The sequence below is a fragment of the Bradyrhizobium sp. Ses1 genome, assembly GCF_059512365.1.
Genome location: NZ_JCAMOQ010000007.1, coordinates 1 through 230,686 on the forward strand (window position 1 = coordinate 1; position 230,686 = coordinate 230,686).

Consider the following 230,686-nt stretch of genomic DNA (forward strand, 5'->3'; position numbering starts at 1 on the left):
GGAGATTTGTTGGGCATACGTTCTCCGTTAGAGAACTGTCCCTAATTTCCCGTGTCTCACTTTTGGGGGGCACTCCAGTAGACGTGGATGGAGGTGTCCCGGGTTGCGCTGCGCTTCACCCGGGCTACGAGGCTAGGGGGCGTGAGCGGTCGATCGGTCCGTCTTGATCACGTCCCAGATGCGGGTGGACAGACTGTCCTCGACATGCGGCTTGTGCAGCACATGGCGGATGCCGGCGGCGGCGGCCTTGGCCGGAATGGTCGCATCGGGATAGCCGGTGATCAGAATGATCGGCGTGTCCACGTCGCGCTGGCGCAAAATCCCGGCGAGGTCGATGCCGCTCATGTTCGGCATCTTGTAGTCGATGACGAAACAGTCGGCGCCGCCCATGGTCATGGCGTTCAGCAATGCCTCGGCGCTGCGGAAGGTGCGGACATAGAAGCCGTCGGTTTCCAGGAGGAAACGCAGCGAGCCGAGCACGTCGGTATCGTCGTCCACGACGTAGACAAGAGGGGGTCTGGTGGGTGCGGGCATCACGGCTTTTATCCGCCTTCCGGGCCGGCCATCCGGTCCATCAACCTCCGTTTATAAGCCTCTCGATGCCGGCCGGCTTGATTCAGCTCAATCCTTGAGCGCCCCGGCCCGCATGGCCAGGCGGACCAATTCCGAAAGGCTGCTCGCCTGCATCTTGGTCATCACATTGGCCCGGTAAACCTCGATGGTGCGGGGGCTGATATTGTAGTCGCGGGCGATCATCTTGTTGGAAAGCCCGGCCACCAGCCCGTCCATGACCTGCCGCTCGCGCGGGCTGAGCGAGGCGATGCGGGCGGCGACGTCCTGGGTCGCGGCCTCGTCGCGGGCGCCGGCCTCGGCTTGGCGGAGCGCGACGTCAATCATCGCGATCAGCCGGTCGTCCTCGAACGGCTTTTCCATGAAGTCGACCGCGCCGAGCTTCATCGCCTCGACGGCGAGCGGGACATCGCCATGGCCGGTCATGATGATGACCGGGAAAGCTCCGCGGCTTTCCTTGACGCGCTTCAAGAGCTCGATGCCGTCGACGCCGGGCATGCGGATATCTGAGACCACGCAGCCGAACTCGATGGTGGGGAGCGTGTCCAGGAAGGCTTGCGCCGATTCGAACAGGCGCACGTCGAAGTCAGCCGAGTCGAGCAAGAATTGCAGCGAATCCCGCATCGCCTCGTCATCGTCAATGACGTAGACATTTCCCCTACGCGCCATCTGTCAAACTCTCGTTCGGTACCGCCGGTAGCGTGAAACGAAAGGTCGCGCCGCCCGCGTCATTGGACTCGGCCCACATCCGCCCGCCATGCGCCTCGATGATCGAGCGGCTGATCGACAGCCCCACGCCCATGCCGGTTTCCTTGGTGGTGAAGAAGGTCTGGAACAGGTTTTTCTCCACGTCGTCAGGAAATCCATGGCCGGTGTCGAACACCGACACTTCGATCATGTCCTCGTCGACCGGCCGGTTCGAGGCGATCAGCTCGCGCCGCTCGGACTGCGCCATCGCCTCCAGCGCATTACGGAACAGATTGACCAGCACCTGCTGGACCTGGACGCGGTCGACCAGCACCAGATCATATCGCGGATCGAGGTTGAAGCGGATCCGCACGTCCTGCTCGCGCGCACCAGCAAGGCCCAAGGCGCCGGCTTCCTCGACCATCTTCGAGAGACGTTCGACGCGCTTTTCCGACTCGCCGCGGGCAACGAAGTCGCGCAGCCGGCGGATGATCTGCCCGGCGCGGATCGCCTGTTCGGCGGCGCGATCCAGCGCGTTCTCGATCTTGGCGCGGTTCGGGTCATCGCTCGCGCCGAGCAGGCGGCGCGAGCCTTTCATGTAGTTGCTGATGGCGGCGAGCGGCTGGTTGAGCTCGTGGGCGAGCGCGGACGCCATCTCGCCCATTGCGCTGAGGCGCGAGACGTGGACGAGCTCCGACTGCAATTCCTGCAGCCGCGCCTGGGTCTGCTGGTGCTCGGTGAGATCGCGGACAAAGCCGGTGAAATAGGGCACACCGCCGGACTGCATCTCGCCGATCGACAGATGCATCGGGAAGGTGGTGCCGTCCTTGCGCTGGCCGGTCACGATGCGGCCGATGCCGATGATGTGGCGCTCGCCGGTCGTAAGGTAGCGTGCCATGTAGCTGTCATGGCGAGAGCGGTCGGGCTCCGGCATCAAGATGCTGACATTCTGTCCGATCGCCTCCCGCTCGGCATATCCGAACTGCCGTTCCGCCGCGCTCGAGAAGAATTGCATGGTACCGCGGCCATCGATGACGATCATCGCGTCGGGGATCGTCTCCAGGATCGACCGCAGGTGCCCTTCGCGCGTGCGCAGGGCCTCCTCATGCCGCTTTTCCTCATCGATGTCGAGCACGATGCCGGAAAGGTGCGCGGACGTCTTGTCCCGCGTCAGGCTGCCGCGGAGCCGCACCCAGCGGTCGCCGTCATCATTCCGGATCAACCGGTAGGCGAGGTCGAAGGGCTCGCCGCTTTCGGCCGCGCGTGACATCGCCTGTTCGGTGCGTTCGCGGTCATCGGGCCCGAGCAGCGAGAGGAAGAACTCGTAGCTGATCGGCGCGTTATCGGGAACGCCGAACAGCCTGCGCGCGGTGGTCGACCAGGCGAGCTCCTTGGTCGACAGATCAATATCCCAGCCGCCGATCCCGGCTCCCTCGGCGCCGAGCCGAAAGCGCCGATCGGGGGCGCAGTCATCGGAAGGGGGAGGGTCGAGGCCAGTCAAACGCTTTTCCGGTTCTTCGCCGCCGCGGGCGGATTCGTATAGTGTCTGGCAGATTATGGTCCGATTGGCCAGTCCTGCTCAAGGGGAGGAGGGGCTTCGTCCCGCGGTCGCCGTGACCCGCGGCAGGTTCGGTGATTGACTTCGGTCAATATGCCAGCGGGGCGGCTGGCTTAAATGAAGAAGCTGACAGAGGATTCGCCTTGTACAAATTTCTCGAGCTGACCGCCGCCGACTACATGACGCGCGAGCCGAAGACGGTCTCGCGCGAGATGACGATGGCCAAACTGTGCGAACGTTTCGAGGAGGAGGACTTCAACACCTATCCCGTCGTCGACGGGACGCAGGTGGTGGGGATGGTCTCCAAATTCGACCTCTTGTCCTGCTTCGTCTTCACGCCGGCGCGCATCCTGCCGCGCTATGAGGATCTGATGCAGAAAACGACCGCGGACGTGATGACGTCGGAATTCATCTATGTGGTGCCGGAGACGCGGTTGACGCGGGTGCTCGAACTGATGGTCAATCACCGGCTGCGGAGCATACCGGTGCTCGAGGGCGAACGGCTCGCCGGCATTATTTCTCGCGAAGACGTGATGCGCGCCCTGCGCGACTGCGCCGGCTGATTCCCGATTTCAATTTTCATGAAGGAATTGCAGCGTGACGACCGCCCGTCGTCACGCTGCGAAGGGCTGGCGCTTTTTAGCCCGTCTTCGCCCATTCCCTGTCGTCGGGCGAAGCCAGATAGAATCCCGACATCGGCTCGACCCAGCAGAGATGGTCGTGGACCTTCTTCACTCCGGCGACGTTTTCGGTGGCGACCACCACGGCTTGGCGGCTGCGCTCGTCGGTGATGACGCCGCTCAAGTGCACGATGCCGTCGCGGACGACGACGCTGAGGCCGAACGGGCACCAATCCGCTTTCTCCAGCGCAGCGATGATGCGGTCGCGGATGTGGTCGTCGTCGGCGGTCGGATCGGGGATATCGCGGGCAAGGCTTGCCACCGCCTGCAGCAGGTTGGACCGCGACACGATGCCGACGATCTCGTCACCGCGAACGACCGGCAGGCGCTTGATGTGATGCTTCTCCATCAGCGCGACGATCGTCTCGACCGATGTCTCCTCGGTGACCGTGATCGGATCCGAGGTCATGATCTCGGCGACCCTGCGGCCCTGCTCGCGAACGAACTCGGTCGCGGCCGGGCCGGGGCCGAGCAGGAATTTCAGGAACCGGCCGTATTTGCGCTGGGTTCCGATCTCGCCGCGGCGCAGGAAGTCGCCCTCGGAGATGACGCCGACCAGCTTGCCGGCGGCGACGACTGGTAGTCCACTGATATGCCGTTGCAGCATCAGGTTGGCTGCATCGACGATGGTTGTTTCAGGCGTGACTGAGATGACCGGGCGGGTCATGATCTGATGGGCGCGCATGGGTTTGTTCCATTTGATGCGGTTGATAGTCGCAGCCTAGCCGTACCGTAGGCCCGGCGTTTGAGGCAGGTCAACGCGTTCGGGCCCGTCGGAATTGAGCAAACGCAAGGCCGACTCCGGAACAGGAACTATTCGTCATGGGCCGGCCACCATGGCTGGTTACGGTGTCGCATCGCAGCGCCATCGCCTCGTAACCTCGATACGGCCAGTGCCGGCCGAAGGTCCGGAAGCAGAGCATGTCCACTTACAGATTGAATCACCTGCTGTCGCCGCGCTCGGTCGCGCTCGTCGGAGCCAGCCCGCGCGAGGGCTCGGTCGGCCGCGCCATCGTGCAGAATATTTCCGGCGGCAAGTTCAAGGGCCAGTTCGGTGTGGTCAATTCGCGCCATGCCGAGATTGCCGGCGTTGCGACGGTCGGCAGCATCGCCGAATTGCCATTCGTGCCCGAGCTCGTCGTGATCACGGCGCCGGCTGCCGCCGTGCCCGGGATCGTCGACGATGCCGGCCAGCGCGGCGCGATCGGCGCCGTCATCATCACCGCCGGACTGGGCCACGGCCCGGGGTCGCTCGCGGAGGCCACCGAACAGGCGGCGCGCAAGCATCGCATGCGGCTGATCGGCCCCAACTGCATCGGCATCATGGCGCCCAGCGTCGGTCTCAATGCCAGCTTCTCGACGCATCTGCCAGCGGCGGGCAACCTCGCGCTGATCTCGCAATCGGGCGCGATCGCGGCCGGCATGGTGGACTGGGCCGCGCAGCGCGTGGTCGGATTTTCCGGCATCGTCTCGATCGGCGATCAGCTCGACGTCGATATCGCCGATCTCCTGGATTATTTCGCGCTCGACGGCGCAACGCACGCGATCCTGCTCTATGTCGAGTCGATCAAGGACGCGCGCAAATTCATGTCGGCGGCGCGCGCCGCGGCGAGGATCAAGCCGGTGGTCGTGGTCAAGTCCGGCCGCATGGCGCAGGGCGCGAAAGCGGCGGCGACGCATACCGGCGCGCTCGCCGGTTCGGACGCAGTCTATGATGCCGCGTTTCGCCGCGCCGGCATGCTCAGGGTCTCCGATCTGCGCGAATTGTTCGACTGCGCCGAGACGCTGGCGCGCGTGGCCTCGCCGCCGGGCAAGCGGCTGGCGCTGCTCACCAATGGCGGCGGCCTCGGCGTGCTCGCGATCGACCGATTGGTCGAGCTCGGCGGAATTCCGGCGACGATCACGCCAAACACTCACGCGCAGCTCGATGCGGCCCTGCCGCCGACCTGGTCCGGCTCGAACCCTGTCGACATCGTCGGCGATGCCGGGGCTTCACGTTACGCCGTGGCGCTCGAGGCGCTGCTCGCCGATCCCGGCAATGACGCGGTCCTGGTCATGAATGTGCAGACCGCGATTGCCGCGCCGGACGAGATTGCTTCGACCGTGGCCAAGATCGTGACCGAGCACCGCAAGAAGCGGGGCAGGGGGGCCAAGCCGGTGCTTGCGGTGTGGGTCGGCGCCAACGGCGCGATCAGCGACCTCTTCAGCGGCAACAGGATTCCGAACTACATCACCGAGGACGACGCGGTGCGCGGCTTCATGCACCTGGTGCGGCATCGCGAGGTCGTGGAGGAACTGACGCAGGTGCCGCCGGCGATGCCGGAGAGCTTTACGCCTGACGCTCCGGCGGCGCGCAAGATCGTCACCGCTGCGATCTCGGACGGACGCCAGTGGCTCAACCCGATGGAGATCAAAGGGCTGTTCGAAGCCTATGACATCCCGATGGTCGAGACCTATCTCGCGGCCGATGCGGAGGAGGCGGTCAAGTATGCCAACACCCTGTTCGCGCAAGGCATGACGGTCGCGCTGAAGATCATGTCGCGCGACATCGTGCACAAGTCTGATATCGGCGGCGTCATCCTCAATCTGACCACGCCTGATGCCGTGCGCGTGGCCACCGCCGAGATCCTGGGCCGCGCCACGGCGCTGCGGCCGGACGCGCGGGTTTCCGGCGTCATCGTGCAGGCGATGATCGTGCGGCCGAAGGTGCGCGAGCTCATTCTCGGCCTCGCCGACGATCCGACCTTCGGCACCGTGGTTGTGTTCGGCCGCGGCGGCGTCGCGGTCGAGATCATCAACGACAAGGCATTGGCGCTGCCGCCGCTCGACATGCGGCTGGCGCGCGAATTGATCGAGCGCACGCGGGTGTCGCGGCTGCTGCGCGCCTATCGCGACGTGCCGGCGGTGAAGCCGGATGCGGTGGCGACCGTGCTGGTCAAGCTCGCGCAGATGGCGGCGGATCTCCCCGAGATCAGGGAGCTCGACATCAATCCGCTGCTGGCGGACGAGGCCGGCGTGCTCGTGGTCGATGCGCGCGTTGCGGTCGGCATCGTGCCGCGCAAATTTGCGGGGCCCGGGCTCAGCAACTTTGCGGTCAGGCCCTATCCGTCACGATGGCAGCGGCAGCTTGCGGACCGTGACGGACACTTGATCGACGGGCGACGTATCTTCGCGCGGCCGATCCGACCCGAAGACGAGCCGCAGATCCACGACTTGCTGCGGCACGTCACGGCTGAGGACCTGCGGCTGCGCTTCTTCGCGCCGATCAAGGAATTCTCCCACGAGTTCATCGCCCGGCTCACCCAGCTCGACTACGCACGCGCGATGGCCTTCGTGGCGGTCGACGAAAGCACCCAGGAAATCCTCGGCGTGGTGCGGATTCATTCCGACTCGATTTATGAAAGCGGCGAATATGCGATCCTGCTGCGCACGGATCTGAAGGGAAAGGGGCTCGGCTGGGCGCTGATGCAGCTCCTGATCGAATACGCGAGATCGGAAGGGCTGAAGGCGATTTCGGGCCAGGTGCTGACCGAGAACATCGTGATGCTCGATATGTGCCGGAAATTCGGCTTCGAGGTGAAGGCCGATCCTCTCGAGCACGGTCTCTGTGACGTCAAGCTGGCGCTGTGACAGCTTCGTAGCCCGGTGGAGCGGAACGCGTAACCCGGGGCCGCCGTGGCAGTGTTGCGAGCGGGCCCGGGTTAGCTGGCGCTTCACTCGGGCTACGGAGTTATCAAAGCCGCGACACCATCGTGACGCGATAGGTGTGCATCTTGTCGCCGATCGCTGCCAATCGATCAGGCGGCCTGAGGAAGGCGCGCGATGACCTTGATCTCAAAATCGAAGCCCGCCAGCCAGTTCACGCCTACCGCGGTCCAGTTCGGGTAGGGCTGTTCGCCGATTGCTTTCAGTCGAACGGCCGTGACTTTCTCCCATTGCGTGGCCGGGTCAGTGTGGAAGGTGGTCACGTCGACGACGTCGTCGAACGTGCAACCGGCGGCCTTCAACACTTGCGTGAGATTGTCGAAGGCAAGCTGCACCTGCTTTTCGAAGTCCGGCTCGGGCGACCCGTCGTCGCGGCTGCCAACCTGGCCCGAGACGAACAGAAATCCGCCGGAGCGGATCGCCGCCGAATAGCGGTTGATTTCGTAGAGCGCCTGCCGACTGGCAGGAAAGATTGCATCGCGTTTGGTCATTGCTTTGCTCCTGTTCAAACGAGGCATGGCCAGTCCTCCCACGCGACGTTGTTTCGCCTGGGGTGTTTCAGGTCGTCTCTGCGCCGTCGGGAACTCGTTGATATACGCCCCGTATGTCGCTATATCCGAACATACGCGCCGTATGTCAATACACATACGTGACGTATGTCTTTTTAGGAGCTGGCGGTGGTCGCGAGACGACGTGCGCAGATGGTGGAGAAAACCCGGGCCAAGCTTGTTCGAGCGGCACGGAAGGCTTTCGCGGCCAAAGGCTATGCGGCGGCGTCGATGGACGATTTGAGTGCCGAAGCCGGCCTGACGCGAGGCGCGCTCTACCACAACTTCGGCGACAAGAAGGGTTTGCTGCAGGCCGTGATCGACCAGATCGATGCAGAAATGGTGGCACGGCTGCGCGCCGTACAAGAACAGGCGACCACCCCATGGCTTGGATTTCTAGCGGCGAATATCGCCTATATCGAGATGGCTCTGGAGCCGGAGATTCAGCGCATCATGCTGCTGGACGGGCCAGCCGTGCTTGGCGATCCATCGCAATGGCCTAACCAGACTGCATGCCTTCGGACGACGACGCAAACGATCCAGGCGCTCATCGATGACGGAACGGTCAGGTCGATGGATGCGGAAGCTGCCGCCCGGCTGCTCAACGGAGCGGCGCTCAACGCCTCGCTCTGGATTGCCGCAGCCGACGATCCTCGCGCGGTCTTTGCAAAGGCTGTCGAAGCCTTCCGACATCTCGCGGGCGGTTTGCTGCAGAGCAAGGGATGAGCGTCACGATGTTGCAGTCCATCCGAAGCTCGGGCATGTCGGCAGGCGCGTGAACGGTCGCTTCACAGCGGGCGCTGTGAGGTGAAAGAGGCGGTGAGGGGATCGAAGCTGCCACCTCTCCCTTTCTCCGTTCTTACGGGGAGACGGTCGGGGTGAGGGGCTGTATCCGCGTATACGGAGGGAGATGAGGTGGTGGAGGGCTCCCCCTCACCCGAAATTCAAGCGTAGCTTGAATTTCGACCTCTTCCCGCAAGCGGGGCGAGGTGGGATCAGAGCCGCGACACCATCGTGACGCGATAGGTGTGCATCTTGTCGCCTTCGCCGATCGAGACGTATTCGCCCGCGACGAAGTGCTCGTCCTTGAAGTGGAAGCCGATCTCATCAGGTGTGCCGGGTGCGCCGTCATAATGCAGGACCCAGCCGCCGCCCTGGTGGTGGACGAGATGGCCGAGGATGTATTCCTCGTCGGGCCGGAGCCGGACCACCCGGCACGCCTCGCGGTTGGCCCGCCACAGCTTTTGGTCGATCCTGTAGTCGTCGTCGAGTGGCGCGACCATCACATAGCCGGCGCCGGCATCGCCTTCGGGATGATCAGGCTCGCGCGCGAGCTCGAGGCGGATCTTGCGAAACTGCGGCGGCAGGGAGGTGTTGAGGATCGGCTTTTGGGGTGCGGTTGTCATCTTGCTCTACTCGGTTCGATCGCGCGGTGTGCGGCGTCAGGCGTGGTCCTTCGCGGCGTGCCCGGCCGCGGGTTTCTTCAGGCTGTTGATGATGATGCCGATCAGCGGCACCAGCACCGGTAGGATTCCGTTCAGGGGATTGCGCACTAGTCCGGAGACTTGCGACTGCATCGCGCGTGCCTCGACCTGAAGCGCCTCGACGGAAGCGCCGTGGATCTCGCTGGCGAGGTCGAGCTCGCGGCCTGACGGCGGCCGGAGCGCGAGGGCAAACAGGATCGCCGCGATGGCGAAGTTGGCGGCGCCTAGGATCGCCGCGGCCGAGACCGCGCTCCAGACCTGGACCAGTGCGAAATACGCGGACAGTTCGAACATCAGAAGACCGAATGCCGCAATCAGGCCCGCGAAGGCCCGCAGGCCAACGCCGATCAGGAGGTGGCGCAGGCGGATATCGGCGATGATCCTGTCGGTGCGCCAGAGTACGCGTAGCTGTCTGACGATATTTTCGGTGTTCACTTTGCTACCTCCGCATTGCGAAGCCGACGACCACGCCCAGCGCAAAGGCGGAGGCAAGCGAGGTGATCGGCCGTTCCGAAATCAACTGACGGACCTGAGTGTCTTCACCGCTCAGGACCTCGCTCAGTTCCTCCAGCGCTTCCTTGATGCGCGTGGTGAAGGCGTCGGCGCTCGCGCTTGCGGTGTCGCGTATGCCTTCACCTGTCGTGTTGAAGAGGCGCGACACATCGATCTTCAGGGCTTGCAGTTCGTCGTTCAGATGGGTCGTGTTGAACATCTCGTTCATCCCTGTTGCATCATGAAGAACTGTTATCGGCGCTCGCCATGCCGTGGTTGATTTGCGTCAACTCTCGCGGCGAGGCGAGGCGCCGTCGCGCTATTCCAGCGTCTTCAGGTAGGCCAGCAGATCGTGGATCTGGTCCGGGTCAAGCCGAAACTCCGGCATCGTCGGATGTCCGGTCTGGATGCCTTCCGCGAACGTTTCCGCGAGACTCTCGACGGGATAACGCTTGTGCAGGGTGCGGAAGGGCGGCGCGATCTTGAGCGGGCTTTTGGTGACCTTGTCGATGGAGTGGCAGCGGGCACAATTGTTGAGCGCGAACGTCCGGCCGCGCTGCTCGGACGGTGAAGCGGCAAGCGCCGATGTCGTCAGCACGATCGCAATGAAAACCTGGCGTGCGGCGGACTGCAGCATTACGGCCCCATCTATCAAAAAGCTCCGCGTTGGGTGGAGCGACGGTTTTGAAATTAGCTTTGCAATGGTGGGGGCGATTGATCTGCATCAACACCCCGGCGGTGTGGACGGTACACTGCGCTGACTCCGCCGGGCGGCATAAGGACGCCTGCCGGCGGTCATTCGGAGCGACGCGTGAAGGTTTCTCTCTTGGAAGGTTCTCATCGGCAAACCTGTACCGATTGCGCGGTGCGGGGCTTTGCGATCTGCGCCGCGCTCGACAAGACCGAGGTATGGGAGCTGGCGAACCTGTCGCGCCATGTCCAGTGCGAACCCGGGACGACGGTGTTTGCGCAGGCGACCATGGCGACGTCGTTCTTCAGCGTGCTTGAAGGCGTCCTGCGTCTCTATAAGCTGTTGCCGGATGGCCGCCGGCAGATCATCGGCTTTGTCTTGCCCGGCGATTTCCTCGGACTTGCCGGCTCGCCGCAGTATGAGTTCTCCGCCGATGCGGTAGGCGCGGTATCGCTTTGCCAGTTCTCCAGAGCCAGCTTCTCGCGATTCGCCGAGAACCGGCCTCGCTTCCTGCGCCGTATCAACGAACTGGCGGGCCGCGAATTGATCCGGGCGCAGGAGCATATGGTTCTGCTCGGACGCCGTTCCGCCGAAGAGAAGGTTGCGAGCTTCCTGATCGGCTGGCGCGATCGGCTCGCCGAAATCGGGCATGTCGGGGACGTGCTGCCGTTGCCTATGGGCCGGCTCGATATCGCCGATTACCTGGGACTCACCATCGAAACAGTGAGCCGCACCTTCACCAAGCTCGAGCGCGACGGCATCATCCGTATTCTTACGGGCGGCATCAGCCTGCTCGATGCGGCGCGCGCCGAGGCGCTGTCAGCGGCCTAGCGTGCTGCGTCATGGCCGGGCTTGTCCCGGCCATCCACGCTTTTTTCTCAGAGCGGAGCGAAGACCGTGGATGCCCGGGTCGAGCCCGGGCATGACGAGCGTAGATGCGACACGCGTCCTCTCTCATTTTTGATCGAAGTCAAAGACTGTTCCCCGCGAGCGACGATATTCGAGCGAGCTTCAATGGAGGTCGCTATGTCCGTCGACTCGATTTTGGTTTCCGCAGCCGTCGTTTCAGTTTTCGTGGTTTTCGCCGGAGTGCTCGCTTGGGCTAGTGTTCACGCACCGGGGGCGCGGCAGCCGGCGCCGGAAGTGCGCAAGCATCGTCCTTTCTGATCGGTAGCCGTCGGTTGATCTCGATCAAGGACGCGGCGGCCAAAGCTGGGCTGATGGGGCAAGGCCCCTGCAAAGAGAATCAAACATGCAGCAAGTTCAATCCACGAAATGGATGACCCACGGCGAAGCCGGGTTGACGCTATTCTTCACGGTGGCGGCCTTCCTCTGCGCCTTCGCCGCGGCCAAGGCGCTGGATGCGCCGTTTGCCTTCCATGCTTCGCTCGCCGCGGTGGCCAGCGGCGCTGCCGCCTTCGCAATCCTTAACCGCTATTTCGATCGCCCGGCGGAGCTGCCGCCGCAGGAGATCAACGGCAAGCCGAACTACAATCTCGGCCCGATCAAGTTCGCCTCGTTCATGGCGATGTTTTGGGGCATTGCCGGATTTACCGTCGGACTCCTGATCGCCTGCCAGCTCGCCTGGCCCTGGCTCAATTTCGATCTGCCCTGGACCAGCTTTGGCCGGCTTCGTCCATTGCACACCTCGGCGGTGATCTTCGCCTTTGGCGGCAATGTTCTGATTGCAACTTCCTTCTATGTGGTGCAGCGGACTTGCCGGGCGCGGCTCGCCGGCGATCTGGCGCCGTGGTTCGTGGTGCTCGGCTACAACTTCTTCATCTTGGTCGCGGGCACCGGCTATCTCCTGGGCGTGACGCAGTCGAAGGAATATGCCGAGCCGGAATGGTACTCCGACCTGTGGCTGACGATCGTCTGGGTCGTCTATCTGCTCGTGTTCCTGGCGACGGTGATCAAGCGCAAGGAGCCGCATATCTTCGTCGCCAACTGGTTCTATCTCGCCTTCATCGTCACCATCGCGGTCCTTCACCTCGGCAACAACCCGGCGCTTCCGGTGTCGGTGTTCGGCTCGAAGTCCTACATCGCCTGGGGCGGCGTGCAGGATGCGATGTTCCAGTGGTGGTACGGCCATAACGCGGTCGGCTTCTTCCTGACCGCGGGCTTCCTCGCCATCATGTACTACTTCATTCCGAAGCGGGCGGAGCGGCCGATCTATTCCTATCGGCTGTCGATCATCCACTTCTGGGCGCTGATCTTCCTCTATATCTGGGCCGGCCCGCACCATCTGCACTACACGGCGCTGCCGGACTGGGCGCAGACGCTCGGCATGACGTTCTCGATCATGCTCTGGATGCCGTCCTGGGGCGGCATGATCAACGGCCTGATGACGCTGTCGGGCGCGTGGGACAAGCTACGCACCGATCCGGTGCTGCGTATGCTGGTGGTCTCGGTCGCGTTCTACGGCATGTCGACCTTCGAAGGCCCGATGATGTCGATCAAGGTGGTGAACTCGCTGAGCCACTACACCGACTGGACCATCGGCCACGTTCACTCCGGTGCGCTGGGCTGGGTCGGCTTCGTCTCCTTCGGCGCGCTGTATTGCCTGGTGCCGTGGCTGTGGGGCCGCAAGCAACTGTACAGCCTGAAGCTCGTCAACTGGCACTTCTGGATCTCGACCATCGGCATCGTGCTCTACATCTCCGCGATGTGGGTCTCGGGAATCCTGCAGGGCCTGATGTGGCGCGCCTACACCTCGCTCGGCTTCCTCGAATATTCCTTCATCGAGACCGTGGAAGCGATGCATCCCTTCTACATCATCCGCGCCGCAGGCGGCGCGCTGTTCCTGATCGGCTCGCTGATCATGGCCTATAACCTCTGGATGACGGTGCGGGTAGGCGAGGTGGAAGTCACCACGCCGCTCGCGCTGCAGCCGGCGGAATAAGGAGCTCAAGATGTCCTTCTGGACCCGCCACCAAATCTTCGAAAAGAACTCGATCATCCTGATCGCGGGCATTCTGGTCGTGATCGCGATCGGCGGCCTGGTCGAGATCACGCCGCTGTTCTACCTCAAGAGCACGATCGAGGTGGTCGACGGCGTCAGGCCGTACACGCCGCTCGAGCTCGCCGGCCGCAACATCTATGTGCGCGAAGGCTGCTATCTCTGCCACTCGCAGATGATCCGGCCGTTGCGTGACGAGGTCGAGCGCTACGGCCACTTCTCGCTTGCCGCCGAGAGCATGTACGACCATCCGTTCCAGTGGGGCTCGAAGCGTACCGGGCCTGACTTGGCGCGGGTCGGCGCCAAATATTCGGACGAGTGGCACGTCACCCACCTGACCAATCCGCGCGCGATCGTGCCGCAATCGGTGATGCCGGGCTATCCCTTCCTTGCAAAGACCGAGCTCGATCCCGAGGCGATTGCCGATCACCTCAGGACCAACCGCGCGGTCGGCGTGCCCTACACCGACGAGCAGATCGCCAACGCAGTCGCCGACCTGAAGGCGCAGGCTGATCCTGACAATGCCGGCACCGATGCTTTCACCAAACGCTATCCGAAGGCTGTGATCCGCAATTTCGACGGCAAGGGCGGAGCACCGACCGAGATGGACGCGCTGGTCGCGTACTTGCAGATGCTCGGCACGCTGGTCGACTTCAAGCTCTACAACGAAAAAGCCAATCTTCGCTGAGAGGCCGGACGATGAAAGCAATTCTGACAGTTCACAATCTGGCGTCGAATCTCGTGACGAGCGTGTGGACGCCGATCTTCGTCGGCCTGTTCGTCGCGATCGTGATCTACGCGCTCTGGCCCCGCAACCAGGCCGCCTTCGATGAGGCATCGCGGATACCGTTGCGGGAGGAGTGAGAGACCATGGCTGAAACCGAACTCGATCAAGTCTCCGGCAAGACCACGACCGGTCACCAGTGGGACGGCATCAAGGAACTCAACACGCCGTTGCCGCGCTGGTGGGTGTTGACCTTCTACGCCACTATCATCTGGGCGATCGGCTACTGGGTGGTGTACCCGGCCTGGCCGCTGTTGTGGAGCCACACCAACGGGCTGATCAACTATTCGTCGCGGGCCGATGTTGGCGTCGAACTGGCCAACCTCGAGAAGATCCGCGGCGACAAGATGGTCGCGCTCGGCGCGGCGTCGCTGGAGGACATCGAGAAGGATCCGGCACTGCTTGCGCTCGCGCGCGCCCGCGGCAAGGCGGCCTTCGGTGACAATTGCGCGCCGTGCCACGGCTCGGGCGGCGCCGGCGCCAAGGGTTTTCCGAACCTGAACGACGACGACTGGCTGTGGGGCGGCTCGCTCGAGCAGATCCAGCAGACCATCCAGTTTGGCGCGCGCTCCGGCCACGCCAAGGCGCATGAGGGCGCGATGCTCGCCTTCGGCAAGGATGGCATCCTGAAGAAGGACGAGATCGTCACGGTCGCCAATTATGTCCGTTCGCTCTCGGGCCTGCCGACGAGCCCGGGCTACAATGCCGCCGCCGGCGCCAAGCTGTTTGCCGATAATTGCTCGACCTGTCACGGCGAGAACGGCAAAGGCAACCAGGAGCTCGGTGCGCCCGATCTCACCGACAAGATCTGGCTCTACGGCTCGGACGAGGCCACCGTGATCGAGACCATCACCAACGGCCGTTCCGGCGTGATGCCGGCCTGGGTCGGCCGGCTCGATCCGTCCACCATCAAGGCGCTTGCGGTCTACGTGCATACGCTGGGCGGCGGTAAATAAGCGGCGGATAGACCACCTGTTTGCGCTGGATCAACTAAGGCACGGGAGGAGGGGTTAGCCTCTCCTCCCACGATGCCAGAAGAATCCCGGCCCATGAACAAGATCGTCCAGATAGACCCTGACCAAGTCGAAGACGTCGGGCCGCTTTATGCGGCGCGCAAGAAGGTCTACCCGCAGAAGGTCTCCGGGACCTTCCGTCGGATCAAATGGGGCCTGATGGCGTTCTGCCTCGGCATCTATTATTTCCTGCCGTTTGTGCGCTGGAATCGCGGCCTCGCCGCGCCCGATCAGGCGGTGCTGATCGACCTGCCGAACAGCCGCTTCTATTTCTTTTTCATCGAGCTGTGGCCGCAAGAAGTCTATTACTTCACCGGCCTCTTGATTCTCGCCGCGATCACGCTGTTCCTGATGAACTCGGTCGGCGGCCGCATCTGGTGCGGCTATCTCTGCCCGCAGACGGTCTGGACCGACCTGTTCTACGCGGTCGAGCGCCTGGTCGAGGGTGACCGGCGCGAGCGGATGAAGAAGGATGCATCCGCGCATCGCTGGACGCTGGAACGCATCTCCGAGCTCGTGCTCAAGCATTCGATCTGGCTGATGATCGCCTGGTGGACCGGCGGCGCCTGGGTGCTCTATTTCACCGACGCGCCGACGCTCGTCAAAGAGCTCGTCACCTTCCAGGCGCCGGCGATCGCCTATATCTGGATCGCGATCCTGACCGCGACGACCTATCTGCTCGCCGGCTTCATGCGGGAGCAGGTCTGCGTCTATATGTGCCCGTGGCCGCGCATCCAGGCGGCGCTGACGGACGAATGGGCGCTCAACGTCACCTATCGCTACGACCGCGGCGAAAAGCGCATGTCGGTGAAGAAGGCGAACGACCTGCGCGCGCTCGGCCAGCACGCCGGCGACTGCGTCGACTGCTATCAGTGCGTCGCCGTCTGTCCGGTCGGCATCGATATCCGCAACGGGCCGCAGCTCGACTGCATCCAGTGCGGGTTGTGCATCGACGCCTGCGACAATGTGATGAAGAAGATCAACCGGCCGACGCGGCTGATCGGCTACGACAACGACATCAACATCCAGCGCCGGATCGAGGGCAAAGCGCCGATCTATCGCATCGTGCGGCCGCGCACCATCATCTACGCCGCGCTGATCGCACTCGTCGGCGGCATCATGCTCTATACGCTCGCGACGCGTTCGCTACTCGACATCAACGTGCTGCACGACCGCAATCCGGTCGCGGTGAAGCTCAGCGACGGCTCGATCCGCAACGCCTATACGGTCCGCTTCCTCAACAAGCGTGGTTTCGACCGTGTGGTGGCGATCGACATCGACGGCCCGCAGGATGCCAAGCTCCATGTCGTCGGCGGCGACTCGATTACGCCCGATCGTCCCATGATCGTGCTTGGGCGCGACGGCACAACCGAGCTGCGCGTGCTCGTCACCGCGCCGTCCGACCGGAATCCCGAGAAGTCGATCCCGGTGAAATTCCGCGTCACCGACATCGGTCTCGGCGAAGTCGCGTCCGCCACCGACAATTTCGTCGCGCCATAACGGGAAGAAGCAGGGCCGCCATGAATAGGGAATACGGATCGGAGAAACCGCTGACCGGGCGCAAGGTGCTCGTCATGCTGGTCGCATTCTTCGGCGTTGTGATCGGCGTCAACGTCACCATGATCAAGCTGGCGACCTTGACGCTGCCCGGCACCGACGTCGACAGCGCCTACGCGGCGAGCCTCGCCTATGAGAAAGAGATCGTCGCCGCGCGCGAGCAGGACGCCCGCAACTGGAAGGTCGACGCGCATCTGGCGCGCGATGCCGGTGGCGGCACAGCGCTCGAACTCGAAGCGCGTGATGGTAAGGGCAGGCCGCTCATCGGATTGCAGTTCACCTCCCGCCTGGAGCGCCCGACCGACCGGCGCGCCGACCAGGCGATCCAGCTGTCGGAAGCCGGCGGCGGTCGCTACCGCGGCAAGGGCAGCGCGATCGGGCCCGGGCAATGGGACCTGGTGCTGGAAAGCGAAGCCGATGGCCGGCGCGTGTTCCTCTCGAGGAATCGCGTGGTGCTGAACTAAGAGGGCGTGATGCAAGCGACACGGGACTTTTCGCACTATGTCAAACATCTCGGCTCGGGATTGGCGCATATCGACCTCGCGGTCGAGGGCGTCAACTGCGCCGGCTGCATGTCGAAGATCGAGCGCGGGCTTTCGGCGATTCCCGATGTGACCTTGGCGCGCGTCAATCTCACTGACCGCCGCGTGGCGCTGGAATGGAAGGAGGGTGCACTCGACCCCGGCAACTTCATCGATCGGCTCGCCGAGCTCGGCTACAAGGCCTATCCGTTCGAGACGGTGAGCGCTGAAGCCGCCGAGGTCGAGAACTCGCGCTTCCTGCTACGCTGCCTCGGAGTTGCGGCGTTCGCGACTATGAACGTGATGATGCTGTCGATCCCGGTGTGGTCCGGCAATGTCAGCGACATGCTGCCGGAGCAGCGCGATTTCTTCCACTGGATGTCGGCGCTGATCGCGCTGCCGGCGGCCGCCGGCCAGCCCTTCTTCCGCTCGGCGTTCAACGCGCTGCGCGCGGGCAATGTCAACATGGACGTGCCGATCAGCATCGGCGTGATCCTGGCGCTCGGCATGTCCATCGTCGAGACTATCGGACATGCCGACCACGCTTATTTCGATGCGGCGATCATGCTGCTCACCTTCCTCCTGGTGGGACGCTATCTCGACCAGAACATGCGGCGGCGTACCCGCGCGGTCGCCGGCAATCTCGCCGCGCTCAAGGCCGAGACTGCGACGAAGTTCATCGGACCGGACGAGATTTCGGTGGTGCCGGCGGCGGCGATCCGGGCCGGCGATACCGTGCTGCTGCGGCCAGGCGAGCGCTGCGCGGTCGACGGCACCGTGATCGAGGGCCGGTCGGAGATCGACCAGAGCCTGATCACCGGCGAGACGCGGCATGCGGCGGTCGAGGCGGGCAGCGCGGTCTATGCCGGTTCGCTTAACATCTCGGGCGCGCTGCGCATCCGCGTGTCGGCGGCGGCGGAAGGCACGCTGCTGGCGGAGATCCAGCGATTGCTCGACCACGCCGTGCAGGCGCGCTCGCGCTATGTGCAGCTCGCTGACCGCGCGTCGCGGCTCTATGCGCCGGCGGTGCATGCAACCGCGCTCTTGACCATGATCGGCTGGCTGATCGCCGGCGCGAGCTTGCACGATTCCGTCATCACCGCGATCGCGGTGCTCATCATCACCTGTCCCTGTGCGCTGGGACTGGCGATCCCAACGGTGCAGACGATTGCCGCGGGGGCGATGTTCCGCGCCGGCGTGCTGATCAATTCGGGCGATGCCATCGAGCGTGTCGCCGAGGTCGACTACGTCATCTTCGACAAGACGGGAACGCTGACCTTGCCGGAACTGGATGTGGTGAATTCCACTGCCGTGCCGGCCGATGTGTTCGAACTGGCGGGCCGGCTCGCGCTGGCAAGCCACCATCCGGTTGCCGCGGCGCTGGCGCGCGCGGCCGGTGCGAAATCGCCGCTGCCCGGCGTCACGGAAGAGCCGGGGCAGGGGGTGCGCGGCAGCTTCGGCGGCGAAGAGGTCAGGCTCGGCCGTCCTTCCTTCTGCAACGCCGAGGATCTCGCAGACGAGATTCTGAGCCGCGATCCCGAGGCGTCCGTGGTCGCGTTTGCCCGCGGCAAGAAGCGCTACGTGTTCGCGGTCCGCCAGGGTCTGCGACCGGATGCATGCGAATCCGTCGCGGCGCTGCAGCGGCGCGGCATCGCGGTCGAGATATTGTCGGGAGATCGCGAACCCGCGGTGCGGGCTGCGGCCGAGACGCTTGGCATTCCCGAGTGGCGTGCCGGCGTGCTGCCATCGGACAAGATCGCGCGCATCGAGCAATTGAAGCGGCAGGGCGTCAAGGTGATGATGGTCGGTGACGGCCTGAACGACGCGCCGTCGCTTGCGGCCGCGCACGTCTCGATGTCGCCGATCTCGGCCGCGCATCTGAGCCAGGCGACCGCCGATCTCGTCTTCCTCGGCAAGCCCTTGGCGCCCGTGATCGCCGCCATCGACTATTCGCGCAAAGCGCTGCGGCTGATGCGGCAGAACCTCTATCTCGCCGTCGGCTACAATGTCCTCGCCGTGCCGATCGCGATCCTGGGCTTCGTGACGCCGCTGATCGCGGCCGCGGCGATGTCGGGCTCTTCGATCCTGGTGATGTTGAACGCGCTGCGCGGACGTCGGGTGCGGCAGGAGCAGGTGTGATGGAAGTGATCGCGTTCCTGGTGCCGCTGGCGCTGCTGCTTGGCCTGTTTGGATTGCTCGGATTCCTGTGGTCGCTGAAGAACGGCCAGTATGACGATCTCGAAGGCGCCGCCTGGCGGGCGATCTCCGACGATGACGAGACGCCAACCACCCCGGGGCCATCGGCCGCGCATCGTGGCGTTTGATCTGGCGCAATGACGGCCGCTTTGCATGGGCCGATAGTCAACCTGCTCAGAACTACGGGAGGGTAACATGGCATCGGCAACACAGACGGGATCGATTGCGGGCAGGCTGATCGGCAAGCTCACGGGCTTCCTCGAAAGGTTCCGTGACATCGGCGAAATCCGCGGCCTCAGCCCGGCCGAAGCCTGTTCCGTGGCGCACGATCTCCGCATCTCGCCTGCCCAGCTCGAGACGCTGGTTGCCCGGGGGCGTCATGGTGCCGACGAATTGCCAAAGATGCTGAAGGCGCTGGGGATCGACGAAGTTGCCATCAAGCGCCAAGAGCCGGGCGTGCTGCACGACATGAGGCGGGTGTGCGCGCTCTGCATCGAGAAATCCCGCTGCCAAAGCGAGCTCGATGCCGGAACCGCCGCCCTGCATCATCGCGAATATTGCGCCAATACCTATACGATCGACTCGCTCGAGACGAAGCCCGATCAGACCGAACTCCAGCTCCGCGGGCCCTGCTGCTGCTGAGCGGGAACGCTTCGTCTCCCCGATCGAACCGGCGCCGGCACGCCAAACTGCACCGTATCCTTGGACGCGAGGCCCTGCTAACCATGGGCATCGGCGGCGGCCGGCTGGTCGCCGCAACCGTCTGTGTGCGCGGGCGCAAGGCCTTGCGCGTTTTACGAGAAGGATACGAGCAATGATCGAAACCGTTGGCATCATCGGGGCGGGCACTATGGGCAACGGCATCGCCCAGGTCAGCGCCGCCGCCGGGCTTCAGGTGGTGATGGTCGATATCTCGGACGCGGCCGTGCAGCGCGGGCTGGCGACGGTCGGCAGCAGCCTGGACCGCCTGGTCAAGAAGGAGAAGATGACCGAGGCCGACAAGAACGCCGCGCTCGGGCGCATCAATGCGACCACCGACAAGGCCAAGCTTGCCGCCTGCGACCTCGTGATCGAGGCGGCGACCGAGAACGAGGAATTGAAGCTCAAGATCCTGAAGGATCTCAGCGCCACGCTGAACCCGCGGGCGGTGATCGCCACCAACACGTCTTCGATCTCGATCACCAAGCTTGCCACCGCGACCGACCGGCCCGACCGTTTCATCGGCATGCACTTCTTCAATCCGGTGCCGGTGATGGCGCTGCTCGAACTGATCCGCGGCCTGCAGACCTCGGACGATACGCTGGCCAAAGCGGAAGCATTTGCAAAGCGCGTCGGCAAGGTCGCGATCACAGCCAAGAACAGCCCGGGCTTCGCGGTCAACCGCATCCTGTGTCCGATGATCAACGAGGCGATCTTCGCGCTGCAGGAAGGCATCGCCACCGCCGAGGAGATCGATGCCGGCATGAAGCTCGGCTGCAACCACCCGATCGGCCCGCTGGCGCTGGCCGACCTGATCGGGCTCGACACCATGCTCTCGGTGATGGACGTGTTCTACAAGGGCTTCAACGATCCGAAATATCGCGCCGCACCGCTCCTCAAGGAGATGGTCGACGCCGGCTATCTCGGCCGCAAGACTGGCAAGGGCTTTTACGACTACGGCAAGGCGTGAGCCAGGCGTTGTAGAGTGGGCAAAGGCGCTTGCGCGGTGCGCACCTTCTAGCACTCCGCTCGTGATGGTGGGCACGCTTCGCTTTGCCCACCCTACGACTTCGTTGCAATGTCGGAGGCTTCGGCGCGATCCCAGTTGATGTGCCCTCGCCCCTTGTGGGAGAGGGCGGCTCAGGTGCCTGCAACGAACTCGCTTCGGTGAGGGTTTTCTCCACTTGCGCTGTCGCCCGCGGAGAGAACCCCTCATCGGTCGCGCATTTCATGCGCGCCACCTTCTCCCACAAGGGGAGAAGGGAAGCCGCGTAACTAAATCCATTCACTTCACCAGCGGGCAGCCGCCGTCCTTCAGCGGGCGGAATGCCTGGTCGCCGGGCACCTCGGCCAGCACTTTGTAATAGTCCCAAGGCGCTTTGGATTCCTCGGGCTTCTTTACCTCGAACAGGAACATGCTGTGCACCATGCGGCCGTCGGCGCGCAGCACGCCGTTGTCGGTGAAGGCGTCGCGCACCGGCATCTCGCGCATCTTGGCCATCACGGGCTTTGTTTCTTTGGTGCCCGCGGCCTGCACGGCTTTGAGGTAATGCAGAGTGGCGCTGTAGGTCGCGGCCTGATTCATCGTCGGCATCCGCTTCATGCGCTCGAAGAAGCGCTTGCCGAAGGCGCGGGTCTTGTCGTTGAGGTCCCAGTAATAGGCCTCGGTGACGATCAGGCCTTGCGCGAGCTTCAGCCCGAGGCTGTGCACATCAGAGATGAACATCACGATCGCTGCGAGATTCTGGCCGCCGGCGACGATGCCGAATTCGCCGGCCTGCTTGATCGTGTTGATAGTGTCGCCGCCGCCATTGGCGAGGCCGATGATCTTGGCCTTGGAGGCCTGTGCCTGCAGCAGGAAGGAGGAGAAATCCGGCGTGTTGAGCGGATGCTTGACGCTGCCGAGCACCTTGCCGCCGGCGGACTTCACGACATCGCCGGTGTCGCGCTCGATCGAGTGGCCGAACAGATAGTCCGCGGTGATGAAGAACCAGCTATCCCCGCCATTCTTGACGATGGCGCTGCCGACCGTGTGGGCGTTGGAATAGGTGTCGTAGGTCCAGTGCGCGACGTAGGGGCCGCAGGATTTGCCGGTGATATCGGAGCTCGCGGCGTCCGTGACGATCATGATCTTTTCGTGCTGCTTGGACAATTCCATCACCGCGAGCGCGGTGGCGGAGGTCGGCAAATCGATGATCATGTCGACGCCTTCGTTCTCCCACCATTTGCGCGCCATGGTAGCCGCGATGTCAGGCTTGTTCAGCACGTCGGCGGAGACGATCTCGATCGGTTTGCCGAACATGGTGCCGCCGAACTCATCGATCGCCATCTTGGTCGCTTCGACATTCCCGGCGCCGCCGATGTCGGAATAGACCGACGAGAAATCGGTGAGCACGCCGATCTTCAGCGGCGTCGCGGCTGGCTGCTGAGCGGACGCTGATGCGATCAATAGCGCCGACAACAGGCAAGCCGTCGACACCATCCTTGCGATGGGCTTCATGGGGTCTCCTCCGTGTTTTTATCAGTTTGTCGGACAAAGTAGATTTGGGTTCCGGGGAAGTCAATCGGCTGTCGATAAGGAGGCCCGCGCGGCCGAATTGACGCATCGTCGCGGCCGGACTACTTTGTCGGACAACCAACATTGAGGCCACCTTTGCCCGCTTCGCCGCTGTTTCGACGGATCGACGTCGCGCCCGCCTACCAGAAGGTGGCGGATGCGATCGAACGCGAGATCGTCAGCGGCCGGATCAAGCCGGGAGATCCGATCGGGACCGAGCTTGAGCTGGTGCGGCAATTTGGCGTCAACCGCTCGACGGTCCGCGAGGGCATCCGGGTGCTGGAGGAAGGCGGTCTGCTGCGGCGCGATTCCAGCCGCCGCCTGCAGGCCTGCCTGCCGCGCTACAACAAGCTCGCGACGCGCCTCAGCCGCGCATTGGTGCTCCACGAGGTCACCTTCCGCGAATTGTTCGAGGTGTCGATGACGCTCGAGATCGCGAGCACGGAATGCGCGGTCGAACGGGCTACCGAGGAGGACATCGCCGAACTCGCCGAAAACCTGGCGCGGAGCGAGCAGGTGATCGCCGATCCCGCGGCGCTTGCCGAATGCGACGCCGATTTCCACGTGCTGGTGGCAAAAGCCTCGCACAATCGCGTGCTGCAGCTCGCGCGCGAGCCAGCCGCGCAATTGTTCTTTCCGACCACCGAGATGATCGTGAGCCATGGCGCGCAGGGCGCCACGCGCCTGGTCGAGGCGCATCGCCATCTGCTCGAGGCGATCCGGCGGCGTGACAAGGCGGCGGGCGTGCAGTGGACCCGGCGTCACCTGCAGGACTGGCGCCGCGGCTTCGAGCGGATCGCTTCGCTCGACCGGTCGGTCGAACATATGTACATGGAGCATGCACAAGCGGTTCGACGTAGATAGAACGACAACGCATCGTCCGAACCACAAACAAACAGCGGACGTTCAGGGAGGGAAAAATGACCGCGGACATCACCACGACGATCCAGAAGGCGCGCGAGCAAAGCATCGGCGACCTGCTGCGCCGCTCGGCCCGGCGCTATCCCGACAAGACGGCGCTGATCTGCGGCGAAGTGAGATGGACCTATGCGGAGATGGATGCGATCTGCAATCGCCTGGGCCGTGGCCTCGGCGGGCTCGGGGTGACGAAGGGCGATCGCGTCGCGGTGCTGTCACGCAACTCGCATGCCTTTGCGGCGCTGCGCTTTGCGCTCGCCAAGATCGGCGCGATCCTGGTGCCGATCAATTTCATGCTGAACCCGGACGAGATCAATTTCATCCTCGCCAATTCCGGCGCGAGGCTGCTCGCCGTCGGCCCTGATCTCGTCGAGGCCGGCCGCGCTGCGACCGCCAAGGGCACGAAGGTCGAGCAACTGATCTGGCTCCCGGGCGAGGATGCCACGGAGTCGCCGAAGGACATCACGACCTTTGCGGACCTGCTTGCGGCCGGCGCCTCGCCGCTCGAGGCTTCCGTCGACAGCCGCGACATCGCGCAGATCATCTATACCAGTGGTACGGAGTCGCTGCCCAAGGGCGCCGTCCTCACCCATGAAGCGGTGATGTGGCAATATGTGAGCTGCATCGTCGATGGCGGCATGGCGGCGGAGGACACTATCCTGCACGCGCTGCCGCTCTATCATTGCGCGCAGCTCGACGTCTTCCTCGGGCCTGGCATCTATCTTGGCGCGACCAACGTGATCACCGGCAAGCCTGTGCCGGATCACATCCTTTCGCTGATCGCGGCCCACAGGATCGGCGCCTTCTTTGCGCCGCCGACGATCTGGATTGCGATGCTGCGCTCGCCGGCCTTCGACAAGACCGACCTCTCGAGTCTGCAAAAGGGCTATTACGGCGCGTCCATCATGCCGGTGGAGGTGCTGCTCGAACTGCAGCGGCGTTTGCCCGGCGTGAAGTTCTGGAATTTCTACGGCCAGACCGAGATCGCGCCGCTCGCGACCGTGCTGAAGCCCGAGGATCAGTTGCCCAAGGCGGGATCGGCGGGCAAGCCCGCGCTCAATGTCGAGACCCGCGTGGTGAATGCCGAGATGCGGGACGTCAAGGTGGGCGAGGTCGGCGAGATCGTCCACCGCTCGCCGCATCTGTTGTCCGGCTACTACAATGATCCGGCCAAGACGGAGGCGGCCTTTGCCGGGGGCTGGTTCCACAGCGGCGACCTGGCGACCGTCGATGCCGAGGGGCACGTCACCGTCGTCGACCGCGTCAAGGACATGATCAAGACCGGCGGCGAGAATGTCGCAAGCCGCGAGGTCGAGGAGATGGTCTATCGGCTGCCGGCGGTCTCCGAAGTCGCGGTGGTTGGCCTGCCGGACCCGCGCTGGATCGAGGCGGTGACCGCGATCGTTGTGGTCAAGAGCGGCGACACGCTGGATGAGGAGACCGTCATCAGACATTGCGCCAGCCAGATGGCGCATTTCAAGGTGCCGAAGCGCGTGATCTTCGTGGACAGCCTGCCGAAGAACCCGAGCGGCAAATTGCTGAAGCGCGAATTGCGCAAGCGCTTTCTTGGCAATGAAACACTCGATCGTGCGATTCAGAAAAATTTTGCGGGCTGAGCAGCCGATTCAAACGGGCGTGAACGGCTTACGCCGCCATAGCTGATCGGATTCCCTTGGCCGACGGTGTATGGTTGCGTCGCTGCCGTGATATGCTGCGGCAGCGACGCAGCGTCATTGCGACACGCAGGGGCCGATGCTCAAGAAATCCCATGCCACCGAGCTGGCCGGGACGACCAGGACACGCATCGTTCCGCTCGACCGTGCGCGCACCTTCATCACCTTCCTGGTGGTGCTGTATCACGGCGTAATCAACTACACCTATTTCGGTATCGGCGGCGACCGGATGCGATGGATCGGCTTCGACCTGATCGCGCTGTTCAACGACAGTTTCTTCATGGCCTGCATGTTCTTCATCTCGGGCCTGTTCGTTCACGACAGCCTGGCGCGGAGGGGGCCGGCGAACTTCCTCGGTAGCCGTGCCTGTCGGCTGGGTATTCCGTATCTGGTATCGATCTTTGTGCTGATGCCGATCGCTTATTACCGCTACCATGTAACGGAGCTCAGTTTCCCGCAGTTCTATTGGCATATGGTCACCGTCGGCCCGTGGTCATCGGGGTCGGCCTGGTTCCTGTGGGTGCTGCTTGCGCTGGACGCGATCGCCGCGTTGCTTTGGGCCGCGGCGCCCGGCGCGATCCCGGCGCTCGGGCGATTGGTCGATGGCTTTCGTCAGCGGCCGATGGCGGCCTTCGCTGCGTTCCTTATCTTCTCGATCGTCGTCTATCTGCCGCTGCACCTGGAGTTCGGCGATTCCGCGTGGTTCGTGCCCGGCCACTATCCGCTGCCGATCCAGACCAGCCGCATCCTGCTGTACACCGGCTACTTCTTCACCGGCGTTGCGGTCGGTGCCATCAGCCTGAGAGGCGGGCTGCTGGCGGAAAGCGGCGAGGTAGCGAAGCGCTGGATGCTGTGGCTCACGTGTGCGCTCGCATTCTATGGCGTCATCCTGCTCCTGGTCTATGTCCATCACAGCGTGCTGCCGGATTTCCGTTCGCCGCCGCTATGGTGGCAGATAGCCTATGGACTGGCCTTTGCGATGTTCAACGCGGCAATGACTTTCACGGTGCCCGCGCTGTTCCTGCACTTTGCGCAATCACGGTTTCGGTTCCTCGATGCGATCCAGCCTTCGGCCTACGGCATCTATCTCGTGCATTTCGTTCCGCTGATCTGGCTGCAGTATCTCGTCTACGATCCGCCGCTGCCGGTGTTTGCCAAATTCGCGATCGTCTTCCTCGGCACACTCTTCGTCAGTTGGGGCGCGACCATCCTGCTGCGAAGGATTCCGATCGTCGCGCGTATGATCTGACCCGTGGTCAGGAAGGCCGATCTGAGCCGGACGGCACTATGCGGCCTTTATAAGAGGACAAAGCAGTCCCCATGGAATTTACACGCCTTGCCATTCACCTTCCGGGCAAGCGTTCGGTCTAGCCGTGGCGACAGGGACAGAAGATGATTGTCCACTCTGAGGGTCAGGACCAGCAAATTCACCCGCGCGGCGTTCACGCTGCCTGGAGGCCAAGATGACGGTCTATCATGCATACATTGTTGGACTGCACGGCCGGTCGATTGGAGTGGTTCGGATCGATTGTGTCGATGATGATTCAGCCATCAAATCCGCCGAGCGTCTTGTCGACAGCCACGATGTGGAGCTCTGGCAGATGGATCGGCCCGTAGCCAGGTTCGACGCCCCGTCAAAGCAGGTATTCAGGAAATAATTCTTGCGCCGAGCTTACCGCGCGGCGATCCATCCCGTACGCCGAACACGTCAAGGCACGTGAACCATGGGCCCGTAGTAGCCGCCCCATTGTCCCCACATATCGCGGCCCTCGTAACCGCAGAGTTCACGATGCAAATCGCCAGCAAGGTTGCCGTAGCAAAGGCGCCAGTCACTATAACCCGCGCCGATCGTGGCATTTGCGTCGGCGTTCTCCGTGAGGTGCCGCGAGCTCATATGATTTTCGCGAGCCAGAGCGGGAGTTGCGAACATGGCTGCGGCGATCAGTGCCGCCGGGAGAAGTCCAGACTTGCTCACTCAATTTCTCCATCGGATACGAAAAGCCAAGAGCGTTGGATTCTCTGTGGAGATGGAGAAGCGATCGACCGATTAAAGGAATACTCTGTCACATCGTTTCAATCCCGCGCGAGGTCGGCGCGGTCGTACGATCACGAATTCCGGCGCGTGCCGATGAGGTTGAGTTTGCCTCAAGCGTCCGCTCATTATTTGAGTATGAGCCCGCGATGGTGGCGCCTAAGCAGCCAACCCGAACTTCGAGAGTTTCACGCGATTGCGGCCGGAGGTCTTCGCTTCATAGAGGGCTTCGTCGGCGCGGATCAGTAGCGACTGGATCGTCTCCGATCCGGTGGCGTAGGCAATTCCACCGCTTACGGTCGTCTGGATGGGGCCCAAAGGAGTAGGGACGGACATCGCCTCGATCTGCGCTCTGATGCGCTCGGCAACGGCTGCCGAGGCCCTTGGACTCGAGTTCAGCATCACGATGCAGAATTCTTCGCCGCCTATTCGCGCGGCCAGGTCGTCTGAACGGATATTTGCGGTGATGATTTCGGCAAAGGCCTTCAACGTCCGGTCGCCGGAATCGTGTCCGAAACGATCGTTGATGGTCTTGAAGTGGTCCAGATCCATGGCGACGACGGCGGTGCCAACCGGGACCTGGGCGGGCGGACCGTCAAACAGCGCGCGGCGATTTAAGAGTCCGGTCAGGGCGTCGGTCATGGCTTCCGACTTATGCCGGTTCGCGATCCGCGCCTGATTGAGGGTGAGCGATAATGTGCCGATGCCGGTCAAGCCCGCGATCACGACGATGGAATTGATGTCTTCGGCCCAATTGGATGGACGAGCGGTCAGGACGAACTGGCCTTGCTCGGCGAGGGCATAGCCACACGCGACGAACGATGCTGAGGCGATCAGATAGAGCGTCGCATTGGCGGACATCAGGAGCGGGGATTCGGCGCGCGCCGTCCAGTACTGGAAAGCGGTCATAAGCAGCAGCATGCCGATCACGACATTTGCAGCGATCGTCCCGGTGCCGGAATAGCCAAACGCGAATGCGGCCGATGTGGACAGAATGCCAAGACCGACCACGGCGAATACGGTGAACCAATTGAACCGACTTGAGCAGAATTTGGCCGAGCCCGCGTGGAGCAGTCCGAAGCCGCACACCAGCAGCACGAAGGACACGAGCAGCAGATTGGCGTCGTATCTTTGAATGACAGTGCCAAAGAACGCCACTCCGGCGACGATAAAGGCAAGGCCGATGGACCAGCTTAGCAGGTGGGTCTCGGATCTTCCGACGACCCACATCATGCAGAGCGTCAGTCCAAGGGAGGCGCCCGAGAAGCCGATGGCGACGAGGATCGAAAACTGGTCGAGAAGCATGACGCCGGGCCGAGATGGGATCGGTGCCTTATACGTCACCGATCGTTACCCAAATGGTGGAGGCGCAGCTCGTTTGCAGTGCACGGTAATCAAATGGTTATCGCTATCGGTTGAAAACCATCAAATTGGCGCAGCGGATTTCTTGAGCGAAAAGAGGGGGATACTGGATACTCCGAAATCTCGAATCGAGATCAGCGTGGAAGCGGACTGCGATCGAGTTCAACCTCGCCCCGCGAGCGGGGCGAGGTTGCGAAAATGTCAGGAGCCCTCGAACTTGAAGGATACGTTGAGCTTGGCGCGGTAGGCCTCGACTTGCCCCTTGGCGTCCAGTTGCAGATCGAGTTTGACAACCTCTGCGACGCGAAGATCTCGGAGCGATTTTGCCGCTTGGCTGACCGCGTTGGCCGCGGCCTTTTCCCAGGATTCGTTGCTGGTGCCGATCAGTTCGATGACCTTGTAGACGCTCTCAGGCATGTCGTCCTCCTGTCCGGAATGAAGCAGGAAGCAGGTGCTCCCTGCCGCGGTCGAAACTAGCATCACGATATCGGCGTTGAAAGGACGCGCCCGGATCGCCGGCGGCAGGACAAATCGTTCGGAAACTTGAGGATCAGCCTCAAGTTGTGCTTTGATCTTGCGGCCACAACTGGGGTTTTATCATGATTTATTTGCGTTTCCCGGCGTTACGGCTGTTTGCTTTTGTTCCTTTCGGCTTCCGTCATGGTTTTGCAACTTGGATCATCGCCTGTGTGGCGGCGCTCACCGCAGGAGCGGCATCGGCACAGCAACCGCTCCCGCCCGGCGTGCCCGAGAAGATGCCCGCCGACATTCCCTATGGGACGCCGATCTCGCTCGATCTTGCCCGACAAGCGGTGGAAGCCGCGTTTGCGGAAGCATCCAAGCGGGGGTGGAAGATGGCCATCGCGGTCGTATCGCCATCGGGCGACCTGACCTATTTCGTGAAAATGGACGATACCATGTTGGCATCGCCAACCATCGCCCAGAACAAGGCGCGCACCGCCGCGCGCTTTCGGCGCGACACCAAGGGCATGTTCGATCTGACGGAGACCGGCCATCCCTACGTGATGACGCTCGATCCAACGCTGGTCGCTTCGCCAGGTGGCATGCCAATCATCAGCGAAGGCAAGGTCATCGGCGCCATTGGATGCAGCGGAGGAGCAGGCGTGCAGGACGCCGTCGTCTGCCAGGCGGGCATCGAGGCTCTCAATCGCAAATGACGCCTGAAGCGCGATAAAGCGAGATCGCCGAGGCGATCCGTACGACAGCGGCGGCTTTCGCATCGTTGTATGTTGCGCTATACATCGAGGGCGAACAGCCGGGCCGGAAGAGCTACGGAGTTCCGGTCCTGCAGGACGCGCAGTGAACGATCATCGATCGATGATCGTTCGTTCGAGGCATTGCCTCGTCCACCCCACGTCCATCAGGAACCAAAACATGAAACAGAATGACAGCGTTGCCCTGTGCTCGCTGCGACAGGGAGACTTGCTCAAGAACCGTAATGCATTGGCGCTCGGCGCGGCCGGGTTGATATTGCTCATGCTCGGCACGGCGCGGGCCGACACGCCGGTCGGCCTTCCCGACAAGAGTCATCCGGAGAGTGTGACGGCCACCAGTGACGGCACGCTCTATGTCGGGAGCTTCAACCTGGGCGGCGTGATAAAGGCCGCACCCGGCGGAAAAACGGAGCAGTTCATCTCGCCCGGCGCGGCCGGCAGCCGGTCGGTGCTCGGTGTCCTCGCCGATGAAAAGAGCCGTACCTTGTATGTCTGCTCCAATGACCTCAGCGGCTCGGGCGTTGCCGGTCCCAGCGAGACCAAGGGCGCCTGGCTGAAAACCTTCGATCTTGCCACTGGCGCCCCGAAGGCGAGCTTTCAGCTCAAGGATCCGAAATCGCTTTGCAACGACATCGCGATCGGCGGTGACGGAACCGCTTACGTCACCGACTCCTTCGCGCCGTATATCTACAGCCTGAAGCCGGGCGGCACGGCGCTCGACGTGTGGGCGACCGATCCGCTGCTGGCGCCGGCCAAGGACGGGGTCGGGCTCGACGGCATCGCGGTCGGATCGGACGGCCATCTCTACGTCACGACCTTTATTCCCGCCAAACTGTTCAAGATCGCGGTCAAGGACGGCAAGGCGGGGGAGATCACCGAGTTGAAGCCGTCCCGTCCGCTGGATCACGCGGACGCCATGCGCGCGTTCGGCGGCGACTTCCTGCTGGTCGAAGGCGCAGGCCGGCTCGACAAGGTCACGGTGACGGGCGATGAGGCCAAGGTCGATGTCATCAAGGACGGTCTTGCCGAGCCCGTTTCGGTGACCCAGGTCGGCAACACCGGATGGATCGCCGAGGGCAAGCTGTCCTACCTCATCGGTCCCAATAAGGGGAAAGATCCCGGTCCATTCGCGATCACGCCCGTTCCGTTAAAGTAACAGTTGAGCGACTTGCTCTAGTCTAGGTTAGAAGAGACGGCGCCGGCCGACGTCAATCGTGGCGCTATCGGCCGGCGCTCGTCTTGTCCGTGAAAAGCTTCAATGGCATTCTAGGGGGCAGACGCAACCAACGGATTCTGCATGTCAAAACTGGGCGCCAAATCGCTTCCACATTTGAGCGTTCGCATCGATCTCGATAGCGACGAGCGGATCGGGCCCGGCAAGATCCAGTTGCTTGAGCATATCCGCGATTGCGGGTCGATTTCGGCAGCCGGCCGCGCCATGGAGATGTCCTACAAGCGGGCGTGGGACCTGGTCGACGAGATCAACCGGATCTGCCGGCATCCGGCAGTCGAGCGGCAGACCGGCGGCAAGAATGGCGGCGGCGCAATGTTGACGCCGTTCGGCCTCTCCCTGGTCGCGCGCTATCGCAAGATCGAGCGCGATGCGGCGAGCGCGGTGCGCAAGGAACTGGCGGCCTTGCAGACCGATATCGCCCGCAAGGCGTGATGCCGCCGTCAGTTCGCGCGCAGCGTCACGCCTTGCTGCGGTTCGGCCGCGATCGCCTCTCCCAAGGAGTTCTGCTGCTCGCGCAGAACCGAGAAGCAGACGCTGAACCCATCCACCGTCCGCAGCGTCACCATGCGCACGCTCGGATCGCTCGATTGCTCGACCATCCAGGAATCCAGCGGATAAGCGTAGCGGAGGCTGCCGTCGCCGTAGCGGCGCTGCAGCGCCTTGTCGAGCAATCCCGGCAGGGTCATCACGAGCGTGCCGACCTGGTTGAGCGAAAGCCGCAGGGTCGCGGGATTACCGGCGGAATCGACGAAGCCAAGCGAAACGGCGCCATCAGCGGCGACTTCGCACGTCGTCAGGGCCTGGGTGTCGATCTGCATCATAGCTCCGAACAAATATACGTTATATCCATCAAGATATATCGATGCGATCCCGGGCGTCCAGCCCGTCTTTTTTGACCCTGCCGCGCCGCGTCACGGGTATGGCCGGAAACCGCTGAGACGTGATATGGTGACGGATATAACGGAGCCCGGACCGGGGGCCCGTCGCAAATGGAGATGAGGCCCGCCATGTTCGACTCCCAATGCGATCTTGCTGCGCTCGTGTATGAGCAGCATCAGGATCCCGACGAGATCCTGCGCGATTTCGCCGCCAGCCTGAACAGAGCCGGATATCGCGCGGTCGGGATTGTGCAGCTCGGCCATCACTGCCTCGATGCCGGCCTATCCGCCATGCTGGTCCATACCGGCGAGGAGCTGCAGCTATTCCAGGACCTCGGCAGTTGCTCGGCCGGCTGCCGGCTTGACGTCGGCCAGTTGCTCGATGCGGGCCAGCGGATCGCGGCGGCGATCGATCGCGGCGCCGACGTGCTGATCGTCAACCGCTTCGGCCGGCAGGAATGCGAGGGCAAGGGCCTTTGCTATCTGGTCGAGCGTGCGCTGAGCGCGGATATCCCGGTCGTGATCGCGGTGCCCAGTCACCGCTTTGCCCATTGGATCAAGTTCGCCGACGGCATGAGCGTCCGCCTCCGCTGCGACCGCGATACGCTCGATGCATGGTGGAACAACGTCTCGGCGCGATATCCGAGGCCGGCGGGCATCGAACAACAGACGGTTTGCGAAGTGTTGAAATGACGTGAGCGCTGGAAGGCTCTGGCCTACGGCTCTTACGAAAGATGCTGCACGAACAGGGTGGGGACGTTGCACGTGCCGTCGCGGAGGGTGAACACCCGCGTTCCCGGGTTGGCACCGGCCTTGACATCGGACACGTTGCGGCCGGCGCGCAGCAGCCGCTCACGGGCCGCGTCGGCATCGTCGACCGACCAGGCGATGCCCCAGAGGCGGTCCGCCTTGCGCGCGTCGCCTTCGGCCGGACGGTGGACAACTTCGATCAACATGTCGCCGCAGGCAAATTGCATCAATCGGCTTTTGCTCTTTGCGTCGGCGCGGTCGAAGATCAGCTCCAACCCGAGACGCGCGCCGTAGAGCGCTATCGCGCGCTCCGGCTCGTCGGTCGCAACCACCACCAGGTCCATCCTGCGAACGGTAGCCGGCGCTGTCGCTGTGGAGCGGGGCGCTTCGGATAGAAGCTTGCTGAAGCGGATCGGTACGCCATGTGATTGTTCGGCCGGCAAGCCGTTCCGCTTCCAGGACAGCATCGTGTCGGTCGCAAAATCGCTCCAGGTGATGTCGGCGACATCGTCCGGCTGCAGCGAGATATGTTTCAATCGCCGATAACTCTTTTCGATGTCGTCGACCGCAAAGTCCAGACACCACAGGCCTTCGCCGCTCTCGGCAAGGACGGCGCGGGCGCGCGCACCGAACGCGCCTTCGCCGTTGGGTGCCGCGACCCGAAAGGTGGCGTTGTCCAAAACGAAGAACGCGCTTTCGACGCCATCAGTTCTGGCGCGAAACGCCGGCTCCCTCGCGAGCACCTCGCGATAAGCGGCAATGCCGGTGTCGAGATCGTGAACCAGGACGCTGGTGTGGTCGAGGGTCGTGATCACGAGGGGCGCTCCCTGAGAGGCCGGCTCCGCTGCACAATGCTTCGAGCTTCGGTCGCAGCAGCATATTGGACGGTCTCGAGAATTGACAGTTCATTTTTGGAACTGTATGACGAGGACTAGCCAGGGCATGGCTGCAGATCGCCTGCGCGTGGCAGGCGGAGAATAACGGATGCCCGCGAGGAGAGGCCGGTGGGAAATCCCTTGAAGGTTGAATTCCATTTCGATTTCGGCAGCCCGAACGCTTATCTGGCGGAACTCGTGATTCCTTCGATCGAACAGCGCACCGGCGTGAAGTTCGATTATGTGCCGGTCCTGCTCGGCGGAATTTTCAAGGCGACCGGCAACATGTCGCCGGCGAATTCACTGCGCGGCATCAAGAACAAGCCGGAATACATGGCGCTGGAGACCGAGCGCTTCATCCGCCGCCACAACATCACGACCTATCGATCGAACCCGTTCTTCCCGGTCATCACCCTGATGCTGATGCGTGGCGCGGTCGCTGCGCAATTCGAAGGCGTATTCGAGCCCTATATCCGTGCGGCCTTCCATCACATGTGGGAGGAGCCGAAGAAGATGGATGACGTCGAAGTGGTTCGCGCCGCGCTCAAATCTTCCGGCCTGGACGCCGACAGGCTGATCGCACGGGCGCAGCAGGACGACGTCAAGAAGCGGCTGATCGACCTGACGGCAGACGCGGTCAACCGCGGCGCGTTCGGTTCGCCGACCTTCTTCGTCGGCAAGGAGATGTTCTTCGGCAAGGACCAGCTTCGCGACGTCGAGGAATCCATCGTCGAGCAGACAAGGCAGTTGGCCAAGAGCGCGTGAGCGCCTGGTCGCGGCGGCCGGAGATTGCCGAACAAATAAGGAGAACGTGATGCCGGGCCCTCTCAATGGCGTACGCGTATTGGATCTGACCGGCGTGGTGTCGGGGCCGTTCGCGACCATGTTCCTCGCCGACCAGGGCGCCGACGTTCTCAAGATCGAGCCTGTTGGCGGCGACATCACCCGCCGCAGCCGCGCCACCATAGACAAGTCCGGCGAGTTCTCGGCGCTGTTCATTTCCTCCAACCGCGGCAAGCGCTCGCTCGCGATCGACGTCAAGAGCGAGGCCGGCCGCGAGGTGCTGGCCAAGCTCGTCGCGCGGGCCGACGTGCTGGTGCAGAATTTTCGGCCCGGCACCATGGAGCGGCTCGGCCTCGGCGCGGATGAACTCCGCCAGCGCCATCCGCGCTTGATCTATGTCTCGATCAGCGGGGTCGGCGAGACCGGTCCCTACGTGAAGAAGCGGGTGTACGATCCGATCATCCAGGGATTGTCTGGATTCGCCGACATCCAGTCGCAGCCCATTACGAACCGTCCGCAGATGATCCGCACCATCGTCTGCGACAAGACCACGGCGGTGATGACGGCGCAGGCGGTGGCGGCCGCGCTCTATGCCCGCGAGAAGACAGGGCAGGGCGATCACATCCGGGTCGCGATGCTGGATGCGATGATCTCGTATCTGTGGCCGGAAGGCATGATGCAATACACGGTGGTCGGCGCCGAAGAGACCGCCGCCGATCCGAATGACCGGCCGGATCTCGTGTTCAAGACCAGCGACGGCTACATCACTGCCGGCACGATCTCGGATTCCGAATGGCAGGGCTTTTGCCGCGCCACCGGCGATCCCGAGCTCGCCAAGGATCCGCGCTTTGCGACGCCTTCCGCGCGATCGGTGAATGCGACGGCGCGCATCAACAAGATGGCCGAATATATCGCGCAGCACACCACGGCCGAATGGCTGGAGCGGCTCGATGCCGCCGATGTTCCCTGCGCGCCGATCCTGCGCCGCGCCGAGATCATCCATAACGAGCAGGTGGTGGCGCGCGACATCATCACCGAATTCGACCAGCCCAAGGTCGGGCGCGTGCGGCAGCCCAAGCCAGCGGCGCGTTTCGAAGTCAACGAGGCGTCGATTGGCGGACCGGCACCCCGCGTCGGCGAGCATTCGCGCGAAGTGTTGCGCGAGCTCGGCTATGACGACGCGGCGATCGATCGGATGGTGAGCGAAAAGGCCGTGCGGGTGGCGGTGTAAGCGCTGTCGCGGAGCTGTAGGGTGGGCAAAGCGAAGCGTGCCCACCTTGCTTGCACCGAACGTGGATGGTGGGCACGCTGCGCTTTGCCCACCCTACAATTCCACCCTACAATTCTTGGCTGCTCACGCCCTCGGCGCGGGCGGTGTGACCGGGGCAAGCGGCTTGTTTGCGGCCTGGCCGCGCTGATACGCGTCCCGCTGATGGATGCGCTCGAGATAGGGATGGGCGTGGTCGCAGATGCCGACGCCGTAGGCGATTGCCCAATCCAGGCAAGTGGTGAGCAGGATATCGGCGCTGGTGAAACGATCGCCCATCAGGAATTGGCGGCCGTCAGCGAGCGCGACCTCGACGTGGCGCGATTGCTGGCGGAAATACTCCGCCGCCTGCGCCACGACATCGGGCGCGACCCCATAGATGTGGCCCAGCGCATTGCCGCTGTGGCGGCGCATGACGTATAGGCTGGTCGCATCGAGCTCGGCAACGATGAAGAAGCACCATTCGAGCCAGGCGGCGTAATCGCGCTGGCTCTCCGGAATCAGCGCACGCTCGGGCGTCGAATAAGTTCGCGACAGATAGGCGACGATCGCTGCACTCTCGCCGATACAGAAATCGCCGTCCTGCAGCAGCGGAATCTTCTGCCGCGGATTGAGCGAAGTATATTCCGTCGTCTTGGTCTCGCCGGTGCGGGGACCAATCGGCCGCGTCTTATAGGAGAGGCCAAGCTCATGCATGGCCCAGTGCGGCCTGATCGTCCGGCTCGTGCCCACGCCCCAGAGGGTCAGCTCCGGCGCGGCCATCTCACCATTTCTCCACCGAGGGGCGCAGATCGAGTTCGTGGGTCCAGCCGTCCCGCATCTGCTGATGCGCGAACCAATAGGCTTCCGCGATCGACGACGTCTTGGTCAGGCTGTCCTGTGGGATTGCGCTCGCCTCGATGCCGCGGGCCTTCATGCGCTCATGGATGGCCGGGCTGTCGACACCGGCATCGATGATGAGGTGCACGACATGGATGTTTTTCGGACCGAGTTCGCGCGCCATCGCCTGCGCGACCCCGCGTAGTGCGAATTTCGCCGATGAGAACGCGGCAAAGCCGGTGCCGCCGCGGATGCTCGCCGTCGCGCCGGTGAAAAAGATGGTGCCACGGCCGCGCGGCACCATATAGCGCGCCGCCTCGCGGCCGACCAGGAATCCGGCATAGCAGGCCAGCTCCCAGGCCTTGAAGAACAGCTTTTCGGTGGTCTCGAGCAACGGCTTGTTGACGTTCGAGCCGGCGTTGAAGAGGCAGATCTCGATCGGGCCGATCTCTTTCTCGACGCGGGCGAACAGATCCTGGACTTCCGCTTCCTGCCTTGCGTCAACGCTGAGCGCATGGACCTCGTGGCCGGCGGCCTTCAATTCGTCGACCAGCTCCTGCGATTTGGCGGCGTCGCGGCGACAGATGCAGACGGTGTAGCCGCCGTTTGCGAAACGCCGCGCGACAGCGGCCCCGATCGCGTCGCCGGCACCAACCAATATCGCGACCCCGCGGCGTTCCGTCATCCTGTTCTCCCATATAGTTCTTATTTGGTACCGAATTATTAGAAAGCGTCGCGTGCGATGTAAATGGAAATATTCGACATCGCACCGATATTTGAGCAGCTATTGTCGTGTCGCCTGTCCGCGAGCCACAGCTCGCAAAGAATTGCAATTGACGAGTTCTAAAAAAGAACGTTAGATGTAGGGAGTGATGAAGTCGCCTCGCGAGCGGCTCGATATATGTCGGGAGGTCTGAGGTGACGAGTTTGGCAGGGACACTTGGCATTGACGAAGTCGCAGGCTCCGCGTCGCACGCCATGGAACGCAGATCCGTCTATCTCGGCGGAATTTGGTAGGAGCGCTGTCCGATGGAGCTGGTGCTTTCTCCTGAAGAAGCCGCATTTCGCGACGAGGTACGAACCTTCGTTGCGGAAAACTATCCGGCGGAGATGCGCGTCCCCAATCCGGACACCGACCTCACCAAGGACCAGATGCTGCTCTGGCACCGCATCCTCTACAAGAAGGGCTGGATCGCGCCGCTTTGGCCCAAAGAATATGGCGGCCCCGGCTGGTCGATCACCAAGCGCTTCATCTTCGAGCAGGAGACCACGCGCGCCGGCACGCTGCCGCCGCTCGCGTTCAGCGTCACCATGGTCGGTCCTGTGATCTACACCTTCGGCAATGAGGCGCAGAAGAAGCGGTTCCTGCCGCGCATCCTGTCCGGTGAGGATTGGTGGTGCCAGGGCTATTCGGAGCCGGGCTCGGGCTCCGATCTTGCCTCCGTGCGCACCAAGGCGGTGCGCGACGGCGACCACTATATCGTCAACGGCCATAAGACCTGGACCACGCTCGCTCAGCATGCCGATTGGATCTTCTGCCTGGTGCGTACCGACCAGAACGCGAAGCCGCAATCCGGCATCTCGTTCCTTTTGATCGACATGAAGTCGCCGGGCGTCACCGTGCGCCCGATCATCACGATCGACGGCAGCCATGAGGTGAACGACGTTTTTCTAGAAAACGTCCGCGTGCCCATCGCCAATCTGATCGGGGAAGAGAACAAGGGCTGGACCTACGCCAAATTCCTGCTCGGCAATGAGCGCACCAGCATGGCCGGCATCGGCCGCTCGACGCGGTACATCGAGCGACTCAAGAAGATCGTCAAAGCGGAAATTCCCGAAGACGATCCGGCCCATCTCGAATTCGTCAGGGACATCGCCCGCATCGAGCTCGATGTGCTGGCGCTGGAGGCGACCGAGCTTCGTATCGTCGCGCAAATGGCGCGCGGCATCGATCCCGGCCCGGCGGCGTCGCTGTTCAAGATCAGGGGCACCGAGATTTTCCAGGCCATCACCGAACTGACGCACCGCGCGATCGGCAATTACGGACTCGCGATCCGCGAGCATCCGGTGAGCGCCAATCATTTCATGCCGGGGCCGGACTACGGACACACCGTATCGGAAAAATATCTCAACTCGCGCAAGCTCTCGATCTACGGCGGCTCCAACGAGATCCAGCGCAACATCATCGCCAAAGCGGTGCTCGGACTATAGGGCGACGGGAGGCATCGGAATGGACATCCAGTTCACGGAAGAGCAGGAGCTGTTGCGATCGAGCGTGCAGCGTCTGTTGCGCGATCAGTACGATTTCGACGCGCGCCGCAAGATCGTCGCGAGCGAGGAGGGCTGGAGCCGCAAGCATTGGTCGTCCTTCGCCGAACTCGGCTTGCTTGCCGCGCCGTTCTCCGAGGAGGTTGGCGGACTCGGCGGCGGGCCGCTGGCCACCATGATCATCATGCAGGAATTTGGCCGACACCTTCTGGTCGAGCCGTTCTTCGAAACCGTCGTTCTTGCCGGCGGCCTGATCGAAGATTTTGGCTCAGCGGCTCAGCAGGCCACGTATCTCCCTGACATCATGTCCGGAGAGAATGTCTGGGCACTGGCCTGGTCGGAAGGCCGCTCGCGTTACGATCTCGCCCATGTTTCCACCACCGCGCGCCGTGAGGGCGGCAGCTACGTGCTCAGCGGTACCAAGGCGGCGGTCGTGGCTGCGCCCTGGGCTGACAGCCTGATCGTCTCCGCCCGCACGTCGGGCGAGCGGGGTGATCGCAACGGCGTCAGTCTGTTCGTTGTCGATCGCCATTCGCCGAACCTTCATCTGCAGGGCTTTAGGACTATCGATGGCCGGCGTGCGGCCGAGGTTGCACTGATGAACGTCTTGGTGCCGGCGAGCCAGATGCTCGGGCGAGAAGGCGAGGGCGTTGCTGCGCTCGAGACCTGCCGTGACAGGGCCATCGGCGCGCTCTGCGCGGAGACCGTCGGCGCGATGGGAGAACTGAATGCGGCGACGCTCGAGTACAGCAAGACGCGAAAGCAGTTTGGCGCGACGCTCGGCTCGTTCCAGGTGCTACAGCACCGGATGGTCGATATGTTCATTGCGCATCAGGAGGCGCTCTCCCTGATGCAGCATCTCAATCTCGGCCTTGCATCAAAGGACGCCGGACGCTCGCGGCTTGCGTCCGGCGCCAAGTCGAAGATCGGCTATGCGGCGAAATTCGTCGCCGACCAGGCGGTGCAGCTTCACGGCGGCATGGGCATGACTGACGAGCTCAATGTCGGCCATTACTTCAAGCGGATCTCATCCATCAACATCCAGTTCGGCGACCCCGCCTTTCATGTCCTGCGCTATGCGCAGCTCGACAAGGCCGCCTGAGGAGAAGAGGAAAGCACATGCGAGATGCAGTGATCGTATCGACCGCGCGTACAGGCGTCGGCAAGGCCTATCGCGGCGTGCTCAACAACACGGAAGGGCCGACCATGGCCGGCCATGTGATGGCCGAAGCGGTCCGGCGCGCCGGAATCGAGCCCGGCGAGGTCGAGGACGTGGTGATGGGCTGCGCGATGCAGCAGGGCACCATGGTGATGAACGTTGCGCGCAAGGGCGCGATCCGCGCTGGCTTGCCGGTCACCGTCGCCGGTACCACGATCGACCGGCAATGCGCCTCCGGCCTGCAGGCGATTGCAGTCGCGGCGCGCTCGGTGATGCTGGACGGCGTCGAGGTTGCGATCGGCGGCGGCATCGAGTCGATCAGCCTGGTGCAGAACGAGCACATGAACAGGTTCCACGCTGTCGACGATGAGCTGATGGCGATGAAGCCCGACATGTACATGTCGATGCTGGAGACGGCCGAGGTCGTCGCCGAGCGCTACGGGATAGGGCGCGAGCAGCAGGATGAATATTCGCTCGAGTGCCAGCGCCGCGTCGGCGCTGCCTTGCAGGGCGGCCGCTTCAACGACGAGATCGTGCCGATCACGACCAGGATGGCGGTTGTCGACAAGGATACCAAGGAGATCACCTATAAGGAGGTGACGCTGACGAAGGACGAGGGGCCGCGGCCGGACACGACGGCCGAAGGGCTCGCAAAGATCAAGCCGGTGTTCGAGGGCAAGACGATCAGCGCCGGCAATGCCAGCCAGCTCTCCGATGGCGCATCCGCCTGCGTGATCATGAGCGACAAGGTCGCCGCGCAGAAGGGACTGAAGCCGCTCGGCATCTTCCGAGGCTTCGTCGCCGCCGGCGTCGAGCCGGACGAGATGGGCGTCGGTCCGGTTGCCGCGATCCCGCGGCTGCTCAAGCGGCACAATTTGAATATCGACGACATCGATCTCTGGGAGCTCAATGAGGCCTATGCGGTGCAGGTGATCTATTGCCGCGACAAGCTCGGCATCGACCCTGAAAAACTCAACGTCAATGGCGGCTCGATCGCGATTGGCCACCCCTACGGCATGACCGGCGCGCGGCTGACCGGCCATATCCTGATCGAGGGGCGGCGGCGCAAGGCGAAATACGGCGTGGTGACCATGTGCATCGGTGGCGGCATGGGCGCCGCGGGCCTGTTTGAAATCGTCAACTGATCGGGAAAGCGGAGAAACGTCTTGAAGACAGCGATCACTGAATTGTTCGGCATCCAGCATCCGATCATCCAGGGCGGCATGCACTATGTCGGCTTTGCCGAGCTTGCCGCGGCGGTGTCGAACGCCGGCGGTCTTGGCATCATCACCGGGTTGACGCAGAAGGCGCCGGAATTGCTCGCCAAGGAAATCGCGCGTTGCCGCGACATGACCAACAAGCCGTTCGGCGTCAATCTGACCTTCCTGCCGAGCTTCACCGGGCCGCCTTATCCGGAATATATTGCCGCGATCCGCGAGGGCGGGGTCAAGATCGTCGAGACTGCGGGCCGCAGCCCCGAGCAGTACATGCCGGCGCTGAAGGCCGCCGGCATCAAGGTGATCCACAAATGCACGTCCGTCCGCCATTCGCTGAAAGCCGAGAAGATCGGCTGCGATGCGGTCAGCGTCGATGGCTTCGAGTGCGGCGGTCACCCCGGTGAGGACGATATCCCGAACATGATCCTGCTGCCGCGCGCGGCGGATGAATTGAAGATTCCGTTCGTGGCTTCCGGCGGCATGGCTGACGGCCGCAGCCTCGTCGCGTCGCTCGCGATGGGCGCCGATGGCATCAACATGGGTACGCGCTTCGTCGCGACCAAGGAGGCGCCGGTGCATGAGAATGTGAAGCGGGCGCTGGTGGAAGCCACCGAGCTCGACACCCGTCTGGTGATGCGCGCGCTGCGCAACACCGAGCGCGTGTTGAAGAACAAGGGCGTCGACCGCCTGGTCGAGATCGAACGCGAGAAGGGCAGGGGGCTGAAGATCGAGGACATTCTCGATCAGGTCGCGGGCGTCTATCCCAAGGTGATGGTCGACGGCGAAATGGATGCCGGCGCCTGGAGCTGCGGCATGGTGGTCGGATTGATCAATGACATTCCGACCGTGCAGGAACTGATCGACCGCGTCATGACCGAAGCCGAGCAGATCATCCGGCAACGGCTCACCGGCTTCCTTGACGGTGTTGTGGCGAAGGTGCCGGCGCGCGCGGTCGCCTGAGAGCTCTTTGAGGTTCCGAGATGTTGGCTGGTTCGCCCGAGCAGGCGAACCAGACTGCGGGCGGCTGCCTGCATTTTTCTTAAATGATTGGCCTGCGCGTGACGGGCTTTGGAGGGAGGGTAACCATGAAGGTGAAATTGAGTATGGCGGTGGCGTGCGTTGCGGCATCGCTGCTCGCAATGCCGGCGAATGCGGCCGATGAGCCGGGCGTCAGCGCAAGCGAGATCAAGATCGGCGGGATCTTTCCGTTCAGCGGTCCGGCGTCGTCGATCGGTCTCGTCGGGCGCGGCGTACTCGGCTATGTCCAGATGATCAACGATCGCGGCGGCATCAACGGGCGCAAGATCAACTATATCGCGATGGACGATGCCTACAGTCCGCCGAAGGCGGTCGAGCATGCCCGCAAGCTCGTCGAGAGCGACGAAGTCGCGTTCATCTTCAGCCAGCTCGGCACCCCCGGCAATTCAGCGACGGCGAAATATTTGAAGGCGAAGGGTGTTCCTTCGATTGCGATCGTCAGCGGCTCGAGCAAGTTCACCGATGTCGCCGAGTTTCCGCTGACGACGACGGGGCTCGTCAGCTACCAGACCGAGGGCCGCATCTACGCGAAATTCCTCGAGCAGACGCTGCCGGGCAAGAAATACGCGATCCTGTTCCAGAACGACGACCTCGGCAAAGACTATGTCGCCGCGTTCAAGTCGATCCTGAAGGGCGATTTCGACAAGCGCGTCGTCACCGCAGCCTATGAAGTGACGGAACCGACGATCGATTCCCAGGTGGTCAATCTCAAGAGCTCCGGTGCGGAAGGCTTCTTCGTCGCGGGCACGCCGAAATTCGCAGCGCAGGCGATCCGCAAGGCGACCGAGATCGGCTGGAAGGCAACCGTGATCCTCAATTTCCCGTCGAGCTCGATCGGAGGCACGTTGAAGCCGGCCGGACTTGAGAATTCGAAGGGCGTCATCGTCGGCACCATCAACAAGGACCCGACGGATGCAAGGTGGGACAATGACGAGGGCATGAAGGCCTATCGCGCGTTCTTCGAAAAATATCTGCCCGGCGCCGACATCCAGAACACCAGCTACCTCACCGGCTACATGCAGGGCATGATCCTGGAGCAGATCCTGAAGCAGTGCGGCAATGACCTATCGCGCAAGAACATCATCAAGCAGGCGAAATCGCTGAAAGACTTCGTGGTTCCGACGGCATCTCCTGGCATCAAGGCCAATACGTCAGAGAGCAACAATATGGTCTGGACGCAACTGCAGATGCAGCGCTGGAGCGGCACCAATTGGGAGCCGTTCGGCGCGATCCTGGACGCGAATTCGGAGTGATCTCTCGGCTTTTTCCCGCAAGTGGAACGCTTGTCGCCACAAACACCTTCGTCATTCCGGGCCGCCACGAAAGTGGCGAACCCGGAATCCATTTCAGCGACAGCGCTTGCAGTCCGATGGATTCCGGGCTCGCGCTACGCGCGCCCCGGAATGACCAGGGCGGTTCTTTCTCACACGCGCCCGAGACGATATTTACTGCCCGTGAAACACCGGCCTGCGCTTCTCAACGAATGCGCGTACGGCTTCGTTGTGGTCGGTCGTGCGTGCCGCGCGGACCATATGCTCGGCTTCCAAATCCATCGAGGTCAGAAGGTCCGACGTGAGGGCGTGGTCGAGATTGTCCTTGATGTAACCAAGCGCGATCGGCGGGCCATCGGCGAGCTGCCTTGCCAGCTCCAGTGCGGCCGATCGGAGCTGATCGTCAGGCACGACGCGGTTGACCAGTCCGAACGCTTCGCAGCGCCTGGCGTCGAGACGCTCCGAGAGGAACATCAATTCGCGCGCGCGGGCCGTTCCCGCCAGCCGCGTCAGCAGCCAGGCAACACCGTAGTCACCGGACAGGCCGATGCGGGCATAGCCGGTCGCCATGATGGCGGATTCGGCCGCGATCCGGATGTCGCAGGCGAGTGCGATCGCAAGGCCTGCACCCGCAGCCGGGCCGGGAAGGGCAGCGACGGTTGGTTTGCGGACCGCCACCAGCACGCCGGTGAGCGTGCGCTGCCTTTCCTGGAGAATGGCGACACGCTCCTCCAGCGTCCGTTCTGGCCGGGCGATGCCGCTGCCCATGCCCTTGACGTCGCCGCCGGCGCAAAAGGCAGTGCCCGCGCCCGTGATCAGGAGGGCGCCAATCTTCGGATCGTCGCCCAGGCTCTTGATCATGCGGCGCAAGGCCGGGGTGAGATTGTCCGACAGCGCGTTGCGCGCCTCAGGGCGGTTCAGCGTCAGGATGGCGACGCGCCCGTCGATATGGCACAGCAATTCGGCGGTGCCGGTTTCAACCTCGGTTCGATCCTCCGGCATGGCCGTGCCCTCCAGTTATATTTGGATCATAATATTATGGTGCGGATCGCGGTGCAATAGAGTGTCAAGTCACTTTCACTCCGCCACGTCATTCCGGATGTGCGCTTGCAGCGGTTCCGGATTTGAATACGATCCTGCGGCGCCCTTGGCTGGGCATGCACGATGCGGAGAACACAGATGGAATACCGACGCCTGGGAAAGTCAGGGTTCAGCGTGCCCGCGCTCAGCTTCGGGACCGGCACCTTCGGCGGCGTCGGTCGGCTGGCAGCGTGGGGGAATACCGACGCGACCGAAGCGCGGCGGCTGGTCGACATCTGCCTCGATGCCGGCGTGTCGATGTTCGATACCGCAGATGTCTATTCGATGGGCGAATCCGAACGCGTGCTCGGCCAGGCGATCAAGGGTCGGCGCGACAAGCTGCTGATCTCGACCAAGGCCAGCTTCCGCTTCGGCGAAGGACCGAACGATATCGGTTCCTCCCGTCAGCATCTGCTTGCGGCGGTCGATAGCTCGCTGAGCCGGCTGGGCACTGATTATATCGACCTGTTCCAGTTGCACGGCTTCGATGCGTTCACGCCGCCCGAGGAAGTGCTCGCAACGCTCGACGTGCTCGTGCGTGCCGGCAAGATCCGCTATGTCGGGGTCTCGAACTTCTCCGGCTGGCACCTCATGAAGGCGCTTGCGGTCGCCGACAAATACGGCTTCCCGCGCTACGTCGCCAACCAGACCTACTATTCGTTGATCGGGCGTGACTATGAGTGGGAGTTGATGCCGCTCTGCCTCGACCAGGGCCTCGGCGCGGTGGTGTGGTCGCCGCTCGGCTGGGGCCGCCTCACCGGCAAGATCCGGCGCAACCAGCCGCGTCCTGATGTCAGCCGGTTGCCGCAGACGTCTTCCTTCGGACCGCCGGTGCCGGATGAGCACCTCTATCGCGTCGTGGATGCGATCGACGAGATCGCCAAGGAAACCGGCAAGAGCGTATCGCAGATCGCGCTGAACTGGCTGTTGCAGCGACCGACCGTCGCCACGCTGATCATCGGTGCGCGCAACGAAACGCAACTGCGCGAGAATCTCGGCGCGATCGGATGGTCGTTGACCAAGGAGCAGGTCGCCAAGCTCGACGAAGCCAGCAAGGTGACGCTGCCTTATCCCTATTGGCACCAACGCTCGACCTTCATCGATCGCAATCCGCCGGCGGTCTAGAGCATGATCCGGAAAAGTGGAAACCGGTTTTCCCTCGCGACAAACGCGAAGCGTTTGCGCGGAGATCATGCTCAAACAAGATCTAGGACGGGTGAGCGGAGCAATGGCGGGTGCCTCGCTCCGCAACATGGTCACGTCCAGCGTCGCAGGATGATGCTGGCGTTGACGCCGCCGAAGCCGAACCCGTTCGAGATCGCGTGCTCCATGGCCATCGGCCTGGCTTCTCTGGCGACGAGGTCAATGCCCGCTGCAGCATCATCAGGGTTTTCCAGATTGAGGGTTGGCGGCGCTACCTGATCGCGCAATGCGAGAACGGTGAAGATCGCCTCCAAGCCGCCGGCCGCGCCGAGCAGATGCCCCGTCGCGGATTTGGTTGCGCTCACCGCGATCTTGCCCTCGCGACCGAATACCGACTTGATGGCTTCGATCTCGGAGTGATCGCCGGCCGGAGTAGAGGTCGAGTGCGCGTTGAGATGCTGCACCTGGCCGGGCTCAAGTCGCGCCTGACGCAGCGCGAGTTCCATCGCGCGGCGAGCGCCGTTGCCGTCCTCGGGGCCTGCGGTGATGTGATGGGCATCCGCGGTCGTGCCATAGCCGATGATTTCGGCAATGGGCCTGGCGCCGCGCTGCAGCGCATGATCGAGTTCCTCGATGACGAGCATGCCTGCGCCTTCGCCCATCACGAAGCCGTCGCGGTCGCGGTCGAACGGACGGGATGCGCGCTCAGGCGTTTCGTTGAAATCGGTCGACAGCGCCCGCGCGGCGGCAAAGCCGCCGAGGCTGACGAGATCGATGCAGGCTTCCGCGCCGCCGCACAGGGCGACATCGGCCTCTCCCGACCGGATCAGGCGTGCGGCATCGCCGATCGCCTGCACGCTCGCGGCGCAGGCGGTGACGGGCGCTCCGATCGGGCCCTTGAAGCCATGGCGGATCGAGACGTGGCCGGCCGCAAGATTGGCGAGGAACGACGGCACGGTGAACGGCGACAAGCGGCGAACGCCGCGCTGATCGGTGGTGCGCACGGCTTCGACGATCGCCGGAAATCCGCCGATGCCCGATGCGATGACGGTCGCTGTCCGGTCCATCGCATGGGCATCCGCGGGCGTCCACGCGGCCTGCGCAATCGCCTCGGCCGCCGCGACCAGCGCGAACAGAATGAAACGGTCCATCTTGCGCTGGTCCTTGGGTGGCGCCCCGAGATCGGGATCGAAGCCGCCTTCGGGATCATCGGCCTTGGTCGGCACGATCCCGGCGACGCGCGCCGGCAGCGCGGCCGCCCATGCCGGCAAGGCGCGAAGCCCCGATCGCCCGGCTGACAGCCGCGACCATGCGAGCTCGACGCCGCAACCGAGCGGCGACACCAATCCCATTCCTGTAACAACGATGCGGCGCATCACAACAACACCCTATGCTCTTGACCTTGCGAGAACCGTCCGTTCCCGATCGGAACTTGGGTGCTCACAAGTGGAAAGTCGAGTGAGTGGCGCGCAATTTCATGGTTGACTTGTTTTGCGTCCTTCGCCGCGACAGCGATGCCTGCGGATCGGCTGTACGCCTCCGTCAAGCACCCGCGTGCGTCTCATGTTGGGGAGCATTCCAGGGTGGAAAGGGGTCGTCGAGGCTGCGCCAGCCGTCAGGATCGAACCCATTTTCGCAAGGGATGAGGCAGGCATCGAGCGAGGCGCGGATCTGCGCCTCGTCCATGCCTGAGCCGATGAAGACGAGTTCCTGGCGACGATCGCCCCAGTCGCCATCCCAATGGCACTTGATCTGCTCCTGAAATTGCTGATGGCTGGGCCATGCCGGCTTCGGAACGGTTGCCCACCAGAAACCCATCGGCTCGCACCGACGCTGGATCCCGGCGACGGATAGAACACCTACCCAATCCGGACGGGTGGCAAGCCAGAAATGGCCTTTGGCGCGAATAACGCCCGGCCAGGGTTGGTCGAGAAAAGATCGGAAGCTGACGGGATCGAACGGGCGCCTAGCTCGGTACACGAAGCTTGATATTCCATACTCCTCGGTCTCCGGCACGTGCGAGTCAGGGTTGTACAGCTCCTTGTGCCAGAGCGGATGGGTCGCAGCTTTCGCTTCATTGAAGAGACCGGTGCCGAGCAGTGCCTTGGGAGGAATCTTGCCGAAATCGGCTTCGATCTGGCGCGCATCCGGATTAAGTGCAGCGATGATCTTCCGGAGCGAGGCGCGTGTCGTCTCCGCCACTTCCGAGATCTTGTTGATCACCACGACATCGGAAAACTCGATCTGCTCAACCAGGAGGTCGATAAGCGTGCGCTGGTCGTTTCTGTCGCGCATCTCGCCGCGCTCGCGCAGCAGTTGGCGGCTGCCATAATCGGCGAGCATGCTCGTCGCATCCACGACCGTAACCATCGTGTCGAGCCGCGCGACATCGGAAAGCGAGACGCCGCTCTCGTCGCGAAAGCAGAACGTCGCCGCGATCGGAAGCGGCTCGGCGATTCCGGTTCCTTCGATCAGCAGATAATCGAAGCGCCGTTGTTCGGCCAGTCGCCTGACCTCCTGCAGTAGGTCGTCGCGGAGCGTGCAGCAGATGCAGCCATTGCTGAGCTCCACGAGGCTCTCCGTCGTGTGCGACAGGTCGGCGCCGCCATTGCGGATCAGACTTGCATCGATGTTGAGTTGACTCATGTCGTTGACGATGACCGCGACCCGAAGACCGTCGCGGTTCATCAAGAGGTGATCGAGCAGCGTTGTCTTGCCTGCGCCAAGAAATCCGCTCAGCACGGTCACAGGCAGCAGATCTTTCCCGTTCCTTCCCATGCAACGCTAACCGACCAGTTGGGGCTGGAACACAACATCGGCCCAGTAATTGGCAGAGTTGAACGTACTGGTCGGGAACAGCCCGGTCGTGCTGTTGCCGCCATAGCCATAGACGCCGTTGCCGCCCGCGCTCGCGCTCGAGGGCGCCGTCAGCGGCCCGCTGGTGACGGGAGAATTGAAGCCGCCGCCGCTCGCCACATAAGCGCCGGTGGTGTGATAGGACGCGATGTAGGTGGTGTTTGCGTTGATGGAGACGGGCGTCGGCAGTTGGACTGTCTGCCAGCCGCTCGCCGTCGTGTTGGTGAAAGTGGCGGTCGCGAGCCTGGTGCCGGTGGCGCTCCAGAGGTCGACGACATCAGGGCCGGTGTCGCTGGCGCTCCGGTAGAACTTGAGCGCGGTGATCTGGCCGGCGACCGAAGAGGTGAACTTCACGCCAAGTTCAACCTGCTGGCCGTCGTTGAAACTGCCGGCCGGCGTGCTGGATGCGCTGAACAGGCTGACCGGCGCAGGCGGGGGCGTGGTGGACACCGCGATATTGAAGGTCTCGCTGGTGGCAGCGCCCGCAAGGTCGGTGGCTGTCACCTTGATGCTGGCGGTGCCGACATTGGCGGCCGCCGGCGTGCCGCTCAATGTGCGGGTGGACGCGTTGAAGCTGAGCCAGCCGGGCAGGGCGGTGCCGTCGGCGGACGTGGCCGCATAGGTCAGGGTATCACCGGCATCGACGTCGGTGAAGGTATTGGCAGGCAGCACCAGCGAGAACGCTGAGCCGACGGTTGCGTTCTGGTTGGCGGTCTGGGTCGCGAGCACCGGTGCGTCATCAGCGCCGTGGATGGTGATGGTGAGCGTGGTGCTCGAGGTCAGGCCCGCGGTATCACGCATGGTGTAGCTGAAGCTGTCGGTTATCGTGTTCGTTGACAGCCGCAACGCCTGCACGGCGGAATCGTTCTCGTTGACGGTATAGGTGAACGTACCGTTGGCGTTGAGCACGAGGCTGCCGTGCGCACCGGCGAGTGCGGTGCCGAGCGTACCCGCTGTCGCACTAAAGCGGACCGCGGTGACGGTCTTGGTGTCGCCGGCATCGGGGTCGGTATCGTTGGTGAGGACGTTGCCGGTGGCGGGCGAGCCGCCCGAACCGTTGGCGACGCCGCCTTTCTCGGTCGCGTCGGCGACGTCGGCAACAGCCGTCGGCGCGGTGTCCGCTGGGCCGCCCGACGCGGACGGGAGGAACACGACATCGGCCCAGTAATTGGAGGCGTTCCAAGTGCTGGTGGGGAAGGTGCCGGTGGTGTTGGTGCCGCCATAAGAGTAGACGCCGTTGCCGCCGGCGGTCGCCGTCAGGGGTCCGTTGGTGACGGCGCTTGTGAAGAAGTTGCTGGTCGCAACATAGGCGCCGGTGGTGTGATAGGAGGCGACGTACGTCGTGTTGGCGGTGAGGGCGACGGGCGTCGGCAGTGCAACCGTCTGCCAGCCGCTGGCCGTGGTATTGGTGAAGGTGACTGTTGCCAGATTGACGCCGGTCGCGCTCCAGAGGTCGAGAACGTCAGGACCGGTGTCGGTGGCACTGCGGTAGAATTTGAGCGCGGTGATTTGACCAGCTACGGAGGTGGTGAACTTCACGCCGACTTCAAGCGCCGAGCCGTCATTGAAACTGCCCGCTGGCGTGCTGGATGCGCTGAACAGGCTCACCGGCGTTTGCCCTGGTGCCAGCACGGTGAGGCTGACATTGGCGGTAGCCGTGCCGCCGCGTCCGTCCGAAACCGTGTAGGTGAAGCTCGCGTTGCCGGTATAGCCAGCGTCCGGCGTGAAGGTGATCGTGTTGTTTTGCGGATTGCTCTGCACGTTGAGCGTGACGGTCCCGTGGCTGGCCCCGCTCACCGCGGTGATGGTCAGAGGATCACCATTGGGATCGCTGTCATTGCTGATCAGGGACGCTGCCGTAAGCGTAACCGCCGTGTTTTGCGTCACGTTCGGGCCGACGTCGTTTGCCGCCACCGGCGGCAGGTTGGTGTTACCCGAGGAGGGGTTGAACATGACGTCAACCCAGAAGTTCGTTGCCTGGAAAGTGCTCGTCGGGAACAGGCTGCTGCTGCCGTAGGCAAAGACGCCATTGCCGCTGGCGGGCGCGGTCAGCGGTCCATTGACCACGTCCGAGGTGAAGAAGTTATTCGTGTTGGAATAGTTTCCGACATTGGTGTGATAGGACGCGGTATAGATCTGGCCCGGCGTCAAGGTGATCGGTGTGGAGAAGGTCGCACTTTGCCAGCCGCTCGCCGTTTCGTTGGTGAAAGTGATGGTCGCGAGCTTCACGCCGGTGCTTGACCAGAGCTCGCCGGTGTGAGTGCCTGTATCCAGGCTGCTCTTGTAGAACCGGATGCCGGTGACGGTGCCGGCCACCGAGGCCTTAAACCTCACCCCGAGTTCGACAGCGCTCTGATCGGTGGTGTTCACGACGGCGGGGGTTGCCGATCCAGCGAACAGCGAAACGAAGGGCTGTGGCCCGACCGTGACCGTGCGACCGGCCGAAGGCGTTTCGAGATTGACACTGTCGTCGACAGCCCGGGAGCGGATCGTATAGGTGCCCGCAACCTGTGGGGACCAGGAATAACTCCATGTCCCATTGCTTATTGTCGCCGTATACCAAGTCGCACCATTGTCGGTCGAGACTTCGATACCACCGACCTTGCCGCCGACATCAGACGCCGTGCCGGTGATCGTGACGAAGCCGCCTGCATTGATTGGCCCGAGCGGGTTAATGGTGGAGGTCGGCGCCGTGTGATCGGTCGAGGGAGTGGCGGCCACGAGTCCCGATTGGAGCGTGCCCGGCTGAATGCCCATGTCGGCGAACATGTTGACCATGGCCTGTTGCGCATTCGGATCGGTCGGCGTCACTTCCTTGTCGTGATTGTCGCTCAGGGCCCAGGGCCAATACACGGAGCCGGCGCCGAAGACGAGGGCGCCGCTCAGCGCGCGATAAAGCGTCAAGCTGTGGGTTGCGACGGCGTTGCCGACTGTGTTGCCGTAATCGAGCAGATAGCTGGACACTGGAAGCGTGGTCGAGGAGAGGCGGACGAGGCCAGCCGGATCGAATCCGTTGTCGGCCGCCACGTCCCACTCGTAGCCGAGATAATTCTTCACCAGCGTCGCCGTCTGGCCGGGCTGGAGACTGGCGACGCTGGTATTTCGCCAGAAACGCAGTTGGGAGGCCGCGTAGGGAATGGTGATGGCTCCGAGATTGGTGCCGACATCATCGACCTCGAACAACTGGCCGGTCACCGAGTTCTCCGGACTTCCGCCGCCGATCGCCGGCGGGCTGAAGCGCGGGTCGCGGAAGGTGCCGGTCCATTGGTTGGTGGGATCGATCGAGGCGTTCGCCCATGTCTCCTTGTAGGAAATCAACGTTCGATAAGCGGTCGCGTCGCTGCTGATGCTGTTGCCCCAGCGGGTGCGCCAGTACATTTCGTTGCCGCTCCAGAACGCCAGGTTGACGCCGGCATCGCGCGCGGCCTCGACATTGGTACGCTGCTGGCCTGACCAGTATTCGTCATGGCCGGCATCGACATAGGCTTTGTGGTTGAGCAGCAGGCTGCCGAAACGGTCGACGTCTACTCCCGCCATGTAGGAGACATCGTATCCGTTCTGCTCCAGCCAGTAGATCCCGGCGTATTCGGCGCCGAACAGATAATCCTGCGGCCCGGCGAACGTCCCGATGCCGCCGCGTGTGTCGATGGGACGATTGTAGCTTACCGCGTAGGCTCGGCCGGCGCCTTGGCCGGTCGCCGGCCCGTTACCGCCATAGAAATTGGCTCCGCCCCATCCATTGTAGGCCTGCCAGGTCTCATCGGAGGTTTGGAATACGATATCGCTGTGGCTGCTGTCGTCCCGCACGATGAAGGGGATCTGGTTCTCGCCCGCCGTTCCATCCAGGCGCGTGAGCTTTGCGATATAGACGCCCGACACGGCATCCGCCGGAACGTTCCAACTCGCCGAAACGGACCAGTTGCCCGCGTCGACCAGTCCCGTCGTATTGTCCCGCAACGGCGCCGGCTGATTCTGCAGGCCGGTATGATCTATCGTCGCGACCTTTCGGGCACCCATGCCGCCATAATAGCCGAGGCGATAGATATCGATCCTGTAGTGCGTCGAATTGGTATTGATTTTGAAGCTGACCGTGGAACCGTGATTGACGCTGATGTCCGTGGCGAAGCCCTCGATGTTCGAGTCGCCCGCACCGTCGATTCCCCACTCGCTTTCGGGATTTCCTTGCTTTTGATTTTCTAGGACGATCGGGTTGGTTGATGTCGCCGCAGCCGTTGCAGTTGTTGTCGCAGCAGCCGTGGCGGTCGTTGTCGTGGCCGCCGCTCGGAGGCCGGGTGATGCCGCCGGCGCGACTTGCGGTGTGGCGGTTTTGACCGAGCCGCCCAGGATCCCGATCTGGCCGGTCATTGTCGTGCCGGTGGCGGTCTCTCCGCCGCCAGGCAACTGTATGTTCCGGTTCGCCACTGGTGCCACATCCTGCGTCGACATGGTGGCGCTTGTGGAACTGCCGATGAGCCCGGCCTTGTTGGTCGGCACGAAATCAGCTCCAGACCCACCACTATGCACCGATTGGCCGTTCAACTGTGCCTGCGCCCCATTGGTGTTGCCCTGGCTCATCGCCTGGGTTGGGCAATTGATGTAGCCGCACGAACCGCAGCAAAGCGGTGCACTGGCCGGGGTGGCCACTGCAGAGGTTGTGGGGAGCATGGATCCGGTGATAGCTGCAGCAACGGGGGGCGAAGGGGTGCCGCCGAGGATCACGACGGGATTTGAAGTTGCGGCTTCAGTCGTCGCGGAGACAGGGGTGGGGCTTGCTGCCGCCGACGCAAGTCCGGCTTTCGCCGCTTCAAAGGACAGCGGCGCTATGAGCGCATTGGTGTTCCCCGATGTTTCCCGTGACCGTAGTGCTGCCAAGGACAAGAACGAGTTTTCGTCTCCTGCAATGGAGGCTTCGGTTTCCGCTTTCTTCCCGCGCGGGAGAACGCGTTGCCAATTCTGCAATGCGAGAGCCGCACGGCTCCAACCAGAAGCTTCCTGGAAATCCTTCGTCATAATTGGGTCCTCACGAGAGAGGGGGGATAAGCCTGAAAAAACCGATCGAGGGGGCAGTCGTCCGGACCGGAAAGGTCTCGGAGCGGCGGCTGCAATGTCAGGGGGGCGAGCGCCATCGCGGTACTGCGCGGCCGTGCCGATGGGGATCGTGGGACCGCAACACGGCGCGTGGCGGTTCGAGAGCTCATGCTTCTCGACGCAGCAGCCGACCGTGACGGCAAGCTCATCCTTGCAATGGATGCCGCGACCATGGCACCTTCCCGCTAGCCCCAACGCGATGGGTCGGCTACAAATTAAATAAGATATTTAATATTATTTTACCTCTTAGTCGAGCAATAAATTTCGCCGCTAAAATCAGAATTAAATCAACGATCATAATGAGGTGCCGTCAACCTGAACGCGTGCGCGAAGTACACAAATGCGTTATCCGCTCCTATTTTTCAGGCTGAATTCAATTCAAGAAGGTCTTGCATCATCAAGAATGCGTGGGTCGAGGTCCGATCCAAATTAAATTCATAATAATAAATTGGACGTCAAAAAATAAATAATATAATGATCCGGACTTGGGCTTTGAGCCTTCGGGGATGCGCTACGCGAACGCGCGGCTTCCCAGCCAAGTTCTGCTTATTGAATTTTGCTGATCCGATTTCAGAAGAGATTTAGGACCGGGAGCCACTGATGGACCGTCATGCCGAGTTCAAGCTAGTTTGCGACAATTGCAACTCACTGAGCATTCGGATCGACCTTGCGGAGGGGGCTCCGTCCTCGACCCCGATCCGATGCGGTCACTGCGATGCGCCCCGGGGCACGTTGGGCAACCTTCGACGCCTTGCCAGCAAACGGGAGTCGATCAACTTCGACCTGGACGAGGCGTTCTTCCCCGCGAGACGTACCCCTGACGCGCTCGAAGGCGGTGACCTGCGGTAGCGTCCGGAGGCGCGTTTCCCCACGTTGCCGTCTGTAGGGCTTTCCGGCCGACCACCCTCCGGCTCGCCCGTGCGGGTTCGTTGAGCGTTCCCCCGCCGCAACACTCGGGCGGCGAATTCGTCGCTTCGATGCAGTGCGCACGCCGCAGGCGACGAAACTGGTCACTGTTCTCGGAGCAGCCGCGCCGCCGGGTAGACTGACGGTAGCGCACTGCAGCATCGGCGCTATACGTTCATCCGTGAGCGAGAGCCGACTATTGCAGACCAGCCACACGGGATCTCGCTCGCATGTGCGGGAAGTGTTTAGTTCGATTTGAGAAAAGAGCTAACGATGCTTGCGCATTGCACCCGATTTAAGTTGCTTCGTTTCGTGGCTCGATTTAAACTATTTAAATGAACGCGAGTCAGTCTTTCGTCCGGCCGTCGAATTTTTGACCGGCGAGCTGCAAGACATGCGATGAATTTTCATGTGTAAAATTGTCGCAGGCGAGATGAACCATCATCGATGATCGCCGACTAACGAAAGTGACTATTGCCGACCACCGGTCATTTGTTTGGGTGAGGGGGTCAATAATGAGGAATATTTATAAGTCGAGTGATTGCGTCCTTTGGGATTCCCTTAACGCGATCAAGCAGGCGCAAATTCAGCTTCATCTTTTAAATGGTGAGGGAGCCAACCCAACCGTCATTGCCTCCCGAATTCAACTCTGCGACGTTCTTCTGGGTGAGATTTCGGGCATCCGTACCAGTCTCGCCAGGCACCTCGAGTACACGCGCGGCGCGGCGCCTGTTCAGTTGCACAGCTAAGATATCTCGGCGAACGACGCGCTCAGGAGCGGTGAGCGTTGTCGTCCGTCGCCTTGTCGCTGTCCTCGATTCTGAACTCCTCCAGCTTGCGCCCGGACTGCAGCGCGGCGACGAGCCATCGGGGTTGTTTGCCGCGACCGGACCAGGTTTCGGTTGGCTCCATCGGGTTGCAGTATTTCGGCGGCACCCGTGGATATCTGCGGCGCGGCCGTTCGGCGCCCGGCTCGGAACCTGCACTATCCTGCATCGGCTCGGGCGGATTGAGTTGAGCCAAGCGTTTCTCCAGCTCGAGCTTCTCGGCCGTGATTCTCTCCGACAAAATCTTCGTAATCTCTTCGTGGAGAAGCCAAAGCTCGTCGAAAGTCATCGTCTCTAAATCGGATTTGCGCATCGTGCTCTCGCGACCAATTTGAGCCTGAGCGGGCAATTTCTCTACAAAACACACTCTCTGCTCAGGCGATAAAAAGCGCTGAGCGCCGACGTGAATGGAAGACATTATATGTGACATAAATATTATATCCAATGATTTATTTAATGCTTGATAATTCGTTTTTTATTGGCAAGCTATGGCGGAATTTCAGGCGATCTGCGGAGTTTAAATAGATAAATAATTGTGCGGAAATGTGGTTTAAGTTGGTATTGTAAGGGTTTGAGAAATGGACCGTATTGAGCTTCCCCTCTGCCATCTTCATGAGACTGTCAGTCGCTTTGTCGTCCCTTCCGCCGCCCTGCGGGATATTCGCGCCTTGCAGGCCCAGATCGAGCTTCGACGTCTCGCCCTGAGGGATATCGAGGTAATTCGCTGCCGGTTACGGCCACTCATGCGCCGGAGAAGCAAGCGGGTTATCCCGAGCCTGCGGAAGAGGCATGGGAGGCGATTACGTCAGGCGCCGGCGTTCCGCGCCAGGGGTCTGCGCGAGTCCTGCGCCGTGTAGCCCCTCAAATTCGGTAACATATCTTATTGCGCGTTACCTTCGGCTGTTGCAGCTTCTGCAATAGGCTGTGGGTGCATAAATGTATGCATGACTGATTTATCCAGAACTTGCATTGGAACTTTTTGGTATTCCCCTTGATTAATAATGAACGAGGCAATATGACAGCCGATTATTAAGGTGGAACCGCGGGACGACCATGTCGGCGAAAGAAATCGAACTAAAGTCCATGTCTTTAGATGATCTCTGGTCACTTCATGAAGAGATCAGCGGGATATTGTCGGCCCGGATCGAAGCGGAAAAGCGCGAACTTGAGAAGCGGCTGGCGGTTCTTAGCCGGGGTGTGGGTGGCGCGCGCGAGTCGGATGATGCGCGAACGCTCCAGGGCGGGAAGCCGCGGCGGAAGTATCCGAGAGTGCTGCCGAAATACCGTAATCCGAAGACCTCCGAGACCTGGTCGGGCCGTGGCAAGCTGCCTCGGTGGCTTGTCGCCGCGATGAAATCAGGAAAGAAAATCGAAGAGTTTCGGATCAGCGAGAGCGGTTCGAAAGGCCGGCAGCGCGCCTGATCCGCGACGAAGTCCGGGATCGCAAATCCTCCTACCTGGTCGACGAACGACAGCCTGGAGGAGGCATGCGAGCCATGCCATCCGGGTTTAGCCGTTTTGCGTTCGTTCATTTGTGCGCCCATCGCCGAAAGCGGCTTCGATCCGATCCTTGGAGCGTTTCCGGGCGACGTGGATACCTGTTTGCGTGAAGGAAACGCGCCAACAGCGTCGGTTCTGATGCAATCAGGACCGAATACGGTCAAAAGGCGTTGCGCGCGCGCAATACTTCCATTGGGGTCCGGAGCAGAATTGCGAAATCCAGTCGTAGACTCCAGTTGTCGATGTACCACAGGTCGAATTCGACCCGTTGCTCGATCAGAGTCCTCGTGGGCGTGGGGCCGCGGCAACCATGGATCTGAGCCCAACCGGTGAGCCCGGGCTTGACCCGCCGGCGGAACGCGTAGTGTTGGACCGCCTCGTCGAATTGACTGTCGTGCGCCATCGCATGCGGTCGCGGTCCGATCAGGGACATGCTCCCTTCCAGGACATTCAGGAGCTGCGGCAGCTCGTCTATGCTGGTCCTGCGCAGCCATTTGCCAATCCGGGTCACGCGGCTGTCGGCGGGCCCGGCTTGGGTGATCGAGGGTCCATTCTCCAGCACACGCATGGTCCGAAACTTGTAGATCGCAAAGCTACGGCCGTTGAAGCCGCAGCGTTGCTGCCTGAAAAGGACGGGGCCCGGCGAGTCAAGCTTGATGATGATGGCAACGAGCGCCAGCAGCGGCGCCAATATGATCAGGCAAATTCCAGCGCCGATCAGATCAATGCTTCGCTTGGCAGCGCATTCAATTGGGGTGAGAGGCCCGCGCTGCACCTCGACGCCTATGGTGCTGCCGAGATCCCGGGTCGGTCGCGCGAACATCTCCGATGCAGCCCCGACCGGAACGAAGACGACCGGAAACGGCAAGACTCTCAGCTCGGCCACGAACTCGCGCAACTCGCACCATCGGTTCGGATCCGCTTCCACAATGATCTGTTCGATGTCGAAGCCGCGTGCATGCCGGACTACGAGACTGCTAAGCCGCCTGCGGTAGCTTGAACTGGCGCCGGGCCGAGGCAGGCTGAAATGTCCAGCCAAGCGAAATCCCAGTGCCGTCAGCGCCGCCGCCAGCCCGGTGTCCTGCGATCGCGCCTGGTCCGTGATCAACACTACGTTGCCGCCGGAAAATTTCCGGTCGTTGAGGCCCTTCGATAGCAGGGCTCTCATGACGACCCGATGTCCGATCAGCATCGCCAAGCCGACGACGGCAAATGCAATGCCGGCGCCGCGCGAGAGTTCGGCGCCGATGTTGAGGGCGCCGACGGCCCCACTAAGCAAAACGAACACGAACATCCAGGAGAGGCAAACGGCATAGACTTGACGCCGAAGCGCGAGGAGTTCAGCCGGCCTGTACATGCCTCGCGTCTTTAGCAAGGAAACGCAGAGTGCCGAGACGACGATCGCGGAACCTATCGCTTTACTGACATCAGCTGAGGTTCCGCCCACATGGAGCCGGTAAAGCAGTGTGGAAAGAATGCTGGCGATCACGATGATCGCGACATCGCTGCAGGTCGCGAACAACTCAATGGAGCGATAGCGGATCGGCCATCTTCGTCCGGACTTCAGCGTTGGGCTGAAGCTACGAGCGACAAACTCGCCATCGACGTCCGCTGCAATATTGCGGGTTATGAAATTCATGGCTGGCTTGAAATGATCACGGGGTGGCCCGTCTTAACCATTATTTAATCTATAATAATGCGTTAAATGGAGCAAGAATTAATTGCGAGATTAAATGAATTTAAATGGCCGGTCTTTTCCGGGGCGCACTCCGTTCGCGCGTCGCCAGAGCGGTTCCTGTATCCATCGCGCGTCCGCATCAGGATGCATCGGACGACAAACGATGGAGCCTTCTCCCGGAGCCCCAGGACGGCGCGGCGACGTGGCGCATCGAGGCTCGCCTGGCGCGTAAGCTCGCTGATCGTGCAGAATCAATGGCAGATGCTGCGCGCGATCAGTTGCAAGCGGGCGCTTCCTCGCTCCGCATCGCCGGCCCGGAGCCTCCTGATCAAGGGACGCATGATCTCCTCCCGGAGATCATGCCCTGCCGGCAGCGTCGCCGGGCGTAAGCCCGCCGAATCAACGAGTGATCGCTGGTGAGGTAACTGTGACCGATGGTGAAGTAATTGGGGTCGGTGTCGTGATCACCGTGCTTGGTTGGCCCGCGGTGGCAGCCTTGAGAGCGTAGCCGTTGGTTGCGTAGATGATCGGGTCGTTTGCCGTGGCCATGATCGTTCGCAGGAAGTTCAGGAACTTGGTGGTCTCGACCGAGGCAGAATTCGACGTGTAGATGACGTCCTTGTTCCGCATTTCAAAGGTTTGCGCGAGGAAATAGCCCGAAGGATCGCGCAAGTTGATCAGATAAATGACAGGAACGATCGGGCCTTTAAAGGGCCTGCAATCGACGCCAATCTGCGCCGCCACTTCGCGCGTCTCGCCCCTGTACAGGAAGACTGACGATGGATCGGCCTGTCCATCATTCATGCCACCCTGCTTGCCTATCGCCTCGGCGAGCGAGATGCGCCACGCATCGAACTTGAATTGCCCCTGAAGGCCGGTCGCACCGAACGCGACGAAGGTCTGCGGTTGGCTGTAAAGATAGATGACATCGTTCGGCAGCACGTAGATGTTGTTGGAAGGCTCGTACATCAATGCGCCGAACGGAACGCTTGCCCGGTGTCCCTTGCGCTCGAGCGACACCCACATGTCATAGCCTTGGGTGGCGGGTCCGCCGGCGCGCGCGATGGCATCGATGACGCGTTCAGCGGACGGGCTCGCACGAAAGCGACCAGCGGAACGCACGTCGCCGAGGACACTCACCAAGGACGTGTTCTGCTCGGCCACCGCGACAATGACCTGAGGCTCGAGGGCACGGCCCTTGAGCTTGTCTGTGATGTCGTCACGGATCTCCGAGGGGGTGCGGCCCAGCGCCCGGATCGTGCCAGCGTAGGGAACGGCGATATTGCCCCTTTCGTCCACCACCTGGTTTGGAACCGTAACGAAGTTGCCGGCGCGGACGCCTGCGTCCGATGTAAACAAGCCGCCGGCGGCGGACTCGAATATGGTGATGCTGACGGTGTCGCCGATGCCGAAGCGGAACGCTTTCGGCGGCGTCCTGTCGGCAAAGGCCGACGACAGCCTCGGCGTGTATCGACCGAGAACTTCGACGACTTCCGGAGTCAGCTTGACCAGGGCGTAGGGGAGGCTGGCCGGCTCAAGTCCTTCCGATGCGGATCGGACATCTGTCGCCAACGGACCGGATCCAGGCGTGATGATGCACCCGGCACAAGAAAGTGCCAGGAGACCAGCGACGATCCTCCCGCATGTTTGCAGCGCGATAATGGTGAATATCCCCAAGTCGTCCCACTGCAGGTAAGGTACATTAATACGCGATTCAGGCCAGCGAATCATCGCATTGACCCGAAATGCAACCGCTGCTTGTTGCCAATATGCAACATGATGGGGAGAGGCGGGGCGCCCAATCCTGAACCGGGTATCGAATCCGCTTCAGTTGGAGGCGGTCAGCCCATAGCGGATATAATGTTCGTCGCGATAATAGTCGCTGCGGTGCGTGTCGTAGCGAGACATCGCCTTGATGTCGGTCTTGTTGAGAACCGCGCCGATCAGACACTCGTGGATATTGGGAGCAGTGTGCAGCGCGTGCTTGACGACCTCGACCTTCGTCTGCCCCCACTCCACCACAAGGACAAAGCAGTCGATGAAGGCCGTCGTCGAGCGAACATCGACCAGTGGGGTCAGTGGCGGAAGATCGACGATGACATAGTCATAGGCCGATCTTAGCTGATCGAACAGTTTGCGCATCGAATCCGCTGCCAGCATCTCGCTGGTGTGGAGCACCGGTGTCCGGCTGGCGGCGGGCAGGAATGCCAGATTTGTTTTCGGATCGCGCCAGATCGTCTCCTCGATCTGCCTGCCGTGACTGACGACGTCTACGATGCCTGTCGTGGCGTTCGCGGCGAGACTGGCGGAAAGCGACGGGTTTCGAAGGTCGCAATCGACCACGATGACGCTCTTGCCGCTATGAGCGATGAGCTGGGCGAGCGAGGCTGCGATCGTCGTCTTACCCTCGTCGGGCAGGGCCGAGGTGATGCCGATCACCTGATTGGAGGCTTTGCTGGGATTGAGGTCTATGGCGAGTTTGATTGCGCGGATCGACTCCGCGTATCGGGACAATGGCTTGCCGATGACGGTCCTGTGAAATGTCGAGCCGGTAGAAATCTTTCGCTGCCGCATGTCATGATCGGAGTTCCATGACGTTGCCTTTGCAGGCGACGAGCGCTTTTCGGCCCGCAATGCCGGCACCAGGGACAGGCATGGTAATCCCAGCGTGGTTTCGATCTGCGAGGATGTACGGAAGACGCGATCCATCATTTCCCTGAACAGGCCGAGCCCCAAGCCCAGCCCAAGCCCGCCGAGTAGACCCATCATCATGATTACCGGTCCCTTCGGTTTGCTCTTGCTCTGTGGCGGCACCGCGGGATACATCACCCGCGCCTCCGCGATAGGAAAGCCTTCTTGCTGCGCCGAGCCGACATAGCGCTGCAGGAACGTATCGTGCAGGCTGCGCAAGCTTTTCGCCTTGCTTTCTAATTCGCGTATCGTGATCTCGGCCAGGTTTGTCGTGCGCGACTGCTCCACAGCCTCGGCCATTCGCCTCTCAATCTCCTGCTGCCGCTGCTTGGCGACCTCCAATTCGCTCCGGCTCGTCTCCGCATACCGCTTGACCTCGTCGAGGATCGACCCGCGAAGCTCGCGCATCCGATTTCGTAAGTTTACGACCGCGGCGTGGTCGCGGCCAAAACGTGGCGCCCACTCCGCTACGCGCCGCTCCAGCTCAAGATATTGCTGCCGAAGGCTGGTGATGATGGGGCTGCTAAGTGCATCCACGCCGGCTGCATCCAAATTGCCGATCGATGATGAGTTCGGTGGGTTGGCTTCCAGGATCGCCTCATAGCGATTCAACTTGGCGAGCGCCTCGGACGTTTGGGTGCGAGCGGCGACCAACCGGGTGCTGAGGTCCGCTACCTGCTGCTCGTCGATCGGCTTTCCTCCGGCGGAAACGAGGTTGTTCTTGGATTTAAAGGCGCTGACCGCGCGTTCGGCCGCGAGAGCCTGATCTCCAAGCTCCCGTAGCCTCTCCTGCATCCATTCCCCTGCCCGACGATTTGTCTCCAGCCTGACTTTTTCCTGGTCGGCAAGGTAGACGCTCGCGATCGCGTTGGCGATCTCGGCTGCCCGTATGGGGGTGCTTGAACTGTAGCCGATCTCGATCAAATTGCTGTAGTTGATTCGGGTTACTGCAACCCGGCTCTGAAACGCCGTGATGATGCCATCCTGCGGCTCGCTCGCCGCAGGCAGTTGCATATCCTGCGACGGAGACGATCCAAATACAGCGCGAACTCGCTGAAGCAAAGAGGACAACGTCCATGCCGGCGCGTTGAAATCGGGATCGTCGGCAAGCTTGAACTGAGTGATGATCCGGACTGCCATACCTCTCGATTTGAGGATCTCTACCTGAGTTTCGAACAGGGTGCGATCGAAGGCCGGCTCAGCCAGGAGCGACTGTTGCTGGATGAATTGCGCCTTGGGATTCTCAAGCATGACCTGAACCTGGGCGGTATAGGTCGGCGGCGTGATCCGCAGATAGATCAGGCAAGCCGTCACGCCGAGTGAGGTTGCAAGAATGATCACCACGTACTGTCGTCGCAGGAATGCAACGGCGGTATTAATGAGTTCACTGACGCCGCCGCTCCCGGCCACATCATTGTAGACTGGCGCGCCAAGCCTGTCGGTTTGCAGCATATTGCTCTGGAGCATTCGGTGTTCGCCTCCGCCACCTGGTGAATCCCGCCGTGCCGCCGCCCGCGTAAATTGGCATGGCCCGCCGAATGCCGGGCGCCGTGCTGCCCTGCACTTAATAAATATACCGGAAAATGTGGTTTGTTCAAATTAAATGTAAGATAGTTAATTTTCGGATGCTGAACGGGCTGCTCGCGAGTATTTAATGTGTGAGGCGGTTGAATGACTCCCGCAAGCATGTCCGCAAAATCGCGGAGAACGGGAGGTTCGTCCGTGGCCGCTATGGGCGAATTGACGCTTGCTTCCTAGCCAAATCTTCATTCAGTCGGAAAACAGTCTTGTTGGTGAATGGGTTGAGGGGAAGCCGCGTCGCGCTTCCCCGAATCTGGATTCAGCGATAGATAACGTCCGAGATAATATATATGTCGTGTGATTGCGACATAATCGATTGACATTTAATTTTCCGCGTTCTTTATTTATTTTCCAGAATATCCGGCTGGTCATTTCGGGTGCTGGAGATGCGGAGACGGGAACCAGGGGTTTTGTTTGATGACTCCGATGCCCAGCTTTCGGCTTTCCGCCATTTCCGTGGGCCGGACGGATATCGAAGCAGCAACAGCCCGGGCCTCGATCGGCCGCTCCAGGTCCGTGACTATCGTCAGCGTCGATCCCCCGGCTGCAGGTCGAGGCGGGGCTGAAGTTGGCAGCATTGGAGGCTTTGATGCACGACGAGCTCTATACTGACGGGGTAGAAGAGATCACCATTGGCGGGTCGATCGTCCGGGTCGATCTGGTCAGCCTTTCGCCGACCGAACGCGACGCCAACAATGCGCCGAAGAAGGTGTTCCGGCAAAGGCTGATTTTTTCCGTGGAGTCGTTCGCGAACTCGGTCGAGGTGATGCAGAACGCGCTGCAGGGACTGGTCGACGCTGGCGCGGTGCGGCGCAACCCGCCGAAAGGACAGGCCGGCCAGGCCCCGACCACTTCGACGGATCGCGAACCGCCCAACAGCCCACGGTCCCCCAATGCCTCAAGCAATTTCCGTTGAAGCCGACCTCACGGGCGCGGAAGCGTCGCCCGTGAACGCCGACGAGACCTTGCGCCCGGCCTTGCGGACAGAACTTGAATGTCTCGCAAAGATCGCCGCCTATCATGGCGTCGATCTGCCGGTTGAGCGGCTCAAGCACAGCTACGCCATCGACGGGGTCCCTGTCTCGGCAACGCGACTGCTGCGGATGGCGAAGGAAGCGGGCATGCGCGCAACGCGCACGCAGCTTGACTGGGGTGCGCTGTTTCGGTTGGGAGAGGCTTATCCGGCTCTGCTCCGACTTTCGAACGGCAACTGGATCGTCGTTCTCGCGGCAGGGCAGGGAGCCGATGGTGCGGAAGCGGTTAGCGTGTTCGATCCGCTCGCCGAGCGCCGGGACGAGCCTCTGATCGTCGACAGGGATAGCTTCTGCGCCCGATGGGGCGGCGAGGCTATCCTGATCAAGCGCGAGCGGCTTGCGTCGGACCATCGGCCCACATTCGGGCTGCGCTGGTTCATCCCCGAACTGGCGCGTCAGTGGCGACTGTTTGTCGACGTCGCGATCGCCGCCATCATGCTCTATGCACTGGGGCTCGCGACACCGATCTTCTTCCAGCTCGTCATCGACAAGGTCCTTGTGCACGAGAGCTTCACCACGCTCTATGTGCTGGCGGCCGGTGCGACTGCGGCCCTGGCGTTCGACGCGATATTCGGCTTTCTGCGGCGCTATCTTTTGCTCTATGCGACCAACAAGGTCGATATCCGGGTAGCAACCAAGACCTTTGGTCACCTCCTTGGCCTGCCCGTGACGTTCTTTGAGCACGTTTCGGCCGGCGTGCTGGTAAAGCACATGCAACAGGCGGCGCGAATTCGAGAGTTCCTGACCGGTCGCCTGTTCCTGACCACGCTCGACGCGCTGTCGCTATTCGTCTTCATCCCGGTGCTGGCGTTCTACAGCATCAAATTGACATGCATAGTGCTGGCCTTCACCGCCGCGAGCGGCTTGGTCGTCGCGCTGCTGATGGGACCGTTCCGGCGCCGTCTTTATAATCTGTACCAGGCGGAAGGCGCGCGGCAGGCTCTGTTGGTCGAGACTGTGCACGGCATGCGCACGGTGAAGTCGCTGGCGATGGAGCCGATGCAGAGCAGAGTTTGGGACGATCGCTGCGCACAGTCGGTGACGATGCGGTTCGGCGTCGAGAAGATTTCCGCGGCCGCCCAGTCGACCACCGGATTTCTTGAGAAGATGATGACCCTCGGCATCATCTCGTTTGGGGCGCTCGACGTCTTCAGCGGCGAGATGACCATCGGCGCCCTGGTCGCCTTCAATATGCTGGCGGGGCGCGTGTCAGGACCGCTGGTCCAGTTGGTGACCATGGTTCATGAATATCAGGAAGTCGCGCTGGCGGTGAAGATGCTGGGCGAGGTGATGAACCAGAAACCCGAACGCGATGGTAATCGCGAGGGGCTGCGGCCCGACTTCGCCGGCAGGATCGAGTTCGAGAATGTCTCGTTCCGCTATGGCTCGGAAGGCGCGCCGGCGTTGGACGACGTCTCGTTCTCTATCGCCCCGGGATCGATATTCGGAATTGTCGGCCGAAGCGGCTCCGGCAAGACGACGCTAACGCGGCTCATTTCCGGGATGTATCCGGTGCAGCAGGGTCTGCTGCGCGTTGACGGATACGACTCGAGGGAACTCGATCTCGCTCACCTGCGCCAAAATCTCGGATTGGTTTTGCAGGATAATTTCCTGTTTCGCGGCACGGTTCGCGACAATATCGCCTGCGTGAAGCGCGATGCGACCTTTGCAGAGGTCGTGCGCGCAGCCCAGCTCGCAGGGGCCGATGAATTCATCGAACGGCTCCCGCGCGGTTTCGACACCATGCTCGAGGAGGATGCCTCGAATCTGTCGGGCGGGCAGAAGCAGCGCCTCGCGATCGCCAGGGCGCTGATCGTCAATCCGCGCATCCTGATTCTGGACGAGGCAACAAGCGCGCTCGATTCCGAAAGTGAGATGATCATCCGGCGCAATCTGCGCCGTATCGCTGAGGGGCGCACCGTCATCATCGTCTCGCACCGGCTGTCGATGCTCGCGGACGCGAACCAGATACTCGTGATCGATCGCGGCCGGATCGTCGACGTCGATCATCACGACCGGTTGCTGTCGAAGTGCATGATTTACCGACATCTCTGGAACCAGCAGACGAAGCAGATCGCATGACCAAGCCTGAGAAATCCGGCAGCGATGCAAACGCCCCGGTGCGGACGACCGAACGGCGGCGGCGCGGACTATTCCGGCCCACCAGGCGCCGGCCGCAGGTAGTGACGGAATTCCAATCCGACGCGATCGAGGTCGAGCATCGGGCGCCGCCGCGGATCGCCCGCGTGACGCTCTATTGCGTCCTGGCTCTGATACTCACCGCGATCGGCTGGGCCGCGGGGTCGCAGGTCGACATGATCGTGACGGCGCAGGGCAAGCTGGTCACCACGCGTCCCAATATCGTCGTCCAGCCGCTCGAGACCTCCGTGATCCGCGAGATACATGTCAAGCCGGGCGACCGGGTCAATCGCGGCGACCTGCTGGCGACGCTCGATCCAACTTTCTCGCAGGCGGATCTCGACCAGTTGAACAGCAAGGTCGGTGTGTTCAATGCCGCCATTGACCGCCTCAAGGCTGAGTTGAATGGTGAGGAGTATGTCATCGGCGAATCCGCCAATGCCGACCAGGTCCTGCAGCGCAAGATGTTCCTACAGCGCAAGGCGGCCTACGATGCGCAGGTGGAGAATTATCAAGCTCAAATCGCGTCCGCACGCGCCAACCTAAGGACTGCGGAGAACGAAGAGACAGTGCTGCTTCAGCGGCTCGAAACCATGAAGTCGATCGAGGTCATGCGTGCGACGCTGATGGACAAGGAAGTCGGTTCGAAGCTGAACCTGCTGCTGTCGCGCGATGCCCGCCTCGACGTGGAAAGCAACCTGGCGCGCGTCCGCGGCAATATCGCCGATTACACGCATCGCCTCGACAAAGCCGAGGCGGACCAGAAGGTCTACGCCGAGGATTTTCGCAAGACGGCTTATCAGGACCTCGTGGAGACACTGGCGAAGCGGGACAGCGCGGCGGAAGACCTCAAGAAAGCTGAGCTTCGCCGGCAGCTGATCGTGCTGAAGGCGCCGGCCGATGCAATCGTGCTCGACATTGCCAACCGAACTGTCGGTTCAGTCGCCCGTGAGGCCGAGCCGATGTTCGTGCTTGTTCCCCGCGATGTGCCGCTGCGGGCCGAGGTCAACGTCGAGGGCAAGGACGTCGGCCAGGTTTCGGTCGGTCAGCCTGTCCGGATCAAGTTTGATGCCTTTCCGTTCCAGAAATACGGAACGGCCAAAGGCGAGGTAGCCGTCATCAGCCAGGACTCGTTCCCGCCGGATCCGAAAGCCGAAGGTGCGCACCGTCCGACCGCTCCCTATTACCGCGTATTGGTCGACTTGTCCGATACGCACCTTCGGCTGCCGGCGGAGCGCGCTCAATTCATCCCCGGCATGGCGGTGACCGCCGAGATGAAGGTCGGGCGGCGCAGCGTGATGTCCTATTTCCTTTATCCGCTGCTGCGCGGCTTGGATGAGAGCATACGTGAATACTAATCAACGCCATCGCGAATTGGCGGCGGTCTGGCACGGGCTGCATCTCAATACGAGCAATATATTGCTATTGCCATTTTGTTTATTTTGCAATTAAACTGGCGTGAATATAATTTCGCATTAAATACGATAAAAACATAATCGGCAGTTAAGTTGGCCATGAATCGGCGGGGTTATTGTTGTTGTTCGCGGTGCCGCGGGGACTCGCCTAAGTGGCGCCGACGACGATAGGGAATTGAGCGGCCCGATGCAGATCTGCGCCGCCCGAATAGGCCATTGTTGTTCGATAGTTTGAATGGGTGTCAAATGCCGGATAGCTTAGTCGGAATTGGTGTGATCGGATACGGTTATTGGGGGCCGAACCTCGTTCGCAATTTTGCGAACAGCGAATGTTCGCGGGTCGTCACTGTCAGCGATCTGGATCCGGCGAAACTCGCCGTCAGCAGGCGTCTGCATCCGGAAGTCGGAACGACAACCGATTGTCGCGACATCCTGCAGGATACCCGGGTTGATGCGGTCGCGATCGCGACCCCAGTACATACGCATTACGAATTGGCGCTTGCAGCGCTGCGGGCAGGAAAACACGTCTTCGTCGAAAAGCCGCTGGCGCCCACCTCCGATCAGGTGCGCCATCTCATGGAGGAGGCGGACAAGCGCAATCTGGTCCTGATGGTGGACCACACCTTCCTGTATACGCCAGCCGTCCAGAAAATTAGTCAACTGGTGCACGAAGGAGCGCTCGGAGATATCTATTACTACGACAGCATCCGCTCGAGCCTGGGGCTGTTCCAGAGTGACGTCAACGTAATCTGGGATCTCGCAGTCCACGACATGTCGATTATCCAGTATATCCTGAACGAGACGCCGGTGGCCGTGTCAGCGACGGGCTCGTGCCACGTCAGTGGTGCACCGGAGAATATGGCCCACATCACGCTGTTTTTCCAAAGCAGTTGCGTAGCCCATGTCAGCGTCAATTGGCTATCGCCGATCAAGGTCCGGCAGACGTTTATCGGCGGCAGTCGCAAGATGATTGTGTATGATGACGTCGAACCGACCGAGAAGATCAAGATTTACGACAAGGGGATCACGCTAAATGGATCCCCGGAGAAGGCGCACCAACTGCGCATAGGATATCGCGCCGGAGATATGTGGGCGCCCCATCTGGCGGCGAAGGAGGCCCTGCAGACCGAGGTACAGCATTTCGTCGATTGCCTGAGTAACGGCAAGACGCCCATTTCGAGTGCGGAGTCCGGCTTGCAGGTGGTCGAGATCCTTGAGGCGGCGTCGCGTTCGATCAAGGAACAGGGCAGGCCGGTCCGGTTGGGGCAAATTCTCAGGCTAGCGGAGCTGGCCTGATGAGCGCGGAGACAGCGGAGCTCCAGATCCATCCCAACTGGCGGAAATCCTGACGTGCGGCGACAATCCGATTGTTTGGCAATCGCGACCTGTACGGCGAGCTCCGCTCGGCGGTCTGCCATTTTTGGGTAGCAGACTGAAATGTCCGGCATTTACCGCTCCATATTGTTCTCTGCGGTCGAGCGCTATGGAAACATGCTGCTGTTCCTTTTCTCAACTGCGGCGCTGTCGCGGCTTCTGGCGCCAGGAGAATTCGGGGTCTACGCTGTAATCAACGCCGTGGTCGCGGTTATCGCGGCATCATTCCAGGAATTCGGCGGCGCCAACTATCTGATTCAGAAGAAGGTGCTCTCGGAGCAAAACATCAGGACGGCCTTCACGATCACATTTTGCATTTCGATCGCGGTCGGCCTCGCGTTGTTCCTTTGCCGCGATGTGCTGGTGTGGTTCTTCAGGCAGCAGGACGGTCTGAGGGTCGGTATCGCCGTAGCTTCCCTGAGTTTCGCGCTGACGCCGTTCTCGGTAGTAATATCGGCCCTGTTCCGCCGCGACATGGAGTTTGGCAAGATCGCCATTTGTAGCCTCTTGGCAAATGCGGTCTCGATCGTGATCTCGATCGTGATGGCCCTGCTACACTACAGCTACATGGCTCCGATCTGGGGCGGAGTTGCCGGAAACGTCACACTCACGGTGCTACTGATCGCATTTTGGAAGAACAGACGGGTGTTCCGTCCCTCGCTGTCGGAATATTCCGATGTGGTAGGCTTTGGCCTTTACTCGGGAGGCGTCGTCATCATCAACGTGTTTTACAATCTGGCGCCGCAGATATTCATCGCGCGCATCCTGGATTTCGCTGCCGTCGGACTCTACAGCCGCGCCGTCGGCATCACGCAGGTGTTCGACAAGCTGGTCGGACAAGTCCTGAGCCCTGTGATCATGCCGGCGATTTTCGCGCAAACCAAGGCGGGCGGAAGCCTGAGGCGCATCTATCTCGATGCGATCTCGCTTCTGACGGTGGTGCATTGGCCCTTCCTGGCGTTCATAGCGATCATGGCGCAGCCCATCATCTTGATCTGGCTTGGCCCGACCTGGCTCGAAATTGTTCCTTTGGTGCGTCTGCTGTGCATCGGGTATCTGTCGCTGTTCGTGGCCTTCCTGAGCTATCCGATACTGGTGGCCGTGGGCAGTGTACGCGACGCGCTGATATCGTCGCTGATATCGCTGCCGCCGTCGCTGCTCGTTATCTTCGTTGCGTCGTTTTTCGGCGTGAAGGCGGTGGCGGCATCGGCAGTGCTGACCTTGCCGTTTCAGGCCACGGTGGCGATCTATTTCATCGCTCGTCATCTCGACATCGGATGGTCCGACCTGTTCGACGCGATATTCAAGAGTGCAATCGTGACGCTCCTTACTTCGTCTGTCGTCGCCGTCTGCGCCGCCATGGTGGATTACGCCGTGCTGGGTCCGGTACTTGGGCTGGGTTTGGCTTGTCTTTCCGCCGGCATCTGCTGGCTCTCCGGCATGATGATCACGGAACATCCGCTGCTGACCCGGCTGCAAGTGGCGGCGAGTGGCCGCTTCGAAGCATCGTTCCTCAGGTTAGTCGGTTACGCGAAGCGCAATTCACTCGGATAGGACCCGCCGGATTTTCGATCGAAGCCGGACGTAAGGAGCAGTCTATATGGCTATTGCAAAAGACGTTGAACTCGGCCGGGATGTTCGGATCTTCCATCCAGAGCTCGTCAATCTCTACGGCTGTACGGTCGGCAATGAAACCCGGATCGGTACGTTTGTCGAGATCCAGTCCGGCGCGCGGATCGGCTCGCGCTGCAAGATATCGTCGCACACCTTCATCTGCGAAGGGGTGACGATCGAGGACGAAGTCTTCATCGGGCACGGCGTCATGTTCACGAATGACCGGTTTCCACGCGCAACCACGGAAGATGGCCGTCTACAGGGAGCGGCGGATTGGAAGGTGGAAACAACGCGGGTCGGCCGTCGCGCGTCGATCGGGTCAAACGCCACGATCCTGTGCGGAATCACCATTGGCGAGGGCGCAATAATCGGGGCTGGTTCGGTCGTCACACGCGACGTGCCCGCGCGGGCGGTCGTGGCTGGCGTTCCGGCCCGCGCAATCGACTCCCTGCCGGTCACGGCGGCCTTCGAAACGCTGAAGGCCGGGAAATAGGGGCCGGCATTAACGTCGCGCGAAGGAATCGGGTTCTTAACAGATGGTTCGATTTATTTTATTTGTTTATTTCTGGATTATAATTTAACTTGCAGTGGCGATTTAAATAACTAAATCCCGCGATCCTGCGGGCAATATGACGGGGTCGGTCTTTGATACCTTTCCTTGATTTGAAAGCCCAATACAAGCAAATGAAGCCTGAGATCGACGCTGCGGTGATGCGCGTTATCGACGGCGCGCAATTCGTGTTGGGGCCGGAGGTGGCTGCATTCGAGGAGCGGTTTGCCTCCTATTGCAACGTGAAGCATTGCCTGGCGGTCAGTAGCGGCACGTCGGCCCTGCATTTGGCGCTTCTCGCCGCCGGCGTTGGGCCGGGTGACGAGGTGATCACCGTCTCGATGACCTTTGTTGCGACCACCGCCGCCGTCCTCTACAGCGGTGCGAAGCCTGTCTATGTGGACGTCGATCCCGTTACCTGGACGATGGATCCCACGTTGATCGAGGCAGCGATAACGCCCCGTACCAAAGCGATCCTCCCGGTTCATCTCCATGGCCTGATGGCTGATATGGATCCGATCATGGAGGTCGCTCGCCGCCACAACCTCATCGTGATCGAGGACGCGGCGCAGGCGCATGGCGCCGAATACAAGGGGCGCCGTGCGGGATCGATCGGCGATCTCGGCTGTTTCAGTTTTTATCCCGGCAAGAACCTTGGTGCTTATGGCGAGGGCGGGGCGGTCGTCACCAACGGTCCCGAGTTCGCCAAACGTGTTTCCCTGCTGCGCGATTGGGGCCAAGAATCCAAATACAATCACGTCGTACAAGGCTACAATTATCGCATGGATGGAATTCAGGGCGCCGTCCTGAACGTGAAGATGAATTACATCGAAGCTTGGACCGAAGCGCGCCGGTCGATAGCCGCTTATTACGATCAACTGCTGGAGAAGCACCGGTGCGGCCGGCCGCTACCACCTGCGCACAGCCGACACGTTTATCACGTCTATGCCATCAAGCTTGAGCATCGTGACGAAGCGCAGCAGGCCATGCAGGCCGCCGGCTTCGGTACCGGCATTCACTATCCCGTGCCGGTTCATCTTCAAAAGGCTTATGCAGGTCTCGGATACGGCGCCGGCGATTTCCCCGTTACCGAACTGTTGGCCGCTCAATTCCTCTCGGTTCCGATCTACGCAGAACTGAAGCCGGAGCAGGTTTCCCAGGTGATTGAGGAACTGGAAAGGGTTGTCTTTGCGGAAGCCGCCTAGCGAAGGCGGCCTTTCGCTTCGACGAGCATTGCCAATGAAAACAGACGAGTAGGAGGGGGATTTGGCGCAACTAAAGGGCAAGCGTGTTCTGGTGACAGGCGGGGCCGGATTTATCGGCTCTCACATCGTGGACCTCTTGTGCGATGAGGGTTGTATCGAAATCGTCGCGCTCGACAATATGGTCCGCGGCCGTCCCGAAAATCTCAAGTACGCGTCCGCGCGCGGCCCGGTCCGACTGGTGCACGGCGATATCCGCGACGCCAAGTTGATGGCGCCGCTGGTGAAGGCGGCCGACATCGTCTTTCACCAGGCCGCATTACGTATTACCCATTGCGCGGCCGAGCCGCGCCTGGCGATGGAAGTCATGGTGCAGGCGACGTTCGATCTGCTTGATCTGTGTGTCAAGCACGACGTCGAAAAGGTCATCGCGGCATCGTCGGCGTCCGTCTACGGGATGGCCGAGGAATTTCCGACGACGGAGCGGCAGAACCCCTATGACAACCGCACCATCTATGGTGCAGCCAAGGCTTTCAACGAAGGCCTGCTTCGCACATTCAACGATATGTACGGGCTCGATTACGTCGCCTTCCGGTATTTCAACGTCTACGGCGACCGCATGGATATCCATGGCCGCTACACCGAGGTGCTGATCCGCTGGATGGAGCGTCTGGAAGCGGGGCTGCCGCCGATCATCTTCGGCGACGGCAAGCAGACCATGGATTTCGTTCACGTTCGCGATATTGCACGCTGCAACGTCCTCGGCGCCAAGGCCAAGGCCAGCGATGAGGTGTTCAATGTGGCGAGCGGCACGGAAACCAGCCTTGCCGAACTTGCGGAGGCGCTGGCTTCGGTGATGGGGCAAGGACACCTGACGCCGGAGTTTCAAGCGGAACGTGCTGTCAATCCCGTGCCGCGCCGTCTGGCAGCGACCGCGAAGGCTGAACGACTGCTCGGTTTCCGCTCCACGGTTTCGCTGGAACAGGGACTGGCTGAGTTGGTCGAATGGTGGCGGAACGAACGCGCATCAGTCGCGGCTGCTCTCCGGGAGGAAGTATCGGTAATTTAAATATAGAAATATCTTGATATTAAATGGCATTCCGTTTAATTTAAACTGTGGAATTAAATTAAATGATGCAACGACTCGAGATGCCCAATCGAATTCGTCGTGGGCGTTTGCGATCCTTGCAGCGTTTTGAGAGGCCGGCCGATGCTTCGGATCCCGATCTTTCGTCGCAAGACATTGATGAATAATAGCACGTCGCAGTCACGCAGGAGTCGCCCGAAATTGCTGGCGGTTTCTTCGGGCGGGGGGCACTGGGTACAACTGCTGCGTATCAAACACGCCTTCGAGGATTGCGAGGTGACGTTCGTCACTGTTCATGAGTCATATCGCGCGCAGGTGCCAGAACATAAATTCTACCTTGTCAATGATGCCAACCGCTGGACCAAGATCGACCTGTTGAAGGCCGCCCGCAGGCTCGCCTGGATTGTTTGGAACGAAAAACCTGACATCGTCGTTTCGACGGGTGCGGCTCCGGGATATTTGGCGCTGCGATTCGGACGATTGATGGGCGCGCGAACCATCTGGCTCGACAGCATCGCCAATGTCGAGCAGCTTTCCATGTCGGGAGACCGAATTGGTCAGTGCGCAGACCTCTGGCTGACTCAGTGGCCTCACCTAGCGCGGCCTGATGGACCTTATTACACAGGCTCGGTGCTATGATTTTCACGACAGTCGGAACGCAGGGACGGTTTGACCGTTTGATCCGCACAGTCGACGAGTGGGCTGGCGCGCACGGCAGAGCTGATGTGTTCGCGCAGACCGGTCCGTCGGAGTACCATGCCGGACATATTCGCACCGAGCGGTTTATCGACGCGACGGAGTTTCGCGAACGCGTCGAAGCGGCAGACCTTGTGATTTCCCATGCCGGCATGGGCTCCATTATTACCGCTCTGGAGCTTGGAAAGCGGATCATAGTGATGCCTCGTCGGGCGAGCCTGGGTGAGCATCGCAACGACCACCAGCTCGCAACCGCAAAGCGGTTCGCCGAGCAAGGCCGCATCATAGTTGCTTTCACCGAACAGGAGTTGGTCGACAGGCTGGATCAACTCCAGGTCTTTCATCAAACCGAGCGGCTCAGCGCACAGGCATCGCCGCGCCTTATCTCCACCATTCGGACGTTTATCGAGGCCGGACGCATTGGTTTGGAGAACAGAGACGTTTCGTCGTAGGCTGAAAAGTGCAATGTGAAGCCGCGGAAACGTCGATATCCCCACAGGCAAAAGGCGCTGGCTCTATGATCCCAATCGCAAAACCATGTCTCGACGAGACCGAAGCCGACGCTGCGCGCGAGGCGGTTCTCTCTGGATGGGTATCGCAAGGGCCTCAGGTAGCCGCATTCGAGCGCGAGTTCGCTGCAATGGTTGGCGCACCGCATGCCTGCGCGGTGTCAAACTGCACGACTGCGCTGCACCTAGCACTGCTAGCCCTGGGTGTCGGTCCTGGCGATGAGGTCATCACGGCAAGCCACTCCTTCATCGCAAGCGCAAACAGCATTCGCTATTGCGGTGCGACACCCGTTTTTGTCGATATCGATCCTGCCACCTACAACCTTGATCCGGAATGCGTGGCCGAGGCAATTACCGAACGCACGCGGGCGATTCTGGCCGTCCATCAGATGGGAATGCCGTGCGATCTGACCTCGCTCCTGGCGTTGACAAACCGCCACGGCATCGCCCTGATCGAAGACGCCGCCTGCGCGATTGGGAGCCAGATCAACATCAATGGCGAATGGGACTTTATCGGCGAACCGCACGGGACAATGGCGTGCTTTTCCTTCCACCCCCGCAAGGTCATTACGACAGGTGAGGGCGGCATGTTAACGACGTCCGATCCCGATCAGGACCGCAAGCTCAGGCTCTGGCGTCAGCATGCGATGGACGTGCCCGACACGGTGCGGCACGGCTCACCGCAAGTCATCTTCGAGAGCTACCTTTTCGTCGGCTTCAACTATCGGATGACGGACATGCAGGCTGCCATCGGGCGAAAGCAGCTCGAACGGCTCCCAGATCTAATCGCGCGCCGGCGGGCACTCGCGGCCCGCTACGGTGAGCTGCTGGCGGACCTGGAAGGATTGACCCTGCCGTACGAGCCGGAGTGGGCCCGCTCCAACTGGCAGAGCTATTGCGTGCGCCTTCCGGACTGGGTCGATCAGAGGACGGTGATGCAGAGCCTTCTCGATCAAGGCATTGCCTCGCGGCGCGGTATCATGTGCGCGCATCGCGAGGCGCCTTATGCGAGCGATGGGCATCGCCATGACCTGCGTCAATCGGAACTCGCACAGGATCATTCGATCCTGCTTCCGATTTACGCGCAGATGACCGAGGACGATCTCATCCGCGTCGCGGATGCTCTCAGGAATGAGTTGCACCGATAACCGCGGCTGCGCGCGTTGGTGCTGTCCATTCGGAAATTGTCTTCGCTCAATGTTCGCCAGCGGACGGTACGACGTTCTGCTCGAGTTGGTTGGGCAGCCGCTACGGGAGGTGGGCACGTGGCGAAGGTTTACGGCCCCACCTGGTGGCTTCAATATCAGCCGGCATAACTCCACCGTGGAACGCTCGTATCGCAGGCGATTGGTTGCCGGTTCGGGTCCGGCCTCCGGCCCCAATGCAACTGTCTATCCTCGCACTGTTGGGCCGGCGCGCCGTGCCGTCGGGTTCAGGCTCGCTTGAACAATCGGGGAAGTTGCCAAAGGATCGGAGGAATGAACGGCTTCGCCACATCAAGTGCTCTACGGCGACGGACTTCGTTCGGGCGCATCTTGAATATCGTGGTATGATCAGCCGACTTCTCCTCCTCGGGACGACCGTTCGTATAATAGTATAAAGCAATAGACCGCCGATACTTGCCTTTCGGACTTGTCAGTGGGTCCGGATGGCCGTGATACGCTGTATCCGTCGTTGAAAAGACAACGACACGATTTGCGATCGGCAGAAACACTTTCTCTCTTGTTTTTACATCCTTGTCCCAGAGTTCGAGCGCTCCGCCCCATTCCTCCTGCCAATCGAAGTTCAGGTAAAGCAACAGATTAAGGCGGCGATCGAGCCTCAGCTTCCGGTGAGTGTTAAAATCTGCATGGATGGCAAGGCGCCCCCCTCGCGGGATCATGTGTAGTCCGCCGCCCAGCAGACACGGATCAGGTATCAGGCCTTCGATACCTGTCAGGCGTTCCAGGAATTCAACGAAAAGACGTGAATTTAACGCATTGACGAAGTGCTGAATGTAAGGAGGGAAGTCTTCCAGCCGATCCAGCCCAAGCTTTTGCTCTTCGTAGGCGCCCGCATCGAGAAACGTTCGATTCCAAGACGCATCGTATTCGCCGGGATAGCTGGCCACCAGCTTCCGGATGACGCCTTCATCGAAGAAATTATCGATTCCAATGTGCGGGAAGGGTTGATTATTGCGATATTGCCGTGCCCACATCTCACTGTGTCGAGTTATCTTCTCCACGGGGAGAAACGACCGGACGCCGAAATCCTCGACATCAACCGGCACCGAACGCAAGGCTGGGCTCCCGGAGCACTGGCAAATTCCAGCAAGGGCTCGCCGCAATGCAGGCTGTCGTAGAGAAGCTAGCGTTTCACAAAGGATCCATACGGGCAAAACTGTCCAGGCAGATCGCGAAAAGATTCAACCTTCTCCCATATGAAATGCGTATCGAGCATAGTGCAGTTGAAAGGCCGCACTACGGATATTGCGTCTTACAAGCCGCCAAATTGGCGAAGAAACTTGGCCATCACAGCGTGAGCGTGATCGAATTCGGCGTTGCCGGCGGCAATGGATTGGTGAATCTCGAGATGCATGCGGCCGAGGTAAGGAAAGCGACAGGCGTCGAGATACAGATCTTTGGGTTCGACACCGGGCAGGGCCTCCCTCCACCCGACGACTATCGAGATCTGCCGCACCATTGGAAGCAAGGTTTCTTTTGCATGGACGTCGACAAATTGAGGGCCAGATTAAAGCAGTCCCAATTGGTCCTCGGCAATATCGCGGAAAGCTTGCCCCGTTTCGTTAAAGACTACGATCCTGCGCCCATCGGCGCGATGTTCATGGACCTCGACTACTATTCCTCCACGAGGGACGCCATGAAGCTATTCGACTTGCATCGCGCCAACGTGCTTCCTCGTACATTCATATACCTGGACGACATCATCGGCGACGATGTCGCCCTCTTTAGCGAGTATACCGGTCAACTACTTGCGATCAACGAATTCAATTCCCACCACAACGGCCAGAAGATCTGCAAGACGACACATCTGACGAAGAAGCCATATCCCGAAACTTGGCACCACCAGATCTACATTTACCACGATTTCAGGAGCCCGGATTACTGCAGGTTTGTCTCGGAAGAGGCTCAGCAGCTACCGCTTACCCCCGCGCGTTGAGGGAAGAGAGAATATTGCTGGAGCTCGCCGTCAATTGCGAACATCGATAGCCGCCTTACCGGATCGGTAGTGGAGTTCAATTGCAAGATCTCACCGTTTGCCGGGCCCAGGATGTAGAAGCCAAGAACTGTGCTTGCATCAGCCTTGCCGATCCTGCGAGATCAACTGCGTCGATCGGCAAACCTACCCGCGCTGGCGTGTTCGCCTGGCCCGTCAATCTCTGGCCCGCTTCCCCATATCGAGAAAACAGCACGTCAAACTAGCGGTCCATTCCGGCCGGTCGCTTGGCCCGACGTATCGTGGTCTTTCGGCCAACAATCGCTTGCGAGCGTAATCGCGGGTCAATTCGTACTTGGCGAGAGAACGCGTTTTAGTATCGGGAAGGCGATTGTATGAAGTCGCACGAGGCTTGCTGGCAACCATGCACTTTGCAGCAGCCCGGCCTCTGGCCACAGCGGCTTCTGTCCCGCGATACCCACGGCGTCTCGCCATCGCCGAGGAATTAAGTTTGTCGCCGCCTCCGCCAATCGCCACGGCTCAACAAGAGGACGGGAATCGTCGAGCAGAACATTAATCTGATGGTCCCGGGTTTTCCGGACTTCAGCCAAAAGCTTCACTGCCGCACTGTCTGGCGCGACGCACCAGGACCCAATTAGCGCGTCCAAGAGTTCTCTCGCCGTATGTCCTTCTGCGTAATACTGAGCCGCCCAACCATGTTCCACGCAAAAGGCTTCGGTCGCATTGGCGATCCTTTCTACGAACTCCGCGTGTCCTTCGGAAACCGTCGCGCAGACTGGCTCAATTTTACCGTTATCGATATCATATTTTCGGACGGTGCCGTGCGGAGCCAATCCGAGCAAATGCTCCAAAAGAGATATTCTCTTGAAAATCTCGTAGGTACCGGTCAGCGAACGGCGGTCCGACGTGCTCTCATAAAATAGCGCTGTAGCATTTCCGGTTTGCGAAAGAGCGATCCGACCTAGTCTAGCACCAAGGTAGTAACCCCCGAGAACGTTACGTGAGCCATCGCTATTCAACAGCTTCCTGAGTGCCATTTGTGACATGAAGAGCCAGCCGATATCAACTACGGCTGCTGGAGTACCATCGTATAATCCCTCAGCCTCTAGATACGCGACAGCGGTGGCCCTAAGGTCCAGGATCCGTGATTGGATAAGATTCAAAAGGGGCGGACTTTGCAAGGTCGACCAAAATTCATCCCATTCCTGCTCCGAAGTTAATACCTTAGAGCCACTCCTTAAGTTGGTGGTCTTGTCGAAGTGAGCCGCTGCCTGGGACCAGTTCAACCCCACTCTTTGAACCAGCCTATTTAGTTCAAGCCGCTCCCCAAAAACGCGCACCCAAGGCATCTCGGACGTGGTCGGTCCATTTGCCGACGGCAGTAGCACCGATTGTCGCGAGATCTTCAGGTAACGACAGTCGATATTCCCGAACTGGGGTGCCAATAAACGCGCTGCCCTACAGACCAAATAGCCGTCGCGGGCAAGAAAATAGAGCCGACGTATGCCATCTCGCTGCGCCGACTTGAGCACCCATGATGCCCAAACCAATGCCACCGGTCCAAGGAATGTTGAAACCAGTTGCTGGACACCGCGATCGTCCTGTCGGTTCCCGCCAAAACGCGCTAGTCTCATCGAGCCTGCCAGTGCGGCGGTTGCGGTCTCGCAAGCAGAATGTCTTGCCAATACCGCACGCTCCCATCTATTCAGTTGGGTGTCGCGCATCAGTTCTGCAGCTATCCCGAGTCGGATTGGTACCAGGACGTCGCTTTGGAGGTTGTCGCCAATATGACGGACATCGCGTGCGGCAACGTTCTCTCTCTTCAGAATTTCCTTAAACAAAGTGCCAGCTCGTTTAGTTAAGCCGAGAGAACTGGACACGTAAAATCCATCGTTCTCCTTAGCGAGACCATGGCGGATCAACTCTCCGCGCACAAAATCCTCGGGAAGGGGAGTGTCGGAAGCAAAGACTATTCGAGCGCCCTGGGTCCGCAATTCATTGATCTGCTTTGCGATGACCGGGTTGGGCGCAAGCAGCTCACGTTCGGCATCGAGCTCGTATTGTGGTCCACAAATTTCCGGTAGGTCGCGCAGTAGCTCGCGAAGAACGGCCCAAATTTCATCTAGAGTATGCTCTGTATCCTGTGCGGAAATGAGAGCTCTTATTTCAGCTTCGTGTCGCGCAGAAACAAAATTCTGCACCTGTACTAGCAAGCTATTATCGCTTTCACGAGCGATGCGCTCCCCAACTAGACGGGAAACAGCGCTCGGCACCGCGACCAGCCGTATCAAGGCGGTGTCGAAAACGTCAAATGAGTAGACCTTGGCCGTCGTGTTATGGCGCACTTTGCGCTGGAGCATTTTCTCGCTCATTCAAGAAGTCATCAATCAGTAAATCGGAAAGACCATCGCTGCCCGCGGGCGTCCATATCATTGCGTGATCTGATTTTGTTACGTCTAAGCCATCGGCGAAGCCCCTGACGCTACGATGACGCGGCGCATCAATTACGTCATCTCGCACAAATCGTGGTTTACAGATAAGACTGCCCTTCAGAGTTGCGCGCGGGCTTTGGCGGCACTGACTGCACGTCGATAAGCCCACTATGTATAGCCGCGGGAACCGCGTAACAGGCGCCCAGCGTCAATTACGCGCAATCCCGTTGGGCCCATATTGGACAGAAGATATTTCACCAACAGCTTCGTGGTGACGCGTCCGCCTCGTATCGCGTTAGCGTAACATTGCACGGCGCTAATAGTCTTTCCTCTATCGAGATAATTGTCGCCCAGCGATTTTTCGATCAAAGACCGGATCTTCCTTCGCTCACTCTCGTCCGTTCCATATCGTTCGACGAAGCCTTGGATTGCCGAGTAATCAAGAGATCCACGCCGCCCGTCCTCGGCTGCAACAATATAATGGGCGGAACTGCGAGCTAGTGACTCCGCGCACTCCTTGGCCACCGACGCCAGACCAGTTCGTTGCGCATGCTTCATCATCTGCCACAAACACAGGAGGTTATTTTCGGCGTGCAGTATGGGTTGCTCGTTTACGAACCAATTGGTCATTTGATTATTGTGCCACCTATAGTTCACCATCGGCTCAGCGAAATACGCGACATCATAATGCATTGCAAAAACGGCCCACAAAAACCAATCGCCCGTATTGGTCAAATCAAGCGGAAATAGACTTTTTTCGTAACACTCTCTTCGAGCCAGTACGGCAGGGGCTGCGATGCAGTTCCCCTTTATCAACCGCCGCAGAAACCTGCGATCTTTGAAGATGATGTCTTTGTCGCCATGATAGGCCCAGGAGACGACCTCACTCTCCTTTCCATCCCGAATGCTAATCACGGGACAGAACGCAAACCCTATGCTTGGTGTACTTTCCATGGCCTGGACGTACCTGCGGAGAACGTCCCGCGATCGCAAGCGGTCGTCCGCAGAGATCAGCCAGATGTACCGGCCTCGCGCCATACTGATGCCTTTGTTGTAATTTCGCAAATGGCCAAGGTTGCTTTCGTTTCGGATGTACCTGACGCGAGGATCGACTTCCAACGCTCGCGCGACGCTGCCGGTCTGATCGGGTGAGCAATCATCCATAATGATGACTTCGAAATCCTCGTAGGTCTGCCTCAGCATTGATTCAACGCATTCAACGAGGAATTCGGCGAGCCGGTAACAAGGCACAACAAAGCTGACGGCAGGGCTGCGCGATCCGACATCTGGAGGTGCGGCTTTGGGGCGTTCATCCATTTCGCTCATCCGTTCCGGCGCAGGCACCACAGGTGGCGCCCCACTCGGCTCATGGCTGGAGGGGGCGCTCCCGGGGCGCTTCGCGGCTTGAAATCAGCCGATCCAATTAATTGGATTATTGTAATCGGTGCATTTAATTTAACAATGACTTTCTAGTGTTCGGAACCCGAATTGGGTATAAATGAATTAATGATCAACCGCAAATGTCACTTCTCTTCGATGGCGGAATTTTAATAATGGATTGAGTCATATGGGCACGTTGAACGGGAGGTCGCGTTCGTGGCCGCGGACCGCCGCTTTTCTAAAGTTGTAAGTTATATTGCGCGAATTTGATTTTCCTGAACGTCCTTGATTTATTCGTATGTGTTATTTAAATGAATTATTTAATCGATGTCGGGCAGGTCGATCGTGGCGTTCGCATCAAGAACTGGGCTCCGCGAACAAGTTCCGCCAATCTCCTCAATCACAGGACATCCGATCCGGAAGCGCTTTCGATCTTGGAAATGGATCGGAACGTCGAACTGAGCGGACAATCGAAGGTGAGGAGAGAGGCAGAGCACCGCCAGCGATACTGCTTCCCATCGAGATCATACGAAGCCATTGGTGAACGCGATGCTCCGAATCGGTTTGTTGTATCCAAATAGCAATCCGGCGTCGCCAGCCAATTGGTCAGGAACTCCAAGGGGATTGTTCAACGGGCTCGAATCGCTCGGCATTGAGGTCGTCAATATCCCGTGTGTGCTACCGGCCCGAGTGCGATTTCCGGTGGCGGCTTTAGCTCGGTTGAGCGGCGCGCGAGATGTGGTGGCTCATCGCAAGCCGGTCTATGTGCGGGCGAGGTCGTTGGCCATCAGCCGGGCTATCAGCAAAGCTGGTGGGCTGGACGGTATCGTCGCAATGGGAACAGACACATATGATCTGGGGTTAGCGCTGATGGAGTGTTCCATTCCGGTCGCAACCTATGATGACGGCACATTCCCGCTGTTTCTCCGTTACGCCGACTCCGAACTGCGACGCGCGGACTTTCCGCTCAAGGAAGTCCAGTCTTGGGGTGAGCTGCAAAAAATTGCGTGCCGCAGGGCAACTGTTTCGTGCGTGAGCACGGAGTGGGCCAAACGCTCGGTTGTCGAGGACTTCGGCGTGCCGGAGCGCGATGTCATGGTCGTTGGCATGGGTCATCGTCCACGGTTGAGAAGCTTAGAGGCGCGGGACCACAGCTCGCCGCGGTATCTGTTTGTCGGCGTCGATTGGCGTCGCAAGAACGGCGCGGCAGTTCTCGCCTCGTTCGCCGAAGTACGCAAACAAATTCCGGGCGCGACCTTGGACATGGTCGGCCAGCACCCTTCGATCGACGAGCCTGGCGTAACCGGGCATGGATTTCTTCCCCGGGAGAACGCGGATGCGCAAGCGCTGCTCGACAAGTTGTTTGCGCGATCCACTGCGTTCGTGCTGCCAAGCCTGTTCGATCCGTCGCCCATAGCGTATCTGGAGGCTGCGTCGGCTGGGCTGCCTGTGATCGCAACGACCTGTGGGGGCGCCGGCGAGCTACTGGCGGGTGGGGCTATAGCCGTCGATCCCTACGATCGCGAGGCGCTGACACGCGCGATGCTGCGACTTGGAGATCCCGCTGTTGCACGATCAATGGGAGCCAACGCTTTGGCTCAGTCGAAGCAGGCGACCTGGCAGGTAGTAAGCAGGCGTATCACGGAAGGTCTTTTCGGCAGGGTTAATCACCCTCTCGAAGTTTGACGAGGGCGAGGGGATGTCCGGCCCGCGTCGCTCCTGACGCGGGTGACGTGCTTACCGTTGTTGTGGCGGCGTCGTGCCCCGGTGGTATATAGTTGGCGTGCGATATAAGTTGAGGAGGCCGTGGCGAGGCCTGCGCGCCGTTATGGCCTCTGGCCATAGCTGACGCTTGCGGGAGGATATGTTCACGGTTGGAGAAGGGGCCGAAAGATGTTGATCAGGTCCTGTTTTTCTGCCTCAACGGCATAGCGCTCGGAAACGAAGCGGGAAGCCGCAGCCCCAAGGGAATCCGCGCGTCGTGAATCAGCATCGATACTGTGAATGGTCGCTTCCACTGTGCGGACAAAAGCATCGATGTCGCCGTCTTCAACGGCGATTGCGAAGGGAGGTTGGAAATATTCGCGACCTCCAAAGCCGTGATAGCCAACCACGATGCAGCCGGAGGCGAGGGCCTCGAGCGGTGGCAAGCCAAATCCCTCTCGAAAACTAAAGCTCAGGAATAATCTCGCGGTTCGAAGCAATTCCGCCGTTTCGGCCTCGTCGCGGCCATCGATGGCTACGACGTCCCAACCATTGAGAGCGCCCCGAAGTTTCAACTGTGCAAGGACCGCAGCCGCATCCTCGCGCCGCTTTCTGGGCATGTAAACCAGCCTACGTCGCTTCGATATTTGCGGCGGATGATACAAACGAGAATCAATTCCAAGGCGAAGACGCCGAATGGGGGTTCCCGGAAAGGTGCGTCTGAGAACCTCGGCATTGTCCTGAGAGACGACCAATACCGTCACGAGATCGGGATTGTTTATGTACGGGGCCGCGTTAGCAGGCCCACCCTCCAGCGACTTCAATGTAAGGTAAGCATTCTGATTAAAAATAACTTGTCGAGTGTTGCGCGGCAGGTCACAGATTGATTGTCCAAAAACTTCCGGCACGACGAATATATCCTGCGGTCCCAAAGTGATATCTCTCGCGCTAACGACCCGGGTCGTATTTGCGAACCAGCTGCAGCGAAATCCCGGCAGGGCGTGTAGAATTGCGGCATTCAGCCCAGCGGCGTTCAAGGTGTCTACGAAATGGTAGAATTTGCGAACGCCGCCGCTCGGGGATTTGTTGTGCGGGCATATGAACCAAGCGGTCGGCTGTGACGAGACGGGAGTTTGCCCCGCCGCCAAAGTCCGCCGGAGTTGGCCAATAGCGCTATGAGCACTTTCTGTCGCCCAATACGGCGCGCCGTGTCGTATTCTTGTATAAGCTCGCTTGAGCAGAGACCATGCCATTCCCTGGGCAAATGTTTCAGTTCGACCGATCGCCACCCACGTCCTCCACAATAATTGTCCGGTCGCTGTCAAGTTTCCGGAAATCGAAAGACCGTTCCGCAGACCGTCCACGAGCGTGGATAGGCTGTTCGGCCCTCGTCAATCGGCCGTTCGAGCCGTAAGTTTCGTAGCATGGCGAACTCCCGGCCCGTCAGGCAACTAATGTCATCGGTGTAAAATATCATTTAATTGGAGGTCAATGGCCATTTAATTTGACTTATTCGACGGAGCGGATATTTTAACGTTATTATCAGAAGTGAGGTGAGTTGTTTTATGCAATTTTCTAGGTTCTTGCCAAGGCGCGTAGGTCCGGAAAGCCACGATGCGGGCGTGCACATTTCGGCGTCGTCGGCAGAATCCGCGGTTGGTGGCAAGTCCGGGCCAAGGTAGGCCGGATTGTGCGGATGCGTTCTCACGTCGCCGGAGTTTCTCGGTCTTTCAGCAGGATCCGTTAGGTTATGCATGTCTCCCAAATTCGTCAGCCTGGCCAGGACGGTGAATTTTCAAAGGCTGGAAACAGTGGACCGGACCTTTTCGAAAAGGGCTGTGACCGGCACGAAATAGGCCATGCGCAAAGGGACAAAATGACTCAGCGCCGCGTCTCCGGCGGCCAAGCGGCGCGGCGGATTGCATTCGCCACAATCGGCGATTCAAGCGACGTGCGGTTCTGGTCGGGCACTCCGTTCCACATGTCGAAGTCGCTCGCTAGGGAAGGCAACGATGTTGTCCATATCGGTCCCCTGAACGCACCGATCCTGCCCCTTTACAAGGCCTATTCCCGTCTTTGTCGTACTTTTGGCAGGCGAGGCCTTTCCCCATTTCAGGCTGGCCCGGTGGTTTCGCAATATGCAGAGGACGCGGTGCGCAGGATCGGCGCTGCGTCGCCCGATGTCGTCTTTGCGCCCGCAGGATCGACCTTCGCCTGGAGCGTGCCCCGTGGCGTTCCACTCGTCTATGCGTCCGACGCGACCTTTCGGCTTATTGAAGACTACCACCCCAACTATCGAAACCTGTCACGCGTTGCCCGGGAAAGCTCGGAACGCTTGGAACGCGAAACGATCGCCCGCGCCGATTTAATCCTTTACCCATCGCAATGGGCAGCGGAATCTGCCGTCAGGGATTACGGCGCCGATCCAGCACGAGTGCACGTTGTTCCTTGGGGCGCCAACCTCAAAGAGGCGCCGGATCGTGACTCTGTGCTTGGATGCCGGAAGCCCGGTCCCTGTCGGATGCTCCTAATCGGCGTCAACTGGAAGGAGAAGGGGGCGGACGCAGCGATCGAAATTCTTGCTGAACTAAACAATCGGGGTGTGCAGGCCGAACTCGTGGTCTGCGGGTGCACTCCGCCCGAACCCGTCACCCAGAATGGCCTGACGATCATTCCCTATCTTGACAAGAATGATCCCGCGCAGCGTATCCGCCTCGATCAACTCTACCGCGACGCGGATTTCTTTCTTTTGCCGACTCGCGCGGACTGTTTCCCGATCGTCTTGTGTGAAGCGGCCGCCCATGGTGTGCCGAGTATCGCTCGCGCCACCGGAGGGGTTCCCTATGCCGTCCGCGAGGGGGAAACCGGCGTGTTGGTGCCGCCCAACGCGACGAAGGCAGACTACGCTGCAGTCATTGCACAGATTTTTGCCGACGCCGATCGGCTAGCCCGCTTGAGAAAATCGAGCCGCGACGCCTTCGAGGCCCACCTTAACTGGCAGGCTTGGGGCCGGCGTGTCTCAGAACTGATGCAAACGCTATGATCGTCCTGAACTATCACGAGTTGGTGGAGACCTCTCCTTCGAATGCCTGGAGCCTGACACATCAGGCATTCGATGCGCATGTTGCACTTTGCGGAGACAGGCTGGTCTCGCCTCAGAGCTTTCTGAAGCGTTGCCAGGATCCGAAAGCCAGCCGTGCCGGTGCGGTTCTGCTTACCTTCGATGATGGATTCCTTTCGGACTACACACATGTTTATGCTCGCTACGTGCAGACCGGTCGGATTCCAGGTTTCATGTCTTTTATCCCGGTAGATTTGGTGGGCGCACCGGGACGTATGAGCTGGGAGATGATCGAGGAACTTGGCAGGGGCGGCGTTGCGATTGGCTCACATGGCATGGCTCATGTCGATTTAACCACTGTCTCGGATGTCGAACTCGATCGTGAGCTTACGTTGTCGAAGTCGATCCTGGAGGATCGACTCGGGCGGCAGGTTACTCTTTTTGCCTTCCCGTACGGGCGCTTTTCCCGACGGGCTTGGGACGCGGCTCTGAAGGCCGGCTACACGCACCTCTTTACAATCCAACTTGGGTATCACCGCGGATTCGAATCCTTTCTCTACTCCCGCCTTTGTCTGACGAACAATATGGACGCGGCGTACATGCGTCAGCACTTGCTTGATCCTGACGCGATGCGCGGATTCGCCTGGCAAATCAGTACAACGTTCGGGCTTTATCGCCAACTCATGCGCTTGCGGTATCGATAGTGTTGTCGGGCCATCACAACGAAGGTTGCCTTCGAACTTCGCCGGCACTGATGTGGTCTTTGGTTAAGTGACGGCCAAAGCGTTCGTTGTGTCAGCCGACAACGGGCGCTACGCTTGCATCGAGGCGAAGGACATTCACATAGGGGATGGTGCTGCGTGAAAAGCATTGCAATAACAGCGCCTCGTCAGGTTGGAAGTTCGCTGTCTTTCGCCAATGGACAAGCCGCGTCGGCGCAGCTCGCACGGCCTCGCAGGCTTTCCCCGCTCATTCCAATCTTCGTTTTCTCCTTGGCGTTGCCAGTTCTTTTCTACCTTGGCCCGATACGCCTGTCTCCCTACCGGGTAGTGTTGGTGGCGACCTTCATTCCCTGTTTCATGGCGTGGGTATCCGGGTCACTGGGGCGAGTACGGTTGCCGGATATTCTGATGCTTCTGATGGCGATATGGGGTGCCGTCGTATTGCTGACGGTGCACGGCTTCGACGACGCTCTGCAATCGGCCGGTATATTTGTCATAGAGACATTCGGCCCATTCCTTTTCGCAAGGCGATACATTCGAGATAGCTTCGCGTTCCAACGCATGGTGAAGTCACTCGTGCTTATGGTCATTTTTCTTGTGCCATTCACTCTCTATGAGACTGTCGCAGGCTCCCCGATCTTGATTGAATTATTCGGCAAGATGTTTCCCGTCTACAACATCGTTATCGATGAACCACGACTCGGACTCAAACGAGCGCAGGGCCCCTTCGAACATTTCATTCTCTATGGTTTCGCGTGTTCAACTGCCTTCGCCTTGAGCTTTTATCTATTTGGCGCCGCCAGGCGCCTGGGGGGATTATTAGCCTCCGGCGCGGTCGCAATTGCAGTATTCTGCTCGCTTTCTGCCGGTGCTTTGTTATCAGTTGCCGTCCAGGTCATCTTGATCGTTTGGGACAAGGTCACGGTGAGGGTGACGCGACGCTGGGCAATACTGAGCACAATAATCATTTCCTCCTTTCTTGTTGTGAACCTCATCTCCAATCGCACTCCTTTTGAAGTCTTTATTTCGTACCTGACATTCGATGCGGACACTTCGTACATGCGCGTGCAGATCTGGTACTACGGGACGCAATCAGTGATGGCGCACCCGATCTTTGGAATTGGGTTGAATGACTGGGACCATCCATCGTGGATGGGAAGCAGCATAGATAATTTCTGGTTGGTTGTTGCCAATCGCTACGGTATCCCGGGCTTTTTATTCTGCGCCGGGAGTTTTCTTTCGGTTTGCTTCGGTCTGGGACGGCTGAGAAACCTCTCATTCCAAGCGGCGCAATGCCGAAAGGCTCTCATCATCACGATTTGCGGACTGATCATCGCCCTCTGCACGGTCCACATGTGGGATGCTCCTTACGTCTTGGTCATGTTCCTGCTCGGTAGCGGCATGTGGATGTACGATGACCGGAACGAGAGCATTCTCGCCGCATCGCAAAAACGCTCCAATCCCGTACCGCGTCCCAAGCTGTGAAAAGTAGGTCTGTGATCTATCAGATTCATCCCGTGCGGACCGTTGGCATTCGTAGGCGTGACGTTTCTTTGCGCTGCATGCCAGGTGTTTGCGCGTCAGCCCTTGAACCTTGAACGCCGCCATCTCCACTGCGCTCTCGATCAAGTTATGATGCGCCTTGCGTTTGTTGCCGTGTCGGCACTATGATGGTCTTATGTGGTGAACTTCTTTTAGCTCTTTAAATTGTGCAGTGACAGGTCAGTGATGCCGTCGCCGCTTGGATTGCCCCCGTCACTCCTTTGTGCATCGAGATCTAGGTCGATGGTCGTGTGTGCCTACGAAGACCGGGCGAACTGCGAAACGGGCGTGCGCCTGCTCATCGCCAGCTTGTGCAAGCATTCGCCGCGCGCTCCAGTCGTCCTCCATTTCCCTCCGGCGAACGCGGAATTCAAACGTTGGCTCGCACAGTTTCCAAACGTCGAGTTGCGCACCCACATATCCGCGGAGCGGTTGGGATGGAATATCAAGCCGCTCGTCCTGCTCGCTGCGCTCGATGAGGGGCATCGCGAGGCGATTTGGATCGACACCGACATCATCCTCACGAAGCCCGTGGAAGAACTTTTCTGCGCGCTGGACCACGAGACCTTCGCAGTGGCCGAAGAATCGTTGTGGGGGACGCACGACGATTCAGGAGCCAAACGGGCGCGGGCCTGGGGATTGCCAATCGGCCGCGAAATGCCGTTCGCGCTTAACAGCTGCGTGCTCCGTGCAACCGACCGCCATCGCGGGCTGATCGAACGATGGCGCGATCTCCTTAGCCACAAGGATTACCGCGCCGCCCAGAAGATCATGCCTGTTCATCATCGTCCGGTCCACCTGACGGGCGACCAGGACGTGCTCTGTGCGCTCCTTTGCTCGACCGAGTTCTCGAACGTGCCGGTGCGCATCTTACGGCGTGGGGAAGCTGTCCTCCAGATCTTTGGGCTAAAGTCCTACACAATCGCCGAGCGGCTGCAGTCCATGCGATATGGCGTTCCGGCCTTTATCCACGCCCAGGGGTTCAAACCATGGACCGACGAACACGACGGTCCCGGGATCCGGGAGTATTTGCATCGCGCCTACTATGACACCTCGCCCTATATATGGATAGCGCGCACCTATCGTGATCAGATCGGCGATGCAGGCTGGCTGCAGTCGAAGACTGCGCTTGGCGGATTGTTGCGCTTTCTCGGTTTCGGTTGTTTGCCGCTCGCCGGGCTGCCGCTGGCGTTCGTGTTTAATCTTGGTTACGGCACGGTCAGTCTGGTGAAAGAAAGCATGAAAGCGTCGGCGAATCTGGCGCGACGAACACGATGCCGATTGGCGACGTATTGATGATCGGTGGTCTCGCTGTCAGTGCAGATACGGTTGTTGCAGTTGTGGAGTCAGCTCTAATTATTGACCCGCATCTCGTGGCACAGTCCCGAAACGCGCTCGGTTGCGTTCGGCCAATCGTATCACTCAAGCGCCGATACAGGACTTGGCAACCCAAGTCCGCTTTTGGCGCGATCCTTGGAGGCGGCGCGCATGCGACGACGTGAATTCATTGGAGCCATTGCTGCGGTGTCCACGTTGCCGGTTGCCGTATGGTCACAAGCCGTATGGTCGCAACAAGCATCTTACGACGGTTCAAATTCGTCCCCTGCCGGAACTATTCCGCTCAGCTACGACGACGCGCGGTTCAGCGGTAACGTTGTCTCAAACGCAGTAACTATTGCGGCCGGCGAAACGCTTAGCAACAAGAGCATCACCCAGAACGGCGGCATCGCATCAATTCTTATGCCCGGTGGTGGGACCATACAAACCTGCCGAGTGAATTCGCGAGAGTGCGTCCGTATTGGAGGCAGCGGTTCATTTGTGATCGACAATTGCTACCTGGAGGCACTTGGCAGTGGGGCGGATCATGCCGACGTCATCCAAGCCTATTCGCCGGGAAGCCGGGGAACGCTTAGGGTGTCCAATACTGCGATCGTCACGCACAATGTGGCGGCAAATGTGGGTCTGTTCATAGCGGACAACTGGACCGGAACGATCGATCTAGAAAACGTCGTCTTTATCGGAGGCGGCGTCAACTTTGGTCTTCGCGTTCATCCCGACGTTGGCGGCGACAATATAATCAAGTTGAAGAACGTATTCTTTGTGCCTCCGTTTAAGTACGGGCTATATTTTATTGGAGATTACGGTGGTCGTAAGAATATCGTCCAAGTTTGGGATAATGTGCGTAAGGCAACGATTGTCGACGGCACACTGGTGCCCGGCTCGGTAGTCGCCAAACCGGCGTGAGGCGCAGTACAATCGCGCTTGTCAAGCTAAAAAAGCAGGTCGATTTGCATACGAATTCTTTCGGCAATCCGTTGTTCTGGGCTGGTGCGAATGAGTACGACGCGACCCCAAATGCTCGTTGGACCGGGCGCATGCTGACAAGGAGTTTCCGGCCAGTCTTGAAGGCGGTCGGCGCGCTCGTCCGCATTCCGGGGCTAGGCTGGTCTACGTGCCATGCCGTTGGGAGTTACGCGGCCGGAATTCGTGCGTCGATGATCACGAGGAACTCAGGGAGCGCCACACGAACTCGTCGACTTCGTGTCTCTCATCGAGAGGCGCGGTGTAGCGGGCTGATCCTGGTCGCGCCGCCGAAACAGTCCATGGGCTTTTGCATGTTCAATTGTCAAACACGGTGCGCAGTATGACCATATTGGTGACGGGTGGCGCAGGCTACATTGGTAGTCACATTGTGCACGAACTCGTCGACCGCCAGGAATCCGTGGTTGTTCTCGACAACCTCTCGACTGGGTTCAGTGATTCGCTTCCCGCAACCGCACAGCTCGTGGTGGGAGACATTGGCGATGGTGCGTTGGTCGCAAAACTCCTGTCCGAGCATCGGGTGCAGGCAATCGTGCATCTCGCAGCCTCTTCGGTCGTGCCGGATTCAGTCGCCGACCCGTTGAGCTATTACAGCAATAACGCGGCCGGCTCTTTGGCGTTGTTGAAAGCCGCGGTTCAGGCCTGCGTGAAATATTTCGTGTTCTCTTCCACGGCTGCGGTCTATGGTAATCCGAAAACGCCGCTGGTGAGAGAAGACGCGATCCCCCAACCGCTGTCGCCCTATGGCGCTTCGAAGCTCATGACGGAGAGAATGCTGCAGGACACAGCGTCCGCAAGCGGTCTGAAATATGTTGCGTTACGCTATTTCAACGTTGCTGGCGCCGATCCGAAATTTCGTACCGGACAGTCCACGCGTGCGGCGACCCACCTGATCAAAGTCGCCGTGCAAACCGCGCTCGGCGCCCGGGATAGCATGGAGATCTTTGGTACGGACTATCCAACCCCGGACGGCACCTGCATTCGCGACTACATTCACGTAAGCGATCTCGTTGGCGCCCATATCGCAGCATTGGGTTACCTGCGGGGCGGCGGGGAGAGCACGCTGATGAATTGCGGGTACGGCCACGGCTATTCCGTTCGGGAGGTTGTTGATGCCGTGAAGCGCACCTCTGGCGTCGATTTCGCGACTAAGATGCAACCCCGAAGAGCGGGCGATCCGGTCGCCATCGTCGCGGACGTGCATGCGATTCGGCGAATACTATCATGGACGCCTGCCTATGATGATCTCGAGACCATTGTTCGCCATGCGCTGTCGTGGGAGCGGACGCTGATGGCGCGGAAGCATTGAACTTGAGCAGGTGACGGGGAGGCATGGACCGCGCGGACACGGCGGCTCAAGGGACGCGTTGTCGATCGGATTGAACGTTGCAGTGAAGAATCCGACTCGCGACCACCGACCCGCCGGGCTTCGATGGTCCGTTTTGGTAGCGGATGGATGCGTTGCGAAAAACGTGGTGCGCGAAGAGTCCTTGCTCCGACCGCTTAAGTACATTTAATATGGTCAAGTATAAGATTCTATTGTTTGGAACTACTGTTTGATTGGCTGGCCGGGGGAAGCTTGACGCTTGGTGGAGTGGGGCGAACCAAATCAAGGGATGGGAAGCTGGTTGGCCCGAGCAAGTGGAATTGTTGAAATCAGGTTTATTCCTGCGGAGTGTGCAACGATGCTCTTGCGACAAAGAGAAAAACAACCGTCGTTAGTTTGAGCATCCATATTTAATGCAGAGGACCGGGCTTTGCTTACTTCGCAAAACATGCTGAGTCATGCTGACGAGTTGCCCAAATTAGCGCCTGCCCTTAGCGTCATCATTCCCGCACATAACGAGGAGAAGGTGCTGGCCCGGTGCCTCGACACGTTGCTGGCGGACTCCAAGCCTGGCGAACTGGAGATCCTCGTCGCTGCCAACGGCTGCACTGATCGCACAGTCGAAATTGCGCGAAGCTACGGCGATCGGGTCGGGGTCGTTCAAATTGCCGAGGCCTCCAAGCACGCTGCCCTCAATGCAGGCGATGAAGCGGCGACGGTGTTTCCGCGCGCATACTTGGATGCCGATATATCAATTGGCGCAGCGGCCATCCGATCCGTGGCGGAAGAAATGGATCGCACAGGTGCTTTGGTTGGAGCACCGCGAGCAATGATCGACTTCGAAGGATGCCCGGCCATCGTTCGATCCTTCTATCGCGTATGGGTTCAAACGCCTTGGTTCACGGACAACCTCGTTGGTTCCGGTATATACGTGCTTTCTGACGCCGGGCACGCGCGTCTTGGTAAGTTTCCAGCGATAACGAATGACGATCAGTACGTGCACGACCTATTCGAAACTGACGAACGTGTCATAGCAAGCTCGCACCAGTTCCTCGTACGACCTCCGCGCACAGTCGAAGGACTTATCAGACGGCGTATCCGCACCATAGTTGGCCAGCGCGAGCTCGATAAGTTATTCGGCCAGCTACCCGGCCGAGCGCGCCGCGTTTCGCTTTTGGAGATGTTGCGTCGACGGCGCACAAACGTTTGGGATTTGGCGGTGTATATCATGATAACGAAGTTGGCCTCATTTGCTGCGACCCGGAAAGAGCAGCGCGGAGATCATGGTTGGGAGCGCGATGAGACCAGCCGTATTGCTCTTCCGCTCACGCCACCGACGGGAGGGCGGAAGCCAATGCCCAGTATGCTCGGCAAAATTGCCAACGGCATCAGGTCCCTGGTCGACCCCATGATATGGCTACATTCCTTACGCATCCTCCACTTCTACGGTTATAAGCACGTCCGGGAGAAGCGTAAGATCACCATGGGTAGCGATCAAGTGTTCGCGCCGAATGTGTCGATAGCGAACGGGGAGAGGATCACGCTAGGAAACCGCTGCCATGTCGGTGAGCGCGTTTGTCTTTGGGCCGGCAACGAGATTGGTCGGATAACACTCGGCGACGATGTCATGATCGGCCCTGGAGCAGTTGTCACAGCGTCTGATTATGGTTTGGTAGAAGGTACGCCCCCGGCTTTTCAGCCAAAGAACGAGCGCGATATTGTCATTCGCGCCGGGGCCTGGATTGGAGCCAACGCGGTTGTTACCGCGGGGGTTACGATAGGTGAGGGCTGTATCGTTGGCGCTGGATCGGTAGTTACGCGCGACCTGCCAGCAAACATGATCTGCGGTGGTGTACCCGCCCGACCGATAAGACCTCGTCCGAAGCGCGCTGGATCTCCCACTTGATTACGCCGCCCGCCGATGTTGCCGTTCTCATCGTTTCGTACAATACGGAGCATTTGCTCGACGAATGCCTGCGCTCTTTGTATGAACAGCGCGGCAGCCTCAGGCAGCAGGTGATCGTGGTCGACAATGGCTCAGTTGACCGTTCAGTCGATATGATCCGGTCCCGCTTCCCCGAAGTCGAACTGATCGAGGCGAAGCAAAATCTCGGTTTCGCACGAGGCGTGAACCTGGCCGCGACACGGGCGAATGCGGAATTCCTACTCCTCTTAAATCCCGATACGGTCGTGCTTGATCACGCAATCCAGCGCCTGGTACAATTTGCGCGCCTACGGCCGGGCCACGGGCTCTACGGTGGACGGGCGGTCCAGCGCGATGGCACACTTGAGCTGTCATCTTGCTGGGCGCTGCCTACCGTTTGGAGTATGACCTGCTTTGCTTTCGGTCTGAGCACGATATTTCGTCACTCGTCATGGTTCGACCCTGAGTCTATGGGTGATTGGCGTCGCGATACGGTACGGGAAGTTGGCATTGTTACCGGCTGCCTTCTCTTGGTTCCGCGCGATGACTGGCTGAAGCTCGGCGGGTTCGACGAACGTTACTTTATGTACGGCGAAGACGCCGACCTCGCCTTCCGCGCTCGGCAAGCGGGATTTCGTCCGATCATCTGCCCAGAGGCCTGTATCGTCCACGACGTTGGCAAGGCTTCTGCGACCCGGGCCGACAAGCTGCTTTTGCTTTTCAGGGGCAAGGCAACGCTCATCCGCGACCATTTCCATGGATGGCGCAAGCAACTCGTTCTTCTGGAGCTTGTTGCAGGCGTAGGCTTGCGTGCAGTGCTCGGCCGACTCACATCAAATCGATCATTGGGAGCTGGAGGTTGGGGCAAAGTTTGGTCCGAGCGCAAGGACTGGATCAGGGGCTATCCAGATAAGCCACCCGGTCACGAGAAAGCCGCGACCGGCCTGTCCGGCGAGCGCGAGCATAGGCCGGGTAGTCGACACGTTCTCGGCGAATAAGGTCGAACAGGTCGCTGTCGCCCGCTACAGTGTCGTCTTGATATCGAATCAGCTCGCGAGAGCAGGACCTGTTGAAGCGGGAAGGCCATATCCCATTTCAGGTCGCAAGTAAGCGTCGTTTTCAGGCCACGGCTTTGAGGGCTTGAGCGCGGTAGCCCAGGGCAGTAGCTGGTCGATGTCGCGGTTTGGGGTATCCGTCCGGTGAAGGCCGCCTTGCCGAGTGAGGCGTGTTGTTGAGAACTGTCCTTATGGACAGTGATAGGCGCAGTGCCCAAGTCGAGCGGCTCGAAGTAGTGGACACAGGCCGACGGCGGCGCTGGTCCGAGGATGAGAAGCTCAAGATCGTCCCGGAGAGCTTGCAGGCGCCGTGCCAGGTCGCGGCGACGGCGCGGCGATATGGCGTTTCGCGCTCATTGCTGCTCCGGTGGCGACGGTCGTTTCGTCCCGAGCCGAAGGATGCCGCCCAGCAAACAAAGAGCGGCAAGCTGACCAAGATCCTTTGGCATGATGGGCTCGGCATGTCGCTCTACGCCAAGCGGCTGGAGCGCGGCCGCTTCCTCTGGCCGTCGTCGGCCGATGGCATTGTGACCATCACCCCAGCCCAACTCGGCTACCTGCTCGAGGGCATCGACTGGCGGATGCCGCAACACACCTGGCGGCCGCAGGCGGCGGGTTGATCGCTGGGATTTGAATCGACCACACGTCGGCAGTTCAGACACAGACAGCTTATTGTGATTCTCTGATCGGGATGGGCGCCGATGATTCTCTCCCCGACGATGTGACCACGCTGAAGGCGATGCTGCGTGCCGAGCGGGTAGCGCGCTTGCAGGCGCGCCAAGTGAACACTTGTTGTGGGGTCAGCCCGTGTCGCCGGGCAATCTTGGAAACGACCGCGCCTGGTACCAGCGTCTCCCCGACAATCCGGGCGTTGTCGTCCTTGGAGAACCAACGACGGCGTCCCGTCTCCGTGATCACCTCCAGCCGGCGCGCCGTCACGTCCGACTTAAGCGTATGGTCAAGCATAGACACAAGCCGATCCCTTCAAAGAGATCGTGAAACTCGCCTATCCCAGGTGCTGCGAGATGGTGGGAGCGGAACGACGCTTACGATCGCAATGCCGGCCGAGCAATTGGCCGGCCCGGCGTTGCTGTTCATTTTGGCAGAGGAAATAATCGTCCGATTATATAGTATAAATTATATATTTGACTGCCGATTATTTAATAAGTTCTTCGGCAAAATGACGTTGAGACGACCTTTGACGAGCGGTTCAACTTGTGACGGGGCGGGGCTGATCCAGATGGGCGAACGGCGAACGTTTGATATTTCTTGCCGAGTATATCGATTTGTTCCTAGTGTGGCTCTTCGAGCGCATTGAACGAATCTTCGAGCGAATGAAAGGGCTTGCCGCGGCATTGAAATTAGCGCGGTGAGACTTTGACTGAGGCTAGCTAAGAAATTCCTCGGGTGGGCCGTCATGTCGTCCTAAAAAAGCCTCTGCCAATCGACCATGACGAACTCCTCGGCGCTGCATCGGCAGAGGTCGCACTTGGGGTAACGTTGATCGGAAGTTTACGGAGCGGTCCTATTCTTTCCACGTTCAGGAACCGCTTCTTGAAACCTTTCCTCTACTCTGCAGGTGGCGATCGGGAGAAAAATGTCGCGTTTCAGTTTCGCCCGCGAAATTGGACACGTGCCAGGGACAAACTGAACTAAGCTACCAGGAGAATACTAGATGGCAACTATCCCTCTGAGCTGGAATGACCCGTTGTTTAGTGGCCTTACGAATTCGAGCGCGACTGTCGTTCAAAATGGAGGGACGCTCTCGGGTTTCAGTACTACAGATTCCGGGTCCATAGCATCGGTACTGCTCACCGGCTCGGCGAACGTCGACAACATCCGTGTTAATTCAAGGGAAGGGGTGCGCATCGGGGGAAGCGGAGATGTAACTATCAATGATTCGTACCTTCAAAGCGCGGGAGTAGGGTCCGATCATGCCGATACTATTCAGACCTATGTCGGTGGCGGCGGCAAAGGCAATGTGACCATCACAAACTCGACGGTCGTGGCCAGCCTCAGTAGCCAGAACTCTGGGATGTTCGTTGCAGACGGCTACTATGGGACGTTCACATTCAACAATGTGGTGTTCGAAGGTGGTCCGGTTGGCTTGAAAATCTACGCGGATGCAGGCGCTGGTCACGATGACTACGTAGCCCTCAGCAACGTGTATTTTGTAGGACCGTTTCAGTATGACCCGTTCCTCTTCAAGGAGGTCAGTGCGAAGATACACATCACGCAGTGGGACAACGTACGCTACGCATCGATCGTGAATGGTCAACTCGTTCCGGGCGATCTGATCCCGCCGCCTTTCCCGGTGGAGGGCGGCGGAGCTCCGAGCACGCCTCCCAGCTCGCCACTCGACGCGCCGGTGATCGCTTCGTACTCGAACGACACCGGAAAAGTCGGCGACGGTATTACCAGTGACAACACGCTTCAGTTGAAGGGGACTGCTGCGGCAAACAGCACGATCAAGATCTACGACGGCACGAATCAGATCGGTACGGCCACCGCGAATGCGAGCGGCAGCTGGGAGTATATTACGTCGGTGCTGACCAACGCCCAGCATGTGCTGAAGGCAACTGCCACCAATGCGGCCGGTCAGACCAGCGCAGCTTCTGCCGCGCTGACGGTGACGGTCGACAATATTGCTCCGACTGCGCCGGTGGTGAAGAGCGATTCGGTCGTTGAAACGAACAAGGTTCTGTTGTCCGGCACCGCCGAGGCGGGCAGCACGATCAAGGTCTATGAAGGGACGAACCTGGTTGGCTCCGGTACGACGGCCGCGAATGGTACCTGGAGCATCACCACTAACGCCATGTCGGCCGGGTCTCATACGCTGACGACCACGGCGACTGACGCTGCTGGCAATGTCAGTGCTGCCTCGCAGGTGCTCGATCCGGTGATCGGTGGCCCGACGACGACGCCGCCGACGCAGCCTTCCGCGACGCCAAAGATCGTTTCCTTCTCAAACGATAGTGGGACGGCCGGCGACAACATCACCAACGACAACACTCTGACGCTCAAAGGCACTGCCCTGGCCAACGCCTCGGTCAAGGTGTTCGACGGCAACACGCAGGTCGGGACGGTCAAGGCCGACGCCAGTGGCAACTGGAGCCTGACGACCGCGGCGCTGAAGGACGGTGCTCATAGCTTCACGGCTACGACCAGCAGCACCGATCCGGCGGCAAAAGCCGGCAGCGTGACATCGGCAGCGCTTGCTGTCACCATCGACACCACGGCGCCGACCGCGCCGGCGTTGAAGGCGAACTCTGTTGTCGATACCAACCACGTGCAGTTGTCTGGAACGGCCGAGGCTGGCAGCACTGTCAAGATCTATGACGGGTCGAATGTCGTTGGTACCGCCACAGCGGCGACGAACGGGAGCTGGAGCGTCACCACCAGCGCTCTGTCGGACGGCACTCACGACCTCATCGCGAAGGCAACGGACGTCGCGGGCAATGTCAGCGCCGCGTCGCAGCCCTTCCATTCGGTGATCGCTGGTGGATCGACCACACCGTCTGGATTGACTGGCGTTGTCCAGGTCGGCAACAATTACTTCCTCGGCAGCAACGGTCCGGAGCTGAAACATGGCGGCGCCGCGGTGACAACCGGCCAGTTCCAGGACTGGATTCCAATCAGCTCAGTCCAGGTAGATGGCGGCGGCTACGATGTTGCGTGGAAAAACTCAAGCGGACAGTTCACCTTCTGGGCTACGGATAGTCAGGGCAACTTCATGTCCTACCCGACCCACGGCGTGGCTCTTGCTGCCAACAGCACAACGGTCCAATCGTATGAGACTATTTTCCATCAGGATCTCAACGGCGATCACACCATCGGTGTTCCGGGCGGAACGTCACCGTCGACACCGTCTGGCTCGACTGGCGTTGTCCAGGTCGGCAACAATTACTTCCTCGGTAGCAACGGTCCCGAGCTGAAACATGGCGGCGCCGCCGTGACAACCGGTCAGTTCCAGGACTGGATTCCAATCAGCTCAGTCCAGGTAGATGGCGGCGGCTACGATGTTGCGTGGAAAAACTCAAGCGGACAGTTCACCTTCTGGGCTACGGATAGTCAGGGCAACTTCACGTCGTACCCGACCGGCGGCGTTGCTCTTGCTGCCAACAGCACAACGGTCCAATCGTATGAGACTATTTTCCATCAGGATCTCAACGGCGATCACACCATCGGTGTTCCGGGCACGACCCCGATAACGCCAACGACCCCGACGACCCCAACCACTCCAGCTTCAGCGGTGAATTTCAGTTCGCTCACCACGGACTCGAGCAATGTGGTTACGATGAAAGGGACCGCTGATGCATACAGCCAAGTCAAGATGTACGACGGCAAGGCGTATATCGGGACGACGACTGCCGGTGCCGACGGTAACTGGAGCTTCACTAGCACGTCTGCCGTATCCAACACCGTGCACTCGTTCAAAGCGGTAGGGGTCGACAGTGCCGGTCACACAACGGCCAGTTCGGGTAGCGCGATCCTTGGCTCGACAGGCAGCAATACGCTGACGAGCACATCGGGCAACGACTTGTTCGTCGGCAAGGGTCATCCAGACACGTTCGTGTTCGCTGCGAATTTCGGTAAGGATGTCATCAAGGACTTCGCTGCTTCCGGGCCTTCGCACGATACGATCCAGTTCAGCAAGAGTGCGTTCAGCGACTTTGCCAGCGTTCTCAACCACGCTTCGCAGGTCGGGCAGGACGTGGTCATCGCGAACGGAGCTGACTCGCTCACGCTGAAGAACACCAAGCTTGGTGCACTGCAGAGCAACGACTTCCATTTCGCGTAAGCGAAGGGACGAAATAAGTCGTAGAACATTGGGCGCCGTGGAGATTTAATCTCCACGGCGCATGTTAGGGGACACGTGCCATGACTAATTTGGGACGGCGGGGAGATGCTTCTCCGTCGGTGAACATTGAGGAGATGGAAGTATCGAGATGGGCGATATTTATCGCCGCCTTAGGACTTCTGGCAGAGCGGGCGCGATCATCGTCGCGAGAGCTCACGAGGTTAGGGGAGCGTTCTGTCGAGGTCGTGCGAGCGCGGCTGTTTGCCCGCCCGCCTCGTCCTGCCGACTTCTACGATGAGCCTCAATCCGAGATATCGGCATTCCTGAGTTCGTGCCGCCGGATATTCTGGAGCCTCGCCGCCTTCAGCGGCCTGAGCAATCTGCTGATGCTCACCGGCTCGTTCTTCATGCTTCAGGTTTATGACCGGGTGCTGCCCGGTCGCAGCATCCCGACGCTGGTTGCGTTGTTGGTGCTGGCGATGGTGCTTTACCTGTTCCAGAGCGGTCTCGACCTGGTCAGAAGCCGGATCAGTGTCCGGATCGGGCGTTACTTTGATGAGAGGCTTGGGCTTCGCGTGTTCGATGCTGTCGTGCGCCTGCCGCTCAAGACGCGCGGCGATGGTGACGGCATGCAGCCATTGCGCGATCTCGATCAGGTCCGCAGCTTCTTGTCCGGGGGCGGCCCGACCGCGCTCTTTGATTTGCCCTGGATGCCGATCTATCTCGGCATCTGCTTCCTGTTCCATTTCTGGATCGGCGTGACCGCTCTAATCGGCGCGCTGGTGCTGATCGGAATCACAGTGCTGACGGAGACGCGAACGCGCGGTCCGGCAAGGGCGTACTCGCGCCTCGGTGTCGCGCGCAACGCACTTGCTGCCGAGGGGCGGCGAAATGCTGAGGTCCTGCAGGCGATGGGGATGAGACGGCAGGCGGCCCTCCGCTGGCAGGATGTCAACAGCAAGTATCTCTCGGCGCATGAGCAGGCGAGCGACGTTGCAAGCGGGCTCGGCGGGCTCTCGAAGTTCTTTCGCTCGTTTCTGCAGTCGCTTGTTCTTGCGGTCGGTGCAGTTCTCGTCATCAACCAGGAATCGACAGCCGGCATCATCATCGCCGGCTCGATCCTGACGGCGAGGGCGCTTGCGCCCGTGGAGGTGGCGATCGCGAACTGGAAGGGATTCGTTGGCGCCCGACAGTCGGCGCATCGGCTGGATCGCTTGCTGAAGCTCCTCCCCGACGAGGTTACGCCGCTTGACCTGCCTGCGCCCAAAGAGGCACTCGTCGTGGAGCAGCTCTATGTCGCGCCGCCGGATTCAGAGAAGCTGATCCTCTCCGATGTCTCGTTTCAGTTGAAAGGAGGCCAGGGCGTGGGAATTATCGGCCCCAGTGGGTCCGGTAAGTCGACGCTGGTTCGGGCCCTGGTCGGCGTCTGGCCGCGGCTGCGCGGCAAGATCAAGCTCGACAACGCGGCGCTGGAGCAATGGTCGCCCGACGCGCTCGGCAAGCACATCGGCTATCTGCCGCAAGACGTCGAGCTGTTTGAGGGCAGCATTGCCGTCAACATCGCGCGGTTCGACCTTCAGGCCACATCCCAGGGGGTGCTGGATGCCGCACAGGCAGCCGGCGCGCATGATCTCATCCTCTCGCTGCCGGATGGCTATGCCACCAAGGTCGGCGAGGGCGGAATGGCCCTATCTGCCGGTCAGCGGCAACGCATCGGGCTCGCCCGGGCACTCTACGGCAATCCCTTCCTGGTGGTGCTTGATGAGCCGACATCGAACGTCGATTCCGAAGGCGAAGAGGCGCTCACGGAAGCGATCCTGAACGTTCGCCGCCGCGGTGGCATTGTGGCGGTGGTTGCGCACCGGCCGAAGGCGCTCGAAGCGGTCGACCATGTCCTGGTGATCGGCGAAGGAAGGCTTCAGTCGTTTGGGCCGAAAGAGGAGGTGCTCAACAAGGTGCTGCGACCAGCAGCACCGCTCCGGGTGGTGGCAGACGGGCAGGGAGGCGGACGATGGATCGCCAAGTAGTAACGCCGGCGCTGCACTCCATCCAGCGCTACATCATCGTCGGCATGTTCATGGTCGGCTTCGTCACCTTCGGCATCGGCGGCTGGGCTGCGACGTCGCAATTGTCGGGCGCCGTGATCGGCCAGGGCGTCGTCGTGGTGGATTCAAGCGTCAAGAAGGTCCAGCACGCGACCGGCGGCATTGTCGGCGAACTGCGCGTTCGCGACGGTGACCGCGTGAAAGCCGGGGATATTCTGATCCGCCTCGACGAGACGCAGACGCTTGCGAATGCAACGATCGTCACCAAGAGTTTCGACGAATTGCTCGCTCGCCAAGCGCGCCTCGAGGCCGAGCGCGACGGTGCCGATCAGATCGAATTTCCGCCGACGCTGCTTGAGCGGGCTAGAGACAGCAAGCTGGAGGCGGGGCGCGCGATCTCGGCGGAGCGCTCCTTGTTCGATTTGCGCCGACAGTCTCGGAGCGGCCAAAAGGCGCAGCTCAAGGAGCGCAAGGCCCAGCTTCAGGACGAGATCAAAGGTTATGCCGGTCAGGCCGAGGCCAAGCAGAAGGAGGTGGACTATATCCGCCAGGAACTCGAAGGCGTCAGGACGCTCTTCCAGAAGAACCTGGTGCCGATCACACGCCTGACTGCGCTCGAGCGCGACAGCGCGCGGCTGGAAGGTGAGCGTAGCCAGTTGAGCGGCATGATGGCGCAGGCAAAGGGGAAGATCGCCGAAATCGAGCTTCAGATTATCCAGATCGATCAGGACCTGCGAACCGAGGTTGGCAAGGATCTCATCGAAACGCGCTCCAAACTTTCTGAGCTCACCGAGCGGAAGACCGCGGCCGTGGATCAGCTCAATCGCATCGATATTCGCGCGCCGCAGTCCGGCCGCGTTCACCAGCTTTCGGTTCACACCGTAGGAGGTGTGATCGCGCCCGGTGAGCAGATCATGCTCATCGTGCCCGATGCGGACGCCCTCGCGGTCGAAGTCAAGCTCGCACCGCGCGACATCGATCAGGTGTATGCCGGCCAGACTGCGACCATGCAATTTGCGGCGTTCAATCAGAAGACGACGCCGGAAGTCGACGGTGAGGTCAGTATGGTGTCGGCGGATCTGACGCAGGACCAGCGGACCGGCGCGAGCTATTACACGGCGCGCGTCCTGCTCAAGGCGGATGAGCTTGCAAGGCTCGGGTCGGCCAAGGTGGTGCCGGGCATGCCGGTCGATGTCTTCATCAAGACGCCGGCGCGAACCGCGCTGTCGTATCTGGTCAAGCCATTGCGGGATCAGGCCGGGCGCGCATTCAAGGAACGCTGAGATCGCGAACTGGGGCGTGGTGGTTCATCGACGATAACGCCGGTGATCCACCCGCTCGCTAAGGCTTGGCTATCGATATCGATGCTTTTTGTCCGGCCGAACCGCGGTGGTCCGGCCCGCCGATGATGTGGCCAGAGATCCGGCTCATTGCGTGTCGCTCGGAACTGGCCGATCCACGGCATTCCGCAGCTCAGGTCGATGGCGATGCCGATCGATCTGGGGGATCGGCCAAAGAGCAGTCACGAATCGCGTTTCGACGGATTTGAGACTCCTGAAGAGTCTCACGGCCTAATTTATAGTGGGACGTTGAAGCTCACCCCACGGAAGTCGTTCGGCGTTGCAAAATGTGTTCTCCGTCACGCTAATGACAGGCGAAACGGTTCTGGTCAGGCGAAGTTCGCGAAGAGATCTGGACCAAATATAATCCAACACGGTCCAGAATACCGGTTGCTGCGTATACATCTCGCCGCGAAAGACGACGAACGAGCGTTGCGCTCCTGCGGTAAGATGCCGAATGAGATTCGCGTTCGATCCATCGGGGGTTAGCTTGGCAACGTGCATTTCGCATGATGCTGCAGTAGCTCGGATGATCAGCGTTCCGGTCTCGGAGGTCGCGGCCACATTGAAGTGCTCGCGTTCAAGAAATTCAATGAGGTCTTCCTTTAGATGGCCTTGATAGTCAGGCGGGAGCACGATCTTCCATCCGATGGCCAGCGCGAGCGCGGCGCCAAGCGTCCCCTTAAATACGTTGGAAAAATTCACGCCTCACCCCTAGCAGACAGCAACCGACAATCAAGCCCAGGATGACTGTATTAGTAACAGCAGCTCCCAATTCGCTATGGAATGTTTCGTAGTGCCATTGGCTTAAGCCCATGACGCTCATGCGCGTAACGTTCACCGCGATCACCGATACGCAGGCCAATAAGCACCAGAACAGATCGTAGGCCGATCTCTTATGGTCGACCCATCGGCTCATGGTAACCCAGCAGAGAAATGCAAGCGACATGTTGGCGAGCGAAGAACAGCCCGGCAGGATGACCAGAACTCCCGAACCATCGGCGAATCCAACGACGTCCCCGGTCCGGGGAGTGTGCAACAACCAACCGACAAGCGCGGCATCAATCCGCAATATCAGATCGGCAAAGAACTGGAATAGCAGTCGGCTCCAGAGCACGGGTACGGTGGTCGCCACCAAGATGAAAGCGCCGCGGCGAGATGATGGGTCGTCGGTGAAGATGATGACGTAGAAGCCGAGCGCCGTTACAGCGAGCCAGCTCAACGCGCCGATTGGCAGAATGACCAGAAGGGCAAATACAGCGCCTATGGCGAGCTCCAAACGACGAATCCCAACCGTTCGATCTTGAAGAACGAGGTATACCCCCGCGGCGCACGATACCCAAACGAGTATGCTCACCTCGAAGGTCTCAAAGAAGGCCTCCGCCCACCCAAGCTTGTTTACCGATTGAAGGACGCGTGCTGCGAGGCCGCTTATGCAGCCAAGGGCAAAGAGTCCCGCGAAGAACTCACCGCGCGACTGTTCGCTCGCCAGTTGCGAAAGGCTTCGGCTCGAGAGTGATTCATTTAAAATCGCCATCGCCAATTTAATAGCTTAACCGAACTATTTTAACTACCGTAAATCGGTTCGATGGCAGAGGTTTTTAATGGCCATTTGGATAGGCCGATACCGTTCGTTCACGGATCGTGCTGTGCAGGCTTGAAGGAGGAGCGCGGGAGGATATCGAAATAACCGCATGCCTGCGGGCCGTTGATCAAGCGCCGGCGCGCGCCGTTGTCGTAGCCGGCCAAGCCGTTATGGAACCATGCCGGGCGCGTTCTCGAATGGTTAATCGGAATTATAATTAAATATTTAAAACGATTGATTAAATCTCGCTGGCGTCGTAGGGGTATTGGGACCGTTCACCTGCGGCCTCCGGCGACTGCGGGTAACGGAGAACGCGAGCTAAGCAGCAGGCCTCGCGCGGCGGTTCCCGTTGCGTCCTCGTTCGACGCGTGATGGTGATACAATGAAGTCCGCCCAGGATTCGGCTGAACTAGGGGGCTTTGGATGTCGCCAGACTTCAATTCCGGAATGTCCGAACAGCGAGTCGACGAATGGCTCGGGCTCATCCGCCATTTTCTGCAGATTCTCGCAGCGCGCAAGAAACGTCAGTTCTCCCGAAGGGTGTCGATCGGCGATCTCCTCACAGAGCGAGGGGATAACGCGGCCGCATACGGCTTCGGCGAGGGCACCACGATGTACGACAATGTGCTCGTGCTCGGAGACGTCCGGGTCGGCCGGCATACATGGATCGGACCCGGCTGCATTCTGGACGGTTCGGGCGGAGGCTTGCAGATCGGCGATTGGTGCTCGATATCGGCCGGCGTTCAAATCTATACACATCATACCGTCAATCGCTCTATCTCGCTCGGCGAGCAGCCGGTCGACTACGCTCCGACTAAGATCGGAAACGGTGTCTATATCGGTCCGAATTCCATCGTTCAGATGGGCGTGACCCTTGGCGACAAAGCCATCATCGGTGCGAATTCGTTCGTCAATCGGGATGTGCCGGCGGGCGCGAAAGTATTCGGGTGCCCGGCGCGCATGCGAGAGGCCGCGGAATCACCGGCTGGGAGCGCTGGCTGCGATCACGGCGCCAGCCCTTCTCGTGCTTCCGCCGGCTCTGCCGATTAGATCTCCCGACGGCGTAGCGCTTGCTCGAAATAGAGCGCCGCGCGGCCCAAGAACATGCCCACGCTGCTGCCCACCATCTTTTCAAAGGCGTCCACCAGTCGCGCATGGCGGTCTATGGTCACGAGCTGCATGAGTTCAAAGAGTGCGGCGCTGCCAATGACGACGAGCCACACAAACATGACGTGGCGCGGATAGGCCAAGTGGAAGAGGAAGCCTACGGTCGCAAATGCGGCAATATGCTCCAGGCTGGTTGAGGCCGGGAGTGTTGGCCTCGCGCCGATTGGCGACACTGAGGCATAGGCAAGAAAGCACAGGAGTGCCCAGGCGACGACCGCGACGAGTTTCTGAGGCATGGGGGCGCTGGTTCTTAGAGGAAATCCCGGAGGCGAGCGATTTCGATGATCTGTTCGACGGGCAATACGGCCGTCACGAGTTGCGTTTGCGGTTCAGTACGTATCTCGTAGAGATGGCGTTGGTGTGCAGGCTTCGCCAGGAATGCCCGGATGCATGCGTCCAAAGAACCCTCAAGCAAAAGGTAAGGTTCGGGCCAGAGGGTTCTCTTTGCGCGCTCATTCCCAATTGAAGGCCATTTCCTCAGTGTCGCGGTTGCGCTGAAATCGACGGGCGCGCGCGGTAAGGATCCAATATATGCATCCGACTCGCGCGTCCGTTGAAGCGACGGTGCGGTTGTTTGCGCCGCACTAATCATGCGGGCAGTCGAAGCGGGACGGGCCGAAATCCATGCCCGAAGAGACGTGGAACGTCTTGGTCTCTCTTTCGCCGGCGATTTCGGTCGTCGAACCATCGCGCAGGGGCTTCGAAGGTTCGATCGAACTTGGCGGCATCATCTCTTTCCAGGCCGAAACCCTGGTCGTAACGTCATTGGGCAGATTGCGGATGCCACGCTGGGACACTGTCCTCTCCTGCGATACTTTAGCTGCGCTGCACTATCTTCCAGGTCGGAACCCACTCAAATGTCATAGCCGCGCTTGCCCGGAGACGTGGTCGCCGGCCCCAAGCAAATTAAATATATTTAAATCGGCGTGATTTAAAAGAAAATAATTGGGTATGTGGCAGGCCGCCGGTGCAGGCCTGCAATCCGAAGGTGTGCCGTAGGCAAGCGGTCGGCATGTGACGATGCTTACCGCATGATGACGGTTGAGCGCGTCAATGTTTGACATACCGTACCGCTCGACATGCTGCAGGCTGCGGGCAGTCTCGTACGGCGCGGCGATCGTGTTTCCGTTCTCGTAGTGGTGAATGCGAGGGCGCAACCGGACGGTTTGAGCGCCGCCTGGCTCCGCCTGTGCACCGGCAGTCGATCATAAGATCGAAGGAGATGGCCGCCTCAAGCGTTCGTGAGCGTCGGCGGGCTAGCGTCTCGCTCGGGTAGAGAGATCAAAGAAGGCTGTGGAGCTTTGTTAACAGGGCCATCACATAGCAGTGTTCAGAGCGATGATTACGGGATTGCTAGAGGAAAAATGAAGGCGATGCTCGCAGTAGTCTTTATTTTGAGGTGGGAATCCATTGGTGGTTGACCCGCGGTTCCGCCCTGACTAGGGTATCATATAGTTAAAACAGCTCATACTTCTCGAATTAAGTGAGCCGAAAATTCCATGCAGGGGTCATGGGCCGAGATAGTTCTGGGCCTGGTGCAGCGGTATCCTGATCTTCGAGACCCTTCGGAGGAAACCATTTGTTTGGTGCCTTCGGAAGAAATCGCTTGAATGTGCGCTTCGCTCAATTGACCTCGCAGTGCAATCGGATATGAGCGGTTCGACTGTTAAGTGGCGATGCGATCGAAACAACGTTGTTGCGGCGCTCTGCCGTGGAGCGCCGATGATGTCCAATAGCGATCAAGGAAGCGGGCTCGGATCGTGATGATCCTGGTAGCGGAAGGTTGGTTTCACGCGACACGACCGGCGAACGAGGTCAAATTGATACGCGGTTACCGCTATGAAAATCAGGTTGCACCGCATCTAACACGAACGGCTAGCTTGCGCGGATAATGACTAACATTCTACCTGGAGCAAGGGCGTTAGCGATGCCCTCGGTGTTTCATCTCTCGTTTCTGACTGTGGGTATTTATGATAATTGTGATGCCGCTCGGGCCGAGTCTTCGGCTATGTCGGGTGGCGGATCCGGCCGCTAGCTGCCGGCCCGAGCGCGTTTAGGCGGGAAGATGAAGAAGCACTCTCACGAGGAGATATTGTTGAAGCTCGTTCGAGCAGACGAGCTTGCGCGAGCGGGCAATTCCCAAGTGGAGATTTGCAAGGCGCTCGGGGTAAGCGTGATGACGCTTCATCGTTGGCGGAAACTGCCTCTGCGCAGGACTGATGCGGTCGTTCCGTCCGATCCTGCGGGTGAAGGGAAGGTGCCGGCCAACTCGCCAACGATTGATGAAATGCGCCGTGTGCTGGAGGAACTCACGCTCGAGAACCAGCGGCTGCGGAAGATCGTCACGGATCTCCTGCTGGAGAAGATGCGGCTCGAAGAAGCTTCGGCCGAGGCCTTTCCCGTAAGCCAGGCGCGCAAGGCCTGATCAATCCTTGTTGAGCCCTCGTGACCGCAGCTAGCTGATCTTCCACTGGGGCGACAATCGCAAACACCATGGCGGGGCTTCCGGCACCCAAAGAGCTTGCCGGCACGGCTGAGCGTTGTTGCGGGGACGGGCGTTGGATGTTGCGACGATCCGAACGCTTGATTGACCGTGTACAAACTCGCTCCGAGCGGCCGGCATATATGTCGCGGACGCTTTTCGTAGACATCGCGCGCGATCGTCGGCTTCGGCGGGAGTGGTGGAAATCGCGCTAGTCCTCTCCAACCGCCCATTCTACTGCGTCTGCGAGCAGTTGGATCTCCTGATCCGCCGCGTCTCCGGGCATGAAGCTCGCGACCGATTGACCGCTTGTAAAGGAGCGGACGAATGCTGAGCGACTGGCGATGGGAGGCGCGACGATCTCACCGAACTCGTTCAACTCCTCGACCAGTTGTCGGCCCTCGAGGGTGCGGCGATCGAGACGGTTAGGAACCAGAATGACCTTAATCGCATCGCGCCGGCGCTCGCGTGCGGCATCGATGATGGCAAGCGTCTGTGCGGTCGCGTCGAGATCAAGTCCGGAGGGGGTGCAGGGGACCAGGATCAGGTTTGCCAGGGCGATCGACGCACCCATTTCGCGCGCGTTCGGAGCGGTGTCGATCACCACGAGACCGGCCTGGATATTTCGCACCTCCTGGGCCCAGGCGGATACGGTGGTGCCTTCCAGAGCCATTTCGTAAACGGGGAATTCCAGATTGCCCGGCTCGGCCCACTGCGAGGCGGAGCGCTGCGGATCGCTGTCGACCAGCGCGACGTCATGACCGCGGCGCGCCAGCTCGGCCGCGATACAGACCGCAATCGTGGTCTTGCCAACCCCGCCTTTTCGCTGGGTAACAGTAATGGTCCTCCGCATTGGTATGGGAGAGGTCATGCGGCGCCACACTAACGAATCTTCACATTTAAAAGCAAAATCAGCTGGTTACACTATCACTACCTAACGTACATCGACAATTGGCTTCTTCATCGCATCTCTCGGGATGCTCGATTCATGGCCTGCCTGATCCTCACGCATATCTCATCCGCAGATTCCGTATGGCTGTAGCTGCGGATTGTGCCGAAATTACCCGAAAAGGCGCCCCTTAGGGCCGGACTCGGATCGCCGGCCCGGCAATTAACAACAGCGTGACATTGAGCTCAAATCTGAGTTAATCGCGCGTGAATTTAATCCTTGACTTCGATTGTGCAGCGCGACTAACAATGGCTTAACAATCGGCGCGATGCACCTTAACATTGAACAGGGTTGTGTCGGGTCGGACTAGGCCTCTTCACTCTCGTTGTAGTTGTAGCACCTTCAACTTGCAGCACATTGGCGCTGACCGGCGTGTCAGCTGATCGGTGAAAAATCTTGGAATCTTGCCAGAGGGTACCATGGCCGTTACCTACTTGACGAAGACTGAGCTGGGTCAATTTCTCCACCACAGCGGCAACAACATCGAATCGAGTGTCAGATCGGCATTAATCGACTCGCTAGAGCAGAGCGGTGTGTTCAACGATGGCGGAGAGGATGGCACTAGGGGATGGTTTCAATCCGGACCATTTGCCGGTGGGCCGGTCGCTCCCACCATTCAGGTGCTGGACGTTAAAACCTCCACGACAGTCGACACGACCCCCAATCTGAAGGCGATCATCCTCGATGACGCCGGCGGCAAAACGCTCAACGTGACCGGTGCCGACAACGACGTATTCGTTGCAATGGGCAAGGGCTCCGACACAGTGCACCTGCACGATAGTGGCGATGATACGGTCTATGGCGGTGGCGGTAACGACCTGATCACCGGCGGACACGGCAACAGCTCACTGTTTGGCGGTGCCGGCAACGACAGCATCTATGGCGGCACCGGCAACGACACGCTGGATGGCGGTAGCGGCAACGACTACCTGCTGGCCGGGACCGGTGCTCAGTCGCTGGTCGGCGGCGATGGCAACGATCTGATCAGGGATCTCACGTCCGGGCACAGCACGCTTTCGGGCGGCAGCGGCAATGACACCTTGGTCGGCGTGCAGGGCGATGTTTTCGAGGGTGGCAGCGGCAACGATCAGATCTGGCTCCATGGTGGCGCCGCGGGTGCGAACTCGACGCTGCAGGGCGGAAACGGCAACGATACCTTCCACATCCAGTCGCACTCCGGGAACGATACGATCATTGGCGGCAACGGCAACGATACCGTCGACTTTGCGGATCGTTCCTTCTTTGATGTCACCAAGATTGACGTTGATGCGAGCACGTCAACTTATACGCTCCACTTCAGTGACAATCAGTCGGTTGCGGTCAGCGGAGTTGAAGATCTTCACTTCAGCGACCAGGTCGTCACTCTGCCGAAACTCTAACTCGGCTGCTGAAGGTTACATTGGTGAAGGCCCCGCTTCCGCGGGGCCTTTGCTTTTGTGACCGGAAGATGGGCTCAGGCGCGATTTACGCCTTTGTCAGGCCACATCGATCAGGTGATGGTAGTCGAGACTTGGAATTCGTATTGTTCTCACCCACGCCCGATTGCATCAGGAACCAATCTTGTCCGCCAGTATGAAGCGCTTGCTCAATGCGGGCTCCGGCCCCGGTTCTGCCCGCCGAATTGCTCGAATGGTTGGCGAGCAGGGCTGGGAGGAAGTGCGTTTCGACATCGATCCGGAGGTCAAGCCCGATGTTCTCGGCTCGATCCTTGATCTCGGCGGTGCCTTCGAACCGCAGTCATTCGATGCTGTCTGGTCGTCACATGTCCTCGAGCACCTCTATGCGCACGAGGTCTTTCCGACGCTGCGTCAGTTCCATCGTGTCTTGAAACCCGATGGGTTCGCCTTGATCACAAGCCCGGATATCGAATCGGTCGCTCAATTCATCGTCGAGCACGGGATTGCCGCCGTCGCCTACAATTCGCCGGCCGGTCCGATCAGGCCGCTCGACATGCTCTACGGCCATTCGCGCGCCATCGAGGAGGGGCACGTCTATATGGCCCATCGCACTGGATTTACGGCCGAGCGCCTTGGCAACCTGCTGTTGATGGCGGGTTTTCCGACCGTGTCGGTAACAACAGAGAACTTCGAGGTTTGCGCGCTCGCGCTGATGCCCGAGGCCGACAGCGAAGGCATCCAACGAACTTTGTTGGAAACAGGCTTTAATTTTCAGGAAGCGTCGGCCTAGACGCTCATCACGGGTGCCGGTTCGGCCGATGGTGCAACCTGCAGTCGATGGCCGCGCGGGTTTGCCATCACGCTAAATGTTAGTATTCCTGTCGTTTTTGTTGTATATATGTTAGTGGTAAGAATGGGCGCGCCCCCGGTCGCGTAGCGGGCTGTCCGTAGCAGATCGTAACGGACGCTCATAACAGATACATGGACTGAGCTTTCATGATCATCCAAGCGATCGCCGAAAATACCGATGCGGATCCAGTGGCTCCGTCCGCACTCGGGTGTCTGATCATCGTCGCCCGGCAGCACGGGCTGCATCTCACCTCGACGCAGCTTATCAAAGACAACCTGCTGACCGACCAGGAAGTGACGCCTGATCAGCTCATCCGCTGCGCGGAGAAGGCGGGCATGCGGGCGAAGCTCGTCAAGCTTGATTGGGACGGGCTTTCGCATCTGAAAAAAGCGCTCCCCGCCATCGTTCGCTTGCGCAATGGAAGTCACATGGTGCTGTTGCGTGTCGACGGAGACGCCAACAACACACGCGTTGTGTTGCGGGATCCGAATGCAGCCGAAGATGCGCTGCTCGTGATCGACCGGCCGCGGTTCGAGGACATCTGGTCCGGGGATGTCGTCCTGGTCAAGCGTAACTATGAAATCTCCGACGAATCGCAGCCGTTCAGTTTCGGCCTCGTGGCCGCGTTGCTGTTCCGCGAACGTCGCATGGTTCGGGACGTCGCGATCTCTGCGTTGATCCTCGGATTGCTTGGTCTGGCGCCGATCATGTTCTGGCGCCTGCTGTCAGACAAGGTGATCTTTTACAAGGCATACAACACCTTCTATGTGCTGTGCCTCGCGATGCTGGTGATGATCGCATTCGAGGCGGCATTCTCGTTCCTGAGGCAATTCCTGGTTCATCGCCTGACGACCCGGCTTGACGTCAAGCTATCGACCTACGTATTCGAAAAGGTCCTCAACCTTCCCATAGACTATTTCGAGCAGACCGCCGTCGGTCTGGTGGCGCGCGACATCCGCGAAGTGTTCCGCATTCGCAGTTTCCTGATGGGGCAATTGTTCGGCACGATCCTGGATTCGACGACACTGATCTTCTTCCTCCCGGTCATGTTCTTCTTCAGTCCGATCATGACCTTGGTGGTCCTGGCGATGGCGGGATTGATCGTCGTATGGCTTATGTTGATGCTGCCGACTTACCGTAAGGCCTCGTCCTCCGTCCTTGCAGCGGAGGGGGCCCAGGGCGCCTTTCTGGTTCAGACGCTCAACGGCATCCGGACGGTGAAGTCGCTCGCGCTCGATGCGAGGCAGCGCCACATGTGGGACGTGCTGGTCGCGCGCGTTGCGAAGGCCCGGCTTGCAGAAGGGATGACCGGAAACGCGATCCAGGCTGTCGTGCGCCCGTTGGAGCGGCTGGCAGTAAGCGGTTCATTTGCGCTGGGCGTCTATCTCGCGCTTATCGCCAATGACCCCGTCGTCATCGGAGCGCTGTTCGCCTTTCTGATGCTGTCGCAGCGGGTCTCGGGTCCGTTGATGCAGATGGCGCAGCTCATCAATCAGTACGACGAAGCGCGGAGCGCGGTCGCCACCGTCGGAAACCTGGTCAACCAGCCTGCCGAGGAGGGACGTTCCGGACACGGTGTCCGCACCCCGTTTGAGGGCAAAGTGGAGTTTTCCGGCGTCACCTTCAAATACAAGGGCGCGGTCTCGCCGACGCTGAACCGGATCTCCTTCGAAGTGCCGCAGGGAACCACGCTTGGCGTAATGGGCAAGAGCGGCTCCGGCAAGACGACGCTCACGCGTCTGTTGCAGCGGCTGCATTCGGACTACGACGGGTTGATCAAGATCGATGGGATCGACGTTCGCGAATACGATGTCGACCATCTGCGGCGGAACGTAGGCGTCGTGCTGCAGGAGAACTTCCTGTTCAGCGGCACGATCCGGGAAAACATCTCCGCGGCCAAGCCCGATGCGACCTTTGATGACATCGTCAAGGCCGCCAGACTAGCTGGCGCGGAGGAGTTCATCGACAAGCTGCCCCGCGGCTACGAGACCCAGATCTATGAAGGTTCTCCCAATCTGTCGGGAGGGCAGCGGCAGCGGCTCGCGATCGCGCGCGCGCTGATCGTCAATCCACCGATCCTGATTCTCGACGAAGCGACCAGCGCGCTCGACGCCGATAGCGAGGCGATCGTGAACGCCAACATCTCGCGGATCGCGCATGGCCGGACGCTGATCATCATCTCGCACCGGCTGTCGTCGCTAACGGCGGCCGACGCCATTCTGGTGCTCAATCGCGGCGTGGTCGACGACATTGGACGGCACGAGGAGCTGTTGGAGCGCAACGACATCTACAGTTCGCTTTGGTACCAGCAGAACACGCATTTGGTGCCTGCGAACCGGAATGATAGAGCAAACTTCCGGAGCCCAACCCTTGTCTCCTAATCAAGCATCGCTCGCCACCGTTCGCCAATTCCAATCGGAGACCGACGCAATCCGGGAGGCAGCCGAGCCGCTGGCGGCGCGGGCCACCCTGTTTGTGCTTTCGGCGTTCCTGGTTGCGCTCGTCGCGATTATGTGCCTGACGCGAGTTGATCGCGTCATCTCGAGCATCAACGGCAAGATTGTGCCGGCCGGTCAGATCAGCGTTCTACAGGCGCTGGATCCATCTATCATCAAGACAATCGATGTGCGGGAAGGCGAGCAGGTCCAGCCGGGACAGTTGCTCGCGACGCTCGATGCGACCTTCACGTCGGCCGATTTGACCCAGGCGAAATTGCAGATCGCGAGCCTCGAGACGCAAGTGGCGCGCGACGAGGCCGAACTGAAGCAGCAGCCGCTAGCGTTCCCCGACAAGTCGGACCCTGACTTCCAGAAGTACGCGGCGCTGCAGAAGGCGCTCTATGATCAGCGGATGGCGCAATATACCGCCCAGCTCAATAGTTTCGAATCGAAGATCAAGCAGACCCAGGCAACGATCGAGAAGCTTCGCGGCGACGATGCCAGATATCGGCAGCGCGACGAGGTTTTGCAGAAGATCGAAACGATGCGCACGACGCTAGCCGAGCACGGCACCGGCTCGCAGCTCAACATGTACATCTCCCAGGACACCCGGCTGGAATTGCTGCGGACGCTGGAGAACACGCACAACAGCCTGATCGAGGCTCAAAATACGCTGGGATCGCTGATCGCAGATCGCGATGCGTTCAAGCAGCAGTGGTTTGCACAATTGAGCCAGGATCTGGTTACGACGCGCAACAAGCTCGACGACGCGAGATCGGCTTATGACAAGGCGGAGAAGCACCAGGATCTCGTCCGCTGGACCGCTGCCGAACCCTCCGTGGTGCTCACCATGGCGAGACTTTCAGTCGGCTCGGTCCTAAAGCCAGGCGATCCCTTCATCACGCTCATGCCGGTCGATACCAAGCTCGAGGCGGAAATCAAGATCGCTTCGCGCGATATCGGGTTCATCCGGGCTGGTGACCCCTGCACCATGAAGATCGACGCTTTCAATGCCGCGGAGCACGGCACGGCTGAAGGCAAGGTGCGCTGGATCAGCGAAGGCGCGTTTACGACGGATGAGGATGGAAAGACGCTTGACTATGCCTACTACAAGGCGCGGTGCTCGGTGGACTCGTCCAATTTCAAGGATGTGCCGCACAATTTCCGGCTGATTCCCGGCATGACTCTTGCGGGCGACATCAATGTCGGCACTCGATCGGTCGGGATGTATCTGCTTGGCGGGATGCTCAAGGGCATTCGCGAGGCTATGCGTGAGCCATGACATTGTCGGCGCGATCGCTTTTTCAGTGGATTCGACCGGCTTTTTCGGAATCCCGCGGAAAGCAGTTTGAGCGCGGCGAGGCCGCCTTCGAACGTGGTCATTATCTGGAGGCGCTGAAGCTCTGGAAGCTGGCGTCGCAAGATGGCGACACGGAAGCGGACTATCGAATCGGATTGCTTTACGCAAAGAACCAAGGGGTTTTGGGCAGCATTCCCGACGCAGTGGTGTGGTACGAGCGCGCAGCCCAGCGAGGCCACGTCGAGGCGCAGTATCAGCTCGGCTTGATCTTCCTGTATGGAGTGAAGGCCACTCTCGGACCGAACAGGCCAGAGACGTGGCGTCAATCCTCTGGCGCTCGACTGGGCGATGCGGCATCGAATGTTCATGACCTCATATTCCCGCACGGAACCAGTGTTGCCAGTGATGTCGATGTCGCTTTTCGCTGGATCGCAGCCGCGGCGGAAGCCGGCAAGGCCGAGGCCCAGACCATCCTTGGCAACCTGTATACTGAAGGGCGGGGGTGCGAGAAGGATTACACCGCTGCGCTTAGATGGTATCAGGCCGCAGCAGACCAGAAGTGTGCTCCAGCCGAATTTTCTCTTGGCGATGTCTATTATCAGGGTCGAGGCGTTCCCGCGGATCTCGAGCAGGCGGCGATCTGGTATCGCAAGGCCGCCGATCAGGACCACGTGAGGGCGCAGGTTGCGCTTGCTTTCATGAACCTGAAGGGAGCGGGGATGCCCGAGGCTCCCGCCGAAGCGGCGCGGCTATTCCAGAGTGCGGCAAAGCACGACGATGCGATCGCGCTCTACAACATCGGTTTGTTGCGTCTGAACGGCAAGGGCATCACAAAAGATCTCGACTTGGCTGAAACCGCGTTACGCAAGGCGGCGCGCAAGGACTACCTTCCGGCAATCCAGGCGCTGGCGGAGTTCTATTCTCACGGTGCAGGTGCCGAGCCGGACCTGCGGGAAGCCGCAACCTGGTACGAGAGGGCCGCCGAGCGGGGTGACGTGCAGGCGCAGTTTTTCATGGGACGCTTTTACGCGACCGGAACCGGTGTCTCGCCGAATATTCGTCAAGCCGCGAAGTGGTTCGAGCGTGCAGCCGAGAACGGCCACGCGACCGCCGCGTTCAATATCGCCATCTTCTATCTCAACGGCTCCGGCGTCGAACGTAATGTGGAAACCGCGATCCAGTGGTTCGAGCGCGCTTCCGAGGGCGGCATCAGTGCCGCGCAGGTGCAGCTAGGCAGGCTCTATTCCGCAGGCAATGGCGTTCCGCGCGATCAAAAACTCGCGGGAGAATGGTTGAGCAAAGCCGCTGTTGGCGGAGATCCTGACGCCAAGACCGCCTATGCGCTCTTCCTCATTCATCATGATGGCTCGGCGGACCGCCTTACGGAGGTGCAGTCGTTGTTGACCGAAGCTGCCGCAGCCGGCTACGCGCCCGCAGCCTTCCAACTCGGCGCGATGAAAATGGGCAAGTTCGGTGGGGTTTCGGATGTTCAAGGCGCCGTCCCATGGTTCACGCGCGCGGCCAAGGCCGGCCATGTCGAAGCTCAATACACCCTCGCACTTCTGTACGCCGATCCAAACAGTGGCGTGAGCGATGCAGGAGCCGCAGCATCCTGGATGGCCACGGCCGCGCGTTCAGGCAATGCTGCCGCGCAGTTTCAGCTTGCCGTCATGTATTGCACCGGCAATGGCATCGCCCAGGACGTCGCACAGGGGTTGACCTGGTACGAGGCCGCCGCGCAGCAGGGACACACGGTTGCGCAGTATAACCTCGCAGTAATGCTCGGAAGAGGGCAGGGCCGCGAAGCTGATCCGAAGAAAGCGTGCGAGTGGTTTCAGAAAGCGGCAGAGCAGGGCATGGCTGAAGCGCAGCTGGCTCTGGGAGACGCGCTGATGTCGGGCGCCGGCGTTGCGCAAGATAAGGACATGGCGGTGCATTGGTATCAACAGGCGGCGCGACAAAATAATGAAGGCGCAGTGCGTCGCCTGAAGGCGATAGGCCCGACGTTGGTGGACACTGAGCGATGAAGAATGACGTTGTCCATTCCGGAGCGGAAAGATGAAAAAGGAGGCAAGCAACAGCGACAATTCAGGCACAACTGAAGATTGCTTTCATATCGGAGACAGAAAGAGTGCGCTAATCTCGCGCTTGCGAAGTAAGGTGCTCAACGCTGAAGTGAATGTGTGACGATGGCTGATTTTCTTTCGAAGCTCGCGCGCGACGCCGGTCAAAAGGAACCTCGGATGAGGCGCAGTGCAATCGCACGGTCTCAACCCAAGGTCGAGACGAGCGTCGCAAAGACAAACGGTGCGGCCGCCAAGGAACTCGTGAGCAAGCAACCAGAGCTTTCACCTCCGCCGGAGCCGGCTGCACCGGCCATCGACCTCACTGGTGCGACGCGCACGCTCAAGGGGCTAGGGCTGTTCGATGAAAATTTCTATGCGACGAGCTACCCGGATGTGATCGCGGTCGGTGCCGATCCGTTCGAGCATTTCTTCCTCTATGGCTACAAGGAGGGTCGCAAGCCAAATCCGATCTTTGATCCGATCTGGTATGTCACGACCTATCCCGATGTGAAGGACGCGGATGTGCAGCCGCTACTGCACTACGCATCGATCGGTGAGCCCGAAGGGAGGCGGCCGAGTCCGTATTTTCAGCCTGCCTGGTATCGCGAGAAGTACGGCATACCGGAGAAGGAGAGTCCGCTCGCGCACTATCTGAAAAATCGTATCGGTCCGTTCAGCCCGATTCCGGAGTTCGACGCGCAATACTATCTGCAGATCTATCAGGACGTCGCGACCGCCGGGGTCGATCCGTTCGAACACTTTATCTTCCACGGCTACAAGGAAGGACGAAACCCGTCGGCGGAGTTCGATACAAAATTTTACATCCAACGCTACTTCAAGGGGAAGACCGACCAGAATCCGCTGCTGCACTATCTGGAGCATCGGCACGAGGACGGCATCTATCCGTCGCCGCCGGAAAACGAAGCCACCATCCCGGCCGAGATCAAGCGCTTCACCAAGCCGAGCGCGCAGTTCGAGGAACTGCGTCCCTTGCCCGCAAGTGCCAAGCCGCGTGCGAAGGTCCTGGCCTATTACCTCACCCAGTTTCACGCCTTCCCTGAGAACGACAAATGGTGGGGCACCGGCTTCACCGAATGGACCAACATCGCGCGCGGCGTGCCGCGGTTCAAGGATCACTATCAGCCGCGGATCCCGCGCGATCTCGGCTTCTACTCGCTCGGCGACATCGAAACCATGCGCAAGCAGGCGAGACTCGCCCAGGCGGCGGGTGTCTACGGCTTTGTGTATTACTACTACTGGTTCAACGGCAAGCGCCTGTTGGAGAGGCCACTCGAACAGTTCCTGAAGGCGCGCGACATCAACATGCCGTTCTGCCTGATGTGGGCGAACGAGAACTGGACGCGGCGCTGGGACGGCATGGAAGGCGAGGTTCTGATCTCGCAGGACTATCTTGCCGATGACGACGAACGTCTGTTGTCGGATTTCAACCGGCACTTCAAGGACAAGCGGTACATCCGCATCCAGGGCCGGCCGCTCTTGATGATCTATCGTCCGCGACTCATTCCGGATACCGCCAAGGTGATTGCGCGTTGGCGTTCGATCTTCGCGAAGAAGTTCAATGAAGATCCGATCATCATCATGAGCCAGAGCTTTGATGATTACGATCCCACTCCGAACGGCATGGATGGTGCGATCGAATTTCCGCCGCATAAGCTCACCAAGTATGTGCCGCTGGTCAATTCCGAAGCCAAGATTCTCGACGACACCTACTCGGGCCAGATCTACAGCTACGATGACGTCGCCAAGTATTCGATCGAGGAGCCGTGTCCGAATTTTCCGTTGATCAAGACCGTCGTGCCGAGCTGGGATAATGACGCACGCCGCCAGGGCACCGGTCTCGTGATCCAGGGATCGACACCACAAAAATACGAGGCGTGGCTATCGACGCTGGTTGAGCAGGCGCAGAAGCATACGTTCTTCGGGGAAGCCGTCGTCTGCGTCAACGCCTGGAACGAATGGTGCGAGGGTGCCTACCTCGAACCGGATCTGCACTTCGGATCGGCTTACCTGAACGCCACGGCGCGTGCGGCCACTGGCCTGACGCGTGACCTTTCGCTGCCAAAGATTCTGCTGATTGGGCACGATGCGTTCCCGAGCGGTGCTCAGCATCTGTTGCTCAATATCGGCAGGACGCTGCGGAGCGCCTTCAACATTGAGGTGGAGTATCTATTGCTGCAGGGCGGCGCCATGGAGGCCGAATACGCTTCTGTTGCTCCGCTCACCGTTCTCAAGCAGGCCTCCGAAATCCCTGCGACCTTGCGGCACTTCCGGGAGAAGGGGTTCACGGCCGCAGTTGCCAACACCACGGCGAGCGGACGCGCCACCAAGTTCCTCGCCGAGATGGGTTTTCGTACCATTTCTCTGGTACACGAACTGCCGCGGATTCTTCGCGAGAAGAATCTGGAGGACGCCGCACGCATGGCGATCGGCAGCGCGCAGCACGTCGTGTTCGCCTCCGACTTCGTCCGCGACCGCCTGGTGGAAGCGCTCAAGCTCGACGCCGGTGACGGGCGCTTCCTGATCCGCGCGCAGGGCAGCTACAAGCAGATCGAGCCGGCGCCGGCCGAAGCCGTTTTGGTTCGCAAGGAATTTGGCATCGCGCCCACCGACAAGATGGTGCTTGGGGTCGGCTATGCCGACCTGCGCAAAGGGTTCGATTTGTTTCTGCAGGTTTGGAACCTGGTTCGGCAACAGCATCCGAACGTCCATTTCTGCTGGGCCGGTGGCATCGATCCCGGCCTGCAAGAATGGCTGGGACCTGAAATCAGTCGCGCCGAGGCCACCGGCCGTTTCCATCTCGCCGGCTTCCGTTCCGACATGCAGGCGCTCTATTCCGCTTCGGATATCTACGCCCTGACCTCGCGCGAGGATCCGTTCCCGACAGTGGCGCTGGAGGCGCTCAGCGTTGGCGTGCCCGTGGTTGCCTTCGAGGACTCCGGCGGCATCCCCGGCTTCCTTCTCAAAGAGAACGTCGGCCGCGTCGTGCCGTATTGCGACGTGCCCGCGATGGCGCGAGCCGTGGAGAAGTTCCTGCGCCAGGCGCCATCAGAAGCCGAGCGCGCCCGCATGACCGAGATTATCCAAACCAAATTCGCGTTCGCAGATTATGTCCGCGATCTGCTCCGGCTTGCCGTGCCGTCGCTGCCGACCATCTCGGTCGCAGTTCCCAACTACAATTACGCGCATTGCCTCCCGGAGCGGCTCTACACCATCTTCGACCAAAATCATCCAGTCGAGGAGATCATCGTGCTGGACGACTGCTCCTCCGATGACAGTATCCCCGTGATCATGAAGCTCGCTGACGAGCGCCAGCGCGATCTCACACTCGTCATCAATGAGCAGAATTCCGGTTCCGTGTTCGCGCAATGGGCCAAGGCAGCGGAGATGGCGAGGGGCGAGTTCCTCTGGATTGCCGAAGCCGACGATCTCGCCGAGCCCACCTTCCTCTCGAGCCTGCTCGCCCTGATGAGCGGTGATCCCGACATTGCGTTCGGCTTCACCGACTCGAAGTCCATCGATGCCGACGGAGCCCACCTCTATGCGAGCTACAAGCCCTACTACGCCAGCATCGAGCCAGGTGCATTATCGCGGACCGAGGTGTTCGATGGCCGCGATTTCGTGACCCGCTATCTCGGTGTCAAGAACACCATCCTGAACGTCAGTTCGGTGCTGTGGCGCCGCGAAACGTTGTTGCGCGCGCTCGAGGCCTGCCGCGGCGACCTTCGCGACCTTCGCATGGCCGGCGACTGGCGCATCTATCTGGAGGCGCTCGGCACGCGAGGCGCCAAGATCGCTTACGTTGCCGATCCCCTCAACATTCACCGTCGTCACGCCGCGAGCGTGACGCATTCAATGAAGGCGCAGAAGCATATCGGGGAGATCGAAAGCATGCACCGTATCGCCCGCGAGCGGTTCGGCTTCACGGACCGCGAAATCAAATCGCAGGCTGCGTACCTCGAAGAGGTGACCGCGCAATTGTTGGGGACAACGGCGGAGGCCGAAAAGCCGAAGCGGGTAGCAAAGCAGTCAGCGGCGGAAGCGCCTGCCAAGGCGTGATCGCGATATCTCAACTAGGGGACTATCTGGGGGTAGCTTGATGTTTGTGCCGTCCGCTCAATCCTTGATGAATGCACTCAACCTCGACAAATCCGCGCTCGACGGCCCTGGTCCGATCGCAGTTCCGGCGGGATTGTTGAAGCTGTTGCTGCAAATAGCGGTCGCGGCCGCCGAGTTCGATGAAGATGGTTATCTGCGGGAGAACCCCGATGTTGCAAGGGCAGTTTCTCGCGGGGAGCTTGAAAGTGCCCACATGCACTATATAGGCTTTGGCTACTTCGAAGGCCGCCGAGGCGGCGGTCCAGCGGTGGATGCCGAATGGTATTTCGGCAAATATCCTGACGTCGCGGCGGCCGTGAAGGAAGGCCGGGTGAGCTCGGCGGAAGCACATTTTCTATCGATCGGTGGCGGAGAAGGTCGGTCGCCTGCAGCTGAGTACGACGCCGATGCAGCTCAATGGAAATCGGCCATCAAGGGAAGGTAGGATGGCGGCTTCCGTTACGGTGCAGATTTATTTGGGTGGTGACAATAAGGAGCAATATGCGCGGGAATAATTCGGCTACACACGAGTTTATGGCTGTTATTACCGCCGGAGGAAAGCTGTGAACATTTTTCTGTTGGGAGCAACGCCAAGGATATCCGCGGAGGCTGGCGAGGATCCGATTTCAAAGCTGGCGAAGACCGGCGGCAACACTGGCAACCAGCTGATTGCCCATGGCTTGCTTGATCGAATTGTATACGACGATATCTCCTGGGATCATCGGATCAACCCCAGGGAGGTGCACGAACGCTTCGACATGATCGTCGTGGCGGCGGCCAACTTCTTGTTCCCAAAGTTCGATTTTGGAGGCATGGCGAACTACATTGAGCTCGCGGATTTGCCGGTGGCGATCGTCGGCTTGGGAGCTCAGTCCAACAACTACGATCCAAACATCAGCCTGATGCCCGGTACTGAGCGGTTCGTGAAGGTCATAGCGGAGCGGGCCGTCAGCATCGGCGTTCGCGGTCCCTACACGCGGGACGTCTTGGCAAATCGCGGTGTGCTCAATGTAACCGTGACCGGCTGTCCTTCCTATTACATGGGAGGACCCGATGGCATGAAGATCAATCGACGGCCGTTTGGGGAAATCAAGCGCCTCTCGATCAATGCGTCGCGAGACGTTGTCGTTCATTCCTTCGACAAGGAGAAGATGCGCCGGCTCGTGCAGGAGATCTACGGCACGGGAATAGCCTGGAAAGCGGATTTCATCGCCCAAAGCGAACAGTCCGAGATCAGATTGGCGGACAAGCAGGCGAGAGCGGTCGAGGAATCGCTGAAGGAAATGTCAGCATTCCTGGCAAACGTCGTTCCCGAAAGCGAGGTACGCAGTTGGGCCACAGATCACGTGCGTGCCTTCTTCGACGTGGATGAGTGGCTTGACAAGATCCAGACCTACGATTTTGTCTTTGGTAGCCGCTTTCATGGCTGCATGGTGGCCTTGCAACGCGGTGTTCCCGCCATCGTCATCTGCCACGATACGAGGACCGAGGATATGTGCCGGTTCCTGGGCATGCCATTTGTTAGCATTGTTGATCTGGATGGCATCAACGTCGGTCGTCTCTATGATCTAGTTGACGCCCAGACGCTCCATGAGCGCTATGCGACGCTTTACCCGGCATATTGCAAGTTCTTGCTGTCGAACAATCTGGTTGTAAAGCCGTAGCTGATCGCGGGTGAGTGCGCATCGTGGACCCGGAGCCGTGTGCGGTGTTCAGTTCTCTCCCGCGTGACAGGTCTTGAGAACCTCGCTCGCAGTTCTCAACATCGAGGCGGACGGATCCCCCAAGGTCGGGGCCAGTGCTCCACCTTCGCTGTATTCATTCCAGGAATAGATCAGCGCAATCTGGTAGGGGCAACGATCCGGGTGCTTTGACATGAAGCGCGCCGCCTGTCGGCAGGCGAAAGCGAACTCGCTAGGGGTTGCGATCTCTGCATGCGCGCCCTTGTCGATGCGCGTGTAATCTCGTTTGTCATAAGCGGGAGGGTTCTCCTTTCGCGGCCGCGAATCCCAGCCGACCATCACGGTCGGCACCACGCCGCTCGAAGTACGAGCCAACTCATCTTCCCAATATTGTTCTACGTGCCGTTGGAGCTCGGGATAACTGCCAGATCGGTTTGGCCCGAAATTTATCCCATAGGTCGAAATGGCATCGGCGCCTATCTGCTTTCGCACCGCCTCAGCTGCAGCAGGCGGTGTGTGCAGAAGTACGATGTACGGATTTCGACTGCCCGAAGAAGTTGCCTGGTTTCGCAGGTGAGACAGCGATTTCCCGAGCGCGGCGGGCGAACCGTTCCAGTATGACGGCAATAAGGCATCGAGGTAATAGAGGAACAGAACCGGTCTGCCGTCCTGCGTTCTCTGGTAGTTGTGGTCCGAAAAGAGATCGCAAATACGCTGTGTCGCTTCGTCGAATCCGTTGGCGCGACCTAGCGTGTCCACGGTCGCTATCAGGCAATAGTTCATCTGATCGGCGATGCCGCTTTGACGATGGTAATTCAGCCCCTGCATCATCGAGTGTGCGAGGTCCAGTTTGCCATCGCTGCCGTACGCCAGATATGCCCAGTAGCCGAGACCAGCCTCGTGAGCGACCCGTATCTCGTGGTCGAACGAGTCGGCAGTAGCGTTGAATTGCAACGTTTTGGAATCAGTCAGACGGCTATGGAGCGGCGCACGAAACTGCCAGCGTTGGGGGCTCAGAGCTTTTTCTTCTTCATAACAGGGTTCGCCCTTTGTGTTGCAGTATTGCGCGTCCCACCTTATGGCTCCGAAGATCGGGCATCGAGTTCTTGCGTGACTCCGCCTGGGAAGCAGCAGCGTGGCGAGAAGTCCTCGTAGGAGAGTCCGACGCGTTGATAGGTACGAGATGGCTGACATTTGCAGTTCCGACAGGAGCGGGAGGCCATTCATTCGCCTTCGAGACGTCTATGCGGGTTCTGGTCATTCAACAACCAGCTCCATACGCCTCGCAGGACATGAGGGGCAGGAACTCGCATCGCCGAAGTTTGTTCCACGCTCGGAGGCTACGCGGTTCCCGTGTCCGGTTATGAGGATCTCGGTTCGGAGTGCGAACACAACACAGACTGAAGTTTGTTGGTCGCATGGCGCCTGATATCGATGTCATCCTTTGGTACAACGCGAACAAATCGCTCCGCAATCTCCGTCAGTAGAATATCCGGCTTGAATTCGTCGACCAATTTCCAGTCGATGGCGGCCGACCAGACAAACATTACGGCATCGACGGTCTCGGCAAACATTCCGGTGAGCATATGAGGCCGATACTCAAAAAAAGAATCGCCGAACACGAGAAGCCGTACTTTCGCCAGAGGCGGCCGTTCATTGCGATATTCGACGATCGATCCGACGTGCAGTGACAGATCGTTCGGCACTCGGCCCGTTTCGCGCGCGGTCACGATATCGTTGGCCTCGACCCGGGATGCGCCGATGCCAAAACGTCCGAACCGCATCGTCTCGAACCGCTGGGGCGTCAACTTGGAGCCCAGATCCCAGCTGCCCTCGCGGGCTGGAGCGTTTCGCATGATCAGATCTGCCTTTTGCGGTATTCCCATGTAGGAGCACAGCATCTGATAGGCACTGAAGCAGCCTTCCACCGTCCAATGAGTATCGGTTCGATGAAATACTTCGTGGTTGCCTGCCTGCTTTCTGAGATACCCCGTCAACGGCACCAAGATCCCACGCAACTCGGCATCGTTGCTCCCTTCCAGGATTTCGGCCGGAAATCTCATTTGAGAGGTGATGGCGAGCGCCTTTGCCCTGAGCACCGAAAGCTTGTCGGGAACAAAGCAGTGAAAGTATTTGATTCCTTTATCTATGGCCGCTTTCTTCCTGCTAGCCAGCAGAGCTTTCCATGCAGAACAAACCAATTGGAGATTGTGGTCGGATTCGGAGAAAAGACGCGCGACGTCGTTGCTGCCACCAACCAGGAAGAGATGGCCGTCGTCTCCCTCGAAAACGTCTTTTGAGAGCTGCGGCACAACGGCTTACTTTCGTCTCAGTGCGATGCAATCCTGAGCGAGCTGTCCGCGATCAGCATAGTCGATGACAGCGAATAGATCCGAGAACTTATCGGAAAGATATTTGTCCGTAACGAAGCACTCTGCAAACTCGCTGCGCGCCACTGAATCCGAGGGCAGCCAAAAGAACTTTCCGGACCTCACTTCCGCTATTGCAGTGTCGATCGTGTTATAGGGGAGCCGCTTCAGAATGAGATCAATCCAGAAGTGTATCTCTTGACCATCGATCTTCTTTCGGTGTGCTTCCTTCAGGTCCTCCAAGAACCGAACGCCGAGAGTTGTTATGAAGCAAACGCCACCTGGTCTGAGAATGCGGGCAATCTCGGAAATCCACCGATCGAAATAGTGCTGGTTAAAGTGTGAAAAGGTCGACCACGTGACCAAGTGGCTCGCGAATCCGTCGCGGAACGGGAGCGGCGGCAACGGGTCAGTTCTGACGAAGCTGATATAGCTGTTCGCCTTGCGCGCTTCGACGATGAAGTCGAACGGTTCAACCGCATAGATGTTCGACGCAGGCACATCCTTCATAAAAGCGCGCGCGATGCGGCCCCAGCCGGTTCCGAAGTCGATCAGGATGCTGTCCTTGGAGAAGGAGGCGCCGTTGGCGTTCAAGACGCCGATGCAGTGCTCGCGAAAGCCGAGTGCGCCTCTGATCGCCATCTCATTGGAGCTTCCTTGCAGATGGCGCTGCAGGTCGGCTGACGGAAATGAAGGAAAGGCGATGCCTCGTATCGAAGGCTCTCTGACGCTCCTGACCAGATCTGACCGCCATTCCTGGTCGGTAAGAGGTGCATAGGTCTCGTATATTTTGTTGATCTCGGTGTTGTGCATCTCTTCCTCGATTGAGCGAACGCGGGTTTTTGAGGCAGAAAGTCGCCTCACTCCGGCCTACTGGGTGAGCCCGACCCGTCTGGCTTGATATCCCCGCGCCAGGATATCCCGCCACCACGGCTGTTCATCGATATACCATTGCACGGTCTTGGCGATGCCGCTCTCGAAGTTCTCGTCCGCGCGCCAGCCGAGATCGCGTTCCAGCTTCGAGGCGTCGATGGCGTAACGGCGGTCGTGACCGGGACGGTCGGCGACGAAGGTGATCAGGTCGCGGCGCGGGCCCCGTGCGCTCGGTGCGTTCTCGTCGAGGAGGTCGCAGATGGTTTCGACCACATGCAGGTTGGTCCGCTCGTTGCGGCCGCCGACATTGTAGGTCTCGCCGACGACGCCGCGTTCGAGCACCAGCGTGAGTGCCTTGGCATGGTCCTCGACATAGAGCCAGTCGCGGATGTTCTTGCCGTCGCCATAGACGGGCAGGGGCTCGCCGGCGAGGCCCTTGATGATCATGTGCGGGATCAGCTTTTCCGGGAAGTGATAGGGGCCGTAATTGTTGGAGCAGTTGGTGACCAGCGTCGGCAATTCGTAGGTCTCGCGCCAGGCGCGCACCAGATGGTCGGAGGAGGCCTTGCTCGCGGAGTAGGGCGAGTTCGGCGAGTAGGCCGTGGTTTCCGTGAAGAAGCCGTCGTCGCCGAGCGAGCCGAACACCTCGTCGGTCGAGATATGCAGGAAGCGGAATTGCTCGCGCTTCTCGGGCGAGAGCGTGCGCCAATGGCGCAGCGCTTCCTGCAGGATGGTAAAGGTGCCGACGATGTTGGTCTGGATGAACTCGCCGGGGCCGTCGATCGAGCGGTCGACATGGCTCTCGGCGGCGAGGTTCATCACGGCGTCAGGCTGGTATTTCTCGAACAGGCGGCGCAGGCCGGGGCCATCGCAAATGCACTGCTTTTCGAAGCTGTAGTTCAGGTTCTGAGCCGCGCCGGGCAACGAGCCGAGATTGGCGGCATAGGTGAGCTTGTCGATGTTGACCACGCGAGCGTGACTGTCGCGCAGGAGATGACGCACCACGGCCGAGCCGATGAACCCGGCGCCGCCGGTGACGAAGATGGTCGAGCCCTTAAAGCGCATGATCTATCGCCTCCATGGAGTGGAATCAGCCTTGAACGAGCGGGCAACTGACTTCAGATATTCGCCATAGCTGCTTTTCGCGGTCTTCTCGGCGACTTTCTCGAACGCTTGAAGCGAGATGTAGCCCTGGCGCAGCGCGATCTCCTCCGGGCAGGCGATGCGCAAGCCCTGGCGCTGCTCAAGGATCTGGACAAAATGGCTGGCCTCGACCAGCGAGGAATGCGTGCCGGTGTCGAGCCAGGCAAAGCCGCGGCCGAGCACCTCGACATAGAGATCACCGCGCTCGAGATAGGCGTTGTTGACGTCGGTGATCTCGATCTCGCCGCGGGCCGACGGTTTGATCCGAGCCGCGATCTCGACGACGGCGTTGTCATAAAAGTATAGCCCAGTGACGGCTACGTTCGACTTTGGCTGTTTCGGCTTCTCTTCGATCGAGAGCGCGCGGCCGGTGTGATCGAGTTCGACGACCCCATATTGCTCCGGCGCATTGACGACATAGCCGAACACGGTCGCGCCCTGATTGCGGGAGGAAGCGGCGGACAGCATCTCCGGCAATCCGTGCCCGTAGAAAATGTTATCGCCTAACACAAGCGCGACCGAGTCCGAGCCTATGAAGTCGCGGCCTACGATGAATGCGTCCGCAAGCCCACGGGGCGTCTCCTGCGTGGCATAGGCGAAGCGCAAACCGATCTCGCCGCCGTCGCCGAGTAGCCGTTGAAACAGCGGCTTGTCTTGCGGCGTCGAAATGATCAAAATATCCCGAATTCCGCCTAACATCAGCGTCGACAGCGGATAATAGATCATCGGCTTGTCGAAGACCGGCAGAAGCTGCTTTGATACGACCGTCGTCACTGGGTAAAGGCGCGAGCCCGTCCCGCCGGCGAGGATAATGCCCTTCATAGCCCCTCACGTTTTGCTATCACAAAACATAACATATAATGTGAAGTCCACAAGGTTGTTATCAATGCAGTGATAGCATCGTGAGCCAGCAATTTCGAAGTGTTGTAAAATGAATGTCATCCAGACCGAGCTTCCCGAAGTCCTCATCATCGAACCCAAGCTATTCGGCGATCAGCGCGGCTTTTTCGTCGAAACTTATCAGTCCTTCCGTTACGCCGAGCACGGGATCGCGCGGCCTTTCGTGCAGGACAACATGTCACGCTCGAGCTTTGGCGTGCTGCGCGGGCTGCATCTGCAGAATCCGGTTACGCAGGGCAAACTGGTCACCGCGCTACGCGGCAAGGTGCTGGATGTCGCCGTCGACGTGCGGGTCGGCAGCCCGAATTTTGGACGCCATGTTGCCGTCGAATTGAGCGAAGAGAACAGGCGACAACTCTGGGTCCCCCGTGGCTTCGCGCACGGCTTTGTCGTTCTCTCCGAAACCGCCGACTTTTTCTACAAATGCGACGATCTTTACAGTCCCAAGGATGAGGTCGCGATCCGCTGGGACGATCCTGCGATCGGCATCAACTGGGGCGTCGAAAAGCCGTCTTTGTCGGCCAAGGACGCCGTGGCACCGCTGTTAGCCGACGTGAAGAACCTTCCAGTCTATGGGCAAATCTGATGCGGATCTTGTTGACGGGTACCAATGGCCAGGTGGGCGGCGCATTGCAGCCGTTGCTGGCAAAGCATGGCACGATCATCGCGCCGCCCCGCGCGGAGTTTGACCTATCTAAGCCCGAGACGCTCGCTGAAGAGCTCGACAATTTCCGACCAGATCTCATCATCAACCCTGCCGCCTATACCGCGGTGGATCGCGCCGAAGACGAACGCGAACTCGCCTTCCTCGTCAACGCCAAGGCGCCGGAGAGGATCGCGAAATGGGCAGCACAGCATCGCGTGCCGCTGGTCCATTTCTCCACCGACTATGTCTTCGACGGCTCTGGCGACAAGCCATGGCGCGAGGACAGTCCCACGAACCCGCTCTCAGTCTATGGCGCCAGCAAGCTGGCCGGCGACGCGGCGATCCAGTCGGCCGGCGGGCCGCATCTGATCGCGCGCACGTCCTGGGTCTATGCCGCCAAGGGAGCCAACTTCCTGCGTACGATCGCGCGGCTGGCCGGCGAGCGCAAAGAGCTGCGCATCGTCGCCGACCAGATCGGCGCCCCGACGTCGGCGAGCGCGATTGCCGACGCGATCGCCGGCATCGTGCTGCCAAACCTGTCGGACTTGAATGCACTGTTCGTGCGCAACAGCGGCGTGGTCAACCTTGTCTGTGCCGGCGAGACTAGCTGGCACGGCTTGGCGAGCGCCATCGTCGCCGGCCTGAAGTCGCGCGGTGTGGAGCTTGCCGTAGAGTCCATCGTTCCGATCGCGACCGCCGATTTCCCGACCAAGGCCAAGCGGCCCGGTAACTCTCGGCTCGATCTGTCGCGGCTGAAAAACCAGTTCGGAGTGACCACGCCGGTCTGGCAGGATGCCCTGACAGCGGAGCTGGAGGAGTTCGCCGCCATGCTGCAAGCACCGGCGAGCCGCTGACGACTGATTCAGCCTCGCCGGCGGAGGGCCTTCTTTGCGAAGGCCGATCGGCTCCAGTGGAGTTCGGTCGACTTGTAGCGGACCGGGCAGTGGATTCCGACCGAGCGCTGCAGCTCTCCGAGGTTCATCACCTGCGTTCTTCGGAGTAGGCCTACCGGTCGCTGTGCCGCCCACTCTTGAGCAAACGCACGAGTCAACAGTCCGGGACCGGTCGATAGCCAGATGAGGTCGCGATCACCGCGGCGAATCGCCGCCGCAGCAAGCTCCAGCGCCCGAGCCAACACCGGATGCTCCGGCGTTGCCGCGATGAAGTTGTTGCCGATGGAACCGTAATTTTCCTGATGAACAACCAGCGTCGCATCGGGCCGAATGAAGCTGTCGACCGGCATCAGGCAACGATCGTCCGCGTCGGCATAGATTCCGCCACGAGCAACCAGGAATGCCAGACGGAAGATGTCCGCCTTTTGTGCAGGGAATGGCGCGCGGAAATAGGCGTCCACGATCTCGCGTCCGTAATGTTCGTTCAGGAACGCGACCGCCTTCTGATCGTCAAAACATGTCCACTGATACGTCGGATGAAGCTCTTGCCATGACTTCATTAAGTCGCGGACGTCCTCCGGGGGCGTAACATCCCAGAACTGCGCGATCGTAGAGGGAATGGCACGTTTCAGGGAGCTCTCGACATTTGCTTCCTGCTGAAACTGGCCGGTCTGGCGCAGCGCGATCGCGGCGATGATCGCTGCGGGCGTGTAGTCCGGGTGTTGCCTGATCAATTCCCTCAACGGCTCGAATTGTGAATCGGGCGGACGAAGGCGGATGCGGCGCAGCGTCGCCAGAGCCTCACTATCGAGCAGAAATTCATCGAGCAGCTGGCCGACATGGTTCTGCGATGGGCTGAGCGACTGTCCGCGCAGCAACAATGACGATTGGCTGACTTGGATGAAGGCGCCGAGTGCGGCACGGGCGGCATCGACATCGAGATTCATGAGGGCGGCGCGGGCGAGCTCGAAGTGCGACCAGGCATCTCCGGAATTCAAGCGGATCGACTGCTGGTAAAGCGAAATCGCCTCTTCGTAGCGGAACTGCGCCTCGGCAAGCTGTCCGCCGAGCAGGGCCACGCGGGCCTCAGCGACCGTGTCCGATGCCGGCGCCTGTTGCAGGAGACGCGCGGCAGCGTCGTACTGGCCGGTCATCGTTGCAATCTGCACTTTGTGGGACCATAACCAGAAATTCGGCCGCGGTGCTTCGGCGAGCGCGTCATCGAGCACTTCCTGGGCCCTCGTCCAGTCGCGCATATGCCTGAGAAGCTCAACCTCGACGCCCGCAATTTCAGGGTGAGGACCAAGGCATTCGCGCGCCTCCGTCACGACTTGGAACGCCCGATCGCGCTCGCCAAGCTCAAAGCAGACGCGCGCTTCCCCCAGCCGAGCCCAGACGCTTGTCGGATGCGACTTGCCAGCCCGCCGATACAGCGCAAGCGCCGAATCGGCATCGTCACTCTGTAAGGCGATGTCGGCCAGAGCAAGCAGCGCGTCGAGGTGATCGACTTCGATATCCAATGCCTTTTCCAGCCATTGCCTGGCCACATTCGGACGGCCAAGGGCACGCTCTTCGGCGGCGGCTTCGACCATGGCCTGCGCACTGTTTGGGTCAAGCCTCAGCAACTCCGAAAAGGTGGCAAGAGCCTCAGATCGGCGTTCCTGACGACGCAGCAGTTGCCCGCGCTGCAGCAACGCCCGCGCATCTGCCCGACTGACGGCGAGGACTTTATCGAGCAGCATTTCGGCGTCTTCAAACCGCCCGACGTCGCGAAGCTCGATCGCGATGTCGGTCAAGCGAGATATATTCGTCGGATCCGCCTTCGAAGCTCGGCGGAAAAACGCCAAAGCCTGCTTGCGATCGCCCTGACGCCGACGGATATTGCCCAGCGCGGCGAGACCGTCGGCATGCTCCGGCTGTCTGGAGATGAGTTCTAGCAAAAGTTCGGCGGCTTCTTCGAGGCGGTATCCAGCCTCCAAAAGGTGCGCCAGCGCGATACGCGCACCGTGATTGCCAGGCTCCCGGCGAAGAGCTTGACGTAAAGCTTCTTCCGCCTCGTCGGCGCGCCCAAGGCGGCGGAGGGCATAGCTCAGACCGATCAACGCGGCGGCGTTGCCTGGTGATCGATCGAGCGCGGCGCGAAACCGCTGCTCGGCCTCGGCTGGCCGACCAAGACGGAGCAGAGTATGTCCCGCTTCGATCAAGCCGTTTGGGTGGGAGGGATCATCGCAGGCGGCTTGATCGAACGCGTCCAGTGCCTGCTCGACCTTGCCGGAAGCGCGCATGACATAACCGAGGCCAAGATGAGCTTCGCGGCTTCGGGGCCACTCGCGCAGAACCTGCCTGAATTCGTCGATGGCATCGCCGAAGCGTTTCAAGTTCTGAAGGCAGTGACAAAGCTCGAGGCGAATATGGAGGGCCTTTGGGCTGACTTCCTTCGCGCGGGTAAACAGCACGAGCGCATTTTCATGGCTGCCGCGCTGCCGTTCGACGAGCCCGAGCGCGTGCAAAGCTCCGATATTGGTTGGCTCGATCTCAAGAATTTTCTCGAAGCAGACCTGGGCAGCTTCAAGAGAACTTGCCTTGCGATGAGTCCACCCGAGAGCATTCAGCGCGCTGACATCGAGAGGCGCCTGCTGCAGAACCTTTTCAAGGACGTCCCGCGCCTCGTCGATGAGGTCGGTTTCACGAAGAAGATGCCCAAGCTCGATTCTGAAGCCGAGATTGGCGGAATCGAGTTCCGCAAGTTTTCGGAAAATGTCGAGTGCTTCGACTGTCGCGCCAGTTTGCCGCAACAAACGCGCAAGCGTCAACAGACGGGCAGTGTTATTGGGGTCTTGCGCGACTATGTCACGCAGCGCGGTGACGGCTTCCTCGTTCCGGCCGAGATCGCGCAGCATGTGCGCAACTTCAATATGTGGTCTGATGTCTCTCGGATTGGCGCGGACTGCAGCCTGGAATGCTGCGAGCGCATCCTCGTTCCTGCTTAGGGATTTCAGTGCATAGCCTAGTCCTTCGTTGGCACCGGCATGACCGGGCTCAAGTTGCAGGACTCGCTGGAACGATTGTGCGGCACCTTCGAACTCCCGCAGATGTCGCAGGGTATGACCGAGGCCGATCAAGGCCGGCTTGTTGTCTGGATCCAGCGCGAGCGAGCGCTCGAACATGGAGCGTGCCTGAGGGATCTGTGCCAGGTGCAGGTGATCATAGCCGCTTTCAACGGTTGCAATGACGTTGGAAGGGTCGCTCTCCGTCGCTTTGAGGAATGCGGCGAGTGAAGCTGTGCGATCGCCCGTCGCTCGAATTCGCCGGCCTTGCTCGATTAGCATTTTTGCCGGCTGTCCGTCATTCATGCTGGGTGTGACTCCGGCATTTGAATGGACAGATCGAGCGCATCAGCCAAGCGAAACGGTCTTCAAGATCGAACATGACAGAAAAGCAAGAGATAATCAGCTAAACGACGGGTGCATGCCTGCGATCAGGCGGCTAAAACAACAACGACCGTGTGTTAAAAGCAGATCAAAAAGACGGCTTAATCGTGGAGGGCGATGCAATTCATTATCCGCTGGCGTAGATGAACCGACATCGGTTGCGCGGGCTATTGCTGCAGTCGTCGTCCAATTGTCAACGGCCGGATTTATCGCGACAAGTTTTCACGAAATGTCCAAGAGCCATTGCGCAAGTTGTCCCAACGCGTGAGCCGAGCCGGCGGGGGAGGGTAAGCTTGATCGTTTCGCCGTGAGCGCCTCGCGGGGCGTTTGGCCGTACGTGCTCTTAAAGGCTCGATTGAATGCGGGAATGCTGCGAAATCCGTAGCGGTAGGCGATCGGGGCTATTCGTCTGTTGCCGAGTCCCGCAGCCGTGATCTCCTGTTGAACGCGGGCGAGACGGCGTGCGCGAATGTAGGACGCAACACCGCCAGTTGGTTCAAACAGACGATATAAAGAGGCGCGGGATAGGCCGAACGTCTTGACCAGACTGTCGGCGCTCAGGTCCTTCGCCGCAAGATGATTCTCAATGTAGCGGCTGATGATGACAAAGCTGTCGAGAGGCAGCGAATCCGAAGGCTCAATAGCTGAATTGCGTCCCGTCGCCAAGGTCAATACCTGCACCGCCAGCAGCGCAATGCCCGATGCGATTTCATCCATCTCCGCGGCAGTGACAAGGTGGACCTGTGCAAGCATGGCCTGCAAGGCTGCGGAGACCACGGAAGCGCCCGGGGCGGCTGCCTTGGCCAGCGCGCCATGTCTGGCGGTCAGATCGGCGACCTTCGCTGGAAGGCTCGCTCGCGGTATCCAGAGCGTCAGGTCAGCACTGGGACCATTATCGGTGCCGCGGATCAACCGAACCGGCGCCTGAAGGTCCAACAAAAGCAAATCCCCGGCGCGGGCAGTTACTGTGCCTCCATGATGATGCATTTCGACAAAGCCGCCCATCACGACTTGGAGGGCGAAGTGATCGACTGCGCGGCCTGAGACCGCCGTTGCCCCCCGGACCAGCTCGGCATGCGCGCAGCTAGTCTGGCTGAGCACAAAGATTCGACCGGCCCAAATCTCTTGCGATCCTCCGGGGCCGAGGAGGGGGACTTTATTACTTACATAAATGGGATGGTAGGTGGCGAGCCATGTCTGCGCTTCTTCCTGATCACCGGCTGGCTTCCACCGGTACGATCTAATCATCATCCCCAATAATCTTTCAAAGCTAATATTATCAGTGGTGATCGATAAGCGAATTTGCAGATTATCGCAATAATTTGCTGAACTGTCTCAGTGGCCCCATTCCGGATTGCGCAAAGGTTATCGGAACGCTAACGTGCTTTTATAATGTTAACTTATCTATAACATTCAGAGTGAGGGGTTCGATGGCGACTAGCGAGACGTTTCAGTACGCCTATGCATTGGCCTACGGCGGTAAGGCGAGCTACCGAATTGACGATGCCAATCCGAAGACCGATTTTGTGGATTACGTGGCAGGCGGCGTGAAGGTCAAAGATCCGAACGGCGGTGAGATCTTTGCCGGCGACAAGATCAAGGTCGCGAAGATTGGCGCTGATTTGGGTGAGCTTGAGACGGGAAAATACACCTTCGTTGGCGCTGCGACCGTTCAGGATCACGGCAACACGATCAGCGGGATTATCATCCTGGACGGCGATGGACGTTCGTTTTTTTTGACCGACACCCAGTATTCGGGCAAGCTGAACGGGCATAACGGTGATGTGACCATTACCAGCGGCAGTACGACCATCTGCTTCATGGCCGGTACTCTGATTAGCACGCCGGCTGGCGAAGTACCTGTCGAGACTTTGACGCGCGGTGACCAGGTCTTAACTCAGAATGGTGGAGTCGCGACAGTCGACTGGCTCGGTATTCAGACGGTTTCGACGAGGTTCGCCGACAGGATGCGCGTCCTGCCGATCCGCATCAAGGCCGGAGCACTGGCTGAGGGCGTGCCCTCCCGGGATCTCCGGATTTCGCCGGACCATGCGGTCCTCGTCGATGGTGCTCTGATTCAGGCGGGCGCGCTAGTCAACGGCACGTCCATCGTCCGTGAGCACAATGTGCCGACGACCTTCACCTATTATCATGTGGAGGTCGAGGATCACTCGTTGATTCTCGCCGAGAGCACGCCGGCCGAGACGTTCGTCGACAACGTCGAGCGGTTGCATTTCGACAATTGGGCCGAGCACGAAGCCCTTTATCCAAACGGTAAATCGATCAGGGAGTTGCCGTACCCGCGCGCGAAGTCGCAGCGTCAGGTGCCTGTTCGAACGCGCATTATGCTTGCCGCCCGGGCGCAAGCGATCGGTGCCGGCCAAACTGCCGCCGAGGTGGCGTAAGATTTGTTGAAGCCTCAAGGTTGATCGAGACAAGCCGGCCGCCGTCCGACCCGTCCGTGCAAAAGAGCAATATCGTTTCGCCGGACGTCGTCGGCTCGGCGGCTCGGGCGAGCCTGATGCTGTGGCCTGCGATGCCGCTAAAATCCTGGCGGTATGTCGCGTGCAGGAGGAAGATTGTTGAACCTGGGGGTGCGCGGTCCCGGGGGCCAAGCCAGGCCGCTATAGGGGATTCCATCGCGTGAGAGCTGCGGGTTGTAGGTCGGGTCGTCATTGAGCAACTCGCCCCAGCGCGCGCGAAGCAGATTGAGCTCACGCTCGAACCGGTCTCGGCGGTCCGCCCGATCGTCCTTGCCTCGGCTGGCGGATTCGGCGTGGACCAGCTTCGCGTGCGGCGTGAAGACAATGCGCTTGCCGGTTTGGCGCAGGCGGAGACAATAGTCGACATCGTTAAATGCGACCGCGAAGCGAGCTTCGTCCATTCCGCCGACGGCAAGATAGTCGTTTCGGCGGGTCACGAGGCAGGCCGCGGTTAGCGCACTGCATTCGTGCGCGATGAGTAGCTGATCAGCAAAACCGGGATCATCGCCAAATCTATCGGTGTATGCGTGGGTCGCCGCGAAGTTCATTCCCAAGACGACGCCGCCATGCTGCACAACGCCGCCGGGCCAGGTTAAGAGCGCGCCGACGGCACCGACGCCCGGCTCGGCCAGCCGGGTCAGCATTTCTTCAAGCCAGTCATCCGAGCTTGCCTCGATATCGTTATTGAGCAGACATAAGACGTCACTGTCGAGCATCGTGGCGGCTTGATTGTTGAGCCGTGCGAAGTTGAACGGTCCCTCGATCCGTAAAGTCCGGATGCCGCGTCGGCGCAGATTTGCGAAATAGTCAATCGTCTCCGGGGCGGCACTATCGTTGTCGACGACGAGGATATCGGCACGGCAGCGTTCGACCGCCGGCGCAATGCTGTCGAGGCAGGTGCGCAGCAGCGAAAGGCGGTCGCGGGTCGGGATGATCACGGTAGCTCGCTCGTGCGCGATCGGCCGCTTGATACGGACCGCGGGGAAGAGATTGCCTTGCTGCTGGCTCACCTCCGCCCCGATGCCGCGCACGCGCAGATGCATGTGGCTCGCGGCGGAAAGCCGAGAGGCGGCATTCACCCGATTGAATTTCGGTAGCGTCGCCAAGGCTCCCGGCAAGTGCAGGATGTTCGCTTGTCGTGGATCGGTATGGTCGAGCAGGCAGTTGAAAAGCCGATAGAGATTGTCGGGACGAGCCTCAAGCCCGGCAAGCAGCGCTTCTCGTCGGACCGCGAACAGGTGCGCACAATACCCTTGCTCGAGCATCCTCTCGTAGTCGAACGCCGGAAAGGCAAGCGGCCACAGCCGGCCATCGCCGGCGAGGAAGTCAAGATCGCCATACACGGCCGTAGCATCCGGATAGGCGTCGAATGCGGCTGCGATGCGAGCCAGCGCGTTCGGTTCAAGCGACATGCCCGCCATGGTGACGACGACGTGTTGCGCATCGGATGCGGCGTCTTCAAGAAACTCCAGGACGGCGTCACTGTCGATGCAAAGCGGCTGACCGTCGATCACGCCTGCGGTCCAGTTTTCGTGGCTCTGCGTTTCCAGGGTGGAGAGCGTTTGCTGAGTTCCGTCGGTGCCGGCGATAACGACAGCCAGTTGAAGCCGGCTCGTCTGCGGTTCTGGCAACGGGAAGCGATCGCGCCAATTCGCATAGTCGGCGAGGGGAAGCGAGGCCGGAATGAGCTGATCGTATAATTTGCCGCGGAGGCGCTCGGCGCCGTGCCCTCCGATCGCGTCAATCATTCTGGCAAGGCCATCGGGAAACGCGACAAAGACTGCCGTTGCCCGAACCTGCTCGCCGTCCTCTTTGCGCAATCCAATCCTATGGACACGTCCATCGGCGAATCGCTGCGGGACATGGAAATCGAAAGCGCGGGCGTTGCGGGATCCTTGCCCGTTGGCATTGTCGCCGATGTGCGTCCAGGCCGTCGCGCGGACCTGTGCGACAGTTTCTCCATCGACGATCGCTTCAAGCGTGGCGGCGATTTCGCTGTCGATCCAGCCTTCGAAATGCAAACCACCGAGCCAGCGCAATTCGCTGGTCGGTCGAAGATCGACAAGTGCGCTGTCATTCTCCAGGTCGATAGGATGGCCGACGGGGGTTCCGAGATTGGCGAGGCGTGCCTCAAGGACGCTCGCGGCTTGGAGCAGATTCGGTTCGAGCGTCACCGCAAATCCGTAAGCGCCGTCTAGTCCTTGCTCAAAGAGCTCCATGACGAGGGAATCGGCGTAGGTCGTTCTCAGGACCAGACCATCGAGCAGGATATCGACGGTGAACCGGCGCTCCGGAGCCTCAGGATCGAACACGAAGCCCGATACCGTACTGTCGTGAGCGAGCGCGAGCCGGCTGATCAGTTTCGGTTTGGCCGCCGGTGCGGTGCGGGTGACGCGCGCGATGCTCATGATCCTTCGACCCAATCGACCACTGCATCGACAAGTCCTGCCTCGTCTGCATTGGCAGGAAGGGCAAGGTCGCCTTTGCGGGGGGTGAGTGATCCGCCCGACCAGTCGCGATATGCGACAGGTCTTAAAGCTTGCTTTGCAGTCTCAATCAGAGGATGGCCGAATATTGGTTCTTCGAAATCGGTGAGCAGCCAGCCCGGATCGTGCGGTGCCAGAATATCGCCGAGCTCGTCGGCTGCAACCGCGCCGGTTATGAAGACATTTGGGTACGACATCAGGCGATCGTCGTCACAAGTTGTGCCCGCGATAACGATCGATCGGGATGGTTCCCGCCGTTGCAGGCAATCCGCCAAGCTCCGCATCACGCGCAAGGATGCGGGCGAGGGCGCAGATGGAACGATGACAAGCGATTTCCGCGAGCCGGAAAACGGCGGCAGGTTGAGCGACGGGGATGGCCAATCCTGGAGGACAATGTTGCGTTTGGGCCAACGAGCCTTGGCAAAAGCCTCGGCCGGATTGCTGGGAACGAGGAGAGGCGTCTCGTCGGGAAGCGAGGCAGCCGCTTCGCCAAGGTTTCCTCTCACCAGCCAGAAATTGAGCGGGAGGTTGAGCGTTCGGACCAGATCGATCAACTGCGGCAGCGGACTCGGCTCGACGACCTCGACGCGTTTTGCGCGCAGCCTTGTGAGGAGCTCGGCGGCATCGGCGATGTCGGCTTTCGTGCTGAGCCTCAAATGAATCGATTGCGGGCTCGTGCCGTCGGCGGCCTTGAGATGGAAGACATCGCGCTCTCGCAAGAGCAGAACCACGCGCTCGCCATGCTGGCAGAGGTGGCGCGCTCGCTCCTCGGCTATGGCTGCGCAGAAGCGTTGATTGCCGACGATCAGCACGGACGGTTCTGACGACCAGGGCAGTGCGCGCTCGAGTGCAGCGCGCGCTGGTCGCAGCGGATCGGCGCTCTCAAACGCGCGGCATTCGTTCCGATGGTTTGGGAATCGCTGGTCCAGAACGCCCAGGTTGCGAAGCACCAGGCTTCGCTTCTCGTGCTGGAAGGATTTAGAGCCGTGATGCCCGACATAGACCGACGGCGCGCAAACATTGCGAAAGCCCTTGGCGCGCGCGCGAAGGCAGAGATCGACATCTTCGAGATAGCCGCGCTCAAACGTTTCCGACAGCCCGCCTACGGCATCGAGACAGGCGCGCGTGATATAGAGACAAAACCCGATGCCGCTTGGGACGTCGATTGCATCGCCGGCGCCGAAAATGCCCGCGATACGATCGATCTCGAGTATTTGCTCATAGCTCGGCATCGGATTGACGTCATTCGGCATCGGGAACGAAAAGATATCGCCGTTATTGGAAAGCGGCGTGACCGTCCCGATATTCGGTGCCGAACGCGCCACCGTCGCCAATCGATCAACAAAGCCGGGTGCTACGACGGTATCGGAGTTCAGCAACACGACGTCGCCCGTCGGCGCCTCCTCCAGCGCACGATTGATCGCTCCGACGAAGCCAAGGTTTACCGCGTTCACAACGAGGTCGATCGTGTTGGCCGCAGCAAGCTCTTGGAGATAGCGTCGCAACTCCACCTCGGGGCTGGCATCATCGACGGCTAGAATGCGGAACGGCTCTTTTCTTGACGCGCGCGAAGCTCTTGCCTTAACGAGGCTTTCAAAGCAGTCGATCGTTGCTTGGACGTCCCGATAGACAGGAACGATGACGGTGGGGGCGGAGGTGCGAGGCCTTGGCGGAGCGGAGGGACGCGCGTGTGCTCGGACCCGCGCCTGCGGAGACTGGTTGGGGGCGAGCCGCCGGATCTGGAAGATCTCGCCGTCGAATTTCAATGTCAGCGTCTGAGGGGTCCTGGATGGTGGCCGCCTAACGAGAAAGGCGGTCGCCTGAACGTCCCTGCTGGCCAAGGGATGAAATGAATTGGGCTCGAGAAGGCTCGTTAACGTGCCGTCTTCGGTTGCAAGGCTCGCTTCGATCGTGGCCGCCTTGGTCCAGGCGATCCAACCTGTCACATGATTGTCAAACACCGAACAGGCGGCCCAGTGCCGATTCCCGGCACGCCGAAGCTCAGCGATGGCAGCTCGCAGGATCGCCGGATTGCCGTCACGGCTTATCAGACTGGCAGCCGCGACCCGCCGCCGATCGTCAGTGGCCCAGGCAAGCATTCGACGGTTGGCGCCGACGTCGGAAGGATCGACAAGAAGCGCTTCGGTGAGGTCGGCGAGCGCCGCTTCGCCGCGTCCAAGCTTCCAGTTCGCCTCCGCGCGGAGAATGAAGCAATGGGCGGCCGGCGGCGGTTCAATACGGCAGCGTCGATCCGCATATTTGAATGCTGCGATAAAGTCCTGAGCGGTTAGCGCCTGCGCCGCCAGGCGCTCGAGCGCGATATGTGAGCGAGGTCCGACGAGCGCTGGGGCGCCAATGATGGTGCCGAGAACCATTTAACCGTGCCCTGACCGATTGCGGTCGCTTGCCGGCGCTCCGAAGTCTGAGTGTCCGGATCGCTTCAGGTAACCGGACTCTCTTGGCGCGGCCGGCTGCGGAACACACGGACCCGCCCCGAACCGGCAGGCTTTCGCGGCTTCACAGGCGCCGCGACCTGTTCCGCGGCTGCAATCCGTTCGATGCCAATGCGAATGCCAACCAGAGGTTCGCGATTGGTCGGACCTGACAGCACCACGCGTTTGCCGACTGCGCGCAAGGTCGGTGCGTTCAAGAACCCTGCCTCCGCGACGAACTCCAATTCGTCGGTGCCGCTCATTTCCAGGACCACGCCCGTAATAGGCAGGGCCCGCCCGCGTGTACCGGCGTAGGCGCCGAGCGGGACCATTCTGCCGCTCCCGGCCTGACCGTTGGCGAACTGAACCGCATAGCGGATATCAAGACCGACCGGCTTCTCCGGCCATTCCAGGGCCACCCCTTCCACGCGGGACGGTGCCGTTGGACCTGCAATCCATGCGTTGGGTCCGACAGTGACGTCGCCGCGACCCGCCACATGGCCAAGCACCTTCAGGCCTTCCGTCGTGGCATTGGCATGCAAGCCCAGGCTTTCGCTTTGCGCCGTGACGACGCGGGCTCGGCCGGATTGGATCGGTTCGATGCGAACCACGGCGGCTTGCGATCCTCCAAGTCGCATGGGCTGGACTTGGACCTGCAAAGTGCCGGGCGTGTTGACTCGGACAACCAAGCCGGAATTCGGCTCCCAAAGGGTTGGCTCGGTCGCATCGGGATGCAGGATGATCTCCATCCGCCTTTCGTGGCCTAGCGCCGGCGCGACCGTAACATGAGGTGGAGAGAGGGAGTCTTCCGCACTCCTGTAATTCACGAAGAACAGTCCGCGGTCGAGGTTCACCACTTTTTGCTGCTCAGCGTCGCTCATCAACACCCCCGAACAAATCGTAACAATTGTAATCTACTTCGGTTAGCGAGCATATCATATGTCGTCGCCCAAAAGTTAGACATGTTTGATATCGCGAGCTCAACAAACTTCGGGCAAATGGCTAAGCAGGCCATGCAACCACAGATCGCAATTCGTGTCTCTTCGCGTTTCAATCTTGGGTGTTGCAGCCGAACGTGCTCCGGCGCGCCGAAACGCAGCGGAGAGAGCCATCCAACACGCTTGAGGCGAGAATGATGTGACTGCCAACTCGACTTTGCCGAAGCGCGAAGCTGGTTATCCACAGCAAGACACCTGCTCCGTCAGCAACGGCAAGTCAAGGAAGTGCCCTCAAGCGTGAGGACGAGCGCCAATGAGTGGATACTGATGACGAGAGAGAGCGACGGATATACTCAGTCTCTGCACTCAATAATGCCACCATCCGCCGGAGCCTGTCGTTTTCATCTCTCAGCAGTGCGATGGAGTCGGCCATGTTCTCAGCGCTGCTCAGATCGAGATGCTGGATTTGCGGTTGGCAGTCGGAAGGAGGTCGTTTGAATTTCATAGCGTTGCCCACACGCTTGCCCTTGCATTCCTGAGACTACACTGAGTTTCAACATTTGGATGCCCAAAGCAAAACCAAAAGTTGCATGGAGTTGCGACTAATCGACGAATTTTGGGGCAGGAAGATGTCAGATCGAACGAAAGCTTCTTGCTGATGCAGAATTGCAGCATTCTAATCATAGGGAACTTTGTCATTACATAGTGCGAATGCCGAACTATCGTTCGGCGATTAGCGATTGATGCCTTCGCTACAGAAAATTCTTGCTATAACCACGACGCGCAAGCTTCAGTTCGTTCTGCATTGATCGTACCGCTTGAAGCAGACAGGCCACAGCATCGTCGATGAAGATTTTATTCGTTCACAATAACTTCCCGGCACAGTACCGCAATCTGGCGGCGGCGTTGGCTAACGAACCCGGCTTCGAGCTCGTTGCTGTCGGTGCATCGAGCGCGCAGCCGATGCCTTCGGTTAAGTTGATTAAATATATGCTCCCCGAAGCAGATGTTTCCGGAACCCATCCTTTCGCAAGGCGATTCGACCTTGAGTGCCGCCGCGCTGAGCAAGTGCTTTACAGTCTTTCGACCTTGGCGGCGTCGGGCTTCGCACCCGACTTGATTCTGGGCCATCCGGGATGGGGAGAGACCCTGCCACTGCGCACGATGTTCCCCAAGGCAAGATTGTTGGTCTATTGCGAGTTCTTTTACGGGGCCGAGGGGCGGGACATCGGATTTGATCCGGAATTTCCGATGTCCGGATTGGATGGCCATATCGGACTGCAGTTGAAGAATGCGACGACATTGCTAGCGCTGGCAGATTGCGACCTTGGAATCTCGCCTACCAATTGGCAGCAATCGACCTTTCCCTCACATTATCAAAGCAAGATCGAAGTGATTCATGAAGGAATTGATACATCGCGGGTGCGACCGAATCCGCAGACGCGCCTCATGCTGCCGAACGGCCGGGAAGTGGGATCGTCGGACGAAATTGTGACGTTTGTCGTACGCAATCTCGAACCGCTCAGAGGCTATCACGTCTTTATGCGTGCTCTCCCCGAAATCCTCAGGCGGCGACCCAACGCGCAGATCGTCGTCATCGGCAGGGATGGATTGTCGTATGGACTTCCTCCGCCGGCTGGCAAGACCTGGAAGTCGATCTTCCTCGATGAGGTCCGCGATCAGTTGGATCTGTCACGTGTTCATTTCATGGGGGGCGTCCCATATCAGACGTTCATTTCCGCGCTCCAGGTATCATCGGCACATGTCTATTTGACTTATCCCTTCGTGCTGTCCTGGTCGGCGCTGGAAGCGATGAGCGCCGGTTGCCTGGTGATCGGGTCTGATACGCCGCCAGTGCGCGAGGTCATCAGTTCCAGCGAGAACGGGCTGCTGGTTCCTTTTTTTGCGGTCGATGAACTTTCCGAGCGCGTGATTGAGGCGTTGCAGGAACCTGCCAAGTTCTCGTCAATGAGACAGGCTGCCCGCCGCTTCGTTATCGATCACTATGACGCAGAGCAGGTCTGCATACCACGAATGCGTCGCCTTCTCGATCTGAAGTTGCCATCGATGTCATCGCCACGGACCTTTTGGCCGGGACGCTCGCTGTCAGACTTGCCGCAAGGCACCAAGCGTGCTTCCCGGAAATCGTCCGCCGCGGCGGGATTGGGAATGTAGGCGAAGAGGGCGCTGGCCCTTCGCAGGCCGCGCGGCACGCGGGACTTTATCCAGGACATCTATTTTCCGACGCACCGAAAAATGGCGACGTCGACCGTTATGTGTGCTGGCCATCCGAAACGGTTGATCGCGGTCGCAGGCATGTTGCTACGTTTGGCTCGTCGACGGCACACTTATTTCGAGAAGTTCGTTCTCGCGGTGACACAGGCGTGATGATGTCGGACCCGAACGATCAATCGATCGCGAGCGACCACGAACATCGCCGTATCCGCTGACAACCCAGCGAAGTCAGGCGCGATGAGTGTGACTTCTCTCGGCAACGTGATGGTATGAGATAAATCATATAATTGACGTAGACAACGTCGGTCATATCTCCACGAAGAGCAGAACAATGATGTGGCTGGCATGGGGAGGCGCTCGCAACGTTCATCACCGATCGTTGCGCAGCGATTGTTTTCGATCGCAACGAGGAGACTCTGAATGCGATCAGCCTGCCCGCAAAATAATCATCGCGGAGATCAAAATTAGTGCTGCACCAGTGACCTGGTGGCACGTGATTTGCGAGCCTCGCGACCAGCATACTGGAGTTGGGTATCGGATATGATCACAGCACGGATTAGTCTTGGAATGAGTACGGATTGCAGGCGGCCAGCGCTTCTTATTCTTGCTGTCGTGCTGTCAATTTTTACATTCGGGTCCGCCCGCGCTCACGATTCTGGGCACCCCGAGTTGAACCATTGGTATGAGAGCCTGCACAGCGGCAAGGGCCCATGCTGTGACGGCACAGATGCCAAGCGCGTCGATGACGCTGATTGGGAAAGCAAGGATGGTCACTATCGGGTGCGCATCGATGGCGAATGGGTCGACGTTCCCAGGGAAGCTGTCGTAGATGGGCCGAACCTCTCGGGTCGGACCATGGTGTGGCCCTATTATCAAGATGGTCATCCGAAACCGCGATGCTTCATGCCTGGCAGCATGAGTTGATCCAGTCGAGCAGTTCGACCAGCTCGCGCCGACGAGTCCGAACGGGTTTGCGCAGGGCGTGTGATGACCGAGCCTGTCCGACTTATGGATGAGCCCGCGTCGCCGCCGGGCCCGACGTTGACGCTTCCGCAGGCCGAAGCGCCAACTGCGCTGCCGAGGTGAACACGCGTGACCGCATGAGGAGGGTAGCCGTGAGACCGGTAATCCCAGACGCAGCCAGGATCATGGCTACGACCACGAATTGGTAGATGGCGGCATAGACCGGACTCGCGCCGGAGACCATCATGCCGGCCATGACTCCGGGGATCCACACCAAACCGAGAGACTTCAGCATATCGAGCCGAGGCAGAAGGCTCGCATAGACGGCGCTCTGAAGATAAGGCGTAACCGTAACGGTGGGCTCCGCGCCCAGCGAGAGGCCTGCCTCGATCTGTCCGACATGGGCGACGATCTCGGCCCGGAAGCGCTCTGCGGCTTGCGCGCATGCATTCATCGCATTGGCGATGATCATGCTGCCGACAGGGACGAGGATCGCAATGTCGGCCCGAAGGCTCCGGGTCGCAAGCATCGCCGCGATCACGGTTCCGGCGCCGGCGGTGATCGCCCAGAAGCACAGCAGCAGCGCGCCTTCCAATCCCTGGAGGCGGCGAGCAGCCGTGAATGCCGCGGCGACCGTCATCATCAACAAGATCAGCGTGCCGATCAGCAAGTTGCCATGCAGCAACACCGCCAGCACCATCCCAACGAGAACCATCTGCACGAGGCCACGCGCCATCGACACGGCAGCCTCGCGCTCGATGCGGACGGCGTGCCACCGGCAAAGCGCCACCACGGCTGCGCATAGCGCGATGGCGCCGGCGGCTTGGGCAAGGCCCATCAGAACGTCGCTTCCTATGCTGCTCTCCAGCTCAGTCAGCATGCAGCACCTCCCTGGTTGCGCCGATCGCGACAAGTCGGCCTGCTTCCATGATCGTGGTTCTGTCTGCGAGACGGATGGCCTGCTCACGGTTGTGCGTGACGATCACGCAGGCCATTCGCCGTTCTCGGATGATACCGAGAATGAGTTCCTCGACCCCGCGCACGGACGTCTCATCGAGCGCGGAGGTCGGCTCGTCGAGCAGCAGAACCTCAGGAGCATTTGCCAGCGTTCGAGCCAGTGCCATGCGCTGGGCCTCGCCGCCGGAAAGGTTGCCGACGTCACGGTTAGCGAATCCGGATAAGCCGACCCGCTCGAGCAGCGTTGCGATCTGCGTCGGGGCCATGACTTCCCCGCGCTGGCGCGGTCCGAAAGCGATGTTCGCAGCGATTGTGCCGGGAAATAGAAAGGCCGTCTGCATGACCATGCCGACCCGCCGCCGCAACTCTTGCGGCGCAATTGACCGGTAGTCCGTGGACGCCAGCAGAACCGTGCCGGCCGTGGGCTCGTCCAGCCTGTTGAGGAGCCGCAGGAAGGAAGACTTCCCGGCCCCGCTCGCGCCGACGACGGCGAGAATCTCACCAGCCGAGACCTGCACACTGACATCATTGACGAGCAGCCGCTGTCCGACGCTCCGCGACAAATGCCTGGTCTCGAGCATCGCGATCCCTGGCTTGGGACGGTTCTCGCCTTGGCCGGGCGCGTGCGCGAACGCTGCCACCTGGCCGGGATCGTTCGATAGGGCAGGGTTTGTCACAGGGCCTCTTTCGATACAATGCGCTGATCAATCCTGGTACGCTAAACTTGCGATCCCATCAGAATGGTGGCGGCTTCGGCTGCGACGGCTTCGGGCCGAAAGCCCGCGCAGTGTCCCGCTGTGGGCGATCAACCCTGGATAACGCGAGTTGCCGCGCGTACTCGTGGTCGCCGGCCTCCTTGTAGGGAGAACTTGTCAGTGAAGCAAGAAATGCGACCAGATCATCAATCTCTGCCTCCGTCATGGCCAACGGCTGGATGTCTTCGTCGAGCCAGGGATCGGTGAGGCCGTCACCCTTGTTGTAGTGATCGACGACGTCCCACAACGTTTGCATCGATCCGTCGTGGAAGTAAGGTCCCGTCACCAGGATATTGCGCAAGTCAGGTGTCTTGAATGCGGCGATGTCGTTCTGCCGTTTCGTGATCAGAAAACGCCCAAGGACAGACATATCGCTCGCGATCGCGGCGGTGTCGACATCCGGCAGGCGTCCTTGTGCAAGCTCGCGTTCCGCCTGCTGCGCCAGGGGGCCAACGCGGTGCCGGAGGATTCCGATGCCGATGTTATGAAAATCGTTATCGGTGAAAACAGTCACATCGCGTTTATCGTCCGCCAAGGCGTGGCAGAGGTTACAGCGGGCTTTGGTATTGAACAATTCCCAGCCGCGTTTGGCAGAGTCACTGATCGCGCCGGCGTCTCCGGTGATGAAGTGGTCGAAGGGAGAATCGAAAGACGCCAATGTCCGTTCATAGGTCGCGATTGCGCGCAGCATATCCTGTTCGTTCACGTCCCGGCCGAAGGCCCGCATGAACTGCACCTGATAGTCCTTATCGCCGGCGATCCGGGATACGGCAGCGGAGATACTGGACGAACCCATCTCGAACGGGTTGGTGACCGGCAGGGCCGCCTGCTGCTCCAGCGTATCAACCCGGCCATCCCAAAACTGCGTCTTGTTATAGAGCGCATTCAGAATCGTTGGCGCATTGCGTTGACCGGCGCGGCCATGGATCCCGATCGATACAGGCCGCCCATCTGTGAAGGCGCGTGCCGGATCATGACATGTGGCGCAGGCGACGGTGCCGTCATCCGACAGCCGCCCGTCGAAGAACAGTTTCTCGCCCAACGCAACCGCGGCAGGCGTAAGCGGGCTGGCTGGTGGGATTGCCGATGCCGTCAGCGCCGCGGGAAAGCCGACCTGATTTGACGAGCGGGCCTCAGCGAGCGGCCCCGGTTGGGGCAGTGGGGGCGCCTTGCCTGGCTCCAGCGCCGGCGGTGGTCCGAAGCTGGTATCTTCGCTGACGGTCGAAGCCGCAGTCGCCGACAGAGTAGGCAACAGGAGTAACAAGGCCGCGAATGACGTGGCGCGCATCCGATATGCCTTTGCTGTTGCGCTGAGCAGATGTTCCAAAGAAGGTGGATTCAGGGCAACTTCGTCCTCGCGAAGAGGCGAGGCCCGACCTTGCGGGCGGTCGGCCGTCCCTTCGGCATTCGCAAGGCACCGCTATTGCGGTAAACGTGTGGCCGTCGCCTGTATTTCCGATCCGCACGCAGGTTTGTCCGAACGAACGCGCGGCCGGAAGCGATCGTCCTACTGCTTCAAACGAGTGGACGCGTCCGCGATGCGCCGGGCGCTTGCGCGCAGCGCTGCCTCTTCCTGCTGGCTCATCTGCGGCGTGAGAACGCGCTCGACGCCGGCTGCTCCGATCACCGAGGGCAGGGAGAGGCTGACCCCAAATGCTTTTTGGGGACTCGATACCGGAAGCATAACCTTCTCATCCCGCAGAACCGCCTCGGCGATCCGCGCGGATACGATTCCGATCCCGTACTGGCTGGCACCGATGCCCTCGATGATCGTGATGTTGGCCTGCCGGACATCCCGTTCAATCTGCTCTTTCGTCTCCGCCGGCCGATCGAGAAGTGCTTCGACCGGACTGCCGCCAATTCGCGCGGAGGACCAGAGAAAGGCGCTTGAAGTGCCATGTTCGCCAAGCACCAAGGCATCTACGGCGGTCGGAGCAACGCCGAAGTGACGGGCGAGATGCGTCCGGAAGCGCAGGCTGTCAAGGAACGTCCCGGTGCCAAACACGCGCTCATGCCCGGCAGCAGTGCGGGCGATATCGGTGAGCGGGTCAGGTGGATCGGTCACGACGATGATCACCGCGTCCTGCGCAGCAGCGACGATGGCGGGAACGAGTTCCCGGTAAATCTTGGCATTGGCGGTGAGGAGCTTCAGCCGGCCTTCCTTGTCGCTCCGATCGGTTGCGCCTCCGGCCTTTTCGTTGACGCCGGCAGTGAGGAGAACGACCGAGCAACCGGTCAGATCCGCGATGTCGCCGCTTCGAACGGCGGTCACGTCCCCCATCGCCGCTCCATACGTAATATCCGTGGCGATCCCGACGCTCCTCGCCTGTGTCCTGTTCACGAGGACGACTTCGTCCGCACTGCGCCGAAGACCCAGCGCCATTGCGCAGGCGGCGCCGACCGCGCCAGCCCCGACAATTCCGACTTTTCGCATGCTCTATTGCTCCAGCGCAGGTATCGGACACACGCCCTTCCGCCACGTCAGTATAGTAGCAGCGTGCTGAGCGATAAAGCGAATGCACCGGCGCTTCAGCGCAAGCGTCGTGCTTATTCGAAAGTGCTGACGCGTGTGGCAGACGACAGTCCGTCGTGCGGATGAATTCACCAGCTAAGGCGATTGCGCGCCGATACGCTCGAACTGCCGTTCCTCGTCTTGGGCGGCAAGCAGGGCGGCCAGCGTGGAGCATTGAGTGCGGATATCGGGAATCGCAATGATCTCCTGGAAGGCGGCGCGGGCGAGTGGACCCACGGGCGAATAGCCGCCGGGACGGAGCGCCGTCGCGATTGACGATCGCACAATCGGCGCCGGTCTCGATGCCGATGCAAAGCGGATCGACGCGGGAAGCGCCACTTGGAAGCAGGTGGAAGCTCGCGCCAGAGCCGCTGGGTATACGGCCGGATGCCGTCGATGACGGATCGTGCATGGCCTGGAACTATGTACGATTCTCGACGACCATTTCGGTGAATCTCTCTGACAGAGCGTCGGCGATGCGTTCGAATAGCTCGTCAGCTTGAGCAGGATCAAAGTCCATCCTGAATCGTTTCTTTACGCCGAACTGCGTGAGATCGTAGTGACTTGCTGCTTGGACACCGTGTCGCGCCGGGCAACTCTGAACACTTTTGAGCGCGCAGCCATCGATCGCGACGATTGGCCGCCCCGAGGTCGCAACTCGTACAAGCGAAGGAACGTCGCCTCCGACCCCCGCGATGCAGGACATTTCCGCTTTCCCGGTTCGATCCAGTCGGATCGCGAGATGGTTCGCCAGCTGAGCGGCGCTTGAACAGCCAGAGCAGGAATAGACCAGGGGCAGATCGGTTCGTCGCGCCATTTTCCGTTCCTTGTCGCAGGTCACCAATTGAGCCAGAAAAATCGCCTCAGGCGTTGCCGCGTGGAAATGCCTGACCTGCCGCCAGCGCGTCGGCGAAGGCATGGTGCAGGTCGCGGTGGATGGCCTCATCCTCGCGCATGGCGAGGATCATGTCAGTGACATCCGAATCCGGCGGTAGATTCCAATACGCGATGGCCGATGCGGGTGCCGCGTCGCTGCTGCGATCATCAGATCCGAGCCGAATGAGGTATTCCGAGTAACCCCGGACCGCTTGCTCGGCGAAATATCCGGCCAGGCGATGGGCTGTCCGGGCGGATATCAAGTAGAGAATGAAAAAAGCATTGTAGAATGCCGCTTGCGCGATGGCGATCAGGATACGTTCCCAGGCGCGAGGCTGAGCCAGCGCAATAAACGACATCAGATGAACGCGCTGGTTCTCCGCCTCGTCCATGAAGGTCCGGATCCAGCCGCGATCGTCGAGCATTAGGCGCAGGCATTTGAGATGCAGCAACGTTGCGGCGACCATCGGCGGGACCGCGGCCACGGTCTCGAGCACAACGACACGATGGCCGTATCGACCGCCAAAGAGGGTGCCGGCCATCGATGCGCCCGCGCGCGCGATGCCCAGCGCAATCCGGTCAGCCAGAGTGTCTGGCATGTGATGTCGAAACAGATCCGTCTTGTTGACGAGCAGCATTTTCGATCCCGTGTTGGGGCACGCCTCGGCATCAGTCGCCCCGTCTCTGGGTCGGCGGGCAGGGGCTTTCCTCTTGTAGGACAAGCCTTGGCATTATCGGGAATAATCGATCCAACTATTTGCGCTGGCTCAAATTGGAGGGCATTGCCCCACACTACTATGTGACAGCGGAGGTACACCGCCAGATGTGTAGCATGAAGTCGGCGGCATGGATTACTCTCCGGACCTCGATCTTTTCGCCCGGACCGAACTGTTTCAGGGGACTCCTCCGGAAGCGCTCCGATTCCTTCAGGCGTCAGCGGGACGAAGGCGGCTCGCCGCCGGCGACATCCTGTTTCAACAGGGCGACCGCACGACGTCCCTTTGTGTCGTGATCGCGGGCCGGTTGCGGGCGTCGCAGATGGCCCAGGACGGTCAGCAGATTATCATCCGCTATATCGGTCCGGGAGAGGTCGCAGGCTATGCGGCACTTGTGGGCAGTGATACCCATCCCGGCACGGTGACCGCGGTGGACGATAGCCATCTGATCGGCTGGACGAGTGCCATCGTCAGACAGATCATGGAGCGTTATCCCGTTGTTGCCATCAACGCCCTCACGTTGTTGGGGCGCCGGTATCACGAGATGCAGATCCGTCTGCGTGAATTGTCGACCGAACGGGTCGAGCGTCGGATTGGTCATACCCTTCTTCGCCTGGCGCATCAGTCGGGTCGCCGAACTGCGCGCGGCATCGAGATCGCCTTTCCGCTATCCCGTCGTGACCTCGCCGAAATGGTCGGAACCACCCTGCATACCGTCAGCAGGACGCTCAGCGCCTGGGAGGAGCGGGGCATCGTCAGTTGCGGGCGGTGCCGCGTGGTCCTGTGCAGGCCGCATGCTCTCGTGGCCATCGCAGACGAGGAGGAAGAATAGTTCGGGCTCCGAGTCCGAAACCAGCGTGTCCCACTGCGGCGCGTGACTACCTACTCCGTCGCGATTTGCCGCAATGCCAAGACCCCGGCGAAGGCGCAATCGACGATTTCGGAAAATACAAGCTCCATCTCTCTGAACACGGTTCGGTCGGGTTCGCTCTCGGTAAGCGCGTCAAGCTCGGATAGAAGCGATAGAAAGGCAGCGATTTGATTTCTGCAGTCGCGTGCCTGGACAAGCTGCCGCCGGGACAAGCGGCGCTTTTCAAGCGTCGCAAATCGATCGAGGGCCCCAGCCAGAGAATCCTGACACGTACAGTCCAGGTTGACCTGCGTGAGAACATGCCGCAGCCGGTTGACGACATCGATGGTTCCGTCCTGCGGTAGGCGCCGTGCTGCAATCGCCATATGAGGCCCCAAAGGTTGCTAGAGCATGTGCGGTTTAATCGGTTCGCGGAATTGGTGTGGCTGGCCGGACCGGGCATCGGGTGCAACGGAGAGAAAGCCGGCTCTTCCGTGGAGAAACCCGTTGGAAAATGGCACGTCCGGATAAAGCTGCGCGAGATGTCGCGTTCCGCTCTCCACATCCTCGCGGCCATCAAGGACTGCGCGGAAGATGCTGATGACCGCGACCATGTCGCAATGCTGTGGCGAGAGGCGGAATGACCCGACGCCGGCTTCACGCAAGGCTTCGGCGTCGCCCAGTAGGTTGGCGCAGGTGGACGACAGGGTCTGAACGCCGTTGACCGTCAGGAACTCGGCGCCATCGAGCGTCTTCAGCATCAGTCCATCCGGGTCCTGCTCGCAGACGAACTGGCAATTGTCTTTTGTCAGCTTGTGAAGGCGTGCGTGATAGCAGCGGGCAGAGATGGCCAGAGGCACCCGGCCGAAAGCGAAGATGTCGATCAGGACGTTGGGAAGTGCGGCCGCAATCGCCGCGATCGACGACAGCGGCAGCTCCGGGGGCAGGCAGATTCGTGTCGCTCCGTGTTGGGCGTGGAACGCGGCGCTGGCTTCGTTGTAGATGTTGATGAACGGACCGATCGCATGAGGGCGACCGACAAGTGGCTTGAGACAGGTCAGATCGTTCACCTCGACCAGGAGCTCTGCCGTGTTGACGAGTTCGGCCATCTGGCGACGCTCGCGCGGCAGCGAGGTCAGGATCAGGGAGCCGAGCAGGACCTGTTTTCCGGCGGCACGGAGCCGCTCAATGACCGCAGGCAGATGTGGAGCGATGAAGGGCGATCGCTTCGAGCAGATGATCTCTCCGATCACGACGGTGTTGACCGGCGCTTCGTCCGCAATGCGAAAGTAGAAGTCGCGCCAGCGTTCGGGCGCCCAATTGTAAAGAACTGGGCCGAGGCTGAGCTGCATGAAACCATTCCTCCGATCGGTTTTCTTTAGTCGTTCAACGAGAGAGGCCCTAGGCACTTACCTCCAGGTCTTGCGATAGGCACCCACAGTTGTGGCCTGACCCTCGGTGAATGGTACAAGTTGCCCGGCATCGATCGGCAGGCCGGAGTCCAGCGCGTCAAGAGCTTGACGAAAATGCCGCACGACACCCTCGACATAAGCCCGGCCGCGCTGGCGCCCTTCGATCTTGAGCGCCGTAACGCCGGCGTCGCGCAGACCGGCAAGCAATGTTGCCGCGTCAAGGCTCACGGGATCCTCGAAAATATAACCGGTGCCGTGTTTGGTCGTGAAGCGGCCCTTGCAAAGCGTCGGATAGCCGGCAGCTTCACCGATCTCGAAGCTGTTGATTGTGAATCCGCCGAGGCTCGACTTCGTCCTGCCGTCCACCTGTTCATAAGCGACATGGCTCGCGGGGGAGCATACGCCCTGCATGTTCGGCGACTGGCCGGTGGCATAGGATGACAGCGAGCAACGGCCTTCGGCCATCACGCAAAGGCCGCCGAAGACGAACACTTCCGTCTCACAGGTCGTCTCGCGGACGATGCCGGCGATTTCCGCAACGCTCAGAACGCGGGGCAAGACGACGCGGCGGGCGCCGAATGTCTCGGTGTAAAAGCCGATGGCATCCGCGTTGGCGGCGGCTGCCTGCACCGAGACGTGCAGGCGTTGGCCAGGATGGCGGCGCGCTGCATATTCCAGCAGGCCGACATCGGCCAGGATCAGCGCGTCGGCCTTGGCCGCGACGGCGTCGTCTATCGCCCGATGCCAGAGGCTGACGGCGCCCGCGCGCGGAAACGTGTTGATGGCGACCAGAATTTTCACGCCGCGGCGATGTGCAAGGGCGATCGCATCGCGGAGCTCGTCGCGGCTGAAATTCAGACCTGGAAAGTTTCGTGCATTGGTCTCGTCGTTGAAGCCGCAATAGATCGCATCGGCTCCGGCATCGACCGCGGTCTTCAATGCGGCTGGTGTGCCCGCGGGACAGATCAGCTCCATCGTCAAATCCCTTTGTGCGATCGATTTGAGGCGCTAGCCACCGTTCGAGCAATCTGCAACGTGCGTTTCAACGGTTCGGCCAGTGGTCCGAATATGCTGGCGATCTCCGCCATCGGGTCGAGTTGCGCGTCATCAATCGCGTTGCGAAGCGCGAGCACCGCCTCGACATCGCCTTCCACCACAAGGTCGCGGGAAAACAGCAATGCATCGCCGTCAAGGTGGCCTTCGACCAGACCAAATAACCCGGCCAACGGACTGGAAATCCGAGCATCAACATCATCCGGCAGGTTGCGCACCACCGACAGGCGCGGGCGGGAAGGGGCGGGCTCGAGCAGAAAGCCAAAGGGCAGATCGGTCGGCTTGATGCCAAATCGTTTTCGGGCATGCTCGCCCAGCCTGTCGAAGATCCTCGGATGTTCCCTGCAAATGCGAAGCAGCACGACCGTGAGTACGGTCTGAAGCGGCAGCAGCGGCAACGGGCGCACAGCAAGCGCCAGCAATGGAGGCACCGGCAACGGTGACGGCGCAGTCGGGGGAACTTTCGAAAAATTCATCGTGTCAGAATAGAGCGATGATCCCGGGCATTGTTTGCGCAAGAACAAAGAAGACCTGGAATTTTGCTGCATAGGAGTCTCTGTGTCTCAAGGAGAAGCCTCTTGCTGCGCCGCGACGTGCCGCATTTTCAGGAAATGCATGACTTTCTAGTTTTTCTCGAGAGTAAGGGGCAATTGCGACGCATTCGCGAGAAGGTCTCGGTGGTGCACGACATCACGGAAATTCATCGTCGCGTTCTTCGCCAGGAAGGACCGGCCCTTTTGTTCGAGCGGCCGATCAGGGCGGATGGGGCTCCTTCGGATATACCGCTGCTGACCAATCTCTTCGGTACGATCGAACGGGTGGCCTGGGGATTTGGCGTGCGGACCGACCGGCTGAGAGAGCTTGGCGAACTGATGGCCGAACTGCGCGCGCCGCGGCCGCCGCAGAACCTGATCGATGCCTGGCGCAAGCTTCCCCTGGCACGGGCCGCGCTGGCGACCCGGCCGCGCACGATTTCAGCGGCGCCGGTGCAGGAATGTATCGTAACCGGCGACGCCATAGACCTCGGCATTCTGCCGACCCAGGTCTGCTGGCCCGGAGAGCCGGCGCCCCTGATCACGTGGCCGCTGGTCATGACTGCGCCGCCCGAGCCAGCCGCTTCGGGCCAGGACAACATGGGCGTCTACCGGATGCAGGTGCTGGGCCGCGACAGCGCCATCATGCGCTGGCTGCCGCATCGCGGCGGTGCCCGTCATCACGATCAGTGGAAAAAGCTTGACCGGGACATGCCGGTCGCCGTCGTCATCGGCGCCGATCCTGCGACCATCCTGGCTGCAGTCTTACCTGCGCCGGAAGCCATTTCCGAACTGCGGCTGGCCGGCATGCTGCGCGGGCAGCGGCTGGATCTGGTCCGCTGCATCACCGTTCCGCTCTCGGTGCCCGCCACGGCCGAAATTGTCATCGAAGGTTATGTGTCCGCGACGGAAACGGCGCCCGAAGGTCCTTATGGCGACCACACCGGCTATTACAACTCCGTCGAGGAATTTCCGGTGTTCCGCGTGACGGCGCTGACGCGGCGGCGCAGCCCGGTCTATCTCTCGACCTTCACCGGACGTCCGCCGGATGAGCCATCGCGCATCGGCGAGGCGCTCAATCATCTGTTCCTGCCGCTGGTGCAGCAGCAGTTTCCGGAAGTCATCGACCTCTGGCTGCCGCCGGAGGCGTGTTCTTACCGGATCGCGGTTGTCGCGATCTCCAAGCGTTATCCAGGGCAGGCGCGGCGCCTGATGCTCGGGCTATGGTCGATGTTGCCCCAGCTCACCTACACCAAGTTTCTCATTGTCGTCGACGGCGATATCGATATCCGCGACTGGCGAGCGGTGATGTGGGCGGTCGCAACGCGAAGCGACAGTTCACGCGATCTCGTCACGCTTGCCGATACCCCGATCGATTACCTCGATTTCGCCTCGCCAAAGCCCGGTCTTGGCGGCAAACTCGGCATCGATGCGACGACAAAGATGCAGCCGGAGACCGAGAGGGCCTGGGGTGAAGTGCTGGCCATGGACCCCGCCGTGACGGCACGAGTCGACGCTATGTGGCCGGACCTTGGTCTGGGTGGATAGACCGTTGCCGGTCTTCTCAGGAGATCAGACCCGGTTTCTCGGGGACTAGCGCATCGGCGGCATCGCTCACGCCGGCGTAGATCTCATTGAGGTCCGCCGCTGTAACGCAATACGGCGGCATGACGTAGATCGTGTTACCGAGTGGCCGCAGCAAGAGATTGCGATCGCGGAAAAAGGTCTGGAGCTTCGGGCCAATGTCAGCGAGGTAGCCGCTGTCGGGTACGGCCAAATCAAGGGCTGTGATGGTGCCGATCCGGCGAACGTTCTTGAAGCGCGCGTCCGCGCGAAATCGTTCAATTCCGTTTTCTTGCATTTCCGTCACGGATGCGATGCGCTTTCGAACGTCCGGATCTTGCCAAAGATCCAGGTTCGCCTTCGCTGCGGCACAGGCGATCGGGTTGGCCGTATATGAGCTCGAATGAAAGAAGGTCCGCGTACGATCTTTCGAATAATGTGCGTCAAAGATGTCGGCGCGGCAGAGTGTCACCGCGAGCGGAAGCGATCCGCCGGTGAGACCCTTGGAATAGCAGGCGATGTCAGGCGACACGTCAGCCTGTTCACAAGCGAACAATGTTCCAGTCCGGCCCCAACCGGTCATGACCTCATCGGCAATGAACAAGACATTAGAAGCCTCACAAATCCGCTTCATCTCTCTCAGCACCCACGCTGGATACATCAGCATCCCGCCTGCGCCCAGGATCAGCGGCTCCACAATAAAGGCTGCCGGATTGTCGTTGCGGCACGCAGCTTCAAGTGCGTCAAGCGTTACCTGTTCGTGGCCGCGCTCCGGAAACGGCACTGAGGTGACATCGAACAGCAATGGTTCGTATGCCGCGTTGAACACACCCCGCGCGCCGACCGACATCGTACCCACCGTGTCGCCATGGTAGGAGTGCTGCATCACGACAATGCGCGAGCGCGGCTCGCCCATGTTGTGCCCATAGCCGAGTGCCATTTTAAGCGCGACCTCTACGCTGGTCGAGCCGCTGTCGGAAAAGAACACGTAATCGAGGCCACGGGGGGCCAATTTCAGAACCAGGTCAGCGACCTCTTCGGCCGGCTCGTGAGTATGGCCAGCGAAGATGATCTGGTTGAGCTGCTCCGCCTCCTTCTGAATGGCGCTTACGATTTGCGGATGGCAGTGGCCGTGGGTCACCACCCACCAGGATGCGATTGCGTCGATGATACGACGGTCGTCTGCGGTATAAAGATAGGCGCCTTCGCCGCGGATAATCTTTGTCATCACGCCTTGCAGCGCATGCTGGGTGAATGGATGCCAGATTCGCGACCGCTTCTCGTGCATCATGGCTTGAAATCATCGCGGTTGAATGAGCCTTCGAAGGCGGTCCGCAACGCGTCCGGGCCCAGAGGAGAAAGCCAGGGCAATCGTCCAAGCTTCCGTATCCGTCCGATCCTACAAATCGTGTTCTCGGTATCGACGTTTTCGTCGCCAATGAATGCAATCCCGAGAATACCGATCCCGCGATGTCGCAGCGCTTCGATCGACAGCAGCGAATGATTGATGGTGCCGAGCGAGGTGCGCGCGCAAAGAAGGACCGGAATCTGCCAGCGCGCAAAGATATCGATGTACAATGTGCTGCGGCTAAGCGGCACCATCAGCCCGCCCGCCCCCTCTATCACAAGCGGGCACGCACCGGTATCGGGCACGTGGAGTGACTCCGTGTCGATACCAACCCCGTCAATCTCAGCAGCCAGATGGGGCGAGGCCGGTGTTCTGAGACGGTAACGCTCTGGCACGATGCGATCGCAGGAGAAGGCTCCCAACCGCGCGACGTGCTCAGAATCGGTCTCCGCGTCGAGACCCGCTTGAACAGGCTTCCAATATTTGGCGCCGAGGAAACCGGCGAGGCCTGCCGCGAAGACTGTCTTGCCGATCCCGGTGTCCGTGCCAGTTACCACGATCCGCTCGCTCATAGGGACGTGGCCCTTGTCTCTTCGGACAAGGCATCGAGCATTGCCCGCACATCATCTTCGCCGACGTTGAGGGTTATAGAGATCCGCAACCGTGCGGTGCCTGCCGGTACGGTTGGCGGTCGGACTCCACGGATGTCGAAGCCTCGAGCCTGCAACGCAGCCGCCAGAGCCATCGCACGGGCGTTGTCGCCAACGATATACGGCACGATCTGCGAGCGTGAAGGACTTTGGCTGCCGCGCACGGAGAGCTCTCGATGCGTGAACGCGATCAGGCTGGCCAGACGTTGCTGTCGGTCAGGTTCCTGCTGCAGGATTGATAGCGCTTCCTGCACAGCAACAGCCATCAGGGGGGAGGGAGCGGTAGCGAAAATAAACGGACGGCAACGATTGACCATGAAGTCGCGCAGCACGCGGGTCAAAGTGACGATTGCACCGGCTGCACCCAGCGCCTTGCCGCAAGTATGAATGACAATCAGGTTTTCGCGCCCCTCATAGGGGGCGGTCAGTCCGCGACCCTGCGCACCGTAGACGCCGGTGGCATGAGCCTCATCCACGACCAGGAATGCATCGTACCGGTCTGCGATTGCGGCGAGTTCCTCAAGCGGCGCGAAATCGCCGTCCATGCTGTAGATACTTTCGACCACGATCCAAACGCGGCCCGTTCCGCCTTTCGCTCGCCAGTCGCGAATCCTGTCCTCAACCGACTTCGGGTCATTGTGGGCGCTCTCGCAATACTCAGCCCGGCCAGCGCGCGCTCCTTCATGAATGCTCGCGTGAACGAGAGCATCGAGCACGAGCAGGTCGCCCCGTTGCGGCAATGTTGTCAGAAGCGCAAAGTTTGCCACATATCCGCCGCCGAAAAATAGCGACGTCTCGGTTCCGAAGAACCTGGCAGCGTCTGCTTCGAGCTGTTCGTGCTCCGCGCAGTTTCCGCGCAGAAGCCGTGACCCGCCGCTTCCGATCGGTGTGCCGGCCTCGAGTGCGGCAGCGACAGCGTTCCTCATGCGCGGCGCGCTCGCCAGCGCAAGATAGTCGTTCGACACGAAATCGATGCCTGCGCGCGGCTTGAGGCCGCGCAGCCGGTCATCGTTCTTCAAGGTCTGCAAGGCGGTGTGATAGCCGACAGTTTTGTCTGCATGGATTGCGTTCATTGCCTCGTGTCCCGGACAGGCGATCAGTTGGGCAAGTTGAGAGGGGGCTAGGCGACGTGGCTCTGGCCAAGCTGGGATCTCATGCCGAGCCGCTGCAGCAAACTCGCGTCGCGATCGCGCTGCGGGTTCTTGGTGGTCAGGAGGACATCGCCGATGAAGATGGAGTTCGCGCCGGCGAGGAAACACAGCGCCTGGAGTTCGTCGGTCATGTATTGCCGTCCAGCGGAGAGCCGCACCACGCTCTTCGGCATCAGGATGCGGGCGACCGCGATCAGCCGCACCAGCGCGATCGGATCTGGCTGCTCCGCGGTGTCGTTGACCGGAACGCCCTTGACCTCGTTCCAGAGGTTGATCGGCACGCTCTCGGGATGAACGGGCAGATTGGCGAGCAGAACCAGCATGCCCAGGCGGTCATCAACGTGTTCACCCATGCCGATGATACCGCCACAACAGACCTTGATGCCGGCGTCGCGTACATGTGCCAGCGTATCGATGCGATCCTCCAGGGTGCGGGTCGTGATGATCTTGTCGTAGAACTCGGGCGATGTATCGATATTGTGATTGTAGAAGTCGAGCCCAGCTTCGGCGAGCCGTGCGGCCTGGTCGGGCGTCAGCATGCCGAGCGTGACGCAGGTCTCCATGCCGAGGCCTTTCACCGCGCTGACCATATCGCAGACCTTCTCGAGGTCACGGTCTTTCGGATTGCGCCAGGCGGCGGCCATGCAGAAGCGGGTCGCGCCTGCCTCTTTCGCGCGCTCAGCGGTTGCGATCACATCCGCGTGGTCCATCAGGCGCGTGGCCTTCAGGCCGGTGTCGTAATGTGCGCTCTGTGAGCAGTAGCCGCAGTCTTCCGGACAGCCACCTGTCTTGATGCTGAGCAGGCTCGCCGTTTCGACATGGTTCGGATCGAAATGCTCGCGATGAATGCTCTGGGCCTGAAAGATCAAGTCGGGAAAGGGAAGGGCGTAGAGCGCTTCGGCCTCAGCGCGGTCCCAGTCGGTGCGGACCGCTTCGATATCGCAGGTGTTGCTTTGTTTCGCTTCCACGGCATGAACCATAAGACTTGCCCTCTCTTGGAACCCTTATTATAGATAATCTGAGAGACTATCTATGATCGAGGCCTAGAAGCAGATGCTAGCTGAGGGCGCGGACATGTGCATCTGATTTTATGATAGATAATCTATGATGGCCGACGAGAATACAACGACAGCGGGACGCATTGCCGAGTCAATCGGCGCGCGCATCATCAGCGGCGCACTGCAGCCGGATGCGCCGCTCCGGCAGGACCACATTGCGCGGGAATTCAGTTCAAGCCACGTCCCGGTACGCGAGGCGTTTCGGCAACTGGAAGCTCAACATCTTGTCGTCGCTGTGCCCCGTCGCGGTGTGCGCGTTGCGCCGCTCGATACCAACTCGGTGAAGGAAATTGCCGAGATGCGTGCGGCGCTCGAAGTCGTCGCGTTGCGGAACGCGGCGCCGAAATTGACGTCAGCCCATCTGGCGCGGATCGAATTGGCGCTGATCGAGGGAGACAACGCCGAGACGATCCAGGACTTCGAGGCTGCTAACCGCGCCTTTCACCACGCGTTGGTGGCTCCTTGCGCGATGCCGCGCCTGCTCGCCAGCCTCGACGGTTTGCAGCTCGCAAATTCTCGCTTGGTGTTTGCAATGGCCCGTAACGCCGGCTGGCGACCGCGGTCCAATCAGGATCACCGCTTGATCCTGCAAGCGCTGCGAGCGCGTAATCTCGATCAGGCCTGTGGTTTGCTCGCCCGTCACATCCAAACCATCGAGCGCCTCGCAATTCCCACCTCGTGAGCGGAAGTGTCCTATTGCGGCTCGATTCCCGCGGCCTTGATGATCCGCGCCCATTTGTCGATTTCGGTCTTCAGGAAAGCTTCCAGCGCGTCGGGAGTTGCGCGTTCGGTCTCGACCGGGGTCATGCTGAGCTCAGCAAAGCGGCTGACGAGTGGCGGGTCCTTGAGTGCCGTCTGTAGAGCACTGACCAGCACGTCGACCACGGGCTTCGGAGTGCCACGGGGTGCGTAGAGGGCATACCAGGTGGTCACATCGAAGGCGGGAACGCCGGCTTCCGCTGAAGTCGGAACGTCCGGCAGCGTGGCGACGCGCTTCTTGCTGGTGATCGCATAGCCCTTGATGGTGCCAGACTGGATATAGGGCGTAGGCCCCGTAGCCGGATCGCAATAGACATCGATATGGCCCGCGATGACGTCGTTGAGCGCCGGCCCGCCGCCCTTGTAATAGACCGACGTGAGCTTGGTGTCGGTCGTGCTCATGAACATCAGGCCGCAGAGCTGCGAGGCGGAGCCGAGGCCAACATTGCCGAATGTGACCTTGTCGCCGTCGCTGCGGATCCGCCCGACCAATTCCTTCAGATCCTTGGCGGGCAAGTTCGGCCGCGCGACCAGGATCATCGGCACGTCGGTGACGAGGCCGATCATGGCGAAGTCGCCGACCGGATCGAACGGCAGTTTGGCGTAGAGCGACGGGGCGGTCGCCTGACCGACATGCATCAGCAGCAGCGTGTAACCGTCAGGCGCCGCCTTGGCGACGCGGTTGGTGCCGAGTGTGCCGCCGGCGCCGACCACATTCTCGATCACGATCGACTGTTTCAGCGTTGCGCTCATCGCGCTGCCGAGAATTCGCGCAATCACGTCACCGGGACCGCCGGCCGAGAAGGGCACGATCATGGTGATAGGGCGGGAGGGATAGTCCTGCGCGAATGCCGTCGCGCACGGCGACAGCAGCAGAAGCAAGACCAGCGATCGTACCAAAGACATCATCACGCGCTCCCTCCCTTTGCGCTTCGCCTATGGGTCGGGAAGCGTCATTTCCTTGGCTGTTGTCCGCTCGATCATGTCGAGCGCGGCGACAGCCGCGGCGTTGACGTGATCGACGCAGCACCGTTCGGCGAGTTCCTCGTTGCCGCTCTGGATGGCGCGCCAGATCGCCGTGACCTCGCGCAAGCTCTTGTTGATCCGCTTCGGCTGCGACATCGAGGTGATCCGCAGCAGCGTGATCCGGTCATGCAACGGCTTGAGCATGCGCTCGATAAAGGCGTTGCGGCAGCCGCCGATCAGCGCGCCGTAGAAGTCGGTCTTGGCCTCGAGACAGCCGGTGAGGTCTTGTTTCGAGGCCGCGGTTTTCAGCCGAGTCAAGGCATCGCCGATCCGGCGCACCACCTCGGGATCGTGCAGACGGGCGCATTCGCGGCCTGCAAACCCTTCCAGCACCGCACGTGCGGCGTAGAGCTGCCGGGCCTCCTCGAGGCTGATCCTGCTGACGACCGGGCCGCGGTGGGGGACCGTGTTGACCAGTCCGTCAGCTTCCAGCAGCCGCAGCGCCTCCCGGATCGAGGGGCGGCTGACGCCCATCATCTCGCACAGCTCGCGCTCGACCAGCCGCTGGCCGGGTTTAAGCGTCCCGGACATGATCGCCTCGCGCAGCTTTTGCGCGACCATCTTCCTGACGGTCGGGACGGCTTCGATGCGAAGCGTGGACTGCAGTTCGGCGCGTCGGTCCATTTGCGAGATGCCTTCGTTCTATCGCGGGTTCACCAGCGATTTACCGGCAGAATCAGCATTTGTCGCTCTCTCGAAATCGGCTTTATTCATGCGATTGACCAGCCTCCATCGATCGGCAGGCTGGCCCCGGTGATGTCCTGTGCGGCTGCGCCGCAGAGGAACACCACCAGCGCGCCAACGGCTTCCATCCCGATGAACCGGCCGGACGGCTGGCGCTCCGCGAGGTATTTTTCCGTGGCGCGCTCCAGGGACTCGCCGGTTTCGGCAGCAATGGAGGCGATCTTGCTCTGGATGGCGGGGGTCGGCAGCGTCCCTGGGGAGACCGCATTGCAAGTGATTCCGGTGCGCGCGGTTTCGAGCGCGACGGCGCGGGTGATACCGAGGATTGCCGTCTTGGTGGTGACGTAGTCGATGCGATCTTCGACCGCGCGGGTCGAATAGATGGAGGCCATGTTGATGATGCGGCCCCAGCCGCGTTGCTTCATGGCGGGTAGCGTAAGGCGGATCAAGTGGAAGGGCGCAGACACGTTCACCGCCAGCGCGTGCTCCCATTGATCCGGTGGAAAGTGCTCGAGATCAGAGAAATGCCGGACCACGGCATTGTTGACGAGGATATCGATCGCGCCGCAGCGGCGAAGCAGGTCGGCCAGCATGGCCTCGATGGCGGAGCGCTGCGACAGGTCGGCTTCTGAGGCGATCACGTCGACGCCGAATTGCGCGCGCAACCGGTCAGCGGATTCGTCCGGCGCGACGAGATCATGCAGGACAATATTGGCCCCCGCGCCGGCAAGGCTTTCCGCCACTGCCAATCCCAGGCCCGCGGTTGCCCCGGTCACCAGTGCCCATTTGTCCTTCATCGCGCGGCGTTTCCCCCTGTTAGCTCTTCGGCCAGAACGGCTGCGCCAGTGCAAGCTCCGGCGGGAACACTGTCACCGGCACACCAGACTGCCACTGTACGATGGTCATGCCGGCGCCGACGCGGCGCCCTTTGTCGTCGAACGTGATCTCGCCCAGCGGGTAGTATTTCGAGGGACCGGCATCCATGTTGCGCAGGGCTTCGGCGACGGCGACGCGGTCAGCCCTGCCGGCTTTCTCCAGTGCGTCCTTGATCACCCACATGTCGCCATAGGTGGAGATCGCGTTCTGCGTCATCCATGGCTCCTTGTAGCGGCTCTTCAGCTCGGCGATCAGCGCCTCGTGTCCCTTGGCGCCCCAGCTTGCGACGCAGGTGAGGACGCCTTGAAGCAGCTCCGGGCTGACAGTCTGCAGCATGTCCGGTTCGGCGATCGCGATGCCGAACGAGATGGTCGGCACCTTGCCTTGGCCGAGGCCGAACTCGTTCATCTTTTCCAGCAGCAGTTTCGCGTCCGAAATCACGGTCGGCAGGAAGAATAGAAGATCGGGCTTCGCGGAGCGTATCTTCTGCACCAGCGACGTCGCATCCGCGAGTGGCGGCGTGAACGTCTCGTCGACGATCAGTTGCAACTGGTTTTCCGCCAAAAGGCCCTCGCGCATCGATTTCGCGGATGCGATGGAAGCCGCCGTATTGTCGGTGAGGATCGCAACTGTCTTCGGCCGCTTGCCGGAAGCCGTCTCCGCCAGCTTGATGATCTGCGGCAGCGCCTGGCGAGCCTGCGAGCCCGCCGTTGCCGAGGTCTGGAAAACGTATTTGAAGCCGCGATCGGTGATCAGGTCCGAGTAGGAGAGGGTGAGGACGGGCAGATTGGCGCGCTCCGTCACCTCGGTGACCGCGAGCGTGAACGAGGAGAGATAGGCGCCGCTCGCCGCGACCAGATCAGACTCCTGGGCCACCATGCGCTGGGCGGCATTCTTGGCCTTTTCCGTGGTGTCGCCGGAATCCAGCACCACCAGTTTCAGCTTGGCGCCGCCCAGCGCCTTGATGCCGCCTTGGGCATTGATGTGATCGACAGCCATTTCGGCGCCTTCACGCATCACCGTGCCCGGGCGGGCATAGAGCCCGGAGATCGGCACCAGCAAGCCGACCTTCACCTCCGGTGGCTGCTGTGCCCACGCGCGGGATGCGATCAGCGTGCTGGACGCCCCCACAAGCAGCGTTCGCCGCGTCACTGTGGTTCGGTTCCTTCCAGTCATGACGATTCTCCTCCGCGAATGGTCACGAGGCTGCCGTCAGGACTTCTTCGGCCAGAACGGCTGCGATTGCGCGAGTTCGGGCGGATAGACGGTGACCGGCACGCCCGCTTGCCACTGCACGATGACGACGCCGGCGCCGACGCGGCGGCCCTTGTCGTCGAATTTGAGCTGGCCGCCCGGATAGTATTTCGACGGGCCGGCATCCAGTGTGCGGAAGGCCTGCGCCACGGCCTGGCGATCAGCCTTGCCGGCCTTCTCCAGCGCTTCCTTCATCAGCCACATATCGCCATATGTCGAGATGACGTTCTGCGTCATCCAGGGCTCCTTGTATTTGGCCTTGAGCTCCGCGATCAGGTCCTCATGACCCTTCGATCCCCAGTTGGCGACGATCGTCATGATGCCTTGCACGACCTCCGGGCTGACGCTTTGCAGCATGTCCGGTTCGGCGATGGTGATGCTGAAGGAGACGGTCGGGATCTTGCCCTGGCCGAGGCCGAATTCGCTGATTTTTTCGAGCCCGAGCTTCGCGTCCGAGACGGCGTTGGGCATGAACAGCAGCAGGTCGGGCTTCGCGGAGCGGACCTTCTGGATCAGGGGAGTGGCATCGGATAATGGTGGCGTCCAGACTTCCTCGACGACGAGCTGCAATCCTTCCTGTGCGAACAACTTCTCCTTGAGCGCCTTGGCTGTGGCGACCGAGGTCGCGGTGTTGTCCATCAACATCGCCACCGTTTTCGGCCGCTTGCCAGAGGCAGCTTCTGCGAGCTTCATCAGCGTCGGCAATCCGAGTTCGGATTGACGGCTCGCCGTTGCGGCGGTCTGGAAGATGTACTTGAACCCGCGGTCGGTCAGCAGATCCGAATAGGACAAAGTCAGCACTGGCAGTTCGGCGCGCTCGGTCACCTCGGTGACAGCCAGTGTGAAGGAGGAGAGATAAGCGCCGGTGGCGGCGACGAGGTCGGGCTCCTGCGCCACCATGCGCTGGGCTGCATTCTTGGCCTTCTCGGTGGTATCGCCGCAGTCGATCACCACTAGCTTCAGCTTCGCGCCGCCGAGCGCCTTGATGCCGCCCTGCGTATTGATGTGCTCGATGCCCATCTCGGCGCCCATCTTCATCACCTGGCCCGGCCGGGTATAGATGCCGGACAGTGGTACGATCAGGCCGACCTTGACCTCAGCCGGTTGCTGTGCGCGCGCCACCTGCGTGAGGCCGACAGCGGCGGCACCCGACAGCACGGTGCGGCGGGTCAATCCGTTGGTCGTCTTGTTCATCTTGTTTTCTCCCTCCCCATTGTTCGTTGGCTCGTCACATGCCGAGATAGGCCTTGCGCACGCGGTCGTCGGCGCGCAGGGTTTCGTTGTTGCCTTCGAGGACGACGCGTCCGGCCTCGAGGACATAGCCGTGATCTGCGGACTCCAGCGCCTCCGCCACGCGCTGCTCGACCAGCAGCATGGTCAGGCCGGACTGCCGGCGGATCTCGATCAGCCGCTCGAAGACGAAATCCGCGGTCGATGGCGCAAGCCCCATCGAAGGCTCGTCCAGCATCAGCAGTTTCGGCGAGGAGGCGAGCCCGCGTCCGATCGCAAGCATCTGCTGCTGGCCGCCGGACAGGGTGCCTGCGAACTGGCTGCGACGCTCCGCGAGCACCGGCAGCCACGCGAAGATGCGTTCGATGTTCGCCGCCCAGTCGCGTCGGCCGCTCTCTGTCATCGCACCCATTTCCAGGTTCTCCATCACGGTGAGCGAAGGAAAAACCTGGCGGCCTTCCGGGACGTGGGCGATGCCAAGGTGGGCGCGCTGCGCAGGTGGTACTGCGAGGAGATCGACACCGTTAAAGAAGATCCCGCCGCCGCTCGGCCTCAGGATGCCGGAAATGGTCTTGAACAGGGTCGTCTTGCCGGCGCCGTTCGGTCCAACGATGGCGACGAACTGGCCTGCATCGACATTGATGGACACACCGTTCAAGACGGGCTTTGCAGAGTAGCCCGCGCTCAATCCCTCAATGCGGAGCATGGGCCATCCATTTCTTGCCGAGATAGGCCTCGATCACGCGGCCATCGCGCGTGACGACCTCCGGCTCGCCCTCGGTGATGACGGCGCCATGGTCGAGCACGAGGAAGCTGTCGACCAGGCGAACCATCGCCTGCATCGTGTGCTCGATGATGGCGATCGTCATGCCGTCGCGCGCAAGCTGCTGGATCACGGCGACGACCTCATCCGCCTCGCCATGGCCGAGGCCCGCGAGCGTCTCGTCGAGCAATAGGATGCGCGGCTGGCCCGCGAGTGCGCGCGCGAGCTCCATCAAGCGCAGTTCCTTGGTCGAGAGCTCGCCAGCGACGCGGTCTGCCACCGCAGAAAGGCCGACGCGCGCGACCGCGTCGGCGGCAAGCTTTCGCGCCTCTTCGTCAGTTCGTGCGCGCACATAGGCGCCGACCACGACATTGTCGAGGATCGACATGCGCAGGAATGGACGCATGACCTGGAAAGTGCGGCCGACGCGGGCCTCGCAGATCGTATGCGGGCGCTCGCCGGACATGTTGCGGCCATCGATCAGCACTTCGCCCTGGTTCGGTCGCAGGAAGCCGTTCAGGAGATTGAAAAGCGTCGTCTTGCCGGCGCCGTTCGGGCCGATGATCCCGAGGATTTCGTTCTTGTGCAGTTTGAAGCTGACGTTCTGGACGGCTTTCAAGCCGCCGAAAGAGCGAGAGAGGTTCCGGACCTCAAGCACAATTTCGCCGGTTGCGGCTCGCTGTCGGGCGGGCCGGGGCGACGTCACGGTTGTCGCCGGAGCTTGCGATCCATCCACCATCGCGGCCGCTTTTGGCGCCAGCCGCTTGCGCAGGAGATCTCGCAATTTCCAGAACAGTCCTTCCGGAGCGACCAGGATGACGCAGACGATGGCAAATCCGAAGATCACGCCCTGGATGCCAGGGAAACGTGCGCCGGCCTCGGCATGCAGGATCTCGGCCAGCGGGATCAGGATCACAGAGCCAATGACAGGGCCCCAGACCGTGCCGACGCCGCCGAACATCGCAACCGTCAGCGCCTGCGCCGACACCAGCATGCCGAACACCGATTGCGGGGTGACCACCAGCAGCACCTGCGCATAGAACGCACCAATGGCGGCAGCTATCGCGCCGCTGAGCGTGATCGCGCGCAGCTTCCAGGCCAGCGTATTGATGCCGGCGGCTTCGGCTGCGGCCTCGTTCTGCTTGATTGCCAGCAGCGCCATGCCAAAGCGGGAACGTTCGATGACCCGCGTCAGCAGGATCGTGGCAAGCATGATCGCCAGCGCCAGCAAGGTGTAGAGCCGGGGATCGGCGAACTGCATATAGGCGACGGGGGCGTCGCGCTTGATCGGGAGCGTGACTTCCTGGAAGCCGAGCCACTCGAACACGTAGAGAATGGCGAGCGGATAGGCCAGCATCGCCAGCGCGAAGTAGTGGCCCTGCAGACGAAAGGTCGGAAATCCGATCAGCAGCCCGGCAATGCCACCAAGCATTGCGGCGACCGGAATCAGGAGCCAAGGCGACAGGTCGAAGTAGATTTGTCCGAGCGCTGTCGTATAGGCGCCGATCCCGAAAAAGGCGGCGTGCCCGAACGAGATCAGCCCGGTGTATCCGCTCAGCAGATTCCAGGACAAACCGAACACCGCCCATACCGGGACCAGCGTCAGAACCAGTTGATAGTACGAGTTGGTGACGCTGAGCGAGATCGCCGCATAAGCGATCGTGAAGACGAGAGCAGGGACCAGCGAGCGAAATTGGTGCACGGTCATGTCCTCTCGACCATGCGCCCGAAGAAGCCTTGCGGGCGGAAGAAGATGATGAGGAGGAACACGACAAAGATCGCGGCGTTCTGCAACTGCGTCGGCAAAATCAGTGTCGACATCTGCTGGACCAGCCCGATCGTCATGCCGCCCCAGAAGGCGCCGATGATGCTGCCCATGCCGCCGAGAACGACGCCGGCATACATGACGATGACGTATTCGAGCCCGACGAAGGGATGGAACGGATAGTTGGTGGCGAGCAGGCCGCCGGCAATGGCCGTGATGCCGGAGCCGAGCGCGAAGGCGGTACGGTGCGCACGATCGACGTCAATGCCCATATAGGTCGCGGCGGTCGGATTGTCGGCGGCGGCACGAAGCGATTTTCCGATCCGCGACCGCGTGATCAAGAGCGACAGCAGCGTCATGATCAAAAGCGAAACGACAGCGTCGATGCCGCGCGCCTTGTTGATGAAGATGCTCATATCGAAGACCGGGCCGAGTTCCCACGCCGAGCTCGACAGTGGCGTGCGGATCGAAGCCAGCACCGACCCGAAGATGATGAGGCCGCCATTCTGGAGGATCAGCGCGATGCCAAGCGTCAGGATGAGCTGAGCATAGTGACCTTCACCCTCGAGCGAGGCCGTGCGCGTGCCCGACACATGCGAAATCAGGGTAAGGTGGACGACATAGCCGAACAGCGCGAGCACCGGACCGGCCAGCAGGATCGCGATGAACGGTCCAACAGCATTGCCGAAGACGGCCTGGACGCCGGCGGCGGTGAACAGGTAGAAGGCGACATACATGCCGAGCATCATGAAATCGCCATGGGCGAAATTGATGACCCGCATGACGCCGAAGATCAGGCCAAGTCCGACGCACATCAGGCCGTAGACGGCACCGATCAGCAGGCCTGCGGCGAGCGCTTGCAGAAATCCTTCCATCAGCAAGATCTCCGCGGCGCAGGGATAAGGCCATTTTGCCGGCCGTCCTTCGCTGTCGTCGCCGCAACGCTGGTCTCCCGGTCCGCCATTTCACCTCCGCAATGTCTGGCGTTTCCTATGACGCCGATCGCAAAATCCGCTCCGGCGAGTCCAGCCGGCATTGCGCCGCGATCACGCTGGCATCGCCAAGCTGCTCGCAGCCATCGACGAGTTGTTCGAGGCGTTGCGCGCGGTCTTCGCCGATGACGCGCGTTGCCGCAGTTCGAAAGCGTGCGCGAATATCTGTAGGCGTTGCCGGAACGACATCGGCCAGGGCGTGTCTGATCGTTCTTCCGTCACGCAGGAACACAGTCACTTCCGCGCCTTGCTTGCCGGGGAAAGAGGCGGTGAAGCCGGGATCACTCCGCAGGCTGGTTGCTGCAACGAGACGCAGGATTTCGGGATCGTCCAGCTCCGCGTAGTTCTCTTCCTCGATCTCGCCCCGCGCAAGCGTTGCTGCGACGCTGAACGGAATGCTCATCTTGGCCTGCAGTGCGTTCCGGTAAGGCCCCTTCGAGTCGGATCCGGGATAGCGAACGGCGGCGTCCGGAGCGCGAATGATGATGCGATCGACGTCATCCGTGTTGGCGAGTTCGTGCGAGGCTCGCAGCGCGGCCTGCGCCGCGGTTTGGGCGAAGTTACAGGCCGGTGCCGGCTTGTTGTAGACGGCCATGATCTCGCACTCGCCGCCGCCGAAGAGTTCGATGCTGATGGGCGCTGTCTCGCGCCGATAGGCCGCGAACAGGCCGGCTTCGCCTTCGAGGATCATCTCCGACCCGAATGCGCCGGCTGCGGCGAGGCCTATTGCCTTGACCGCATTGCTTGTAGCGAAGCCGGGATGAAAATACATGTCTGAGGCGCCAGTGTGTGGCCACTGGTTCAAGCCGCTTGAGGTGTTGGCGGCGATGGCCATGGCGCTGGTCGCGGCGTCCTCGGACAGCCCGAGTGCGAAGCTTCCGGCCAGTGCTGCACCAAGCGGTGCAACCAACCCCGTCGGGCGGTACAAGCGTGCGAGCTCGGACGTAAAGAGCGCCCGGCCAATCCGCGCACCGGTCTCGTAACCGATGATGGCGGCGGCGAGCAGGGTGGTGCCACGCAGCGGAGCCTGCTCCGATAGCGCGAGCAGGGTTGGCCAGATCACGACGCCATGATGCGATATGCTGGCGGCATGCATGTCTTCTCGCACCAGCCCATGCCCCATCACGGCGTTGGCGAAAGCGGCGTCAGCCGGTGAGGCAAGCCGCGAGCTACCGATGATGGTTGCGCCGTCGCTAGCGGCGTGCGCGATCGTGACAGCTTGACGGCTCCAGGGGTGAGTGCCTGCCTCGAAGGCGCAGGACAGGAAATCGAGCAGGCAGGCCTTTGCTTTCGCGATCACGTCGGGCTCGAAATCCGCGAGATCGACGGCAAGCGCGGATCGCGCTATCTGCCGCGCGAGCGATGCCTTGCCGGATCCGGTCGGGCCGATCGTCATCGCAATCGCTGCTCCCTGAAACGTTGTGATCAGCCGCGCATCTGCACTCCGGCCCACTCCTCGACCACCTTGGCGATCGAGGTGAAATCGGATGCGGCGCCATATTTGGCATTGGTGATCGCGAGCATTTGCCGCACCACGGCGCCGCACACCATGGGCACGCCCATGGCTTCGGCCTCATCGACGCACAGCCGGACATCCTTGTAGGAGAGGCCGGTGGTGAAGCCGAAATCGAAAGTGCCGGGCAACACCGAACGCGGGAACTTGTCTTCGGATGCGCTGTTGCGGCCGCTGCTGGCATTGATGATATCGATCAGGACCTTGGCGTTGACGCCGCCCTTCACGCCCATCGCCACGGCTTCGGATGTGATGACCAGAGCCGCCGCTGCCATCAGATTGTTGGCGAGCTTGGCTGTCTGCGCCACGCCGGGCTTGTCGCCGGTGTAGAACAGCTTGCCGAAGTTCTTCAGGATTGGCTTGACAGTCTCATAGGTCGTCTGCGGACACGACACCATGACCGCCAGCGTGCCGTTGACAGCACCTTTGATGCCGCCACTCACGGGCGCATCGACCAGTGTCATGCCTTTTGCTTGCAGGCCCTCTGCCACGAGCTTGGCTGCGCCCGGGCCGGTGGTGGACAGATCGATCACGATTCGCGCGCGGCTCCCGCTGCTGATCCCATCCGGACCGAGCGCGACCGCCTTCACAATGTCTGGAGTGGGCAGGCTGGCCAGCACGATATCCGCGCGAGAGGCGACATCGGCAGGCGACTTGGCCAGCTGTGCACCGCGCTTGACCAGCGGCTCCGTCGCTTCGCTCTGTGTATCGTAGACGACCAGCGAATAGCCGGCGTCCATCAATCGCCCCGCCATGGGGCCGCCCATGCGACCCGTGCCAATGACGCCGAGCGTCTCTCCCGCCATCGTTCACTCCCGTGCCCGCGCGTTTCCAGGACGAACGCGCTCTTGTTGTTGTCGTTTGTCGTCATCGAGGCAGCAGTTCCTGCACCCGCGATCCTCACTGTTCGGATTGTCAGTCAATCTGTCAAGCAGAACATTTTGTGGTCGACAGTTGGCCGCGGGTCGGCTTATGGTTTTTGAAAACCGAGGAATCCGCTCAGGTGACACAAGACGAGGTTTCAAGCGTCAGCCGGACGCTCGGCGAATTTGTCGCCGCCACATCATGGGCGGATGTCGCGAGGCAAGGTCACGACGCCAAACGGTCCATTCTCAACTTCTTCGCGACCGCACTGGGTTCGGCCCACGATCCGGCGGTGACGACCGCCCTGCAGACATTGTCGCCGTTCAGCGGCTCTCAGACCTCCGCGATCATCGGCCGCTCCGAGCGGCTCGATGCCCTGTGCGCGTCATTCATCAACGCCATCTCCGCCAACCTGCTCGACTTCGACGACACCCATCCCGAAACGATCATTCATCCGGCCGCGCCGGTTGCAGCTCCGGTGCTGGCACTCGGGCAGGCGCGCAAACTATCGGGACACGATGTGTTGACGGCCTTCATCCTCGGCGTCGAGGTCGAGTGCCGCATCGGCAATGCGGTCTCGCCGCGCCACTATGCGCGCGGCTGGCATATCACCTCGACCTGCGGGATATTTGGCGCGGCAGCCGCCTGTGCAAAGCTGCTGAGACTACAGGCCGACGGCATTGCCGACGCGATCGGGATTGCCGCAAGCCAGTCGGCAGGCAATGTCGAGAACCTGCCGACCGCCGCCAAGAATGTGAGCGTCGGCAATGCCGCGCGTAACGGGCTTTTTGCCGCACTGCTCGCTCAGCAGGGGTATGCGGCCGCGCCCCGCGCCATCGAAGGGCCTCTCGGATGGGCGCGCACCATGGGCGACGAACCCGATCTCGACCGTCTGCTTGGTGGCCTCGGCAATACCTGGGAGATCGCAAGAAATACCTACAAGCCCTATCCAGCCGGCATCGTGTTCCATGCCGTCATCGACGCTTGCTTCCGCCTTCGCGATCGGATCGGTGGGCGGACCGATCAAATCGATTCTGTGACGGTGCAAGGCTCGGCGTTGTTGCTGGCGCGAGGTAATCGGCCGGTACATAACGAGCGTGACGCGCGCGTGAGTATCCATCATTGCGCGGCATGCGGTTTACTGATCGGTGCGGCCGGCATTGGCGAATTTGCGCACAAGACGGTGTTCCGACCTGACGTCGTGCAGTTGCGACAGAAGGTGAGGGCTGATCGTGACGACACGATGCCTGATGGCGCGGCGCGGGTGAGTGTGCGCCTCGTGACGGGCGAAGTCTTCACTGAGACCGTCACGTCGCCACGGGGCAGTCTGGCCGATCCGCTCACCGATCACGATATCGAAGCGAAGTTGCGCGCGTGCGTGCGGGCCGGTGGAAGCGATTGGGACCCGGACGATGTTATCGAGGCGGTCCGGCAAATCGATGCGCTCGATGATGTTTCCAACTTGATGCAACGCTCTCCAAACCTGAAAGGACGATTATGAGCAAAAGCGAGTTGTTCGAAAAAGGCCTCAAAGTTCGCAAGGAAGTGCTCGGCGAGGACTACGTCAACAAATCGATCGCAGGCGCCGACGAATTCACCCGGACGATGGCGGAATGGTCGACCGAGTTCTGCTGGGGTGCGCTGTGGACAAGGCCCGGGCTCGATCGGCGTACTCGCTCGATCGTCAACCTGGCCATGCTCGGCGCGCTTAATCGGCCACATGAACTGAAGCTTCACGTCAAGGGCGCCCTGAAGAATGGACTTACCAAGGACGAGATCAAGGAAATATTGCTACAGGTCGCCGTCTATTGCGGCGTGCCCGCCGGCATAGACGCATTCCGCAATGCTCGCGACGCTTTCAACGAAGTTGAGACGAAGTGACCTGCAGGAGGCTCGTCGGCCCGCTTTTGGGCGATGGCCGACGGGCCTCCTCGGATCAGCCCGTCGGGTTTCTGATCAGTTCTCTCGCGACCTCGATAAACCGCGCGGTTAGCGGGGAAAGGTTGTCCTCTCGCCAGGCCAGTGCGATATCCAGGGTTGCTTTGGCATCTTTGAGTTCGAGCGGCTTGATTCCCGGTGGCAGCGTCGGAATGAACGAGGCATCGAGAATCGTGCAGCCGAAGCCCGATCGCACGAGCTGAAGCAGCACCGGCAAGTCGTCGGCCTCCTCAATAACGTTCAATGTCAGACCTTTCGCTGCAGTCATATCGTCGACAAGCATCCTGAAGCCGCGCCATCGACTGGCGGTACCGATCACGATCGGCGCGGTCGCCATGCGTCGCAGCGTTATCGATCGTTGCTTGGCCCAGGCGTGACTGGCGGGGACAAGCGCGATGAGCCGCTCGCGCGAGATGGGGATGCTCTTCTGCGGACCCGACGACACATTGGCCATCATGAAGCCGAGGTCGATAGTGCCTTCGTTCAGCGCTTCGGATTGCTCCGATGATGCAAGCAATCGTAGGCCGACTTGAGCTTCCGGGTACTTCTTGCGGAACTCTATGATGACATCCGACATCGGGCCCGTTGCGGCGAACGTAGAGTAGCCGACCATCACCGTGCCGCTGAGACCCTGCGCCACAGCGCCGGCGCGGGCAAAGGCACGTGTTAACCGTCGCATCGCTTCGGCGGCTTCGCGATAGAGGGTTTCGCCGGCAGGGGTCAGCGCCACATGACGCGTCGAGCGCTCAAACAGAGGAAAGCCGAACTGCCTCTCGAGGTGCCGGATGCTGCGGCTGAGAGCCGGCTGAGCAATTCCCAACATCTGAGCCGCTTTTCGGAAGCTTAGTGTCTCCGCGACGGCGAGGAAGTATTGGGTCTTGGCGTGAAGCGAGGGATGAATCATCTGGGAACTGATATCAGTCCGGTTATCAATTGGCGCCCATTTAGTATTGGACAGGCATGAATACTATTTGCCAAATCGGTAGGCAATGACGCGAGTGCGGGACGCGGCCTGGAGTTCCCTGCTGCCGCAGCGCCCAAGAACCCGTGCAACGAAACGGAGGAAACATGCCCCAAGCGAAGGCGATGATCGTCGCGGCACAAGCCGAAGCGGCGGAGGCAGGGGCGACGATGCTGCAGGCCGGCGGCAACGCTATCGATGCAGCGATCGCGTGCGCGCTCGTGCAGGGCGTGGTGGACCCGCTGATGACCGGCATCGCCGGGTTCGGGAGCGCCGGCATCTACTTCCCGACGCAGAATTTTCACAAATATCTCGACTTCCATGCCCCGTCGCCGGCCGCTGCGCGACCCGATATGTGGGCACACCTGATCGAAGGCGAGGCGCGGGACGGCTATGGCTTCATTCTCAAGGGCAAGGTGAATGACGTCGGCTATCAATCGGCCTGCGTCCCGGCGTCGCTGAAAGCATATTTTGAGGCACACGCCAGATTCGGTGTGCTGCCGTGGCGCGACATTGTGGCTCCAGCGATCGAGTGGGCTGAGCGCGGCTGGATGGTGCGGCCGCATGTCGAGTTTTTCTGGTCCGATCCCGGCACGATGGGGCGTGCGTCCGGTGTGGAACGATTGGCGTTCTCGCCGTCCGGCCGAAGCCTCTATTGTCGCGACGACGGCACGCCGAAGCGCGTGGGCGATCTCGTGCGCAATCCGGACTATGCCAAGACGCTCCGCCTGATTGCCGAGGGTGGCTCTGACGTTTTCTATAAGGGTGAACTGGCGCAGCGCATCGCACGCGATATGCGGGAGCATGGCGGCCTGATCACCGCTGAGGATCTCGCATCGTATCAACCAAAATGGCTCGATCCGCTGCGAAGTACATATCGCGGCTACGAAGTCACCACTAATAATCCGCCCGGCGGCGGCCTCATGCTCGTCGAGATGCTCAATATGCTCGAGCGTTTCGATCTGGCGGATATCGGACATAACAGCGCCGAGTATCTCCGCGTCGTATGCGAAGCCATGAAGCGTGCGACCATCGACAAGGATAACTTCATCGGCGATCCCGGCTTCGTCGACGTTCCCATTTCACGCTTGGTGTCGAAGGACTACGCTGCCGCCATGGCAAAGGACATCGCGGCGCGGATCAAAGCAGATGTGCCGCGTCTCAATTCCGGATTTCCGTCGAAGGACACGACCCAGGTTTCGGTCATCGACCGCGACGGCAATTGCGTGACCATGACTCATTCGCTGGGAATGCCTTCCGGCGTTATCACCGATGGCCTCGGCTTCTTTTATAACGGATGCATGGCTGTGTTCGATCCGCGGCCGGGCCGGGCGGGTAGCATTGCGCCCGGCAAGGCGCGCTTCACTTCGGTATGCCCTTCGATCATTCTTCGTGATGGCAAGCCTTACCTGGTGATTGGCGCTCCGGGCGCCACCCAGATTGCAATGGGTGTGCTGCAGGCGATCCTCAACGTCCTCGATTTCGGTATGACCATGACCGAAGCGGTGAGCGCGCCGCGGTTCTCGGCAACCAGCAACGCGATCGATGTCTCAAATCGGATCATCCATCGCACCACCCGACAGCTCGAGGCCGAGGGATATGAGGTGATCCGCAGTCCGTACACGTTCGGATTCGCGGCCGTCCACGGCATCCGCATCGATGGCGACAAGCTCGACGGCGGAGCCGATCCCGGACACGACGGGATCGCGCTGGCCGTGTGAGCCGCTGAAAACAACGAAATTGGAGAGGGGAGAACGATTGTGAAGACATCAAGCCTGGGAATGGTCGTCGCGGCTGTGCTGGCGTCGTCCGCTAGCGCGTACGCGCAGGTCTCCGACGACGTGGTCAAAATTGGCGTGTTGACGGACCACTCGGGCGGATTCGCCTATCTCGTCGGCAAGCATTCGGTCGAGGCCACGCAGATGGCCGTTGATGACTTCGGAGGGAAGGTTCTCGGCAAGCCGATCGTCGTCGTCACCGCGGATCATCAGAACAAGGCTGATATCGCCTCTACGTTAAGTCGCAAGTGGTTTGACGCTGAAGGCGTCGATGCGATCACGGACGTTGCCGGTTCTGCGGTCGCGCTGGCGACGCAGGAGATTGCGCGTCCGCGCAACAAGATCCTGCTGATCTCGGGCGCGGCGACCACGGAGCTCACCGGAAAGGCCTGTTCGGCGACCACAACGCAGTGGAGCTACGACACATACGCGTTCGCCAAGGGCACCGCCAGCCAAGTGACCAAACAGGGCGGCACTTCCTGGTTCTTCCTGACCAGCGACTATGCTTTCGGTCACTCTCTTCAGAATGATGCGAGCCGCTTCGTCGAGGCGAACGGCGGCAAGGTGGTCGGCAGCGTGCGTTTTCCCTTTGGCTCGCCGGACTTCTCCTCATTCCTCTTGCAGGCGCAGGCGTCCAAAGCCAAGGAAATCGGACTGGCGATGTCAGGCGCCGATCTGCTGACCGCCATCAAACAGGCTCGCGAATTCGGTATCGTCCAGTCCGGGCAAAACCTGGCGAGTCTGGTGATCTATATCAACGATATCGAGGGGCTTGGACTTAACGTCGCCCAAGGTTTGACGCTGACCACGTCATTCTATTGGGATGCTAACGATGAGACCCGCGCCTGGGCCAAGCGCTTCATGGAACGCTCCGGCGGGTTCATCCCAAATCTGATCACGGCCGGCACTTATGCCTCCGTGATGCACTATTTGAAGGCCGTGCAGGCGGCCGGTACCGATGAGGGCAGGGCTGTTGCCGCGAAGATGCGGGAAATGCCGGTGAACGACTTCTACAACAAGAACGTTGAAGTCCGGGTCGATGGTCGTGTGATGCACAAGACCTACCTGATGAAGGTGAAGTCCCCCGCCGAATCCAAATATCGCGGCGATTTCTATAAGGTGTCGGCTGAGATGTCCGGCGAAGAATCGTTCCGTCCGCTCCCCGAAAGCCAATGTCCGCTGGTAGGGAAATAGCTCTGCGTTGGTCCTGGGGCGTGATGCTTGGGGGAGCGCCGCGACCAGCCTGTTCAAGTCAAGCCGATGGTCTGGTGAAAACGTAGACCAGACTGGTAAGCATCAGCACTCCGACGCTTGCCATCTCATGCCGGCAAGCGCCAGCAGCTTCGCCCTCAGGGGGATCGCGCCGTGCTCATGCCACGCACGCAGGGCTGGCCCGAAGCGGGGATGGGAGAGAAGCCAATTCTCGAGCCGCGGTGAGGATCGTGCGAAGCAGGTCGTGGCAAGGATGAGGAACGGCGTTGTCGGGAGCACCGGCAGGAGTGCTCCGACAAAACCGGTGGCGACGAAAATAAAGCCAAGAACAAGATAAACGCGACGCATCAGCCGCAACCACCATGCAAGAGCGAGGGCTTGTGACGGATGCCGAGCTTATCATAGTTCCAGATCGGCGGCGCGACCGAGGTGAAAGGGCTGGCCGTCTTCTGGTGCGTTGTCTTACGCGACCAGATCAGACGCATATCCGCGCGCATCGATGAGATGTACCCGTTCGATCCTCGCGGGCATAAGCAGTGATCGGATGCGCGGCTCCGTCATGAAGCTGAAGGCGGTGGACATCGCATCGGCGGCAGTCGCATCGGCGGCGATGGTGGTCACACTGCGGTAGCGTCCGGCGCAGCCGCCGCTCGACGGGTCGAACAGGTGGTTGAAGCGACCATCGGCGTCGAAACAGAAGCCATAGCTGCCCGATGTCGATACCGCGCGGTCGACGATCGGAATGACCGTCGCTGTGACCCCTACCGAATCGGGGTCGGCAATCCCGATTTCCCAAGGCTGTCCATCCGGACGCGGTCCGATGGCGCGGCTCTCGCCCATGTCGACGAGACTGCGCGCGATACCTTGCGCGCGCAGGAGGTCGACGATCCTGTCTGTGACATAGCCTTGCGCGATGCCGTTCAAAGTGATCGCGGCCCCGCGCGGCATCGCAATGCGGTCGCGGCTGACGTGAAGCCAGCGGTAGCCCACATTTGCGAGGGCGAGCTGCACATCGGCCGGGGCAGGGCCGTTGGGATCGGCGTGGGCGCGCGAGAAGTGATCGGCATAGAGGCGCCACAACGGCTGCACGGTCGGATCGAACGCCCCGTTGGTCAGCTCCGCATAACGCAGGGAGATTTCCAGGAGATCCACGAGTTCGGCAGGAGGATCGACCAGCACGCCCGTCCGGTTCAGCTCGACCAGGGCGGAGTCTTCCCGGTAGAGGCTGAACAGTCGCTCGAGCCGTCGCGCTTCCGAAGAGGCTACAGCGATCAGGCGTTCCGCTTCATGCGGGTGCTCGTGATGGATCTTCAAGGTGGCGGTGGTGCCGAGCATCGTGCCGCGCCAGGTGACGAGGTTGGTGTCCGCCTTTGCCCCGCGTCCGAAAGGGGCGAGAGAAAGGCCTGCCGCCGCGGCGCTGATACGGATGAAGCGGCGGCGCGATAAAATCTCGGCCATGAACTCCTCCTCAGTTTGTCGAGCCCGGCGCGGCCGTCTTGTCATCCGTCGATGCGCTGGACTCGTTCGATCCCAGCACATAATCCCGCGGCACCTCGCTGAAGCCAACGATGTGCCCGCCATTTTCGGCGACAAACTTTTCGGCGGCGCCCCGCTCCGAGAACGGCACGGCTTCGAGGCCGCCCATCCCGCTCTTGACGCGGCTGCCGATCACGAACAGCGCCTTTCGCGCCTCGACCCAATTATCCGCGCCGGGCTTGTCCCAGCTCGCCGCCTTCGCCATGTCGGAGACATAGATGGCCTGGATGTCCTTGGGTTCGTCCGGCAGCATCGTGAAGGCGATGGCATCGCGCGCCGAGGAGAACCAGACCGGCTCGATCAGGCTGGCTACCAGGATCTGCCCCTTTGGCCCCGGATGCTCGAGCACGTTCATGCCGCAATAACGGCCGATCGCCTCTGGCGTCATCGCGTGCGGCAGCGGTAGCGCGGACTGCTGTTTTTCGTTGCAGCCTGTGAGCAGTAACAGCGCGAGCAGCGCATCGACAATAGCAATACGCTTCACAGCTCCCTCCGGGAGAACGACAGGCTTGCGGCCGTCAGTGGAATGAGCGTCCACAGCGCGAGCGCCGCCACAAGGACGTGGACGGGCAACGTCGCGCTGCCGGCAAGCCCCGCCATGCCCGAGAACGCGCTGACATTGGCAAAGCCGGTCAAATTGAGGAGTCTGTAGATGTCGGTCGGATTGAGGAGGAGCAAGGTGTTGAGAACGGGGCCCGACATGTTCTGGCCCCTGTCCAGGACGAGGACGCCGAGCAACGCCATGTCGTAGACCAGCACGAGCAACAGCCACAGGCCGATACAGACACCAGCGGCGGTGCCGCGGTCGCGCACCTGCGCGCTGACCCAATAACCGATTGCGATGAAGACCGCTCCCAGCAGCACGGAGGAGCCGATCATTGCGATGAACGCTGCCAGCCCCTCGCGATCCATGTCACTGCCTGTCGCCAACAAGGCAGCGACCGCGGCCCCATAGCCGAGACTGGTCGCGAAGGCGAGCACGGCGAGATGTCCGCAGAATTTCCCGATCAGCACCTGCCAGCGAGCGACTGGGTAGCTCAGGAGTAGGAGCATGGTGCCACGTTCCATGTCCCCGACGATGGCATCGTGCGAGATCAGAAGCGCAATCAGTGGCACCAGGAAGATCGTAAGACTAGAAAGGCTGACGATGATCACGTCGAGCGGACGTGCGCCCACATTGCTGCCGCTTGGCGCGCTGCCAAGGAAGGTCAACGACAGCGCCAGGGCGGCCAGCAGCAGCGTTGCAGCAAGCACCCAGCGGTTGCGAACGGCCTGGCGGATTTCCTTGGCCATAATGGTGAGAACGGCATTCATCGCTGCCCCTCCGCCGATCGCAGGAAATGCGCGTAGAGTTCGTCGAGGTTCGGCGACGTCACGTCGAGATCCTCGACCGAGGTGTCGGTTGCAGTAACGCGGCGCAATAGTTCGATCTTTTGCTCCGGTGCCGCATCGATCTCGACAACGTGGCCGTTGAGCCGCCGGTGCGGAGCGGATGCGGGTAGCCAGGCCGGTATCTCGCCGGAAGCAAGGCCGGATATTTTCAGCCGGATCCGGGTCGGCAGTTGCGCCAGCCGCCTCAGCTCATCGAGCGAGCCATCGGCGACCTTGACCCCGCGGTTCATGATGATCACGCGTCCCGCCCGTTCCTCCAGCTCCGTCAGCGCATGCGAGCAGAGCAGAACCGTGGTGCCTTCGGCTGCAAGCCGCTGGATCGCGTCATAGAAGGTCTGGCGCAGTTCCGGATCGAGACCGGTGGTCGGTTCGTCGAGCAGCAGCAATTGCGGCCGTCCGATCAGCGCTTGCGCCAGCCCGAGGCGCTGGCGCATGCCTTTCGAATATGTGCCGACCCGCCGGTCCGCGGCTGCGCCGAGCCCGACGACATCAAGCAGGTGCTCCGCCTTTGCGATCGGCTCCTGCTTCAGCCGAGCATAGAACCGCTGCGTCTCGCGGCCAGTCAACGTTGCATCGAAGGAAACGTTTTCCGGCAGGTAGCCAAGCCGGCGCCGTGCCGAAAACTGACCAGCGGCGGGATCCTCGCCCAGAACCCGGATCGTGCCGTGCGTCGGGTGAATCAAACCCAGCATCAGTTTCATCAGCGTGGTCTTGCCGGCACCGTTGTGGCCGATCAAGGCGACCATTTCGCCTTGGCCAAGCTCGAACGAGGCGCCCGACACCGCATTGATGCGCCCATACCGTTTGCTGACGTCCGTTATTCGTACCGTGCTCATGGCCGAATTCCTTCCGCAAGCTTGCGGCGCGCTGGCGGCGACATCAGCGGGTGATTGTCGACGACGCCACCCGGCAGCAGCGCGGGAAATTGTCGCTGCGCCCACCGGATCACCTGGACGGCGGGACTGTTGATCAGAACTTTGGCCGCAGGCGCGGTCCACAACACCCGGTCGATCAGGTCGTTGGGCCGATACGCCGTATCGGCAATGCCGTCGCCGTTGAGATCGAAGGCCGGATTGTCGCTCCAGTAATTACCGCGCCCGCCTTTCGACCAGTCGAGATAGCGCGTGCCGACATATTTGACCTGGTTGACGTTGTTGACGAACGCATTGCCGGTGATGGCGGTGCCTTCGGAACCTGCGGTGAAATGCACGCCGATTTCGCAGCCTTCGAACCAGTTGTTCTCAAGCCGATTGTTGTTGGTGTTGTAGATGAATACACATTTTTCCGGGCCCAGGCGTGGAGCCTTGGTCTGGCTCACCTGCGCGGTGGTGCCGGCGTCCGCTTGCGAAATGCCTTCTTCCGCGCGGCTGTCGGAAGTCGCCCAGCGCTCGGCCGGCTGCAATCCGCCGATCACGGCATTCCCGAGGATTTTCGAACCGTTCGCAGCGTTGAACAGCATGCCTCGATCGCGATCGTGGTCGGAAACGTTGTCCCGAACGACGAGCCGGTTCGAGAACATGAATGCGAAGCCGATGGTGTTCCCGGTCGAAACGTTGTTGGTGACCTCGCCGTCATTGGCGTACATGTAGTGGATCGCCAAGCGCAGGTTGCTGAAGCGGTTGCCGCTGAACACATTGTTGCGGCTCGATATGACGAAGATGCCGTCGCGCCCATAGCGGACTTCGTTGTCGATCACCTTGGCCCCGGGGGCATTCCACACCGACACGCCGTTGCCGGCCTCGCTGATGCGGATCTGGCGCAAGCCGGCAATGCGGTTGTGGCGAACCACGGCATCGGGAGCTCCGTGGACATAGACGCCGAACAGATTGTCCTCGAGAAGATTGTCCTCGATGACGGCGTCGCGCGCGGATTGCTCGACAAAAATGCCGGAGTCCATCGTCTCGAGCGAACGCCCGGAGCCGCGCACTTCAAGGCCGCGCACCACGGCGCCGGGGGCGGTGACCGTCACGACGCTGCCCTGGCGAGATCCCGCGATGACAGCTCCGGTTTCGCCGGCAAATGTAATACGGCGGGCGATCCGCAGCGGTCCGCGATAGGTGCCGGCGGAGAGGCGCACTTCATCACCGTCCACCGCCTGGTCGAGCACCGCCTGCACGTCGCTGACGTCTGGCGCAATCGCAAGCTGCGCTGCTGATGCCTGCACGATAAGGCTGGCGGCGGCAAGCGCCGCCAGCCCGAAGCACGCCATATGGTGTGCTGTCCGCTCCATCATGCGTTTCGCGGGTGCACGAACATGCGCCCGCGCATTTCCATGTGCATGGCGTGACAGAACCAGGTGCAGAAGTACCAGTACACGCCGGGCTTGTCGGCGACGAACGTCACCGACGACGTCTGCTGCGGGTCGATCTCCATGTTGACGCCATAGTTGACGATGCAGAAGCCGTGGGTCAGGTCCTCGACGTCATCGATATTGGTGATGTAGACGGTCACCTCATCGCCTTGCTGGACGTCGAATTTGTCGAGCGCGAAAGCGGGCGCAGCAGAGTACATGTAGACCCGCACCTTGTTGCCGTCGCGGACGACTTTGGCGTCGCTTTCGAGCTTGACGCCGTCGGCGACCGCCTGCTTGCGCGCGTCCTCGAAGAACGGGTCGTCGCGTTTCCAGATGCTGAGAACGCGGCCGTCGAGCTTCGAGCGATGAATGATCACCGCGTCATGCGGCTCGGCGAAACTCGGGCCGTCATGGACGAGGCGCATGCGGTCCCCCGAAATGTCGATAAGCTGATCGTTCTCCGGCTTGAGCGGACCGACGTTGAGGAAGCGGTCCTTGGAGAACTTGTTCAGCGACAGCAGCCATTTTCCGTCGGCCTCTTTGGTCTCGCCCATCGAGGAATGGTTGTGACCCGGCTGGTACTGCACGTCGAGTTTCTGGATGATCGGGTTGACCTTCTCGCCCTTGAACGCTCGTTTGGCTTGATCGATGTTCCACTTAGCCACCTGGCTGTCGAGAAACAGAGTCGTATAAGCGTTGCCTCTGCCATCGAAGGCCGTATGCAGCGGTCCGAGTCCGAGTTCGGGCTCGGCGACCACGACATCGCGCGGCTTGATCTTGTCGTCGAACAGCTGATCGAGCAGGCGGACGTCCAAGACGCTTACCGTCGGGGCCAGTTTGCCGTTGGCGACGACGTGAATCCCGTCGGGCGCGGCGTTCAATCCGTGCGGGCTGTTGGAGACGGGAACGTAGCGCGTGTAAGGCGAACCATGCCGCCCATCGATCACGGGCACGCCATTCATCTCCTTGTAGTCGCCCTTCTTGACGGCCTCCTCGATCCGCTTGATGTTGAAGACGGTGACCCAGTCCTGCTCGCTTGCGGTCATTTCGGCCAGCGTCACGCCCTTCTCGGAGTTGTAGCAGGTCGCGAACGCATATTTGCCCTGGTAGTCGGCGTCGGTGTTGTCGAGGTTGCCGTCAACCATCACCTGCCACGCGATCTTCATCGTGTCGCCGTCAACGGCGGTGAAGATCGACCAGTATTTGCTTTTGTCGTCCAGCACCTTGCCGTCGTTTGGCAGCGGCACCTCGTACTCGCCGTTACAGAACACATATCCGGCGCGCGGATATCTCTGCAGGCGCATGCCGTGGATCGTGTACTGGTTGGGAATCTCGATGATCTTGTCGCACTTCATGATGTCGGTGCGAATGCGAGCCAGGCGGGTATTTGCCTTGTCGTTGATGAAGACGTAGCGGCCGTCATAAGTCCCGTCCGTGAACGACTTATGCGGATGATGGCAATCGCCGTTCATCCAGATGCCGAGACGGTCTTTCAGCCGCTCGCGGGTCTCCGGCATCAGACCCTCGGTCATGATCTTGCGGCTTTCGTTGGTCTGGCCCCAACCAGTCGCGCTGCAGCGGTTGAACACGGGAATGCGCATCAATTCGCGCATCGAGGGCATGCCGACGATGCGGACTTCGCCGGTCTGACCGCTGGAAAAGAACGTGTAATATTCGTCGAGCTCGCCTGGCGCGATCTCCGACTTCAGGCCACCGGCGCGCGCCGGTGCTGCCTTGGTCTGTGCCGCAGCCGGCTCGGGTGCAAGACCCCTGCCGATGCTCAGTCCACCGGCGATGCCGGCAGCGCCGATCGCTGCTGTTCCCACCATCTGACGACGGCTGATCGCCGTCGACTTGTCATCGTCATGTTTCTCACTAGCCATGTTCGTCTCCTTTGTGTGAACGGCTGGTTGGAGCTTGTGAGTGCGCGGCGGCGAGCACCGGCTTTCCGGCATGCGTGATGACGTCTTCGGTCCGCTTCCGCCCGCGCGCATCGAGGGCGATGACATGGCCTGGAACTTCTCGCGCTTGAGCCGCACTTGGATCATGTGCGGGCAGCGCTGGTCGTCGTAGTAGAGCTCCTGGCAGTGCATGCAGTAGATGCACTCGTTGACGTTGATGTGCCCTTCGGGATGGATCGATTGCACCGGACAATCCTTGGCGCAGCGCTGGCAGGGCGAGCCGCACTCTTTCCAGCGGCGCAGCCACTCGAAGGTCCGGATGCGTCCGGGGATCGCAAGTGCAGCGCCGAGCGGGCAGAGGTAGCGGCAGAAGAAGCGTTCGATGAACAGGCCGATGAAGAGCAGGGCGCCCGCATAGGCGACAAACGGCCAGCCGCGCGCGAATTTCAGGATGATCGCCGTCTTGAACGGTTCGACTTCCGCGAAGGTCTCTGCAAGCGCAACGGAGTAGAGCGACAGACCGAACACGGCGAGGAAGATGATGTACTTGATCGGCCAGAGACGTTCGTGAAGGCCCCAGGGCACCGTGATCTGCGGTACCTTGAGCCATTTCGCGACCGTGTTGGTCAGCTCCTGCAGCGCGCCGAACGGGCACAGCCATCCGCAGAACGGACCGCGTCCCCAGAACAGAAGCGCGGCAGCGGTTGCCGACCAGAGAATAAAGATCAGCGGTGCGGCGAGAAAGAACTCCCAGTGAAAGCCCGTCACCAGCGCGCTGGTGAAGGTCACCACGTTGACCACGGAGAGCTGCGCGTTGGCGTACCAGCCAAGCCAGATCAGCACAAAGGCGAGATAACCCCGGCGAACCCACGTGTAGAGCGTCGGTCGTCGTACCAGGATGTTCTGAAAGAAGAAGATGGCGGTCAGTGCAATCAACGCTATCGCCGTGATCGCGATCGAGGCCGGCTGCGAGCGCCAAATTCGCATCCATAGCGGCTCTTCGCCGTCATCCGCCGGCAGGGACACCTGTGCGCTGGGAGCAGAGGTCTGCGCCGCGGGCGTGCTAGACGGCACCGTCACCGCGCGCTGCTCGGATCGCAGGTAGCGATCGGGCAGATTGTAGTCGAGATCGAAGGTGAGAAACGCTTTGTCGCGGCTGCCGACGTTCCTCTGCACGAGCAGTTGCAGTTCCCAGGGCTGGACCGGGTCGAGCGTGAATTCGGGCGGCGTGACGAACAATCCGATTTCGTGGAGATCCGGTGCACCGTCGGCGGCAAGCGCGCCCAGGCGCATATGATTCCGGTCGCGGAAGCGGGTGCTGGAGCCTTCCTGAAGGATCTCGACGCGGTCGAAAATGCCGCCGCGCACATAAGCCGAACCCTTGAAAGAATAGAGGCCTTCGCCGGCGATCATGATCGCCTGCTGTCCCGGTTGCAGGCGCTCCTTCAGCCTCTCATAACCATCGTCGCCAAGCAGGCTGCGACCGATCGTCGGGGCGCTGGCAAGCGCGACATAGAGATCGATGAAGGTATCGCCAGCGTCGCCTGCTTCTGGGTTCTGTGCGGCGGCCGCATTTCCTGATTTGGCGAACGCTTCATTGACCTCGCCGATCGTCAGGTGCAGCCGCCGCACCGAGCCGTCGCCGACAAGGCTGGCCCAGTCGCGAATCTCGCTCTTTCCGAGGTCAAGCGTCTTGGTGACGGGCGGCAATGCCGCCGCCGCGGCGGCGCTTCCGCCGCCAATTCGTCCGGTTCGGATCAGCCGTACCGCGGAGCGTACGATGCTGTCGCCCATGACCAGCACGGTCACGGTCGCGCCGCTGACGATGTCGACCTGCGGCGGCCGTTCCGAGCCTTGCGCGATCGGCCTCATATCCTTGCCGATCAGGCCGTTCACGGCGGCGACGATGCGCGGCTCAGGAATTCCGATCAGGACGATCGGCTCCTTGTGGTCGACGAGCCTCAGGCCTCTGACGATGCCATCAGTATCGATGCCGACCAGGATGTGAATCGGCTTGCCGGAATAGCCGATCGAATTGGCGAAATCCGAGTTGAGATAGACAAAGCCCTGCAGTTGGTCGCCGCGAGAGATGGGGACGATCGGCGGGTCTCCTTGCGGCGGACCAAATCGATCCGCACCTGTGAAGAAGTCGCCGGGGTGGATTTTTGGCAGATAGGTGGCGAGATCGCTCGCGGCGAGGGCCGCGCGTGTCCAGAAGATGATGCCGACGGCGACAATCACGGCCAGCGCGAGTGCGGCCGCTCGTCGGGGGCCATGACACGCTGAACTGGAACAAGGGGGCGTCGGCGCTGACAACCCTAAAGGGATCCCCGATCCAACCACCGAAAGTTTGACTCCTGTTCAGACCGGCTGTCTAGTCGTAACCGAGACAAGCGAGTTTGTTCTGGATCAAACACAGCTATGCAGGTGGCTCATGCTGCTGACGCGAGCATTGCTTTTGAAAGACGAGCCGGCGGGAACCTTGCAGTCGCTGGATGAGCTGTTCGCGCTTGCCAATGCGATGGAGCAGGAGGCCGCGGATCGCTATTCGGAGCTTGCCGAAGAGATGCGGGCGCAGGACAGAGATGATCTTGCAGCAGTCTTCGCGCAGCTTGCGGCCGCCGAGCGGGAGCATGTCGATAGTGTGACACGCTGGTCGCTGTCGCGCCGTGGCAAGGCGCCTGATCCGGCACTCGTACGCTGGGATGCGCCGGAGACTTTCGATGCCGAGACCATGGCGGAGATCAAGGCGTCGCGGCTGACGACACCTTATCGAGCCCTGGCGATGGCGGTGCGCAATGAAGAGCGCGCATTTGCCTTCTGGTCTTATGTCGCGGCCTTCACCGCCGATCCCGAGATCAGGAAGGCCGCCGAAGCCATGGCACGGGAGGAGCTTGCGCATGTGGCGACCCTGCGCAAGGAACGCCGCAGCGCCTATCACCTTGAGCACAAGGAGCGCGCGGGCGAGGGGGCCACTGACGCGGCAGCTCGCGTGGATGCCGGCGCATTGGAAACTCGTCTGGCTGTGCGGCTTGCGGACCTCGAGGCGCGACTCCTAGCACGTTCGCAGAGCCGCGCTCGCGAGCTTCGCGAAGAGGCCGAACTGATGTCGGCCCGCGCCGCCGGATTCGGATCCTTTCCTCCGGCGCTGCTGCAGGCAACTGATGCCCAGGCCATCGCCGAGGCTCTGTCCGACGCCTATCTCGACGGTGCCGAACGCTCGGACGATCCGGCGCGTCTTGAGCTTCTGCAGATGCTGGCCGAGCGTGCCATCGCCCGGCTTGCCTGGCTGCGCAGCCTGGAGCCTGCCGTCGAGCCTAAAGCGCGATGATCTTGGGAAACAATCATCCTCGCGCTTGCCTCACACGATCGGTACCCCATCAGGAAAACGGCCAGATCACGCTGACTCCCGCCGAGTAAGGTGGTCAAACAGATTCATCGGGAGCGGAAAGACCACGGTCGAGGACCGTTCGCCCGCGATGTCGTGCAGTGCTGCGAAATAGCGTAGCTGCATCGCCTGCGGCTCCTGGGCGAGGATCCGGCCGGCCTCGACGAGCTTTTCGGCGGCTTGCTGCTCGCCCATCGCATTGATCACTTTGGCGCGCCGCAGCCGTTCCGCTTCGGCCTGCTTGGCGATTGCGCGCACCATGGTTTCGTTGATATCGACATCCTTGATCTCGATTCCAGTCACCTTGATGCCCCATATGTCGGTCTGCTTGTCGAGGATCTCCTGGATGTCGGCGTTTAACCTGTCGCGTTCTGCCAGCATCTCGTCGAGTTCGTGCTTGCCGAGGACCGAGCGCAGCGTGGTTTGTGCGAGTTGGCTGGTCGCGGCCATGTAATCGCCGACCTTGATGATCGCGCGCTCAGGATCGACGATGCGAAAGTAGAGAACGGCATTGACCTTGACCGAGACGTTGTCGCGCGAAATCACGTCCTGGGGCGGCACGACCTGCACCATCACTCTGAGATCCACCTTCACGAGTTGCTGCACGGCCGGAATGAGGATGATGAGGCCCGGGCCCTTCACTCCGGTGAAACGGCCGAGCGTGAAGATGACGCCGCGCTCATATTCCCGCAGGATGCGAATGGCCTGGGTCAAGAAAAGGATGACGACCAGCACAAGCGCTGCATAGGTCAAGTAATCAAGCATCATGATTTCCCTCCTTCGCCGGTCCGGACTGGCGCGCGCCGCACCACCAGCGTCAGATCGACGATGTTGGCGACCTCAACCATCTCACCCGGCCTGAAGGTTTCGGTGCCGCGTGCTTGCCATCGCTCGCCGTGCGTGAAGACATGACCTTCATTCTCGGACCAATCGAGGACCTTGGCGGACAGGCCTCGCATGGCTTGCGCGCCGACCCGCACGGGACCGGTGCGAGCGCGCCGAAGCGAGCCGAGCACGACGAGAACAAAGCCGATGAACGTCGCCGTCACGACGGCGATGAGCCACCACGAGAGTCGGTAGCCGGGCGCTTCGACCCTGAAGAGCATGACCGCTCCCAGTACAAAGGCGATGACTCCGCCGAGCCCGATCACGACCGTCGGGTTGAAGGCCTCGAAGGCAAGAAGCGCGATCCCGACCAGCATCAAGGCGAGGCCGGCGTAGCTGATCGGCAGCAAATTGAGGGCGTAAAGGCCCAGCAGCAGGCAGATCGTGCCGACGACTCCGGGGGCGACCGTGCCGGGGGACATGAATTCGAAGATGAGCCCGTAGACGCCAACCATCAGGAGAATGAACGCGACGTTGGGATCAGTGATGACCGCCAGGAACCGGGAGATCCATCCGGGATCGATTATTTCGACGACCGCGTCTTTCGTCGCCAGACGTTGTGTCTTGCCACTTGCAACCTCGACGACGCGACCATCGACCTTCGCGAGCAGTTCGGCCGGATCGCGTGCGATGAGATCGATGACATGGTCCTGCAACGCGCCGTTGGCGGAGAGGGTCGCGGCCTCGCGCACCGCCTTCTCGGCCCAGTCAGCATTGTGGCCGCGCAGTTCGGCGAGGCTGCGGATGAGGGCGACGGCATCATTCGTCACCTTTGCCGTCATCGCATCCTTTGGCTCGGGCTGGTGGTCGCTATCCTTCTTGTCTTTGCCGTCCTTGTCCGGAGTACCGCCCGGCAGGCCCGGTATCGGACCGCCAATCTGTACTGGCGTCGCGGCACCGATATTGGTGCCCGGCGCCATTGCCGCGATATGGGTCGCGTAGAGAATATAGGTCCCGGCGCTTGCGGCATGGGCTCCGGAGGGAGCTACGTAACCTACGACAGGAACGGGCGAAGCGATCACATCCGAGATGATCTCGCGCATGCTGGTGGTGAGACCGCCCGGTGTATTCAGACGCAGAATGACAATGTCCGCGCGTCGTTCGGATGCCTTGGCCAGAGCGTCCTTCACGTAACTTGCCGACGCCGGTCCGATAGCCCCGTCGAGCGAAATGGTCAGTGCAAGACTGCGGTTCTCCTCCGCTAAGCCGGGAAGGAGGGAGACAACCAGAGCGACGATTGCGATCGCCGCAACGAGGGCCGCCTTTACGGTCTGCACGGCAAGGACTCCCTTGTCGAAGATATGGGGTTCCGTCCAGGAACCTCAATGGCCGTGGACCACGTACACGGATCCGTTGTGCGGTGCGATAGCTAGGGTCGACGTATGCGCCGCGCGCGGAGTTCTCATCAGGCGCCTGCTTCCGTTCTTGAAAAGGCTGAACCGATCCGGTGCGGCAGACTGCAGGCGAAGCAGTCCTCAATTGGTTCTCGCCTGGGTTGGTTTCTTTCGACTGGGCTGATGATAGGCTGGTCGCCTGGGTGGAAATTTACCAACTGCTTGGGGCTTCTCTAAATGACGGCCGCATCAGGCCTGCGCCCCATCTATGCATGCGCGGGATGGGAAATCGATCTTGCCAGACGGGAATTGCGCTCTCAGGGAGTGCCCGTGCCGTTGGGTGGACGGGCCTTTGAGATCATTGCGGAATTGGTCCAGGCAGAAGGCGAACTGGTTTCCAAGAGTGATTTGACCAAGCGGGTCTGGCGAGGGGTATTCGTCGAGGAGGGCGCGCTTCGTGTGCACATCGCGGCGATCCGCAAGGCCCTCGGTCCCGATCGCGACATGCTGGCCACGACGGTCGGCCGGGGATATCGCCTTCTGGGATCATGGCAGATCCGGCATGTCGATGCGCCGGCTCAGCCGGCTGCGCCCGAACTGTCGCCGTCTACCAACATTCCGGCCGCGACATTCAATCTCATCGGTCGCGCTACGGCGATCGCTCACCTGTGGGAGCTCCTGTCTGCGTATCGAGTGGTGAGTCTCGTCGGACCCGGCGGGATCGGCAAGACAGCGCTGGCGCTACAGGCGGCCAGATCGCCGCCGGCCGGAATGACGGCCGACCGGTTCCTCATCGAACTGGCCTCGCTTTCGAATCCCGAACTCGTGCCTTCAGCGGTTGCCGGCGTGCTCGGTATCAAACTGGAAGGCGAAGATATCTGCGCAGAGGCCATCGCGCGTGCCATCGGAGCGCGGCAATTGCTGGTCGTTTTCGACAATTGCGAGCATGTCATTGGTGCCGTAGCCAAGCTGACGGAGACGATCGTCAGCCGCTGCCCCGGCACCACCACTATCGCGACCAGCCGCGAGGCCCTGCGCATCGATGGCGAACATGTCTATCGCGTGCCTCCACTGGAAGTGCCGCCTGAGCCTCTGCTTGCACCGGACGCTATCTTTGAACACACCGCAGTCGAACTGTTCATGACCAGGGCGAAGGCGCAGGGTTCTAGCTTCGAGCGCGACGAGGAGAATCTTGGCGCCATTGCCGCTATTTGCCGCCGGCTCGACGGCATTCCGCTCGCCATTGAGTTTGCCGCGGCACGCGCGGCGATGCTTGGCCCGCCCAAGATCGCGGCGCTTCTGGACGACAGATTTAAGTTCCTCACGACGGGCCGGCGCACTGCGCTGCCCCGGCAGCAAACGCTGCGCGCGACGCTCGACTGGAGCTATGACCTGCTGCCGGAGGCGGAGGCGCGGGTCCTGCGGCGGCTCGGCATCTTCGCCGGCGATTTCCTGCTCGACGCAGTGATTGCGGTTGCCGGCGATCACGAGAGGGACGAAGTCACCGACCACCTCGCCAATCTGGTCGCAAAATCCCTTGCCGTCGCCGACATTCGTGGCGACCGGCCGCACTACCGCCTGCTGGATACGACGCGCGCTTACGCGCTGGAAAAGCTGCATGGCTCAGGGGAATATTTCGATGCAGCGCGCCGTCACGCGCAATATTATCGCGTTTTCTTCGCCAATGCAGAAGCCGAAAGCGAGCTGAAGCCGCAGGCGGAGTGGCTTGCCATTTACGGCCGGCATATCGACAACGTGCGTGCCAGCCTTGATTGGGCATTCTCCCCCAGCGGCGATGCGCAGACTGGCGTGGCATTGACCGCGGCCGCGGTGCCGCTCTGGGTACAACTGTCGCTGCTCGCGGAGTGCCGCGAGCGCACCGGGTTGGCGCTGGCAAGGATCGATGAAGGTTGCCCGGAAGCATTGCGCCTGCGCATGCAGCTTTCGGCCGCACACGCCTGGTCGCTGATGTATGGCGTCGGTAGGGCCCGCGAGGCCGGTCCCGCCTGGGCCTTGGCGTTGCAACTCGCAGAGCAACTCGGCGACGCCGATTATTTGCTGCGCGCGCTGTGGGGACTGTGCATCGATCAGTTCAACAACGGAGAATTTCGCAAGGCGCTGGAGTTTGCGCACCGCTTCGCCGAAATCGCAGGTGGCTCGAGCAACTCCGTCGACCTGATGATGGCCGATCGGCTGCTGGCTACCACGCTGCACTACCTCGGCGACCAGAACCTCGCGCATCATTACATCACGCGGACCTTGTCGCGCCTTTCGGATCTATCGCCAAAGCCGCAGGTGATCCGCTTTCGCTTCGACCTAAGAGTATCGGCGCACTATTTCCAGGCTCGCATCCTGTGGCTCATGGGGCTAGCCGACCAGGCCTTGCGCGTGGTCGAACACAACATCGAGGAAGGCCGAGCGAGCGGCCACGCGCTGACGTTCTGCAGCGTGCTGGGGCAGGGCGCCTGCCCGATCACTTTCCTTGCCGGCGACCTCGATGCGGCGGAACGCTACTGTGCACTGTTGATCGAGCATACCGAGCGGCACCCGATCCGCCTGTGGAATTTGTGGGCCCGCGCCTTCAGAGGCATGGTGATGGCTAAGCGCGGCGGCGTTGCCACGGGATTGCCGGTGCTGCGGAAAGCGCTCGAGCTGGCGGGCGAGGCGCGGTTTTTGCCGCGCTTCCTGCTTCCTCTTGGCGAATTGGCGATCTGTCTCGGCGAGGCAGGCGACGTCGCGCAGGGGCTTATTGCCGTCAATGAGGCGCTTGCGCGTTGCGAGGCGAGGGAAGAGCAATGGTACCAGGCCGAGCTGTTGCGCATCAAAGGCGAGCTGCTGCTCCACGCCGGTGAACGTCGTTCGCTTGTCGCCGCCGAGCAGTCCTTCGACAAGTCGCTCCAGGTGGCGCGCAGCCAGGGCGCGCTGTTTTGGGAGTTGAGGACGGCAATCAGTTTTGCGCGATTGAGAGCCACCCAGGACCGTCCTGCCAACGCGCACCACATCCTTGCCTCCGTGTACGGAAAGTTCACCGAGGGGTTCGAGATTTCGGACCTGAGAAGCGCAAAAGCAATGATGGCGCAGTTTTCCACCGAGTGAGCCGCGAGCTGCGGCCCACGTCGTCCAAGTCGTGTCACCGCCCGCGTGTCGCCATGCGCGACCTTTTCTGAATTTCCCGGTTTTTGCATTCGCGCGTCTTGCAACGGCCGGGCCATTGAGATATTTGTAATACATCACTACTATACTAAAAGGAATGAAGGTTGGACGCTCGCGGTTCCATTCGAGTTGATAGCGATGTCTTGATTGTCGGGGGCGGAGCAGCCGGTGTTGCGGCAGCTATCGCCTCGGCGCGCAAGGGGCTGAGCGTTACGCTGGTCGAGCGCTACGGATTCTGTGGCGGCGGTGCCGTCGCCGGGCTCTCGGGCACTGTCTGCGGTCTTTACGAAGCGACAAACAATGTTGCGGCGGGCCCGCAACAGGTCGTTTTCGGCTTTGCCGACGAGTTTTGCCGTCGGCTTGAGGCGATGGGAGGGTTGGGCGAGCCATTGCTCTACGGCAAGACATGGGCTCGCGTCCACGATCCGCTGGTGTGGCGTGAGGCTGCCGACGCGATGCTGCGGGAGGCAGGCGTTCGCGTCATCTTCCATGCCGTCGCCCAGTCCGTGCGAATGGAAGGCGACAAGGTCGAAGGACTTGGCATCTGGACCAAGCAGGGGCCGGTGGATGCACGCGCGAAGGTCGTGATCGACGCGAGCGGCGATGCCGACGTGGTCGCGATGGCGGGACTGCCGAGTTTCATCGGCGACAACGGAGCGGTGCAAAATCCGACGATGATCTTCCGTATGATGGGAGTCGATGTCGACCGCTTTGTCGGCGAATACGGCGTGGACACGATCATGCCGGAGAAGGTCTCCGCGATGATCCGAGCCAAGCATAATGCCGGCGACTACAAGCTCCCACGCGCCAAGATCTGGTTGTTTCCTACCACTCGTCCGGGAGAGCTACTGTGCAATTGCACGCGCGTGATCGGGCCCGATGGCCGAGAGCTGAACACGCTTTCTTACCAGGACTTTACCGACGCGGAAATCGAAGGTCGGCTGCAGGCTCGTGAATATGCGCGCTTCTTCCGTGACAATCTGGTCGGTTGCGAGAGCGCTTTCCTGAATGATACCGGCGTTCAGGTCGGCGTGCGCCAGACCCGCCAGGTGTCGGGCGTGAAGACGCTCGCGAATTCAGACGTCGTTCGAGGCGCCAAGTTCGCCGACGGCATCGCCGTGTCGCCCTGGCCGATCGAGTTGCACTCGGGAGACAAACCCAGGGTGGAGTGGCTGCTGAACGACTATTACGAAGTGCCTTACGGATGCTTCGTTCCCGAGCGTGGCGAGGCGCTGCTGGTCGCGGGTCGGTGCTTGTCGGCAGAACATGAGGCCGTGGCCTCGGCACGCGTGACCGCGCAATGCTTTTCCTATGGTCACGCAATAGGTCTCGCCGCGGCGATTGCAGTTCGCGAGAACGTGCTGCCCCGCGCTATCGACGGCAAGGACGTCAGGGCTGCGGTCAACGCGGACGGCGCGCGCATTGGATGAGGACAATCCCGAAATGATCAAGTTTGAAATCAATGGGGCGATTGCGATCGTCACAATAAATCGTCCTGAGCGCCGCAATGCGTTGGGGTCGCAGTTGATGCGAGAGCTCGGGGAGGCGCTATCCGGTGCCGAACAGAACCATGCGGTAAGGGCGGTCGTGTTGACCGGTGCGGCGCCGGCATTCTGCGCCGGGAGCGACCTGAAGGAACTGGCTGGTCTATCGATAGCGGATATGTGCAAGCATGAGTCGGAGACGGCTGCATTCGCGCGTGCCATTGGTTATCGCGCAAAGCCGGTCATCGCCGCGGTGGAGGGGTATGCACTTGGCGGCGGCTTTATCCTTGCCGCATCCTGCGACATCGTCGTCAGTGCCTCCACGGCGCGCTGGCATTTGCCCGAGGCGCCAAACGGCTGGCTGCCCCCTTGGGGGCTGGCAGCGCTGCTGGCGCGAACTGGACCCGTTCGAGCGCGCCGTTTGACCTGGGGTGCTGCGCCGATCGACGGTGTCGAAGCGGCTCGTATTGGACTGGTTGACGATGTGGTCGAGCCGGGTGCGGCGCTCGAGCATGCGATCAGTGTGGCCGACGGGCTCGCCGCGGTGCCACGGGAAGCGATCGCGTCCACCAAGCGATTCTTTGAACCATTCATCATGGCGGATGCGGAGCGCCTGGATGAAGTCGCATCCAGGGAGTTCGCGTTGAATTGCGAAACGCCGAGCTCGCGCAAGACCTTCGAACGTTTCATGGTGAAAGCGTGAGCAAGATTGTTGATGCCGCGACCGCGGTCGCTTCGATCCCGGATGGATCCACTGTCGGCTGCGTCGGTGTAATCGGCTGGGTGACGCCGGATGCGCTGCTCAGAGCGCTCGGAGAGCGTTTCCGCAAAACGGCGTGTCCGAAAGATCTGACGTTCTATTTCCCTGTCGGGACGGGCGATGCCCAAGGCATCAGGGGAATGGATCACGTCGCGCAAGAAGGCTTGATGAAGCGCATCGTCGGCGGATCCTACATCAATCCGGTCGATCCGACGACGGGCAAGCGCCCGGAGTTGATGCGCTTGATCCGTGAAAACAGAATCGAAGCCTATTCGTGGCCGATCGGAGCGACCATGCATTGGCTTCGCGAAGTTGCGCGTCGTAGCCCCGGTTACATGACACGGATCGGTCTCGGGACCTACATCGATCCCGAAAACGGCGGTGGCAAGTTCACCGAGCGCGCACAAGATGATCTGGTCCGGCGAATCGATTTCGAAGGTCAACCGTATCTGTTCTATCCGACGTGGAAGCTCGACACGGTCTTTGTCTACGCCTCATCGGCGGACGAGGAAGGCAACCTCTCATTCGAGAACGAGGCGCTCGTCTCCTCCAACATCGCGCTGATCCTTGCGGCCAAGGCGCATGGTGGCCGTGTCATAGCTCAGGTGCGCCGAGCGGTACCCCATGGAACGCGGCCCGCTTCGGAGGTGCGGATTCCCGGTATGTTCGTGGACGCCGTCGTGGTCGATCCGTCGATGATGATGACGACTGACGTCAAGTTCGAGCCAGCCTACTTCGGCGGAGAACGGCGTCCCTTGTCGCAGCTCCCGCCCATTCCGATGTCGGCGGACAAGGTCGTTGCGTTGCGTGCAGCGAAAGAAGTCCGCAAGCGAGAACTATCCATCTTCGGCTTCGGGGCTGCCGCCGATGTACCCTTGGTGATGGCCGAGCAGGGGGTGTTCGAGAACGGTGGCCTCAAGGACTACTGGTTCACGACCGAGCACGGTTCCTACGGGGGCATCGTGATGTCCGGTTGGCAGTTCTCAGCCAACCTCAATCCTGATGCGATCTTGGACGGGGTCTACCAGTTCGATGCCATCGACGGCGGTCTTTGCCGGTTTGCAGCGCTGGCCTTTGCCCAATTCGACCGCGGTGGTCTGGTCAACGTTTCCAAATTCGGTGCCGCAAATCCCGGCGCCGGCGGCTTCATCGATATCGCGGAAAACGCAGAGCGGCTGGTGTTCACTGGCACTTTCACCACCGGCGGCCTCGACGTCGCATTCGCAGATGGAAAGCTGTGCATCATCAAAGAGGGTAAGGTACGCAAATTCGTCAACAAGGCCGAACACATTACCTATTCCGTGATCGATGGTGTGAAGCGTGGTCAGACGGCCCGCGTGATCACCGAGCGCGCCGTGTTCGAGATCACGGCCGAAGGCCTGACCCTCACCGAAGTCGCGCCAGGGATCGATGTTCGCCGCGACGTGCTCGATCAGATGGAATTCGCCCCATGGAAGGTGGCGGACGACCTCAAGCTCATGGATGAGGCGTTCTTCCTGGATATACCTCGCCAGGCGAGGGCCAGTTGAAGGTCGCCAAACACTGATTCGATCAGGCTACGCCAGTCCGATCCCGCGCTCGAAGATCTTGCGCGTGTAGCCTTCGATCTGGTCCATCAGGGCCGTAGCGTGGGCAAGCGCCTTCTTCTCGTCCTGCCGTGCGACGGCGCGCGCCCGCTCGGCATGCAGTTTACCCATCGCTTCGAGGTTCTGCAGGTCGGACTCATATTTGTAGTAGAAGCGCCGGGACATCGCGTGGAGCGGTGAGATCGATCGGGCTGCAAAAGGATTGCCCGCCGCCTTCGCGATGAGCTGATTCGCATTGAACACCTCGCGTAGGTATTTTTCCAGATTGCCCTGCTTGCCGGCCGCATCGATTTCGTTGGCCGCCGCAATGAGCCGCTCGCGATCGGTAGCCATGATCCTTCGTGCCGCTCGTGTGGAAATGAAAATCTCAAGTTCCCTGCGGAATTCGATGACGAGCAACTGCTCATGGAGATTGATCTCGGTGATCATCAAGCCGTGCCGCGGCAAGATGCTGACCAGATAGTCTGCCTGCAGGCGCTTGACTGCTTCGCGGACCGGCGTGCGGCCAATCCCGATCTTGTCGGCAAGACCCTCTTCGGACCAGTGGCTCCCAGGAGGAAGCTGCAAGGTGACAATCATCTCTTCCAGGCGTCGATGCGCAGCATCGGCCTGTGATTCTGTTGTGACATCGATCGCAGCTTTCTTACCCATAAGATGTCTAAGCCTTTGCAGTACACCGGGTCGTATTGAAGAACTCGCAAGCACCAGTCAACCGAGCAGCGCCTGATCTATACCGGTTTGTTGTCCGTCGCCGTTCCCGCGACCTTTCTCCGACAGCCTTAGCCGACTGCTCTTCGGTCGCTCGGCATGCGAACGAGGCCGCCAGGCTTGACGCTTGGCCCGTAAGATATTACTAGTACGTTAGTGAGATAATACAAATATCGTCAGGGAGAGAGACGTGCTCGGGTCAAGAGGATTTCTGCTCACAGGATTGATGGCGTGCAGCCTGCTCGCGGCGCCGGCTGTTAGCGCTCAAGATGTCGTCAAGATCGGTCAGATCGAGGCACTAACGGGCGCCACCGCCACCTATGGATGGATGTCGGCGCAAGGCACCAAGGTTGCCGTCGAGGAGATCAATGCCAAGGGCGGCTTCAAGGTCGGCGACAAGACCTACAAGCTCGAATTGATCCAGGCGGATACGCGTGGCGAGCCACGCGAGGCGACGGTTCAGTTTCGCAAGATGATGGAAGACAAGGTTCGCTTCGTCTTCGGTCCATTCCTGACCAATATCTTCAACGCCATTGAACCGATCGCGAACCAGAATAACGGCAAGTTCCTGCTGTTTTCAGGAGCCACATCGGCCCATGCCGCGCTTGGAAAACCGGATCACGACTATCTGTTGCGCACCTGGAATTGGGATGCCGGCTCGGCCGGGTTCGGCCAGTTGATGGTCGACTACCTGAAGAAGCTGAACACCAAGAAGGTGGCGATGCTGTTCCAGAACGATGCCTTCGGTAAGACCGCCGTCGACATCTATACGGGCCTGTTCAAGACTGCCGGCATCGAGCTTCAGGTCGAACTCTTTGAACCGGGCACGAAGGACTTCAGTGCGGTACTTGCGAAGCTCGCCGCCGGGAAGCCCGATATTCTCTTCCCCGGCTATTCGGATGCGGTGCTCTACGACATCGTGCGGCAGGCGACTGAATCCGGTTTCGCGAACCGCTTTTTCCTGGTTCGTGGCTCGATCGGCCCCGCGCTCAAGAACAAGGACGCCATCGCGGACTACGTAGCCTACGTTCCGAAGTACTTCGAGGAAGCGGAAAAGAGCGAGCCGAAGGTCAAGGCGTTCATCGAGAGTTACAGGAAGACTTTCAATCGGGAATTCCCCTATGATCAGGCGCCTCTGTGCTCGTCGTCCTGCTACGACCATGTCTACATGCTCGTCCAGGCGATGCAGAGCGCAGGTACGGTCGACGACATTTCCAAGATCCGGTCCACGTTGCTGGCCATGACTTACGACGGGTTGTGGAAGATCCGATACGACAAAACCGGAGAGGCGGTGTTCGGGTTCGACGTGGTGCATGTGCGCAAGGGCGGTTCGATTGAAATCGTCAAATACGACCCGACCAAAGAATAGCTGAGATTGTCGCACTTCGGCTTTCCCGGAATGCTCGTCCGGGAAGGCCATTCCATCGGTGAGGGAGGGGCACTTGCCCCGGCCCGTTCTCCCAACGGACACAGTATCCATGTCGCAGCTAATTATCGGGCAGATGCTCAACGGCGTGATCGTCGGCTCGCTCTACGGCATCATCGCGCTCGGCGTGACGCTCACTTTCGGTTTGACCGGCATTGTGAATTTCGCGTTAGGCGCCTTCATGATGCTCGGCGCCTACGCAACGTGGTATTTCTACGACGTACTCGGCTGTCCCTATGCATTGGCCGTGCTTGGTGCCGTCGGCGCCGTCAGCGTCGTCGGTTACGTCTCGGATCGTGCGCTGTTTCAGTTCACGCGCGGCAATCTCGTCAATGGCCTTCTTGTGTCGATCGGCATGATCTCGGTATTCGAGGCGCTCGTGCTCGCGGCCTTCACCACGACGCCGAAGGACCTCACTTACGTGCTGCCTGGCGCGTTGAACATCGCGGGGATTGTCCTTCCCAAGATCAAGGTCGTTGTCTGCGTCGTCTTCCTGGCCGTGATATTCGGCACTTATGTCGCGTTGACACGCACCTGGCTTGGCCGTGCGGCGTTCTCTTATGCGCAGAATCCCGAGGCCGCTGCGCTGATGGGGGTTCACACCGGACGGCTGCAGACGATCGTCGTCGTGTACTCGACAGCGCTCGCAGGCCTTGGTGGCGGACTCTACGCCAGCATGTACTCCATCGAGCCGACGATCGGCTCCGGATACATCCTGAAGGCGGTGGAAGCTGCGATCCTTGCAGGTGTCGGCAGCGTCATTGGAGCGCTGGGCGGTGGCATCATTCTCGGTATCAGCGAGAACATAGGCTCCGTCTTCCTTCCATCCGCCTTCCGCGACGCCTACGGGCTCGTCTTCCTGATCGCGATTCTCCTCGTTCGTCCGGCTGGCCTCTTTGGAGATCGGCCATGAGATATGCGATCGCCGTCGGATTGCTCGTCGCGCTCCTGGCGCCGCTCACAGCTCATAGCGATTCGCTTCTTGCCATTGCGATTTACGCCTTCATGGCCGCATCTCTGGCCGTGAGCTTCAATCTGATATTTGGATTCACTGGCCAGTTGTCGATGTTCCATGCCGCATCGTTCGGCGTGTCGGCCTATATCGTCACGATCCTCGTCACGACGTTCGGCTGGAATTTTTGGTTGGCCATAGCGCCCGCTCTGGCCGTCGTTTTCGTCCTGTCGCTGATCGTTGGAACGATCTGTTTCCGATTCAAGCTGAAGGAATTCTATTTCGCCGTCGTCACGATGGCGTTTTCGGAGGTGCTGCGGCTGATCATACTGAACTGGAACGGAATGACGAACGGCTCACTCGGCATCACCGTTGTCGACAAGCCGAGCCTCTGGACGCCGATTGGCAACGTTGCGATTTCGGGCGGGGTTGCCTGGTACTACCTGACGCTGGCGCTGTTGGTTATCGTGTATGTTGTCTGCCAAGGGGTCCTTTCATCGTGGATCGGACGCTGCCTTGCGGCGATCCGCCTGAATGACCAGCTAGGCGAAACCCTGGGTATTGATGTTTTCAAGTACAAGCTACTGAGCTTTGCGATCGGAAGCGCGCTCGCAGGCTTGGTTGGAGCTTTCTATGGGTTTTATTCAGGTTTCGTTGAGCCGCACTATCTCTCGATACCGCTCGGGCTTGACATTATTGCGATGGTTCTGCTCGGCGGGGTTGGGTCGCTGATCGGGCCCGTGATCGGCGCGTTCGTGTTGACAGCGCTTCCGCACGTCATCGAGTTGAGCGCGGAGCTCCGCATCGCGCTCTACGGTTCGATTCTGGTCTTTGTCATCCTGGTCATGCCGAAGGGCATCGTGGGCCTGATCGGGAGCAAAAGAAATGCTGCTTGATATCCGGAATCTGACCAAGCGGTTCGGCGGCCTAACGGCCGTTTCGAATGTCTCCTTCGGAATCGAGCGGGGCGAAATCATCGGGATCTTCGGGCCGAACGGCTCCGGGAAGACCACGACGCTCAGTCTGATCGCGGGAATTCTCCAGCCGACGCAGGGCAGTATTCTCTGGAAAGGCGAGGATATCAGCGCGCTTCCGCCGTTTGAAGTCGCGCAGCACGGATTGGTGAAGACGTTTCAGAATCCGCAACTGTTTCCAGAGCTGACTGTCGCCGAGCACATGCGCATTGCGTGTCACCTCCACATAAAACGCACGTTGGGCTTCGGTCGCCTGTGGACATTGTTCGGAGGTATGCCCGCTGCACTGAACGGTACGTTGACTCGCAAGATCGACCAGATGCTCGAACTGTGCAGGCTGGCCGACAAGCGGAACGAAGAGGCGGGGGCTCTGTCCTATGGCGGTGAGAAGATGTTGGGCGTGGCGATGGGAATGGTCTGCGAGCCGGAGTTGCTGTTGCTCGACGAGCCGGCCTCGGGTCTTGGCCACGACGAGATCATGAACCTCGATGCGGTGCTGCGCGATTTGAGAACGCACGGGGTGACGCTCTGCATCATTGATCACAAGGTCGGGTTCCTGGGCCGGCTGGCGGATCGGTCGATTGCACTTCATCACGGCGCGGTCATCGCCACCGGCAAGACCGTGGACGTTCTCGCCAACGAGGCAGTCGTCGAAGCCTATTTGGGCAAGAAGCATGCTTGATGTCTCCGATCTCAACGTCAGTTACGGCAAGCAGAAGGTCCTTAGAGGCGTCTCCTTCGAGCTTCAGCAGGGTGAAGTCGTCACGCTGATCGGGCCGAATGCCGCCGGAAAATCGACGACCTTGCGCACGCTTGCCGGATTGAAGAGGAACGACTCCGGCAAGATCGCCTTCGATGGCAGTGACATGGCTTCGATATCGACAGCCGAGCGTGTCAAGTGCGGGCTGGTGCTCGTTCCGGAAGGCCGCCAGATCTTTCCGCGAATGTCGGTCCACGAGAACCTGTTGATGGGAGCTTACCATCGGTCCGATCGCGACCATGTCGAAGGCGACATCGAACGAATCTTTTCCATGTTCCCTCGCTTGCGCGAGCGCAGCACACAGCGAGCTGGCTCGATGTCGGGTGGCGAACAGCAGATGCTCGCCATCGGACGTGGATTGATGTCTCGGCCGAAGTTGATGCTGCTCGATGAGCCGACGCTCGGTCTCGCGCCGATCATTATCGAAGAGCTTGGGCGGATCATCCGCGAGCTGGCCAAGGAGGGCCTAGCGATCCTGCTCGCCGAGCAGAATGCGGTGATGGCATTGGGATGCGCGGATCGCGCCTACGTGCTGCAGTCCGGCAACATCGTGACATCGGGTGATGCGAAACATCTCTCGGAAGCTCCCGAAGTCAAGCAGATGTATCTCGGCGCGTGAAGTCTATTGGCTGGTGATCCATGAACGAAAAGCAGGAAGTTGTTGGTCTCGAGAAGCGGGGGGATGTTGCCGTCATCACCTTGTTGAGGTCTTCGCGCCGCAATTCGATGAATCAGGATCTCGTGGACAGGGTGAAAGCGGCCCTGATCGAGCTGGATCGCGATGACAGTGTCGGTGCGCTCGTTCTCGTCGGTGCGCCCCCTGGCTTTTCCGCCGGCAGCGACCTGAAGTTCATCGGTGCGCTCGGTCTTGGGGCGATGGGGCGCTTCGAGCAGGAATGTGGAGACTTGGGCCGCCTGATCGGTTTCATCAGCAAGCCCGTCGTCGCCGCAGTCGAAGCGTTCGCGATCGGTGGCGGATTTACATTCGCCACCTGTTGCGACGTCGTTGTCGCGGGGCGCGGATCGAAGTGGAGCCTGCCCGAGGTCCCGCATGGCTGGCTCACCCCCTGGGGCATCAAGTCGCTGGTTGCTCGCGTAGGGTTGGTCAAGGCTCGCTTGCTCTGTTTCTGCCTTGAGCCGCTGACCGCCGAAGGGGCGCGAGAACTCGGCGTGGTTGACTATTGTTGCGACGATGGCAAGGCGCTTTCGACCGCTATCAGTATCGCTGAAAAGCTGGCCTCGCTTCCGCGGCCGGCGGTTGCGGCAACCAAGCGCTTCTTTTCCAGCTATCTGATGGAAAATGCCGAAGCGATGGACTTCGAAGCCAATCGCCTCTTCCTCGACAATTGTCGGGAGAGAGCGGCCCAGGCGACCCTCGACAAGTTCCGGCACCGTTGATGGCTGCCATCCCAACCAGGAAGGACTGGACCGATGCTTCTTGACCTCAACGAAGAAGAAAGGCTCCTGAAAGAAGGTCTTGAACAGTTCGCAGAAGGCTCAATCCGGCCGAAGATCAAGCCGTTTGTGGATCGGCATGAGTTTCCCACCGAACTTGTCAGAGAGTTTCTCTCACTCGGCTTCATGGGCACCGCCTACGATCCGGATTTTGCCGGCGGCGGACTTGGCACGCGAGGCGCGGCGATCGTGGCCGAGACGCTGGCTCGCGCAGAACCGGGATTCGCCGCGATCTATCTTTGCAACAGCGCACCGATGACGGTGATCGCGCGCTACGGTTCCGACGAAGTCAAGAAGAAGTGGCTGGAGCCGCTATGCCGCGGCGATTTCATCGCCTCGTTCGGTGTCACCGAGCCCAGCGGCGGGTCGGACGTCGCCAGCATCAAGACACGGGCTGTGGAAGATGGCGATTCCTTTGTGCTGTCGGGATCGAAGGTGTTCTCCACCAATGCCGGCACGCCTCTGCACGGAGCATCGACGTTCGTCGCTGTCACTGACCCCGAGCTGGGCCCCAAGGGACTCTCGACCTTCGTCCTACCGGTTGGAACGCCTGGCTTCAAGGTCGGCAAGCCCGGCCGCAAGATTGGCTGGCGGATTGCAGATTCGGTGGAACTGTTCCTCGATGAATGTCGCGTACCCAAAGCGAATATGATTGGCGAGCGCGGGGACGGGCTGAAGCAGATACTGACCACCCTCAGCATCGGCCGTATTCTTGTCGGTGCCGCTGGCCTGGGGCTCGCCCGCAAGGCGATGGACCTCGCGAAATCCTATGGGGCAGGCCGCAAGGTCGGCGGGGTGCCGATATTCAATCACCAGGGACTGACATTCCCGCTGGCCGATGCGCTTACGAAAATTCACGCGACCGAGCTCATGATCCGCAATGCTGCCTGCTTGGCAGACGCAGACCGGCCATTCCGTCTCGAGACATCCATGGCCAAGTTGTTTGCGACCGAAATGGCAAGTGAGGTTGCCGATATCGCCCTGCAGGTTCACGGCGGCTACGGTGCGTTCGAAGAGTATGAGGTATCAGGGCTTCTCGGCGAAGCGCGGGTCCTTCGTATCCTTGAGGGGACAAGCGAGATCCAGCGTCTGGTGATCGCGCGTGAACTGATGGCATAACGCTCCGCTAAGAGTAGAGGTGCCTCGATAGTCGGAGCGCGTCGGCGCTTAGCCCAGAGCTGAACCGATCACCTTCAGAGGTGACGTCAGGTGGCGATCCATTACCCCTTCACTGACTCGCGCTGGTCGCGGCAACAGGTGTTGTGGCGGTCGCCCGCTTGCCGACTGCCAGATATACCGCAGCCGATACGCCGATGCCAAAGAGCCAGCTCAGATCGGCGCCGCCGAGCAGACCCGTCGAGATTGGTCCCTGCAACGCGCTGACGAGGCCGTCTTCGACCGACCAGCCTGCAACGAGACCTGCCAGGAAGGCGATGATTCCGCCCCAATTGATATCGCCATAGGCGCTGGTTTCCGGCGAGCGGTAGAGCTCGGCGACGTCGATCTGGCCCTTTCGCTTGATGTAGAAGTCGGCGAGCACGACACCGGCCCACGGGCTCATCCACAACAACAGGCTGATCATCCAGTTGTCGAACGCCTTCGCAAAGGACGGCGCGAAGATGAAGTAGAGCGTGACCAGATAACCGGCGATGCCGACGATGATCGCTAGCGCGACGCGCGAGAGCTTGAGGCCTGCGCTAAGCGCGGCGAGCGCAGCCGAATAGACATTGAGGATATTGGTCGCGATCGGTCCGTGCAGCACCATCAGCAGCACTAGGATGCTGGTCGGACCGCCGAACACCGCGCTGACCATCTTGGCCGGATCGGTATCCAGTGTCGTGCTGGCGATCGTCGCGCCCAGGATGGCGAGCCACGCGCTCGGGACGAACATGCCGACATAGCTGTACCAGAACACGGAGCTCGAGGGCACGCTCTTCGGCACGAAGCGCGAATAGTCCGATGCCCAGGTGACCCAGGAGATGCCCCAGCCGACGCCGATCGCTGTCATCAGCAGCGTCAGCATCGCCAGATGCGCGCCACCCGAAAGGGACGTGGTGAGGCCCCAATTGACGACGCCCGGACGCGACCACGCCAGTACGCTCATCAGGATCATGATGGCAACCGTCGCTGGCACCGTGTACTTCTCGAAGGTCCGGATCGCGTAGAAGCCGTACACGCCGATCCCGACCTGCAGCACCATCACCAGCGTGATGATGATGATCTCGACCAGCCAGCTGTCGGGAATGCCGAACTGACCAAGGATGGCGACTGCGATCTTCACGGGGAAGTAGGTGTTCACGCCGATCCAGCACAGCGTCATCAGGAACATCAGGATGCTCGGCAGATAGGCGCCGCGAACGCCGAAGGCCGAGCGGCTCAAGACCATTTGGTTGACGCCGGTCCTGTGACCCATCACCGTAAAGGACGCGAAGATCGCGCAACCGATGATGTTGCCGATCACGATCACCGCGATCGTTTCCATAAGGCCGAGCTTCAGGATGATGCCAAGCGCGCCGAGGGCCCAGTTGACCGGCGCGATATTGGCGCCTGCCCAGATCCACATTTGCTGCGGTCCGGTGGAATCTCGGTCGGCGTCAGGAATAGGCTCGATGCTATGAATATCGGCGCGAAGCTCGGAATCCGTCATGACATCCCCCGTTCAATACGAAGCACGCTTCGTAATCGGCGGGCGGAGCAACAATCGTGCCATGGAAGTAGGGTGTAGCCGCGAAGCCTGCTGCTCCGCGCGCCGACGCGGCGGGTGGTTCGAAGAATTGACGCTGTCTTTTCAAGGCCGAGACGGCATCGCTCTTGGTCGATGTCGACGTGCAGGCCGGCTGTTGCATCGCTTGGTCATGCCAGTCCGGGCGTCAGCAGAGCCGGAACCGCAATAGCGAGCGTGCGATCATAGATTGTGCAGCCCGCGCCAAAAAGACAGCCAGCGGCTCATGTTCCATCTAGTCGAAAAGGGCAGTGGCGCTGTCGCGACTGGCGTTGCCTGCAACGATGCGTTGCATCATTTCGATGAACAAGCCGCGTTCCTTCTCTGTCAAGCCACCGAGGGTTGTGCGGTGTGCGGCGCGCGCCGATGCTTCAATCTTGTCGAGCAGGGCCTTTCCGGTCGATGTCAACCGGCACAGCCGGGCGCGTCGGTCGTCCTTGTTGACGGCCCGTTCGACCAGATTTCGGGCGGCGAGTCGCTTCAGCGCACCCGTCGTCGTGGTCCGATCCAGCGCGATATCGGCCGCCAATGTGGTCTGATCGGCGGTTCCTCGCACCGCCAGCGCCGAGAGCAGGCTGTATTGCAGCGGCGTTATCTCGAATTCTCCGCACGCCTCCTGGAACAGCGCGACGTGAATCTGATGCAGGCGCCGGATCAGGAACCCCGGCCGTTGTGACAATGGCCATGGGCGATGCCTGGTCTCGCCGCGACGCTTCTTCGCTTGCTGCAACGCACAGTCTCCAGTCTTGGAACGAGGCGCGAGTAGCCCGATTCGAGCGCACGCGCCATCACCAGATCATGGCACGAAGCTTGCTTTTTGAAAAATACGAAGCATGCTTCGTATTTCCGCGAGAGCGGGACCAACCCGCCGGCGAGAGCTTAAGGAGAACGTTCATGTCCATCAGCGCCAGCTTCGACCTGCTTTTGCGTGGCGGCCGCGTCATCTGTCCGTCCTCCGGCATTGATAGCATCCGGGATGTTGCCATTCGCAACGGCAAGATCGCGGCGGTGCAGGCCGATATCCTGCCAACCAGCGCGAGGGAAGTGATCGACGTCGCCGGCAAGCTGGTGTTGCCGGGACTGATCGATACGCACGCGCATGTCTATCAATATGTCACCGGACGTTTCGGCATGAATGCCGACATGGTCGGAGTGCAGTCGGGCGTCACAACGCTGGTCGATCAGGGCGGTCCATCCTGCATGACGCTTCCGGGCTTTCGCCACTTCATCGCCGAATCTGCGAAGTCGCGCGTCTATGCGTTCCTGTCGGCCTATCTCGTTGGCGGGCTCGAAGGACATTACTATCCGCAGCTCTATAGCCCCGAGGGTGTCGACATCGACGCCACCGTCAAGGCGGCGAGGGCCAATCCTGATATCGTTCGCGGCATCAAGGCGCATGCTGAGATCGGCGGCTTTGCACGCTGGGGCATTCGCGTCATCGAAATGTCCGCGGAGATCGGTCGCCGCGCCGATCTGCCTGTCTATGTCCATTTCGGTCAGCTCTGGGGTCTGCCCGAAAGCGGTGCGAACGGCGAGGATGCCGACACGATCCTGACGCGTGTGATCCCGCTGTTGCGCGAAGGGGATATCTTGGCGCATCCGTTCACGCGCCATCCCGGCGGCTTCGTCAACCGCGAGGGCGAGGTGCATCCGGTGATCCAGGCAGCGCTCGACCGAGGCCTCAAGGTCGATGTCGGTCACGGCAGCCATTTCTCCTACCGGCTAGCCAAGAAGGCGATCAGTGCCGGCATCGTTCCGACCACGCTCGGCGCCGACATCCACGGCTACAACACCCATGTGCCCGCGCCGGCCGGTACACCGGAACAGCACGAGGATGAAGAAAACCATCCGTTCGCCGGCCAGGCAAAGTTCAGCCTGGTGCAGGCGATGAGTTCGATGATGGCGCTCGGGCTCTCGCTCGAGCAGGTGGTGCCGATGGTCACCTCCAATCCGGCGAAGATGCTTGGCCGTGATGAGGAGATCGGCGCGCTCAAAGTCGGCAGGGATGCCGATGTCTCGGTGCTCACGGAGCACACCGGGCGATTTGTCCTTCGCGACAACGAGAAGACTGAAGTCATTGCCGAACGGCTACTGCAGCCGACGTTCTGTTTGCGTGCCGGCACGCGCTACGACGCGGTCGCGCCGATCCTGCCGCAAGCGGTCGCGGCGTAAGGAGGCCGTAGCAGTCCGATCGGGGGACGCCACTATGCGCAACGAGCGTGACTTTTCCTCCGCACCAGGGGCAGGCGCCGGGCAGGGCGTCGGCGCGCGGCTGCCGCGCAAGGAGGACGATCGGCTGATGCGTGGCCGCGGCCAGTTCGTGGCCGACATTCGTCTCGCCGGCCTGCAGGATGTTGCGTTCGTGCGCAGCCCGCTGGCCCACGCGCGGATCAGCGGCATCCATGTGCCCGAACATTATCGTGGAAAAGTCTTCACCGCCGCCGATCTCGTCGGCGTCAAGCCGATCCGCGCGGTGTCGGCGCTGCCGGGTTTCAAGATTTCCGAGCAACCGGTGCTCGCCACCGGCAAGGTCCGTCAGGTCGGCGAACTCGTCGCGATGTGCGTGGCGCCGACGCGCGCCGAAGCCGAGGACATCGCGGCTTCTGTCACGCTCGATCTCGAAGAGCTTCCCGCGGTCTACGACATGCTGAAGGCGCGCGAACCTGGTGCGGCGCTGGTGCACGAGCACTGGGGCGACAACGTCTTCCTCGAGACCAATTATGAGGTCGACATCTCAGCAGCGCTGGATGCGCCAATCAAGGTGACGCGCGAGATTTCGACCGCACGACAATGCATGTCGCCGCTCGAAGGGCGCGGCGTGGTCGCCACTTTCGATCACCGGCTCGATCAGCTCACGCTCTATTCCGCCGCCCAGATGCCGCACGTCACCCGCAGCGGCCTTGCCGAGTGCCTTGGCATGGAGGAGGTGAGGATTCGCCTGATCTCGCCCGATGTCGGCGGCGGCTTCGGCCACAAGGGAATTCTGCTTCCCGAGGAAGTCTGCCTCTCCTGGCTGACCATGCGCTGTGGCCATCCGGTGCGCTGGACCGAGGATCGCCGCGAACATCTCACCGCGAGCTCAAACTGTCGGGAGCATCATTACAAGATCACGGTCTATGCCAACAGTGACGGAACGCTGCGCGGCATCGATTGTGAGGCAACGGTCGATTCCGGTGCCTACTCGTCCTATCCGTTCTCGGCATGCCTCGAGGCGGCGCAGGTCGCAAGCATCCTGCCCGGTCCCTACCTGATGCCGGCCTATCGCTGCCGAACCTTTTCGGTCGCGACCAACAAGTGCCCGATCCTGCCCTATCGTGGCGTCGCGCGCACCGGGGTCTGCTTTGCGCTGGAACTGATGCTCGATCTGGTTGCGGCGGAGGCGGGCCTCGAGCCCGGCGAAGTGCGGCTGCGCAATCTGATCCAACCGGAGCAGATGCCATACGACAACATCACCAAGAAACACTTCGACAGCGGCGATTATCCCGAGGCGATGCGGCGGGCTCTGGCAGCGATCGATATCGATACGGTGCGCGAACGCCAGCGCGCGGGAGAGCCTGATGGACGGCGGATCGGCATCGGCGTCTCCATCTATTGCGAGCAGGCGGCACACGGCACTTCGGTCTATGCCGGCTGGGGCATTCCGATGGTGCCGGGCCACGAGCAGGCATCGGCACGGCTGACGCCCGACGGCGGTCTCGAACTGCGCGTCGGAGTGCATTCGCACGGGCAGAGCATGGAGACGACGCTTGCCCAGGTCGCCCACGAGATGCTCGGCGTCGATGTCGGAAGCGTGCACATCATCCTTGGCGACACCGCGATGACGCCCTATTCGACGGGCACCTGGGGTTCGCGTTCGATGGTGATGGCGGGCGGCGCGGTCGCAACCGCATGTCGCGAGCTCGGCGAGCGCGCAACGCGCATCGGCGCCAAGCTGTTGCAGCACGACCCGGCAGCGGTGGTGCTGCAGAACGGCGAGGTGCGCGGCGTCAACGGCAGCGTGACATTGAAGGAGATCGCCTACACTTGGTATCGCCGCCCGCAGGACCTGCCTGCCGATGTCGATCCCGGCGGGCTTGAGGTCACCGCCGGCTACAAGCCGCAGCGCGACAGCGGCACCTTCAGCTATGCCGCACATGCAGCCGTCGTCGCCGTTGACCCCGATTTGGGCGAAGTCGAAATCCTCGACTATGTCATCGTCGAAGACGGCGGCGTGCTGGTCAATCCGATGGTCGTGGACGGCCAGATCTATGGTGGCCTCGCGCAGGGCATCGGCACCGCGCTTTATGAGGAGATGCCGTTCGACGGATCCGGCCAGCCGCTCGCGACGACGCTCGCCGACTATCTCCTGCCCGGACCGACCGAAGTGCCCGCGCCGCGCCTCGACCACATGGAGACGCCTTCGCCCTATACGCAATTCGGGGTGAAGGGCATCGGCGAGGGCGGCGCGATCGCACCGCCGGCCGCGATCGCCAATGCCGTCAATGATGCATTGAGACCGCTTGGCGTCGAGATGATGCAATCGCCGATCACGCCTCACCGCATCGTCGAGGCCATCCTCGCCGCTCGCGATGCAAAAAGGACGGCGGCATGAAACCCGCGCCTTTCAGCTATGAGCGTCCACGCGATCTGCCGGCGGCGCTTGCGCTGCTGGCTGAAACCGACGGTGCGGCAAAGATCATCGCCGGCGGGCAGTCGCTCGGTCCGATGCTGAACCTGCGGCTGGTTCAGCCGGAATTGGTCGTCGACATCACCGGCCTTGCCGAACTCAAGCAGGTGGAGCGACACGGCGACGAGCTTGTGCTCGGGGCCTGCATCACGCACGCCGATATCGAGGATGGACGAACGCCGGATGTGACGCGTGGCGCCATGCGGGGTGTTGCCGCCAACATTGCGTATCGCGCCGTGCGCAACCGCGGCACGATCGGCGGCTCGCTCAGCCATGCCGATCCGGCCGCGGACTGGGTGTCGGCGCTTGCAGCTTTCGGCGCCCGATTGACGCTGCGCAGCCTTGCGGGGGCACGCACGGTCGCGCTGGAAGATTTCATCCTTGGAGCCCTGGAATCCATTTTGCGTCCGGGCGAGATCGTCGCGACCATCCATGTTCCGGCGCGGCCGCCATCGGCGCATTGGGGCTACGTCAAGAGCTGCCGCAAGACCGGCGAGTTCGCGCATGCGCTCGGCGCCGTCATGATCGATCCGAGCGCCGCGACGGCGCGCGTGGTGATGGGCGCCATCGACACCGCGCCGATCGTGATCACGGATGCTGCGGAACTGTTCGGTGGGCGCATCGCCGGCGATTTCAAGGAACGTTTCGACGTGCGCGTCGCCGACGCACTTCTCGCCAAGGCCGGCATCGGCAATCCGGCCGACCGACATATCCATGTGAGCGTGCTCAGGCGCGCCGTCCGTGAGGCGGCCGCATGAACACGATTGCGCTCAACGTCAACCGACGTGCGGTGCAGGCTGAGGCGGAGCCGCGCACGAGTCTGGCCGATTTCGTTCGCGACAAGCTTGATTTGACCGGTACGCATCTTGGTTGCGAGCATGGTGTCTGCGGCGCCTGCACAGTGCTGCTCGACGGCGTGCCGGCGCGCTCGTGCATCACTTATGCCATGGCTTGCGAGGGGGCCGATGTCACCACGATTGAGGGCCTCGACGAGGACGACATCACGACCGAGCTGCGCGCCGCCTTCACCCGCGAGCACGCCTTGCAGTGCGGCTATTGCACGCCTGGCATGCTGGTCTCCGCGCGCGATCTGGTCCTGCGGCTGGCTGCCGCCGACGAGCGCCAGATTCGCATCGGCCTGAGCGGAAATCTCTGCCGCTGTACCGGTTACGTCGGCATCGTGCGCGCGGTGCAGTCCGTGATCGAGGCGCGGCGTGCCCGCAGCATCGCACCCGAGCCGGACGGCGGCCGCAAGGTCTTGGGGCCAGCGGGCTCCGGGCGAAGTGGGCGAGACGGTGCGATCCAGGTCCCGCAGCCAATCCAAACTGAACCCACCTATGCATCCGAGACGGTGGCGTCGCCGGCCGAGATTCCTGACTTCACCCCGGCCAACCGGCTCGAACGGGACTTCACGCTCCCGTACCCGCCAAAGGATGTCTTTGCGACGTTCGACGACATCGCCGCCGTCGCGGCCTGCCTGCCAGGCGCGTCGTTGACGGCGGTGCCAAGCCCTGAACGGGTTGAAGGCGCCATCCGCGTCAAGCTTGGTCCGGTCGCCGCGAGCTTCCAGGGCACGGCGCGCATCGAACGCGACCCGAAGAATCTCTCCGGTCGCATCGTCGGCATCGGCAACGATCGCCGCAGCCGATCGGCGACCCAGGGCGAAATCCGGTACCAGCTGACGCCGATCGAAGAGGGCGCGTCGACGCGCGTCGATCTCCTGATCGGATACACGCTGACGGGAATGCTGGCGCAGGTCGGGCGGCCGGGATTGGTGCGCGACCTCGCCGAGCGGCTGATCGCGGAATTTGCCGCCAATCTCGATCGCCGCATGTCGGGGGCCTCGCCCGAGCAGGCAACCGCGAAGGAGCTGAAGGGATTTTCGATGATTTCAGGTGTCTTTCGCGCGCGCATCGCGCGCTGGTTGGGTCGCTTCGTCAGACGAGACGGAGCGGCATGATGTTTCGGCGTCTCCCCATATCGCGGGGCGGCGAGGTTGGAACTGCGCGGAGATCAACAGAGCAATTGGAGAGCTACATGATTAGGACTTCCTGGATTGTTCCGGCAATTGCGCTGGCGACCGCTTTGCTCGGGGGCGGGGCCGAGGCGCAAACCATCAAGATCGGCGTGAACGAGCCACTTACCGGCGCGTTCGCCGCGTCCGGCACTTATGTTGTCAACGGCGCCAAGATCGCCGCCGACGAGATCAACGCCAAGGGCGGCATTCTCGGCAAGAAGATCGAGCTCGTGATCGAGGACAACAAGAGCAATCCGACCGAAGCTGCCGCCGTCGCCGAGAAGCTGATCACCAGCGACAAGGTGCCGGTGCTCATGGGCGCCTGGGGCTCGAGCCTGACGCTCGCGGTGATGCCGAAGCTGATCGAGTACGAGACGCCGATGGTCGTCGAGACGTCGTCGTCGAGCAAGATCACCACCACCGGAAATCCCTTCATCTTCCGTATCTCGCCGCCGTCGTCGGTCGAAGCGGCCGCCTTCAAGGGCATCGTCGACAAGCTCGCATTGAAGAAGGTCGATTTTCTCGTCATCAACAACGACTGGGGCCGCGGCACGGCGGACGATTTCGCCAAGATGATGAAGGAGAAGGGGATCGGCATCGGTCTGGTCGAGACCATGGACCAAGGCGCGCAGGACATGAGCGCGCAGCTCTCCAAGATCAAAGGCTCGGACTCCGAGACCGTGATCGTCACGACCGCGGTCGACCAACTCACTCTGATCTTCAAACAAGCGGCGGCGCTGGGCCTCAAGAAGCGCATCATCACCACAGGCGGCTCGCAAAATCCGGATCAGATCATCGCGCAGGCGGGCGCCGCGGCCAACGGCACCATGCACCTGACGACTTTCCTGCCCTGGTTCCCCGAGAAGACGCCGAATCCGGAAGCGACCAACTATTTCGTGTCGGAATGGAAGAAGCGCGGCTTCGACTTTGCCGGCTGCACCGAGAGTTTCCGCGGCTATGACGGCATCCGTACTGCGGCAGCCGCGATCGAGAAGGCGGGCAAGGCGGAGCCCGCGGCCATCAAGGCGGCGCTGTGGGACATCAACGTGAAGGGCTTGAACGGCGATATCGTGTTCCGCAAGTCCGGCCCGGAAGGCAAGGAGAGCGGCCAGAGCCAGCCGAACGTCTACCTGATCGAGATCAGCGACGGCAAGGTCGACATGAAGACACTCTGATCTCGCGTCATCTATCGACGAGGGCCGCGCTGCGGTCCTCGCCCGCACCAGGATAGCCCGGAGCCGCCTTGAGCGAGTTTCTGCAACATCTGATCAACATGCTCGTCCTCGGCGGCACCTATGCGCTGCTCGGGATCGGGCTGACCTTGATCTTCGGCCTCATGAACGTGGTGAACTTTACGCATGGCGTGCTCTACACGTTCGGCGCCTACATCATGTTCATCGTGGTTCAGCAGCTTGGGCTCAACTTCTTCCTCGCGCTGCCCGTCGCCGTCGTGGCGGGGTGGCTCCTGGGCGCGGTGATTGAACTGACGTTGCTGCGACCGCTGCGCGGCTCCGATATCGACACCACCATGCTGGTGATGATCGGCGCCTGGATCGCGATGCAGTCGGCCACACTGTGGATCTGGGGCGGGGTCGCGAAATCGGTCGCGACACCGTTTCCGGAAGCGCCGCTTGTCTTGGGACCTGTCTCGGTCTCCTGGCTACGGCTGTTCGTCCTGGCGGCCGCAGCGCTTCTGATCATGGTGACGTACCTGCTCATCAACCGCACCAAGCTTGGCTGTGCGATGCGCGCGACGTTCCAGGACCAGGACACCGCGTCGCTGATGGGGGTCAATGTCGATCTCATTTATACCTCGACCTTTGCGATCGGCTCGAGCCTGGCCGCTGCGGCCGGCGCGCTGCTCGGCCCGGTCTATGTGATCTCTCCGCAGATGGGCGATCTTGCCGCGGTCAAGGCCTTCGCGATCGTGATCCTCGGCGGTCTCGGCAACATCACTGGCGCGGTGATCGGCGGCTTCATCCTGGCATTGGCCGAGGAGCTGGGCGCCGGCTACATATCGTCGGGATATCGGGACGCGATGGGCTTCCTGATCATCATCGCGGTGCTGATCTTCAAGCCCACCGGTTTGTTCGCGCGTTCGGAGCGCGTGGGATGAGGGCAGCGATCACCATGCTCATGCTAGCGGCCTTCGCATCCGTGCCGCTCTGGCTGCGCGATCCTTATCTCCTGAACGCGCTGATCACGACCGGAATCTTCATCATCGCTGCAATGAGCCTCAATCTCCTGCTCGGTTTCACCGGCCAGCTCAGCCTCGGTCACATCGCTTTCTTCGGCATTGGCGCCTATGTCAGCGCGCTGACCTCGCTCGGTTTCGATATCGGCCTGCCCGGCGGCTTCCGCCTGGTTCACGAACCATGGCCACCGATTGCGGGGCTTGCGCTGGCGATCCTGGTCGCGGGATTGTGCGGCTATTTCGTCGGGTTGCTTTCCTTCCGCGTCCGCGGCGCTTATTTCGTGATCGTCACGATTTCCTTTGCCGAGGTCGTGCGGCTGGTGGCGCTGAACTGGGTCGAGCTGACACAGGGGCCGCTGGCGCTAACCAATATCCCGTCGATCGCGATTGGCCTGCCGGGTCTCGGCGAACTGACGCTGCGCACCAAGCTGCAGAACTATTATCTCGTGCTCGCAGTTGCAGTCGTCGCCTACCTCCTGATCGCGCGGCTCGTGCACTCCCATTTTGGCCGCGCCATGCGTGGGCTGATGGAAAACGAAACGCTGGCGGTGTCGGTCGGGATCGACGTCACGAAGACGCTTACGCTCGCCGCGGTCATCTCGGCTGCTATCGCGGGCGCGGCCGGTAGCCTTTATGCGCACTACATCCGGATCATCGATCCCGAGGTGTTCGCTTTCATCAACACGGTGACGATGGTGATCATGGTCATCAGCGGCGGCAAGGGCTCACTGGCCGGACCGGTCGTCGGCGGCCTGATCTTCGGATTGCTGCCGGTCGTCCTGCGTCCGATCATGGCGCCGGAAGCACAATGGATCGCCTATGGGGGCGTGCTGATCGTGATCCTCTTCGTACTGCCGCGCGGCATCGTACCTTCATTGGCGCAGCGGTTCGCGAAACGGAAGCGCCAAGCCGCAACGGTTGCTCCGGTTGCCTTTTCCGAACGTGCCAAGGAGCCTGCGTAGTGACCTCGCGTGCGATCGCCTTGGACGTGGAGCAGGTCGCCGTTCGCTTCGGCGGGCTCGTCGCGCTCTCGGATATGAACTTTACGGTAGGCGAGGGCGAGATCGTCAGCCTGATCGGCCCGAACGGCGCCGGCAAGACCACCGCGTTCAACGTCATGACCGGCTTTCTGGATCCAGCCCACGGCAAGGTGAGCTATCGCGGGGCCACACTGAACGGACTGAAGCCGCATCAGATCGCTGATCTCGGATTGATCCGCACCTTTCAGCGGACCAGTGTTTTCCCGAACGACACGGTTTACGACAATCTTCTGATCGGGCTGCACCGCCAGGGCCGGGTTGGCCTGTTCGAAGCGATTCTTGGGCTGCCGCGCGGACGCGCGTCGGAGCGCAGGCTGCGCGAGCGCGCCGCCGAACTCGTCGAATGGGTCGGGCTCGAGCGTCGCGCCCACGACCCCGCAGGTTCGCTGTCCTATGGCGAGCAGCGCCTCGTCGGCGTGGCGCTGGCGCTGGCCGCGGAGCCGTCGATGCTGCTGCTCGATGAGCCGGTCTCTGGCATGAATGCGTCGGAGACCCACACGTTTGTCGAACTCATCCGCAATATCCGCGACCGCGGCGTCACCATCCTTCTGGTCGAGCATGACATGCCGATGGTGATGAGCGTGTCGGATCGGATCGTGGTGTTGAACTACGGCCGGATCATCGCGGAAGGACCGCCGGATGCGATCCGGAACGATCCGGATGTCATCGAAGCCTATCTCGGGCAGGGAGCCGCGCGTGCTTGAGATCCGCGACATCGTCTGCGGCTATGGCGGCGTTACCGCGCTGCGGGGTATCTCGCTGCAGGTGAAGGCCGGACAGCTCGTCGCTCTGATCGGCGCCAATGGCGCCGGCAAGAGCACGACGCTGCGCGCGATTTCCGGATTGGTACCGCTGCGTTCCGGACAGATGCTCTTCGACGGCAAGGATATGACCGCGGCGCGACCGCCGCGCGTGCTGGCGAGCGGTATCGCGCATTGCCCGGAGGGAAGGCGCGTGTTTCCGCACATGACTGTCGAGGAAAATCTTGACATGGGCGCCTATCTCCGTAACGACCCGAGCGGGATCGCCGCGGACCGTGACCGCATCTTCACTGAGTTTCCGCGTCTTGCGGAGCGGAGGCGGCAGGCGGCCGGTACCCTGTCGGGCGGCGAGCAACAGATGCTGGCGATCGGCAGGGCGCTGATGTCGCGGCCTCGCCTCATCATGTTTGACGAGCCGTCGCTTGGGCTCGCGCCGAATATTGTTGAGCGAACGTTTGCTATCATCCGCGGCGTCCGCGATGCCGGCACAACCGTTTTACTGGTAGAGCAAAACGCCTTTGCTGCGCTTGAGATGTGCGATCAGGCTTACCTCATCGAGAGCGGTCGCATCGTGCTGTCCGGCGTCGGCGCGGAGCTGATCGCGAACGAGCATGTGCGAAAGGCCTATCTCGGCGGCTGATCCGCCGCGGTCGCGCGGACGGCGATCTGACCTGTGAGCCGGTTGATCGAAAAGACCTTCGACTGCACCAGCATCGGCGGCAATAACGTCGGTATCTATCCTGACATGTGGGGCAAATATGGGCAACTTAAGGTCCGCGCCATGGCTCCTTCCGCCCGCCGCCTCGCGCAATCCGGCCCGATCGCCTTGTCTGGGGAACGAACTGGCCGCATCCGGTGCGCTATCGGGCCATGCCCGACGACGGCGGTGTGCTCGATGCCTCGTGGGCGTGGCTGCCGGACGAACAAACAGTGCGACATTACTCGTAGAAAATCCCGAAAAGCTCAATGGCTTCGCCGCATTTCGGTGAATGTCGGCAAAGCCGTGACCATCATGCCATATGCGGGTTCTTGCGATGTGGGAGGTGTTCGAGCGCTATCTGCGGAACTTGAGCGCGGTCTACATTGTTGCGCAGAAAGGTTAGACGTGACAGAACCAAACAGGTGCCCCATGGAAGAGCGCTCCGAGTTAGCGGAAAGAATTCTCGATCAAACGGCCGATGCGGTGATCTACGCCGATCGCTCCGGCGCGATTGCCCGCTGGAATCCCGCCGCCGCCGCGTTGTTTGGCTATTCGTTGGAGGAGGTGCTCGGCCAAAGCCTCGATCTGATCATCCCCGAACATCTGCGGGCCGCGCATTGGCGCGGCTTTGAGGCGGCAATGACTGGCGGCGCCATGAAGCTTCAAGGCAAGCCCACGCTGACGCGCGCCTTGCACAAGAGCGGACGCAAGGTCTACGTTGAGATGACATTCGCGATCGTCAAGGACAGCGCCGCTGGCGAAGTGCTTGGCTCGGTTGCCGTGGCGCGAGACGTGACCGAGCGCATCGAACGAGAGCGTGCCGCGACCCGCGCCTCGTGAGATGTTCGCAGGTGCCGCTTTCAACCGGCCCGGCAGGATCGTTGATGCGTCTGTGATAGCCAAGTTTTCTTGGACGTCCGACAATACCGCCATCGACGCAAAACGAGGAAGTCTACGATGCGGTTGTCTAGAGTCGCTGTTTTGATGCTTATCGCTGCAGCTGCAGGCTCCATGTCCGCGTCTCCAGCGATAGCCGCTTCTGACTGTCCCAGATTACTGGAAGTAGCGGATTGGGGCGAGAATTCGACCGGCGACATTAGCGTCAGCTCAGGAGAAAGCTGCCTATTTCCGATTACGATACGCGGCACGGTGAGCAGCTCGGACATCTTACAAAAGCCGGCACATGGCAGCTTGAAAAAGCTCAACATGACGACTTACGAATACAAAGCGAAGGCTAGGTACAAGGGGAGCGATAACTTTGCCATCAAAGCAGTGGGACAGGGGCCGACGGCTTCTGGCACTTCGGTAATCACTGTGCACGCGACGATCAAATAGCATTGCTCGGGTCCACGGCGCCCGTGCCTATACCGGGTTGCGGGTGTGACCCCACAATAAGGGTTAGCGCCAACCAAGCGCCGGGGCGATGTGAGTCAGGATCGCCTCGATGACGTGCGCGTTGTAATCCACGCCAAGCTGATTGGGCACGGTCAAAAGCAGCGTATCGGCCTCCGCAATAGCTTCATCCTTGGCCAATTGCGCAATCAGCACGTCCGGCTCGGCGGCATAGCTGCGGCCGAAGATCGCCTTGGTTTTTTCGTCGATGAAGCCGATTTGGTCCGCGTCCTGACCACCGTGTCCGAAGTAGGCGCGGTCCCGGTCGTCGACCAGCGCGAAGATGCTGCGGCTGACTGACACGCGAGGCTCGCGCTTGTGACCAGCCGCCTTCCAGGCCGAGCGGAAAGCTCGGATCTGGTTCGCTTGCTGGACGTGGAACGGCTCTCCGGTCTCGTCGTCCTTCAGGGTGGAGCTTTGCAGATTCGTGCCCAGCTTGGCCGCCCAGACCGCGGTAGCGTTCGACCCGGCGCCCCACCAGATGCGGTCGCGCAAGCCTTCCGAATACGGCTCGATGCGCAAGAGGCCGGGAGGGTTCGGAAACATCGGATGCGGATTGGGCTTTGCGAAGCCCTCGCCGCGCAGCAGCTCGAGCAGGATCTCCGTATTGTGCCGGGCCATGTCGGAAGCGGTCTCGCCGTCGCGTGGAACGTAACCGAAGTAGCGCCACCCATCGATGACCTGCTCGGGTGATCCCCGGCTGATGCCGAGTTGCAAGCGCCCACCGGCAATGAGGTCGGCCGCGCCCGCATCCTCGGCCATGTACAGCGGGTTCTCATATCGCATGTCGATGACTGCCGTGCCGATCTCGATCCGGCGGGTCTTCGCGCCGACGGCTGCCAGCAACGGAAACGGTGAAGCGAGCTGACGAGCGAAATGATGCACACGGAAATACGCACCGTCTGCCCCCAACTCTTCGGCGGCAACGGCAAGTTCGATGGATTGCAGAAGGGCGTCGGATGCCGATCGCGTCTGCGATTGCGGTGAAGGCGTCCAATGCCCGAACGATAGAAAGCCGATCTTTTTCATGGACATTCAGCGTAAATCGTTGGGAGGCACATTCGAGGTTGCTGCCCGTTGGCAATCTGCATCAGATGCGCGCAATCGCGTCAACGCCCTGCGCACGATCCACCGCGGCAGGTTGCGAGTGTCGAGTAGCATCATTGACGTATATTTTGATAGATTCGATGAGGCAATATCCCGGCGTCATGGCCTGCGCTACCGTAGAACGTGTTGAACTTAGTCTGCAGAATGGACAATAGCGATATGAATGAACAGACGACCCCGCATAGCTCGCGGAGCACGCTGCTGGCGGTTGAAGATACCGAATTCTTGCTTCGGGACGAGATGCGATCGATCCGCTTTGCCCTCGAATATGCCAAAGCTGAACTCGCGTTGCGGGATTGGGGAATCCGCTCGACTATCATTGTTTTTGGCAGCGCGCGTGTGCCGTCTCCGGAGCAGGCTGCCGCCGCCGTCGAAGCGGCTCGGACGGAGACCGAGAAGAGGGTAGCTGAGAGATTGCTGCAGCAATCCGAGTTCTACCAGGTCGCGCGCGAATTCGGGCGCATCGCTTCGCAACGCGGCGGCGCCTTCGATCCCAAGAACCGGTGGCGCGACAATGTTGTCGCTACTGGCGGCGGCCCCGGCATCATGGAGGCGGCAAACCGAGGCGCGTCCGACGTCGGTGCTCCAAGCATCGGATTCAACATCACCCTGCCACATGAGCAAATTCCCAATCGCTACATCACGCCGGAGCTCAGCTTCCGATTTCACTACTTCGCAATGCGCAAAATGCATTTGGCCATGCGTGCGAACGCCTTGGCGATTTTTCCCGGCGGTTTCGGAACCATGGACGAGATGTTCGAGGTGCTGACGCTGCAGCAAACGCAGAAGGCCCCTCCAGCGCCCATTGTGCTGTTCGGCGAAAGGTACTGGCGCAAAATCATTAACTTTGACGCCCTCGTCGAGGAGGGCATGATTTCTGCGGCCGACCCCGGTCTCTTTGAATTTGCGGAGACCGCGGAAGATGGTTGGGCCTCACTGGTTCGCCGTGGCTTGCGCGCGCATGGTACTAGCCCAGCCGGTTGATCGGCGACAGGCGGCGCGGAGCAACCGGTATCCGCTTTTTCGGATCATGCCCTGGAGCGTTTTCGAGCGAAGTGGACACCGGTTCGCGTGAAGAAAACGCGTCAAACAAGAATCTAGAGCTTCGGTTCTGATTCCATCAGAACCGAAAGTACTCTAATCATGCAGGAGCATATCGCCCGCCACCGGATCGCTGACGTGCAGGCGTTCTGCCTTCGATGCAATTTGCAGGTCAGACCCTCCCGCGAGGGAGGGGACGCAGGCTGAATCGTCACGAGGTTGCCGCGGCAACAGCAGCAAGATCGAACCTGTCAAAACCAGGGCCGCAAGCCGGATCGCGATCACACCCAGCAAGACATCCGATCCGCTTGCGGCAGAATGATTTTTCATCATCGCAGCATGACCGACACGGGCAGGCTGGACAATCTGGAAATACCGGCGACTGCCTTCGCCGGAAACGAAGGCTTATCGCGATTGTCTGACTGCGACAGTGCTACTTCAGGCTGGAGGCGGATGGTCCAGCTCGCGAGATATCGTCAACGCAGTCGGCAATGTGGTTAGACCCAGCCGCCATCGACGATGTAGCTCTGGTTGGTGCAGGCGCCGCTGTCGTCGGCGGCGAAGAAGAGGACGGCACGAGCGATGTCATCAGGCACGAGCTTGCGCTTGAGGCATTGGCGCTGCATGATTTCGGCCTCACCATCGGGCGTCAACCACAGATCCTGCTGCCGCTGGGTCATGATCCATCCGGGCAGGATGGAATTGACCCGCACATTGTTCGGCCCAAGATCGCGGGCGAGCGCACGGGTCAGGCCCTGAACCGCGGATTTGGCGGTGGTGTAGCAGGGCATGTTGCCCTGGCCGATCACCCAGCTCACCGAGCCGATGTTGACGATCGAACCGCCCCCTGCCTGGATCATGTCCGGCGCGATCGCCTGCGCGCTAAAGAACTGATGCTTCAGATTGACCGCGATCCGCTCGTCCCAGTATTCCGGCGTGACGTCCTCGATCGCGTGACGGTCGTCGCGGGCCGCGTTATTGACCAGGATGGTGATCGGCCCGAACATCTCGCGGACGCCGGCGACCGCGCGTCTCAGGGCGGCGATGTCGCGCAGATCGGCGTGCTCGAAGTGCACGCCCGCATGCGCCGGCAGGCTGGTCAGGAGATGCTTTGAGGCCTCCACATCGATGTCGATGAAACCGACCCGCGAGCCTTGGCTGACGAACCGGCGGACGATGGCCTCGCCGATCCCGGAACCGCCGCCGGTCACCAGTACAGTCCGGTCCTTGAGACTTGGATAGATGGCGCCTTGCATTGGCATCCTCTCGATTTTGCGCCTGAAGGGCGTCAGTTGCGTTTGCTGCGGCTCCAACAAGGGCCACGGCTCCCGGTGTTCACTCGGTCGTCTCCATGTGGTTTCGGTCCACGACCCGCAGCGTCCGCCGCACCATGCCGTCGACAATTGCCGCCGACTCGCTTGGACGCACATATATTGCCGTGGACTTGAGCAGCCACGGTAACACCGCCTGCTCGAGCCGCTCCTCATAGGCGCGGCGCATCATGTCAAATGCCTGCAGGCCGGGGCCAGCGAGGATGACATGGTGTGGGCGCAGCACCGATATCGTCGCGGCGACCGCCTCTGCAAGCGCGTGGCCTGCCTGCTGGAATAAGTGCTCGAGACGGGGATCGCCGTCCAGTGCTCGCTGGCGCAGTAGAGCCATCTGCGCCTCGGAAGGCTGCTGCGACACTGCCGGGGGCAGGTCGAGAAAGGTGCGGGCGTCGCGGTAGATCGCGTAGTCGGCGAGATAGGCCTCGATGCAGCCGCGCTGGCCGCAGCGGCATTGCGGACCGTTCGGCGCCAACTTGACATGGCCGATCTCGCTGCCGGCGCCGGCGCCCCAGCGCGCTTCGCCGTCGACAACGACGCCCATCCCGACGCCGTGGCCGACCATGATCGTGGCCGAGAGGCCCTGCGCCAGTGCCGGCTCCGCGGCTGCGAGGGCCAGCGCAACTGCGACAGCGTCGTTCGCCATCACGACCTCGACCCCGAATGCTTGACGCATCGGCTTCGCCAGATCGATGTCGGTGACCGACAGCGCCGGACTCCACAGATGCCGTCCGGTGTCGGCGTTCACGATGCCCTGCAGCGCAATCCCGATTCCCAGCAGCCGATGGCGCGGCGTTGCCGTCGCGTCAAGCATAGCATCGATCTGCGCGATCATGAGATCGCACAACGCGTCTGCATCGAGAGCGCGCGTCGTGAGTGCAAGTCGCGATTGCGCCAAGCCAGAGCCACTGAAGTCTGCGATCAGTGTCTCAATCAGGTTCATGCGTAGCGAGACCGCGATGATGCGGCCAAACTCCGGGTTCAGGGTCAGCAATACCGCAGGCCGGCCACGGCGACGGCCATTCAGCCCGTCCGTATCCTCTTCGTCGGTATCGTCGGGCCACGACGTCGCCGCTCCGGCGTCGGTCTCGGCCTCGCACAACAGTTCTTCCGCTATCAGTCTGGACGTTATGGCCGAAATGGCCGCGAAGCTCAGCCCCGTACTACGTGCGAGCTCCACGCGCGGCAATGGCCCCTGACGTCGCAAGACTTCGACGAGGCGGCCGCGATTCGATCCGCGGGCCACGCTTGAAGCACGTCTCGGCGGCTCGGGCTGCTCATCCATGCGGGTCTTTTAATTCGTTCAGTGAAATTAATCAACGTTGTGCGGCGCGGAGGATGGCCAAAAAGAACAATGAAGGCTACCTTATCGTACCAATTATACTATTGTTGCGTGAGGTGGCGGACAATAACATCCTTGACTCGATATAGAGTTCCGATAATTTATTCGTAGCGTGAACAAAATAAAGCGCACAAAGCGCCGCGCGTGAAGCCCCATGGGGTGACGACAGGGAGGTGCACATGAAGAGCTCAATGAAGACATTGATCGTGCCGCTGCTGGTGAGCGCAACGGCGCTCGCGATGGCCACGGGCGCGGCACAAGCGCAGCAGAAAAAGACCATCGCGCTGGTGACCAATGTCGCGGCCGACTTCTGGACCATCGCCGGCCGCGGGCTTGAGAAGGCGCAGAAGGAGCACCCGGAATACAATATCGAGTTGATCGTCACCAACGACGGAACTGCGGCGGGCCAGCGGCGCGAGTTGGATGACCTGCTGGTGCGCGGCGTCGCCGGCATCTCTATTTCTGTAGACGATGCGCCGCACGCAACCGAAGAACTCAACAAGGTTGCGGCCAAGACCGTATTGATCACGACGGACAGCGACGCGCCGCAGAGCAATCGTCTCGCCTATATCGGCACCGACAACGTCGCGGCTGGGCGGCAGGCGGGCGAGGAGATCAAGAAGGCGCTGCCGAACGGCGGCAAGATCGCACTGTTTGTCGGAACGATGGACGCTGACAACGCCCGCGAGCGGGTGCAGGGTATCAAGGAAGCGATCGCCGGCACCAAGGTCGAGCTGGTCGACGTGTTCACCGACCAGGTGGACTTCGCCAAGGCCAAGGCGAATATGGAGAACGTGCTCGTCAAATATCCCGACATTGCGCTGTTGTCCGGCCTGTGGAGCTACGAGACACCCTTGATCTATGACGCGGTGAAGGCGGCGGGCAAGGTCGGCAAGGTGAAGATTGTCGGCTTCGACGAGGACCAGCGCACGCTGCGGGGCATTTCCGACGGCACGATCGAATCCACGGTCGTGCAGCAGCCGTACGAGTTCGGCTATCTCTCCGCCACCAACATCATCAAAACGCTGAACGGCGACAAGTCCTGGATCCCGGCGGATAGCAAGCTGATCGTGCCGACCAAGGTGATCGGCAAGTCCAACGTCGCGGAGTTCACCGCATCTCTGAAGGAACTGCTGAAGAAGTGACTTCAGTATGCTTCACCGCCGGGCTGCCACAGGCGACCGGGCGTTGTGCGGGAGGAAGCGCCAAATGGCGGAAACGCTGCTTGAACTTGCCGGGATCAGCAAGAGTTATCCCGGTGTCAGGGCCCTCGACAATGTCAACCTGCGCGTGTACCGCGGCGAGGTATTGGGCCTGATCGGCGAGAACGGCGCCGGCAAATCGACGCTGATGCGCGTGCTGGGCGGCGTGATCGCGCCGAGCGAAGGCGTGATCCGCATCGGCGGCAACGACCACGCCGACCACGCCCGGCTGACGGTGAGCGAGGCGACGCGGGCCGGCATCGCCTTCGTGCACCAGGAACTGAACCTGTTCGAGAATCTCGACGTCGCGGCCAACGTGTTCATAGGGCGCGAGAAGCTCACCGGGGGCCCGCTGAAGCTGGTGGACAACGCGGAGATGCGCGCCCGCGTGACGCCGCTGCTGGCGCGGCTGGGCGCCGATTTCACCCCGAGCACGCTGGTCGACGACCTGTCCATCGCGCAGCGTCAGATGGTGGAGATCGCCAAGGCGCTCTCGATTGACGCCCGCGTGATCATCATGGACGAGCCGACCTCCAGCCTGACAATTTCGGAGACAGAACGGCTGCTGGAGGTGATTGCCGAGCTGAAGGCGCACGACATCTCGGTGATCTTTATCTCTCACCGGCTGGGCGAGATCATGACCTGCGCTGATCGCGTCGTGGTGCTGCGCGACGGGCGCACGGTGGGGGAGCTGGCGCGCGACGAGCTGAGCCATGCCGCAATGATCCGGCTTATGATCGGCCGTGACCTGAAGGCGCTGTATACGCCGCCGAAACGGCCGCCGCAGCCGGGCGGCTGCGACATTGTCGGCCTCGTGACGTCAGCCTTTCCCGACCGGCAGATCAATCTTTCCGTGCGGAGCGGCGAGATTCTCGGCCTGGCGGGGCTCGTGGGCGCTGGCCGCACCTCGCTCGCCCGCGCGGCCTTCGGCATTGACCCGCTGCTGGGTGGCGAGATCAGGATCGACAACGCGCCGGTCGGTGTCGCGTCGCCGCGGGACGCGATCAGGCAAGGGATCTATCTGATGCCGGAGGACCGCAAGAAATCCGGGCTAGTGCTTGAACTGCCGATCCGGGAGAACGTGACGCTCGCGAGCTTGCTGAACTATGCGCGGATGTGGCTGGTAAACGGTGCGGCCGAGCGCAAGGTCGCAAAAGAACAGGTTCGGAGCCTGTCCATAAAGGCGCCGAGCATCGATATGGAGGCCGTGACGCTCTCCGGCGGCAACCAGCAGAAAGTCGTGCTGGGCAAGTGGCTCTCCATGCAGCCGCGAGTGATGTTCTTCGACGAGCCGACCCGCGGCATCGATGTCGGTGCCAAGAGCGAGATCTATGTGCTGATGCGCGACCTCGCCGACCAGGGCGTCGCGATCGTGATGATCTCCTCGGACATGGAGGAGGTCATCGGCGTCTCCGACCGCGTGGCGGTGATGCATGAAGGGAGTGTCAGCGGCGTGCTCGAGCGCGAGCAGTTCAGCGAATATAACGTGTTGCGGCTGGCGGTCGGCCAAGCGCTGGAAACCATGGAAGCCGCCGCGCCATGATGAAGAAAGAACTCGGCCTGTGTCTGCTGCTGGTGGTGATCTCCGCCATCACGGGCGCGATCAATCCGGCCTTTCTATCGTTGGTGAACTTGCTGAATATGGCCAATCTGATCGGCCTGTTCGGCGTGTTCGCTCTCGGCGTCGGGCTTGTGATCATCACCGGAGGCATCGACCTTTCGGTCGGCTCGATGTTCGCGCTGCTTGGCGTCGTATTCATCGACCTTCTGACGACTTATCAGGTCTATTGGCCCTTCGCGCTGCTGCTCGTCCTGCTCGGCGGACTGGCGCTAGGGGGCATCCAGGGTTTCCTGATCACACGGCTGAAAATGCAGCCCTTCATCGTGACGCTGTGCGGGTTGCTGATCTATCGCGGCGCCGCCCGCTACTATACGAGCGATTCGACACGCGGCTTCGGTTACGGTGACGAGGCCAGCACGCTGAGCAACATCGCCTCCGGCAATATCGCGGGCGTCCCGAACACCTTCATCTTCCTGATCATCCTTGCGCTGATCCTCGGCGTGCTGCTGCACCGCTCGGTCTACGGGCGCTGGCTCTATGCCGTGGGCAAGAACGAGGAAGCGGCGCGCTTCTCCGGTATCCGCACAGATATCGTGATCGCGACCGCCTACATCATCAGCGGCGGGCTCGCCGGCGTTTCAACGGTGTTGTTCGTATTCTACACGAACTCGGTCTCTCCGAGTTCGTTCGGCAATTTCTACGAGCTCTATGCGATCGCGGCTGCGGTTCTCGGTGGGTGCAGCCTGCGCGGCGGCGAGGGCTCCATTCTCGGTATCGTGTTGGGGACGGCGCTGCTGCAGGTGCTGCAGAACCTTGTGAACATCCTGGGCATTCCCAATTCCCTGAACTTCGCGGTGATGGGGACAGTGATTCTGCTCGGCGTGCTGGCGGATCAGCAATTGCAGAGCCGTCGGCGGCGCAAGGTGGCGCTGGCCGGCCTGGCCCGCACGGCGCAGAGATCGACACTTGTGCAAGGAAAGCAGAGCGCATCACCGCGCGGCGCGGCTGCGTTGCCAAACGAGAACGGGTGATCAGGCATGAGGGCTCGGTAAGGAGAATCACGACTTCAACCGCCAGTTGCCATACAGACTGTTTCTTCGGCGGCTGAAATCGGTCTGGGCTGGGGAGGATGCACGTTCCAGGCTCGAGGGCTTTGGGCGGGAACGTGACACAAAATAGACAAAGCCTGGGGACGCTGGGAGTGCCAGAAAATGTTGCATAGATCTGTAAACATCGCGCGCGTGTGCGGGGTGGGGATTGCTTTGTCATCTCTGTTGAGCGGTGGAGCGCATGCGGCCGATTTTTCAACGAAAGCTCCGCCGCTTCCTTATGTTACGGCCGATGATTTCTGGACGAGACCGTATCTGTTTGGCGATCTCGGCAGGACCCAGCTGAAGGAGCAGGGCATCGATATCGGCCTGACGCTGGGTAATGAATCCGTCGGCAACCTGTCGGGCGGAAACAGGAACACCGCGGCCAACGCTGGACAGCTATGGTTCGGGGCCAAGCTCGATATGGCGAAGCTTGCCGGCATCCCGGGGGGTACGGTCGGCCTCACGTTGGTCCAGCGCTTCGGCGACAACCTGAATACCGAGGCAGGCATTCCGGCCTTGCAATTGACCAATGAAGTTTTCGGCCGCGGCAATATCTTTCGCCTGACCCAACTCTATTACTCGCAGAAGCTTTTCGATGATCGGCTTGAACTCAAGGCCGGCCGTCTTCCGGTCGGCTCCGACTTCTTCTTCGGCCTGTGCGAGTTCATCAACCTGACCTTCTGCGGCGGCCAGCCCGGGAACATCCTGGGTGGCTACATCTATAATTGGCCGGTGAGCCAATGGGCCGGCGTCGTCCACTACAACTTCGCCAAGGAATGGACGTTTTCGGTCGGCGTCTACGACTCCAATCCGAATTATCTGACGACCTCAGAGCCCAGCATCTACTTCTTGCCAGGCGTCCCCTCCTCAAAACCCGTCTCGGGTGTGTTCGTGCCGATGGAGCTGACCTGGAGTCCGAGCGGTGCCCTGTACGGGACCTGGAGATTGGGCGGCTGGTACGACAGTCAGTCGACGATTGATGGTGGCCTGCCGGGTATCATTGTTACCATCCCGGGCGTCGGTGGTGTCCCGGATCAAAATCTGGGAGATCAAAGAGGCCGCTTCGGCGTTTATGAGTCGATCCTGCAGCGGTTGACCGTTGACGGTCCCGGTGCGCTGGGTTGGTATACCTTCCTCAATACGACCGTTGCCGATCACCGGACGTCGTACCAGGACTACCAGATCGCCTGGGGCGTCAAGCACACTGGAACGTTCGCCTCGCGCCCCCAGGACGAAGTCGGCTTCGCGGTGGGCACGACCCACGTGAACTCGGCCGCTCTCAGCCCGAATGCAGGCGGTAACGAAATTCCGATCGAAGCCTGGTACGGGTGGCAGGCGACCGGCTGGATGAACCTCAAATTCGACCTCCAGTATGTGATCAATCCCGGCGGGCGCGGGTATAATGCCGACGGCGTGAAGACCGATAATGCCTGGGTTCTTGGTCTGCGCACCGAGGTCCATTTCTGATGCGACGGTAGCCCGTCCGGGTCAAACATTGAGCTACTCTGACGCGAAAGGTGTGTGCATGCCCGTATGCGGGCATGCCGAGAGGAGAAAAGCCGGCGGATCGCTGCCGCACTGCTCACCGGCGTTGCGACCATTGGAAATGCGGCCGCCGCATCGCAGGCGGGTTATGGGCATGCGCCGGATCGTCGAAGTGTTCGAAGACTGAGCCATGACCGAGACAACGCCACGCATTGCAAGGGACGTTTTCGGCGCGCTGCCCGATGGCCGCCCGGTCGATCGGGTGGTGCTCTCGGGTGCGCGCGGCTTCCAAGCGCATGTCATCACCTATGGCGCAGCGCTTCAGGCGCTGATCGTGCCCGATGCGGTTGGCCGCTGCGAAGACGTCGTGCTCGGTCACGACGATCTTGCAGGTTATTTGCGCGAGCGGCACTTCTTCGGCGCGACGGTCGGCCGCTACGCCAATCGCATCGCCAATGGCCGTTTCGTGCTCGATGGCGAGGTCGTTCAGCTCGCGGCCAACAACGGCGCGCATGCGCTCCATGGCGGCCCGGAGGGTTTTGACCGAAAGCTCTGGCGGATCGCTGACATTGAGGATGGGGCGGAGCCGATGGTGACCTTGGCCCATGTCAGCGCTCACGGTGAGGAGGGCTATCCCGGCCGGCTCGACATTCGCGTCGGCTATCGGCTGACCGGGCCGACGGAATTATCCGTCAGCTTCGAAGCACGGGTCGATCGTCCGACGATCGTCAACCTGACCAACCACAGCTTTTTCAATCTCGAAGGCGCTGCGTCAGGCGTGGACATCCTCGACCACCGGCTCACGATCGCCGCCGACCGTTTCCTCGCGATCGATCCGAGCGCGATTCCGTTGCCGGAGGCGCCGCGCGCGGTCGCCGATACCCCCTTCGAT

The 230,686-nt window shown here is 60.9% G+C and carries 193 protein-coding genes and 2 pseudogenes (1 of these 195 cut by a window edge); 107 read left to right on the plus strand and 88 right to left on the minus strand.

What is annotated here, in order from left to right; all coding sequences use genetic code 11:
* Positions 1-132: 132 nt before the first annotated feature.
* The 3 genes from AC5ZG5_RS10995 to fixL form a co-directional block, all read right to left on the minus strand.
* Positions 133-534 (minus strand): response regulator, encoded by a 402-nt coding sequence (locus AC5ZG5_RS10995; RefSeq protein WP_028167431.1) that lies wholly within the window; start codon positions 532-534, stop codon positions 133-135.
* A gap of 87 nt (positions 535-621) precedes the next feature.
* On the minus strand, positions 622-1,239 hold the full coding sequence (fixJ, locus tag AC5ZG5_RS11000) for a response regulator FixJ (RefSeq protein ID WP_456646874.1): 618 nt from the start codon (positions 1,237-1,239) through the stop codon (positions 622-624).
* The gene (fixL, locus tag AC5ZG5_RS11005) at positions 1,229-2,758 is read right to left on the minus strand and encodes a sensor protein FixL (RefSeq protein WP_456646875.1); all 1,530 of its coding nucleotides are present in this window, start codon (positions 2,756-2,758) and stop codon (positions 1,229-1,231) included. Before fixL ends, fixJ begins: the two co-directional genes overlap by 11 nt.
* Before the next feature lie 200 nt (positions 2,759-2,958).
* On the opposite strand from fixL, the gene AC5ZG5_RS11010 reads away from it, so the two are divergent.
* On the plus strand, positions 2,959-3,378 hold the full coding sequence (locus tag AC5ZG5_RS11010) for a CBS domain-containing protein (RefSeq protein WP_456646876.1): 420 nt from the start codon (positions 2,959-2,961) through the stop codon (positions 3,376-3,378).
* 76 nt (positions 3,379-3,454) lie between these two features.
* Here the strand turns inward: AC5ZG5_RS11010 and AC5ZG5_RS11015 are convergent, their stop codons facing one another.
* Complete coding sequence (locus AC5ZG5_RS11015) at positions 3,455-4,180, minus strand: CBS domain-containing protein (RefSeq protein ID WP_456646877.1); 726 nt, start codon at positions 4,178-4,180, stop codon at positions 3,455-3,457.
* Between the two features lie 236 nt (positions 4,181-4,416).
* Here AC5ZG5_RS11015 and AC5ZG5_RS11020 point away from each other — a divergent pair, with 236 nt between their 5' ends.
* On the plus strand, positions 4,417-7,125 hold the full coding sequence (locus tag AC5ZG5_RS11020) for a bifunctional acetate--CoA ligase family protein/GNAT family N-acetyltransferase (RefSeq protein WP_456646878.1): 2,709 nt from the start codon (positions 4,417-4,419) through the stop codon (positions 7,123-7,125).
* A gap of 167 nt (positions 7,126-7,292) precedes the next feature.
* Here the strand turns inward: AC5ZG5_RS11020 and AC5ZG5_RS11025 are convergent, their stop codons facing one another.
* Positions 7,293-7,691 (minus strand): RidA family protein, encoded by a 399-nt coding sequence (locus AC5ZG5_RS11025; protein ID WP_130228537.1) that lies wholly within the window; start codon positions 7,689-7,691, stop codon positions 7,293-7,295.
* 186 nt (positions 7,692-7,877) lie between these two features.
* Between AC5ZG5_RS11025 and AC5ZG5_RS11030 the strand changes: the two genes are divergently transcribed.
* Entirely contained in the window at positions 7,878-8,474 is a 597-nt protein-coding gene (locus AC5ZG5_RS11030; RefSeq protein WP_456646879.1) for a TetR/AcrR family transcriptional regulator, read from the plus strand.
* A 269-nt stretch (positions 8,475-8,743) separates the two neighbouring features.
* On the opposite strand, the gene AC5ZG5_RS11035 is transcribed toward AC5ZG5_RS11030, so the two are convergent.
* The 4 genes from AC5ZG5_RS11035 to AC5ZG5_RS11050 all read right to left on the minus strand — a co-directional run bounded on the left by AC5ZG5_RS11035 (position 8,744) and on the right by AC5ZG5_RS11050 (position 10,361).
* Positions 8,744-9,154: a hypothetical protein gene (locus AC5ZG5_RS11035; RefSeq protein ID WP_028168639.1), complete on the minus strand. Its 411-nt coding sequence runs from the start codon at positions 9,152-9,154 to the stop codon at positions 8,744-8,746.
* A 36-nt stretch (positions 9,155-9,190) separates the two neighbouring features.
* The gene (locus AC5ZG5_RS11040; protein WP_130228534.1) at positions 9,191-9,667 is read right to left on the minus strand and encodes a phage holin family protein; all 477 of its coding nucleotides are present in this window, start codon (positions 9,665-9,667) and stop codon (positions 9,191-9,193) included.
* 4 nt (positions 9,668-9,671) lie between these two features.
* Positions 9,672-9,944: a hypothetical protein gene (locus AC5ZG5_RS11045; RefSeq protein WP_130228541.1), complete on the minus strand. Its 273-nt coding sequence runs from the start codon at positions 9,942-9,944 to the stop codon at positions 9,672-9,674.
* A 99-nt stretch (positions 9,945-10,043) separates the two neighbouring features.
* On the minus strand, positions 10,044-10,361 hold the full coding sequence (locus tag AC5ZG5_RS11050) for a c-type cytochrome (protein WP_456646880.1): 318 nt from the start codon (positions 10,359-10,361) through the stop codon (positions 10,044-10,046).
* Between the two features lie 174 nt (positions 10,362-10,535).
* On the opposite strand from AC5ZG5_RS11050, the gene AC5ZG5_RS11055 reads away from it, so the two are divergent.
* From AC5ZG5_RS11055 to AC5ZG5_RS11105, 11 genes are all read left to right on the plus strand, one after another.
* Positions 10,536-11,246, plus strand: a complete 711-nt coding sequence (locus tag AC5ZG5_RS11055; RefSeq protein ID WP_456646881.1) for a cyclic nucleotide-binding domain-containing protein — start codon at positions 10,536-10,538, stop codon at positions 11,244-11,246.
* Positions 11,247-11,694: 448 nt separating this feature from the next.
* The gene (gene ccoN / locus AC5ZG5_RS11060; RefSeq protein WP_165435430.1) at positions 11,695-13,317 is read left to right on the plus strand and encodes a cytochrome-c oxidase, cbb3-type subunit I; all 1,623 of its coding nucleotides are present in this window, start codon (positions 11,695-11,697) and stop codon (positions 13,315-13,317) included.
* Between the two features lie 10 nt (positions 13,318-13,327).
* A complete protein-coding gene (ccoO, locus tag AC5ZG5_RS11065) occupies positions 13,328-14,062 on the plus strand; it encodes a cytochrome-c oxidase, cbb3-type subunit II (RefSeq protein ID WP_456646882.1) in 735 nt (244 codons plus the stop codon).
* A gap of 11 nt (positions 14,063-14,073) precedes the next feature.
* Entirely contained in the window at positions 14,074-14,238 is a 165-nt protein-coding gene (locus tag AC5ZG5_RS11070) for a cbb3-type cytochrome oxidase subunit 3 (protein ID WP_028168632.1), read from the plus strand.
* Between the two features lie 6 nt (positions 14,239-14,244).
* Positions 14,245-15,114, plus strand: coding sequence for a cytochrome-c oxidase, cbb3-type subunit III (ccoP, locus tag AC5ZG5_RS11075; RefSeq protein ID WP_130228531.1), 870 nt, complete (start codon positions 14,245-14,247; stop codon positions 15,112-15,114).
* Between the two features lie 93 nt (positions 15,115-15,207).
* The gene (gene ccoG, locus AC5ZG5_RS11080) at positions 15,208-16,671 is read left to right on the plus strand and encodes a cytochrome c oxidase accessory protein CcoG (RefSeq protein WP_456646883.1); all 1,464 of its coding nucleotides are present in this window, start codon (positions 15,208-15,210) and stop codon (positions 16,669-16,671) included.
* A gap of 20 nt (positions 16,672-16,691) precedes the next feature.
* Positions 16,692-17,192, plus strand: a complete 501-nt coding sequence (locus AC5ZG5_RS11085; protein ID WP_496138743.1) for a FixH family protein — start codon at positions 16,692-16,694, stop codon at positions 17,190-17,192.
* A gap of 9 nt (positions 17,193-17,201) precedes the next feature.
* The gene (locus AC5ZG5_RS11090; RefSeq protein ID WP_496165442.1) at positions 17,202-19,388 is read left to right on the plus strand and encodes a cation-translocating P-type ATPase; all 2,187 of its coding nucleotides are present in this window, start codon (positions 17,202-17,204) and stop codon (positions 19,386-19,388) included.
* Positions 19,388-19,573, plus strand: coding sequence for a cbb3-type cytochrome oxidase assembly protein CcoS (gene ccoS / locus AC5ZG5_RS11095; protein WP_208820454.1), 186 nt, complete (start codon positions 19,388-19,390; stop codon positions 19,571-19,573). Before AC5ZG5_RS11090 ends, ccoS begins: the two co-directional genes overlap by 1 nt.
* A 67-nt stretch (positions 19,574-19,640) precedes the next feature.
* Positions 19,641-20,087 carry a hypothetical protein gene (locus AC5ZG5_RS11100; protein ID WP_456641860.1) on the plus strand — a complete coding sequence of 149 codons (447 nt, stop codon included), beginning with the start codon at positions 19,641-19,643 and terminating at the stop codon, positions 20,085-20,087.
* A 172-nt stretch (positions 20,088-20,259) separates the two neighbouring features.
* Positions 20,260-21,114 carry a 3-hydroxybutyryl-CoA dehydrogenase gene (locus AC5ZG5_RS11105; protein WP_028168626.1) on the plus strand — a complete coding sequence of 285 codons (855 nt, stop codon included), beginning with the start codon at positions 20,260-20,262 and terminating at the stop codon, positions 21,112-21,114.
* Between the two features lie 315 nt (positions 21,115-21,429).
* Here the strand turns inward: AC5ZG5_RS11105 and AC5ZG5_RS11110 are convergent, their stop codons facing one another.
* A complete protein-coding gene (locus AC5ZG5_RS11110; RefSeq protein WP_456641861.1) occupies positions 21,430-22,644 on the minus strand; it encodes an ABC transporter substrate-binding protein in 1,215 nt (404 codons plus the stop codon).
* Between the two features lie 153 nt (positions 22,645-22,797).
* On the opposite strand from AC5ZG5_RS11110, the gene AC5ZG5_RS11115 reads away from it, so the two are divergent.
* From AC5ZG5_RS11115 to AC5ZG5_RS11130, 4 genes are all read left to right on the plus strand, one after another.
* Positions 22,798-23,565, plus strand: coding sequence for a FadR/GntR family transcriptional regulator (locus AC5ZG5_RS11115; protein WP_456641862.1), 768 nt, complete (start codon positions 22,798-22,800; stop codon positions 23,563-23,565).
* Between the two features lie 56 nt (positions 23,566-23,621).
* On the plus strand, positions 23,622-25,235 hold the full coding sequence (locus AC5ZG5_RS11120; RefSeq protein WP_456641863.1) for an acyl-CoA synthetase: 1,614 nt from the start codon (positions 23,622-23,624) through the stop codon (positions 25,233-25,235).
* Between the two features lie 136 nt (positions 25,236-25,371).
* Positions 25,372-26,541 carry an acyltransferase family protein gene (locus AC5ZG5_RS11125; protein WP_456641864.1) on the plus strand — a complete coding sequence of 390 codons (1,170 nt, stop codon included), beginning with the start codon at positions 25,372-25,374 and terminating at the stop codon, positions 26,539-26,541.
* Positions 26,542-26,755: 214 nt separating this feature from the next.
* Positions 26,756-26,950, plus strand: a complete 195-nt coding sequence (locus AC5ZG5_RS11130) for a hypothetical protein (RefSeq protein ID WP_027577817.1) — start codon at positions 26,756-26,758, stop codon at positions 26,948-26,950.
* A 50-nt stretch (positions 26,951-27,000) separates the two neighbouring features.
* Here AC5ZG5_RS11130 and AC5ZG5_RS11135 read toward each other — a convergent pair whose 3' ends face one another.
* The 3 genes from AC5ZG5_RS11135 to AC5ZG5_RS11145 form a co-directional block, all read right to left on the minus strand.
* Positions 27,001-27,267, minus strand: a complete 267-nt coding sequence (locus AC5ZG5_RS11135; protein ID WP_456641865.1) for a hypothetical protein — start codon at positions 27,265-27,267, stop codon at positions 27,001-27,003.
* A 216-nt stretch (positions 27,268-27,483) separates the two neighbouring features.
* Positions 27,484-28,668, minus strand: a complete 1,185-nt coding sequence (locus AC5ZG5_RS11140; protein ID WP_456641866.1) for a GGDEF domain-containing protein — start codon at positions 28,666-28,668, stop codon at positions 27,484-27,486.
* 219 nt (positions 28,669-28,887) lie between these two features.
* Complete coding sequence (locus AC5ZG5_RS11145) at positions 28,888-29,103, minus strand: dodecin family protein (protein ID WP_028168620.1); 216 nt, start codon at positions 29,101-29,103, stop codon at positions 28,888-28,890.
* A 182-nt stretch (positions 29,104-29,285) separates the two neighbouring features.
* Here AC5ZG5_RS11145 and AC5ZG5_RS11150 point away from each other — a divergent pair, with 182 nt between their 5' ends.
* The 3 genes from AC5ZG5_RS11150 (at position 29,286) to AC5ZG5_RS11160 (ending at position 31,587) form a co-directional block, all read left to right on the plus strand.
* The gene (locus AC5ZG5_RS11150) at positions 29,286-29,864 is read left to right on the plus strand and encodes a GlcG/HbpS family heme-binding protein (protein ID WP_130228521.1); all 579 of its coding nucleotides are present in this window, start codon (positions 29,286-29,288) and stop codon (positions 29,862-29,864) included.
* Positions 29,865-30,081: 217 nt separating this feature from the next.
* On the plus strand, positions 30,082-31,077 hold the full coding sequence (locus AC5ZG5_RS11155) for an SMP-30/gluconolactonase/LRE family protein (RefSeq protein ID WP_456641867.1): 996 nt from the start codon (positions 30,082-30,084) through the stop codon (positions 31,075-31,077).
* 141 nt (positions 31,078-31,218) lie between these two features.
* Entirely contained in the window at positions 31,219-31,587 is a 369-nt protein-coding gene (locus tag AC5ZG5_RS11160; protein WP_028168618.1) for a winged helix-turn-helix domain-containing protein, read from the plus strand.
* Positions 31,588-31,595: 8 nt separating this feature from the next.
* On the opposite strand, the gene AC5ZG5_RS11165 is transcribed toward AC5ZG5_RS11160, so the two are convergent.
* Positions 31,596-31,973, minus strand: a complete 378-nt coding sequence (locus AC5ZG5_RS11165) for a hypothetical protein (RefSeq protein ID WP_208820475.1) — start codon at positions 31,971-31,973, stop codon at positions 31,596-31,598.
* A gap of 189 nt (positions 31,974-32,162) precedes the next feature.
* Here AC5ZG5_RS11165 and AC5ZG5_RS11170 point away from each other — a divergent pair, with 189 nt between their 5' ends.
* Positions 32,163-32,726, plus strand: a complete 564-nt coding sequence (locus AC5ZG5_RS11170; protein ID WP_456641868.1) for a DUF2478 domain-containing protein — start codon at positions 32,163-32,165, stop codon at positions 32,724-32,726.
* 32 nt (positions 32,727-32,758) lie between these two features.
* On the opposite strand, the gene AC5ZG5_RS11175 is transcribed toward AC5ZG5_RS11170, so the two are convergent.
* A complete protein-coding gene (locus tag AC5ZG5_RS11175) occupies positions 32,759-33,598 on the minus strand; it encodes a VOC family protein (protein ID WP_456641869.1) in 840 nt (279 codons plus the stop codon).
* Positions 33,599-33,799: 201 nt separating this feature from the next.
* Between AC5ZG5_RS11175 and AC5ZG5_RS11180 the strand changes: the two genes are divergently transcribed.
* Together AC5ZG5_RS11180 and AC5ZG5_RS11185 are read left to right on the plus strand one after the other, a co-directional pair.
* Positions 33,800-34,423 (plus strand): 2-hydroxychromene-2-carboxylate isomerase, encoded by a 624-nt coding sequence (locus tag AC5ZG5_RS11180; protein ID WP_456641870.1) that lies wholly within the window; start codon positions 33,800-33,802, stop codon positions 34,421-34,423.
* 49 nt (positions 34,424-34,472) lie between these two features.
* Positions 34,473-35,672: a CaiB/BaiF CoA transferase family protein gene (locus AC5ZG5_RS11185; RefSeq protein WP_456641871.1), complete on the plus strand. Its 1,200-nt coding sequence runs from the start codon at positions 34,473-34,475 to the stop codon at positions 35,670-35,672.
* 123 nt (positions 35,673-35,795) lie between these two features.
* Here the strand turns inward: AC5ZG5_RS11185 and AC5ZG5_RS11190 are convergent, their stop codons facing one another.
* Both AC5ZG5_RS11190 and AC5ZG5_RS11195 read right to left on the minus strand, forming a co-directional pair.
* Positions 35,796-36,470, minus strand: coding sequence for a glutathione S-transferase family protein (locus AC5ZG5_RS11190; RefSeq protein WP_028169051.1), 675 nt, complete (start codon positions 36,468-36,470; stop codon positions 35,796-35,798).
* Position 36,471: 1 nt separating this feature from the next.
* On the minus strand, positions 36,472-37,212 hold the full coding sequence (locus tag AC5ZG5_RS11195; protein ID WP_456641872.1) for an SDR family NAD(P)-dependent oxidoreductase: 741 nt from the start codon (positions 37,210-37,212) through the stop codon (positions 36,472-36,474).
* Between the two features lie 344 nt (positions 37,213-37,556).
* Here AC5ZG5_RS11195 and AC5ZG5_RS11200 point away from each other — a divergent pair, with 344 nt between their 5' ends.
* The 5 genes from AC5ZG5_RS11200 (at position 37,557) to AC5ZG5_RS11220 (ending at position 43,462) form a co-directional block, all read left to right on the plus strand.
* Entirely contained in the window at positions 37,557-38,738 is a 1,182-nt protein-coding gene (locus tag AC5ZG5_RS11200) for an acyl-CoA dehydrogenase family protein (RefSeq protein WP_456641873.1), read from the plus strand.
* A gap of 19 nt (positions 38,739-38,757) precedes the next feature.
* Positions 38,758-39,897 carry an acyl-CoA dehydrogenase family protein gene (locus AC5ZG5_RS11205; protein WP_456641874.1) on the plus strand — a complete coding sequence of 380 codons (1,140 nt, stop codon included), beginning with the start codon at positions 38,758-38,760 and terminating at the stop codon, positions 39,895-39,897.
* Positions 39,898-39,914: 17 nt separating this feature from the next.
* Positions 39,915-41,099 (plus strand): acetyl-CoA C-acyltransferase, encoded by a 1,185-nt coding sequence (locus AC5ZG5_RS11210; RefSeq protein ID WP_456641875.1) that lies wholly within the window; start codon positions 39,915-39,917, stop codon positions 41,097-41,099.
* A gap of 21 nt (positions 41,100-41,120) precedes the next feature.
* A complete protein-coding gene (locus AC5ZG5_RS11215; RefSeq protein ID WP_456641876.1) occupies positions 41,121-42,131 on the plus strand; it encodes an NAD(P)H-dependent flavin oxidoreductase in 1,011 nt (336 codons plus the stop codon).
* Positions 42,132-42,256: 125 nt separating this feature from the next.
* Positions 42,257-43,462: an ABC transporter substrate-binding protein gene (locus AC5ZG5_RS11220; RefSeq protein ID WP_456641877.1), complete on the plus strand. Its 1,206-nt coding sequence runs from the start codon at positions 42,257-42,259 to the stop codon at positions 43,460-43,462.
* Between the two features lie 192 nt (positions 43,463-43,654).
* On the opposite strand, the gene AC5ZG5_RS11225 is transcribed toward AC5ZG5_RS11220, so the two are convergent.
* Positions 43,655-44,482 carry an enoyl-CoA hydratase-related protein gene (locus tag AC5ZG5_RS11225; protein WP_130230029.1) on the minus strand — a complete coding sequence of 276 codons (828 nt, stop codon included), beginning with the start codon at positions 44,480-44,482 and terminating at the stop codon, positions 43,655-43,657.
* A gap of 177 nt (positions 44,483-44,659) precedes the next feature.
* On the opposite strand from AC5ZG5_RS11225, the gene AC5ZG5_RS11230 reads away from it, so the two are divergent.
* Entirely contained in the window at positions 44,660-45,685 is a 1,026-nt protein-coding gene (locus tag AC5ZG5_RS11230) for an aldo/keto reductase (protein ID WP_456641878.1), read from the plus strand.
* A gap of 131 nt (positions 45,686-45,816) precedes the next feature.
* Here the strand turns inward: AC5ZG5_RS11230 and fabF are convergent, their stop codons facing one another.
* From fabF to AC5ZG5_RS11250, 4 genes are all read right to left on the minus strand, one after another.
* The gene (gene fabF, locus AC5ZG5_RS11235; RefSeq protein ID WP_456641879.1) at positions 45,817-47,079 is read right to left on the minus strand and encodes a beta-ketoacyl-ACP synthase II; all 1,263 of its coding nucleotides are present in this window, start codon (positions 47,077-47,079) and stop codon (positions 45,817-45,819) included.
* A 166-nt stretch (positions 47,080-47,245) separates the two neighbouring features.
* Positions 47,246-48,481, minus strand: a complete 1,236-nt coding sequence (locus AC5ZG5_RS11240) for a GTP-binding protein (protein WP_456641880.1) — start codon at positions 48,479-48,481, stop codon at positions 47,246-47,248.
* A gap of 6 nt (positions 48,482-48,487) precedes the next feature.
* A complete protein-coding gene (locus AC5ZG5_RS11245; RefSeq protein ID WP_456641881.1) occupies positions 48,488-53,053 on the minus strand; it encodes a DUF4082 domain-containing protein in 4,566 nt (1,521 codons plus the stop codon).
* 2,271 nt (positions 53,054-55,324) lie between these two features.
* The gene (locus tag AC5ZG5_RS11250; protein ID WP_130225334.1) at positions 55,325-55,693 is read right to left on the minus strand and encodes an H-NS histone family protein; all 369 of its coding nucleotides are present in this window, start codon (positions 55,691-55,693) and stop codon (positions 55,325-55,327) included.
* Positions 55,694-56,433: 740 nt separating this feature from the next.
* On the opposite strand from AC5ZG5_RS11250, the gene AC5ZG5_RS11255 reads away from it, so the two are divergent.
* Complete coding sequence (locus tag AC5ZG5_RS11255) at positions 56,434-56,802, plus strand: H-NS histone family protein (RefSeq protein WP_028169206.1); 369 nt, start codon at positions 56,434-56,436, stop codon at positions 56,800-56,802.
* Between the two features lie 238 nt (positions 56,803-57,040).
* Here AC5ZG5_RS11255 and AC5ZG5_RS11260 read toward each other — a convergent pair whose 3' ends face one another.
* Positions 57,041-58,369 (minus strand): undecaprenyl-phosphate glucose phosphotransferase, encoded by a 1,329-nt coding sequence (locus AC5ZG5_RS11260; RefSeq protein ID WP_496165444.1) that lies wholly within the window; start codon positions 58,367-58,369, stop codon positions 57,041-57,043.
* Here AC5ZG5_RS11260 and AC5ZG5_RS11265 point away from each other — a divergent pair.
* Positions 58,328-58,567, plus strand: coding sequence for a hypothetical protein (locus AC5ZG5_RS11265; RefSeq protein ID WP_496165445.1), 240 nt, complete (start codon positions 58,328-58,330; stop codon positions 58,565-58,567). The two genes, AC5ZG5_RS11260 and AC5ZG5_RS11265, sit on opposite strands and share 42 nt — an antisense overlap.
* Before the next feature lie 390 nt (positions 58,568-58,957).
* On the opposite strand, the gene AC5ZG5_RS11270 is transcribed toward AC5ZG5_RS11265, so the two are convergent.
* Positions 58,958-60,289: a polysaccharide biosynthesis/export family protein gene (locus tag AC5ZG5_RS11270; protein ID WP_456641883.1), complete on the minus strand. Its 1,332-nt coding sequence runs from the start codon at positions 60,287-60,289 to the stop codon at positions 58,958-58,960.
* Between the two features lie 96 nt (positions 60,290-60,385).
* On the minus strand, positions 60,386-62,716 hold the full coding sequence (locus tag AC5ZG5_RS11275; protein WP_456641884.1) for a polysaccharide biosynthesis tyrosine autokinase: 2,331 nt from the start codon (positions 62,714-62,716) through the stop codon (positions 60,386-60,388).
* A gap of 703 nt (positions 62,717-63,419) precedes the next feature.
* Here AC5ZG5_RS11275 and AC5ZG5_RS11280 point away from each other — a divergent pair.
* The 11 genes from AC5ZG5_RS11280 to AC5ZG5_RS11330 all read left to right on the plus strand — a co-directional run bounded on the left by AC5ZG5_RS11280 (position 63,420) and on the right by AC5ZG5_RS11330 (position 75,598).
* A complete protein-coding gene (locus tag AC5ZG5_RS11280) occupies positions 63,420-63,746 on the plus strand; it encodes a hypothetical protein (protein WP_028166733.1) in 327 nt (108 codons plus the stop codon).
* A gap of 49 nt (positions 63,747-63,795) precedes the next feature.
* Positions 63,796-65,946 carry a peptidase domain-containing ABC transporter gene (locus tag AC5ZG5_RS11285; RefSeq protein WP_456642017.1) on the plus strand — a complete coding sequence of 717 codons (2,151 nt, stop codon included), beginning with the start codon at positions 63,796-63,798 and terminating at the stop codon, positions 65,944-65,946.
* Complete coding sequence (locus AC5ZG5_RS11290; RefSeq protein WP_456641885.1) at positions 65,943-67,361, plus strand: HlyD family type I secretion periplasmic adaptor subunit; 1,419 nt, start codon at positions 65,943-65,945, stop codon at positions 67,359-67,361. Before AC5ZG5_RS11285 ends, AC5ZG5_RS11290 begins: the two co-directional genes overlap by 4 nt.
* A gap of 303 nt (positions 67,362-67,664) precedes the next feature.
* Positions 67,665-68,714: a Gfo/Idh/MocA family protein gene (locus tag AC5ZG5_RS11295; protein ID WP_456641886.1), complete on the plus strand. Its 1,050-nt coding sequence runs from the start codon at positions 67,665-67,667 to the stop codon at positions 68,712-68,714.
* Positions 68,715-68,855: 141 nt separating this feature from the next.
* Entirely contained in the window at positions 68,856-70,346 is a 1,491-nt protein-coding gene (locus AC5ZG5_RS11300; protein ID WP_456641887.1) for an oligosaccharide flippase family protein, read from the plus strand.
* 46 nt (positions 70,347-70,392) lie between these two features.
* Complete coding sequence (locus AC5ZG5_RS11305; RefSeq protein ID WP_456641888.1) at positions 70,393-70,899, plus strand: acyltransferase; 507 nt, start codon at positions 70,393-70,395, stop codon at positions 70,897-70,899.
* Positions 70,900-71,051: 152 nt separating this feature from the next.
* Positions 71,052-72,161: a DegT/DnrJ/EryC1/StrS family aminotransferase gene (locus AC5ZG5_RS11310; RefSeq protein ID WP_456641889.1), complete on the plus strand. Its 1,110-nt coding sequence runs from the start codon at positions 71,052-71,054 to the stop codon at positions 72,159-72,161.
* Positions 72,162-72,222: 61 nt separating this feature from the next.
* Positions 72,223-73,227: an NAD-dependent epimerase/dehydratase family protein gene (locus AC5ZG5_RS11315; RefSeq protein ID WP_456641890.1), complete on the plus strand. Its 1,005-nt coding sequence runs from the start codon at positions 72,223-72,225 to the stop codon at positions 73,225-73,227.
* Positions 73,228-73,446: 219 nt separating this feature from the next.
* Positions 73,447-73,884, plus strand: a complete 438-nt coding sequence (locus tag AC5ZG5_RS11320) for a UDP-N-acetylglucosamine--LPS N-acetylglucosamine transferase (protein WP_456641891.1) — start codon at positions 73,447-73,449, stop codon at positions 73,882-73,884.
* On the plus strand, positions 73,881-74,393 hold the full coding sequence (locus AC5ZG5_RS11325) for a glycosyltransferase (RefSeq protein WP_456641892.1): 513 nt from the start codon (positions 73,881-73,883) through the stop codon (positions 74,391-74,393). The genes AC5ZG5_RS11320 and AC5ZG5_RS11325 overlap by 4 nt, the downstream gene beginning before the upstream one ends.
* Positions 74,394-74,458: 65 nt before the next feature.
* Entirely contained in the window at positions 74,459-75,598 is a 1,140-nt protein-coding gene (locus tag AC5ZG5_RS11330) for a DegT/DnrJ/EryC1/StrS family aminotransferase (protein ID WP_456641893.1), read from the plus strand.
* A gap of 284 nt (positions 75,599-75,882) precedes the next feature.
* Here the strand turns inward: AC5ZG5_RS11330 and AC5ZG5_RS11335 are convergent, their stop codons facing one another.
* Positions 75,883-76,719 carry a 2OG-Fe(II) oxygenase gene (locus tag AC5ZG5_RS11335; protein ID WP_456642018.1) on the minus strand — a complete coding sequence of 279 codons (837 nt, stop codon included), beginning with the start codon at positions 76,717-76,719 and terminating at the stop codon, positions 75,883-75,885.
* A gap of 221 nt (positions 76,720-76,940) precedes the next feature.
* On the opposite strand from AC5ZG5_RS11335, the gene AC5ZG5_RS11340 reads away from it, so the two are divergent.
* Positions 76,941-77,609, plus strand: coding sequence for a class I SAM-dependent methyltransferase (locus AC5ZG5_RS11340; RefSeq protein WP_456641894.1), 669 nt, complete (start codon positions 76,941-76,943; stop codon positions 77,607-77,609).
* Between the two features lie 341 nt (positions 77,610-77,950).
* Here AC5ZG5_RS11340 and AC5ZG5_RS11345 read toward each other — a convergent pair whose 3' ends face one another.
* Together AC5ZG5_RS11345 and AC5ZG5_RS11350 are read right to left on the minus strand one after the other, a co-directional pair.
* The gene (locus AC5ZG5_RS11345; RefSeq protein WP_456641895.1) at positions 77,951-79,999 is read right to left on the minus strand and encodes a hypothetical protein; all 2,049 of its coding nucleotides are present in this window, start codon (positions 79,997-79,999) and stop codon (positions 77,951-77,953) included.
* Positions 80,000-80,227: 228 nt separating this feature from the next.
* Positions 80,228-81,376, minus strand: coding sequence for a glycosyltransferase family 2 protein (locus tag AC5ZG5_RS11350; protein ID WP_456641896.1), 1,149 nt, complete (start codon positions 81,374-81,376; stop codon positions 80,228-80,230).
* 612 nt (positions 81,377-81,988) lie between these two features.
* Between AC5ZG5_RS11350 and AC5ZG5_RS11355 the strand changes: the two genes are divergently transcribed.
* Positions 81,989-83,125 (plus strand): glycosyltransferase family 4 protein, encoded by a 1,137-nt coding sequence (locus tag AC5ZG5_RS11355; RefSeq protein ID WP_456642019.1) that lies wholly within the window; start codon positions 81,989-81,991, stop codon positions 83,123-83,125.
* A gap of 182 nt (positions 83,126-83,307) precedes the next feature.
* Here AC5ZG5_RS11355 and AC5ZG5_RS11360 read toward each other — a convergent pair whose 3' ends face one another.
* Complete coding sequence (locus tag AC5ZG5_RS11360; RefSeq protein ID WP_456641897.1) at positions 83,308-84,051, minus strand: glycosyltransferase; 744 nt, start codon at positions 84,049-84,051, stop codon at positions 83,308-83,310.
* A gap of 842 nt (positions 84,052-84,893) precedes the next feature.
* Between AC5ZG5_RS11360 and AC5ZG5_RS11365 the strand changes: the two genes are divergently transcribed.
* The 9 genes from AC5ZG5_RS11365 (at position 84,894) to tnpB (ending at position 95,716) form a co-directional block, all read left to right on the plus strand.
* Positions 84,894-86,186 (plus strand): glycosyltransferase family 4 protein, encoded by a 1,293-nt coding sequence (locus tag AC5ZG5_RS11365; protein WP_456641898.1) that lies wholly within the window; start codon positions 84,894-84,896, stop codon positions 86,184-86,186.
* On the plus strand, positions 86,183-86,908 hold the full coding sequence (locus AC5ZG5_RS11370; protein ID WP_456641899.1) for a polysaccharide deacetylase family protein: 726 nt from the start codon (positions 86,183-86,185) through the stop codon (positions 86,906-86,908). The genes AC5ZG5_RS11365 and AC5ZG5_RS11370 overlap by 4 nt, the downstream gene beginning before the upstream one ends.
* A gap of 156 nt (positions 86,909-87,064) precedes the next feature.
* A complete protein-coding gene (locus AC5ZG5_RS11375; RefSeq protein ID WP_456641900.1) occupies positions 87,065-88,411 on the plus strand; it encodes an O-antigen ligase family protein in 1,347 nt (448 codons plus the stop codon).
* 300 nt (positions 88,412-88,711) lie between these two features.
* Positions 88,712-89,764, plus strand: a complete 1,053-nt coding sequence (locus tag AC5ZG5_RS11380; RefSeq protein ID WP_456641901.1) for a hypothetical protein — start codon at positions 88,712-88,714, stop codon at positions 89,762-89,764.
* A 192-nt stretch (positions 89,765-89,956) separates the two neighbouring features.
* A complete protein-coding gene (locus tag AC5ZG5_RS11385) occupies positions 89,957-90,712 on the plus strand; it encodes a hypothetical protein (RefSeq protein WP_456641902.1) in 756 nt (251 codons plus the stop codon).
* Positions 90,713-91,112: 400 nt separating this feature from the next.
* Complete coding sequence (gene galE, locus AC5ZG5_RS11390; RefSeq protein WP_456641903.1) at positions 91,113-92,099, plus strand: UDP-glucose 4-epimerase GalE; 987 nt, start codon at positions 91,113-91,115, stop codon at positions 92,097-92,099.
* A gap of 448 nt (positions 92,100-92,547) precedes the next feature.
* Positions 92,548-94,023 carry a glycosyltransferase gene (locus AC5ZG5_RS11395; RefSeq protein WP_456641904.1) on the plus strand — a complete coding sequence of 492 codons (1,476 nt, stop codon included), beginning with the start codon at positions 92,548-92,550 and terminating at the stop codon, positions 94,021-94,023.
* On the plus strand, positions 94,020-95,039 hold the full coding sequence (locus tag AC5ZG5_RS11400) for a glycosyltransferase family 2 protein (protein WP_456641905.1): 1,020 nt from the start codon (positions 94,020-94,022) through the stop codon (positions 95,037-95,039). The genes AC5ZG5_RS11395 and AC5ZG5_RS11400 overlap by 4 nt, the downstream gene beginning before the upstream one ends.
* Positions 95,040-95,287: 248 nt before the next feature.
* On the plus strand, positions 95,288-95,716 hold the full coding sequence (gene tnpB / locus AC5ZG5_RS11405) for an IS66 family insertion sequence element accessory protein TnpB (RefSeq protein ID WP_456641906.1): 429 nt from the start codon (positions 95,288-95,290) through the stop codon (positions 95,714-95,716).
* A 49-nt stretch (positions 95,717-95,765) separates the two neighbouring features.
* Here the strand turns inward: tnpB and AC5ZG5_RS11410 are convergent, their stop codons facing one another.
* Positions 95,766-96,062 (minus strand): transposase, encoded by a 297-nt coding sequence (locus AC5ZG5_RS11410; RefSeq protein WP_456641907.1) that lies wholly within the window; start codon positions 96,060-96,062, stop codon positions 95,766-95,768.
* A 709-nt stretch (positions 96,063-96,771) separates the two neighbouring features.
* Between AC5ZG5_RS11410 and AC5ZG5_RS11415 the strand changes: the two genes are divergently transcribed.
* The 3 genes from AC5ZG5_RS11415 (at position 96,772) to AC5ZG5_RS11425 (ending at position 103,225) form a co-directional block, all read left to right on the plus strand.
* Complete coding sequence (locus AC5ZG5_RS11415; protein WP_456641908.1) at positions 96,772-99,897, plus strand: Ig-like domain-containing protein; 3,126 nt, start codon at positions 96,772-96,774, stop codon at positions 99,895-99,897.
* Between the two features lie 257 nt (positions 99,898-100,154).
* Complete coding sequence (locus AC5ZG5_RS11420; RefSeq protein WP_456642020.1) at positions 100,155-101,924, plus strand: type I secretion system permease/ATPase; 1,770 nt, start codon at positions 100,155-100,157, stop codon at positions 101,922-101,924.
* Complete coding sequence (locus AC5ZG5_RS11425; RefSeq protein ID WP_028166712.1) at positions 101,909-103,225, plus strand: HlyD family type I secretion periplasmic adaptor subunit; 1,317 nt, start codon at positions 101,909-101,911, stop codon at positions 103,223-103,225. Before AC5ZG5_RS11420 ends, AC5ZG5_RS11425 begins: the two co-directional genes overlap by 16 nt.
* A gap of 288 nt (positions 103,226-103,513) precedes the next feature.
* Here the strand turns inward: AC5ZG5_RS11425 and AC5ZG5_RS11430 are convergent, their stop codons facing one another.
* A complete protein-coding gene (locus AC5ZG5_RS11430) occupies positions 103,514-103,987 on the minus strand; it encodes a hypothetical protein (RefSeq protein WP_456641909.1) in 474 nt (157 codons plus the stop codon).
* Positions 103,965-104,825 (minus strand): hypothetical protein, encoded by an 861-nt coding sequence (locus tag AC5ZG5_RS11435; protein ID WP_456641910.1) that lies wholly within the window; start codon positions 104,823-104,825, stop codon positions 103,965-103,967. The genes AC5ZG5_RS11430 and AC5ZG5_RS11435 overlap by 23 nt, the downstream gene beginning before the upstream one ends.
* A 489-nt stretch (positions 104,826-105,314) precedes the next feature.
* Here AC5ZG5_RS11435 and AC5ZG5_RS11440 point away from each other — a divergent pair, with 489 nt between their 5' ends.
* Positions 105,315-105,917, plus strand: coding sequence for an acyltransferase (locus AC5ZG5_RS11440; protein ID WP_496165443.1), 603 nt, complete (start codon positions 105,315-105,317; stop codon positions 105,915-105,917).
* Here the strand turns inward: AC5ZG5_RS11440 and AC5ZG5_RS11445 are convergent.
* The gene (locus tag AC5ZG5_RS11445) at positions 105,914-106,270 is read right to left on the minus strand and encodes a hypothetical protein (protein WP_456641912.1); all 357 of its coding nucleotides are present in this window, start codon (positions 106,268-106,270) and stop codon (positions 105,914-105,916) included. The genes AC5ZG5_RS11440 and AC5ZG5_RS11445 overlap by 4 nt on opposite strands.
* A gap of 348 nt (positions 106,271-106,618) precedes the next feature.
* Positions 106,619-106,831, minus strand: coding sequence for a hypothetical protein (locus AC5ZG5_RS11450; RefSeq protein WP_456641913.1), 213 nt, complete (start codon positions 106,829-106,831; stop codon positions 106,619-106,621).
* Between the two features lie 1,268 nt (positions 106,832-108,099).
* Between AC5ZG5_RS11450 and AC5ZG5_RS11455 the strand changes: the two genes are divergently transcribed.
* The gene (locus tag AC5ZG5_RS11455) at positions 108,100-108,459 is read left to right on the plus strand and encodes a helix-turn-helix domain-containing protein (RefSeq protein WP_208820560.1); all 360 of its coding nucleotides are present in this window, start codon (positions 108,100-108,102) and stop codon (positions 108,457-108,459) included.
* A gap of 268 nt (positions 108,460-108,727) precedes the next feature.
* Here AC5ZG5_RS11455 and AC5ZG5_RS11460 read toward each other — a convergent pair whose 3' ends face one another.
* Positions 108,728-109,369 (minus strand): nucleotide-binding protein, encoded by a 642-nt coding sequence (locus AC5ZG5_RS11460; protein WP_456642021.1) that lies wholly within the window; start codon positions 109,367-109,369, stop codon positions 108,728-108,730.
* 515 nt (positions 109,370-109,884) lie between these two features.
* On the opposite strand from AC5ZG5_RS11460, the gene AC5ZG5_RS11465 reads away from it, so the two are divergent.
* The 8 genes from AC5ZG5_RS11465 to AC5ZG5_RS11500 all read left to right on the plus strand — a co-directional run bounded on the left by AC5ZG5_RS11465 (position 109,885) and on the right by AC5ZG5_RS11500 (position 123,296).
* Positions 109,885-110,844, plus strand: a complete 960-nt coding sequence (locus AC5ZG5_RS11465; RefSeq protein WP_456641914.1) for a calcium-binding protein — start codon at positions 109,885-109,887, stop codon at positions 110,842-110,844.
* Between the two features lie 193 nt (positions 110,845-111,037).
* Positions 111,038-111,652 carry a class I SAM-dependent methyltransferase gene (locus tag AC5ZG5_RS11470; protein ID WP_456642022.1) on the plus strand — a complete coding sequence of 205 codons (615 nt, stop codon included), beginning with the start codon at positions 111,038-111,040 and terminating at the stop codon, positions 111,650-111,652.
* Positions 111,653-111,858: 206 nt separating this feature from the next.
* Complete coding sequence (locus AC5ZG5_RS11475) at positions 111,859-114,093, plus strand: peptidase domain-containing ABC transporter (RefSeq protein ID WP_456641915.1); 2,235 nt, start codon at positions 111,859-111,861, stop codon at positions 114,091-114,093.
* Positions 114,083-115,432 carry an HlyD family type I secretion periplasmic adaptor subunit gene (locus AC5ZG5_RS11480; RefSeq protein ID WP_456641916.1) on the plus strand — a complete coding sequence of 450 codons (1,350 nt, stop codon included), beginning with the start codon at positions 114,083-114,085 and terminating at the stop codon, positions 115,430-115,432. The genes AC5ZG5_RS11475 and AC5ZG5_RS11480 overlap by 11 nt, the downstream gene beginning before the upstream one ends.
* Positions 115,429-117,477, plus strand: a complete 2,049-nt coding sequence (locus AC5ZG5_RS11485) for a tetratricopeptide repeat protein (RefSeq protein WP_456641917.1) — start codon at positions 115,429-115,431, stop codon at positions 117,475-117,477. Before AC5ZG5_RS11480 ends, AC5ZG5_RS11485 begins: the two co-directional genes overlap by 4 nt.
* Before the next feature lie 216 nt (positions 117,478-117,693).
* A complete protein-coding gene (locus tag AC5ZG5_RS11490; protein WP_456641918.1) occupies positions 117,694-121,593 on the plus strand; it encodes a glycoside hydrolase family 99-like domain-containing protein in 3,900 nt (1,299 codons plus the stop codon).
* A gap of 40 nt (positions 121,594-121,633) precedes the next feature.
* The gene (locus AC5ZG5_RS11495) at positions 121,634-122,077 is read left to right on the plus strand and encodes a hypothetical protein (protein WP_456641919.1); all 444 of its coding nucleotides are present in this window, start codon (positions 121,634-121,636) and stop codon (positions 122,075-122,077) included.
* A gap of 118 nt (positions 122,078-122,195) precedes the next feature.
* Positions 122,196-123,296: a polysaccharide pyruvyl transferase family protein gene (locus tag AC5ZG5_RS11500; RefSeq protein ID WP_456641920.1), complete on the plus strand. Its 1,101-nt coding sequence runs from the start codon at positions 122,196-122,198 to the stop codon at positions 123,294-123,296.
* 48 nt (positions 123,297-123,344) lie between these two features.
* Here the strand turns inward: AC5ZG5_RS11500 and AC5ZG5_RS11505 are convergent, their stop codons facing one another.
* The 5 genes from AC5ZG5_RS11505 to rfbA form a co-directional block, all read right to left on the minus strand.
* The gene (locus AC5ZG5_RS11505; protein ID WP_456641921.1) at positions 123,345-124,268 is read right to left on the minus strand and encodes a glycoside hydrolase family 71/99 protein; all 924 of its coding nucleotides are present in this window, start codon (positions 124,266-124,268) and stop codon (positions 123,345-123,347) included.
* A gap of 407 nt (positions 124,269-124,675) precedes the next feature.
* A complete protein-coding gene (locus AC5ZG5_RS11510) occupies positions 124,676-125,626 on the minus strand; it encodes an alginate O-acetyltransferase AlgX-related protein (protein WP_456641922.1) in 951 nt (316 codons plus the stop codon).
* A gap of 6 nt (positions 125,627-125,632) precedes the next feature.
* Positions 125,633-126,277, minus strand: a complete 645-nt coding sequence (locus tag AC5ZG5_RS11515; protein ID WP_456641923.1) for a class I SAM-dependent methyltransferase — start codon at positions 126,275-126,277, stop codon at positions 125,633-125,635.
* A gap of 276 nt (positions 126,278-126,553) precedes the next feature.
* Positions 126,554-127,621 carry a dTDP-glucose 4,6-dehydratase gene (gene rfbB / locus AC5ZG5_RS11520; RefSeq protein WP_456641924.1) on the minus strand — a complete coding sequence of 356 codons (1,068 nt, stop codon included), beginning with the start codon at positions 127,619-127,621 and terminating at the stop codon, positions 126,554-126,556.
* Between the two features lie 3 nt (positions 127,622-127,624).
* On the minus strand, positions 127,625-128,521 hold the full coding sequence (gene rfbA / locus AC5ZG5_RS11525; RefSeq protein ID WP_456641925.1) for a glucose-1-phosphate thymidylyltransferase RfbA: 897 nt from the start codon (positions 128,519-128,521) through the stop codon (positions 127,625-127,627).
* Positions 128,522-128,630: 109 nt separating this feature from the next.
* Here rfbA and rfbC point away from each other — a divergent pair, with 109 nt between their 5' ends.
* Both rfbC and rfbD read left to right on the plus strand, forming a co-directional pair.
* Positions 128,631-129,185 (plus strand): dTDP-4-dehydrorhamnose 3,5-epimerase, encoded by a 555-nt coding sequence (gene rfbC / locus AC5ZG5_RS11530; protein WP_456641926.1) that lies wholly within the window; start codon positions 128,631-128,633, stop codon positions 129,183-129,185.
* Entirely contained in the window at positions 129,185-130,099 is a 915-nt protein-coding gene (rfbD, locus tag AC5ZG5_RS11535) for a dTDP-4-dehydrorhamnose reductase (RefSeq protein WP_456641927.1), read from the plus strand. The genes rfbC and rfbD overlap by 1 nt, the downstream gene beginning before the upstream one ends.
* A gap of 8 nt (positions 130,100-130,107) precedes the next feature.
* On the opposite strand, the gene AC5ZG5_RS11540 is transcribed toward rfbD, so the two are convergent.
* Complete coding sequence (locus tag AC5ZG5_RS11540) at positions 130,108-133,491, minus strand: tetratricopeptide repeat protein (protein WP_456641928.1); 3,384 nt, start codon at positions 133,489-133,491, stop codon at positions 130,108-130,110.
* Positions 133,492-133,791: 300 nt separating this feature from the next.
* Positions 133,792-134,820: a helix-turn-helix domain-containing protein gene (locus AC5ZG5_RS11545; RefSeq protein WP_456641929.1), complete on the minus strand. Its 1,029-nt coding sequence runs from the start codon at positions 134,818-134,820 to the stop codon at positions 133,792-133,794.
* Between the two features lie 179 nt (positions 134,821-134,999).
* Between AC5ZG5_RS11545 and AC5ZG5_RS11550 the strand changes: the two genes are divergently transcribed.
* Positions 135,000-135,974 carry a Hint domain-containing protein gene (locus AC5ZG5_RS11550; protein ID WP_456641930.1) on the plus strand — a complete coding sequence of 325 codons (975 nt, stop codon included), beginning with the start codon at positions 135,000-135,002 and terminating at the stop codon, positions 135,972-135,974.
* 137 nt (positions 135,975-136,111) lie between these two features.
* Here the strand turns inward: AC5ZG5_RS11550 and AC5ZG5_RS11555 are convergent, their stop codons facing one another.
* From AC5ZG5_RS11555 to AC5ZG5_RS11565, 3 genes are all read right to left on the minus strand, one after another.
* Positions 136,112-138,460: a glycosyltransferase family 2 protein gene (locus tag AC5ZG5_RS11555; protein ID WP_456641931.1), complete on the minus strand. Its 2,349-nt coding sequence runs from the start codon at positions 138,458-138,460 to the stop codon at positions 136,112-136,114.
* Positions 138,457-140,913: a glycosyltransferase gene (locus AC5ZG5_RS11560; protein WP_456641932.1), complete on the minus strand. Its 2,457-nt coding sequence runs from the start codon at positions 140,911-140,913 to the stop codon at positions 138,457-138,459. The genes AC5ZG5_RS11555 and AC5ZG5_RS11560 overlap by 4 nt, the downstream gene beginning before the upstream one ends.
* A 65-nt stretch (positions 140,914-140,978) precedes the next feature.
* Complete coding sequence (locus tag AC5ZG5_RS11565) at positions 140,979-141,851, minus strand: hypothetical protein (protein ID WP_208820590.1); 873 nt, start codon at positions 141,849-141,851, stop codon at positions 140,979-140,981.
* Between the two features lie 903 nt (positions 141,852-142,754).
* Here AC5ZG5_RS11565 and AC5ZG5_RS11570 point away from each other — a divergent pair.
* A complete protein-coding gene (locus AC5ZG5_RS11570; protein WP_456641933.1) occupies positions 142,755-144,083 on the plus strand; it encodes a glycosyltransferase family 4 protein in 1,329 nt (442 codons plus the stop codon).
* A gap of 627 nt (positions 144,084-144,710) precedes the next feature.
* Positions 144,711-145,067 (plus strand): hypothetical protein, encoded by a 357-nt coding sequence (locus AC5ZG5_RS11575; protein ID WP_080663782.1) that lies wholly within the window; start codon positions 144,711-144,713, stop codon positions 145,065-145,067.
* An 82-nt stretch (positions 145,068-145,149) separates the two neighbouring features.
* Here the strand turns inward: AC5ZG5_RS11575 and AC5ZG5_RS11580 are convergent, their stop codons facing one another.
* The 7 genes from AC5ZG5_RS11580 to AC5ZG5_RS11610 form a co-directional block, all read right to left on the minus strand.
* The gene (locus AC5ZG5_RS11580) at positions 145,150-145,986 is read right to left on the minus strand and encodes an ABC transporter permease (protein ID WP_456641934.1); all 837 of its coding nucleotides are present in this window, start codon (positions 145,984-145,986) and stop codon (positions 145,150-145,152) included.
* Complete coding sequence (locus AC5ZG5_RS11585) at positions 145,976-146,626, minus strand: ABC transporter ATP-binding protein (RefSeq protein WP_456641935.1); 651 nt, start codon at positions 146,624-146,626, stop codon at positions 145,976-145,978. Before AC5ZG5_RS11585 ends, AC5ZG5_RS11580 begins: the two co-directional genes overlap by 11 nt.
* A 172-nt stretch (positions 146,627-146,798) precedes the next feature.
* Positions 146,799-148,106 (minus strand): cytochrome-c peroxidase, encoded by a 1,308-nt coding sequence (locus AC5ZG5_RS11590; protein WP_456641936.1) that lies wholly within the window; start codon positions 148,104-148,106, stop codon positions 146,799-146,801.
* Between the two features lie 219 nt (positions 148,107-148,325).
* The gene (locus AC5ZG5_RS11595; RefSeq protein WP_456641937.1) at positions 148,326-149,252 is read right to left on the minus strand and encodes a lactate/malate family dehydrogenase; all 927 of its coding nucleotides are present in this window, start codon (positions 149,250-149,252) and stop codon (positions 148,326-148,328) included.
* A 174-nt stretch (positions 149,253-149,426) separates the two neighbouring features.
* Positions 149,427-149,615, minus strand: a complete 189-nt coding sequence (locus tag AC5ZG5_RS11600; protein ID WP_456641938.1) for a hypothetical protein — start codon at positions 149,613-149,615, stop codon at positions 149,427-149,429.
* Between the two features lie 136 nt (positions 149,616-149,751).
* Complete coding sequence (locus tag AC5ZG5_RS11605) at positions 149,752-150,249, minus strand: putative zinc-binding protein (protein ID WP_456641939.1); 498 nt, start codon at positions 150,247-150,249, stop codon at positions 149,752-149,754.
* Positions 150,194-150,844, minus strand: coding sequence for an alternative oxidase (locus AC5ZG5_RS11610; protein WP_456641940.1), 651 nt, complete (start codon positions 150,842-150,844; stop codon positions 150,194-150,196). Before AC5ZG5_RS11610 ends, AC5ZG5_RS11605 begins: the two co-directional genes overlap by 56 nt.
* Positions 150,845-151,052: 208 nt before the next feature.
* Here AC5ZG5_RS11610 and AC5ZG5_RS11615 point away from each other — a divergent pair, with 208 nt between their 5' ends.
* Entirely contained in the window at positions 151,053-151,754 is a 702-nt protein-coding gene (locus AC5ZG5_RS11615; protein ID WP_456641941.1) for a Crp/Fnr family transcriptional regulator, read from the plus strand.
* A gap of 50 nt (positions 151,755-151,804) precedes the next feature.
* On the opposite strand, the gene AC5ZG5_RS11620 is transcribed toward AC5ZG5_RS11615, so the two are convergent.
* Genes AC5ZG5_RS11620 through ubiT form a run of 4 tightly spaced genes read right to left on the minus strand, consistent with a single transcriptional unit; the run spans position 151,805 to position 154,713 of the window.
* Complete coding sequence (locus tag AC5ZG5_RS11620) at positions 151,805-152,158, minus strand: hypothetical protein (RefSeq protein WP_456641942.1); 354 nt, start codon at positions 152,156-152,158, stop codon at positions 151,805-151,807.
* Positions 152,159-152,176: 18 nt separating this feature from the next.
* The gene (ubiV, locus tag AC5ZG5_RS11625) at positions 152,177-153,124 is read right to left on the minus strand and encodes a ubiquinone anaerobic biosynthesis protein UbiV (protein ID WP_456641943.1); all 948 of its coding nucleotides are present in this window, start codon (positions 153,122-153,124) and stop codon (positions 152,177-152,179) included.
* A gap of 57 nt (positions 153,125-153,181) precedes the next feature.
* Positions 153,182-154,159, minus strand: coding sequence for a ubiquinone anaerobic biosynthesis protein UbiU (gene ubiU, locus AC5ZG5_RS11630; RefSeq protein ID WP_456641944.1), 978 nt, complete (start codon positions 154,157-154,159; stop codon positions 153,182-153,184).
* Between the two features lie 2 nt (positions 154,160-154,161).
* A complete protein-coding gene (ubiT, locus tag AC5ZG5_RS11635; RefSeq protein ID WP_456642023.1) occupies positions 154,162-154,713 on the minus strand; it encodes a ubiquinone anaerobic biosynthesis accessory factor UbiT in 552 nt (183 codons plus the stop codon).
* A 102-nt stretch (positions 154,714-154,815) separates the two neighbouring features.
* Here ubiT and AC5ZG5_RS11640 point away from each other — a divergent pair, with 102 nt between their 5' ends.
* Positions 154,816-156,318 carry a UbiD family decarboxylase gene (locus AC5ZG5_RS11640; RefSeq protein ID WP_456641945.1) on the plus strand — a complete coding sequence of 501 codons (1,503 nt, stop codon included), beginning with the start codon at positions 154,816-154,818 and terminating at the stop codon, positions 156,316-156,318.
* A gap of 16 nt (positions 156,319-156,334) precedes the next feature.
* On the opposite strand, the gene AC5ZG5_RS11645 is transcribed toward AC5ZG5_RS11640, so the two are convergent.
* The 4 genes from AC5ZG5_RS11645 to bioB are packed head-to-tail and all read right to left on the minus strand — an operon-like array spanning position 156,335 to position 160,450.
* A complete protein-coding gene (locus AC5ZG5_RS11645; protein ID WP_456641946.1) occupies positions 156,335-157,624 on the minus strand; it encodes an adenosylmethionine--8-amino-7-oxononanoate transaminase in 1,290 nt (429 codons plus the stop codon).
* Positions 157,621-158,253 carry a dethiobiotin synthase gene (gene bioD / locus AC5ZG5_RS11650; protein WP_456641947.1) on the minus strand — a complete coding sequence of 211 codons (633 nt, stop codon included), beginning with the start codon at positions 158,251-158,253 and terminating at the stop codon, positions 157,621-157,623. The genes AC5ZG5_RS11645 and bioD overlap by 4 nt, the downstream gene beginning before the upstream one ends.
* Positions 158,250-159,404, minus strand: a complete 1,155-nt coding sequence (locus AC5ZG5_RS11655; protein WP_456641948.1) for an 8-amino-7-oxononanoate synthase — start codon at positions 159,402-159,404, stop codon at positions 158,250-158,252. Before AC5ZG5_RS11655 ends, bioD begins: the two co-directional genes overlap by 4 nt.
* Before the next feature lie 47 nt (positions 159,405-159,451).
* On the minus strand, positions 159,452-160,450 hold the full coding sequence (gene bioB, locus AC5ZG5_RS11660) for a biotin synthase BioB (RefSeq protein ID WP_456641949.1): 999 nt from the start codon (positions 160,448-160,450) through the stop codon (positions 159,452-159,454).
* A 139-nt stretch (positions 160,451-160,589) separates the two neighbouring features.
* On the opposite strand from bioB, the gene AC5ZG5_RS11665 reads away from it, so the two are divergent.
* The gene (locus AC5ZG5_RS11665; RefSeq protein ID WP_456641950.1) at positions 160,590-161,222 is read left to right on the plus strand and encodes a GntR family transcriptional regulator; all 633 of its coding nucleotides are present in this window, start codon (positions 160,590-160,592) and stop codon (positions 161,220-161,222) included.
* Between the two features lie 11 nt (positions 161,223-161,233).
* On the opposite strand, the gene AC5ZG5_RS11670 is transcribed toward AC5ZG5_RS11665, so the two are convergent.
* The 10 genes from AC5ZG5_RS11670 to AC5ZG5_RS11715 all read right to left on the minus strand — a co-directional run bounded on the left by AC5ZG5_RS11670 (position 161,234) and on the right by AC5ZG5_RS11715 (position 172,208).
* Positions 161,234-162,208, minus strand: a complete 975-nt coding sequence (locus AC5ZG5_RS11670) for a tripartite tricarboxylate transporter substrate-binding protein (protein WP_456641951.1) — start codon at positions 162,206-162,208, stop codon at positions 161,234-161,236.
* A gap of 27 nt (positions 162,209-162,235) precedes the next feature.
* A complete protein-coding gene (locus AC5ZG5_RS11675; protein WP_456641952.1) occupies positions 162,236-162,949 on the minus strand; it encodes a GntR family transcriptional regulator in 714 nt (237 codons plus the stop codon).
* A gap of 86 nt (positions 162,950-163,035) precedes the next feature.
* Positions 163,036-163,806, minus strand: a complete 771-nt coding sequence (locus tag AC5ZG5_RS11680) for an SDR family oxidoreductase (protein WP_456641953.1) — start codon at positions 163,804-163,806, stop codon at positions 163,036-163,038.
* Between the two features lie 19 nt (positions 163,807-163,825).
* A complete protein-coding gene (locus tag AC5ZG5_RS11685) occupies positions 163,826-165,061 on the minus strand; it encodes an ABC transporter substrate-binding protein (protein WP_456641954.1) in 1,236 nt (411 codons plus the stop codon).
* A gap of 36 nt (positions 165,062-165,097) precedes the next feature.
* Positions 165,098-166,333: an ABC transporter substrate-binding protein gene (locus tag AC5ZG5_RS11690; RefSeq protein WP_456641955.1), complete on the minus strand. Its 1,236-nt coding sequence runs from the start codon at positions 166,331-166,333 to the stop codon at positions 165,098-165,100.
* A gap of 34 nt (positions 166,334-166,367) precedes the next feature.
* A complete protein-coding gene (locus AC5ZG5_RS11695) occupies positions 166,368-167,075 on the minus strand; it encodes an ABC transporter ATP-binding protein (RefSeq protein ID WP_028164711.1) in 708 nt (235 codons plus the stop codon).
* Positions 167,062-168,840, minus strand: a complete 1,779-nt coding sequence (locus AC5ZG5_RS11700; RefSeq protein WP_456641956.1) for a branched-chain amino acid ABC transporter ATP-binding protein/permease — start codon at positions 168,838-168,840, stop codon at positions 167,062-167,064. The genes AC5ZG5_RS11695 and AC5ZG5_RS11700 overlap by 14 nt, the downstream gene beginning before the upstream one ends.
* Complete coding sequence (locus tag AC5ZG5_RS11705) at positions 168,837-169,772, minus strand: branched-chain amino acid ABC transporter permease (protein ID WP_028164709.1); 936 nt, start codon at positions 169,770-169,772, stop codon at positions 168,837-168,839. The genes AC5ZG5_RS11700 and AC5ZG5_RS11705 overlap by 4 nt, the downstream gene beginning before the upstream one ends.
* Before the next feature lie 115 nt (positions 169,773-169,887).
* Complete coding sequence (locus tag AC5ZG5_RS11710; protein ID WP_456641957.1) at positions 169,888-171,285, minus strand: MmgE/PrpD family protein; 1,398 nt, start codon at positions 171,283-171,285, stop codon at positions 169,888-169,890.
* 29 nt (positions 171,286-171,314) lie between these two features.
* A complete protein-coding gene (locus tag AC5ZG5_RS11715) occupies positions 171,315-172,208 on the minus strand; it encodes an NAD(P)-dependent oxidoreductase (protein ID WP_456641958.1) in 894 nt (297 codons plus the stop codon).
* An 11-nt stretch (positions 172,209-172,219) separates the two neighbouring features.
* On the opposite strand from AC5ZG5_RS11715, the gene AC5ZG5_RS11720 reads away from it, so the two are divergent.
* Complete coding sequence (locus AC5ZG5_RS11720; protein WP_456641959.1) at positions 172,220-173,767, plus strand: MmgE/PrpD family protein; 1,548 nt, start codon at positions 172,220-172,222, stop codon at positions 173,765-173,767.
* On the plus strand, positions 173,764-174,147 hold the full coding sequence (locus tag AC5ZG5_RS11725; protein ID WP_028164705.1) for a carboxymuconolactone decarboxylase family protein: 384 nt from the start codon (positions 173,764-173,766) through the stop codon (positions 174,145-174,147). Before AC5ZG5_RS11720 ends, AC5ZG5_RS11725 begins: the two co-directional genes overlap by 4 nt.
* Positions 174,148-174,202: 55 nt before the next feature.
* On the opposite strand, the gene AC5ZG5_RS11730 is transcribed toward AC5ZG5_RS11725, so the two are convergent.
* Positions 174,203-175,027: a LysR family transcriptional regulator gene (locus AC5ZG5_RS11730; protein WP_456641960.1), complete on the minus strand. Its 825-nt coding sequence runs from the start codon at positions 175,025-175,027 to the stop codon at positions 174,203-174,205.
* A 245-nt stretch (positions 175,028-175,272) separates the two neighbouring features.
* On the opposite strand from AC5ZG5_RS11730, the gene ggt reads away from it, so the two are divergent.
* Positions 175,273-176,886 carry a gamma-glutamyltransferase gene (gene ggt, locus AC5ZG5_RS11735; RefSeq protein WP_456641961.1) on the plus strand — a complete coding sequence of 538 codons (1,614 nt, stop codon included), beginning with the start codon at positions 175,273-175,275 and terminating at the stop codon, positions 176,884-176,886.
* 60 nt (positions 176,887-176,946) lie between these two features.
* On the plus strand, positions 176,947-178,137 hold the full coding sequence (locus AC5ZG5_RS11740; RefSeq protein WP_456642024.1) for an ABC transporter substrate-binding protein: 1,191 nt from the start codon (positions 176,947-176,949) through the stop codon (positions 178,135-178,137).
* Positions 178,138-178,195: 58 nt separating this feature from the next.
* Here AC5ZG5_RS11740 and AC5ZG5_RS11745 read toward each other — a convergent pair.
* The 8 genes and pseudogenes from AC5ZG5_RS11745 to AC5ZG5_RS11780 form a co-directional block, all read right to left on the minus strand.
* A pseudogene (locus tag AC5ZG5_RS11745) lies at positions 178,196-178,503 on the minus strand (YbaN family protein).
* A gap of 114 nt (positions 178,504-178,617) precedes the next feature.
* Positions 178,618-179,613, minus strand: a complete 996-nt coding sequence (locus tag AC5ZG5_RS11750) for an FAD:protein FMN transferase (protein ID WP_456641962.1) — start codon at positions 179,611-179,613, stop codon at positions 178,618-178,620.
* A 10-nt stretch (positions 179,614-179,623) separates the two neighbouring features.
* Positions 179,624-180,175, minus strand: a complete 552-nt coding sequence (locus AC5ZG5_RS11755; RefSeq protein ID WP_456641963.1) for a nitrous oxide reductase accessory protein NosL — start codon at positions 180,173-180,175, stop codon at positions 179,624-179,626.
* Positions 180,172-181,005, minus strand: a complete 834-nt coding sequence (locus AC5ZG5_RS11760; RefSeq protein WP_456641964.1) for an ABC transporter permease — start codon at positions 181,003-181,005, stop codon at positions 180,172-180,174. Before AC5ZG5_RS11760 ends, AC5ZG5_RS11755 begins: the two co-directional genes overlap by 4 nt.
* Positions 181,002-181,919, minus strand: coding sequence for an ABC transporter ATP-binding protein (locus AC5ZG5_RS11765; RefSeq protein ID WP_456641965.1), 918 nt, complete (start codon positions 181,917-181,919; stop codon positions 181,002-181,004). The genes AC5ZG5_RS11760 and AC5ZG5_RS11765 overlap by 4 nt, the downstream gene beginning before the upstream one ends.
* Entirely contained in the window at positions 181,916-183,313 is a 1,398-nt protein-coding gene (locus tag AC5ZG5_RS11770; protein ID WP_456641966.1) for a nitrous oxide reductase family maturation protein NosD, read from the minus strand. The genes AC5ZG5_RS11765 and AC5ZG5_RS11770 overlap by 4 nt, the downstream gene beginning before the upstream one ends.
* Positions 183,313-185,259 (minus strand): TAT-dependent nitrous-oxide reductase, encoded by a 1,947-nt coding sequence (gene nosZ / locus AC5ZG5_RS11775; protein WP_456641967.1) that lies wholly within the window; start codon positions 185,257-185,259, stop codon positions 183,313-183,315. The genes AC5ZG5_RS11770 and nosZ overlap by 1 nt, the downstream gene beginning before the upstream one ends.
* A pseudogene (locus tag AC5ZG5_RS11780) lies at positions 185,252-187,518 on the minus strand (4Fe-4S binding protein). The gene nosZ and the pseudogene AC5ZG5_RS11780 overlap by 8 nt, the downstream one beginning before the upstream one ends.
* A gap of 193 nt (positions 187,519-187,711) precedes the next feature.
* Between AC5ZG5_RS11780 and AC5ZG5_RS11785 the strand changes: the two are divergent.
* Positions 187,712-188,608 (plus strand): ferritin-like domain-containing protein, encoded by an 897-nt coding sequence (locus AC5ZG5_RS11785; protein WP_456641968.1) that lies wholly within the window; start codon positions 187,712-187,714, stop codon positions 188,606-188,608.
* Between the two features lie 66 nt (positions 188,609-188,674).
* Here the strand turns inward: AC5ZG5_RS11785 and AC5ZG5_RS11790 are convergent, their stop codons facing one another.
* On the minus strand, positions 188,675-189,433 hold the full coding sequence (locus AC5ZG5_RS11790; RefSeq protein WP_456641969.1) for a slipin family protein: 759 nt from the start codon (positions 189,431-189,433) through the stop codon (positions 188,675-188,677).
* Positions 189,430-190,827, minus strand: coding sequence for an NfeD family protein (locus AC5ZG5_RS11795; protein WP_130223815.1), 1,398 nt, complete (start codon positions 190,825-190,827; stop codon positions 189,430-189,432). Before AC5ZG5_RS11795 ends, AC5ZG5_RS11790 begins: the two co-directional genes overlap by 4 nt.
* 387 nt (positions 190,828-191,214) lie before the next feature.
* On the opposite strand from AC5ZG5_RS11795, the gene AC5ZG5_RS11800 reads away from it, so the two are divergent.
* From AC5ZG5_RS11800 to AC5ZG5_RS11815, 4 genes are all read left to right on the plus strand, one after another.
* A complete protein-coding gene (locus tag AC5ZG5_RS11800; protein ID WP_456641970.1) occupies positions 191,215-193,980 on the plus strand; it encodes an ATP-binding protein in 2,766 nt (921 codons plus the stop codon).
* Between the two features lie 161 nt (positions 193,981-194,141).
* Positions 194,142-195,467 (plus strand): FAD-dependent oxidoreductase, encoded by a 1,326-nt coding sequence (locus tag AC5ZG5_RS11805; RefSeq protein ID WP_456641971.1) that lies wholly within the window; start codon positions 194,142-194,144, stop codon positions 195,465-195,467.
* Positions 195,460-196,224, plus strand: a complete 765-nt coding sequence (locus AC5ZG5_RS11810) for an enoyl-CoA hydratase/isomerase family protein (protein ID WP_456641972.1) — start codon at positions 195,460-195,462, stop codon at positions 196,222-196,224. Before AC5ZG5_RS11805 ends, AC5ZG5_RS11810 begins: the two co-directional genes overlap by 8 nt.
* Positions 196,221-197,810 carry an acyl CoA:acetate/3-ketoacid CoA transferase gene (locus AC5ZG5_RS11815; RefSeq protein WP_456641973.1) on the plus strand — a complete coding sequence of 530 codons (1,590 nt, stop codon included), beginning with the start codon at positions 196,221-196,223 and terminating at the stop codon, positions 197,808-197,810. The genes AC5ZG5_RS11810 and AC5ZG5_RS11815 overlap by 4 nt, the downstream gene beginning before the upstream one ends.
* Positions 197,811-197,837: 27 nt before the next feature.
* Here the strand turns inward: AC5ZG5_RS11815 and AC5ZG5_RS11820 are convergent, their stop codons facing one another.
* A complete protein-coding gene (locus AC5ZG5_RS11820; protein WP_130223905.1) occupies positions 197,838-198,518 on the minus strand; it encodes a GntR family transcriptional regulator in 681 nt (226 codons plus the stop codon).
* Between the two features lie 247 nt (positions 198,519-198,765).
* Between AC5ZG5_RS11820 and AC5ZG5_RS11825 the strand changes: the two genes are divergently transcribed.
* From AC5ZG5_RS11825 to AC5ZG5_RS11855, 7 genes are all read left to right on the plus strand, one after another.
* Positions 198,766-199,944 carry an ABC transporter substrate-binding protein gene (locus AC5ZG5_RS11825; protein ID WP_456641974.1) on the plus strand — a complete coding sequence of 393 codons (1,179 nt, stop codon included), beginning with the start codon at positions 198,766-198,768 and terminating at the stop codon, positions 199,942-199,944.
* A 109-nt stretch (positions 199,945-200,053) separates the two neighbouring features.
* A complete protein-coding gene (locus AC5ZG5_RS11830; protein WP_456641975.1) occupies positions 200,054-200,914 on the plus strand; it encodes a branched-chain amino acid ABC transporter permease in 861 nt (286 codons plus the stop codon).
* Positions 200,911-201,849 carry a branched-chain amino acid ABC transporter permease gene (locus tag AC5ZG5_RS11835; RefSeq protein WP_456641976.1) on the plus strand — a complete coding sequence of 313 codons (939 nt, stop codon included), beginning with the start codon at positions 200,911-200,913 and terminating at the stop codon, positions 201,847-201,849. Before AC5ZG5_RS11830 ends, AC5ZG5_RS11835 begins: the two co-directional genes overlap by 4 nt.
* On the plus strand, positions 201,839-202,609 hold the full coding sequence (locus tag AC5ZG5_RS11840; protein ID WP_130223829.1) for an ABC transporter ATP-binding protein: 771 nt from the start codon (positions 201,839-201,841) through the stop codon (positions 202,607-202,609). Before AC5ZG5_RS11835 ends, AC5ZG5_RS11840 begins: the two co-directional genes overlap by 11 nt.
* On the plus strand, positions 202,602-203,306 hold the full coding sequence (locus AC5ZG5_RS11845) for an ABC transporter ATP-binding protein (RefSeq protein WP_130223831.1): 705 nt from the start codon (positions 202,602-202,604) through the stop codon (positions 203,304-203,306). Before AC5ZG5_RS11840 ends, AC5ZG5_RS11845 begins: the two co-directional genes overlap by 8 nt.
* Before the next feature lie 20 nt (positions 203,307-203,326).
* Entirely contained in the window at positions 203,327-204,085 is a 759-nt protein-coding gene (locus AC5ZG5_RS11850; RefSeq protein WP_456641977.1) for an enoyl-CoA hydratase/isomerase family protein, read from the plus strand.
* Positions 204,086-204,118: 33 nt separating this feature from the next.
* The gene (locus AC5ZG5_RS11855) at positions 204,119-205,261 is read left to right on the plus strand and encodes an acyl-CoA dehydrogenase family protein (RefSeq protein WP_456641978.1); all 1,143 of its coding nucleotides are present in this window, start codon (positions 204,119-204,121) and stop codon (positions 205,259-205,261) included.
* Between the two features lie 109 nt (positions 205,262-205,370).
* On the opposite strand, the gene AC5ZG5_RS11860 is transcribed toward AC5ZG5_RS11855, so the two are convergent.
* A complete protein-coding gene (locus tag AC5ZG5_RS11860) occupies positions 205,371-206,789 on the minus strand; it encodes a cytosine permease (RefSeq protein WP_456641979.1) in 1,419 nt (472 codons plus the stop codon).
* Between the two features lie 310 nt (positions 206,790-207,099).
* Entirely contained in the window at positions 207,100-207,594 is a 495-nt protein-coding gene (locus AC5ZG5_RS11865) for a MarR family winged helix-turn-helix transcriptional regulator (RefSeq protein WP_456641980.1), read from the minus strand.
* A 164-nt stretch (positions 207,595-207,758) separates the two neighbouring features.
* On the opposite strand from AC5ZG5_RS11865, the gene AC5ZG5_RS11870 reads away from it, so the two are divergent.
* The 10 genes from AC5ZG5_RS11870 (at position 207,759) to AC5ZG5_RS11915 (ending at position 219,082) form a co-directional block, all read left to right on the plus strand.
* On the plus strand, positions 207,759-209,036 hold the full coding sequence (locus tag AC5ZG5_RS11870; RefSeq protein WP_456641981.1) for an amidohydrolase/deacetylase family metallohydrolase: 1,278 nt from the start codon (positions 207,759-207,761) through the stop codon (positions 209,034-209,036).
* A gap of 34 nt (positions 209,037-209,070) precedes the next feature.
* Complete coding sequence (locus AC5ZG5_RS11875; protein WP_456641982.1) at positions 209,071-211,455, plus strand: xanthine dehydrogenase family protein molybdopterin-binding subunit; 2,385 nt, start codon at positions 209,071-209,073, stop codon at positions 211,453-211,455.
* Positions 211,452-212,288, plus strand: a complete 837-nt coding sequence (locus AC5ZG5_RS11880; RefSeq protein WP_456641983.1) for an FAD binding domain-containing protein — start codon at positions 211,452-211,454, stop codon at positions 212,286-212,288. The genes AC5ZG5_RS11875 and AC5ZG5_RS11880 overlap by 4 nt, the downstream gene beginning before the upstream one ends.
* The gene (locus AC5ZG5_RS11885; RefSeq protein WP_456641984.1) at positions 212,285-213,490 is read left to right on the plus strand and encodes a xanthine dehydrogenase family Fe-S subunit; all 1,206 of its coding nucleotides are present in this window, start codon (positions 212,285-212,287) and stop codon (positions 213,488-213,490) included. Before AC5ZG5_RS11880 ends, AC5ZG5_RS11885 begins: the two co-directional genes overlap by 4 nt.
* A 77-nt stretch (positions 213,491-213,567) precedes the next feature.
* Positions 213,568-214,722, plus strand: a complete 1,155-nt coding sequence (locus tag AC5ZG5_RS11890) for an ABC transporter substrate-binding protein (protein ID WP_456641985.1) — start codon at positions 213,568-213,570, stop codon at positions 214,720-214,722.
* A 68-nt stretch (positions 214,723-214,790) separates the two neighbouring features.
* On the plus strand, positions 214,791-215,663 hold the full coding sequence (locus AC5ZG5_RS11895; protein WP_456641986.1) for a branched-chain amino acid ABC transporter permease: 873 nt from the start codon (positions 214,791-214,793) through the stop codon (positions 215,661-215,663).
* The gene (locus AC5ZG5_RS11900) at positions 215,660-216,703 is read left to right on the plus strand and encodes a branched-chain amino acid ABC transporter permease (protein WP_456641987.1); all 1,044 of its coding nucleotides are present in this window, start codon (positions 215,660-215,662) and stop codon (positions 216,701-216,703) included. Before AC5ZG5_RS11895 ends, AC5ZG5_RS11900 begins: the two co-directional genes overlap by 4 nt.
* On the plus strand, positions 216,703-217,485 hold the full coding sequence (locus AC5ZG5_RS11905; protein ID WP_028164693.1) for an ABC transporter ATP-binding protein: 783 nt from the start codon (positions 216,703-216,705) through the stop codon (positions 217,483-217,485). Before AC5ZG5_RS11900 ends, AC5ZG5_RS11905 begins: the two co-directional genes overlap by 1 nt.
* Positions 217,478-218,182: an ABC transporter ATP-binding protein gene (locus AC5ZG5_RS11910; RefSeq protein WP_456641988.1), complete on the plus strand. Its 705-nt coding sequence runs from the start codon at positions 217,478-217,480 to the stop codon at positions 218,180-218,182. Before AC5ZG5_RS11905 ends, AC5ZG5_RS11910 begins: the two co-directional genes overlap by 8 nt.
* A 42-nt stretch (positions 218,183-218,224) precedes the next feature.
* The gene (locus AC5ZG5_RS11915; RefSeq protein WP_456641989.1) at positions 218,225-219,082 is read left to right on the plus strand and encodes a PAS domain-containing protein; all 858 of its coding nucleotides are present in this window, start codon (positions 218,225-218,227) and stop codon (positions 219,080-219,082) included.
* A gap of 558 nt (positions 219,083-219,640) precedes the next feature.
* Here the strand turns inward: AC5ZG5_RS11915 and AC5ZG5_RS11920 are convergent.
* Positions 219,641-220,663: an LLM class flavin-dependent oxidoreductase gene (locus tag AC5ZG5_RS11920; protein WP_456642025.1), complete on the minus strand. Its 1,023-nt coding sequence runs from the start codon at positions 220,661-220,663 to the stop codon at positions 219,641-219,643.
* Positions 220,664-220,900: 237 nt separating this feature from the next.
* Here AC5ZG5_RS11920 and AC5ZG5_RS11925 point away from each other — a divergent pair, with 237 nt between their 5' ends.
* Positions 220,901-221,725, plus strand: coding sequence for an LOG family protein (locus tag AC5ZG5_RS11925; RefSeq protein WP_456641990.1), 825 nt, complete (start codon positions 220,901-220,903; stop codon positions 221,723-221,725).
* Positions 221,726-221,878: 153 nt separating this feature from the next.
* On the opposite strand, the gene AC5ZG5_RS11930 is transcribed toward AC5ZG5_RS11925, so the two are convergent.
* The 3 genes from AC5ZG5_RS11930 to AC5ZG5_RS11940 form a co-directional block, all read right to left on the minus strand.
* Positions 221,879-222,115 carry a hypothetical protein gene (locus AC5ZG5_RS11930; protein WP_456641991.1) on the minus strand — a complete coding sequence of 79 codons (237 nt, stop codon included), beginning with the start codon at positions 222,113-222,115 and terminating at the stop codon, positions 221,879-221,881.
* Between the two features lie 164 nt (positions 222,116-222,279).
* A complete protein-coding gene (locus AC5ZG5_RS11935; protein ID WP_456641992.1) occupies positions 222,280-223,038 on the minus strand; it encodes an SDR family NAD(P)-dependent oxidoreductase in 759 nt (252 codons plus the stop codon).
* 79 nt (positions 223,039-223,117) lie between these two features.
* Positions 223,118-224,395, minus strand: a complete 1,278-nt coding sequence (locus tag AC5ZG5_RS11940; protein ID WP_456641993.1) for an ROK family protein — start codon at positions 224,393-224,395, stop codon at positions 223,118-223,120.
* A 236-nt stretch (positions 224,396-224,631) separates the two neighbouring features.
* Here AC5ZG5_RS11940 and AC5ZG5_RS11945 point away from each other — a divergent pair, with 236 nt between their 5' ends.
* From AC5ZG5_RS11945 to AC5ZG5_RS11965, 5 genes are all read left to right on the plus strand, one after another.
* Complete coding sequence (locus AC5ZG5_RS11945) at positions 224,632-225,597, plus strand: sugar-binding protein (protein ID WP_130223863.1); 966 nt, start codon at positions 224,632-224,634, stop codon at positions 225,595-225,597.
* 64 nt (positions 225,598-225,661) lie between these two features.
* On the plus strand, positions 225,662-227,197 hold the full coding sequence (locus AC5ZG5_RS11950; protein WP_456641994.1) for a sugar ABC transporter ATP-binding protein: 1,536 nt from the start codon (positions 225,662-225,664) through the stop codon (positions 227,195-227,197).
* Positions 227,194-228,246 (plus strand): ABC transporter permease, encoded by a 1,053-nt coding sequence (locus tag AC5ZG5_RS11955; protein ID WP_456641995.1) that lies wholly within the window; start codon positions 227,194-227,196, stop codon positions 228,244-228,246. The genes AC5ZG5_RS11950 and AC5ZG5_RS11955 overlap by 4 nt, the downstream gene beginning before the upstream one ends.
* A gap of 180 nt (positions 228,247-228,426) precedes the next feature.
* Positions 228,427-229,776, plus strand: a complete 1,350-nt coding sequence (locus AC5ZG5_RS11960; protein WP_456641996.1) for a carbohydrate porin — start codon at positions 228,427-228,429, stop codon at positions 229,774-229,776.
* Positions 229,777-229,984: 208 nt separating this feature from the next.
* Positions 229,985-230,686: the 5' portion of an aldose epimerase family protein gene (locus tag AC5ZG5_RS11965; protein WP_456641997.1), read on the plus strand. It continues 387 nt past the right edge of the window; 702 of the gene's 1,089 nt are visible here — the first part of the coding sequence; the start codon lies at positions 229,985-229,987; its stop codon lies beyond the right edge, outside the window.

Bases quoted from the DNA above. Each gene is read 5' to 3' on its own strand.
- AC5ZG5_RS11105 (WP_028168626.1), top strand. From the start codon at position 20,260: ATGATCGAAACCGTTGGCATCATCGGGGCGGGCACTATGGGCAACGGC.
- AC5ZG5_RS11120 (WP_456641863.1), top strand. From the start codon at position 23,622: ATGACCGCGGACATCACCACGACGATCCAGAAGGCGCGCGAGCAAAGC.
- AC5ZG5_RS11740 (WP_456642024.1), top strand. From the start codon at position 176,947: ATGGTCGTCGCGGCTGTGCTGGCGTCGTCCGCTAGCGCGTACGCGCAG.
- AC5ZG5_RS11845 (WP_130223831.1), top strand. From the start codon at position 202,602: ATGCTTGATGTCTCCGATCTCAACGTCAGTTACGGCAAGCAGAAGGTC.
- ccoS (WP_208820454.1), top strand. From the start codon at position 19,388: ATGGAAGTGATCGCGTTCCTGGTGCCGCTGGCGCTGCTGCTTGGCCTG.
- AC5ZG5_RS11730 (WP_456641960.1), bottom strand. From the start codon at position 175,027: ATGTTGGGAATTGCTCAGCCGGCTCTCAGCCGCAGCATCCGGCACCTC.
- AC5ZG5_RS11290 (WP_456641885.1), top strand. From the start codon at position 65,943: ATGACCAAGCCTGAGAAATCCGGCAGCGATGCAAACGCCCCGGTGCGG.
- AC5ZG5_RS11070 (WP_028168632.1), top strand. From the start codon at position 14,074: ATGAAAGCAATTCTGACAGTTCACAATCTGGCGTCGAATCTCGTGACG.
- AC5ZG5_RS11155 (WP_456641867.1), top strand. From the start codon at position 30,082: ATGAAACAGAATGACAGCGTTGCCCTGTGCTCGCTGCGACAGGGAGAC.
- AC5ZG5_RS11830 (WP_456641975.1), top strand. From the start codon at position 200,054: ATGTCGCAGCTAATTATCGGGCAGATGCTCAACGGCGTGATCGTCGGC.
- AC5ZG5_RS11110 (WP_456641861.1), bottom strand. From the start codon at position 22,644: ATGAAGCCCATCGCAAGGATGGTGTCGACGGCTTGCCTGTTGTCGGCG.
- AC5ZG5_RS11760 (WP_456641964.1), bottom strand. From the start codon at position 181,005: ATGAATGCCGTTCTCACCATTATGGCCAAGGAAATCCGCCAGGCCGTT.
- rfbD (WP_456641927.1), top strand. From the start codon at position 129,185: ATGCGGATCTTGTTGACGGGTACCAATGGCCAGGTGGGCGGCGCATTG.
- AC5ZG5_RS11590 (WP_456641936.1), bottom strand. From the start codon at position 148,106: ATGCGCGCCACGTCATTCGCGGCCTTGTTACTCCTGTTGCCTACTCTG.
- AC5ZG5_RS11165 (WP_208820475.1), bottom strand. From the start codon at position 31,973: ATGCAGATCGACACCCAGGCCCTGACGACGTGCGAAGTCGCCGCTGAT.
- AC5ZG5_RS11855 (WP_456641978.1), top strand. From the start codon at position 204,119: ATGCTTCTTGACCTCAACGAAGAAGAAAGGCTCCTGAAAGAAGGTCTT.
- AC5ZG5_RS11690 (WP_456641955.1), bottom strand. From the start codon at position 166,333: ATGAACAAGACGACCAACGGATTGACCCGCCGCACCGTGCTGTCGGGT.
- AC5ZG5_RS11275 (WP_456641884.1), bottom strand. From the start codon at position 62,716: ATGCTCCAGAGCAATATGCTGCAAACCGACAGGCTTGGCGCGCCAGTC.
- AC5ZG5_RS11145 (WP_028168620.1), bottom strand. From the start codon at position 29,103: ATGCCTGAGAGCGTCTACAAGGTCATCGAACTGATCGGCACCAGCAAC.
- AC5ZG5_RS11200 (WP_456641873.1), top strand. From the start codon at position 37,557: ATGGAGCTGGTGCTTTCTCCTGAAGAAGCCGCATTTCGCGACGAGGTA.
- AC5ZG5_RS11790 (WP_456641969.1), bottom strand. From the start codon at position 189,433: ATGATGCTTGATTACTTGACCTATGCAGCGCTTGTGCTGGTCGTCATC.
- AC5ZG5_RS11090 (WP_496165442.1), top strand. From the start codon at position 17,202: ATGCAAGCGACACGGGACTTTTCGCACTATGTCAAACATCTCGGCTCG.
- ccoO (WP_456646882.1), top strand. From the start codon at position 13,328: ATGTCCTTCTGGACCCGCCACCAAATCTTCGAAAAGAACTCGATCATC.
- AC5ZG5_RS11150 (WP_130228521.1), top strand. From the start codon at position 29,286: ATGATTTATTTGCGTTTCCCGGCGTTACGGCTGTTTGCTTTTGTTCCT.
- AC5ZG5_RS11015 (WP_456646877.1), bottom strand. From the start codon at position 4,180: ATGCGCGCCCATCAGATCATGACCCGCCCGGTCATCTCAGTCACGCCT.
- AC5ZG5_RS11085 (WP_496138743.1), top strand. From the start codon at position 16,692: ATGAATAGGGAATACGGATCGGAGAAACCGCTGACCGGGCGCAAGGTG.
- AC5ZG5_RS11555 (WP_456641931.1), bottom strand. From the start codon at position 138,460: ATGAGCATCGCGCGCGTCACCCGCACCGCACCGGCGGCCAAACCGAAA.
- AC5ZG5_RS11840 (WP_130223829.1), top strand. From the start codon at position 201,839: ATGCTGCTTGATATCCGGAATCTGACCAAGCGGTTCGGCGGCCTAACG.
- AC5ZG5_RS11700 (WP_456641956.1), bottom strand. From the start codon at position 168,840: ATGACCGTGCACCAATTTCGCTCGCTGGTCCCTGCTCTCGTCTTCACG.
- AC5ZG5_RS11960 (WP_456641996.1), top strand. From the start codon at position 228,427: ATGTTGCATAGATCTGTAAACATCGCGCGCGTGTGCGGGGTGGGGATT.
- AC5ZG5_RS11410 (WP_456641907.1), bottom strand. From the start codon at position 96,062: ATGCTTGACCATACGCTTAAGTCGGACGTGACGGCGCGCCGGCTGGAG.
- AC5ZG5_RS11190 (WP_028169051.1), bottom strand. From the start codon at position 36,470: ATGGCCGCGCCGGAGCTGACCCTCTGGGGCGTGGGCACGAGCCGGACG.
- AC5ZG5_RS11565 (WP_208820590.1), bottom strand. From the start codon at position 141,851: ATGAGCGACGCTGAGCAGCAAAAAGTGGTGAACCTCGACCGCGGACTG.
- rfbC (WP_456641926.1), top strand. From the start codon at position 128,631: ATGAATGTCATCCAGACCGAGCTTCCCGAAGTCCTCATCATCGAACCC.
- AC5ZG5_RS11860 (WP_456641979.1), bottom strand. From the start codon at position 206,789: ATGACGGATTCCGAGCTTCGCGCCGATATTCATAGCATCGAGCCTATT.
- AC5ZG5_RS11870 (WP_456641981.1), top strand. From the start codon at position 207,759: ATGTCCATCAGCGCCAGCTTCGACCTGCTTTTGCGTGGCGGCCGCGTC.
- AC5ZG5_RS11835 (WP_456641976.1), top strand. From the start codon at position 200,911: ATGAGATATGCGATCGCCGTCGGATTGCTCGTCGCGCTCCTGGCGCCG.
- AC5ZG5_RS11425 (WP_028166712.1), top strand. From the start codon at position 101,909: ATGGATCGCCAAGTAGTAACGCCGGCGCTGCACTCCATCCAGCGCTAC.
- AC5ZG5_RS11900 (WP_456641987.1), top strand. From the start codon at position 215,660: ATGAGGGCAGCGATCACCATGCTCATGCTAGCGGCCTTCGCATCCGTG.
- AC5ZG5_RS11955 (WP_456641995.1), top strand. From the start codon at position 227,194: ATGATGAAGAAAGAACTCGGCCTGTGTCTGCTGCTGGTGGTGATCTCC.
- AC5ZG5_RS11350 (WP_456641896.1), bottom strand. From the start codon at position 81,376: ATGGATGAACGCCCCAAAGCCGCACCTCCAGATGTCGGATCGCGCAGC.
- AC5ZG5_RS11045 (WP_130228541.1), bottom strand. From the start codon at position 9,944: ATGTTCAACACGACCCATCTGAACGACGAACTGCAAGCCCTGAAGATC.
- AC5ZG5_RS10995 (WP_028167431.1), bottom strand. From the start codon at position 534: ATGCCCGCACCCACCAGACCCCCTCTTGTCTACGTCGTGGACGACGAT.
- AC5ZG5_RS11170 (WP_456641868.1), top strand. From the start codon at position 32,163: ATGTTCGACTCCCAATGCGATCTTGCTGCGCTCGTGTATGAGCAGCAT.
- ccoN (WP_165435430.1), top strand. From the start codon at position 11,695: ATGACCCACGGCGAAGCCGGGTTGACGCTATTCTTCACGGTGGCGGCC.
- ccoP (WP_130228531.1), top strand. From the start codon at position 14,245: ATGGCTGAAACCGAACTCGATCAAGTCTCCGGCAAGACCACGACCGGT.
- AC5ZG5_RS11950 (WP_456641994.1), top strand. From the start codon at position 225,662: ATGGCGGAAACGCTGCTTGAACTTGCCGGGATCAGCAAGAGTTATCCC.
- galE (WP_456641903.1), top strand. From the start codon at position 91,113: ATGACCATATTGGTGACGGGTGGCGCAGGCTACATTGGTAGTCACATT.
- AC5ZG5_RS11130 (WP_027577817.1), top strand. From the start codon at position 26,756: ATGACGGTCTATCATGCATACATTGTTGGACTGCACGGCCGGTCGATT.
- AC5ZG5_RS11240 (WP_456641880.1), bottom strand. From the start codon at position 48,481: ATGGGAAGGAACGGGAAAGATCTGCTGCCTGTGACCGTGCTGAGCGGA.
- AC5ZG5_RS11575 (WP_080663782.1), top strand. From the start codon at position 144,711: ATGAGTACGGATTGCAGGCGGCCAGCGCTTCTTATTCTTGCTGTCGTG.
- AC5ZG5_RS11495 (WP_456641919.1), top strand. From the start codon at position 121,634: ATGTTTGTGCCGTCCGCTCAATCCTTGATGAATGCACTCAACCTCGAC.
- AC5ZG5_RS11620 (WP_456641942.1), bottom strand. From the start codon at position 152,158: ATGGCGATTGCAGCACGGCGCCTACCGCAGGACGGAACCATCGATGTC.
- AC5ZG5_RS11765 (WP_456641965.1), bottom strand. From the start codon at position 181,919: ATGAGCACGGTACGAATAACGGACGTCAGCAAACGGTATGGGCGCATC.
- AC5ZG5_RS11725 (WP_028164705.1), top strand. From the start codon at position 173,764: ATGAGCAAAAGCGAGTTGTTCGAAAAAGGCCTCAAAGTTCGCAAGGAA.
- AC5ZG5_RS11705 (WP_028164709.1), bottom strand. From the start codon at position 169,772: ATGGAAGGATTTCTGCAAGCGCTCGCCGCAGGCCTGCTGATCGGTGCC.
- AC5ZG5_RS11210 (WP_456641875.1), top strand. From the start codon at position 39,915: ATGCGAGATGCAGTGATCGTATCGACCGCGCGTACAGGCGTCGGCAAG.
- AC5ZG5_RS11665 (WP_456641950.1), top strand. From the start codon at position 160,590: ATGGCCGACGAGAATACAACGACAGCGGGACGCATTGCCGAGTCAATC.
- fabF (WP_456641879.1), bottom strand. From the start codon at position 47,079: ATGCGCCGCATCGTTGTTACAGGAATGGGATTGGTGTCGCCGCTCGGT.
- AC5ZG5_RS11890 (WP_456641985.1), top strand. From the start codon at position 213,568: ATGATTAGGACTTCCTGGATTGTTCCGGCAATTGCGCTGGCGACCGCT.
- AC5ZG5_RS11470 (WP_456642022.1), top strand. From the start codon at position 111,038: ATGAAGCGCTTGCTCAATGCGGGCTCCGGCCCCGGTTCTGCCCGCCGA.
- AC5ZG5_RS11295 (WP_456641886.1), top strand. From the start codon at position 67,665: ATGCCGGATAGCTTAGTCGGAATTGGTGTGATCGGATACGGTTATTGG.
- AC5ZG5_RS11610 (WP_456641940.1), bottom strand. From the start codon at position 150,844: ATGCTGCTCGTCAACAAGACGGATCTGTTTCGACATCACATGCCAGAC.
- AC5ZG5_RS11605 (WP_456641939.1), bottom strand. From the start codon at position 150,249: ATGCCTTCGCCGACGCGCTGGCGGCAGGTCAGGCATTTCCACGCGGCA.
- ubiU (WP_456641944.1), bottom strand. From the start codon at position 154,159: ATGGAGCTGATCTGTCCCGCGGGCACACCAGCCGCATTGAAGACCGCG.
- AC5ZG5_RS11355 (WP_456642019.1), top strand. From the start codon at position 81,989: ATGCTCCGAATCGGTTTGTTGTATCCAAATAGCAATCCGGCGTCGCCA.
- AC5ZG5_RS11195 (WP_456641872.1), bottom strand. From the start codon at position 37,212: ATGACGGAACGCCGCGGGGTCGCGATATTGGTTGGTGCCGGCGACGCG.
- AC5ZG5_RS11050 (WP_456646880.1), bottom strand. From the start codon at position 10,361: ATGCTGCAGTCCGCCGCACGCCAGGTTTTCATTGCGATCGTGCTGACG.
- AC5ZG5_RS11300 (WP_456641887.1), top strand. From the start codon at position 68,856: ATGTCCGGCATTTACCGCTCCATATTGTTCTCTGCGGTCGAGCGCTAT.
- AC5ZG5_RS11930 (WP_456641991.1), bottom strand. From the start codon at position 222,115: ATGATGAAAAATCATTCTGCCGCAAGCGGATCGGATGTCTTGCTGGGT.
- nosZ (WP_456641967.1), bottom strand. From the start codon at position 185,259: ATGGCTAGTGAGAAACATGACGATGACAAGTCGACGGCGATCAGCCGT.
- AC5ZG5_RS11220 (WP_456641877.1), top strand. From the start codon at position 42,257: ATGAAGGTGAAATTGAGTATGGCGGTGGCGTGCGTTGCGGCATCGCTG.
- AC5ZG5_RS11345 (WP_456641895.1), bottom strand. From the start codon at position 79,999: ATGAGCGAGAAAATGCTCCAGCGCAAAGTGCGCCATAACACGACGGCC.
- AC5ZG5_RS11940 (WP_456641993.1), bottom strand. From the start codon at position 224,395: ATGGATGAGCAGCCCGAGCCGCCGAGACGTGCTTCAAGCGTGGCCCGC.
- AC5ZG5_RS11230 (WP_456641878.1), top strand. From the start codon at position 44,660: ATGGAATACCGACGCCTGGGAAAGTCAGGGTTCAGCGTGCCCGCGCTC.
- AC5ZG5_RS11370 (WP_456641899.1), top strand. From the start codon at position 86,183: ATGATCGTCCTGAACTATCACGAGTTGGTGGAGACCTCTCCTTCGAAT.
- AC5ZG5_RS11615 (WP_456641941.1), top strand. From the start codon at position 151,053: ATGGATTACTCTCCGGACCTCGATCTTTTCGCCCGGACCGAACTGTTT.
- AC5ZG5_RS11655 (WP_456641948.1), bottom strand. From the start codon at position 159,404: ATGAACGCAATCCATGCAGACAAAACTGTCGGCTATCACACCGCCTTG.
- AC5ZG5_RS11675 (WP_456641952.1), bottom strand. From the start codon at position 162,949: ATGGACCGACGCGCCGAACTGCAGTCCACGCTTCGCATCGAAGCCGTC.
- AC5ZG5_RS11685 (WP_456641954.1), bottom strand. From the start codon at position 165,061: ATGACTGGAAGGAACCGAACCACAGTGACGCGGCGAACGCTGCTTGTG.
- AC5ZG5_RS11850 (WP_456641977.1), top strand. From the start codon at position 203,327: ATGAACGAAAAGCAGGAAGTTGTTGGTCTCGAGAAGCGGGGGGATGTT.
- ggt (WP_456641961.1), top strand. From the start codon at position 175,273: ATGCCCCAAGCGAAGGCGATGATCGTCGCGGCACAAGCCGAAGCGGCG.
- AC5ZG5_RS11770 (WP_456641966.1), bottom strand. From the start codon at position 183,313: ATGGAGCGGACAGCACACCATATGGCGTGCTTCGGGCTGGCGGCGCTT.
- AC5ZG5_RS11325 (WP_456641892.1), top strand. From the start codon at position 73,881: ATGATTTTCACGACAGTCGGAACGCAGGGACGGTTTGACCGTTTGATC.
- AC5ZG5_RS11460 (WP_456642021.1), bottom strand. From the start codon at position 109,369: ATGCGGAGGACCATTACTGTTACCCAGCGAAAAGGCGGGGTTGGCAAG.
- ubiV (WP_456641943.1), bottom strand. From the start codon at position 153,124: ATGCAGCTCAGCCTCGGCCCAGTTCTTTACAATTGGGCGCCCGAACGC.
- AC5ZG5_RS11465 (WP_456641914.1), top strand. From the start codon at position 109,885: ATGGCCGTTACCTACTTGACGAAGACTGAGCTGGGTCAATTTCTCCAC.
- AC5ZG5_RS11025 (WP_130228537.1), bottom strand. From the start codon at position 7,691: ATGACCAAACGCGATGCAATCTTTCCTGCCAGTCGGCAGGCGCTCTAC.
- AC5ZG5_RS11945 (WP_130223863.1), top strand. From the start codon at position 224,632: ATGAAGAGCTCAATGAAGACATTGATCGTGCCGCTGCTGGTGAGCGCA.
- AC5ZG5_RS11490 (WP_456641918.1), top strand. From the start codon at position 117,694: ATGAGGCGCAGTGCAATCGCACGGTCTCAACCCAAGGTCGAGACGAGC.
- AC5ZG5_RS11440 (WP_496165443.1), top strand. From the start codon at position 105,315: ATGTCCGAACAGCGAGTCGACGAATGGCTCGGGCTCATCCGCCATTTT.
- AC5ZG5_RS11330 (WP_456641893.1), top strand. From the start codon at position 74,459: ATGATCCCAATCGCAAAACCATGTCTCGACGAGACCGAAGCCGACGCT.
- AC5ZG5_RS11265 (WP_496165445.1), top strand. From the start codon at position 58,328: ATGGAGCCGGTAAAGCAGTGTGGAAAGAATGCTGGCGATCACGATGAT.
- AC5ZG5_RS11305 (WP_456641888.1), top strand. From the start codon at position 70,393: ATGGCTATTGCAAAAGACGTTGAACTCGGCCGGGATGTTCGGATCTTC.
- AC5ZG5_RS11280 (WP_028166733.1), top strand. From the start codon at position 63,420: ATGCACGACGAGCTCTATACTGACGGGGTAGAAGAGATCACCATTGGC.
- AC5ZG5_RS11255 (WP_028169206.1), top strand. From the start codon at position 56,434: ATGTCGGCGAAAGAAATCGAACTAAAGTCCATGTCTTTAGATGATCTC.
- AC5ZG5_RS11560 (WP_456641932.1), bottom strand. From the start codon at position 140,913: ATGGTTCTCGGCACCATCATTGGCGCCCCAGCGCTCGTCGGACCTCGC.
- tnpB (WP_456641906.1), top strand. From the start codon at position 95,288: ATGGACAGTGATAGGCGCAGTGCCCAAGTCGAGCGGCTCGAAGTAGTG.
- AC5ZG5_RS11270 (WP_456641883.1), bottom strand. From the start codon at position 60,289: ATGATTCGCTGGCCTGAATCGCGTATTAATGTACCTTACCTGCAGTGG.
- AC5ZG5_RS11680 (WP_456641953.1), bottom strand. From the start codon at position 163,806: ATGAAGGACAAATGGGCACTGGTGACCGGGGCAACCGCGGGCCTGGGA.
- AC5ZG5_RS11820 (WP_130223905.1), bottom strand. From the start codon at position 198,518: ATGGGTAAGAAAGCTGCGATCGATGTCACAACAGAATCACAGGCCGAT.
- AC5ZG5_RS11475 (WP_456641915.1), top strand. From the start codon at position 111,859: ATGATCATCCAAGCGATCGCCGAAAATACCGATGCGGATCCAGTGGCT.
- AC5ZG5_RS11020 (WP_456646878.1), top strand. From the start codon at position 4,417: ATGTCCACTTACAGATTGAATCACCTGCTGTCGCCGCGCTCGGTCGCG.
- AC5ZG5_RS11695 (WP_028164711.1), bottom strand. From the start codon at position 167,075: ATGCTCCGCATTGAGGGATTGAGCGCGGGCTACTCTGCAAAGCCCGTC.
- AC5ZG5_RS11160 (WP_028168618.1), top strand. From the start codon at position 31,219: ATGTCAAAACTGGGCGCCAAATCGCTTCCACATTTGAGCGTTCGCATC.
- AC5ZG5_RS11580 (WP_456641934.1), bottom strand. From the start codon at position 145,986: ATGCTGACTGAGCTGGAGAGCAGCATAGGAAGCGACGTTCTGATGGGC.
- AC5ZG5_RS11885 (WP_456641984.1), top strand. From the start codon at position 212,285: ATGAACACGATTGCGCTCAACGTCAACCGACGTGCGGTGCAGGCTGAG.
- rfbB (WP_456641924.1), bottom strand. From the start codon at position 127,621: ATGCGCTTTAAGGGCTCGACCATCTTCGTCACCGGCGGCGCCGGGTTC.
- AC5ZG5_RS11225 (WP_130230029.1), bottom strand. From the start codon at position 44,482: ATGCCGGAGGATCGAACCGAGGTTGAAACCGGCACCGCCGAATTGCTG.
- AC5ZG5_RS11935 (WP_456641992.1), bottom strand. From the start codon at position 223,038: ATGCAAGGCGCCATCTATCCAAGTCTCAAGGACCGGACTGTACTGGTG.
- AC5ZG5_RS11595 (WP_456641937.1), bottom strand. From the start codon at position 149,252: ATGCGAAAAGTCGGAATTGTCGGGGCTGGCGCGGTCGGCGCCGCCTGC.
- AC5ZG5_RS11880 (WP_456641983.1), top strand. From the start codon at position 211,452: ATGAAACCCGCGCCTTTCAGCTATGAGCGTCCACGCGATCTGCCGGCG.
- AC5ZG5_RS11100 (WP_456641860.1), top strand. From the start codon at position 19,641: ATGGCATCGGCAACACAGACGGGATCGATTGCGGGCAGGCTGATCGGC.
- AC5ZG5_RS11445 (WP_456641912.1), bottom strand. From the start codon at position 106,270: ATGCCTCAGAAACTCGTCGCGGTCGTCGCCTGGGCACTCCTGTGCTTT.
- fixJ (WP_456646874.1), bottom strand. From the start codon at position 1,239: ATGGCGCGTAGGGGAAATGTCTACGTCATTGACGATGACGAGGCGATG.
- AC5ZG5_RS11645 (WP_456641946.1), bottom strand. From the start codon at position 157,624: ATGATGCACGAGAAGCGGTCGCGAATCTGGCATCCATTCACCCAGCAT.
- AC5ZG5_RS11485 (WP_456641917.1), top strand. From the start codon at position 115,429: ATGACATTGTCGGCGCGATCGCTTTTTCAGTGGATTCGACCGGCTTTT.
- AC5ZG5_RS11545 (WP_456641929.1), bottom strand. From the start codon at position 134,820: ATGATGATTAGATCGTACCGGTGGAAGCCAGCCGGTGATCAGGAAGAA.
- rfbA (WP_456641925.1), bottom strand. From the start codon at position 128,521: ATGAAGGGCATTATCCTCGCCGGCGGGACGGGCTCGCGCCTTTACCCA.
- AC5ZG5_RS11785 (WP_456641968.1), top strand. From the start codon at position 187,712: ATGCTGCTGACGCGAGCATTGCTTTTGAAAGACGAGCCGGCGGGAACC.
- AC5ZG5_RS11715 (WP_456641958.1), bottom strand. From the start codon at position 172,208: ATGGCGGGAGAGACGCTCGGCGTCATTGGCACGGGTCGCATGGGCGGC.
- AC5ZG5_RS11920 (WP_456642025.1), bottom strand. From the start codon at position 220,663: ATGAAAAAGATCGGCTTTCTATCGTTCGGGCATTGGACGCCTTCACCG.
- AC5ZG5_RS11670 (WP_456641951.1), bottom strand. From the start codon at position 162,208: ATGATGTCTTTGGTACGATCGCTGGTCTTGCTTCTGCTGCTGTCGCCG.
- AC5ZG5_RS11385 (WP_456641902.1), top strand. From the start codon at position 89,957: ATGCGACGACGTGAATTCATTGGAGCCATTGCTGCGGTGTCCACGTTG.
- bioD (WP_456641947.1), bottom strand. From the start codon at position 158,253: ATGAGCGAGCGGATCGTGGTAACTGGCACGGACACCGGGATCGGCAAG.
- AC5ZG5_RS11035 (WP_028168639.1), bottom strand. From the start codon at position 9,154: ATGACAACCGCACCCCAAAAGCCGATCCTCAACACCTCCCTGCCGCCG.
- AC5ZG5_RS11540 (WP_456641928.1), bottom strand. From the start codon at position 133,491: ATGAATGACGGACAGCCGGCAAAAATGCTAATCGAGCAAGGCCGGCGA.
- AC5ZG5_RS11205 (WP_456641874.1), top strand. From the start codon at position 38,758: ATGGACATCCAGTTCACGGAAGAGCAGGAGCTGTTGCGATCGAGCGTG.
- AC5ZG5_RS11875 (WP_456641982.1), top strand. From the start codon at position 209,071: ATGCGCAACGAGCGTGACTTTTCCTCCGCACCAGGGGCAGGCGCCGGG.
- ubiT (WP_456642023.1), bottom strand. From the start codon at position 154,713: ATGAATTTTTCGAAAGTTCCCCCGACTGCGCCGTCACCGTTGCCGGTG.
- AC5ZG5_RS11750 (WP_456641962.1), bottom strand. From the start codon at position 179,613: ATGGCCGAGATTTTATCGCGCCGCCGCTTCATCCGTATCAGCGCCGCG.
- AC5ZG5_RS11710 (WP_456641957.1), bottom strand. From the start codon at position 171,285: ATGACGATCGGCCCGACCGGATCCGGCAAGGCATCGCTCGCGCGGCAG.
- AC5ZG5_RS11365 (WP_456641898.1), top strand. From the start codon at position 84,894: ATGCATGTCTCCCAAATTCGTCAGCCTGGCCAGGACGGTGAATTTTCA.
- AC5ZG5_RS11455 (WP_208820560.1), top strand. From the start codon at position 108,100: ATGAAGAAGCACTCTCACGAGGAGATATTGTTGAAGCTCGTTCGAGCA.
- ccoG (WP_456646883.1), top strand. From the start codon at position 15,208: ATGAACAAGATCGTCCAGATAGACCCTGACCAAGTCGAAGACGTCGGG.
- AC5ZG5_RS11415 (WP_456641908.1), top strand. From the start codon at position 96,772: ATGGCAACTATCCCTCTGAGCTGGAATGACCCGTTGTTTAGTGGCCTT.
- AC5ZG5_RS11250 (WP_130225334.1), bottom strand. From the start codon at position 55,693: ATGCGCAAATCCGATTTAGAGACGATGACTTTCGACGAGCTTTGGCTT.
- AC5ZG5_RS11570 (WP_456641933.1), top strand. From the start codon at position 142,755: ATGAAGATTTTATTCGTTCACAATAACTTCCCGGCACAGTACCGCAAT.
- AC5ZG5_RS11380 (WP_456641901.1), top strand. From the start codon at position 88,712: ATGGTCGTGTGTGCCTACGAAGACCGGGCGAACTGCGAAACGGGCGTG.
- AC5ZG5_RS11125 (WP_456641864.1), top strand. From the start codon at position 25,372: ATGCTCAAGAAATCCCATGCCACCGAGCTGGCCGGGACGACCAGGACA.
- AC5ZG5_RS11185 (WP_456641871.1), top strand. From the start codon at position 34,473: ATGCCGGGCCCTCTCAATGGCGTACGCGTATTGGATCTGACCGGCGTG.
- AC5ZG5_RS11550 (WP_456641930.1), top strand. From the start codon at position 135,000: ATGGCGACTAGCGAGACGTTTCAGTACGCCTATGCATTGGCCTACGGC.
- AC5ZG5_RS11925 (WP_456641990.1), top strand. From the start codon at position 220,901: ATGAATGAACAGACGACCCCGCATAGCTCGCGGAGCACGCTGCTGGCG.